Origin of the sequence: Streptomyces sp. NPDC046831, from assembly GCF_040645305.1 — a bacterium.
Lineage (GTDB): Bacteria > Actinomycetota > Actinomycetes > Streptomycetales > Streptomycetaceae > Streptomyces.
This window is the reverse complement of sequence record NZ_JBEYXZ010000004.1, coordinates 139,710-329,224: the sequence shown is the minus strand read 5'-3', so window position 1 is coordinate 329,224 and position 189,515 is coordinate 139,710. Positions and strand designations below refer to the sequence as shown.

General features: G+C 73.5%; 161 protein-coding genes, 1 rRNA gene, 8 pseudogenes and 1 riboswitch. Of the genes and pseudogenes, 77 read left to right on the top strand and 93 right to left on the bottom strand.

Annotation, left to right across the window (positions count from 1 at the left end):
• Positions 1–255, bottom strand: a 16S ribosomal RNA gene (locus tag ABZ920_RS06460); the annotation flags it as partial.
• A gap of 520 nt (positions 256–775) precedes the next feature.
• Positions 776–1,417, bottom strand: coding sequence for a DNA-3-methyladenine glycosylase (locus ABZ920_RS06455; RefSeq protein ID WP_361499404.1), 642 nt, complete (start codon positions 1,415–1,417; stop codon positions 776–778).
• A 164-nt stretch (positions 1,418–1,581) separates the two neighbouring features.
• On the opposite strand from ABZ920_RS06455, the gene ABZ920_RS06450 reads away from it, so the two are divergent.
• The 3 genes from ABZ920_RS06450 to ABZ920_RS06440 all read left to right on the top strand — a co-directional run bounded on the left by ABZ920_RS06450 (position 1,582) and on the right by ABZ920_RS06440 (position 3,673).
• The gene (locus tag ABZ920_RS06450) at positions 1,582–2,364 is read left to right on the top strand and encodes a sporulation protein (RefSeq protein WP_361499402.1); all 783 of its coding nucleotides are present in this window, start codon (positions 1,582–1,584) and stop codon (positions 2,362–2,364) included.
• Between the two features lie 62 nt (positions 2,365–2,426).
• Positions 2,427–2,966 (top strand): YbhB/YbcL family Raf kinase inhibitor-like protein, encoded by a 540-nt coding sequence (locus tag ABZ920_RS06445; protein ID WP_361499400.1) that lies wholly within the window; start codon positions 2,427–2,429, stop codon positions 2,964–2,966.
• Positions 2,967–3,163: 197 nt separating this feature from the next.
• Complete coding sequence (locus ABZ920_RS06440) at positions 3,164–3,673, top strand: HNH endonuclease (protein WP_361499398.1); 510 nt, start codon at positions 3,164–3,166, stop codon at positions 3,671–3,673.
• Positions 3,674–3,889: 216 nt separating this feature from the next.
• Here ABZ920_RS06440 and ABZ920_RS06435 read toward each other — a convergent pair whose 3' ends face one another.
• The 3 genes from ABZ920_RS06435 to ABZ920_RS06425 all read right to left on the bottom strand — a co-directional run bounded on the left by ABZ920_RS06435 (position 3,890) and on the right by ABZ920_RS06425 (position 6,277).
• Positions 3,890–4,849, bottom strand: a complete 960-nt coding sequence (locus ABZ920_RS06435; RefSeq protein ID WP_361499396.1) for an SPFH domain-containing protein — start codon at positions 4,847–4,849, stop codon at positions 3,890–3,892.
• 145 nt (positions 4,850–4,994) lie between these two features.
• Positions 4,995–5,426 carry an NfeD family protein gene (locus ABZ920_RS06430; RefSeq protein ID WP_361499394.1) on the bottom strand — a complete coding sequence of 144 codons (432 nt, stop codon included), beginning with the start codon at positions 5,424–5,426 and terminating at the stop codon, positions 4,995–4,997.
• Between the two features lie 53 nt (positions 5,427–5,479).
• A complete protein-coding gene (locus ABZ920_RS06425) occupies positions 5,480–6,277 on the bottom strand; it encodes an ABC transporter ATP-binding protein (protein WP_361499392.1) in 798 nt (265 codons plus the stop codon).
• A 151-nt stretch (positions 6,278–6,428) separates the two neighbouring features.
• On the opposite strand from ABZ920_RS06425, the gene ABZ920_RS06420 reads away from it, so the two are divergent.
• Positions 6,429–7,223 carry a hypothetical protein gene (locus ABZ920_RS06420; protein WP_361499390.1) on the top strand — a complete coding sequence of 265 codons (795 nt, stop codon included), beginning with the start codon at positions 6,429–6,431 and terminating at the stop codon, positions 7,221–7,223.
• Positions 7,224–7,834: 611 nt separating this feature from the next.
• On the opposite strand, the gene ABZ920_RS06415 is transcribed toward ABZ920_RS06420, so the two are convergent.
• A complete protein-coding gene (locus ABZ920_RS06415; RefSeq protein ID WP_361499388.1) occupies positions 7,835–8,476 on the bottom strand; it encodes a response regulator transcription factor in 642 nt (213 codons plus the stop codon).
• Positions 8,469–9,614 carry a GAF domain-containing sensor histidine kinase gene (locus tag ABZ920_RS06410; RefSeq protein WP_361499386.1) on the bottom strand — a complete coding sequence of 382 codons (1,146 nt, stop codon included), beginning with the start codon at positions 9,612–9,614 and terminating at the stop codon, positions 8,469–8,471. The genes ABZ920_RS06415 and ABZ920_RS06410 overlap by 8 nt, the downstream gene beginning before the upstream one ends.
• 607 nt (positions 9,615–10,221) lie before the next feature.
• Here ABZ920_RS06410 and ABZ920_RS06405 point away from each other — a divergent pair.
• Positions 10,222–10,968: a transglycosylase SLT domain-containing protein gene (locus tag ABZ920_RS06405; protein WP_361499384.1), complete on the top strand. Its 747-nt coding sequence runs from the start codon at positions 10,222–10,224 to the stop codon at positions 10,966–10,968.
• Between the two features lie 146 nt (positions 10,969–11,114).
• On the opposite strand, the gene ABZ920_RS06400 is transcribed toward ABZ920_RS06405, so the two are convergent.
• Positions 11,115–13,637: an FHA domain-containing protein gene (locus ABZ920_RS06400; RefSeq protein ID WP_361499382.1), complete on the bottom strand. Its 2,523-nt coding sequence runs from the start codon at positions 13,635–13,637 to the stop codon at positions 11,115–11,117.
• 227 nt (positions 13,638–13,864) lie between these two features.
• Here ABZ920_RS06400 and ABZ920_RS06395 point away from each other — a divergent pair.
• A pseudogene (locus tag ABZ920_RS06395) lies at positions 13,865–15,490 on the top strand (streptophobe family protein); the annotation flags it as partial.
• A 1,294-nt stretch (positions 15,491–16,784) separates the two neighbouring features.
• Positions 16,785–17,993, top strand: a complete 1,209-nt coding sequence (serB, locus tag ABZ920_RS06390) for a phosphoserine phosphatase SerB (protein WP_361499380.1) — start codon at positions 16,785–16,787, stop codon at positions 17,991–17,993.
• A 148-nt stretch (positions 17,994–18,141) separates the two neighbouring features.
• On the opposite strand, the gene ABZ920_RS06385 is transcribed toward serB, so the two are convergent.
• The 4 genes from ABZ920_RS06385 to ABZ920_RS06370 form a co-directional block, all read right to left on the bottom strand.
• Positions 18,142–18,660, bottom strand: a complete 519-nt coding sequence (locus tag ABZ920_RS06385) for a histidine phosphatase family protein (RefSeq protein WP_361499378.1) — start codon at positions 18,658–18,660, stop codon at positions 18,142–18,144.
• A 122-nt stretch (positions 18,661–18,782) separates the two neighbouring features.
• The gene (locus ABZ920_RS06380) at positions 18,783–18,989 is read right to left on the bottom strand and encodes a hypothetical protein (RefSeq protein ID WP_361499377.1); all 207 of its coding nucleotides are present in this window, start codon (positions 18,987–18,989) and stop codon (positions 18,783–18,785) included.
• 170 nt (positions 18,990–19,159) lie between these two features.
• The gene (locus ABZ920_RS06375; protein ID WP_361499375.1) at positions 19,160–19,276 is read right to left on the bottom strand and encodes an SGM_5486 family transporter-associated protein; all 117 of its coding nucleotides are present in this window, start codon (positions 19,274–19,276) and stop codon (positions 19,160–19,162) included.
• Positions 19,277–19,417: 141 nt separating this feature from the next.
• A complete protein-coding gene (locus ABZ920_RS06370; protein ID WP_361499373.1) occupies positions 19,418–20,794 on the bottom strand; it encodes an MFS transporter in 1,377 nt (458 codons plus the stop codon).
• 70 nt (positions 20,795–20,864) lie between these two features.
• On the opposite strand from ABZ920_RS06370, the gene ABZ920_RS06365 reads away from it, so the two are divergent.
• Entirely contained in the window at positions 20,865–21,557 is a 693-nt protein-coding gene (locus ABZ920_RS06365; RefSeq protein ID WP_361499372.1) for a FadR/GntR family transcriptional regulator, read from the top strand.
• On the opposite strand, the gene ABZ920_RS06360 is transcribed toward ABZ920_RS06365, so the two are convergent.
• From ABZ920_RS06360 to fabG, 3 genes are all read right to left on the bottom strand, one after another.
• The gene (locus tag ABZ920_RS06360; protein ID WP_361499370.1) at positions 21,535–21,888 is read right to left on the bottom strand and encodes a hypothetical protein; all 354 of its coding nucleotides are present in this window, start codon (positions 21,886–21,888) and stop codon (positions 21,535–21,537) included. The two genes, ABZ920_RS06365 and ABZ920_RS06360, sit on opposite strands and share 23 nt — an antisense overlap.
• A gap of 315 nt (positions 21,889–22,203) precedes the next feature.
• On the bottom strand, positions 22,204–22,971 hold the full coding sequence (gene fabI, locus ABZ920_RS06355) for an enoyl-ACP reductase FabI (RefSeq protein ID WP_361499369.1): 768 nt from the start codon (positions 22,969–22,971) through the stop codon (positions 22,204–22,206).
• 5 nt (positions 22,972–22,976) lie between these two features.
• Positions 22,977–23,681, bottom strand: coding sequence for a 3-oxoacyl-[acyl-carrier-protein] reductase (gene fabG / locus ABZ920_RS06350; RefSeq protein ID WP_361499367.1), 705 nt, complete (start codon positions 23,679–23,681; stop codon positions 22,977–22,979).
• Positions 23,682–24,098: 417 nt separating this feature from the next.
• Between fabG and ABZ920_RS06345 the strand changes: the two genes are divergently transcribed.
• Genes ABZ920_RS06345 through tyrS form a run of 3 tightly spaced genes read left to right on the top strand, consistent with a single transcriptional unit; the run spans position 24,099 to position 28,338 of the window.
• Positions 24,099–25,622 (top strand): TldD/PmbA family protein, encoded by a 1,524-nt coding sequence (locus ABZ920_RS06345; protein WP_361499365.1) that lies wholly within the window; start codon positions 24,099–24,101, stop codon positions 25,620–25,622.
• On the top strand, positions 25,619–27,013 hold the full coding sequence (locus tag ABZ920_RS06340) for a metallopeptidase TldD-related protein (RefSeq protein ID WP_361499363.1): 1,395 nt from the start codon (positions 25,619–25,621) through the stop codon (positions 27,011–27,013). Before ABZ920_RS06345 ends, ABZ920_RS06340 begins: the two co-directional genes overlap by 4 nt.
• A 56-nt stretch (positions 27,014–27,069) precedes the next feature.
• Positions 27,070–28,338 (top strand): tyrosine--tRNA ligase, encoded by a 1,269-nt coding sequence (gene tyrS / locus ABZ920_RS06335; protein ID WP_361499361.1) that lies wholly within the window; start codon positions 27,070–27,072, stop codon positions 28,336–28,338.
• Positions 28,339–28,506: 168 nt separating this feature from the next.
• On the opposite strand, the gene ABZ920_RS06330 is transcribed toward tyrS, so the two are convergent.
• On the bottom strand, positions 28,507–28,794 hold the full coding sequence (locus ABZ920_RS06330) for a GlsB/YeaQ/YmgE family stress response membrane protein (protein ID WP_361499359.1): 288 nt from the start codon (positions 28,792–28,794) through the stop codon (positions 28,507–28,509).
• 332 nt (positions 28,795–29,126) lie between these two features.
• On the opposite strand from ABZ920_RS06330, the gene ABZ920_RS06325 reads away from it, so the two are divergent.
• Positions 29,127–29,576: a DUF3099 domain-containing protein gene (locus tag ABZ920_RS06325; protein WP_361499357.1), complete on the top strand. Its 450-nt coding sequence runs from the start codon at positions 29,127–29,129 to the stop codon at positions 29,574–29,576.
• 221 nt (positions 29,577–29,797) lie between these two features.
• Positions 29,798–30,010, top strand: coding sequence for a hypothetical protein (locus tag ABZ920_RS06320; RefSeq protein WP_361499355.1), 213 nt, complete (start codon positions 29,798–29,800; stop codon positions 30,008–30,010).
• 57 nt (positions 30,011–30,067) lie between these two features.
• Here the strand turns inward: ABZ920_RS06320 and moaA are convergent, their stop codons facing one another.
• The 3 genes from moaA to ABZ920_RS06305 form a co-directional block, all read right to left on the bottom strand.
• Positions 30,068–31,057 (bottom strand): GTP 3',8-cyclase MoaA, encoded by a 990-nt coding sequence (moaA, locus tag ABZ920_RS06315; RefSeq protein ID WP_361499353.1) that lies wholly within the window; start codon positions 31,055–31,057, stop codon positions 30,068–30,070.
• Positions 31,058–31,255: 198 nt separating this feature from the next.
• Positions 31,256–32,875: a cation acetate symporter gene (locus tag ABZ920_RS06310; RefSeq protein WP_361499351.1), complete on the bottom strand. Its 1,620-nt coding sequence runs from the start codon at positions 32,873–32,875 to the stop codon at positions 31,256–31,258.
• Positions 32,872–33,228: a DUF485 domain-containing protein gene (locus ABZ920_RS06305; RefSeq protein WP_361499349.1), complete on the bottom strand. Its 357-nt coding sequence runs from the start codon at positions 33,226–33,228 to the stop codon at positions 32,872–32,874. The genes ABZ920_RS06310 and ABZ920_RS06305 overlap by 4 nt, the downstream gene beginning before the upstream one ends.
• A 248-nt stretch (positions 33,229–33,476) precedes the next feature.
• On the opposite strand from ABZ920_RS06305, the gene ABZ920_RS06300 reads away from it, so the two are divergent.
• The 3 genes from ABZ920_RS06300 to ABZ920_RS06290 all read left to right on the top strand — a co-directional run bounded on the left by ABZ920_RS06300 (position 33,477) and on the right by ABZ920_RS06290 (position 38,268).
• Positions 33,477–35,003, top strand: coding sequence for a S8 family serine peptidase (locus tag ABZ920_RS06300; RefSeq protein WP_361499347.1), 1,527 nt, complete (start codon positions 33,477–33,479; stop codon positions 35,001–35,003).
• An 80-nt stretch (positions 35,004–35,083) separates the two neighbouring features.
• Entirely contained in the window at positions 35,084–36,607 is a 1,524-nt protein-coding gene (locus ABZ920_RS06295) for a S8 family serine peptidase (protein ID WP_361499345.1), read from the top strand.
• Positions 36,608–36,708: 101 nt separating this feature from the next.
• A complete protein-coding gene (locus ABZ920_RS06290; protein ID WP_361499343.1) occupies positions 36,709–38,268 on the top strand; it encodes a CoA transferase in 1,560 nt (519 codons plus the stop codon).
• 141 nt (positions 38,269–38,409) lie between these two features.
• Here the strand turns inward: ABZ920_RS06290 and ABZ920_RS06285 are convergent, their stop codons facing one another.
• Positions 38,410–39,120: a VIT family protein gene (locus tag ABZ920_RS06285; protein WP_361499341.1), complete on the bottom strand. Its 711-nt coding sequence runs from the start codon at positions 39,118–39,120 to the stop codon at positions 38,410–38,412.
• A gap of 171 nt (positions 39,121–39,291) precedes the next feature.
• Between ABZ920_RS06285 and ABZ920_RS06280 the strand changes: the two genes are divergently transcribed.
• The 5 genes from ABZ920_RS06280 (at position 39,292) to ABZ920_RS06260 (ending at position 45,423) form a co-directional block, all read left to right on the top strand.
• On the top strand, positions 39,292–40,302 hold the full coding sequence (locus ABZ920_RS06280) for a DEDDh family exonuclease (protein ID WP_361499339.1): 1,011 nt from the start codon (positions 39,292–39,294) through the stop codon (positions 40,300–40,302).
• Positions 40,303–40,964: 662 nt separating this feature from the next.
• Positions 40,965–41,756: an SURF1 family protein gene (locus tag ABZ920_RS06275; RefSeq protein WP_361499337.1), complete on the top strand. Its 792-nt coding sequence runs from the start codon at positions 40,965–40,967 to the stop codon at positions 41,754–41,756.
• 190 nt (positions 41,757–41,946) lie between these two features.
• Positions 41,947–43,734 carry a glycoside hydrolase family 15 protein gene (locus tag ABZ920_RS06270; RefSeq protein ID WP_361499335.1) on the top strand — a complete coding sequence of 596 codons (1,788 nt, stop codon included), beginning with the start codon at positions 41,947–41,949 and terminating at the stop codon, positions 43,732–43,734.
• 4 nt (positions 43,735–43,738) lie between these two features.
• Positions 43,739–44,494: an SDR family oxidoreductase gene (locus ABZ920_RS06265; RefSeq protein WP_361499333.1), complete on the top strand. Its 756-nt coding sequence runs from the start codon at positions 43,739–43,741 to the stop codon at positions 44,492–44,494.
• Positions 44,495–44,688: 194 nt separating this feature from the next.
• Positions 44,689–45,423 carry a nucleopolyhedrovirus P10 family protein gene (locus ABZ920_RS06260; RefSeq protein WP_361499331.1) on the top strand — a complete coding sequence of 245 codons (735 nt, stop codon included), beginning with the start codon at positions 44,689–44,691 and terminating at the stop codon, positions 45,421–45,423.
• A 12-nt stretch (positions 45,424–45,435) separates the two neighbouring features.
• On the opposite strand, the gene ABZ920_RS06255 is transcribed toward ABZ920_RS06260, so the two are convergent.
• From ABZ920_RS06255 to abc-f, 3 genes are all read right to left on the bottom strand, one after another.
• A complete protein-coding gene (locus ABZ920_RS06255) occupies positions 45,436–46,239 on the bottom strand; it encodes an enoyl-CoA hydratase/isomerase family protein (RefSeq protein WP_361499330.1) in 804 nt (267 codons plus the stop codon).
• Between the two features lie 164 nt (positions 46,240–46,403).
• A complete protein-coding gene (locus ABZ920_RS06250; RefSeq protein WP_003976983.1) occupies positions 46,404–46,625 on the bottom strand; it encodes a helix-turn-helix domain-containing protein in 222 nt (73 codons plus the stop codon).
• Between the two features lie 503 nt (positions 46,626–47,128).
• Positions 47,129–48,727 (bottom strand): ribosomal protection-like ABC-F family protein, encoded by a 1,599-nt coding sequence (gene abc-f / locus ABZ920_RS06245; RefSeq protein WP_361499328.1) that lies wholly within the window; start codon positions 48,725–48,727, stop codon positions 47,129–47,131.
• A gap of 352 nt (positions 48,728–49,079) precedes the next feature.
• Here abc-f and ABZ920_RS06240 point away from each other — a divergent pair, with 352 nt between their 5' ends.
• On the top strand, positions 49,080–49,490 hold the full coding sequence (locus ABZ920_RS06240; RefSeq protein ID WP_361499326.1) for a VOC family protein: 411 nt from the start codon (positions 49,080–49,082) through the stop codon (positions 49,488–49,490).
• Positions 49,491–49,963: 473 nt separating this feature from the next.
• Here ABZ920_RS06240 and ABZ920_RS06235 read toward each other — a convergent pair whose 3' ends face one another.
• The 3 genes from ABZ920_RS06235 to ABZ920_RS06225 all read right to left on the bottom strand — a co-directional run bounded on the left by ABZ920_RS06235 (position 49,964) and on the right by ABZ920_RS06225 (position 54,007).
• Positions 49,964–51,400, bottom strand: a complete 1,437-nt coding sequence (locus tag ABZ920_RS06235; protein WP_361499324.1) for a hypothetical protein — start codon at positions 51,398–51,400, stop codon at positions 49,964–49,966.
• Positions 51,401–51,606: 206 nt separating this feature from the next.
• Entirely contained in the window at positions 51,607–52,734 is a 1,128-nt protein-coding gene (locus ABZ920_RS06230) for a prolyl oligopeptidase family serine peptidase (RefSeq protein ID WP_361499322.1), read from the bottom strand.
• Positions 52,735–53,269: 535 nt separating this feature from the next.
• On the bottom strand, positions 53,270–54,007 hold the full coding sequence (locus tag ABZ920_RS06225) for a class II aldolase/adducin family protein (protein ID WP_361499321.1): 738 nt from the start codon (positions 54,005–54,007) through the stop codon (positions 53,270–53,272).
• Between the two features lie 340 nt (positions 54,008–54,347).
• Here ABZ920_RS06225 and ABZ920_RS06220 point away from each other — a divergent pair, with 340 nt between their 5' ends.
• The 15 genes from ABZ920_RS06220 to cobC all read left to right on the top strand — a co-directional run bounded on the left by ABZ920_RS06220 (position 54,348) and on the right by cobC (position 73,864).
• Positions 54,348–55,580, top strand: a complete 1,233-nt coding sequence (locus tag ABZ920_RS06220; protein ID WP_361499319.1) for an inorganic phosphate transporter — start codon at positions 54,348–54,350, stop codon at positions 55,578–55,580.
• Between the two features lie 32 nt (positions 55,581–55,612).
• Complete coding sequence (locus ABZ920_RS06215) at positions 55,613–55,834, top strand: hypothetical protein (protein WP_361499317.1); 222 nt, start codon at positions 55,613–55,615, stop codon at positions 55,832–55,834.
• 194 nt (positions 55,835–56,028) lie between these two features.
• Positions 56,029–56,102, top strand: a riboswitch (cobalamin riboswitch).
• Positions 56,103–56,222: 120 nt separating this feature from the next.
• A complete protein-coding gene (locus ABZ920_RS06210; protein ID WP_361499315.1) occupies positions 56,223–57,197 on the top strand; it encodes a cobalamin biosynthesis protein in 975 nt (324 codons plus the stop codon).
• Positions 57,194–58,723: a cobyric acid synthase gene (locus ABZ920_RS06205; RefSeq protein WP_361499313.1), complete on the top strand. Its 1,530-nt coding sequence runs from the start codon at positions 57,194–57,196 to the stop codon at positions 58,721–58,723. Before ABZ920_RS06210 ends, ABZ920_RS06205 begins: the two co-directional genes overlap by 4 nt.
• Complete coding sequence (gene cobN / locus ABZ920_RS06200; protein WP_361499311.1) at positions 58,720–62,379, top strand: cobaltochelatase subunit CobN; 3,660 nt, start codon at positions 58,720–58,722, stop codon at positions 62,377–62,379. The genes ABZ920_RS06205 and cobN overlap by 4 nt, the downstream gene beginning before the upstream one ends.
• Positions 62,380–62,548: 169 nt before the next feature.
• Positions 62,549–64,573 carry a putative cobaltochelatase gene (locus ABZ920_RS06195; protein WP_361499309.1) on the top strand — a complete coding sequence of 675 codons (2,025 nt, stop codon included), beginning with the start codon at positions 62,549–62,551 and terminating at the stop codon, positions 64,571–64,573.
• Positions 64,573–65,181: a cob(I)yrinic acid a,c-diamide adenosyltransferase gene (gene cobO / locus ABZ920_RS06190; protein ID WP_361499307.1), complete on the top strand. Its 609-nt coding sequence runs from the start codon at positions 64,573–64,575 to the stop codon at positions 65,179–65,181. Before ABZ920_RS06195 ends, cobO begins: the two co-directional genes overlap by 1 nt.
• Before the next feature lie 151 nt (positions 65,182–65,332).
• Positions 65,333–66,709 (top strand): cobyrinate a,c-diamide synthase, encoded by a 1,377-nt coding sequence (locus ABZ920_RS06185; RefSeq protein WP_361499305.1) that lies wholly within the window; start codon positions 65,333–65,335, stop codon positions 66,707–66,709.
• Complete coding sequence (cobI, locus tag ABZ920_RS06180; protein WP_361499303.1) at positions 66,706–67,437, top strand: precorrin-2 C(20)-methyltransferase; 732 nt, start codon at positions 66,706–66,708, stop codon at positions 67,435–67,437. Before ABZ920_RS06185 ends, cobI begins: the two co-directional genes overlap by 4 nt.
• Positions 67,438–67,519: 82 nt before the next feature.
• A complete protein-coding gene (gene cobM / locus ABZ920_RS06175; RefSeq protein ID WP_361499301.1) occupies positions 67,520–68,338 on the top strand; it encodes a precorrin-4 C(11)-methyltransferase in 819 nt (272 codons plus the stop codon).
• Complete coding sequence (gene cbiE, locus ABZ920_RS06170) at positions 68,335–69,582, top strand: precorrin-6y C5,15-methyltransferase (decarboxylating) subunit CbiE (RefSeq protein WP_361499299.1); 1,248 nt, start codon at positions 68,335–68,337, stop codon at positions 69,580–69,582. The genes cobM and cbiE overlap by 4 nt, the downstream gene beginning before the upstream one ends.
• Positions 69,579–71,282 (top strand): precorrin-3B C(17)-methyltransferase, encoded by a 1,704-nt coding sequence (gene cobJ / locus ABZ920_RS06165; RefSeq protein ID WP_361499297.1) that lies wholly within the window; start codon positions 69,579–69,581, stop codon positions 71,280–71,282. Before cbiE ends, cobJ begins: the two co-directional genes overlap by 4 nt.
• The gene (locus ABZ920_RS06160) at positions 71,279–71,866 is read left to right on the top strand and encodes a precorrin-8X methylmutase (RefSeq protein WP_361499295.1); all 588 of its coding nucleotides are present in this window, start codon (positions 71,279–71,281) and stop codon (positions 71,864–71,866) included. Before cobJ ends, ABZ920_RS06160 begins: the two co-directional genes overlap by 4 nt.
• The gene (locus ABZ920_RS06155; protein ID WP_361499293.1) at positions 71,863–72,798 is read left to right on the top strand and encodes a sirohydrochlorin chelatase; all 936 of its coding nucleotides are present in this window, start codon (positions 71,863–71,865) and stop codon (positions 72,796–72,798) included. The genes ABZ920_RS06160 and ABZ920_RS06155 overlap by 4 nt, the downstream gene beginning before the upstream one ends.
• Positions 72,788–73,864 carry an Rv2231c family pyridoxal phosphate-dependent protein CobC gene (cobC, locus tag ABZ920_RS06150; protein ID WP_361499291.1) on the top strand — a complete coding sequence of 359 codons (1,077 nt, stop codon included), beginning with the start codon at positions 72,788–72,790 and terminating at the stop codon, positions 73,862–73,864. The genes ABZ920_RS06155 and cobC overlap by 11 nt, the downstream gene beginning before the upstream one ends.
• 830 nt (positions 73,865–74,694) lie before the next feature.
• Here the strand turns inward: cobC and ABZ920_RS06145 are convergent.
• The 5 genes and pseudogenes from ABZ920_RS06145 to ABZ920_RS06125 all read right to left on the bottom strand — a co-directional run bounded on the left by ABZ920_RS06145 (position 74,695) and on the right by ABZ920_RS06125 (position 79,589).
• Entirely contained in the window at positions 74,695–75,630 is a 936-nt protein-coding gene (locus ABZ920_RS06145; RefSeq protein ID WP_361499289.1) for an SCO1860 family LAETG-anchored protein, read from the bottom strand.
• Between the two features lie 306 nt (positions 75,631–75,936).
• A pseudogene (locus tag ABZ920_RS06140) lies at positions 75,937–77,043 on the bottom strand (amidohydrolase family protein); the annotation flags it as partial.
• 67 nt (positions 77,044–77,110) lie between these two features.
• A complete protein-coding gene (locus tag ABZ920_RS06135) occupies positions 77,111–77,905 on the bottom strand; it encodes an amino acid ABC transporter ATP-binding protein (RefSeq protein WP_361499287.1) in 795 nt (264 codons plus the stop codon).
• Complete coding sequence (locus tag ABZ920_RS06130) at positions 77,902–78,741, bottom strand: amino acid ABC transporter permease (RefSeq protein ID WP_361499285.1); 840 nt, start codon at positions 78,739–78,741, stop codon at positions 77,902–77,904. Before ABZ920_RS06130 ends, ABZ920_RS06135 begins: the two co-directional genes overlap by 4 nt.
• The gene (locus tag ABZ920_RS06125; protein WP_361499283.1) at positions 78,738–79,589 is read right to left on the bottom strand and encodes a transporter substrate-binding domain-containing protein; all 852 of its coding nucleotides are present in this window, start codon (positions 79,587–79,589) and stop codon (positions 78,738–78,740) included. Before ABZ920_RS06125 ends, ABZ920_RS06130 begins: the two co-directional genes overlap by 4 nt.
• A gap of 205 nt (positions 79,590–79,794) precedes the next feature.
• Between ABZ920_RS06125 and ABZ920_RS06120 the strand changes: the two genes are divergently transcribed.
• From ABZ920_RS06120 to ABZ920_RS06105, 4 genes are all read left to right on the top strand, one after another.
• Complete coding sequence (locus ABZ920_RS06120) at positions 79,795–80,907, top strand: aminotransferase class V-fold PLP-dependent enzyme (RefSeq protein WP_361499281.1); 1,113 nt, start codon at positions 79,795–79,797, stop codon at positions 80,905–80,907.
• Positions 80,886–81,365 (top strand): diaminobutyrate acetyltransferase, encoded by a 480-nt coding sequence (gene ectA / locus ABZ920_RS06115; protein ID WP_361499432.1) that lies wholly within the window; start codon positions 80,886–80,888, stop codon positions 81,363–81,365. The genes ABZ920_RS06120 and ectA overlap by 22 nt, the downstream gene beginning before the upstream one ends.
• Positions 81,366–81,459: 94 nt before the next feature.
• Positions 81,460–82,743, top strand: coding sequence for a diaminobutyrate--2-oxoglutarate transaminase (gene ectB / locus ABZ920_RS06110; RefSeq protein ID WP_361499279.1), 1,284 nt, complete (start codon positions 81,460–81,462; stop codon positions 82,741–82,743).
• Between the two features lie 43 nt (positions 82,744–82,786).
• A complete protein-coding gene (locus ABZ920_RS06105; protein ID WP_361499277.1) occupies positions 82,787–83,185 on the top strand; it encodes an ectoine synthase in 399 nt (132 codons plus the stop codon).
• Between the two features lie 76 nt (positions 83,186–83,261).
• On the opposite strand, the gene ABZ920_RS06100 is transcribed toward ABZ920_RS06105, so the two are convergent.
• The 3 genes from ABZ920_RS06100 to ABZ920_RS06090 all read right to left on the bottom strand — a co-directional run bounded on the left by ABZ920_RS06100 (position 83,262) and on the right by ABZ920_RS06090 (position 87,108).
• The gene (locus ABZ920_RS06100; protein ID WP_361499275.1) at positions 83,262–84,311 is read right to left on the bottom strand and encodes an aminotransferase class V-fold PLP-dependent enzyme; all 1,050 of its coding nucleotides are present in this window, start codon (positions 84,309–84,311) and stop codon (positions 83,262–83,264) included.
• A 52-nt stretch (positions 84,312–84,363) separates the two neighbouring features.
• Positions 84,364–85,077, bottom strand: coding sequence for a DsbA family oxidoreductase (locus ABZ920_RS06095; protein WP_361499273.1), 714 nt, complete (start codon positions 85,075–85,077; stop codon positions 84,364–84,366).
• A gap of 501 nt (positions 85,078–85,578) precedes the next feature.
• Positions 85,579–87,108, bottom strand: coding sequence for an aldehyde dehydrogenase (NADP(+)) (locus ABZ920_RS06090; RefSeq protein WP_361499271.1), 1,530 nt, complete (start codon positions 87,106–87,108; stop codon positions 85,579–85,581).
• 143 nt (positions 87,109–87,251) lie between these two features.
• Here ABZ920_RS06090 and ABZ920_RS06085 point away from each other — a divergent pair, with 143 nt between their 5' ends.
• Together ABZ920_RS06085 and ABZ920_RS06080 are read left to right on the top strand one after the other, a co-directional pair.
• Positions 87,252–88,025, top strand: a complete 774-nt coding sequence (locus tag ABZ920_RS06085) for an IclR family transcriptional regulator (RefSeq protein WP_361499269.1) — start codon at positions 87,252–87,254, stop codon at positions 88,023–88,025.
• A gap of 2 nt (positions 88,026–88,027) precedes the next feature.
• On the top strand, positions 88,028–88,501 hold the full coding sequence (locus ABZ920_RS06080) for a GNAT family N-acetyltransferase (protein WP_361499267.1): 474 nt from the start codon (positions 88,028–88,030) through the stop codon (positions 88,499–88,501).
• A 506-nt stretch (positions 88,502–89,007) separates the two neighbouring features.
• Here ABZ920_RS06080 and ABZ920_RS06075 read toward each other — a convergent pair.
• Positions 89,008–89,430, bottom strand: a pseudogene (locus ABZ920_RS06075) (dihydroxy-acid dehydratase); the annotation flags it as partial.
• Positions 89,431–89,521: 91 nt separating this feature from the next.
• On the opposite strand from ABZ920_RS06075, the gene ABZ920_RS06070 reads away from it, so the two are divergent.
• From ABZ920_RS06070 to ABZ920_RS06055, 4 genes and pseudogenes are all read left to right on the top strand, one after another.
• Positions 89,522–90,709, top strand: coding sequence for an MFS transporter (locus tag ABZ920_RS06070; RefSeq protein WP_361499265.1), 1,188 nt, complete (start codon positions 89,522–89,524; stop codon positions 90,707–90,709).
• Positions 90,710–90,811: 102 nt separating this feature from the next.
• Positions 90,812–91,621, top strand: coding sequence for an NAD(P)-dependent oxidoreductase (locus ABZ920_RS06065; RefSeq protein WP_361499263.1), 810 nt, complete (start codon positions 90,812–90,814; stop codon positions 91,619–91,621).
• A 234-nt stretch (positions 91,622–91,855) separates the two neighbouring features.
• Positions 91,856–92,306, top strand: a pseudogene (locus ABZ920_RS06060) (zinc-binding dehydrogenase); the annotation flags it as partial.
• A 139-nt stretch (positions 92,307–92,445) separates the two neighbouring features.
• Positions 92,446–93,657, top strand: a complete 1,212-nt coding sequence (locus ABZ920_RS06055; protein WP_361499430.1) for a TerD family protein — start codon at positions 92,446–92,448, stop codon at positions 93,655–93,657.
• A 166-nt stretch (positions 93,658–93,823) separates the two neighbouring features.
• On the opposite strand, the gene ABZ920_RS06050 is transcribed toward ABZ920_RS06055, so the two are convergent.
• Positions 93,824–95,251 carry a hypothetical protein gene (locus ABZ920_RS06050; protein ID WP_361499261.1) on the bottom strand — a complete coding sequence of 476 codons (1,428 nt, stop codon included), beginning with the start codon at positions 95,249–95,251 and terminating at the stop codon, positions 93,824–93,826.
• Between the two features lie 318 nt (positions 95,252–95,569).
• On the opposite strand from ABZ920_RS06050, the gene ABZ920_RS06045 reads away from it, so the two are divergent.
• Complete coding sequence (locus ABZ920_RS06045) at positions 95,570–97,405, top strand: endonuclease/exonuclease/phosphatase family protein (RefSeq protein WP_361499259.1); 1,836 nt, start codon at positions 95,570–95,572, stop codon at positions 97,403–97,405.
• A 192-nt stretch (positions 97,406–97,597) separates the two neighbouring features.
• On the opposite strand, the gene ABZ920_RS06040 is transcribed toward ABZ920_RS06045, so the two are convergent.
• From ABZ920_RS06040 to ABZ920_RS05970, 15 genes are all read right to left on the bottom strand, one after another.
• A complete protein-coding gene (locus ABZ920_RS06040; protein WP_361499257.1) occupies positions 97,598–98,341 on the bottom strand; it encodes an SRPBCC domain-containing protein in 744 nt (247 codons plus the stop codon).
• 13 nt (positions 98,342–98,354) lie between these two features.
• Positions 98,355–98,966 carry a helix-turn-helix domain-containing protein gene (locus ABZ920_RS06035; protein ID WP_361499255.1) on the bottom strand — a complete coding sequence of 204 codons (612 nt, stop codon included), beginning with the start codon at positions 98,964–98,966 and terminating at the stop codon, positions 98,355–98,357.
• Positions 98,967–99,214: 248 nt separating this feature from the next.
• On the bottom strand, positions 99,215–99,721 hold the full coding sequence (locus tag ABZ920_RS06030) for a DUF3618 domain-containing protein (RefSeq protein WP_361499253.1): 507 nt from the start codon (positions 99,719–99,721) through the stop codon (positions 99,215–99,217).
• Positions 99,718–100,134, bottom strand: a complete 417-nt coding sequence (locus ABZ920_RS06025) for a phage holin family protein (RefSeq protein WP_361499251.1) — start codon at positions 100,132–100,134, stop codon at positions 99,718–99,720. The genes ABZ920_RS06030 and ABZ920_RS06025 overlap by 4 nt, the downstream gene beginning before the upstream one ends.
• Before the next feature lie 53 nt (positions 100,135–100,187).
• Entirely contained in the window at positions 100,188–101,066 is an 879-nt protein-coding gene (locus ABZ920_RS06020; RefSeq protein ID WP_361499249.1) for a hypothetical protein, read from the bottom strand.
• Entirely contained in the window at positions 101,063–101,197 is a 135-nt protein-coding gene (locus ABZ920_RS06015) for a hypothetical protein (RefSeq protein WP_361499247.1), read from the bottom strand. The genes ABZ920_RS06020 and ABZ920_RS06015 overlap by 4 nt, the downstream gene beginning before the upstream one ends.
• Positions 101,198–101,549: 352 nt before the next feature.
• Entirely contained in the window at positions 101,550–102,539 is a 990-nt protein-coding gene (dapD, locus tag ABZ920_RS06010; protein WP_361499245.1) for a 2,3,4,5-tetrahydropyridine-2,6-dicarboxylate N-succinyltransferase, read from the bottom strand.
• 125 nt (positions 102,540–102,664) lie between these two features.
• Entirely contained in the window at positions 102,665–102,997 is a 333-nt protein-coding gene (locus tag ABZ920_RS06005) for a metal-sulfur cluster assembly factor (RefSeq protein ID WP_361499243.1), read from the bottom strand.
• Positions 102,994–103,461 (bottom strand): Fe-S cluster assembly sulfur transfer protein SufU, encoded by a 468-nt coding sequence (sufU, locus tag ABZ920_RS06000; protein WP_361499241.1) that lies wholly within the window; start codon positions 103,459–103,461, stop codon positions 102,994–102,996. The genes ABZ920_RS06005 and sufU overlap by 4 nt, the downstream gene beginning before the upstream one ends.
• 99 nt (positions 103,462–103,560) lie before the next feature.
• The gene (locus ABZ920_RS05995; RefSeq protein WP_361499239.1) at positions 103,561–104,817 is read right to left on the bottom strand and encodes a cysteine desulfurase; all 1,257 of its coding nucleotides are present in this window, start codon (positions 104,815–104,817) and stop codon (positions 103,561–103,563) included.
• Positions 104,814–105,578 (bottom strand): Fe-S cluster assembly ATPase SufC, encoded by a 765-nt coding sequence (gene sufC, locus ABZ920_RS05990; RefSeq protein WP_361499238.1) that lies wholly within the window; start codon positions 105,576–105,578, stop codon positions 104,814–104,816. Before sufC ends, ABZ920_RS05995 begins: the two co-directional genes overlap by 4 nt.
• A gap of 7 nt (positions 105,579–105,585) precedes the next feature.
• Complete coding sequence (locus ABZ920_RS05985) at positions 105,586–105,915, bottom strand: non-heme iron oxygenase ferredoxin subunit (RefSeq protein WP_361499236.1); 330 nt, start codon at positions 105,913–105,915, stop codon at positions 105,586–105,588.
• Positions 105,912–107,132: a Fe-S cluster assembly protein SufD gene (gene sufD / locus ABZ920_RS05980; protein WP_361499234.1), complete on the bottom strand. Its 1,221-nt coding sequence runs from the start codon at positions 107,130–107,132 to the stop codon at positions 105,912–105,914. The genes ABZ920_RS05985 and sufD overlap by 4 nt, the downstream gene beginning before the upstream one ends.
• 88 nt (positions 107,133–107,220) lie before the next feature.
• Positions 107,221–108,642 carry a Fe-S cluster assembly protein SufB gene (gene sufB / locus ABZ920_RS05975; RefSeq protein ID WP_361499232.1) on the bottom strand — a complete coding sequence of 474 codons (1,422 nt, stop codon included), beginning with the start codon at positions 108,640–108,642 and terminating at the stop codon, positions 107,221–107,223.
• On the bottom strand, positions 108,639–109,391 hold the full coding sequence (locus tag ABZ920_RS05970; protein WP_361499230.1) for a metalloregulator ArsR/SmtB family transcription factor: 753 nt from the start codon (positions 109,389–109,391) through the stop codon (positions 108,639–108,641). Before ABZ920_RS05970 ends, sufB begins: the two co-directional genes overlap by 4 nt.
• A 203-nt stretch (positions 109,392–109,594) precedes the next feature.
• Here ABZ920_RS05970 and ABZ920_RS05965 point away from each other — a divergent pair, with 203 nt between their 5' ends.
• From ABZ920_RS05965 to ABZ920_RS05950, 4 genes are all read left to right on the top strand, one after another.
• Complete coding sequence (locus ABZ920_RS05965; RefSeq protein WP_361499228.1) at positions 109,595–110,407, top strand: AAC(3) family N-acetyltransferase; 813 nt, start codon at positions 109,595–109,597, stop codon at positions 110,405–110,407.
• 100 nt (positions 110,408–110,507) lie between these two features.
• Positions 110,508–111,416, top strand: a complete 909-nt coding sequence (locus ABZ920_RS05960) for an ABC transporter ATP-binding protein (RefSeq protein ID WP_361499428.1) — start codon at positions 110,508–110,510, stop codon at positions 111,414–111,416.
• Positions 111,413–112,183, top strand: coding sequence for an ABC transporter permease (locus ABZ920_RS05955; RefSeq protein ID WP_361499226.1), 771 nt, complete (start codon positions 111,413–111,415; stop codon positions 112,181–112,183). The genes ABZ920_RS05960 and ABZ920_RS05955 overlap by 4 nt, the downstream gene beginning before the upstream one ends.
• A gap of 45 nt (positions 112,184–112,228) precedes the next feature.
• Positions 112,229–113,239 (top strand): COX15/CtaA family protein, encoded by a 1,011-nt coding sequence (locus tag ABZ920_RS05950; RefSeq protein ID WP_361499224.1) that lies wholly within the window; start codon positions 112,229–112,231, stop codon positions 113,237–113,239.
• Between the two features lie 43 nt (positions 113,240–113,282).
• Here the strand turns inward: ABZ920_RS05950 and ABZ920_RS05945 are convergent.
• The 3 genes and pseudogenes from ABZ920_RS05945 to ABZ920_RS05935 form a co-directional block, all read right to left on the bottom strand.
• Positions 113,283–114,414, bottom strand: a pseudogene (locus tag ABZ920_RS05945) (amidohydrolase family protein).
• Positions 114,415–114,539: 125 nt separating this feature from the next.
• Positions 114,540–114,872: a hypothetical protein gene (locus ABZ920_RS05940; protein WP_361499222.1), complete on the bottom strand. Its 333-nt coding sequence runs from the start codon at positions 114,870–114,872 to the stop codon at positions 114,540–114,542.
• 139 nt (positions 114,873–115,011) lie between these two features.
• Positions 115,012–115,998 carry a heme o synthase gene (locus ABZ920_RS05935; protein WP_361499426.1) on the bottom strand — a complete coding sequence of 329 codons (987 nt, stop codon included), beginning with the start codon at positions 115,996–115,998 and terminating at the stop codon, positions 115,012–115,014.
• A gap of 372 nt (positions 115,999–116,370) precedes the next feature.
• Here ABZ920_RS05935 and tkt point away from each other — a divergent pair, with 372 nt between their 5' ends.
• Genes tkt through pgl form a run of 5 tightly spaced genes read left to right on the top strand, consistent with a single transcriptional unit; the run spans position 116,371 to position 123,007 of the window.
• Positions 116,371–118,473 (top strand): transketolase, encoded by a 2,103-nt coding sequence (gene tkt, locus ABZ920_RS05930; protein WP_361499220.1) that lies wholly within the window; start codon positions 116,371–116,373, stop codon positions 118,471–118,473.
• Positions 118,474–118,508: 35 nt separating this feature from the next.
• On the top strand, positions 118,509–119,627 hold the full coding sequence (tal, locus tag ABZ920_RS05925) for a transaldolase (protein ID WP_361499218.1): 1,119 nt from the start codon (positions 118,509–118,511) through the stop codon (positions 119,625–119,627).
• 4 nt (positions 119,628–119,631) lie between these two features.
• Complete coding sequence (gene zwf, locus ABZ920_RS05920) at positions 119,632–121,170, top strand: glucose-6-phosphate dehydrogenase (RefSeq protein ID WP_361499216.1); 1,539 nt, start codon at positions 119,632–119,634, stop codon at positions 121,168–121,170.
• Complete coding sequence (gene opcA / locus ABZ920_RS05915) at positions 121,167–122,228, top strand: glucose-6-phosphate dehydrogenase assembly protein OpcA (protein WP_361499214.1); 1,062 nt, start codon at positions 121,167–121,169, stop codon at positions 122,226–122,228. The genes zwf and opcA overlap by 4 nt, the downstream gene beginning before the upstream one ends.
• Positions 122,225–123,007 carry a 6-phosphogluconolactonase gene (gene pgl / locus ABZ920_RS05910; RefSeq protein ID WP_361499212.1) on the top strand — a complete coding sequence of 261 codons (783 nt, stop codon included), beginning with the start codon at positions 122,225–122,227 and terminating at the stop codon, positions 123,005–123,007. The genes opcA and pgl overlap by 4 nt, the downstream gene beginning before the upstream one ends.
• A 94-nt stretch (positions 123,008–123,101) precedes the next feature.
• Here pgl and ABZ920_RS05905 read toward each other — a convergent pair whose 3' ends face one another.
• From ABZ920_RS05905 to ABZ920_RS05885, 5 genes are all read right to left on the bottom strand, one after another.
• Entirely contained in the window at positions 123,102–123,941 is an 840-nt protein-coding gene (locus ABZ920_RS05905) for a carbohydrate ABC transporter permease (protein ID WP_361499210.1), read from the bottom strand.
• Positions 123,938–125,308, bottom strand: coding sequence for an ABC transporter permease subunit (locus ABZ920_RS05900; RefSeq protein WP_361499208.1), 1,371 nt, complete (start codon positions 125,306–125,308; stop codon positions 123,938–123,940). Before ABZ920_RS05900 ends, ABZ920_RS05905 begins: the two co-directional genes overlap by 4 nt.
• A 6-nt stretch (positions 125,309–125,314) precedes the next feature.
• Positions 125,315–126,640: an ABC transporter substrate-binding protein gene (locus ABZ920_RS05895; protein WP_361499206.1), complete on the bottom strand. Its 1,326-nt coding sequence runs from the start codon at positions 126,638–126,640 to the stop codon at positions 125,315–125,317.
• A gap of 38 nt (positions 126,641–126,678) precedes the next feature.
• Entirely contained in the window at positions 126,679–128,310 is a 1,632-nt protein-coding gene (locus ABZ920_RS05890; RefSeq protein WP_361499424.1) for an alpha-amylase family glycosyl hydrolase, read from the bottom strand.
• A 224-nt stretch (positions 128,311–128,534) separates the two neighbouring features.
• A complete protein-coding gene (locus ABZ920_RS05885; protein WP_361499204.1) occupies positions 128,535–129,809 on the bottom strand; it encodes an ABC transporter substrate-binding protein in 1,275 nt (424 codons plus the stop codon).
• A gap of 124 nt (positions 129,810–129,933) precedes the next feature.
• Here ABZ920_RS05885 and ABZ920_RS05880 point away from each other — a divergent pair, with 124 nt between their 5' ends.
• From ABZ920_RS05880 to ABZ920_RS05870, 3 genes are read left to right on the top strand one after another with little or no spacing between them, the layout of a single operon-like run.
• Entirely contained in the window at positions 129,934–130,449 is a 516-nt protein-coding gene (locus tag ABZ920_RS05880) for a PadR family transcriptional regulator (protein ID WP_361499202.1), read from the top strand.
• Positions 130,446–131,195, top strand: a complete 750-nt coding sequence (locus tag ABZ920_RS05875; protein WP_361499200.1) for an ABC transporter ATP-binding protein — start codon at positions 130,446–130,448, stop codon at positions 131,193–131,195. The genes ABZ920_RS05880 and ABZ920_RS05875 overlap by 4 nt, the downstream gene beginning before the upstream one ends.
• A 54-nt stretch (positions 131,196–131,249) precedes the next feature.
• Positions 131,250–133,535 (top strand): FtsX-like permease family protein, encoded by a 2,286-nt coding sequence (locus tag ABZ920_RS05870; RefSeq protein ID WP_361499199.1) that lies wholly within the window; start codon positions 131,250–131,252, stop codon positions 133,533–133,535.
• A 69-nt stretch (positions 133,536–133,604) separates the two neighbouring features.
• On the opposite strand, the pseudogene ABZ920_RS05865 reads toward ABZ920_RS05870, so the two are convergent.
• The 12 genes and pseudogenes from ABZ920_RS05865 to uvrC form a co-directional block, all read right to left on the bottom strand.
• Positions 133,605–133,948 (bottom strand): annotated as a pseudogene (locus tag ABZ920_RS05865) (hypothetical protein).
• Between the two features lie 58 nt (positions 133,949–134,006).
• Positions 134,007–135,284 (bottom strand): MFS transporter, encoded by a 1,278-nt coding sequence (locus ABZ920_RS05860; RefSeq protein ID WP_361499197.1) that lies wholly within the window; start codon positions 135,282–135,284, stop codon positions 134,007–134,009.
• A 218-nt stretch (positions 135,285–135,502) separates the two neighbouring features.
• Positions 135,503–135,838 (bottom strand): RNA polymerase-binding protein RbpA, encoded by a 336-nt coding sequence (locus ABZ920_RS05855; RefSeq protein WP_003976875.1) that lies wholly within the window; start codon positions 135,836–135,838, stop codon positions 135,503–135,505.
• A 207-nt stretch (positions 135,839–136,045) separates the two neighbouring features.
• Positions 136,046–136,282, bottom strand: a complete 237-nt coding sequence (secG, locus tag ABZ920_RS05850) for a preprotein translocase subunit SecG (protein WP_361499195.1) — start codon at positions 136,280–136,282, stop codon at positions 136,046–136,048.
• A gap of 112 nt (positions 136,283–136,394) precedes the next feature.
• The gene (tpiA, locus tag ABZ920_RS05845) at positions 136,395–137,171 is read right to left on the bottom strand and encodes a triose-phosphate isomerase (protein WP_361499193.1); all 777 of its coding nucleotides are present in this window, start codon (positions 137,169–137,171) and stop codon (positions 136,395–136,397) included.
• A 6-nt stretch (positions 137,172–137,177) separates the two neighbouring features.
• Positions 137,178–138,389, bottom strand: coding sequence for a phosphoglycerate kinase (locus ABZ920_RS05840; protein WP_361499422.1), 1,212 nt, complete (start codon positions 138,387–138,389; stop codon positions 137,178–137,180).
• A gap of 129 nt (positions 138,390–138,518) precedes the next feature.
• The gene (gene gap / locus ABZ920_RS05835; RefSeq protein WP_361499191.1) at positions 138,519–139,526 is read right to left on the bottom strand and encodes a type I glyceraldehyde-3-phosphate dehydrogenase; all 1,008 of its coding nucleotides are present in this window, start codon (positions 139,524–139,526) and stop codon (positions 138,519–138,521) included.
• A 316-nt stretch (positions 139,527–139,842) separates the two neighbouring features.
• Positions 139,843–142,797: a M14 family zinc carboxypeptidase gene (locus tag ABZ920_RS05830; RefSeq protein WP_361499189.1), complete on the bottom strand. Its 2,955-nt coding sequence runs from the start codon at positions 142,795–142,797 to the stop codon at positions 139,843–139,845.
• A gap of 675 nt (positions 142,798–143,472) precedes the next feature.
• Positions 143,473–144,462 carry a DNA-binding protein WhiA gene (gene whiA / locus ABZ920_RS05825; RefSeq protein WP_361499187.1) on the bottom strand — a complete coding sequence of 330 codons (990 nt, stop codon included), beginning with the start codon at positions 144,460–144,462 and terminating at the stop codon, positions 143,473–143,475.
• On the bottom strand, positions 144,453–145,538 hold the full coding sequence (gene yvcK / locus ABZ920_RS05820) for a uridine diphosphate-N-acetylglucosamine-binding protein YvcK (protein ID WP_361499185.1): 1,086 nt from the start codon (positions 145,536–145,538) through the stop codon (positions 144,453–144,455). Before yvcK ends, whiA begins: the two co-directional genes overlap by 10 nt.
• Positions 145,535–146,587, bottom strand: a complete 1,053-nt coding sequence (gene rapZ / locus ABZ920_RS05815) for an RNase adapter RapZ (protein ID WP_361499183.1) — start codon at positions 146,585–146,587, stop codon at positions 145,535–145,537. The genes yvcK and rapZ overlap by 4 nt, the downstream gene beginning before the upstream one ends.
• Positions 146,584–148,695, bottom strand: a complete 2,112-nt coding sequence (gene uvrC / locus ABZ920_RS05810) for an excinuclease ABC subunit UvrC (protein WP_361499181.1) — start codon at positions 148,693–148,695, stop codon at positions 146,584–146,586. Before uvrC ends, rapZ begins: the two co-directional genes overlap by 4 nt.
• Before the next feature lie 365 nt (positions 148,696–149,060).
• Here uvrC and ABZ920_RS05805 point away from each other — a divergent pair, with 365 nt between their 5' ends.
• A complete protein-coding gene (locus tag ABZ920_RS05805; protein WP_361499179.1) occupies positions 149,061–150,008 on the top strand; it encodes a hypothetical protein in 948 nt (315 codons plus the stop codon).
• A gap of 134 nt (positions 150,009–150,142) precedes the next feature.
• On the opposite strand, the gene ABZ920_RS05800 is transcribed toward ABZ920_RS05805, so the two are convergent.
• On the bottom strand, positions 150,143–150,571 hold the full coding sequence (locus tag ABZ920_RS05800) for a Rieske (2Fe-2S) protein (protein WP_361499177.1): 429 nt from the start codon (positions 150,569–150,571) through the stop codon (positions 150,143–150,145).
• Positions 150,572–150,755: 184 nt separating this feature from the next.
• Between ABZ920_RS05800 and ABZ920_RS05795 the strand changes: the two genes are divergently transcribed.
• Together ABZ920_RS05795 and ABZ920_RS05790 are read left to right on the top strand one after the other, a co-directional pair.
• Positions 150,756–151,877 carry a LacI family DNA-binding transcriptional regulator gene (locus tag ABZ920_RS05795; protein ID WP_361499175.1) on the top strand — a complete coding sequence of 374 codons (1,122 nt, stop codon included), beginning with the start codon at positions 150,756–150,758 and terminating at the stop codon, positions 151,875–151,877.
• Positions 151,874–152,785: a carbohydrate kinase gene (locus ABZ920_RS05790; RefSeq protein WP_361499173.1), complete on the top strand. Its 912-nt coding sequence runs from the start codon at positions 151,874–151,876 to the stop codon at positions 152,783–152,785. Before ABZ920_RS05795 ends, ABZ920_RS05790 begins: the two co-directional genes overlap by 4 nt.
• A gap of 105 nt (positions 152,786–152,890) precedes the next feature.
• Here ABZ920_RS05790 and uvrA read toward each other — a convergent pair whose 3' ends face one another.
• Positions 152,891–155,920, bottom strand: a complete 3,030-nt coding sequence (gene uvrA / locus ABZ920_RS05785) for an excinuclease ABC subunit UvrA (RefSeq protein ID WP_361499171.1) — start codon at positions 155,918–155,920, stop codon at positions 152,891–152,893.
• A gap of 224 nt (positions 155,921–156,144) precedes the next feature.
• Between uvrA and ABZ920_RS05780 the strand changes: the two genes are divergently transcribed.
• Both ABZ920_RS05780 and ABZ920_RS05775 read left to right on the top strand, forming a co-directional pair.
• Complete coding sequence (locus ABZ920_RS05780) at positions 156,145–156,831, top strand: maleylpyruvate isomerase family mycothiol-dependent enzyme (protein ID WP_361499169.1); 687 nt, start codon at positions 156,145–156,147, stop codon at positions 156,829–156,831.
• 10 nt (positions 156,832–156,841) lie between these two features.
• A complete protein-coding gene (locus ABZ920_RS05775) occupies positions 156,842–157,498 on the top strand; it encodes an MBL fold metallo-hydrolase (protein ID WP_361499167.1) in 657 nt (218 codons plus the stop codon).
• A gap of 167 nt (positions 157,499–157,665) precedes the next feature.
• Here ABZ920_RS05775 and aroQ read toward each other — a convergent pair whose 3' ends face one another.
• The 7 genes from aroQ to ABZ920_RS05740 form a co-directional block, all read right to left on the bottom strand.
• Positions 157,666–158,139 (bottom strand): type II 3-dehydroquinate dehydratase, encoded by a 474-nt coding sequence (gene aroQ / locus ABZ920_RS05770; RefSeq protein WP_361499165.1) that lies wholly within the window; start codon positions 158,137–158,139, stop codon positions 157,666–157,668.
• 146 nt (positions 158,140–158,285) lie between these two features.
• Positions 158,286–159,386: an ionic transporter y4hA gene (locus ABZ920_RS05765; RefSeq protein ID WP_361499163.1), complete on the bottom strand. Its 1,101-nt coding sequence runs from the start codon at positions 159,384–159,386 to the stop codon at positions 158,286–158,288.
• Positions 159,387–159,534: 148 nt separating this feature from the next.
• Positions 159,535–160,536: a TerC family protein gene (locus ABZ920_RS05760; RefSeq protein WP_361499161.1), complete on the bottom strand. Its 1,002-nt coding sequence runs from the start codon at positions 160,534–160,536 to the stop codon at positions 159,535–159,537.
• A 297-nt stretch (positions 160,537–160,833) separates the two neighbouring features.
• Positions 160,834–162,879 (bottom strand): TerD family protein, encoded by a 2,046-nt coding sequence (locus tag ABZ920_RS05755; RefSeq protein ID WP_361499159.1) that lies wholly within the window; start codon positions 162,877–162,879, stop codon positions 160,834–160,836.
• A 48-nt stretch (positions 162,880–162,927) separates the two neighbouring features.
• Entirely contained in the window at positions 162,928–163,506 is a 579-nt protein-coding gene (locus tag ABZ920_RS05750; RefSeq protein ID WP_361499157.1) for a TerD family protein, read from the bottom strand.
• A 250-nt stretch (positions 163,507–163,756) separates the two neighbouring features.
• Positions 163,757–165,910: an excinuclease ABC subunit UvrB gene (gene uvrB, locus ABZ920_RS05745; RefSeq protein ID WP_361499155.1), complete on the bottom strand. Its 2,154-nt coding sequence runs from the start codon at positions 165,908–165,910 to the stop codon at positions 163,757–163,759.
• Between the two features lie 39 nt (positions 165,911–165,949).
• Positions 165,950–166,816: an MHYT domain-containing protein gene (locus tag ABZ920_RS05740; RefSeq protein WP_361499153.1), complete on the bottom strand. Its 867-nt coding sequence runs from the start codon at positions 166,814–166,816 to the stop codon at positions 165,950–165,952.
• A gap of 273 nt (positions 166,817–167,089) precedes the next feature.
• On the opposite strand from ABZ920_RS05740, the gene ABZ920_RS05735 reads away from it, so the two are divergent.
• On the top strand, positions 167,090–167,959 hold the full coding sequence (locus ABZ920_RS05735) for a glycerophosphodiester phosphodiesterase family protein (RefSeq protein ID WP_361499152.1): 870 nt from the start codon (positions 167,090–167,092) through the stop codon (positions 167,957–167,959).
• Positions 167,960–168,049: 90 nt separating this feature from the next.
• Positions 168,050–168,604 (top strand): methylated-DNA--[protein]-cysteine S-methyltransferase, encoded by a 555-nt coding sequence (locus ABZ920_RS05730; protein ID WP_361499151.1) that lies wholly within the window; start codon positions 168,050–168,052, stop codon positions 168,602–168,604.
• Between the two features lie 81 nt (positions 168,605–168,685).
• Here the strand turns inward: ABZ920_RS05730 and ABZ920_RS05725 are convergent, their stop codons facing one another.
• On the bottom strand, positions 168,686–169,114 hold the full coding sequence (locus ABZ920_RS05725) for a VOC family protein (protein ID WP_361499149.1): 429 nt from the start codon (positions 169,112–169,114) through the stop codon (positions 168,686–168,688).
• 99 nt (positions 169,115–169,213) lie between these two features.
• Between ABZ920_RS05725 and ABZ920_RS05720 the strand changes: the two genes are divergently transcribed.
• The 3 genes from ABZ920_RS05720 (at position 169,214) to corA (ending at position 172,533) form a co-directional block, all read left to right on the top strand.
• Positions 169,214–170,119: a pseudouridine-5'-phosphate glycosidase gene (locus ABZ920_RS05720; RefSeq protein ID WP_361499148.1), complete on the top strand. Its 906-nt coding sequence runs from the start codon at positions 169,214–169,216 to the stop codon at positions 170,117–170,119.
• Complete coding sequence (locus ABZ920_RS05715; protein WP_361499147.1) at positions 170,116–171,120, top strand: sugar kinase; 1,005 nt, start codon at positions 170,116–170,118, stop codon at positions 171,118–171,120. Before ABZ920_RS05720 ends, ABZ920_RS05715 begins: the two co-directional genes overlap by 4 nt.
• 288 nt (positions 171,121–171,408) lie before the next feature.
• Positions 171,409–172,533, top strand: coding sequence for a magnesium/cobalt transporter CorA (gene corA, locus ABZ920_RS05710; RefSeq protein ID WP_361499146.1), 1,125 nt, complete (start codon positions 171,409–171,411; stop codon positions 172,531–172,533).
• A gap of 22 nt (positions 172,534–172,555) precedes the next feature.
• On the opposite strand, the gene ABZ920_RS05705 is transcribed toward corA, so the two are convergent.
• A complete protein-coding gene (locus ABZ920_RS05705; protein ID WP_361499144.1) occupies positions 172,556–173,197 on the bottom strand; it encodes a uridine kinase in 642 nt (213 codons plus the stop codon).
• Between the two features lie 340 nt (positions 173,198–173,537).
• Between ABZ920_RS05705 and ABZ920_RS05700 the strand changes: the two genes are divergently transcribed.
• Entirely contained in the window at positions 173,538–175,025 is a 1,488-nt protein-coding gene (locus ABZ920_RS05700) for a glutamate synthase subunit beta (RefSeq protein ID WP_361499142.1), read from the top strand.
• Between the two features lie 74 nt (positions 175,026–175,099).
• On the opposite strand, the pseudogene ABZ920_RS05695 reads toward ABZ920_RS05700, so the two are convergent.
• The 3 genes and pseudogenes from ABZ920_RS05695 to ABZ920_RS05685 all read right to left on the bottom strand — a co-directional run.
• Positions 175,100–175,252, bottom strand: a pseudogene (locus tag ABZ920_RS05695) (SAM-dependent methyltransferase); the annotation flags it as partial.
• 121 nt (positions 175,253–175,373) lie between these two features.
• Positions 175,374–175,649 carry a DUF397 domain-containing protein gene (locus ABZ920_RS05690; protein WP_361499140.1) on the bottom strand — a complete coding sequence of 92 codons (276 nt, stop codon included), beginning with the start codon at positions 175,647–175,649 and terminating at the stop codon, positions 175,374–175,376.
• The gene (locus tag ABZ920_RS05685; protein WP_361499138.1) at positions 175,650–176,510 is read right to left on the bottom strand and encodes a helix-turn-helix transcriptional regulator; all 861 of its coding nucleotides are present in this window, start codon (positions 176,508–176,510) and stop codon (positions 175,650–175,652) included.
• 201 nt (positions 176,511–176,711) lie between these two features.
• Here ABZ920_RS05685 and ABZ920_RS05680 point away from each other — a divergent pair, with 201 nt between their 5' ends.
• Both ABZ920_RS05680 and ABZ920_RS05675 read left to right on the top strand, forming a co-directional pair.
• Positions 176,712–177,338: an ATP-binding protein gene (locus ABZ920_RS05680; RefSeq protein WP_361499136.1), complete on the top strand. Its 627-nt coding sequence runs from the start codon at positions 176,712–176,714 to the stop codon at positions 177,336–177,338.
• Positions 177,329–177,778: a hypothetical protein gene (locus ABZ920_RS05675; protein WP_361499134.1), complete on the top strand. Its 450-nt coding sequence runs from the start codon at positions 177,329–177,331 to the stop codon at positions 177,776–177,778. The genes ABZ920_RS05680 and ABZ920_RS05675 overlap by 10 nt, the downstream gene beginning before the upstream one ends.
• Positions 177,779–178,007: 229 nt before the next feature.
• Here the strand turns inward: ABZ920_RS05675 and ABZ920_RS05670 are convergent, their stop codons facing one another.
• The 3 genes and pseudogenes from ABZ920_RS05670 to ABZ920_RS05660 all read right to left on the bottom strand — a co-directional run bounded on the left by ABZ920_RS05670 (position 178,008) and on the right by ABZ920_RS05660 (position 180,209).
• Positions 178,008–178,193, bottom strand: a complete 186-nt coding sequence (locus ABZ920_RS05670; RefSeq protein WP_361499132.1) for a hypothetical protein — start codon at positions 178,191–178,193, stop codon at positions 178,008–178,010.
• Between the two features lie 315 nt (positions 178,194–178,508).
• Positions 178,509–179,292, bottom strand: a pseudogene (locus ABZ920_RS05665) (nucleotidyltransferase domain-containing protein).
• 209 nt (positions 179,293–179,501) lie between these two features.
• Positions 179,502–180,209: a uracil-DNA glycosylase gene (locus ABZ920_RS05660; protein WP_361499130.1), complete on the bottom strand. Its 708-nt coding sequence runs from the start codon at positions 180,207–180,209 to the stop codon at positions 179,502–179,504.
• Between the two features lie 193 nt (positions 180,210–180,402).
• Here ABZ920_RS05660 and ABZ920_RS05655 point away from each other — a divergent pair, with 193 nt between their 5' ends.
• Positions 180,403–181,002 carry an RNA-binding S4 domain-containing protein gene (locus ABZ920_RS05655; RefSeq protein ID WP_361499128.1) on the top strand — a complete coding sequence of 200 codons (600 nt, stop codon included), beginning with the start codon at positions 180,403–180,405 and terminating at the stop codon, positions 181,000–181,002.
• Here ABZ920_RS05655 and ABZ920_RS05650 read toward each other — a convergent pair.
• Entirely contained in the window at positions 180,999–181,499 is a 501-nt protein-coding gene (locus tag ABZ920_RS05650; protein ID WP_361499126.1) for a DoxX family protein, read from the bottom strand. The two genes, ABZ920_RS05655 and ABZ920_RS05650, sit on opposite strands and share 4 nt — an antisense overlap.
• A 459-nt stretch (positions 181,500–181,958) precedes the next feature.
• On the opposite strand from ABZ920_RS05650, the gene ABZ920_RS05645 reads away from it, so the two are divergent.
• A complete protein-coding gene (locus ABZ920_RS05645) occupies positions 181,959–182,225 on the top strand; it encodes a DUF6343 family protein (RefSeq protein ID WP_361499124.1) in 267 nt (88 codons plus the stop codon).
• A gap of 34 nt (positions 182,226–182,259) precedes the next feature.
• Here the strand turns inward: ABZ920_RS05645 and ABZ920_RS05640 are convergent, their stop codons facing one another.
• The 4 genes from ABZ920_RS05640 to rpsA form a co-directional block, all read right to left on the bottom strand.
• Positions 182,260–182,640 carry a tetratricopeptide repeat protein gene (locus tag ABZ920_RS05640; protein WP_361499122.1) on the bottom strand — a complete coding sequence of 127 codons (381 nt, stop codon included), beginning with the start codon at positions 182,638–182,640 and terminating at the stop codon, positions 182,260–182,262.
• 50 nt (positions 182,641–182,690) lie between these two features.
• A complete protein-coding gene (gene coaE / locus ABZ920_RS05635; protein ID WP_361499120.1) occupies positions 182,691–183,311 on the bottom strand; it encodes a dephospho-CoA kinase in 621 nt (206 codons plus the stop codon).
• Positions 183,312–183,356: 45 nt separating this feature from the next.
• A complete protein-coding gene (locus ABZ920_RS05630) occupies positions 183,357–184,295 on the bottom strand; it encodes a PAC2 family protein (RefSeq protein ID WP_361499118.1) in 939 nt (312 codons plus the stop codon).
• Positions 184,296–184,497: 202 nt separating this feature from the next.
• Positions 184,498–185,991 carry a 30S ribosomal protein S1 gene (rpsA, locus tag ABZ920_RS05625; RefSeq protein ID WP_361499116.1) on the bottom strand — a complete coding sequence of 498 codons (1,494 nt, stop codon included), beginning with the start codon at positions 185,989–185,991 and terminating at the stop codon, positions 184,498–184,500.
• A 391-nt stretch (positions 185,992–186,382) separates the two neighbouring features.
• Here rpsA and ABZ920_RS05620 point away from each other — a divergent pair, with 391 nt between their 5' ends.
• Positions 186,383–187,192: a class I SAM-dependent methyltransferase gene (locus ABZ920_RS05620; RefSeq protein WP_361499420.1), complete on the top strand. Its 810-nt coding sequence runs from the start codon at positions 186,383–186,385 to the stop codon at positions 187,190–187,192.
• 447 nt (positions 187,193–187,639) lie between these two features.
• Positions 187,640–189,515: DEAD/DEAH box helicase (locus tag ABZ920_RS05615; RefSeq protein ID WP_361499115.1), on the top strand; the 1,876-nt coding region annotated here is incomplete at its 3' end.

Sequence of the window (189,515 nt, the reverse complement as noted above, 5' to 3'; positions counted from 1 at the left end):
TTACCTCACCAACAAGCTGATAGGCCGCGGGCTCATCCTGCACCGCCGGAGCTTTCCAGCCTCACGGATGCCCGTGAGGCTCGTATCCGGTATTAGACCCCGTTTCCAGGGCTTGTCCCAGAGTGCAGGGCAGATTGCCCACGTGTTACTCACCCGTTCGCCACTAATCCCCACCGAAGTGGTTCATCGTTCGACTTGCATGTGTTAAGCACGCCGCCAGCGTTCGTCCTGAGCCAGGATCAAACTCTCCGTGAATGCTTTCCCCGTACTCGGGGTGACACATCACGAGAGCGGAACAGCCGGGCGGAATGAGCCCAGCCGTTCACAGCGTCCTCGCTGTGTTTTTTCAAAGGAACCTCGCCCCAGCAGATGCTGGAGACGGGGTATCAACATATCTGGCGTTGACTTTTGGCACGCTGTTGAGTTCTCAAGGAACGGACGCTTCCTTCGTACTCACCCTCTCGGGCTTTCCTCCGGGCGCTTCCCTTCGGTGTTTCCGACTCTATCAGATCTTGTCTGACCCGATTCCCGGCCGGCGGGATGTGCCGCTGGCTTTCCGGCTTTCACCGGCGCCCTTTCGGCATTCACTACGTTAGCCGATTCCCCGGCCCGATTCATAATCGAGTTCCGCGAGTTCGAATTCGGACGTGCAGGCACGTCCGAAGCGACCCCGCCGAGGGGTGATCGTGAGTAGTGGGTTTGCCGCTCCGGCTGCAGGCGATCGCCGTACCCGGTTCAGCGGCTCGGGCTACGTTACGCACCCGGTCCGCACAAGTCAACCTCGACGCCGCCGCGGCACGTGGGGACGGTACGGGCTCACCGTCGGGTCGTCGGCGACCCAGTAGCGCCAGGGGTGCACGCCTCCGTCTCCCGCCACCCCCGTGCGCGGGCCGTTGCGCACCTGGCCGGACGGGACCGGAGTGCCGGTAAGGATGCGAAGGGGCGTCTCGCCGGCGGCGCAGGCGTCGGTGCCGTCGAGGGCCCGGTCCACGTCGAGGGCGGTGGCCAGACGGGCCGGGCCCTTGGCCAGTTCCTTGTCGTTGCGGGCCGACGGCCGGCGGGTGCGGGCCAGCTCGGCGCCCTCGACGATCTCGCCGGCCCGCAGCAGGACCGCGCTCGCGCGCCCCTCAGGACCGCAGACCAGGTTCATGCAGTGCCACATGCCGTAGGTGAAGTAGACGTACACATGACCGGGCTCCCCGAACATGACGTCGTTGCGCGGGGTGCGTCCCCGGTAGGCGTGGGAGCCGGGATCGTTCGGTCCGTCGTACGCCTCGACCTCCGTCAGGCGCAGTGCGATCGGGCCGTCGGGGGTGGCGCGGACGAGGATGCGTCCCAGGAGGTCCGGTGCCACCTCGAGGACGGGCCGGTCGAAGAACTCCCTGGGCAGGGGCATACGGTCGGGGCTCGCGAACATGCCGCCCGAGAGTAGTGCGCGAACATGCCGCCCGAGAGTAGTGCAGGCGTGGCGGTGCGCGCCGGGTGGCCGGGGGCCCGGTGTCCTGCCAGGGTGCGGTACGGAACCGGCCGCGGCCGGAGCGCGTTTGTAGGGATCAGGGACCCACACGTAGAGGGAGAGTCATGGCGTTCAAGAAGCTGCTCGCGAGCCTGGGGGCCGGCGGGGCTTCCGTCGAGACGGTGCTGCACGAGGACAACGTCGTGCCGGGCGGTGTCGTGCAGGGTGAGGTGCGCATCCAGGGCGGGTCCGTCAACCAGCAGATCGAGGGACTGTCGGTCGGTCTGCAGGCCAAGGTCGAGGTGGAGAGCGGCGACCAGGAGTACAAGCAGGACATCGAGTTCACCAAGATGCGGCTCGGTGGCGCCTTCGAGCTGCAGGCGGGGGCCGTGCACGCCGTGCCGTTCGGCCTGGAGATCCCGTGGGAGACGCCGGTCACCGTGATCGACGGGCAGCCGCTGCGCGGCATGCACATCGGGGTGACCACGGAGCTGGAGATCGCGCGCGCCGTGGACTCCGGTGACCTCGACCCGATCAACGTGCACCCGCTGCCGGCGCAGAAGGCGATCCTGGACGCCTTCATCGGCCTGGGCTTCCGCTTCAAGAACGCGGACATGGAGCGCGGCCACATCCGGGGTACGCGGCAGCGGCTGCCGTTCTACCAGGAGATCGAGTTCTACCCGCCGTCCCAGTACCGGGGCCTCAACCAGGTCGAACTGAGCTTCGTGGCCGACGAGCACGCGATGGACGTCGTGCTGGAGATGGACAAGAAGCCGGGCCTGTTCAGCGAGAGCAGCGACACGTTCCGCTCGTTCCAGGTGGGTCTGCAGGACTACCAGGGGACCGACTGGGCGGCGTATCTGCACCAGTGGATCTCCGAGGTCGGCAGCAGGCGCAACTGGTTCTAGGCTCTGGAACCGGTGACTTGGTTGATCATGAGTCATCCCAGAACCGATCAGGAGGTGCCGAGGTGACCGAGCTCAAGAGGCGGCCGCTCCCCCACGACTTCCATCCGCCCGTGCCGTCCTTCACGGTGACGAGCGACGACGTCCAGGAAGGGGCGACACTCAAGGACGCTCAGGTCCACGCGGCGGGGAACACCTCGCCGCACCTGCGCTGGGAGGGCTTCCCGGCCGAGACCAAGAGCTTCGCCGTGACCTGCTACGACCCGGACGCCCCGACGGGGAGCGGGTTCTGGCACTGGGTCGTGTTCGACATCCCGGCCTCGGTGACCGAGCTGCCGGCCGGTGCGGGCAGCGGGAAGTTCGAAGGTCTGCCCGAGGGTGCCGTGCAGGCGCGGAACGACTACGGGACGAGGGACTTCGGGGGCGCCGCGCCGCCGCCCGGGGACGGGCCGCACCGTTACGTGTTCACGGTGTACGCCGTGGACCAGGAGAAGCTCGGTCCGGACGCGGACGCCTCCCCCGCGGTGGTGGGCTTCAACCTGCGGTTCCACGCCGTCGCGCGGGCCCAGCTGATCGGCGAGTACGAGAACCCCGCGCAGGGCTGACAGCCGGCCGGGCGTTCACGGGACGTTTGCCCGCCTCCGGTCATGGAAGTGATCGGAGGCGGGCACTTTTGTCGCCGGGGACGCGCGGACCGCCCTTCCGGGGGAAGGGATATTGCGTTGTCCCTCCCGGCGTGCCCGGCCAGAGTTGGTCCCAGCCCGCCAGGGGGTGGGCCGGTGCACACGGGAGGTGGGCTGGTATGCGGGACACGCTGGTACTCAACGCGAGCTTCGAGCCGCTGTCGACGGTGACTGTGAATCGAGCCGTCGTTCTGGTGCTCCAGGACAAGGCCGTCGTCGAGCAGGCCCACCCCGAACTGCGGATGCGGGGAGCCGCGGTCGACATACCCGCGCCCCGGGTGATCCGGCTGTGCAGGTACGTCCGGGTGCCCTTCCGAAGACGAGCACCGTGGTCGCGGCGGGGCGTGCTGGTACGGGACCGGCACCGGTGCGCTTACTGCGGCGGCCGGGCGACGACCGTGGACCACGTGGTGCCGCGGTCGCGGGGCGGGCAGGACACCTGGCTGAACACGGTGGCGTCGTGCGCGCAGGACAACCACCGCAAGGCGAACCGGACGCCGGAGGAGGCGGGGATGCCGCTGCTGCGGCAGCCGTTCGAGCCGAGCCCGGCGGACGCGATGCTGCTGGCGCTGGGGCAGACGGAGTTGGCGGCGCTGCCCGAGTGGCTGGCGCACGGGGCCGCCGCCTGACGGCCCGCCGGTCCGGACGGCCGGGGTGCTCCCTCCGCCGTTCCCGGGGCGGCGGCCGGCCGGGTCCGGGCTCGATCCGGCCCCCGTGCTGCCGGGCGAAGCCCGACACCGTGTCCCCGGCCGGACCGCCGTGCGGCGGCCGAGGCGGTGCCGTACGACGCGGAAGCCCCGCGCCCTCGGGGGGCGCGGGGCTTCCGCGGTAGTGGGGCGGGTCCCTCAGTCGATCGGCGGGCGCTCGCGGCGCTCCGTACCGCCCTTGTCCGCGGCGGCGGAGGAGCCGCTGCCGCCCGAACCGCCGCCCATGGGGCCGAAGTTGCCCATCGCGCCGGACAGGCCCTTGAGGGCGTCACCGATCTCGCTGGGGACGATCCAGAGCTTGTTGGCGTCGCCCTCGGCGATCTTCGGGAGCATCTGGAGGTACTGGTAGGACAGGAGCTTCTGGTCCGGGTCGCCGGCGTGGATGGCCTCGAAGACCGTGCGGACGGCCTGGGCCTCGCCCTCGGCGCGCAGGGCGGCCGCCTTGGCCTCACCCTCGGCGCGCAGGATCTGGGACTGCTTCTCGCCCTCGGCGCGCAGGATCTCGGACTGCCGGACGCCTTCTGCCTGGAGGATGGCGGCGCGCTTGTCCCGGTCGGCGCGCATCTGCTTCTCCATGGAGTCCTGGATGGACGTGGGCGGCTCGATGGCCTTGAGTTCGACGCGGTTGACGCGGATGCCCCACTTGCCGGTGGCCTCGTCGAGGACGCCGCGCAGGGCGGCGTTGATCTCCTCGCGGGAGGTCAGGGTGCGCTCGAGGTCCATGCCGCCGATGATGTTGCGCAGCGTGGTGACGGTGAGCTGCTCGATCGCCTGGATGTAGCTGGCGACCTCGTAGGTGGCGGCCCGCGCGTCGGTCACCTGGTAGTAGATGACGGTGTCGATGTTGACCACCAGGTTGTCCTGGGTGATCACCGGCTGGGGCGGGAACGGCACGACCTGCTCGCGCAGGTCGATGCGGTTGCGGATGGTGTCGATGAACGGGACGACGATGTTGAGTCCCGCGTTCAGCGTCCGGGTGTAACGGCCGAAGCGCTCCACGATGGCGGCGCTGGCCTGTGGAATGACCTGGATGGTCTTGATCAGGGCGATGAAGACCAACACCACCAGAATGATCAAAACGATGATGACCGGTTCCATCGTCCCGCTCCCCGTCTCCTTCTCCGCCTCGGCGCTTTCGGAAGATCCTATGGACTGCTGAAGATCTTGCTGATCGAGTCTGACAGACCGTCGCGTGCCGTGTGGGGTGTTCGGTCCAGTTCCGCCATCCCGGCGTTGTCCGAGGTCACATGACGATGGCGGTGGCTCCCTCGATGTCCACGACGTCGACTTCCTCGCCGGGTTCGTAGCTGCGGCCGGTGTCGAGCGCACGCGCCGACCAGACCTCCCCGGCGAGCTTGACGCGGCCGCCGGAGCCGTCCACACGCTCCAGGACGACGGCCTGCCTGCCCTTCAGCGCGTCGACGCCGGTGGCGAGTTGGGGGCGCTGCCTGCCGTGCCGGGCGGCGATGGGCCGCACGACGGCGATGAGGGCGACGGAGACGACGACGAAGGCGAGCACCTGGACCACGGCGCCGAAGCCGAGTCCCGCGACGACTGCCGCGGCCACGGCGCCCACCGCGAACATGCCGAACTCCGGCATCGCGGTCACCACGAGCGGGATTCCGAGCGCTGCCGCGCCGATGAGCCACCACACCCATGCGTCGATGTCGTTCACATGGTCATGGTAGGTCCGCCGGTCCCACGCGGACAGGGCGCGGCGGGGCGGGATCAGGACAGCGGAAGGCCCTGGGCGGTCCAGCGGTCGCCCATCTGCTCGACGACGAGCGGCAGCCCGAAGCACAGGGAGAGGTTGCGGGAGGTCAGTTCGAGCTCCAGCGGGCCGGCGGCGAGGACCTTGCCCTGGCGGATCATCAGGACGTGGGTGAAGCCGGGGGCGATCTCCTCGACGTGGTGCGTGACCATGATCATCGAGGGGGCGATGGGGTCGCGGGCGAGCCGGCCGAGGCGGCGCACCAGGTCCTCGCGGCCGCCCAGGTCGAGCCCGGCGGCGGGCTCGTCGAGGAGCAGCAGCTCGGGGTCGGTCATCAGGGCGCGGGCGATGAGGGTGCGCTTGCGCTCGCCCTCGGAGAGGGTGCCGAACCTGCGGTCGAGGTACTCGGTCATGCCGAGGCGGTCGAGGAAGGCGCGGGCGCGCTGCTCGTCGACGGCCTCGTACTCCTCCTGCCAGCCGGCGGTCATGCCGTACGCGGCGGTCAGCACGGTCTGCAGGACGGTCTGGCGCTTGGGCAGCTTCTCGGCCATGGCGATGCCGGCGACGCCGATGCGGGGGCGCAGCTCGAAGACGTCGGTGCCGGGGCGGCCGAGGGTCTCGCCGAGGATGGTGGCGGTGCCCTGGGTGGGGTAGAGGTAGCTGGAGGCGACGTTGAGGAGGGTGGTCTTGCCGGCGCCGTTGGGGCCGAGGATGACCCAGCGCTCGCCCTCCTTGACCGACCAGGAGACCTGGTCCACCAGAGCCCGGCCCTCGCGGACCACGGATACGTCCTGAAGCTCCAGAACATCGCTCATGAGCGCGTTGTCTCCCCTTGCAGTGTGCCGGTCTCGGCTGTCGCGTACGCCTGTGGCTCGGTCAGCCGCGCCGGTGGGCGCAGCCCACTGGAAAATCTACGCCACCGGCCGGGGGCGCCGTTCCAGCGGTCCGGTCCTTAGGGTGGAGGGCATGCTCTCGGAACCGCGCTCTGGACGCCTCGCCGCTTGGGGAAACGCACTTCTGGCCGGGATTGTCTCACCGGACGACGCCGTGCTGGCGATCGTCGGGGACGACGCCGTCCACCGGGTCCAGGGGCTGCCCGGCGAGTCGGCGCCGGTCGGGCTGACTCTGGCGCTGGGGCGGCTGCGCGCGCTGGGCGTGACCGGGCTGCGGGTGGCGCTGCCCGCGCCGGGGCATCCGCTGGGGCTGAGCGGGCCGCCGGAGTTCAACGCGCGGGCGCTGGACGCCGGGGAGGCGGTGGTCTGCCACGGCGCCGCGGTCGGCCTGGTGCCGGAGGTGTACGGGGCCGGGCCGGCGGGTGATGTGCACGTCGAGGTGGTCTGGCACGTGCTGCCGGTGCGGGAGGCGCCGCCGGCCGACGTGCCGTCGCTGGGCGAGGCCGAGCGGGAGCTGGCGGAGGCCCTGCGGGAGGCCACCGAGGTGTTGTCGCGGCTGGACGTCGCCGGGTCGGGTCCGGTGGCGGAGGCGGCGATCGACGCGTACCGGGCGCGGGCCGAGGGGGCACGGGGCCGGGAGGTGCTGGCTCCGGGGTATCCGCCGCGGGCGGCGCGCGTGCTGGAGCTGGCGCAGCGGGTGGGACTGCTGGTGTCGCTCGCCGCGGGGAACGGGCACGGCGGTGCGGTGAGCGCGTCGGAGATGGGGGCGCGGGCGGCGGCGCTGCGGCCGGTGGAGCGGACGGCCCGGCGGGCGCGGGTGGCGGCGTACAACTCCGTCGTGGAGGAGCGCGAGAAAGGGGCGCGCTGAGGCGGGAGTAATGAGCGGCACCGCGGCACCGCGGCGCCTCGGGGTGCGGTGGTGCCGCCGGGGCCGTGCGAGCGTGGCCTCCGGTCCCGCGGGCGCGGGTCGCGCCAGGCGCCGGGCCAGGGGGCGCGCCACGACACCCACGGGTGCGACCGTCACCCGGCCGCACCACCCCGCGCGCGCAGCGCCAGGCCTTCGCCAACGACCTGACCCGCCCGCAGCTCATCGCCGTCACCGACAACGTCAACCAGGCCAAGGGCCACCGCGGCATCCGGGCCGCGCCCGGCACCGGTCCGGAGAGCGCGGGCCGCGCCCGGCCTTGGGCGAGCGGGCGCGGGTCGCGCCCGGCACCGGGGCAGGAAGCGCCCGTCACGCCCGGCACCAGGCCAGGGGGCGCGGGTCGCAAGCCTGGAGGCCGCGGGGTCGCGCCGACGGCCGCGCACGGTGTGGCGCGGACGGTGCGCCGAGGTGGCAGAGGGCCGTGGCAGGCGCCGCGGCCGGCGCCGGAGAGCCGCGGCCGGGGCTTCCGGCGGGCGCGCCGTCCGGAGGACATCTCCACGACGGGATGAGTGCCGGCCCTGAGGAGAACCTGTCGTGGACCTCGGGTGAGGGGGTCAGCCGGTCACGCCGTGCCGTACGGCCCACAGCGCGGCCTGTGTGCGGTCCGCCAGGTCGAGCTTCATCAGGATGTTCGACACGTGCGTCTTCACGGTCTTCTCGGAGAGCACCAGCGCACGCGCTATCTCGCGGTTCGAGCGGCCGTCCGCTATCAGGCCGAGCACCTCGCGCTCCCGCTCGGTGAGCGAACCTCCCCTGCCCTGGCCCGGGTTGCCCTCCTCCTGCGACAGCAGGGCGCCCGCGACCTCGGGTTGCAGCACGACGTGTCCGGCGTGCACCGAGCGGATGGCCGCCGCGAGCGCGTCCGGGTCCACGTCCTTGTAGACGTACCCGGCGGCGCCCGCCCGCAGGGCCGGGACCACCGTGCGCTGTTCGGTGAAGCTGGTGACGATCAGGACACGGGCCGGGTTGGCGAGTTCCCGCAGCCGCCGCAGCGCCGCGACGCCGTCCATGATCGGCATGGTGACGTCCATGAGGACGACGTCGGGCCGCAGCTCCCCGGCCCGGGCGACGCCCTCCGCGCCGTCGGCCGCCTCGCCCACGACCTCGATGTCGTCCTGCACCTCGAGGAAGGTGCGCAGGCCCCGGCGGACGACCTGGTGGTCGTCGACGAGCAGGACCCTGACCGGCTCAGCCACCGGGTACCTCCATCTCGATCGTGGTGCCCTTGCCGGGCGCCGATTCCACGGTCAGACTGCCGCCGACCCCGCTCGCCCGGTCGCGCATGGAGACCAGGCCGAGGTGGCGTCCCGCGCGGGAGACCGTGCCGGGGTCGAACCCGGCGCCGTCGTCGGCGACCCGCAGGACGGCGCCGCAGCCGCGGCGGTCCAGGGTCACGTCGACGTGCCGGCCGCCCGAGTGCCGCAGCGCGTTGTGCAGCGCCTCCTGGGCGACGCGGAGCAGGGCCTCCTCCTGTGCGGCGGGGAGCGCCCTGAAGCTCCGGGCGGTGAAGGTGACGCGCGCGGTGTGGGCGCGGTCGAGGACCTGGATCTGGGTGCGCAGGGTGGCGACCAGGCCGTCCTCGTCGAGGGCCGCGGGGCGCAGTTCCACGACGGCGGCACGCAGCTCGTCGGCGGCCTCCGCGGCGAGCGCGGCCACCTGGTGCAGCTCCTCCCTGGCGCGGGCCGGGTCGCGGTCGACGAGCGCGGTGGCGGCCTGGGCGGTCAGACGCAGCGAGAACAGCTTCTGGCTGACCGCGTCGTGCAGCTCGTGCGCGAGGCGGGAGCGTTCCTCGGCGATGGTGAGCTCGCGGCTGCGTTCGTACAGGCGGGCGTTGGTGAGCGCGATCGCGGCGTGCTGGGCGAGGATCGACAGCAGTTCCTCGTCCTCCTCGGTGAAGCCGCAGCTCCCGAGGGGTTTCGGGCAGTTCTTGTTGGCCAGGAACAGCGCTCCGATGACCTCGTCGCCGTCACAGACCGGCATGCCCAGGAAGTCCGAGAGTTCGGGGTGTGCGGCCGGCCAGCCTTCAAAGCGGGGGTCCTCGCGCACGTCGGCGAGGCGCTCGGTCCGCGCCTCGCGCAGCATCGCGGCGAGAACGCCGTGCTGGCGCGGGAGCGGGCCGATCGCCCGCCACTGCTCGTCGCTGACGCCGTCGACCACGAACTGGGCGAAGCCGCCGTGGTCGTCCGGGACGCCGAGGGCGGCGTACTGCGCGTCGAGCAGCTCACGGGCCGAGGCGACGATCGTCTTCAGGACGTCGCGCACCTCCAGGTGCCTGCTCATGGCCAGCAGCGCGGAACTCACCGCGGCGAGGCCGGACCGGGGGCCTTGGCTCATGCCCTCACCGTACCGGCGGGGCGGCACCGGGGACCGGGCTGGTGGGGGGCCGTGCGGAGCCGGCACGACGGGGGGGTGCCGCCGTGGAGTGGGCGGCCGGGGTCCGGGGGACGCGGGAACGGGGAGGGGGCGCGGCCGGGCCGGTGCCGTCCGGGCGGGGCGTCCGGCCGGGTCGTCGCAGCCGCCGGGCGGACCCGGGTGTGAAGGGGCCGTGGGCGGGCAGGCGCCCCGGCGACGACGTCCGTCGGCGGGCGGCTCGTCCGCGCGGAGAAGCCGCTCACCCACTGCGTTGCGGCGGCAACGTGGGGTGAGGTGTGGGCGCCCGCGGTGTGAGGACGGGCATAGGGCGCAGATCACGTACGAAGGCACCTAGGAGACCCGGCAGCCCCGTGAACGGGACAGTCAGCCCCGTGTGTCCCGTTTTGCCGGTTCCCGTCCGACGATCCCGGATAGTACGTCACACCTTTGCCTGGGGTTTTTGCGGCCGCTAAGAATGGCTCACGTCGCTCAGCGCCGCGGGTTCGCCCCGCAGCGTTCCTGCGGGAAGGCTCCTGCCACCGCTGTCCGACGAGCGACCTCCGCGCAACTCGAAGAGGTCTCTTCCGCCATGCCCGAAAACACCGTGCTCCAGCGCAGTCGTGCCCTGGCCAAGTCCCTCACCACGTCCCACAAGGTGGCCGCCGCCGGTGTCGCCACCCTCGGCGCCGCCGCCATCGCCCTCTCCGCGGCCCCGAGCCAGGCCGAGTCGACCGTGGCCGAGGCTCCCGCGTCCGCTCCGGTGCGGTTCAGCTCCGAGCCGATCAAGGACGTCAAGCCGAGCGTCACCGACCAGCTCGCCAGCAGGAGCGTGAAGATCCAGGCCATCGAGGCCAGGAAGCAGGCCGCGGCCCAGGCCGCCGCCCAGCACCAGGCCGCGGAGCGGGCCGCCGCGCAGCGGAAGGCCGAAGCCGCCCGCAAGGCCGCGCAGGCCGCACAGGCCGCCTCCCGGGCCGCCGCACGTCCGCACGTGGCCCCGGTCGCCGCCAAGAGCTACGGCAACAACCTGGACGGCTGGATCCGGCAGGCGCTGGACATCATGGACCGGCACAACATCCCGGGCTCCTACAGCGGCCTGCACCGCAACATCATGCGGGAGTCCTCGGGCAACCCCAACGCCATCAACAACTGGGACATCAACGCCCGCAACGGCATCCCGTCGAAGGGCCTGCTGCAGGTCATCCCGCCGACCTTCGCCGCGTACCACGTCCCCGGCACGTCGCAGAACATCTACGACCCGGTCGCCAACATCACCGCCGCCGCCAACTACGCCGCCGACCGCTACGGCTCGATCGACAACGTCAACAGCGCGTACTGAGGTCGGCGCGGACCTCTGAGACACGCGGAAAGGGCGGCACCCGTGCGGGTGCCGCCCTTCGTCGCATACGGACGGGCGGCACCCCGCGGGGTGCCGCCCGTCGCCGTGCACGGGGCGCCCGCGGCGTCCCTGCCCGCGCACGGCCGCTACTTGCGCATGACCTCCGGCTCGTGCCGGCGCAGGAAGCGCGCCACGAGGAAGCCGCAGAGGACGCCCAGCGCGATCAGGGCCGCCATGTCCATGCCCCAGGCCGAGACCTGGTGGTCCCACAGCGGATCCGTGCTCGTCGGATCGTCACTGTTGGGGGCGATGTTGTTGAAGTCCAGCGTGGTGCCGGCGGCGGCCACCGCCCAGCGCGACGGCATCAGGTACGAGAACTGGTTCACGCCGACGGTGCCGTTCAGGGTGAACAGGCAGCCGGTGAACACGACCTGGATGATCGCGAACATCACCAGCAGCGGCATGGTCTTCTCGGCGGTCTTCACCAGCGAGGAGATGACCAGGCCGAACATCATCGAGGTGAAGCCGAGCGCCATGATCGGCAGGCACAGCTCGAACAGCGTCGCGTTGCCCAGGATCAGGCCCTCTTCGGGGATCTCGCGGCTGGAGAAGCCGATCAGGCCCACCATGAGGCCCTGCAGCACGGTGACGGTGCCGAGAACGACCACCTTGGACATCAGGTACGCCGAGCGGGACAGGCCGGTGGCGCGCTCCCGCTCGTAGATGACCCGTTCCTTGATCAGCTCACGGACGGAGTTCGCGGCGCCCGCGAAGCACGCGCCGACCGAGAGGATCAGCAGCACCGTGGTCGCCGTGCCGTTCGGGATGTGCAGGCCGGTCTTCGGGTTCACCGGGTTGACCAGCAGGCCCTTGTCCGAGTCGATGAGCAGGCTGACCGCGCCGAGAACCGCCGGCAGGACGACCGTCAGCGCGAGGAAGCCCTTGTCGGAGGCGATGACCGACACATACCGCCGGATCAGGGTCAGCAGCTGCGAGCCCCAGCCCTGCGGCTTGGGCGGCCTGACGGCCTGCGGCGGGGGCGTGTGCGCGGACTGCGGGGCGCCGGCGTCGATGTCCGCGGCGTACATCCGGTAGTGCTGCGAGCCCTTCCAGCGGCCGGCCCAGTCGTAGTCGCGGTAGTTCTCGAAGGCGGAGAAGACGTCGGCCCAGCCGTCGTAGCCGAAGAAGTTCAGCGCCTCCTCCGGCGGGCCGAAGTAGGCGACCGAGCCGCCCGGCGCCATCACCAGGAGCTTGTCGCACAGCGCCAGCTCGGCCACGGAGTGGGTGACGACGAGGACCGTGCGGCCGTCGTCCGCGAGGCCGCGCAGCAGCTGCATCACGTCGCGGTCCATGCCCGGGTCGAGGCCGGAGGTCGGCTCGTCCAGGAAGATCAGCGACGGCTTGGTCAGCAGCTCCAGGGCCACCGAGACGCGCTTGCGCTGACCGCCGGACAGGGAGGTGACCTTCTTGTCCTTGTGGATGTCGAGCTTCAGCTCGCGCAGCACCTCGTCGATGCGGGCCTGGCGCTCGGCGGCCGTGGTGTCGGCCGGGAAGCGCAGCTTGGCCGCGTACTTGAGGGCCTTCTTGACGCTCAGCTCCTTGTGCAGGATGTCGTCCTGCGGGACCAGACCGATGCGCTGGCGCAGTTCGGCGAACTGCTTGTAGAGGTTGCGGTTGTCGTAGAGGACCTCGCCCTGGTCTGCGGGGCGGTAGCCCGTGAGCGCCTTCAGCAGGGTCGACTTGCCGGAACCGGACGGGCCGATGACCGCGACGAGCGACTTCTCCGGGACGCCGAAGGAGACGTCCTTGAGGATCTGCTTGCCGCCGTCGACCGTCACCGTCAAGTGGCGTGCGGAGAAGGAGACCTCGCCGGTGTCGACGAACTCCTCGAGCCGGTCGCCGACGATCCGGAACGTCGAGTGGCCGACGCCGATGATGTCGGCCGGGCCCAGGTGCGCCGAGCCGCCCTTGGGAATCGGCTGGCCGTTGACGTACGTGCCGTTGTGCGAGCCGAGGTCGCGGATCTCCATCCGGCCGTCGGGCGTCGAGTGGAACTCGGCGTGGTTGCGGGAGACCTGCAGGTCGGAGACGACCAGGTCGTTCTCCAGGGAGCGGCCGATGCGCATGACGCGGCCGAGGGAGAACTGGTGGAACATGGTCGGGCTGCGGTCGCCGTGGACCGGCGGCGCCCCCGCGCCGCCGCCGGGGCCCTGCTGCTGCGGAATCGACGCCGACTGCGGTACCTGCTGCGGCTGTTGCGGGGCCGCCTGCTGCTGCGGGACCTGCTGCGCCCAGCCGGCGTTCGCACCCTGGGCGGCGTACGGCTGCTGCTGGGGCCGGGCCTGCGGTGTCACGACGGCGGCCGCGGCGCCGGAGAGATCGAGGCGCGGTCCGTCGGTGGCGTTGCCGAGGTGCACGACCGAGCCGGGAGCGATCTCCACCTGCTGGACCCGCTGCCCCGCCACGTACGTGCCGTTGGTGCTGCCGTGGTCCTCGAGGACCCAACCGCGGCCGTTGAAGCTGATCGTGGCGTGCCGCCAGGAGACCCTGGCGTCGTCGAACACGATGTCACCCTGCGGATCGCGTCCCAGGGTGTAGGACGCGGACGCATCGAGCGTCCAGGTCCGTCCGTTTGATTGCAGTACGAGTTCCGGCACTCCATGCCCCACTGAGTTGTCCCCCGAATTACCCCCGTCGCGGGGAGTCTAGGGATGTCGAACATCGGGGGGAACTATGACAGGCTCCGTTCTCCGACCGGAAGTCGGGCCTTGAGGAGCGTGCGCGGGGCGCACTCCGACTGCCGTCGCCGGCGGGGTTGAAACCGGCGCGGTACGTGGTAGTCCACGCGAGGGGGACATGCGCGGCGGACGGGCCGCGCGCGGATCGGGGGTTGGCCATGAGCGCTGCCACGACGGCCGGCAGGGCGCGCGGGGACGCCCGTCTGCCGTGGCGGGACATCCTGCCGGCCGCCATCACCTCGGTGAGCTGGGCGCTGTCCGGGATGGCGGCGACGGCCGCACTCGGTGTGCACCTGCTCGGCGCGGACGCTCCCGGCACGGACTCGGCCGGGTCGCCGGCGCCGATGGCCGCGGCGCTGATGGCCCTGGCGGTGGGCGGCTCCGTCACGTCGTCCGGCGAGCTGTCCGCGTTCGGACGGGAGGGGGTCCAGGCGCACACCGCCGTCGAGGCCACGCCGCTGGGCGTCAGCCTCGTCGGCGCGCTGCTGCTGTCCTCCTTCTTCCTGCGGTCCCTGCGCCGCGCGGGAGCGGTGGTCGCGCCGTCCGAGCTCCTGGCGCGCGCCGCAGCGGTGGTGGTGCTGTTCACGGTGACGCTGGGCGCCCTGGTCCAGGCCGGCCACGGCGTCTTCACGATCCGGGACGGTGTTCTCGGACTCGACGGACGGGGCGGGTCCACGGGCGGTGGCGGGTCCGGGGGCCTGGAGATTCCCGGCCTGGGCGACCTGGGGGATCTCGGGGATCCGGGGGACATCGGTGGCCTGCTGCCCGACGCGATCGGTGATCTCGTCGACGTCCGGGCGGTGGTCACCTTCTCCGTCGACACCGCGCCCACCGTGCTCGCCGCTGCCGGCTGGTCGGCCGGGGTGCTGCTGATCGCACTGCTCGCCTCACGCCGCACTCCCCTGCCGCGCGGCTTCGAGGCCGTCCACCGAGCGGTCCGGCCGGCCGTGTCCGCGCTGGTCGGTGCGCTGCTGGTCGCGGTGGCGGCGGGGCTCGCCGCGGCCGGGTACGCGGCGGCCGGCGACGATCACCCCGGGCGGGTCGTCGGCGGGGCGCTGCTCGGGGCGCCCAACGGGGTGTGGCTCGGCCTCCCGCTCGGTCTGTTCGTGCCTGCGGACGGCACGGCGACGGGTGCTCTCGCCCGGCTGCTGCCCGACCCCCTGGACACGCTGCTGACCACCCGTCCCGGCCGGCCGGTCACGCTGGAAAGTCTGGCCGCCCTGGACGGACGGGTCTGGCTGCTGGCGGTGGGAGCGGCGGCGACGATGCTTCTGGCGGGGGCGCTGACGGCGGTGCGGACCCCTTCGGGGGGTGCGGCTGGGCGGACGTCGGAGGGGGCGGGGGCGGCATGCACACCGTCGCCGGGGGCGGGGGCGGGGGCGGGGACGTCCGGGTCGCCGGTGCCGGGGGGTGGTGTGCGGACGCGGGTGCCGACGGCGGGGGCCGAGTCCGGGGGCGTGCGGGGTCCTGGTCCCGGTACCTCGTCCGTAGGCGGTCCCGGCGACCCGGCGCGGCCGCACCTCGGCTTCGTCGGCCAGTGCGCACTTCGGCTCGGAGTGGTGACCGCGTTGGCACTGCCCCTGCTCGCCTGGTGGACGGGGGTGTCCCTCAGCGCCTCGGTGTCCGTGCTCGGCGTCGACGCGTTCGGCGCGGGGGTCGACCTGCAGGGGCGCGGGGGGACGGCTGTGCTGCTGGGCGCGGTCTGGGGCGCCGGGGCGGGGGCCGCCGGCGCACTGCTGGCGAGGGCGACGGGAGCCGCCGGGCGGCGCGCTGCACCTCTGGCACGGAGTGACGCGCGGGCTCCGGTCCCGGCGGGGGGTGGCGGGCTCGCGGGGGACGGCAGGTTCGCGGGGGACGGGAGGCTCGCGGGGCGGGGCGATGCGGGATGGGGCGATGCGGGATGGGGCGACTCGGGGAGCACGCTGCCAGACCGGCCCTGGGGCCCACCCGGCGCGCTGCCATCGGACCGGGCCTGGGGCCCGCCCGGCGCACCGCCGGATCGGCCCTGGGGCCCGCACGACGCACCGCCGCCGGACCGGCCTGGCAGCCCGCCCGACGCGCCGCCGGATCGGACTTGGGGCCCACCCGGTCCAGCGTCTGCGGACCAGCCCGGGGGCCCGCACGACGCACCGCCGCCGGACCGGCCTGGGAGCCCGCCCGACGCGCCGCCGGATCGGACTTGGGGCCCACCCGGTCCAGCGTCTGCGGACCAGCCCGGGCGGCAACCGGAGGACGCCCCGCCGGCAGCCGGGCGTCGTGGCCCGTACGGTGCCCCGGTCCCGGACGGGCCGAGGTGGAAGCCGTCGCAGGTCACAACCCCGGACGTGCCGGGGCAGGAGCCCCAGGACCATAGGACCTACGACCGGCCCACCCAGCCGCCGCAGGACACCAGGCCGCCCGACCGGCCGACACAGCCGCCGCAGGACACCACACTGCCCCACCCACCGACACAACCGCCCCGGGACACCAAGCCACCCGACCGGCCGACGCAGCCGCCCCGGAACACCACACTGCCGGACCGGCCGACGCAGCCGCCCCGGAACACCACACTGCCGGACCAGCCCACGCAGCCGCCCAGGGGCACCACGCTGCCGGACCAGCCCACGCAGCCGCCCGGGGGCACCACACTGCCGGACCAGCCCACGCAGCCGCCCGAGGGCACCGGGCCGGCGGATCAGCCGACGCGGCAGGCGCGGCCGGATTCCTCGTCCGGGGACCTGTACAGCGCGCCGACGGTGGCCGGCCCGCTCCTTCCGCCGCCGATCCCGCCGCGGCCCCGGACTCCGCCCGGGGAGTGGCCCCCACCACCCCCTCCGGACGAGGCTCCCCCTCCCCCACCGCCACCGCCCGGGGCCCCGGGCAAGTGATCACGACCGGGGCGGGGAGCACGGCCGGACGGGCGCCAGGGGCGGACCCGTGCTGCGGGCGGGCGGGGGCCGGCGTCCGGACGGCCGGGAAGGCCCGGCGCGCAGACCGGGCCGTAACCCGCCGGGCACCTGCTGGACGGCTGGAGTTCCCTGTCCGTCAGACGGACCGGGCGGGCGGCAGGCACCGGGTGCCGGATACGGTGGGGGCACCATGAGCGCTTCGCAGACCTCCGACGTACCCACCCTTCTCGTCAAGATCTTCGGGAAGGACAGGCCGGGCATCACGGCCGGCCTCTTCGACACTCTGGCGGCCTTCTCCGTCGACGTGGTCGACATCGAGCAGGTCGTCACGCGCGGCCGGATCGTGCTGTGCGCGCTCGTGACACATCCGGCGGCCACCGTCGAGGGCGATCTGCGGGCCACCGTGCACAGCTGGGCCGAGTCGATGAAGATGCAGGCGGAGATCATCTCCGGGCACGGCGACAACCGGCCGCGCGGCCTCGGACGCTCCCTGGTCACCGTCCTCGGCCATCCGCTGACCGCGGAGGCGGCCGCTCAGATCGCGGGCCGGATCACCAGGGCCGGCGGCAACATCGACCGCATCTTCCGGCTGGCCAAGTACCCGGTGACGGCCGTCGAGTTCGCGGTGTCCGGTGTGGAGACGGAACCCCTGCGCACCGCCCTGGTGACCGACGCGGCGGCGCTCGGCGTCGACGTCGCGGTCGTCGCGGCGGGCCTGCACCGCAGGGCGCAGCGCCTGGTCGTGATGGACGTGGACTCCACGCTCATCCAGGACGAGGTCATTGAGCTCTTCGCCGCGCACGCCGGCTGCGAGGACGAGGTCGCCGAGGTCACCGCGGCCGCGATGCGCGGGGAGCTGGACTTCGAGCAGTCCCTGCACGCGCGGGTGGCGCTGCTGGCGGGCCTGGACGCGTCGGTCGTGGACAAGGTGCGCAGCGAGGTGCGGCTGACGCCGGGCGCCCGCACCCTCATCCGCACGCTGAAGCGGCTCGGCTACCAGGTCGGTGTCGTCTCGGGCGGGTTCACCCAGGTCACGGACGACCTGCGGGAACGGCTGGGGCTGGACTTCGCCCAGGCCAACACGCTGGAGATCGTCGACGGGAAGCTCACCGGCCGGGTCACCGGCGAGATAGTGGACCGGGCGGGCAAGGCCCGGCTGCTGCGCCGGTTCGCCGCCGAGGCGGGTGTGCCGCTGGCGCAGACCGTCGCGATCGGCGACGGCGCCAATGACCTGGACATGCTGAACGCGGCCGGTCTCGGGGTCGCCTTCAACGCCAAGCCGGTGGTGCGGGAGGCCGCTCACGCGGCGGTGAACGTGCCGTTCCTCGACACGGTCCTGTACCTGCTCGGGGTCACCCGGGAAGAGGTCGAGGCGGCGGACGCGCACGAGGAGGACTGAGCGCGCGGCCCGTACGGCACCGGCCCGTTCGAGATGAGGGACACCGCCAGGAGCGTCCCGGAGGAGCCGGCCCGCCTCTCAAACAACGAGCCGGGCGGCGCAGCGGGGCAGGTCCCCGGGGCCCGGCGGAGCGGGCCCCGGCGCGGTGCTACTCCGTCGGCGCCCAGTAGTCGGCCAGGTTGGCCACGGCCGGCTCCAGACCCTTCCAGGCGCCGTCGAAGGTGAGGGCGGCGAAGGCGGCGGCCGGGAAGCCCCGGCGGCTCATCCGCTCGCGGGCGTCGCTGTTGGCGGAGCCGGACAGGACCTCGGCCAGGCCCTGGATGCCGGGGTTGTGCCCGACCAGGATCACGTTCCGCACGTCGTCCGGCAGCTCGTTGAGCAAGGCGATCAGCTCACCCGGCGAGGCCTCGTAGATCCGCTCCTCGTAGACGGTTTTCGGCCGGTGGGGGAACTCATGGACGGCGATCTTCCAGGTCTCCCGGGTCCGGGTCGAGGTGGAGCAGAGGGCCAGGTCGAAGGGGATGCCGGTGTCGGCCAGCTTCAGCCCCGCGACCGCGGCGTCCTTGCGGCCCCGCTCGGCGAGCGGTCGCTCGTGGTCGTTCACCTGTGGCCAGTCGGCTTTCGCATGCCGGAAGAGGACAATCCTGCGGGGTTCTGCGACGCTCATGGAACCCAGCTTCGCATGAAACAGGCCACGCGGCGCAGGGAGTTGACATGCGGATTCTCGCGGTGGGGCGGCCACGCCGCGGCGGTCGCGGGAGCCGCGCGCGGAGCCCTCGGGGGGCGTCTTCAGCGGGCGAGCAGCTCCTGGACGCGCTGCAGCAGCTGGGTGAGCGCGGGATCGGCAGTCGCCGCCTGGGCGTGGGACGGGTTCAGCAGGAGGACGAACAGCGTGGCGAAGGCGAGCGCCGGCAGGGTCAGGGCCCACCACGGGAGCCTGGTGTCGACGCCGCCCGGGGCCGCCGGGTGGTGCCGGGTGTGCGTACGGGCCGACATGATCGCCTCCGCTGGTCTCCGAGTGGTCCGTGGCCCGCGCCCCGCGGTCACACCTCGAAGCTACGGACCCGGCACCCGCCGGCCCATCCGGTGACCCACCCACTTGACCCTGAACCCGGCCCCCTAGGGGATGGGGGGACAGCCCCACCATCGGCCGGCGGGGGGCGGGGTCACGGAGCGACGAGGGTGGCGACGATCGCGATGACGGCGAAGATGGCGAAGAACGCGCCGAAGACGATCAGCATCTTCTTCTGGCCGTTGCGGGGGTTCGGCTCGAGCACTGGCATACGGCCAGTCTCGCACCCGGCGTCCGGAAACCGGGCCGCGGGGGGCCGTCAGCGCGCCGTGCCCGTCCGGGCCCGCTCGACGGCCGGTCGTCGAGCCCGCTCCACGGCCGGCCGTCGGGCCGGCCCCGCCTGCGGCTTCCCTCAGCGCTTCGCCTCGTCCTCCACGGTGCGGTCGCGCCCCGCCAGGTAGCCCACCACCATCTGCGGCACCATCAGGGCGCTCATCAGGGCGATCGGCAGCCCCCAGCCGCCGCTGCCCTGGTAGAGGACACCCACCAGCAGCGGGCCCGGTATCGAGATCAGGTAGCCGGTGCTCTGCGCGAACGCCGACAGCTGGGCGACGCCCGCGCCGGTCCTGGCCCGCATGCCGACCATGGTCAGCGCCAGCGGGAAGGCGCAGTTGGACACGCCGAGCAGCAGGGCCCAGGCCCAGGCGCCGGCGGCCGGCGCGAGGTACAGGCCCGCGTAGCCGGCGAGGCCGCAGACGCCGAGCACGAGCGCGATCGGGCCCTGGTGCGGCAGCCGGGTGGCCAGCCGCGGGATGACGAAGGCCAGCGGGACGCCCATCACCATGGTGACGGCGAGGAGGACGCCGGCCGTGCCGGCGGGCACCCCGGCGTCACGGAAGATCTGCGCCATCCAGCCCATGGTGATGTAGGCGGCGGTGGCCTGGAGGCCGAAGAAGGCGGCGAGGGCCCAGGCGGTGCGGCTGCGGGTGATGCGCAGCGCGGCCGGCTGCCCCTGAGGCGGTGCGGCCGGCCGGTCCTCCGGACGTGCGGCCGGCTGCGCCTCTGGCGGCGCGTCCGGCTGTCCCTCCCGCGCGGTGTCCCGCCGCGACGGCGACCGCGGGGCCCGGCGGTCCCGCACCAGCGGCAGCCACGGCAGCACGGCCAGCGCCGCCAGCGCCGCCCACACGGCCAGGCCCGGCTGCCAGTTCCCGCCCAGCGCTCCGGTCAGCGGCACGGTCGCGGCGGCGGCGACGGAGGTGCCGAGGGCGAGGGCCATCGAGTACAGGCCGGTCATGGAACCGACCCGGTCGGGGAACCAGCGCTTGACGATCACCGGCATCAGGACGTTGCTCACGGCGATGCCCATGAGGGCGAGGGCGCTGGCCGCCAGGAAGCCGGGCGTGCCGCCCGTGTACGGCCGGACCACCAGGCCGGCGGCGATGGCGGCCATGCCGGCGCACACCACCGCGGCGGGTCCGAAGCGGCGGGCCAGGCGCGGTGCCGTGACGCCGAAGACGGCGAAGCACAGCGAGGGCACGGAGGTCAGCAGTCCGGCCACGCTGCCGCTCATGCCGAGCCCGTCGCGGACCTCCTCGAGGAGCGCACCGAGACTGGTGATGGCAGGCCGGAGGTTCAGCGCGGCCAGCACGATGCCCACCACGACCAGGCGTGTCGCCCACCCGGGCGGGGCGGCCGGGCCGGGCTCCCGGGGGGCGGCGGTCGCGGCCGGGGTTCGTTCGGTCGTCGGCGTCGTCGTCCGGGTTTCCTCGCTTGCCATGGGGTCCATCATAGAATCATGGGATGAATGCCTGTCCACGGTCCGGCCTTCGCCGGCCGGGCCCCGCGTGCGAAGGTGTGTCATGCCCCTGAGCCATCCCCGCCGGTCGGTGCTGTCCGAGCAGGTCATCGCCGCGCTGCGGAACCAGATCACCTCGGGCGAGTGGCCGGTCGGCACCCGCATCCCGACGGAGCCGGAGCTGGTGGAGCAGCTCGGCGTCGCCCGCAACACCGTCCGGGAGGCCGTCCGCGCGCTCGCGCACAACGGCCTGCTGGACATCCGCCAGGGCTCCGGCACGTACGTCGTGGCGACCAGTGAACTGGCGGGCGTGATGCACCGCCGTTTCGCCGGCGCCGATCCGCGGCACATCGCCGAACTGCGCGCCACGCTGGAGTCGGGGGCGGCGAAGCTGGCCGCCGAGCGGCGCACCGAGCGGGACCTCAAGCAGCTCGACGCGCTGCTCGTGCGGCGCGAGGAGGCGTGGGAGTCCGGGGACGCGGAGGCGTTCGTCGCGGCGGACGCCACCTTCCACCTGGCGGTGGTGGCCGCCTCCCACAACGACGCCATGACGGCGATGTACGCGGACCTGGGCGAGGTGCTGCGGGACTGGCTGCGCGCGGACGTCGGCCGGGGGCTGACGCCGGAGACGCGCATGGACCACACGCGGCTGCTCGACGCGATCCGGGCGGGCGACGCCGAGTCGGCCGCCGCGGAGGCCGCGAGCTATCCGCTGTCGTGCCGTCCGGGCCGGTTCAGCCGGCCCGCTCGTGACTGACCCACGCCGAGGCGACCTCCGCCCAGCAGCGGCCGGTCAGCCGCACGGTCTGGGCGGGGTCCGCGTTCACCGGGGACCCGTCGCTGTCGAGGTCCCACCAGCGCGCGCACTCGACGTGCAGGCTGACGCGGTCCGGCTCCGGGTAGGGATTGTGGCAGTAGGCGGTGACGTGCGAGCCGCTGATGCTGGTGCGGCAGGCGGCGCCGAACGGCTCCGGGCTCGCGGCTTCCCGGGGGCGCGCGAGCGGATGCGGCACGGCTCGGTACGGCACGGCGAGCACGAGGGTGACGGCCGCGGTCACTGAGGCCACGCTGCTGCTGAACAGGCGCACAAGGGGACCTCCTCGGCCGGGGAGGAAAGCGCGGGGCGGGCGGACCGCGCACCTCCAGCGTGCCGGGCGCCCCCCGAGCCCGCACGGCCGGATGGGCCGAACGGGTGACGTGCTCCCCCGCGCCCCCGCCGGCCGCCACCCTGCCCCCGCGCCCCGCCGGCCGCCCGCCACCACGCCCCGCCGCGCTCCCGTCGGCGCGGAGGCCCCCACCGAGGCCGAAGGCCCGCTCCCCCGGTCGTCGGGGGCGCGGGCCTTCGGCTACGGGCGTCGCAGCTACGTGCGGGCCTCTCAGGTACGGGCGGGGCGGTGTTCCGCTCAGGCGCCGATGGCGTGCAGACCGCCGTCGACGTGGACGATCTCGCCGGTGGTCTTCGGGAACCAGTCGCTCAGCAGCGCCACGACACCGCGGCCGGCCGGCTCGGGGTCCTTCAGGTCCCACTCCAGCGGGGAGCGGGTGTCCCACACGGAGGCCAGCTCGCTGAAGCCCGGGATGGACTTGGCGGCCATGGAGCCGAGCGGGCCCGCCGAGATGAGGTTGCAGCGGATGTTCTGCTTGCCCAGGTCGCGTGCGATGTAGCGGCTGGTGGCCTCCAGGGCGGCCTTGGCCGGGCCCATCCAGTCGTACTGCGGCCAGGCGAACGAGGCGTCGAAGGTGAGGCCGACGACCGAGCCGCCGTTCTGCATCAGCGGCAGGCAGGCCATGGTCAGGGACTTCAGGGAGAACGCCGAGACGTGCATCGCCGTGGCGACGGACTCGAACGGCGTGTTGAGGAAGTTGCCGCCGAGCGCGTCCTGCGGCGCGAAGCCGATGGAGTGGACGACGCCGTCGAGGCCGCCGAACTCCTCGCCGACGACGTCGGCGAGCCGCCCGAGGTGCTCGTCGTTGGTGACGTCGAGCTCGATGACCTTGGTGGGCTTGGGGAGCTTCTTGGCGATGCGCTCGGTCAGCGTCGGCCGCGGGAAGGCCGTGAGGATGACCTCGGCGCCCTGCTCCTGGGCCAGCCTGGCCGTGTGGAAGGCGATGGAGGCCTCCGTCAGCACACCGGTGATCAGGACGCGCTTGCCCTCGAGAATTCCGCTCATGGTGATCAGTGACCCATTCCCAGTCCGCCGTCAACGGGGATGACGGCTCCAGTGATGTACGAGGCCTCGTCCGAGGCGAGGAACCGCACCGCGGCGGCGATCTCCTCCGGCTGCGCGTACCGGCCGAGCGGCACCTGCGCCACGATGTTCTCGCGCTGCTCGTCGTTGAGCGCGCGGGTCATGTCGGTGTCGACGAAGCCGGGGGCGACGACGTTGAAAGTGATGTTGCGCGAGCCCAGCTCACGGGCGAGGGACCGCGCGAAGCCGACCAGGCCGGCCTTGGAGGCGGCGTAGTTCGCCTGCCCCGCCGAGCCGAGCAGACCGACGACCGAGGAGATCAGGACGACGCGGCCCTTCTTGGCGCGCAGCATGCCGCGGTTGGCGCGCTTGACGACGCGGAAGGTGCCGGTGAGGTTGGTCTCGAGGACCGAGGTGAAGTCCTCCTCGGACATGCGCATCAGGAGCTGGTCCCGGGTGACGCCGGCGTTGGCGACCAGGACCTCGACCGGGCCGTGCCCGGCCTCGATCTCCTTGTAGGCCTGCTCCACCTGCTCGGGGTCGGTGATGTCGCACCTGACCGCGAGGAACCCGGCCGGCGGCTCGCCCGAACGGTACGTGATCGCGACCTTGTCGCCGGCGTCGGCGAACGCACGGGCGATGGCGAGGCCGATGCCCCGGTTGCCTCCGGTGACGAGAACCGAGCGGCTCAACGGATCACCCTTTCGATAGCGGTCTGACAACCCGCCCGGACACCTGGATGAGCAGGCGGCTTCCCCGAAAACCTATCGGTCCGGCCGTGCCGGGGGACAATCGGGCACCAACAGTGGCGCATCCCCGCTCCTGTCGGGTTCCTACAGTCGGCGGGCCCGGCCGGTCCGGCGTGCCGGGCAGCCGCACGGGCGCGCCACCCCGGTGGCCTCCGGCATCCGTTCGCCGTGGGTGACCGGATACGCGGGTACGCCTCCGGTCCGCGCGGGGCCCGGCCGGCAGGGGCGTTGCGGGGTGCCGCCGAAGTGCCGTTGCCGCCCGCGCGGAAGCGTGCGTCATCCACGGGTTCCGCGGCGGTGAGACGTGGTTCACTGCCTGCGACCGTCACCGCAGGAGAGCATTCGAAGGGAAACCCACCCGTGCCCCACGAAGTGGATCAGTCATTCCTGGCACTGCCCCTACGTGCCCTGGCCGACGCGGCGCTCGCCCGCGCGCGGGCGCTCGGGGCCGAGCACGCCGACTTCCGGTTCGAGCGGGTGCGCAACGCCTCCTGGCAGTTCCGGGACGCCCGGCTCGCCGGGTCGTCGGACACCACCGACCTGGGGTACGCGGTCCGGGTGGTGCACGGCGGCACGTGGGGGTTCGCCTCCGGCGTGGACCTGACCATGGACGCGGCCGCCCGGGTCGCCTCGCAGGCCGTGGCGATGGCGAAGCTGTCCGCCCAGGTGATCGCGGCGGCCGGGTCGCAGGAGCACGTCGAGCTCGCCGACGAGCCGGTGCACGCCGACAAGACGTGGGTGTCGTCGTACGAGACCGACCCGTTCGCGGTGCCGGACGAGGAGAAGCAGGCGCTGCTGACCGAGTGGAGCGCGCGGCTGCTGGCCGCGGACGGCGTCGACCACGTCGACGCCTCACTGCTCACCGTGCACGAGAACAAGTTCTACGCCGACACCGCCGGGACCGTGACCACCCAGCAGCGGGTGCGGCTGCATCCGCAGCTGACGGCCGTGTCCGTCGACGACTCCAGCGGCGAGTTCGACTCCCTGCGCACCCTCGCCCCGCCCGCCGGGCGCGGCTGGGAGTACCTGACCGGCACCGGCTGGGACTGGGAGGGCGAGCTGGAGCGGATGCCGGAGCTGCTGGCCGAGAAGATGCGCGCGCCGAGCGTCGAGCCGGGCCAGTACGACCTGGTCGTCGACCCGTCCAACCTGTGGCTGACCATCCACGAGTCCATCGGCCACGCCACCGAGCTGGACCGGGCCCTCGGCTACGAGGCCGCCTACGCCGGCACCTCCTTCGCCACCTTCGACCAGCTCGGCAAGCTCCGGTACGGCTCGGAGCTGATGAACGTCACCGGCGACCGCACCGCCGAGCACGGCCTGGCGACCGTCGGCTACGACGACGAGGGCGTGGAGGCCCAGTCCTGGGACCTGGTCAGGGACGGCACGCTGGTCGGCTACCAGCTGGACCGGCGCATCGCGCGGCTGACCGGGTTCGAGCGGTCCAACGGGTGCGCCTTCGCCGACTCGCCGGCGCACGTGCCGGTGCAGCGCATGGCCAACGTGTCGCTGCTGCCGGACCCGGCGGGACTGTCCACGGAGGACCTGATCGGCGGCGTCGACCGGGGCATCTACGTCGTCGGGGACCGGTCGTGGTCCATCGACATGCAGCGCTACAACTTCCAGTTCACCGGGCAGCGCTTCTTCCGGATCGAGAACGGCCGCATCACCGGGCAGCTGCGGGACGTCGCCTACCAGGCGACGACCACGGACTTCTGGGGCTCCATGGCGGCCGTCGGCGGCCCGGGCACGTACGTCCTCGGCGGCGCCTTCAACTGCGGCAAGGCCCAGCCGGGGCAGACCGCGGCGGTCTCCCACGGCTGCCCGTCGGCCCTCTTCCGGGGCGTCACCATTCTGAACACCACGCAGGAGGCCGGCCGATGAGTTCGCGCACCGACAGGCCGTACGAGATCGTCGAGCGGGCCCTGGAGCTGTCCCGTGCCGACGGGTGCGTCGTGATCGCCGACGAGCAGTCCACGGCCAATCTGCGCTGGGCGGGCAACGCGCTGACGACGAACGGGGTCACGCGCGGGCGCACGCTCACCGTCGTCGCGACCGTCGACGGCCGGGAGGGCACCTCCTCGGGCGTGGTGTCGCGGTCCGCGGTGACCAGCGACGAGCTGGAGCCGCTGGTGCGGGCGGCCGAGGCCGCCGCGCGCGGGGCCGGGCCCGCCGAGGACGCGCAGCCGCTGGTCGCCGGCGTGCCCGCCTCCCCCGACTTCACCGACGCGCCCGCCGAGACGTCGTCGGCGGTGTTCGCGGACTTCGCGCCGGCGCTCGGCGAGGCGTTCGCCCGGGCGCGGGCCGGCGGCCGCGAGCTGTACGGCTTCGCCCACCACGAGATGGTGTCGACCTACCTCGGGACGTCGACGGGGCTGCGGCTGCGCCACGACCAGCCGGGCGGCACGCTGGAGCTGAACGCCAAGTCCCCGGACCGCACCCGGTCGGCGTGGGCCGGCCGCTCCACGCGCGACTTCAGGGACGTCGACCCGGCCGCGCTGGACGCGGAGCTGGCGGTCCGGCTGGGCTGGGCCGAGCGGCGGACCGCGCTGCCCGCGGGCCGCTACGAGACGCTGCTGCCGCCGACCGCGGTCGCGGACCTGCTGATCTACCAGATGTGGTCGTCCTCGGGCCGGGACGCGGCCGAGGGGCGGACGGTGTTCTCGCGGCCCGGCGGCGGCACGCGCGTCGGGGACAAGCTCAGCGAGCTGCCGCTGACCCTGCGCAGCGACCCGCACGAGCCGGGTCTCGAGTGCGCACCGTTCGTCGTCGCGCACTCCTCCGGGGGCGACATGTCCGTGTTCGACAACGGTCTGCCGGTGCCGGCGGTCGAGTGGATCGGCGACGGCGCGCTGCGGCACCTGCTGACCACCCGGCACAGCGCGGGCCTGACCGGGCTGCCGGTGGCCCCGTCCGCCGGGAACCTGATCCTGGACGGCGGCTCGGACCGCGGTCTGGAGGAGATGGTGGCGGGCACCGAGCGAGGACTGCTGCTGACCTGCCTGTGGTACATCCGCGAGGTCGACCCGGCGACGCTGCTGCTGACCGGCCTGACCCGGGACGGCGTCTACCTGGTCGAGAACGGCGAGGTGACCGGGGAGGTGAACAACTTCCGGTTCAACGAGTCGCCGGTGGACCTCCTGGCGCGGGTCACGGAGGCGGGGCGCACCGAGAAGACGCTGCCGCGGGAGTGGAGCGACTGGTTCACCCGGGCCGCGATGCCCGCGCTGCGCGTCCCGGATTTCAACATGAGCTCGGTCAGCCAGGGCGTATAACCTCGTAGGCGGCTGTCACCCGACTGCCGGAAGATCATCGAGGAGACACGAGAACCGTGACGGACATCGTCGACGAGCTGAAGTGGCGCGGGCTGTTCGCCCTGTCCACCGACGAGGACGCCTTGCGCAAGGCGCTCGCGGACGGTCCCGTCACGTTCTATTGCGGCTTCGACCCGACGGCGCCGTCACTGCACGTCGGGCACCTGGTGCAGGTGCTCACCGTGCGCCGGCTCCAGCAGGCCGGGCACCGGCCGCTGGCGCTGGTCGGCGGCGCCACGGGCCTGATCGGCGACCCGCGCCCGACCGCGGAGCGCACGCTGAACGACCCGGAGACGGTCGCCGGCTGGGTGGACCGGCTGCGCGGCCAGATCGAGCCGTTCCTGTCCTTCGAGGGTGAGAACGCGGCGGTCATGGTGAACAACCTGGACTGGACGCGGGACCTGTCGGCGATCGAGTTCCTGCGCGACATCGGCAAGCACTTCCGCGTCAACAAGATGCTGACGAAGGACTCCGTCGCCCGGCGTCTGGAGTCCGACCAGGGCATCAGCTACACCGAGTTCAGCTACCAGATCCTGCAGGGCATGGACTTCCTGCAGCTGTACCGCCGCTACGGCTGCACGCTTCAGCAGGGCGGCAGCGACCAGTGGGGCAACCTCACCGCGGGCCTGGACCTGATCCACCGGCTGGAGCCGCACGCCGAGGTGCACGCGCTGGCGACGCCGCTGATGACGAAGGCGGACGGCACCAAGTTCGGCAAGACCGAGGGCGGCGCCGTCTGGCTGGACCCGGAGATGACGACGCCGTACGCGTTCTACCAGTTCTGGCTGAACGTGGACGACCGCGACATCTCGCGGTACATGCGGATCCTGTCCTTCAGGTCCCGCGAGGAGCTCGAGGAGCTGGAGGAGCAGACGCGGCAGCGTCCGCAGGCCCGTGCCGCGCAGCGCGCGCTGGCCGAGGAGCTGACGACGCTGGTGCACGGCGCCGACCAGACGGCGGCCGTGATCGCCGCGTCCAGGGCCCTGTTCGGCCAGGGCGAGCTGGCGGACCTCGACGAGCGGACGCTCGCCGCGGCCCTGTCCGAGGTCCCGCACGTCCGGGTCGCCGAGCTCGGCCCGGTGGTCGACCTGTTCACCGAGGTCGGTCTGGTGGCCAGCAAGTCGGCCGCGCGCCGCACGGTCAAGGAGGGCGGCGTCTACGTGAACAACGTCAAGATCACCGCCGAGGACGCGGTTCCCGCCCGGGAGGACCTGCTGCACGGCCGCTGGCTGGTGCTGCGCCGGGGCAAGAAGAACCTGGCGGCGGTCGAGGTCACCGGCGCCTGAGCCGGAACGCACGGTGAAGGGGGCGGCTCTCCGGAGCCGCCCCCTTCACCGTGCGGCCCTCCCCGGGCGACCGGCGCCTTCGCCGGACCGCGGCCCCGGCTCGGCAGCCGGGGCCGCCACCCGCCCGGGGTCGCAGCCCGCCTTCGCTCTGATCCGGACGGAAGCCTCCTAAATGGTCTGCCGCTGCTTCCTCCTGTTGTTCCGCAGGGCCATGTAGGCCATGTCGCCGAGGCCGACGATGATGATCGCGGCGACGAGCTGGAAGAGGTGCCGCCACCAGTCGATGCCGGGTGTCGCCCCGACTCCGAGCCCACGGGCGATCGCGTTGCCGATGAGGGCGCCCAGCATGCCGAAGATGGTGGTCAGCCACAGGGGACTGTGCTGCTTGCCGGGGATGATCGCCTTGGCGATCAGGCCCAGCACGAACCCCACGATGATTGCCCACAACCAGCCCATGGCTGCCTCCTCGTACGCCTCGACCGATAGTCACCGCCAGTGTCGGCCGCCCGGGCGTACGGCGCATGTCGGACAGCGCGGGCACGGCGGGAGGCCGGGCGGGTGCGCACGGGCACGGGCCCGCCGCGGGGGGGCGCGGGGCGCCGCGCTCCCCTCCCCGCGGGCGGCCGGCGCGGAAGAGCGCAGGCCGGACGCGCCACGCGGGGAGCCCCCGGTCTCGAAGGCGGCGGGACCGCGGCGTACCGTGGACCTGTTCGGGGACCGCGCTCCCGACCGGATGCGGACGGGGCCACGGCCGGGAGAAGTCCGAAACGGGCGGATGGTGGATTGTGATGCGGATGCTGCGTGGCGGCGGCGCCGAGGTGGTCCGGATCACCGGAGCCCGGGCGGGCCTGCAGGAGGACGTGCGAGGCCGCCAGCGGCGGTATGTGATCTCGATGTCGGTCCGGACGCTGGCGGTGATCCTCGCGGCCACCCTCTGGAACGTCGAGCGGCACGTGGCGATCGTGGCCCTGGTGCTGGGTGCGGTGCTGCCGTACATCGCGGTCGTGGTGGCCAACGCCGGGCGCGAGCGGGCGCCGTCGCTGCCCTCGACCTTCGTGACCGTGCCGACGCGCCCGATGATCGCGCCCCCGCGCACGACCGGCGCGGACACGGACGACGACGGCTCCGAGCGCGCCGACGCGAGCGGCGGGGGCCGCGACTTCGGGGAATCCGCTGCGCGGGACGCCGCCGCCGATCCGCCCGCGGGGATGCCCGGCGAGCGGTCCGAGCGGAGCTGACCTCCACGGGCCGAGGGGACGGGCCACAAACGGAGCGAGAGCTTCGCACCAAGCTCAAGAAAACCTCAGATCAATCGTGTTGTTCCGGTGCCGGGCGACGGGTTACCCGTGACATACTTCGTAGGCGCTCCGCATCCCCCGTCGGAGCGACAGACCGACGCCGGGCAGCTCCCCCCGTGGCTGCTCGGCGTCGCCTTGTTCCGCTGTGGTGAGACGAACCTGTGAGTGACACGATCTGCTCCGCCAAGGGCTGCCGCGCCGACGCCGTGTGGGTGCTGGCCTGGAACAACCCCAAGATCCACACGCCGGAGCGGCGCAAGACATGGCTGGCCTGCGACGAGCACCGCGAGCACCTGTCGCAGTTCCTCGGCGTGCGGGGCTTTCTGAAGGACGTGGTCCCGCTGCGGGAGTGGCAGGCGTCCGAGGGCGCGTAGCACCCGTCCGGCGGCATCGCGCCGGACGGACCGCCACGGTATCGCGCCGGGCCGGGGCTATCCGCCGATCGCCGACATGGGGCGGTCCGGCTGCACGAACGACGGATCGTCCAGCCCCGCGCCCGCCTTCTTGCCCCACATCGCCTGCCGCCAGATGCGGGCGATCTCCTCGTCGGGGGCGCCCGAGCGCAGGGCGGCGCGCAGGTCGGTCTCCTCGGTGGCGAACAGGCAGGTGCGCACCTGGCCGTCGGCCGTGAGGCGGGTGCGGTCGCAGGCCGAGCAGAACGGGCGGGTGACGGAGGCGATGACGCCGACGCGGTGCGGGCCGCCGTCGACGATCCAGCGCTCCGCCGGCGCCGAGCCGCGCTCCCGGGCATCCTCGGCGGTCAGCTCGAAGCGGGTGCGCAGGGCGGCCAGGATGTCGCCCGCGGTGACCATGCCCTCGCGCTTCCAGCCGTGCTGCGCGTCCAGGGGCATCTGCTCGATGAAGCGGAGCTCGTAGTCGTGCTCCACGGCCCAGGCGAGCAGGTCGGGGGCCTCGTCGTCGTTCAGGCCCGGCATCAGGACCGCGTTGACCTTCACCGGCGTCAGACCGGCCTCGCGTGCGGCGTGCAGGCCCTCGAGGACGTCCTTGTGGCGGTCCCGGCGGGTGAGCGCCTTGAAGACGTCCGGGCGCAGGGTGTCCAGGGAGACGTTGACCCGGTCCAGGCCGGCCTCTTTCAGGGCCGTCGCCGTGCGCTTCAGGCCGATGCCGTTGGTCGTCAGGGACATCCGGGGGCGGGGGTCGAGGGCGGCGACGCGCTCCACGATGCCGGGCAGGCCGGGGCGCAGCAGCGGCTCGCCGCCCGTGAACCGGACCTCCTCGATGCCCAGGGAGGTGACCGCGACGTCGATGAGGCGGACGATCTCGTCGTCCGTGAGCAGGTCGGGCTTGGCCAGCCACTGCAGGCCCTCCTCGGGCATGCAGTAGCTGCACCGCAGGTTGCACCGGTCGGTCAGGGAGACCCTCAGGTCGGTGGCCACCCGGCCGTAGGTGTCGATGAGCACGTGGGCCCCCTCCCGCGTCGCGGATCCCGTCTTTCGTCATCTGCGAGCCTACGTGACGGCGCCGACATCGACACCGGCCGGCACCACGGGACGCGCGCACGGCCGCGTCGCGGATCCTCGCCTCGCGGGCAGGAGGTGCACGACGCGGCCGTGGGGCGGGGCTTCGGGGCGCCCTGCGCGCGGAGGGCGCCCGCCGGCTCAGTGGGCCCCGGTGCCGGTCAGCGACCGCACCTCCAGCTCCGCGAACTTGGCGGGGTCCGGCTTCTCCTTCGACAGCAGGGTGCCGACGACGCCGAGCAGGAAGCCCGCCGGGATGGAGATCAGCCCCGGGTTCTCCAGCGGGAACCAGTGGAAGTCGACCTCCGGGAACATCGACGTCGGCTTGCCCGAGACCACCGGCGAGAACAGCACCAGGCCGACCGCGGTGACGAGGCCGCCGTAGATCGACCACAGGGCTCCGGAGGTGGTGAACCGCTTCCAGAACAGGCTGTAGAGGATCGTCGGCAGGTTGGCGGAGGCGGCGACCGCGAAGGCGAGGGCCACCAGACCGGCCACGTTCATGTCGCGGGCGAGGGCGCCCAGCAGGATGGAGACGGCGCCGATGCCGACCGTGGCCCAGCGGGCCGCGCGCATCTCCTCCTTCTCGCCGGCCTGGCCCTTCTTGATGACGTTGGCGTAGATGTCGTGCGCGAAGGAGGACGACGAGGCCAGCGTCAGGCCCGCGACGACCGCGAGGATCGTGGCGAAGGCGACCGCGGAGATGGTGGCGAGCAGGATGGCGCCCCAGCTGGAGTCGACGCCTCCCAGGTGCAGGGCGAGCAGGGGTGCGGCCGTGTTGCCCGCCTTGTTGGAGGCGATGATCTCGTCCGGCTTGATCAGCGCGGCGGCGCCGAAGCCGAGGGCGATGGTCATCAGGTAGAAGGCGCCGATGAGGCCGATCGCCCAGTTCACGGACTTCCGGGCGGCCTTGGCGGTGGGCACCGTGTAGAAGCGGATCAGGATGTGCGGCAGGCCCGCGGTGCCGAGGACCAGCGCGATGCCGAGGGAGACGAAGTCCAGCTTGGTCGTGCCGGTGGCGCCGTACTTCAGGCCGGGCTCCAGGAAGGCGGCGCCCTTGCCGCTGTTGCTCGCGGCCTTGCCGAGCAGGTCGGAGACGTTGAAGCCGAACTTCAGCAGGACGAGGAAGGTCAGCAGCAGGGCGCCCGCCATGAGCAGGACGGCCTTGACCATCTGCACCCAGGTGGTGCCCTTCATGCCGCCGATGGTGACGTAGACGATCATCAGCACGCCGACCAGGCCGACGATGGCGATCTTCCCGCCGTCGCTGGTGATGCCGAGGAGCAGGGAGACGAGGACGCCCGCGCCGGCCATCTGCGCCAGCAGGTAGAAGATCGACACGACGATGGTCGACGTGCCCGCCGCGGTACGGACCGGCCGCTGGCGCATCCGGTAGGCGAGGACGTCGCCCATGGTGTAGCGGCCGGAGTTGCGCAGCGGCTCGGCGACCAGCAGCAGGGCCACCAGCCAGGCCACCAGGAAGCCGATCGAGTACAGGAAGCCGTCGTAGCCGAAGAGGGCGATGGCGCCCGCGATGCCGAGGAAGGACGCGGCGGACATGTAGTCGCCGGAGACGGCGAGGCCGTTCTGGAAGGCGGTGAACTGCCGCCCGCCCGCGTAGAAGTCGGCGGCGCTCTTCGTCTGCCGGCCCGCCCAGACGGTGATGCCGAGCGTCGCGAGGACGAACACCGCGAACAGGGTGATGATCAGCGGCCGGTGCTCGCCGGCCTCGCCGGCGGCCAGGACCAGTGCGTCGCTCATGCGCCGCCCTCCATACGGTTCTTGATGGCCTCGGCCTTCGGGTCGAGCCGGGCGGCCGCGTGCCGGGAGTACCACCACGCGATGAGGAACGTGGTGAGGAACTGGGCGAGTCCGAGCACCAGGGCGACGTTGACGTTGCCGAACAGCCGGGTGCCCATGAAGTCGCCGGCGTAGTTCGACAGCAGGACGTAGACGAGGTACCAGGCGATGAACGCCACGGTCAGCGGGAAGGCGAAGGAGCGGTAGGAGCGGCGCAGTTCGCCGAACTCCGCGCTCTGCTGCACCTGCGCGTACTCCTCGCGGGTGGGGAGCGGTTGCTGTGCTGCCGAGGGTGGCGGTGCGTCGGTGGCCACGGGATCTCCTCGCGGTGCGGGTGCGGTTGCGGCAGGGGGCCCGGCGGTGCCCGCGCCTCCTGAGGAGAGTCCACGGCGCCGCGGGGGGACCGGTTCACGTCAGCGGCGGACTTTTGGAAGTCGTGTCGCGAAGTCATTGCTGGCCAGCAGGACGGGGGGATAGTTTCGCCCTGCAACACCCGTCATGTACCTGCCCGAGAACCACCTGTGTCTCGGGCGGATTTGTGCCCGGATGATGTGGAGACCCCATGGCTCATTCGCGTTCCAGACGCAGGCTCGCTCTCGCCGTGCCCGTCGTGCTGTCGCTGACCGCCTCGCTCGGCTTCCTCCCGGCGGCGGCGTCGGCGGCGCCCCGCGCGGAGTCCGCCACGCGGGCCGAGGACGCGCCCACCTTCGCGTACGTCGTCAACACCAGGACCGACCGCCGCACGATCGCCTCCGTGGAGCGGGCGATACGCGCGGCGGACGGCACGATCGTCGTGACGTACGACAGGATCGGCGTCATCGTCGTCCACTCGGCGAACCCTGACTTCGCGCAGCGGATGCGCACGGTGCGGGGCGTGCAGTCGGCGGGCGCCACGCGGACCTCGCCGCTCAGCGCGTCCGGCACGACGGACGAGGGCGCGGTGCGGTACCTGACGAAGGCGGAGGCGGCGCGGGCCGCACGGGCCGCCGCGGACGGGAGTGAGCCCCTCGAGGCCGACCAGTGGGACCTGCGCGCGATCGGCGCCGACCGCGCCGCGAAGATCGATCCGGGCAGCAGGAACGTGACCGTCGCCGTGATCGACACCGGCGTCGACGACACCCACCCGGACCTGGCCCCGAACTTCTCCCCGTCGCAGTCGGCGAACTGCGTCAGCGGCAAGGCGGACACCACCTACGGCTCGTGGCGGCCGGTGGACGCCGACCACTACCACGGCACCCACGTGGCGGGCGAGATAGCCGCGGCCCGCAACGGCATAGGCGTCGCCGGTGTGGCGCCCGGCGTGAAGGTCGCCGGCATCACCGTCGCCCAGCCGGACGAGAACCAGCTGTTCTTCCCCGAAAGCGTCGTGTGCGCCTTCGTGTTCGCCGCCGACCACGGTGTGGAGATCACCAACAACAGCTACTACGTGGACCCCTGGCAGTACAACTGCCTCGGCGACCCGGACCAGAAGGCCATCGTCGACGCGGTCGACCGGGCCCAGCTGTACGCCCGGAGCAAGGGCACCCTGAACGTCGCCGCGGCCGGCAACGCCAACCACGACCTGGACGCCGACGCGATCCTCGACGACGCCAGCCCCGACGACTCCACCGCCGTGGAGCGGACGGTCGACCCCCACACGTGCCTCGACATCCCGACCCAGCTGCCGGGTGTCGTCACGGTCGGCGCGGTCGGCGTCAAGGGCACCAAGTCGTACTACTCCAGCTACGGCCTGGGCGTCGTCGACGTCGCCGCGCCGGGCGGCGACAAGTACCAGATCCCCGACACGCCGTCGCACAACGGCCGCATCCTGTCCACGCTGCCCGGCAACGAGTACGGCTTCCTGCAGGGCACGTCGATGGCCACCCCGCACGTCGCCGCCGTGGCCGCCCTGCTCAAGTCCGCGCACCCGCACGCCACTCCGGCCCAGCTGCAGGCGCTGCTGAAGGCCCAGGCGGACAACCCGGGATGCCCGGCCGACCCGTACGACGGCGACGGCGACGGCGTCGCGGACGCCACGTGCGCCGGCGGCAAGCACGTCAACGGCTTCTACGGACACGGCGTCGTGAACGCGCTGCGCGCGGTCAAGTAGCCCGCCCCCCACGACCTCCCGCACGGCCGGCTGATCGCGGGCCGACGGTCCGCGAACGAACGAACTGGAGAAACCATCAGATGACAGCGCCTCACCCGCGCTACCGCCGCGCCCTGGTCCTGCCCCTCGGGATGGCCATGGCGTCGGCCCTCGCGTTCCTGCCGAACACGGCGTCCGCGGCCCCGGCCGCGCCCGCCGCCACGACGGCCGGCGCGACCTCGCTCAGCTACGTCGTCAACGTCCACCCCGGACACGGCGTCGCCGCGCACGTGAAGCAGGCCATCGGCAAGGCCGGCGGCACGGTGGTGGCGTCGTACGACGAGATCGGCGTCATCGTCGCCCACTCGTCGGACCCGCGCTTCGCCGAGACCGTGCGCGCGGTCCGCGGGGTGGACTCCGCGGGCGCCACCCGCACCGCGCCGCTGCCCGCCCAGTCGACGGCCGACGTCGGCACGCCCAAGGCGCTGACCGCCGCGGAGCTGGCGCAGGCCCGGACGCAGGCGGCCGGCGGGCAGGACCCGCTGGAGCCGCTGCAGTGGGACCTGCCGGCCATCAAGGCGGACAAGGCGCACGAGAAGTCCCTCGGCAGCCCCGAGGTCACCGTCGCCGTGATCGACACCGGCGTCGACGACACCCACCCCGACATCGCCCCGAACTTCGACCGCGCGGCCTCCGTCAACTGCGTGTCGGGCGCACCGAACACGGCCGACGGGGCCTGGCGCCCGGGCGCGTCGGAGAGCCCGCACGGCACGCACGTCGCCGGTGAGATCGCCGCCGCCCGCAACGGCGTCGGCATGACGGGGGTGGCGCCGGGCGTGAAGGTCTCCGGCATCAAGGTCGCCAACCCGGACGGGTTCTTCTACACGGAGGCCGTGGTCTGCGGCTTCGTGTGGGCGGCCGAGCACGGCGTCGACGTGACCAACAACAGCTACTACACCGACCCGTGGTACTTCAACTGCGCCGACGACCCGGACCAGAAGGCGCTGGTGGAGGCCATCACCCGGGCCACGCGGTACGCGGAGAAGAAGGGCGCGGTCAACGTCGCGGCGGCGGGCAACGAGAACTACGACCTCGCGTCGCACTCGATCACCGATCCGTCCTCCCCGAACGACTCCACGCCGTCGGACCGGGTCGTCGACCCGCACAAGTGCTTCGACATACCGACCCAGCTGCCGGGTGTCGTCACCGTCGCGGCGACCGGGGCGAAGGGCCTGAAGTCGTCGTTCTCCAACCACGGCCTGGGCGTCATCGACATCGCCGCGCCCGGCGGCGACTCGACGGCCTACCAGAAGCCCGACGCGCCGGCGACGAGCGGCCTGATCCTCGGCACGCTGCCCGGCGGCAGGTGGGGCTACATGGCCGGTACGTCGATGGCGAGCCCGCACGTCGCGGCGGTCGCCGCCCTGATCAGGTCGACGCACCCGCACGCCCCCGCCGCCGCGGTCAAGGCGCTGCTGTACGCGGAGGCGGACGCCGTGGCGTGCACGGACCCGTACGACATCGACAGCGACGGCAAGGTCGACGCGGTGTGCGAGGGCCCGAAGAACCACAACGGCTTCTACGGCTGGGGCATGGCGGACGCGCTGGACGCGGTGACCAGGTAGGCGCCACGCAGCGGGACGGCGGACAGCCGTGAGGGCCGGGCGGTGCTTCCGCCCGGCCCTTCCGCACCTGTTGATCGAGTGCGTACTGCATGCTGCGGTCCATGACCGACATCGAGTTCGCATGGACGGCGCTGGGCGGCGATGCCGCCCTGCTCAGCCGGGTGTCCACCGTCGTACGGGACGGGGCGCTCGGCGCCCGGCTGCCCGTGAGGGAGCTGGCTCGGGCGTGCGTGGGGGCGTGCGCACTGGCCGCCGCCGAGCTGGGCGCACGGCGGGCCGGGCTGCCCCGGGTGCCCGCGGTACGGGTGGACGACGGAGCCGTGGCCACGGCGTTCGTGAGCGAGCGTCACCTGCTGGTCGACGGGCGGGCCGGCGCCACGTTCGCGCCGCTGTCGCGCTTCTGGCGCACCGCGGACGGCTGGGTGCGCACGCACGCCAACTATCCCCACCACCGGGCGCGGCTGCTGCACGCGCTGGAACTGCCCGGAGACGCCGGCGCGGACGACGTCGCCGGCCGGCTCGCCGAACGGTCCGCCGGCGAGGTGGAGGACGCGGTGTACGGCGCCGGGGGCCTGGCGGTCGCGCTGCGCACGGCGCGGGAGTGGGCGGCGCACGATCAGGGCGCCGCGGCGGCCGCCGGGCCCCTGGTCGAACGGGAGCGGCTGGACACGGCCCGCGCGCGTGCCCTCCGGCCCGCCGGGACCGGCCCGCTGCTCCCCGCGGGCGGGCTGCGCGTGCTGGACCTGAGCCGGGTCATCGCGGGCCCGGTCGCCACCCGCGCACTCGCGCTGCTGGGCGCGGACGTGCTGCGCGTCGACCCGCCGCACCTGCCCGAACTGCCCGACCAGCACGCGGACACCGGCTTCGGGAAGCGGTCGGCGACCCTGGACCTGGCGGCCGACCGGGCGGCGTTCGAGGAACTGCTCGCTTCGGCGGACGTCGTCGTCACCGGGTACCGGCCGGGTTCCCTGGACCGCTTCGGCCTCTCCCCCGAGGCACTGGCCGAACGCCGGCCCGGGCTGGTCGTCGCCCAGCTGTCGGCGTGGGGCACCCGCGGTCCCTGGGGCGGCCGGCGGGGCTTCGACAGCCTGGTGCAGGCCGCCACCGGCATCGCGGCGGCCGAGGGGTCGGCGCAGCGGCCCGGCGCGCTGCCCGCGCAGGCCCTGGACCACGGCACGGGCTATCTGCTGGCGGCGGCGGTGCTGCGGGCGCTGACGGACCAGGCCGACGAGGGCGGCAGCCGCACCGTCCGTCTCTCCCTGGCCCGCACGGCGGCCTGGCTGACGGGCACGGCGGGTGGGGGCCACGCCTCCGGTGCGGCCGGACACAGCGACGCCGGTGGCACGGCCGGGCGGAGCGACGCCGTGCCGCCGGCGACCGGCGCGGCCGGGGGGCGCGACGCCGAGGGCACGGCCCGCGCACACGGTCCGGCGGACGGCGGGGCGCACGGGCGTGCCGACGGCGGCGGCACTGCGCTCGCCTCCGCGGCCGATGGTGCGACTGCCGCGGCATACGACGGGCCGGCCCCGTGGCTCGGCGAGCGGGACAGCCCGATCGGCCGCCTCCGGTACGCGCTGCCCCCCGTCTCCTTCGCCGACGGCCCGGCCGACTGGGCGCGGCCACCGGGCCCGTGGGGCGCGGACGCGGCACGCTGGGCCTGACGACACCGGCCGGGCGCGGTGCCGGGGGCGGCGGCCGGGATTCCTCCTGCCGGCACGAGGCGTCCGCGCCCGGTGACCGCAACCCGGCCGCCGGGCGGGCAAAGCGCCGCGAAGCCGGGCTGATCCGGCACAACGGCCCGCCTATACCCCCACCGCGCCCAGCAGTGTTCCCGCCGCGTACGTCACGCCCATGGCCAGCGCCCCGCCGGCCAGGTTGCGCGCCACCGCGCGCCCCGGCCCGGCCGCGCCGAGGCGGGCGCTGCTCCACCCGGTGAGGATGAGGGCGCTCAGGACAGACCCGACGGTGACACCCAGTCTCCAGTCCGCCGGCGGCAGGACGATGGCCAGCAGCGGGAGCAGGGCGCCGACCGTGAACGCCAGGAAGCTCGCCCAGGCGGCGTGCCAGGGGTTCGTCAGCTGGTCGGGGTCGATGCCGAGCTCCACCCGCGCGTGCGCCCTCAACGCGTCCCGCTCCGTGAGCTGTTCCGCCGCCTCCCTGGCGACGTCGCGCGACAGGCCCCGGTCGGCCAGCATCCGCGTGAGCTCGTCCAGCTCCGCCTCCGGCGACTCCCGCAACTCCCGTCTCTCCAGGGCCAGGGCCGCCCTCTCGGAGTCGCGCTGCGTGGACACCGACACGTACTCCCCCGCCGCCATCGACATCGACCCCGCCAGCAGGCCGGCCAGTCCGGCGGTCAGGAGGGCGGCGCGGGAGTCCGTCGCGCCCGCGACGCCGACGACGAGGCCCGCCGTGGACACGATCCCGTCGTTCGCCCCGAGAACCGCCGCCCGCAGCCAGTTGAGCCGCGCGCCGAGCCGTTCGCCGTGCGCCTCGCCGTGCGCTGGTTCCGTCACGGAGCCGATGATGGCACCCGGGCCCCGGCTCGGCCCCGGTCCGACGTGGCGCCGCCCGCCCGCGACCGCCCGTTTCCTGACACGGCGTCACCGGGCGGCGGCCGCCGCCGCCCGGTGCACCGGCAAGGGCGGGCGTGGCTCTGTCAGGCGCGGCCCGTATCCTCAGGGACCATGCTCGAAGACCGTATGTCCGCAGTGTCCTCCCCCACATCGTGGCCGGTCGCGTATCCCCAGGGATACGCGGTCGTTGACGTGGAGACCACCGGCCTGGCCCGGGACGACCGCATCATCTCCGCGGCCGTCTACCGGCTGGACGCGCGCGGCGAGGTCGAGGACCACTGGTACACGCTGGTCAACCCCGAGCGGGACCCGGGCCCGGTGTGGATACACGGCCTGACGAGCGAGGTGCTCGAGGGCGCCCCCCTCTTCGCGGACATCGCCGAGGAGTTCGCCGCCCGGCTGCGGGACCGGGTGCTCGTCGCGCACAACGCGGTCTTCGACTGGCAGATGATCGCCCGGGAGTACGCACGCGCCCGGCGCGAGGCGCCGGTGCGGCAGCGCCTGTGCACCATCGCCCTGTCCAAGGAGCTGCGGCTGCCGCTGCCCAACCACAAGCTGGAGTCGCTGGCGGCGCACTTCGGCGTCGTCCAGCAGCGGGCGCACCACGCGCTGGACGACGCGCGCGTCCTGGCGGAGGCGTTCCGGCCGAGCCTGCTGGCCGCGGCGGCGGGCGGGGTACGGCTGCCGCTGCTGGAATGCCGCCCGCTGACGGAGTGGTCGGACCGGCCCGTGCCGCGCCAGCAGACGGGCGGCTACGGCGGGTACCGGCCGAGCAGTTGGCGCCCCTCCCGCAAAAGGTCCGCCTGCCCCTATCCCAACCCCGGTCGGTACGAAGAGGGCAAACGGCTCAAGCAGGGCATGCGGGTCGCCTTTTCGGGGGACACCTCGGTGGACCGGGAACTGCTGGAGGACCGCGCGACCGAGGCCGGCCTGCACGTGGCCACCAGCGTCTCCCGGCTCACGAGCCTCCTCGTCACGAACGACCCCGACGCCGGCACGTCGAAGGTGGCCAGGGCACGGCAGTACGGGACACCGGTGATGGACGAGGCGGCGTTCGGCCAGCTGCTGCGCGACGTCGAGCCCGCGGAGGGGGACGGCGGGGCGCCCGCGTCGGACGGTTGATCGCCGGGCCACTCCGCCGCCGCCCGCTCCCCCGCGCCCGGCCGACGGCCCCACTGCCCGCCCCTCGGCGCGACGGCGGGATGGTGTGAAGTGTGCGGCGCCGACCGCGGCATTCCCGAGGCGCGCGCGGAAAGCGGCGGCCGCGCGGGGATCGGCGGACGCCCATGTCACGGCGGACGCTTAGGAGTGGCGAACGCCCGAGAAGTGACGCACGCCCGAGAGCGCTGTACGCCCGAGGAGTGACGCACGCCCGAGAGCGCTGTAAACCCGGGACCCGGCGCTCACCCGAGGAGCGGGAGCAAGCCCAGGCAGCGGCGCCCGCCTGCCGAGCGGCGCACGCGCCGAGAGCGACGCAGGCGCGAAGGCGACGCGGCGCGGGCAGCGAGCGGGGTGCGTGGGCAGAGAGCGACGCGGCGCGGGCAGGGAGCGGTGCACGTCGTCGGCTCCTCCGCCCGTACGGTCCCCGCGCGGCGCCCGTCTGCGGGCACGGTCGTGTCCGGACCGTCCGGACCGTCCGGACCGTCCGGCAGGGCGGCGGGGTCGACGGCCGTGACCACCGCGCCGTCCACCGCGCCCGCGCGGTCGGGAAGGCGCGCATGGTCCACCCCGCGGGAGCACCCCCGGCCGCGCAGGCCCCGCGGCCCGAGTTGTACCGTCGTGGGGTGTACCGCTTCCTGTTGTCCCGGCAGTGGGTGATCCTCACCCTCGTGGCCCTGGCGCTCATCCCCACGATGATCGAGCTGGGCTTCTGGCAGCTGCACCGGCACGAGCACAGGGTGGCGCTGAACAAGGTGATCGCCGACTCCCTGGCGGCCACGCCGGTGCCCGCCGAGTCGCTGACCGCGCCGGGCGCGCAGGTGAAGCGCGCCGACCTCTACCGCAGGGTCACCGCGAGGGGGCACTTCGACACCGCCCGTGAGGAGGTCGTGCGCCGCCGTACGAACTCCGACGGGAAGGTCGGCTACCACGTGCTGACCCCGTTCGTCCTCGACGACGGCAAGGTCCTCATGGTCAACCGCGGCTGGGTCCCGGCGGACGGCACGCAGACCGCGTTCCCCGGGATTCCCGCGCCCCGGCGGGGCGAGGTGACCCTCACCGGGCGGCTGATGCCCGACGAGACCACCGCGCAGAGCGGCATCAAGGAGGTCAAGGGCCTGCCCGACCGCCAGGTGATGCTCATCGACAGCAAGCAGCAGGCGCGGCGGCTCGGCGAGCGGGTGCTCGGCGGTTACGTGGAGCTGATCTCCCCCGCGCCCAGGGGCGGCGGCCCCGAACCGCTGCCCGATCCCGAGCACGGCGACATCGGCCCGCACCTGGCGTACGCCGTCCAGTGGTGGCTGTTCGCGGCCGGGGTCCCGTTCGGCTGGCTGGTGCTGGCCCGCCGCGAGGCCCGGGACCGGGCCGCGACGGCGGCCGGGGAACCGGCCGAGGAGGCGGAGGCGGCCGCGGTCTGAGGACCGGCCGCTCCCGTTTCGTCCCCCTCGCACACCCCGCCGAGTCCGGGCAGTCCGCTCCGTTCCGTCCCCCTCGCACACCCCGCCGGGTCCGGGCAGTCCGCTCCCGTTCCGTCCCGCTCGTGCACCCACGTCACCGGTGCGCGATCACACGGATTGCCCCCACCCGCCGCCGGGAAAGCGGACCTCCGTGCATCCGCGGATTGAGGACTACGCGCTCATCGGCGACGAGCAGACCGTCGCCCTGGTCGGCAGGGACGGCTCCATCGACTGGCTCTGCCTGCCCCGGTTCGACTCCGGGGCCTGCTTCGCCAGACTGCTCGGCGACGAGGACAACGGCCACTGGCGCATCGCGCCCAAGGACGCCGACGGGCCCTGCACCCGCCGCGCCTACCGGCCCGGCACCCTCGTCCTGGACACCGAGTGGGACACCCCGCAGGGGTCCGTCCGCGTCACCGACCTGATGCCCCAGCGCGACCGCGCCCCCGACGTGGTGCGCGTCGTGGAGGGACTGAGCGGCCGGGTGACCCTCCGCAGCACGCTCCGGCTGCGCTTCGACTACGGCTCGATCGTGCCCTGGGTGCGCAGGGCCGACGGCCACCGGGTCGCCGTCGCCGGACCGGACTCGGTGTGGCTGCGCAGCGAGCCGGAGGTGCGGACGTGGGGCGAGGACTTCGGCACCCACTCGGAGTTCACCGTGGCCGAGGGCGAGAAGGTGGCGTTCGTGCTGACCTGGCACCCCTCCCACGAGCCGCGGCCGCCGCAGGTGGACCCGCACGAGGCGCTGCGGCACAGCGTGGCGGACTGGCGGGCGTGGTCGTCGCGCTGCCAGTACGACGGACCGTACCGGGACGCCGTCGTCCGCTCCCTGATCACCCTCAAGGCGCTCACCTACCGGCCGACCGGCGGCATCGTCGCCGCGCCCACCACGTCCCTGCCCGAGGAGCTGGGCGGTGTGCGCAACTGGGACTACCGCTACTGCTGGCTGCGCGACTCCACCCTCACCCTGGGCGCGCTGCTCGCGGCCGGCTACCAGGAGGAGGCCGAGGCGTGGCGGGACTGGCTGCTGCGCGCGGTCGCGGGCGACCCGGCGGACCTGCAGATCATGTACGGCGTCGCGGGCGAGCGGCGGCTGCCGGAGACGGAGCTGCCGTGGCTCGCGGGCCACGCCGGCTCCGCGCCCGTGCGCATCGGCAACGACGCCGCCGGGCAGCTCCAGCTCGACGTGTACGGCGAGGTCCTGGACTCGCTGTCGCTGGCCCGGCACTCGGGGCTGCCCGTGGGCGAGGACGTGTGGCACCTGCAGTGCGCGCTGCTGGAGTTCCTGCGCACCGCCTGGCGGGAGCCGGACGAGGGGCTGTGGGAGGTGCGCGGCAGGCGGCGGCACTTCGTGCACTCGAAGGTGATGGTGTGGGTGGCCGCCGACCGCGCGGTCCGCACGCTGGAGGAGGATCCGGCGCTCGACGGCGACCTGGAGGGCTGGCGCGCGCTGCGCGACGAGGTGCACCGCGAGGTGTGCGAGCGGGGCTACGACCCGGAACGGAACACCTTCACCCAGTCCTACGGCTCGCGCGCGCTGGACGCGGCCCTGCTGCTCATCCCGCGCGTGGGCTTCCTGCCCCCGGACGATCCGCGGGTCCTCGGCACCATCGAGGCGGTCCGGGCGGAGCTGGGCGAGGGCGGGCTGGTGCGCCGGTACACCGCCGACGCCACCGCCGTGGACGGGGTGCCCGGCGGCGAGGGGACGTTCCTGGTGTGCTCGTTCTGGCTCGCGGACGCCCTGCACATGACGGGCCGGACGAAGGAGGCTCGTGAGCTGTTCGAACGGCTCGTGGGCCTCGCCAACGACGTCGGGCTGCTGTCCGAGGAGTACGACCCGGTGCTCGGCCGGCAGCTCGGCAACTTCCCCCAGGCCTTCAGCCACATCGGCCTGGTCAACACCGCTCTGGCCCTGTACGGGAGCGAGCAGGCAGGATAGGGCCATGGATCTTGGACTGAAGGACCGGGTGTACGTCGTCACCGGGGCCACGCGCGGGCTGGGCAACGCCGCCGCGCGGGAGCTCGTGGCCGACGGGGCGAAGGTGGTCGTCACGGGCCGCGACGAGCAGCGGGTCGCCGAGGCGGCGGCCGGGCTCGGCGCGAACGCCGTGGGCGTGGCCGTGGACAACGCGGACCCGGAGGCGCCCACCCGGCTGGTGGCGGCCGCGCGCGAGCACTTCGGCGGGTTCGACGGCGTCCTCGTCAGCGTGGGCGGTCCGCCGCCCGGTTTCGTCGCGGACAACACCGACGAGCAGTGGCAGACGGCGTTCGAGTCGGTCTTCCTGGGCGCGGTGCGGCTGGCCCGTGCGGCGGCGGCGGAACTGGAGGCCGGCGGCGTCATCGGGTTCGTGCTGTCCGGCTCGGTGCACGAGCCGATCCCGGGGCTGACCATCTCCAACGGGCTGCGGCCCGGTCTGGCCGGGTTCGCCAAGTCCCTGGCGGACGAGCTGGGTCCGCGCGGCATCCGGGTCGTCGGGCTGCTCCCGGCCCGCATCGACACGGACCGCGTGCGCGAGCTGGACGGCCTGTCGGCGGACCCGGAGGCGACCCGGGCGGCCAACGAGGCGCGCATCCCGCTGCGGCGGTACGGGACGCCGGAGGAGTTCGGCCGGACGGCCGCGTTCCTGCTGTCGCCGGCCGCGTCGTACCTGACGGGCATCATGGTGCCGGTCGACGGCGGGATGCGGCACGGGTTCTGAGCGCCTCCCCCACCTCCGGGCCGGGGCCTGCGCTCCCGCTCCGGAGCCCGGGTGGGCTGCCCCTCCCCCTCCAGGCGCCCGTGCGGCTGCGCTGCGGCTTCTCGGGCGTCGCCGTTCCTCCCTTTCGGCCGTTCCGGCACCCCGCCGTGTGCGGGCCGCAGGATCCGGCGCCCGGTATACGGCAGGCTGGAGGGATGACGGCGGACCGGTGGACGAGGACCGTGAGGCGGCAGCTGGCGCTCGGCAGGCTTCTGCCGCTGGGCGGCCCGGGCGATGGCGCGTGGATCGCGGAGAGCGCCGCGGCGGCGGTGCTGCGGCGCGCCGCGGAGGACGTGCCGGGCGTGCGGCTGGGTGAGCTCCGCATCGCCCCGGCCGGCCCGGAGGAGTCTTCCGCCCCGGTCGTTCCGCCGCCGCCGAGCGCGCTGCCCCCCGGTCCGCTGCGCGTGTCGGCGGAGCTGTCGGCGACGGCGGCCGAGCCGCTGCCGGTGGCGGCGGCCCGGCTGCGCGAGGTCCTGGCGTCGGCCGCGACCGGTGCGCTCGGCCTGGCCGTCACCGACGTCGATCTGCGGGTGACGGCTCTGCTGGACTCCCCGGCCGGGGGCGGGGAGCGCGCCCCCGCCCGGGTGTCCCGGCCGCCCGAGGCGGTCCAGGGCGCCGACGCCGAGGCCAACCGGGTGGCCGCTGCCGTGCTCGCGGTGCCGGGGGTGGCCCGCCTGACGGGTGTCCTCGGCGGTCCGGGGCGGGCGGTGCACGTCGAGGTGCGGCGGGAGGGCACCGGGGCCGCCCTGCCGCGGCGTCACGTCCGGGTGGAGGTCGCGCTGCGCGCGGACCACCGGGCGCTGGACGTGGCCCTGGAGGTCCGCGCGGTCGCCGCGGCGGCGCTCCCGGACCGGCCGACGGTGGCGGTCCTGGTCACCGACGTGGGCTGACGGCTCCGCGTCCTACTCGCCGAGGCCGGCCAGGTCCCGCAGCCGCCGGGCCTGTGCCTGGCGCTCGGCGGCCCGCTGCTCCTCGTACGACCGGCCCTGCACGCCGCGCAGCAGGGCCTTGGTCTCGATCACGGCGTCGCGCGGGGCGGCCAGGACCGCCGAGGCCAGGTCCCGGACGGCGCCGTCGAGCTGGTCCAGGGGCACGGCGAGGTTGGCCAGGCCCGTGTTCACCGCTTCCTCGGCGGTCACGAACCGGCCGGTCAGGCAGATCTCCAGGGCCCGGGCATAGCCGACGAGCCCCACCAGCGGGTGCGTGCCGGTGAGGTCCGGCACCAGTCCGAGGCCGGTCTCGCGCATGGCGAACTGGACGTCGTCCGCGACGACGCGCAGGTCGCAGGCGAGCGCGAGCTGGAAGCCCGCGCCGATGGCATGTCCCTGCACGGCGGCGACGGACACGATGTCGCTGCGCCGCCACCAGGTGAACGCCTCCTGGTACTCGGCGATGGTCGCGTCCAGCTCCTCGTCGGTGCCGCGCGCGAGGTCGATGAACGACGGCTCGCCGTCGAAGCCCTCCGGCGTGAACGCCTGCCGGTCCAGTCCGGCGGAGAACGACCTGCCCTCGGCGCGCAGCACCACGACACGGACGGAGCCCGGCAGCAGCCGCCCCGCCTCGCCGAGCGCCCGCCACAGGGCAGGGCTCTGGGCGTTCCGCTTGGCCGGGTTGGTCAGCGTCACCGTCGCGATCGCGTCGTCGACGGTGAGCCGTACGCCGTCCTTGTCGAGGAGCGGGTCGAGGTCGTGCTCGGGCGAAGCCATGGGGCGCCTCCGATGGGTGCGGTCGTCCTGGCATGCCCATCGAGGGCATGCCGAAGTGACTGCACAGTAACCACCCGGCCGATCCAGGTTCACCCCAGCCCCTCCGAAGGCGCTGGGGACGACCGACCGGGTGGCCACCATCGAAGCCGATGGGCCGCCCGCCGTCAGGCCGACGTGGCCTTCTTGCCCCGCGTCGCCCCGCCACGCCCACGGAGCGTGACGCCCGACTCGCTGAGCATCCGGTGCACGAAGCCATACGAGCGGCCGGTTTCCTCGGCCAACGCCCGAATGCTCGCACCGGCGTCGTACTTCTTCTTCAGGTCTGCCGCGAGCTTGTCGCGCGCGGCGCCGGTCACCCGGCTGCCCTTCTTCAGAGTCTCGGCCACCCGTGCCTCCTCATGGGAAGTGCGCTCTGGTCTCCTCATGATCACCCCTCCGGGGCGTGATGGCCACCCATTCGGCAAGGTCCGTGAGACATCGTTGTGACGACAGGAGTGCGTCCCCACATGCGGAATCTGCCCCTCCGTACAGCGGTGTCCGTACCGCTGGACGAACACTTCCGTGAAATGCCAGGTCAGCGGCGCGCCACGGCCGAGCCCCGGTTATAGGGGGCTCGGCCGGAAAATCGGTGTAGGACACACCTCGGTACGAGGGGATCTCACACAGATGAGGGATCACCGGTGGGCCGAATGATCCATCAGCAGTGGATCACGCCCGCCGCCGGCGCTCCGGGGCGCCGCGTCCGCGGCGGCCCGGGGCCGGGCCCGGTGCGAGGCAGGGCCCAGCGGCTGCCGCGGAGGCGGCCTCGTCGCCGGCGGGCGCGCGGCGGGAGCAGCCGGCCGGCGGACGGCCCCGTGCGCGGCAGGGGCAGCCGCCGCGGCAGGTCCTCCTAGGCGAGGGTGACGAGATCCGCGTAGTCGGCGCCCCACAGGTCCTCCACCCCGTCGGGCAGCAGGATGATCCGCTCGGGCTGGAGCGCCTCGACCGCGCCCTCGTCGTGCGTGACGAGGACCACCGCGCCCTTGTACGTGCGCAGCGCGCCGAGGATCTCCTCGCGGCTGGCGGGGTCGAGGTTGTTGGTCGGCTCGTCGAGGAGCAGGACGTTGGCGGAGGAGACGACCAGGGTGGCGAGCGCCAGACGGGTCTTCTCCCCGCCGGAGAGCACCCCGGCCGGCTTGTCGACGTCGTCGCCGGAGAACAGGAACGAGCCGAGCACCTTGCGGACCTCGACGAGGTCCATGTCGGGCGCCGCGGAGCGCATGTTCTCCAGGACCGTGCGGTCCGGGTCGAGGGTCTCGTGCTCCTGGGCGTAGTACCCGAGCTTGAGGCCGTGGCCGGGGACCACGGCGCCGGTGTCGGGCTGCTCGACGCCCGCCAGCAGCCGCAGCAGGGTGGTCTTGCCGGCGCCGTTGAGGCCGAGGATGACGACCCGGGAACCCTTGTCGATGGCGAGGTCGACGTCGGTGAAGATCTCCAGGGAGCCGTACGACTTCGACAGGCCCTCGGCCGTCAGCGGCGTCCTGCCGCAGGGCGCGGGCTCGGGGAAGCGGAGCTTGGCCACCTTGTCGGCCTGGCGGATGTCCTCCAGCCCGGACAGCAGCTTCTCGGCGCGGCGGGCCATGTTCTGCGCGGCGACCGTCTTGGTGGCCTTGGCGCGCATCTTGTCGGCCTGGGCGTTGAGGGCGGCGGCCTTCTTCTCGGCGTTGGCGCGCTCCCGCTTGCGTCGCTTCTCGTCGGCCTCGCGCTGCTGCTGGTAGAGCTTCCAGCCCATGTTGTAGACGTCGATCTGGGCGCGGTTGGCGTCCAGGTAGAACACCTTGTTGACGACCGTGTCGACGAGGTCGACGTCGTGGGAGATGACGATGAAGCCGCCGCGGTAGGTCTTCAGGTAATCGCGCAGCCAGACGATCGAGTCCGCGTCGAGGTGGTTGGTCGGCTCGTCGAGCAGCAGGGTGTCCGCGTCGGAGAACAGGATGCGGGCCAGCTCGATGCGGCGGCGCTGACCGCCGGACAGCGTGTGCAGCGGCTGGCCGAGCACGCGGTCGGGCAGGTTGAGCGCGGCGGCGATCGTGGCGGCCTCGGCCTCGGCGGCGTACCCGCCCCTGGTGAGGAACTCGGTCTCCTGGCGCTCGTACTGCCTCATCGCCTTCTCGCGCGTGGCGCCCTTGCCGTTGGCGATGCGCTGCTCGTTCTCGCGCATCTTGCGGATCAGGACGTCCAGGCCGCGGGCGGAGAGGATGCGGTCCCGGGCGAGCACGTCGAGGTCGCCGGTGCGGGGGTCCTGCGGGAGGTAGCCGACCTCACCGGAACGGGTGACGGTGCCCGCGGCGGGGATGCCCTCGCCGGCCAGGACCTTGGTGAGGGTGGTCTTGCCGGCGCCGTTGCGTCCGACCAGGCCGATGCGGTCGCCCTTGGCGACGCGGAAGGTGGCCTTCTCGATGAGGATGCGGGCACCGGCGCGCAGCTCGATGCCGGAAGCGGAGATCACGGACAGACTCCAGGGCGGGTGGGGCGGGCGGGATGGGCGGCTGAGGACGTTCCCGCCGTCTAATGCGCGAGGAGAATGGCCATGGGGCCAGTCTAACGGGGCCGTGCAAGCGCTTTTTCAGCGTCCGGCCGTCCGGGCCGGTCCGCGGGCGGGTCCGCGGGTGGATCGCGGGGGCCCGGTGCGCCGGGTGCCGCCGGGTTGCTCCAGTGCGGGGGCGTCCGCCGAAGGGGCCGTCCCGGGGCGGCCGTCCCCCGTCCGCTGCGTGGCCGCGGGGCGTTGTCCGTGGCCGGTGCCAGACTGGCGGGCGGGCCGGGCCCCCCGGCCGGCACCGGCTCACGAGGGAGTGATCGGCATGGCGGACACGGACGGGCGCCCCAGCATCTACCCGACGCTGCTCTACGCGGACGCCAAGGCGGCCGTGCGGCAGCTGACGGAGGCGTTCGGCTTCACGGAACTGTCGGTGTACGAGGGCGAGGACGGCCTCGTCCAGCACGCCGAGCTGGTGCTGGGCAACGGCGCGGTGATGATCGGCTCGAAGGGGCGCGGCGGCCGGTTCGACGAGGCGATGCGCGGCGCGGGGCCGGCCGGGGTGTACGTCGTCGTGGACGACGTGGACGCCCACCACCGGCGGGCGGTGGAGCACGGCGCGGAGATCCTGATGCCCCCGACGGACCAGGACTACGGCTCGCGCGACTACATGGCCCGGGACGCCGAGGGCAACGTCTGGAGCTTCGGCACGTACGCCCCGGAGATCGGCTCCTGACCTCCCCGGCGCGGTCGGACGGGCCGCGCGGCCGCGCGGTGCCGGGTCCGGTGGCCGGTCCCGCCGCCCGGACGGACCCGGGGCCGCGCGGGCCTGTTCACGCCCCGTCCCGGGCGGGTCCGCGGTGCCGCGCCGGGCGGTGCGGTGGCGCCGCGCCGCCGTGTCCGGCCCCCGGAGTACGTCCCCGCCACGGTGCTGCCGCGCGACCGGGCGGCCGGCGGCCCCGCGCCCCGGTACGCGGTACGGGCGAGGCGCCCTAGCCAGTGCCGCGGCAGGCGACGTCCGCCCGTCGAGGAGCGGCGTCCGGTGCGCGCTCCCGGCGTGCCGGCCGGACGCCCTCGTACTGGATGTACTCGGGGCCTTCGGCCGGTGCGGCGAAGGGGTCCCCCCGTCCGAGCCGTGCGAAGCCGGTTCGAGGACGGGGGCGCGTGCCGGGCGCCGCGACGGGGCGAACGCTGCCTGTCGCGGCACTACTAGCTGCCCCCGGTGTGCACCTGGAAGGCCGCCCGGCGGACGGCCTTGGCCAGCGCCGGGTCGGGGTGCGCGGCGGCGAGCGCGACGAGCACCTGCACGGTGCGGGGATGGCCCACGGCGCGCACCTCGTCCAGCAGCATGGGGACGGTGGGCTGCACCGCGGACTCCAGGTGCCGGACGAGCATGGCGCTCTCGCCGTGGTCGGTGACGGCCGCGGCGGTGTCCACCCACAGCCAGGTGGCCTCCTCGCGGGTGAGGACCTCGTGGGCGTCCTCGGGGTCGACGCCGTCGTGCTCGGCCAGCCACAGCAGCGCGTACGGTCTCAGCGTCGGCTCGTCCAGCACGGCCCGCACGTCGGGCTCGGCGGGCGGGCCGACGACGCGCAGCGCCTCGAAGGCGAGGCCGCGCAGCAGGGCGTCCTCGCCGCGGGCGGCGGCCAGCAGTTCGGTGACGGCGCTGCCGACGGGGCGGGCGGCGAGCCAGGCGCGGTACTCGGCGCGGGCCCCGTTCGGGCGCAGCTGGGCGCAGCCGCGGAGCATGTCCTCGGCGGACTGCTCGATGTTCCCGGCGGGGCTCTGGGCGGCGACGCAGATCTGCTCCAGCTTGACCCAGACGGCCCAGCTGCCGAGGGGGGTCAGGGTGGCCTGGCCCTCGCCGTAGGTGAGCGCTCCCACGGCGGCGAGGGCGCCCAGCGCCCAGTCGAGGAGTGGGGCGAGCGGCGTCTCGTCGGCGGGCTCGGCGGCCGGGCTCGCGGTGCCCGGCACCACGGGGGCGAGCCGGGCCTGCCCGGGCTGCGGCCCGTAGGGCACCTCGCAGCGTTCGGTGCGCAGTTCGGTGACCCGCTGCTGGAGCAGGTCGAGGAGCTGCTCCACGGGCACGGGGCCGGCGGACAGCTGCAGGAAGGAGAGCACCTGCGGCATGGCCGAGACGACCTCGGCGACGGCGGCGCTCTCGTGGCCCTCGGGTTCCGGGCAGGCGAGCGACCAGGCGTCGAAGAGGGCGACCCAGCCGCGCAGGACCGCGCTGTCGTCGCGGTTCCAGGCGCGCAGCCGCCAGCCGGGGCGGGCGCTGTCGCCGTGCACCTCGATGAGGCCGGCGAGGCGGGCGGTGTCCCAGTCGGCGCGGACCTGGACCACGGTCAGGCCCAGCTCGGCGGCCGCCCGTTCGGCGGTGGCGGCGGAGAGGGTGGCCTTGCCGTCGGCGGTCGCGGCGTCACCGCCGGGGCCGAGGGCGGCGTCGGCCCAGCGGGCGACGCGGGCCGCCCCGGCCAGCAGGGAGCGTGCCATTCCGGCCAGCTCCGCGGGGGCCGGGGTGCCTTCCGGCGGGCGCGGTGCCGGACGGCGCGAGTGCCGCTGGTTCACGGCTCGGGGGGCGGCGGCCAGGGGTCGTGGGCGGACGAGTCGAAGCCTGGAGTCGCGCGGGATACGGGACGTCACGGGTGCAGTCTTGCGGCTGACGGTCCGAAAACCCAAACGGAATGTCACCCGGGGCGACGGGGATGGCCAATGCCCCGGTGCCGGCAGGCCCTCCTGGGAGACGATCAGGCCACATGCGGCCATCAAGCGGAACCGAGGCGGGACGGGTGCGCGGCCCCCTTCGCCGCCCCGGTCGGCGGCCCGCTCCGCAGCGGAACGGCCCCGGATCACATGAGCGGCGTCAGGAAGCGCCGCATGGCCTCCTCGTAGGCCTCCGGGTCGGCGTTCCACATGGCTCCGTGCGGGGCCTGCCGGACCGTGTGCAGGGCGACCAGGTTGGGGTGGCGTTCGGCGAGGCGGCGGGAGAAACGCCAGGGGGCGACCGTGTCGTCGGGGCCGTGGAAGATGAGGGTCGGCACCGTGACGCTCAGGGAGTGCGCCGCGGCCGCGGCGCGTTCCCCGTGCAGTCCGGTCCGCCCCTGCGCGGCGCGCACCGCGAGGGGCAGCAGGGCGCCCGGTGTGTGCCGCGCCGCGGCCAGCGCGCGCACGGTGGTCTGCCAGTCGAGGACCGGTGAGTCCAGCACCAGTCCGGAGACGCGGTCCCGCAGTTCCGAGTGGGTGGCCGCGTGCAGCGCCATGGTGGCTCCGGTGGACCAGCCGTGCAGGACGACCCGCTCGGCGCCGTACCGGACGGCGTAGCGGATGGCCGCGTCCACGTCGCGCCACTCCTTCTGGCCCAGGTGGTTCAGGCCGTCCGGGGAGCGGGGCGCGCCGAGGTCGCCGCGGTAGGCGAGGTCCAGCACGGGGAAGCGCCGGCGGTGCAGGAAGCCCATGACGTTCATGGGGAGTTCGCGGGTGGAGCCCAGTCCGTGCACCGTGATCACCCAGGTGTCGCGGACCCCGGGCACGAACCACGCGGGGAGGGCGCCGAGCTCGCCGGGGACGTCGACGTCGGCGTGGTCCAGGCCGAGGGCCGAGTCCGGGTTGCCGACGTGCACGTTCGGGGTGAGCCAGACCTTGTCGCCGGGGCTCAGGGTGCCGTGGGTGACGCGTTCCAGGCGCCGTACGACGGCGTCGGGGGGATGCGGGACGGTCGGCTGCACCGGGCCGACGACGGCGTGGGAGCCGCTGCCGGCGAGGCCGTAGGTGCCCGGTCGCAGGGAGGCCAGGTCGCGGGTCAGGGTGATGTGGCCCGCGGTGGTGCCGTGCACGGTGAGCCGCGGCTCGGTGGGCAGGGGGCGGCCCGGGGGCGCCTTGAGCGCGGCGTCACTGGCATGCCGGCCGGCGGCGACGCTCGCCGCCCCGGCCGCCAGCACCGCGGTGACGGCCGCGGCCGTCGCTGTGACTGTGCGCACGGGTCCAGTGTCCTGGCGCGCTCGGCGGGCGGCCAGCGGGAAAGGGAGTCGGGGTGACATGTCCTCGCGGTCCTCCGGGAGCAGCGGCCTCGGACCGTGTTCCCCGCCGCCCGCGCGGCATGCGCCGCGGCCACCGACGCGGCCGGCGGCACGGCCACCGCCCCGCCCTGCGGCCGCCCGGCCGCATCGAAACCGGCCCTGCGCACGCCACCGCCCGGACCGGCGCCCCGCTCCCCCGCCGCTGCCCCGGAGCGCCGCCGCCGGGACCGCCGTCTTCGCCCGGACGCCGCGGCCCGGGCCCGCCGCCCGACCGCCCCAGCTCCTCCGCTACGCCCGGCCGCACCGAAACCGGCCCTGCGCACCCCACCGCCCGAACCGACTGGCCACCCCGCCGCCCGGACCGCGCCCCGCGCTCCCACCGCCCGGACCGGCGCCCCGCACCCCCGCCGCTGCCCCGGACCGCCGCCGCCGGGATCGCCGTCTTCGCCCGGACGCCGCGGCCCGGGCCCGCCGCCCGGCCGCCCCAGCTCCTCCGCTACGCCCGGCCGACCGGCTGTTCTCCCTGCCCGTACCCCCGCAGCCGCTCCCCCGCCTGGGCCAGCTGACGCGGTGACAGCAGGTGCGGCGTCAGTCCCGGCACGGACGAAGCCGTCAGCCACACCCGGCACATCCACTCCAGCTGGGCCGTGCGGTCGTAGGCCTGGTCGAGTGAGGCGCCGCAGGTCACCGTGCCGTGGTTCTGCAGGAGGCAGCCGGAGCGGCCGTCGAGGGCGCGGAGCATGTTCGCGGCCAGCTCCTCGGTGCCGTACGTCGCGTAGGGGGCGACGCGGACGGGCCCGCCGAGCGCGGCGGTCATGTAATGGATCGCGGGGAGCTCGGTCACGAGCGTCGAGACGGCCGTGGCGTGCACGGCGTGGGTGTGCACGACCGCCGACGCGTCCGTGCCGCGGTAGAGCGCGAGGTGCAGGGGCAGCTCGCTGGTCGGTCCCAGTGTGCCGAGCACCCGCCGGCCGTCGAGGTCGACTCCCGTGACGTCGTCCGGTGTGAGGCGGTCGTACGGCACGCCCGACGGGGTGACCAGCACGGTGTCCCCGACGCGCACCGAGACGTTGCCGGAGGTGCCGACGACCAGGCCGTCGGCGACCGTGCGGCGGGCCGTCGCGACCAGCGCCTCCCAGGCCCGCGCCTCCTCCTCGCGCACGTCGCGCCCCCGCCCCGCGGCTCCGCCGGCGCCCCGTCCCCGCGGCCGGTCCGGCCGTCCCTGTTCGTCCATGCCGCGATCCTGCCAGTCGCGGGCGCGGCCCGGGGCCGGCCCGGGCGGACCGGGATCGACGCCCGTGGCCGCGCTGCACAGAGCCCTCCGCGTAACATTCGGGCCGATCATGGACACTCGTCGCGGGGGACCCATGTGACCGTAATCTCTTTCCATCCCGGCCGAACACGCACAAAACCCTCCACCACCGGCCGACTGGCCGGAAATCCACGGCCGTTGCGGCGGGACGGAACGCCAGGCCCCTCTTCGGGACACTCCGAAGACCGGCCCAGTTCATCTTCCGTTCACTCACGTTACGTACGTTCGAGCAACCAACGACCTCGAACGATTGCCTGGGTAAATGGAAAGCTTCTCGCTGATCCTCGCGATTGTGGTGGTAACCGCACTCGCGTTCGATTTCACGAACGGTTTCCACGACACCGCCAACGCGATGGCCACGACCATCTCGACCGGCGCGCTCAAGCCCAAGGTCGCGGTGGCCATGTCCGCCGCACTCAACCTTGCCGGCGCCTTCCTCTCGGTGGAGGTCGCCAACACGATCTCCAAGGGTCTCGTCGACGAGACCGGCATCCGTCCCGAGGTCATCTTCGCCGCCCTGGTCGGCGCGATCCTCTGGAACCTGCTGACCTGGCTCGTCGGTCTCCCCTCCAGTTCCTCCCACGCCCTCATGGGCGGCCTGATCGGCGCGACCGTCGCCTCGGCCGGCTTCTCCGCCGTGCACGGCGGCGTGCTCGTCACCAAGGTGCTGCTCCCGGCCGTGGCCGCCCCGGTCGTCGCGGGTCTCGCGGCGATGGTCTCGACACGCCTGTCCTACGCGGTGGGCAGGAAGGCGGACGGCAGGGCCGCCGAGAAGGGCCACCGGGTCGGCCAGATCGCCTCCGCGGGCCTGGTCTCGCTGGCGCACGGCACCAACGACGCCCAGAAGACCATGGGCATCATCACCCTGGCCCTGGTGACCGGCGGGGCGATCGCCCCCGGCTCCAACCCTCCCTCCTGGGTCATCCTCTCCGCGGGTCTCGCCATCGCGCTCGGCACCTACATCGGCGGCTGGCGCATCATCCGCACCATGGGCAGGGGCCTGACCGACCTCGAGCCGCAGCAGGGCTTCGCCGCCCAGACCAGCGCGGCCACCGCCATCCTGGCCTCCTCCCACCTCGGCTTCTCCCTGTCCACCACGCACGTCGTGTCCGGCTCGGTGATGGGCGCGGGCCTCGGCCGCAAGGGCGGCGTGGTGCGCTGGTCGACCGCGACGCGCATGCTCGCCGCCTGGGCGCTGACCCTGCCGGCCGCGGCGCTGGTCGGCGCCGGCGCGGAGGCCGTGACCGGTCTCGGCGACTGGGGCACCGCGCTCGTCGCCGTCTTCCTGGTGGCCGCCAGCGCCGCGATCTGGAAGATCTCCCGCCGCGAGGTCGTCGACCACACCAACGTCAACCACGTCGAGGAGCCGGCCGGCGTCGTGACCACCGCCATGGCCGTCGTCACCCCGCCCCCGACCGAGGCGGCCATCGCCGGGGGACTGGCCGCGTTCCCGGCCCCCGCCGCCGAACCGGCGAAGCCGCCGGCCGCCGTCTGAGCCCGCCCCTCCGCAGAAGGAAGAGAAGCACCATGAAGATCGACTGGGCGGCTCTCGGCTCCGTCTTCGGCGTCAGCCTCGGCGTCACCGTGGGCCTGGTGGTCCTGTACACCCTGGGCATCAGCGCCCTGACCCGGCGGGAGCGGGCCGCCGCGGGCGGCGGTTCCGGCGCCCTCGCGCTGACCGGCGCCTCCGTCTGCTTCGCCGCGTGCGCGGCGGCGGTGGCGTACGGGATCTCCCTGATCGTGGCCTGACGGCCGCACCGGCAGGCAGGCGGGGTTGCGGGACGGTGATCCGTCCCGCAACCCCGCCTTTTCGTGCGCGTTTTCGGCGCCCTTGGCAACCGCCCCTGTGTGGGCCTCGGCACACTGCGCCCTCGCAGGTCAGCGGCAGGTTGACGGGTGTTCGCGGACCGTGGTGGACTTCCCGGGCCAAGTACGGCGGCAGGAGAGGAAGCCCGGTGCGAATCCGGCGCGGTCCCGCCACTGTGACCGGGGAAGAACCCCCGGGAGCCAGGAACTCTCACCGCCGGTCTCGTCGAACCAGGGCGCGGACACCCTGAGTGAGGACATATCGCGATGCGCGGCTGCCGACCGAGGTTCACCACCGACGTGCCGACCGACCCCTCGGCCGGCTGACCCGATGGGTGCCGATCGCGTCTTCGCGTACGGCGCCGCCACCGGCCTCCTCGGCGACCTGCTCCTCGGCGATCCGCGCCGCGGGCACCCGGTCGCCGTGTTCGGGCGGGTCGCCGGCGCCGTCGAACGGACCCTGTGGCGTGACGACCGCGGGCGGGGTGCCCTGCACACCGCCGTGTGCGTCGGCGGCGCCGTGGCGCTGGCGCGGCTCGCCGCGTCCGCCGCGCGTCCCTCCCGCACCGCGTCCGTCGCCCTGACCGCCGCCGCCACCTGGGCGGTCGTCGGGGGGACGACCCTCGCGCGGGAGGCCCGGGTGATCGGGCGCGCGCTCCGGGCCGGCGACGTCGAGGCCGCCCGGGCGCGGCTGCCGCACCTGTGCGGGCGCGACCCGCAGGCCCTGGACGCCGACCAGATCGCCCGCGCCGTCGTCGAGTCCGTCGCCGAGAACACCTCCGACGCGGTCGTGGGCGCGCTGGTGTGGGGGGCCGTGGCCGGTGTGCCGGGCCTGGTGGGTTTCCGCGCCGTCAACACCCTGGACGCGATGGTCGGTCACAAGTCGCCGAGGTACCGGCGGTTCGGCTGGGCCTCGGCGCGGCTGGACGACCTGGCCGGGTGGCCGGGGGCGCGGCTCACCGCCGTCCTCGCGGCCGCGGCGGGAGGAGATCCGCGGGGCGCCGTGCGCGCCTGGCGCGCCGACGCCGCCCGGCACCCCAGTCCGAACGCCGGGCCCGTGGAGGCGTCGTTCGCGGGGGCGCTGGGGGTGCGGCTCGGCGGGCGGCTGTCGTACGGCGGGCGCGTGGAGGACCGGCCCGTGCTCAACGCGCGCGGGCGCGCCGTCCGGGTGGGCGACATCGACCGGGCCGTACGGCTGTCCCGGCGGGTGAGCTGGCTCGCGCTCGGGGTGTGCGCGGCCGGCCGGTTCGTGGCGGAGGGGCGGCTCGGGAACGGGCGGCCCACGGGGAAGGGACGTACGTCGTGAGCGGCGGACTGCTCGTCGCGGGGACCACCTCCGACGCCGGCAAGAGCGTCGTCACCGCCGGGATCTGCCGGTGGCTGGTGCGCCAGGGGGTCAAGGTCGCGCCGTTCAAGGCGCAGAACATGTCGCTCAACTCGTTCGTCACCCGGGAGGGCGCCGAGATCGGGCGGGCGCAGGCCATGCAGGCCCAGGCCTGCCGCGTCGAGCCGACCGCGCTGATGAACCCGGTGCTGCTCAAGCCGGGCGGTGAGCAGAGCAGCCAGGTCGTGCTGCTCGGCAAGCCGGTCGGCGAGCTGAGCGCGCGCGGCTACCACGGCGGCCGTCAGCAGCGGCTGCTGGGCACCGTGCTGGACTGCCTGGCGGAGCTGCGCGGCACGTACGACGCGGTGATCTGCGAGGGGGCCGGCAGTCCCGCCGAGATCAACCTGCGGCGCACCGACATCGTGAACATGGGCATCGCGCGCAGTGCCCGGCTGCCCGTGCTGGTGGTCGGCGACATTGACCGCGGCGGTGTGTTCGCCTCCTTCTTCGGCACCGTCGCGCTGCTGGCGCGCGAGGACCAGGACCTGGTCGCCGGGTTCCTCGTGAACAAGTTCCGCGGCGACGTCTCCCTGCTGCAGCCGGGCCTGGACATGCTGCGCGGGCTCACCGGGCGGCGCACCTACGGCGTCCTGCCGTTCCGGCACGGGCTCGGCATCGACGAGGAGGACGGCATGGGGGTGCCTCCCGCCCCGGGCCGGGGGAAGGGGTCCGCGCGGGGCGCCGCACCCGAGCCGGCCGCCCCCGTCGGCGAGGACGTCCTGCGGGTGGCCGTCTGCGCCGTCCCCCTGATGTCCAACTTCACCGATGTGGACGCGCTGGCCGCCGAACCGGGCGTCGTCGTGCGCTTCGTGGACCGGCCCGAGGAACTGGCCGACGCCGACCTCGTGATCGTCCCCGGCACCCGCGGGACCGTACGGGCCCTTCAGTGGCTGCGCGAGCGGGGGCTGGCCGACGCGATCGTGCGGCGTGCCGCCGAGGGCCGGCCCGTCCTCGGCGTCTGCGGCGGTTTCCAGATCCTCGGCGAGCAGATCGAGGACGAGGTGGAGAGCCGCGCCGGCCGGGTGGACGGTCTCGGCGTCCTGCCCGTGCGGGTGCGGTTCGCCCGCGAGAAGACCCTCACCCGGCCGGCCGGCGAGGCCCTGGGCGAACGCGTCGAGGGCTACGAGATCCACCACGGCGTGGCCGACGTCCACGGGGGCGAGGCCTTCCTGGACGGCTGCCGGGTCGGCCAGACCTGGGGCACCCACTGGCACGGCTCGCTGGAGTCGGACGCCTTCCGGCGGGCCTTCCTGCGCGAGGTGGCGGCCGCCGCGGGCCGCCGCTTCGTCCCGGCCCCCGGCACCTCGTTCGCCGCGCTGCGCGAGCAGCAGCTCGACCGGCTCGGCGACCTGATCGAACAGCACGCGGACACGGACGCGCTGTGGCGGCTCATCGAGTCGGGCGCGCCGCAAGGACTGCCCTTCATCCCACCGGGAGCGCCCGCATGAGCACAGTGTTGTTGTTGTCGACCGCCGACACCGATCTGCTGGCGGCCCGTGCCTCCGGCGCCTCCTACCGGATCGGCAACCCGACCCGGGTCGACGTCGCCGGGGAGCTGCCGGGGCTGATCGCGGGCGCGGACGTCGCCGTCGTCCGCCTGCTCGGCGGCAAGCGGGCCTGGGAGGAGGGCCTCGCCGTCCTGAAGGCCTCGGGCGTCCCGACGGTGCTGCTGGGCGGTGAGAGCGTCCCGGACGCCGAGTTGATGGCCGAGTCGTCCGTGCCGGCCGGAGTGGTCGCCGAGGCGCTGCGCTACCTCGTCGAGGGCGGGCCGGCCAACCTCACCGAACTGGCCCGGTTCCTGTCCGACACGGTGCTGCTGACCGGTGAGGGCTTCGACGAGCCGCGGAAGATGCCGGAGTTCGGCGTGCACGGCGAGCGCCCGTTCACCGAGGGCCGCCCGACCGTCGGCGTGCTCTTCTACCGCGCCCACGAACTCAGCGGCAACACCGCCTTCGTGGACACCCTGTGCGACGCGATCGAGGCCCGCGGCGCCAACGCCCTGCCCGTGTACTGCGGTTCGCTGCGCGGCGCCGACCCGGGCCTGTACGAGCTGCTCGGCCGGGCCGACGCCCTGGTGGCCACCGTCCTCGCCGCCGGCGGCACGCACGCCTCACAGGCCTCGGCGGGCGGCGCCGACGAGTCGTGGGACGTCGGGGCGCTCGCCGAGCTGGACGTCCCCGTGCTGCAGGGGCTGTGCCTGACCTCCTCGCGTGCCGCGTGGGAGGAGTCCGACGCCGCCCTGTCCCCCATGGACGCGGCGATGCAGGTCGCGATCCCGGAGTTCGACGGCCGCCTGATCACCGTCCCGTTCTCCTTCAAGGAGCAGGTGGAGGGGGACGGCGCCGACGTGCCGGTGTACGTCGCCGACCCCGAGCGGGCGGCGCGGGTCGCCGGCATCGCCGTCCGGCACGCCCGGCTGCGGCACAAGCCCAACGCGGACAAGAGGATCGCGCTCGTGTTCACCGCCTACCCGACGAAGCACTCGCGCGTCGGCAACGCGGTCGGGCTGGACACGCCCGCCTCGGCGGTCCGTGTGCTGGACGCGCTGCGCGAGGCCGGATACGCCGTCGAGGGCCACCCCGCCGAGGGCGACGAGCTGATCCACCGCCTGATCGAGGCCGGCGGCCACGACGTCGAGTGGCTCACGGAGGAGCAGCTGGCCGCCGCTCCCGCGCGGGTGCCGCTGGCCGACTACCGGGCCTGGTTCGAGCGGCTCGACCCGGGGCTCAGGGACGCGATGGTCGAGGCGTGGGGCGAGCCGCCGGGTTCGCTGTACGTCGACGGCGACGACATCGTGCTCGCGTCGCTGCGGTTCGGGAACGTCGTGGTGATGATCCAGCCGCCGCGCGGCTTCGGCGAGAACCCGATCGCGATCTACCACGACCCCGACATGCCGCCGTCCCACCACTACCTGGCGGCCTACCGCTGGCTGGAGAACTCGTTCGGCGCCGACGCGGTCGTCCACATGGGCAAGCACGGCACGATGGAGTGGCTGCCCGGCAAGGGCCTCGGCCTGAGCGGCGGCTGCGCACCGGACGCCGTCCTCGGCGACCTCCCCCTCGTCTACCCGTTCATCGTCAACGACCCCGGCGAGGGCACCCAGGCCAAGCGGCGCGGTCACGCCACCGTCGTCGACCACCTCGTCCCGCCGATGGCGCGCGCGGACACCTACGGCGACCTGGCGAAGCTGGAGCAGCTCCTCGACGAGTACGCGCTGGTGTCCGACCTGGACCCGGCGAAGGCGCCGGCCGTGCGCGCCCAGATCTGGACGCTGGTCAAGGCGGCCGAGCTGCACCACGACCTGCACGTGGACGAGCAGCCGGACGACGACGCGTTCGACGAGTTCGTCATGCACATCGACGGCTATCTGTGCGAGATCAAGGACGTCCAGATCCGCGACGGCCTGCACGTCCTCGGCGGCGGGCCGGCCGGCGAGGCCCGTGTGAACCTGCTGCTGGCCGTGCTGCGCGCCTCGCAGGTGTGGGGCGGGCAGGCCAACGCCCTGCCGGGCCTGCGGGCCTCGCTGGCGGAGCACTTCGGGCTGGTGGAGAAGGAGCTGCTGGCCGCGCCGGGCGCGCCGGTGAAGGTGCCGGTGGAGCTGACCGGCCTGGCCGGGGGTCCAGCCCGTACGGCCGCCGACACGATCGATCTGCTGGAGCAGCTGTGCCGGCGGCTCGCGGAGCGCATGGAGGAGCTGGACTGGTCCGCCGGCCACGCCCGGACGGTCGTACGGGACGTCCTCGGTGCCGAACCCCAGTCCGCCGTGGCCGTGCTGGAGTTCGCCTGCACCGAGGTGGTGCCGCGCCTGGCCCGCACGAGTGACGAGATCGCCCACATCCTGCGGGCGCTGGAGGGCGGTTACGTGCCCGCCGGCCCGTCGGGCTCCCCGACCCGCGGACTGGTCAACGTCCTGCCGACCGGCCGCAACTTCTACTCGGTCGACCCCAAGGCCATCCCGTCCCGGCTGAGCTGGGAGGTCGGGCAGTCGCTCGCCGACTCGCTGGTCGCCCGGTACCTGCGGGACACCGGCGAGTACCCGCGGTCCGTGGGCCTGACGGTGTGGGGCACGTCGGCCATGCGCACCCAGGGCGACGACATCGCCGAGATCCTCGCGCTGCTGGGCTGCCGCCCCGTCTGGGACGACGCGTCGCGCCGGGTGACCGGCTTCGAGGTGATTCCGCCGGCGGAGCTGGGCCGGCCGCGCATCGACGTCACCGTCCGCATCTCCGGCTTCTTCCGGGACGCGTTCCCGCACGTCGTCGCCCTGATCGACGACGCGGTACGGGCGGTGGCGGAGCTGGCCGAGCCCGCCGAGCAGAACTACGTCCGGGCGCACGCCGACGAGGACACCGCCCGGCACGGGGACCGGCGGCGGGCGACCGCCCGTGTCTTCGGCTCCAAGCCGGGCGCGTACGGCGCCGGGCTGCTGCCGCTGATCGACGCCCGCAACTGGCGCTCGGACGCCGACCTCGCCGAGGTGTACGCGGTCTGGGGCGGCTACGCCTACGGGCGCGGGCTCGACGGGCGGGCGGCGCGCGGGGACATGGAGACCGCGTTCCGGCGGATCGCGGTGGCGGCGAAGAACGTCGACACCCGCGAGCACGACCTCGTCGACGCCGACGACTACTTCCAGTACCACGGCGGCATGGTCGCCATGGTGCGGCACCTGACCGGCGCCAGCCCCGAGGCGTACGTCGGCGACTCCGCCGTCCCCGACCAGGTGAGGACCCGCACCCTCGGCGAGGAGACGCACCGCGTCTTCCGCGCCCGCGTGGTCAACCCGCGCTGGATGGCGGCGATGCGGCGGCACGGCTACAAGGGCGCCTTCGAGATGGCGGCGACGGTGGACTACCTGTTCGGGTACGACGCCACGGCCGGGGTCGTCGACGACTGGATGTACGAGAAGCTCAGCGCGGAGTACGTCTTCGACGCCGAGAACCAGGACTTCATGCGGAAGTCCAACCCGTGGGCGCTGCGCGGCATCACCGAGCGGCTGCTCGAGGCCGCCGACCGCGGGCTGTGGGCGGAGCCGGACGAGGAGACCCTGGACCGGCTCCGGGCGACCTACCTCGAACTTGAGGGAGATCTGGAGGGAGACGCGTGATCCTCCCGGCGATCCCCGCAGCGGCGGGGAGCAAGCAGCGACCCGCCGTCACGGATACAACGGCGCCGGACCGTCCCCGCGACGGCGGGGAACACGCCACCACTTTGACCGGCGATCGGCCTCACCTCGGGCCGCTCCACCTTGCGTCACCCGAAGGAGTGATCACCGCGTGAGCACGCCCTACCCTTTCAGCGCTGTAGTGGGTCAGGAAGATCTTCGCCTGGCCTTGCTCCTCAACGCCGTGAGTCCCGCGGTCGGTGGTGTCCTGGTCCGGGGAGAGAAGGGGACCGCGAAAAGCACCGCTGTGCGCGCGCTCACCGCACTCTTGCCGGACGTCGCCGTGGTGCCGGGATGCCGGTTCTCCTGCGACCCGGCTTCGCCCGACCCGGGGTGCCCTGACGGACCGCACGAGGGTGGGGGCGACGGTGCTTCGCGTCCCGCGCGCATGGTGGAGCTGCCCGTCGGCGCCTCAGAGGACCGGCTCGTCGGCGCCCTCGACATCGAGCGGGCGCTCGCCGAGGGGGTGAAGGCCTTCGAGCCGGGCCTGCTCGCCGAGGCCCACCGCGGCATCCTGTACGTCGACGAGGTCAACCTCCTCCACGACCACCTGGTCGACCTGCTCCTGGACGCCGCCGCGATGGGGGCCTCCTACGTCGAGCGCGAGGGCGTCTCCGTCCGGCACGCCGCCCGTTTCCTGCTGGTCGGCACCATGAACCCCGAAGAGGGCGAACTGCGGCCGCAGTTGCTGGACCGCTTCGGGCTGACCGTGGAGGTCGCCGCCTCCCGGGACCCGGACACCCGTGTGGAGGTGGTGCGGCGGCGGCTCGCCCACGACGACGACCCCGCCGCCTTCGCCACCCGCTGGGCCGAAGAAGAGGCCGCCGCGCGGGCGCGGATCGTGGCGGCGCGCGCGCTGCTGCCGCGGGTCCGGCTCGGGGACGGGGCGCTGCGGCAGATCGCGGCGACCTGCGCGGCGTTCGAGGTGGACGGCATGCGCGCCGACATCGTGATGGCGCGCACGGCCACCGCGCTGGCGGCGTGGGCCGGGCGCACCGACGTGCTCGCCGAGGACGTGCGGCAGGCCGCGCTGCTGGCCCTGCCGCACCGGCGGCGGCGGAACCCGTTCGACGCGCCGGGCCTGGACGAGGACAGGCTCGACGAGACGCTGGAGCAGTTCGGCGGCTCCGGCGGTGACGACGACCCGGATCCCGGCGGCCCCGACGGGGACGGCGGGGGCGGCGATGGCGGGCGGCCGCCGCAGCCGGAGGGCGGACCGCAGGACGGCACCGCCGCGGCCCCGCCGGAGGCCGGCGAGGGTGGTGAGCCGCAGGCGGCCGGTGGCGGCGAGCAGGCTCCCGCCCGGGCCGCCGAGCCCTTCCGCACGAAGGTGCTGAGCGTGCCCGGTCTCGGCGAGGGCACCGCCGGACGGCGCTCGCGGGCTCGCACCGAGCACGGGCGCACCACCGGGTCCCGGCGGCCCCGGGGCACCCTGACCAAGCTGCACCTGGCGGCGACCGTGCAGGCAGCCGCGCCGCACCAGCGGGCCCGCGGACGCTCGGGGCCGGGGCTGGTGGTGCGCCGGGACGACCTGCGGCAGGCGACCCGCGAGGGCCGCGAGGGCAACCTCGTGCTGTTCGTCGTCGACGCCTCGGGCTCGATGGCGGCGCGGCAGCGGATGAGCGCCGTGAAGGGGGCCGTGCTCTCGCTGCTCCTCGACGCCTACCAGCGGCGGGACAAGGTCGGGCTGGTGACCTTCCGCGGCACGGACGCGCAGGTCGCACTGCCGCCGACCTCGTCGGTGGACGCGGCGGCGGCGCGGCTGGAGTCGGTGCCGACGGGCGGGCGCACCCCGCTCGCGGCCGGGCTGCTCACGGCGCACGAGGTGCTGCGCGTGGAGCGGCTGCGGGACCCGGCGCGGCGGGCGCTGGTGGTCGTCGTGACGGACGGGCGGGCCACCGGCGGCGCCGATCCGGTCGCGCTGGCGGGCCGCGCGGCGCGGCTGTTCGCGGCCGGGGGCGTCGCCTCCGTCGTCGTCGACTGCGAGTCGGGGCCGGTGCGGCTCGGCCTCGCCGGGCAGCTCGCGGGCGAGCTGGGCGGCACGGCGGTGACGCTGGAGGAGCTGCGGGCGGACAGCATCGCCGGGCTGGTGAGGGACGTGCAGGGACCGCGGGGGACGTCGAGGAGGGCCGCGTAATGCCGCAGGGACAGCCGAGTGTCGTGCCGGACGACGGACTGACGACCCGTCAGCGCCGCAACCGGCCGCTGGTCGTCGTGCACACCGGCATCGGCAAGGGCAAGTCGACCGCCGCGTTCGGGCTCGCGCTGCGGGCCTGGAACCAGGGGTGGCCCATCGGGGTGTTCCAGTTCGTCAAGTCGGCCAAGTGGAAGGTCGGCGAGGAGAACGCGCTGAAGGTGCTCGGGGCTTCCGGGCAGGGCGGCACCGTGGACTGGCACAAGATGGGCGAGGGCTGGTCGTGGGTCCAGCGCGACCTCCAGGGCGACAACGCGACCAACGAGCAGAAGGCCCGCGAGGGCTGGGAGCAGGTCAAGCGGGACCTGGCCGCCGAGACGTACCGGCTGTACGTGCTCGACGAGTTCGCGTACCCGATGCACTGGGGCTGGGTCGACACCGACGAGGTCGTCGAGGTGCTGCGCGGCCGCCCCGGGACCCAGCACGTGGTGATCACCGGGCGCAACGCGCCGGAGAAGCTGGTCGAGTACGCGGACCTGGTGACCGACATGTCGAAGGTCAAGCACCCGATGGACGCCGGGCAGAAGGGCCAGAGGGGCATCGAGTGGTGACGCCGTGCTGAACTCACCCTCGTCCTCCTCACCGGCGTCGGCGGCCTCGCGGGTCCCGTCGCCGGTGTCGGAGCCGTCGCCGGTGTCGGCGGCCTCGCGGGCCCAGGCGGCCCCGTCACCGTCGGCCCCGCCCGCGCCGGCCGCGCCGTCCGTGCCGCGACTGGTGATCGCCGCGCCGTCGTCCGGCAGCGGCAAGACCACCGTCGCCACCGGGCTGATGGCCGCGCTCACCCGGCGGGGGCTCGCCGTGTCCCCGCACAAGGTCGGTCCGGACTACATCGACCCCGGGTACCACGCGCTCGCCACCGGGCGCGTGGGGCGCAACCTGGACGCCTACCTGTGCGGTCCGGAGCTGGTCGGCCCGCTGTTCGCGCACGGCGCGCGCGGCTGCGACATCGCCGTCGTCGAGGGCGTGATGGGGCTGTACGACGGGGCCGCCGGGGAGGGCGAACTGGCCTCCACCGCGCAGGTGGCGAAGCTGCTGGCGGCGCCGGTGGTGCTGGTCGTCGACGCGTCGTCGCAGTCGCGGTCGGTCGCGGCGCTGGTGCACGGGTTCGCGTCCTTCGATCCGCGGGTGCGGATCGGCGGCGTGATCCTCAACAAGGTGGGCTCCGCACGGCACGAGGAGCTGCTGCGGGAGGCCCTCGACGCGGCCGGGGTGCCGGTGCTGGGGGTACTGCGGCGGGCGCCGCAGGCCGCCACGCCCTCCCGGCACCTCGGGCTGGTGCCCGTCGCCGAGCGGCGGGCCGAGGCGGTGGAGGCCGTGGCGGCCATGGCCGCGCAGGTGGAGGCCGGGTGCGACCTCCGGGCGCTGCTCGCGCTGGCACGGAGCGCGGGGGCGCTGTCGTGCGCTCCGTGGGACGCCGGCGCCGCGGCGGGCGGGGACGCGCCGGACGACACCGCCGGGCCGGACACCGCCTGGCCGCCCGTGCGGGTCGCCGTGGCCGGCGGGCCCGCCTTCACCTTCTCCTACGCCGAGCACGCCGAACTGCTCGCCGCCGCCGGCGCCGAGGTCGTCACGTTCGACCCGCTGCGGGACGAGGCGCTGCCCGAGGGGACCCGCGGACTGGTCGTCGGGGGCGGCTTCCCCGAGGTGTACGCCGCCGAGCTGTCCGCCAACGAGCCGTTGCGCGCGGCCGTGGCCGGGCTCGCCCTGCGCGGTGCGCCCGTCGCCGCCGAGTGCGCCGGGCTGCTGTACCTGTGCCGTGAGCTGGACGGCCGGCCCATGTGCGGGGTGCTCGACGCGACCGCCCGGATGAGTGAGCGGCTGACGCTCGGCTACCGCGACGCCGTGGCCGTCGGCGACAGCGTGCTCGCCGCCGCCGGGGAGCGGATGCGAGGGCACGAGTTCCACCGCACGGTCGTCGAGCCGGGCGCGGGGACGGCCCCCGCCTGGGGCGTACGCGCCCCGCGGCGGCGGGTCGAAGGTTTTGTACAGGGCGGTGTGCACGCCAGTTACCTGCACACCCACTGGGCCTCCGCGCCCGGTGCCGCCCGTCGGTTCGTGGAGAGGTGCCGCACGTCATGAGCAGCAGGCTGATCGGGGTCGGGGTCGGGCCGGGCGATCCCGAGCTGGTGACCGTCAAGGGGGTCAACGCGCTGCGCGCGGCCGACGTGGTCGTCGTCCCCGTCATGGACACCGGCGAGCGCGGGCGGGCCGAGGCGACCGTGCTGCACTACGTCCCCCAGGACAAGGTCCTTCGGGTGGTGTTCGCGCTGAACGAGCGCACCGACCGGGCACGCCGCGAGGCCGCCTGGGACGCCGCCGGGGAACAGGTCGCACGGCTGCTGCGGGAGCACGACCGCGTCGCCTTCGCCACCATCGGCGACCCCAACGTGTACTCGACGTTCACCTACCTCGCGCACACCGTCGCCGCGCTGGTGCCGGGGACGGCCGTGGAGACGGTGCCCGGCATCACCGCCATGCAGGACCTGGCGGCGCGTTCGGGGGCCGTGCTGACCGAGGGCACCGAGCCGCTGACGCTGGTGCCCGTCACCGCGGGCGCCGCCGTGCTGAAGGAGGCGCTGAGCGGGCCCGGGACCGTCGTGGCCTACAAGTTCGGGCGGCAGGCGCGTGAGGTGGCCGAGGCGCTGCGCGTCAGCGGGCGGCTCGACGACGCGGTGTGGGGGTCGGCGCTCGGGCTGCCGGAGGAGTCCATCCGGCCGGCCGCCGACCTCGACGGGGCCGCCCTGCCCTACCTGTCGACGCTGATCGCGCCCGCGCGGCGGGACGGCGGCCGGGGCGGCAAGCTGTGAGGCCGCCCGTGCGCCCCACCCGCGACGCCCCCCGCCCGCCGGACCCCAGACCATGACATCCCGTACGAGAGGACCCCAACCCATGGCTGATGCCCCCACCGGCAAGGTGACCTTCGTCGGTGCCGGCCCCGGCGCCGCCGACCTGCTCACGTTCCGCGCGGCCCGGGCGATCGCCGAGGCCGACGTCGTCATCTGGGCGGCCAGCCTGGTCCAGGCGGAGGTCCTCGACCACGCCCGCGCCGACGCGGAGATCCTGGACTCGGCGAAGATGTCGCTGGAGGACGTCGTCGCCGTGTACGAGCGGGCCCACGCGGAGGGCCTGAAGGTCGCCCGCATCCACTCCGGCGACCCCGCGCTGTGGGGCGGCACGCAGGAGCAGCTGGACCGGTGCGCGCGGATCGGCATCGCCACCGAGGTCGTCCCGGGCGTGTCCTCGTTCTCCGCGGTCGCCGCGCTCGCACAGCGCGAGCTGACGATCCCGGAGGTGGCGCAGTCGGTCGTCCTGACCCGCCTCGGCGGCGGCAAGACGCCGATGCCGCCCGGCGAGGAGGTGCGCGAGTTCGCCCGGCACGGCACCACCATGGCGGTCTTCCTGTCGGCGGCGCGCAGCGGCCAGCTCGTGCGGGAGCTGCTGGAGGGCGGCTATCCGACCAGCACGCCGGTGGTCGTCGCGTACCAGGCGACCTGGCCGGAGGAGCTGGTGGTCCGGTGCACCATCGGCACGCTGGAGGAGACGGTCAAGGAGCACAGGCTCTGGAAGCACACGCTCTTCCTGGTCGGCCCGGCCCTCGACGCGCACGGCACGCGCTCGCACCTGTACCACCCGGGCCACTTCCACGGCTACCGCAAGGCCGACCCGGAGGCCCGCAGGGCACTGCGCACGCGGGGTGCCGGCACGTGATCACGGTCGTCGGCACGGGAACGGGCACGCCGCCCGGCCCGGACGCGGTGGCCGGGGCGGATCTCGTCGTGGGCGGACGGCGGCACCTGGACGCCGTCGCGCTGCCGGACGGGGCCGAGCGGATCGTGCTCGGCCCGCTGGCGCCCGCCCTGGACGCGATCGGGGAGTACGTCCGCCGGGGCCGGCGCGTGGTCGTGCTGGCCTCCGGCGACCCGGGCTTCTTCGGGATCGTGCGGGCGCTGGCCGAGCGGTTCGGGCCCGCGGCGCTCGACGTCCGGCCCGGCGTCTCCTCCGTCGCCGCCGCCTTCGCGCGCGCCGGGCTGCCGTGGGACGACGCGGTGGTGGTGAGCGCGCACGGGCGTGACCTGCGTACGGCCGTCAACGTCTGCCGGGCCCACCCGAAGACGGCCGTGCTGACCGGTCCGGGCGCCGGCCCCGCCGAACTGGGCGCCGCGCTGGCCGGCACCTGCGGCGACCGGGTGCTGGTCGTCGCCACCGCACTGGGCGACGCCGCGCACGAACGGGTCGAGCGGGTCACGCCGGCCGAGGCCGCGGCCCGCGACTGGGGCCCGGCGGTCAGCGTGGTGCTGTGCCTGGACGAGGCGCGGGCGCTGGGCGGCGTGCGCACGGTCGGCGGCCCGCCGGCCCCTCCCGCGGGGTGGGCGCTGGCCGAGGACGCGTTCGCGCACCGCGACTCGATGATCACCAAGTTCGAGGTGCGGGCGCTGGCCCTGGCCCGCCTCGGGCCGCGCCCGGGCGACCTGGTCTGGGACGTCGGCGCCGGATCGGGCTCCGTGGCCGTGGAGTGCGCGCGGCTCGGCGCCGCCGCCGTCGCGGTGGAGAAGGCCGCGGACGGGGTGGAGCGGATCCGCGCCAACGCGCGGGCGCACGGCGTCGACGTGGCGGTCGTGCACGGCCGCGCGCCCGACGCGCTCGCCGCGCTGGACGACCCGGACGCCGTGTTCGTCGGCGGTGGGGGCCGTGAGCTGCCCGCCGTCGTCACCGCGTGCGCGCGCCGGGCCCGGCGGACCGTCGTCGTCGCCATGGCCGCGCTGGACCGGGTACCCGCGGCGCGCGCGGCGCTCACGGACGCCGGGCTCGTCTGCGACGGGGTGCTGCTGCAGTCGTCGCGGCTCGCCCCGCTGCCGGGGGACGTGACCCGCCTGGCGGCGACCAACCCCGTTTTCCTGCTGTGGGGCGAGCGGCCCCCGGCGCCCACCGAGAGCGAAGGAGTTGCTCAGTGATCGGCCTCATTTCCGCCACCGCGGCGGGGGCGGCTGCGCGGGACCGGCTGGCGGCCGCGTGGCCGGACCGCACGCGGATCTACGACGGCCCCGCCGGGGACGCCGTGCGGGCCGCCTTCGCCGAGTGCGGGCAGCTCGTGTGCTTCCTGGCCGCCGGAGCGGTCGTCCGGCTGGTCGCCCCGCTGCTGGGCGACAAGAGCGCCGACCCCGGTGTGGTGTGCGTCGACGAGGGCGGCCGATTCGCCGTGTCGCTGGTCGGCGGGCACGCGGGCGGCGCCAACGGGCTCGCCCGCGAGGTCGCGGAGGTGCTGGGCGCGCAGCCGGTGGTGACCACGGCGACGGACGCGGTGGGCATCCCCGGCCTCGACACCCTCGGGTTCCCCGTGGAGGGGGACGTCGCGGGGGTGTCGCGGGCGCTGCTGGACGGGGAGCCGGTCGCCCTCGACGCCGAGGTGCCGTGGCCGCTGCCGCCGGTGCCGTTCGCCGCCGAGGGGGCGTACACCGTCCGGCTGACGGACCGGGCCGCCGTGCCCGGCCCGCGCGAGGTGCTCCTCAGGCCGCCGTCCCTGGTGGTGGGCGTGGGTGCGTCCAGGGGCGTGCCCGCGGAGGAAGTACTGGAAGTGATCGGGAGTGCTCTGCGGGAGGCGGGACTGTCCGCCGGCAGCGTCGCCGAGCTGGCCACCGTGGAGGCCAAGGCGGACGAGCCGGGCATCATCGCCGCGGCCGAGCGGCTGGGCGTGCCCGTGGTGGTCCACTCCGCCGCCGCCCTGGCCGCCGTCGAGGTGCCCCACCCCTCCGCCGCGCCGCTCGCCGCCGTCGGCACGCCGTCCGTCGCCGAGGCGGCGGCGCTCGTGGGCGGCGGTGAACTCCTCGTGCCCAAGCGGAAGTCGGTGCGCGCGGACGGCCGGCCCGCCATGGCGACCTGTGCCGTCGTGCGGCGGTCCGCGCGCGGGCGGCTCGCGGTCGTCGGTCTCGGACCCGGCGCCCGCGACCTGCTCACGCCCCGCGCGAAGGCCGAACTGCGGCGCGCGTCCGTGCTGGTCGGGCTGGACCAGTACGTCGACCAGATCCGCGACCTGCTGCGGCCCGGCACCCGCGTCCTGCAGTCCGGGCTCGGCGCGGAGGAGGAGCGGGCGCGCACGGCGGTCGCCGAGGCCCGCGCGGGGCACGCCGTCGCGCTGATCGGGAGCGGGGACGCCGGGGTGTACGCCATGGCCTCCCCCGCGCTCGCCGAGGCCTCCGACGACATCGACGTGGTCGGCGTGCCGGGCGTGACGGCCGCGCTCGCCGCCGGGGCGGTCCTGGGCGCCCCGCTCGGGCACGACCACGTCTCCATCAGCCTGTCCGACCTGCACACGCCGTGGGAGGTCATCGAGCGGCGGGTGCGGGCCGCGGCCGAGGCGGACCTCGTCGTCACCTTCTACAACCCCCGTTCCCGGGGCCGCGACTGGCAGTTGCCGAAGGCGCTCGCGCTGCTCGCCGCCCACCGGGAACCTTCGACGCCGGTCGGTGTCGTCCGCAACGCCTCCCGGCCGGACGAGTCCAGCCGGCTGACGACGCTCGCGGACCTGGACCCGGCGACGGTCGACATGATGACGGTCGTGACCGTGGGCAACACCGCGACCCGTCGGATCGCGGGGCGCATGGTCACCCCGCGCGGCTACCGCTGGCAGGACACCCGGCAGGAGGACGCCCAGTGAACCGTGTGGTCCACCCCATCGAGCAGGAGTCGTTCCGGCGGCTGCGGTCCCGGCTGGACACCTCGCACCTCCCGCCGCTGACGCGTGCGGTGGTGGAGCGGGTCGTCCACTCCTCCGCCGACCTCGGCTACGCCGACGACCTCGTCATGGACGAGGACGACCTGGTCGCGGCGCACGCGGCGCTGCACGCCGGGGCGCCCGTCGTCGTGGACGTCGAGATGGTCGCCGCCGGGATCACCCGGCGCGACACCGTCTGCCGGCTGCGGGAGGCCCGCTCCGGCCCCGGTCTGACCCGGTCGGCGCACGCCGTCCGGCTGGCCCACGAGCAGGTCGGCCCGGGCGCCCTGTGGGTGATCGGCTGCGCGCCGACCGCCCTGGAGGAACTGCTGACCCTGGACGCCGCCCCGGCACTCGTCATCGGTCTGCCCGTCGGCTTCGTCGGGGCGGCCGAGTCCAAGGCCGCGTTGCGCGAGAGCGGGCTGCCCGCCGTCAGCAACGTGTCCGAGAAGGGCGGTTCGGCGGTCGCCGCCGCCGCGCTCAACGCCCTGCTCTACCACCCCACTTCCTCCGAGGAGAACCCGTGACCACCCCGCCGCCCGCCCTGCTCGTCGCCGGCCACGGCACCCGGGACGAGGCCGGAGCCGAGGCGTTCCGCGACTTCGTGCGCCGGCTGGGCAGCCGCCACCCCGACCTGCCCGTCGCGGGCGGCTTCATAGAACTGTCCCCGCCGCCGCTGGGCGAGGCGGTCGCCGAACTGGTCGAGCGGGGCGTGCGCCGCTTCGCCGCCGTGCCGCTGATGCTGGTCTCCGCCGGGCACGCCAAGGGCGACATCCCGGCGGCGCTCGCCCGCGAGAAGGAGCGGCACCCGGGGATCTCCTACGCCTACGGCCGTCCGCTGGGCCCGCACCCGTCGCTGCTGAGGGTGCTGGAGCGGCGGCTCGACGAGGCGCTGGGCGGCACCGCCCGCACGCCCGGGGAGCGCGCCGAGGTGACCGTGCTGCTGGTCGGCCGGGGCTCGACGGACCCGGACGCCAACGCCGAGGTGTTCAAGGCGGCCCGGCTGCTGTGGGAGGGGCGCGGCTACGCGGGCGTGGAGACGGCCTTCGTGTCGCTGGCCCAGCCGGACGTGCCGGGCGGTCTGGACCGGTGCGCGCGGCTCGGCGCCCGCCGGATCGTCGTCCTGCCCTACTTCCTGTTCACCGGCGTCCTGCCGGACCGGGTGCGGCAGCAGGCCGAGGACTGGGCGGCCGCGCACCCGGAGGTCGACGTGCGCGCGGCGGACGTCATCGGACCGGAGTCGGAACTGCTGGACCTGGTCATGGAGCGGTACGAGGAGGCGGTGAAGGGGGACCTGCGGATGAACTGCGACTCGTGCGTCTACCGGATCGCGCTGCCGGGCTTCGAGGACAAGGTGGGCCTGCCGCAGCAGCCGCACTTCCACCCGGACGACGACGGGCACGGGCACGGCCACGGGCACCACCATCACGGGGGGCACGCTCACTCGCATGCGCACTGAGGACCGCGTCCCGGACGCACCCGCCGACGGGCACGACCTGCGCCACCACGGGGACGCCGAGGTGCGCGACGACGGTTCGGCCCTGGTCGACCTGGCCGTGAACGTCCGCGCGGACACCCCGCCGCCGTGGCTGCGGGAGCGGATCGCCGCGTCGCTGCCCGGCCTGGCGGCCTACCCGGACGGGCGGGCCGCGCGGGCGGCGGTCGCGGCGCGTCACGGGCTGCCCGAGGAGCGGGTGCTGCTGACGGCCGGGGCGGCGGAGGCGTTCGTGCTGCTCGCCCGCGCCCTGCCGGTCCGCCGCCCGGTCGTGGTGCACCCGCAGTTCACGGAGCCGGAGGCGGCCCTGCGGGACGCGGGGCACACGGTCGGCCGGGTGCTGCTGCGGGCGGAGGACGGCTTCCGTCTCGACCCGGCGGCCGTCCCCGCCGACGCCGACCTGGTGGTGATCGGCAATCCGACGAACCCCACGTCCGTGCTGCACCCGGCCGCGACGGTCGCCGCCCTGGCCCGGCCGGGGCGGACGCTGGTCGTCGACGAGGCGTTCATGGACGCGGTCCCGGGCGAGCGCGAGGCCCTCGCCGGGCGGACCGACGTGCCCGGCCTGGTGGTGCTGCGCAGCCTGACCAAGACCTGGGGACTGGCCGGTCTGCGCATCGGCTACGTGCTGTCGTCGCCGGAGACGGTCGCCGCGCTGGAGCGGGCGCAGCCGCTGTGGCCGGTGTCCACGCCGGCGCTCGCGGCAGCCGAGGCGTGCGTGGAGCCGCGGGCCCTCGCGGAGGCGGCGCTCGCGGCGGACCGCATCGCGGCGGACCGGGCCCGTCTGGTGACGGGCCTGGCCGGCTTCGCCGCGCGCGGGGTGCGGGTGGCGGAACCGGCACAGGGCCCGTTCGTGCTGGTCCGCCTGCCGGGAGCGGCGGCCGTCCGGCGCCGACTGCGGGACCTGGGCTTCGCCGTGCGCCGCGGGGACACCTTCCCGGGCCTGGACGGGGACTGGCTGCGCCTGGCGGTACGGGACCGGCGGACCACGGAGGCGTTCCTGACGGCGCTGGACCGGGCGTTGCCGTAGGCCTCGCCGGCCCCGCCCGGTGCGGTCGGTCCCCGCCCGGGCCCTGGTCCCGCCGCCCCGCCCGGCTCCGTCGGCCGGCCCGGCTCCGTCGGCCCGTCCGGTCCCCTGGCCCGGTGGCCCCGTCGGGCCCGCCCCGCCCGGCCGGTCCCCTGGCCCGGTGGTCCCGTCCCGCCCGGTCGGTCCCCCGGTGGGTGCCGTCCGGCCCCGTTGGTCCGGAATCGGTCCAGTCAGTCCCGACCCGTCCGGTCGGGTAGGTGGGGGCCGTCGTCAGGCTCCGGCCGGTCACCGGGGCCTGCCCGCAGTGCCCTACAGCCGCCGGGTTCTCGGGCGGAGCCACCCCGACCTGCTCCACCGGCCCCGTCGCCAGGATCAAGCCGGTCGCCGGGACGTGCAGTGCCGTAGGCGCGCCAGATACCGTGAGGACGCCAAGTGCCCGGGCGAGGCCACCCGACCTGCTCCACCGACCCCGTCGCCAAGTTCCGGCCGGTCACCGAGGCCTGCCCGCAGTGCCCTACGGGCGGGCCAAGTGCCCGGGCGGGGCCACCCGACCTGCTCCGCCGACCCCGTCACCAAGTTCCGGCCGGTCACCGAGGCCTGCCCGCAGTGCCCTACGGGCGGGCCGAGTGCCCGGGCGGGGCCACCCGACCTGCTCCGCCGACCCCGTCACCAAGTTCCGGCCGGTCACCGGGGCCTGCCCGCAGTGTCGTAGGCGCGGCGGGTGCGCGGGCGGGCGTCCGCCGTGCCTACCGCAGCCGGCGACGGACCGGACCCGGCGCCCCGCACGCGGCCCGTGATCCGCACGGGGCCGCCCCGGCCGCGGGGCCCGGACGTCAGCCGCGGCGGCGGCGGAGCAGGGCGAGCGTTCCGCCGCCCGCGGCGAGCAGCACGGCCGAGCCGGCCGCGAGGTACGGCGTCAGCAAGTTGCTCCCCGTCTCCGCGAGGTCGGACGTGCCGGCGGTGCCCTGCGGCTTCACCTCCGGGGCGGCCGACGTGCGCGGCGCGGACGCCGCGGGGGCCGGCTCCTGCGGTGCCGGCTTCCGTGCGGCCTCGGGGGTCTCGCACGTCGCCTCGGCGAGCGTCAGCGTGCCCTCCACCTCGGCGACGTTCAGCTTAAGCGGGTTGACGGCGACCGTGACTTCCAGTGCGGTGGCGGCGGCCTCGCGGCTCGTCGTCTCCCGCTGGGAGAGGTCCAGGCGCACCTCGCCGACCCCCGGCACCCGCACCCGGGTCGGGCCGCCTGCCGTCAGCGTCACCTTCCTGCCGAGCACGGTGACCGACCCGAGCACCCCGGAGGCGGCGACCGGAGCCCTGCCGGCCTCGCAGGTGGCCTTCGCGGTGACCTCCTCGGCCTCGATGAGGGAGAGCAGGGGCAGCCCGGGCACGTGCACCCGGGCGTGCGCCAGGTGCACCGAGCCCTCGGCTCTGCGCGCGTCCGCCGTCGCCCTCGCCGACGCCACGTCCGCGCTCAGCACGCCGAACGGCCGGCCGTGGTCGACGCCGTCCAGGCGGGCGGTCAGGGCGGTCCGCTCGGCGCTCCGCGGTGCCCGGACCTCGTTGAGGGAGAGGGCGAGCGGGACGTCCGCCGTCCGGTCGGCGAGGCGGACGTCGAGACCGGTGCGCAGGACGGCGGCGCTCGCGCGGCCGTGGCCGCCGGTCGCGGCGGCGGAGGCCGCGCCGGTCAGGGCGAGCGGCCCCGCGACGAGCGCGGTGGCGGCGGCGACGGTGGCGCAACGGCGCGCGGGCAGGCGGAAGACGGTGCCGTTCACAGTGGACCCCCAGTGAGGTGTGCTCGGGACCCGGCAAGAATTACGCACCGAGAGTGAACAGGTGGCCATCCTGGGCTACTTCACTCCTTCGTGGGGTTTCCGCGAGGAGTTTCGATTTCCGGGGCATCACTGTTCCCCGGCTTCACCCCCGTACCGCCCTCCGTGCGAAGGCGCTGGTTGACGCACCGGCGCGTACGACGGAGTGCGCAACGACCCGGCGGCCCGGCCGGTCACGCGCCGTCAACCGGCCGCCGGTCCCGCCACGGCGCCCTCCGTCCGCCCGGGCCGTTCCGGCCGCCGGACCCGGCCGACGGTCCGCCCGTTCAGCACCACCCGCCGCGGGGCCGCCAGCACCCGTACGTCCGCCCGCGGGTCCTCGTCGTACACGACGAAGTCGGCCGGCGCGCCCTCCTCAAGTCCGGGGCGGCCGAGCCAGGCCCGCGCGCCCCACGTCGTCGCCGACAGGGCCTCCACGGGCGGGATGCCGGCCCGCACCAGCTCCGCGACCTCGTCCGCGACCAGCCCGTGGGCCAGGGAGCCCCCCGCGTCCGTGCCGACGTACACGGGGATGCCCGCGTCGTGGGCGTTGCGCACGGTGTCGTAGCGGCGTGCGTGCAGGCGGCGCATGTGCGCCGACCACTTGGGGAACTTCGCCTCGCCGCCGGCCGCGAGCCGGGGGAAGGTGGCGATGTTGACCAGCGTCGGGACGATCGCCACGCCGCGCTCGGCGAACAGGGGGATCAGGTCGTCCGTCAGGCCCGTGGCGTGCTCGACGCAGTCGATGCCCGCCTCGACCAGGTCCCGCAGGGAGTCCTCGGCGAAGCAGTGGGCGGTGACGCGGGCGCCGAGGCGGTGGGCCTCCGCGATCGCCGCCGCGGCCGCCTCGGGCGGCCAGCAGGCGGACAGGTCGCCCAGGTCGCGGTCGATCCAGTCGCCGACCAGCTTCACCCAGCCGTCGCCGCGCCGGGCCTCCCGGGAGACGTACGCGACCAGGTCCCCGGGTTCGATCTCGTGGGCGTAGTTGCGGATGTAGCGGCGGGTGCGGGCGATGTGGCGGCCCGCGCGGATGATCTTCGGCAGGTCCGCGCGGTCGTCGATCCAGCGGGTGTCGGACGGCGAGCCCGCGTCGCGGATGAGCAGGGTGCCGGCCTCCCGGTCGGTGAGGGCCTGCTTCTCGGCGACGTCCTCGGGGACGGGGCCGTGCGCGTCGAGGCCGACGTGGCAGTGCGCGTCCACGAGTCCCGGCAGCACCCAGCCCTCCACGGTGCGGACGTCGCGGGCGCCGGCGGGACGGTCGTAGGAGATGCGCCCGCCGACGACCCACAGCTCGTCGCGGACCCCCTCGGCGCCCTCCCCCTCGCCCGGGCCGACGAGCACCCGCCCCTTCACGTGCAGCACCGCGTCATCGCTCATGCACCGCACTGTAGAACTCCGGACGGAAGGGCGGTCCGGCGCCCTTCCGTCCGGAGCTCCCGGTGAGCTACCGGTCGCCCTTGCCCACCGGACCGGAGGTTCCCTCCTCGACCTCGGCCATCGCCGGGTCGAGCAGGCGGGAGAGGAAGTGGCGGGTGCGCTCGTGCCGCGGGGCGCCGATGACCTGCTCGGGCGCGCCGTCCTCGACGACCACGCCGCCGTCCATGAAGACGACCCGGTCGGCGACCTCACGGGCGAACGTCATCTCGTGGGTGACGACCATCATCGTCATCCCCTCGTCGGCGAGCATCCGCATCACCGCGAGGACGTCGCCGACGAGCTCGGGGTCGAGCGCGGAGGTCGGCTCGTCGAAGAGCATGACCTCGGGTCCCATGGCGAGCGCCCGGGCGATGGCGACGCGCTGCTGCTGGCCGCCGGAGAGGGAGGAGGGGTAGGCGTCCGCCTTGTCGGCGAGGCCGACCCGCTCCAGGTTCTCCGCGGCGGTCCGCGCGGCGGTGGCCTTGTCCCGCCTCAGCACCCGGCGCTGCGGGAGCGTGAGGTTCTCGGTCACCGACAGGTGCGGGAAGAGGTTGAACTGCTGGAAGACCATGCCGATGCGGCGGCGTGCGGCGTCGATGTCCACGTCGGGGTCGGTCAGCTCGGTGCCGCCGACGAAGACCTGGCCCCGGGTGGGTTCCTCCAGCAGGTTCACGCAGCGCAGCAGGGTCGACTTGCCGGAGCCGGAGGGGCCGATGACGCAGACGACCTCGCCCTGCCCGATCTCCAGGTCGATGCCGCGCAGCACCTGGTTGTCGCCGAAGGACTTGTGCAGGCCCCGGACGCTGATCTCGGCGGTACTCACTTGACGGCCTCCTGGGCCTTGGCCTCCATGCGGCGGACGACGAGGCCGAGCGGGATCGTGACCAGCAGGTAGCACAGGCCGGCGACCAGGATCGGCGTGGAGTTGGCCGTCGTGCTGGCCAGGTCGCGGCCGAACTTGGACAGCTCGCGCTCCTCCAGGGTGACGCCGAGGAACAGCACCAGCGAGGAGTCCTTGAAGAGCTGGACGAACTCGTTGGTGAGCGGCGGCAGGATGATGCGGAAGGCCTGCGGGACGACGATCGAGACCATGGCGCGGGCGGGCGAGAAGCCCAGCGAGCGGGCCGCCTCCATCTGCCCCTTCGGCACCGCCTGGATGCCGGCGCGGATCGTCTCCGCCATGTACGCGGCGGCGACCAGGCCGAGCGCGAGGGCGACCTTCCCGTACGTGCCGCCGACGATCTCCGTGCCGGGGAAGGCGAGCGGGACGGCCACGCCGATGAAGATGAAGATCAGCAGGGCGGGCAGACCGCGGAAGATCTCGATGTAGACACCGGCGAACCAGCGGTAGGGGCCCACCGACGACAGGCGCATCAGCGCGATGACCATGCCGAGCACCAGGCCGACGAGGAAGCCGGACACGGTGTACAGGACGGTGTTCCTCAGCGCCAGCGTGATGACGTCCGGGAACATCTGCCGCGCGATGTCCGTCTGCGCGAACTGGTTCTGCAGCCGCCCCCAGTCCGCCGTGACCGCGAACGCGATCACGACGGCGGCGAAGACGGTGTACTGGGCGCCGCGGGACAGCCTGCGCTTCTGCCGGCGGGTCAGGCCCGCGCGCTTCGGGGCCAGGTCCGTCGTGCCGGTGGTGCCGCTCATGAGGCGGCGGGCGCGGCGGCGGACTCGTCGTAGGGGCCGATCCACTGCTCGTACAGCTTCTTGTACGTGCCGTCGGCCTTCGCGTCGGCGATCGCCTTGTTGATGGCGGTGCGGAGCTTGGTGTTGCCCTTCTTCACCGTGAAGCCGTACTGCTCGCCGGTGTTCAGGCTGTCGACGACCTTGAAGGCGCCGGCGTTCGCCTTGTCCTTCAGCCAGCCCTGCACGACGGGGTAGTCGATGACGACGGCCTGGACCTGGCCGGTGCGCAGGCCGTTGAGGACCGCGTCGGAGGACTCGAAGGAGACCGGGTCGTAGCCCTTGCCCTTCACGTACTCCTCGCCGGTGGTCTGCGCCTGGGCTCCGAGCTTCCTGCCCTTGGCCTTGACGTCGGCGAGCGAGGTGATGCCGCTCTTCTTGTCCACCAGGACGGCCTGGGTGGCGTTGAAGTACGGGTCGGAGAAGTCGACGTTCTTCTTGCGCTCCTCGGTGATGGTCATGCCGGCCGCGGCCAGGTCGCACTCGCCGGAGTTGAGGAAGGCACCGGTCTTGAAGTTCTCGAACGGCGTGTCGAGGATCTGCTGCTTCACGCCGAGGTCCTTGGCGACCAGGTCGATCAGGGCGACGTCGAAGCCCTGCACCTTGCCGCCGATCTCCGACTGGAAGGGCGGGTACGGCAGGTGGGTGCAGGTGGTGAGCTGCCCGGCCTTGACGAGCTCGACCCCGCCGGCGGCCGCCTTGGAGCCGCTGCCGCCGTCGCCGCTCGAGGTGCAGCCGGCCAGGAGGACCACTCCCGCCGTCGCGGTGCTGGCGGCCAGGATGCGGGCCCGGCGCCCGAAGAGCGTGTTCACGGGGGACCTCTCTGTGGGGGTGTGAGGAGCTGGTGCTGGTGGGGAGAAGGGTGCGGGTTCCGATTATAAGAATATGTTTGACGTCCTCCAACCAATCCGTTGGCCGCCGGGCCGTCCCACCTCAGAAGTCACCGGTGGGAGCGGAAGCACACCTGCCGGTTAGTCTCGACCGCGTCGACCCCGCCGCCGAGGAGAGAGCACCGCCGTGACCCACCCCTTCCTGGACCTCGCCCCGCTGAGCGCCGCCCGCTTCGCCTCCATCGAGGACCGGGTGGCGCGGCTGCTGTCCACCGAGCAGGACGTCGTGATCACGCAGGGCGAGGCGCTGCTGCCGCTGGAGGGCGCGATCCGCGCCGCGGCCGGCCCCGGTACGACCGCGCTGAACGTCATCACGGGCCCCTACGGCCAGACCTTCGGCGACTGGCTGCGCGACTGCGGCGCCACGGTCCACGACCTGTCGGTGCCGTACGACACGGCGGTGACGGCGGCGCAGATCCGCGCGGCCTTCGCCGAGCACCCGGAGATCGACTTCGTGTCCCTGGTGCACGCGGAGGCGGCGACCGGCAACACCAACCCGGTCGCCGGCATCGCGGAGGCCGTGCGGGAGCAGGGCGCGCTGTTCTACCTCGACGCTGTCGCCTCGATCGGCGCGGAGCCGGTACTGCCGGACGCGTGGGGCGTGGATCTGTGCGTGATCGGCGCGCAGAAGGCGCTGGGCGGGCCGGCCGGGGTGTCGGCGGTGTCGGTGAGCGAGCGGGCGTGGGCCCGGATGGCCGCGAACCCGCGGGCGCCGCGCCGGTCGTACCTGTCGCTGCTCGACTGGAAGGAGCGCTGGATCGACGGCGGCCGCAAGGCGCTGCTGCACGCCCCCGCCCAGCTGGAGATGCTCGCCCTGGAGGCGTGCCTGGAGCGGGTCGAGACGGCGGGTCTTCGGACGGTGACGGCCCGGCACCGCTCGGCCGCCGCGGCGACACGGGCGGGGGCGCGGGCCCTCGGCGGCGGTCTGGAGCCGTACGTCCACAAGGACGCGGAGGCGGCCCCCGTCGCGACGACCCTGCGGGCTCCGTCGGGCACCGTCGCCGCCGAGCTGGTGGCCCGGGCCCTGGCGACCGACCCCGCGCTGCCGCTGGCCGCGGGCGGGGGTGCCCTGGCCAAGGAGATGATCCGCGTGAACCACTACGGCGCTCACGCCACCCGGGACGTGGTCGGGGCGAGCCTGACGGCGCTGGGCGCCGCGCTGGCGGAGCAGGGCCTGGACGTGGACCCGGCCGCGGCCCGGCGGGCCGTCCAGGAGGCCTGGGGCCCCGCGGCGGCCTGACGACGGCCGCGCTGTGGCGGATCGCGAAGGACTCGGGAACACTCGACCTGAACTCCTCCTACAGCTATCTGCTGTGGTGCCGCGACTTCGCCGCGACCTCGGTGGTGGCGCGCGGCGCCGACGGTCTGCCGGTCGGTTTCGTCACCGGGTACGTGCGGCCGGACCGCCCGCACACCCTGCTGGTGTGGCAGGTGGCCGTCGACTCCGCGTACCGCGGCCGCGGCCTGGCCGCCCGGCTGCTGGACGCGCTCACCGCCCGGGTCGCCGCCGAGCGCGGGCTCACCGTGGTCGAGACCACGATCACACCGGGCAACACCGCCTCCGAGCGGCTCTTCACCTCCTTCGCCGCCCGCCACGGGGTCGCCGTCGCGCGTGAGGTCCTCTTCGCCGCCGAGCAGTTCCCGGACGGGCCGCACGACCCCGAGGTGCTGTACCGCATCGGGCCCCTCTCCCGCTGAGTCCTCGGCGTGTCACCGGGCTCCGCCCGCGTTCGGCCGCACCACCGCACCACACTCCCCACATCACCCCTCACGCACCGAGGAGCGATTCGCCGTGACCCTCACCCAGCCCGACCTGAGCGTCTTCGAGACAGTGGAGTCCGAGGTGCGCAGCTACTGCCGCGGCTGGCCCACCGTCTTCGACCGCGCGCGGGGCAGCCGCATGTACGACGAGGACGGCCGCGAGTACCTCGACTTCTTCGCCGGCGCCGGCTCCCTGAACTACGGCCACAACAACCCCGTGCTGAAACGGGCGCTGATCGACTACCTGGCGCGGGACGGCGTCACCCACGGGCTCGACATGTCGACCGTGGCCAAGCGCACGTTCCTGCGCACCTTCCAGGATCTGGTCCTGCGGCCGCGCGACCTGCCGTACAAGGTGATGTTCCCGGGGCCGACCGGCACCAACGCCGTCGAGTCCGCGCTGAAGCTGGCGCGGAAGGTGAAGGGGCGCGAGGCCGTCGTGTCCTTCACCAACGCCTTCCACGGCATGTCCCTGGGCTCCCTCGCCGTCACCGGCAACGCCTTCAAGCGCGCCGGCGCCGGCGTTCCGCTCGTGCACGGCACGCCGATGCCGTTCGACAACTACCTCGACGGCAGGGTGCCGGACTTCCTGTGGTTCGAGCGGCTGCTGGAGGACCAGGGCTCCGGCCTCGACAAGCCCGCCGCCGTGATCGTGGAGACGGTGCAGGGCGAGGGCGGCGTCAACGTCGCCCGGCCCGAGTGGCTGCGCTCGCTGAAGGATCTCTGCGAGCGGCAGGACATGCTGCTGATCGTCGACGACGTCCAGATGGGCTGCGGACGCACCGGCGCCTTCTTCTCCTTCGAGGAGGCCGGGATCGTCCCCGACATCGCCACGGTGTCGAAGTCCATCAGCGGCTACGGCCTGCCGATGTCGCTGTGCCTGTTCCGCCCCGAGCTGGACGTGTGGGAGCCGGGCGAGCACAACGGCACCTTCCGCGGCAACAACCCCGCGTTCGTCACGGCCACGGCCGCGCTGGAGACGTACTGGACCGACGGGCCGGCGAGGGAGAGGCAGACCCGTGCCCGCGGTGAGCAGGTCGAGCAGTGGCTCATCTCCCTCACCGAGGAGAACCTCGCCGACGTCGAGGAGTACCGGGGCCGCGGCCTGGTGTGGGGTGTGGAGTTCCACGACAGGACCCGCGCGGAGCGGGTCGCGCGGCGCGCCTTCGAGCTCGGGCTGCTCATCGAGACGTCCGGGCCGCGCGGCGAGGTCGTCAAGCTGCTGCCGGCCCTGACCGTCACCCCCGAAGAGCTGGACGAGGGCCTGAGCACCCTCGCTCGCGCCGTCCGCGAGACGGCCCAGCCGGCCCGGTGACCCCGCCGGGCCGGACCCCCTCAGCAAGGAGGTAGGCACCACCGTGATCGTCCGTTCGTTCAAGGAGATCGAAGGCACCGACCGGCACGTGAGGGCCGCGTCCGGCACCTGGGAGAGCAAGCGCCTGCTCCTGGCCAAGGAGAAGGTCGGCTTCTCCCTGCACGAGACGGTCCTCTACGCGGGGACGGAGACGCGGATGTGGTACGCCCACCACATCGAGGCCGTCGTCTGCGTGGAGGGCGAGGCGGAACTGACCGACCGCGAGACCGGGCGGACGTACACGATCACCCCGGGGACCGTGTACTGCCTGGACGGGCACGAGCGGCACACCCTCCGCGTCAAGGACGACTTCCGCTGCATCTGCGTGTTCAACCCGCCCCTGACGGGCCGCGAGGACCACGACGAGAACGGCGTCTACCCCCTGCTCACCGAGGAGCCGTGAGCCACCGGCTCCCGTCGACGTGACCCCGAGGGGGGTGACAGCGGGCGGGGCCTCCCGCAAAGGCCCCGCCCGCCCGTCAGCCGGCCAGCACGTCCAGCAGACGGTCGACGTCGGCGGGCGTGTTGTAGAGGTGGAAGGCCGCGCGCAGACTGCCCGCGCGGTCGGAGGTCTCGATGCCCGCCGCGCTCAGCTCCCCCTGGCGGTGGCCGAGTCCGGGCACCGACACGATCGGGGAACCGGGCGCGGGGAGCGCCTCCACACCGAGCCGGGCGAGGCCGTCGCGGAAGCGTTCGGCGAGCCCGAGGTCGTGGGCGCGCACGGCCTCGACCCCCAGTTCCTCGACGAGTTCGAGCGAGCGGCGCCCGCCCGCGTACGAGAAGAGCGCGGGAGACTCGTCGAACCGCCGTGCCGAGCGGGCGAGTTCACCGACCGGCCCGTACGTGCTGTCCCAGGGCCGCTCCCCGGCGACCCAGCCGGCGAACAGCGGGCTGAGGCCGCCGAAGTCCTCCGGGACGGTCAGGAAGGCCACGCCACGCGGGCACAGCAGCCACTTGAAGGCGACGGCGGCGGTGTAGTCGTACGCGCCCGCGTCGAAGTCGAGCCAGCCGGCGGCCTGGGAGGCGTCGACGTAGGTGCGGGCCCCGTGTGCCCGGGCGGCGGCGCGGATCGCAGCCAGATCGGCGATCCGCCCGTTCGCCGACTGCGCCGCACTGACCGCGACCAGGGCCGTGCCGGGCCGGACCGCCTCGGCGATCTGCTCCAGCGGCACACTGCGGACCTTCAGATCGCCCCGCACGTGGAAGGGATTGACCACGGAGCTGAAGTCGCCCTCGGCGGTGAGGACTTCGGCGCCCGCGGGCAGCGAGGCGGCGATCAGCCCGGTGTAGACGGCGACGGAGGCGCCCGCCGCGACGCGGCCGGCCGGGACGCGCGCCAGCCGGGCGAAGCAGGCACGGGCCGCCTCCACGTCCGAGAACATGTCGGTGGGCCGCCCGGCGGCCGCCGCCTCGACGGCGGTCCGCAGCGCGTCCACGGTGCGGCGCGGCAGCAGCCCGGTGCTCGCGGTGTTCAGGTACGTGTTCTTCGGGGCGAACTCGGCACGAACGAGGGTCTCGAAGGTCTCCATGGGACCACTCTGCGGCGCGGCGGGGCCGCCGTCCACGTCGTTTCGACCAGGGTCAGCCCTGCGGCACCGCGCAGCCGTCCGGCCCGCACGCCTCCGCGTCCCCGTCCGGCAGCAGGGCCAGCGGCGACCGCTCGTCCCACGCCCGGGTGAGTGCCTGCGTGAAGACCTCGGCGGGCTGGGCGCCGGAGACGCCGTACTTCCGGTCGAGGACGAAGAACGGCACACCACGGGCACCGAGCTGCTCGGCCTCCCGCTCGTCGGCCCGGACGTCCTCGGCGTAGGCGGCGGGATCGGCCAGCACCCGGCGCACACCGTCCGGGTCGAGCCCGGCGGCCGTGCCCAGCTCCACCAGCCGCTCGTCGTCCCCGAAGACGGACCGCTCCTCGGCGAAGTTGGCCTTGTACAACAAGCCCAGAAGCACGTCCTGGCACCCCTGCTCCTTGGCGAAGTGCAGCAGGCGGTGCATGTCGAAGGTGCTGCCGTGGTCGCGCCCGCCGGTCCGGTAGGCGAGCCCCTCCGCGGCGGCCTGCCGTCCCAGGTTCTCCTCACCGGCCTGCGCCTGCGCCTCGCTCATCCCGTACTTCTTGGCCAGCATGGCCGCCACGGGCTGGATGTCGTCCTTGGCCCGGTGCGGGTCCAGCTCGAACGAACGGTGCACCACCTCGACGGAGTCCCGGTGCGGGAAGGCCCCGAGCGCCTTCTCGAAGCGGGCCTTGCCCACGTAGCACCAGGGGCAGGCGATGTCGCTCCAGATCTCGACGCGCATCAGTGTTCGGCTCTCCACTAGGTCACGGACGCGAAGACCTCCTTCGCAAACAAACGTGAACGTTCAAACAGCCGTCGGCATTCCCTGCCATCGACGCACGCCGGTGCGGACCCGCAGCCGCCGGCGGGCGGAAGGGGCCGGGTCGGGGGTGCCCGCCCTCGGAGGACGCGACGACCCCCTTCACAAACGAACGGGAACGCTCCCCCTGTGATCGACGCCCGCCGGATCGAACCCGCAGCCGCCCACGGACGGAAGGGGCAGGGTCGGGGGGTGCCCGCCCGCAGCGGCCGGCGCGTCCGCACCGGTTCCTCGGTGAGAGACCGATTCCGCGCCGGTCCGAGGACGGGCACCCCCCGGCACGGCCCCGCCCCACCGATCCGCCCAGGCGCGAAAACCCGAACCGAGGCGACACCGCACCCCGATCCCGACCCGAGACGTCACCGCGCCGCGAACCGCAACCGAGACGTCACCGCACCTCGAACCCGAACCGCAGGCGAGACGTCACCGCTCCAGCCGCCCGTCGAACCGCCGCGGCAGCCCGAGCGGGTTGTCGTCGCGGAGCTCCGGCGGCAGCAGCGCCTCCGGGGCGTTCTGGTAGGTCACCGGCCGCAGCCACCGCTCGATCGCGGTGCCGCCCACGGACGTCGACGTCGAGGTGGTCGCCGGGTACGGCCCCCCGTGGTGCTGAGCGGGCGCCACCGCCACACCGGTCGGCCACCCGTTCACGAGCACACGGCCCGCGAGCGGCGTGAGCGCGGCGAGGAGGTCCGGCCCCCGGCCCTCGCCCGCCGCCTCCTGAGCCGACACGTGCACCGTCGCGGTGAGGTTGCCCGGAAGCCGGGACAGCACCGCCGTCGCCTCGTCCTCGCTCTCGTAGCGGGCCACCACGGTGACCGGCCCGAAGCACTCCTCCAGCAGCACGTCGTACGCGCCCTCCTCGGCCAGCCGCTCCGCGGGCACCGTCAGGAAGCCCGCGCTGACCGTGTGCTCCCCGCCCGCCCCCGGCGTCACTGGGGCCTCCACGTCCGGCAGTCCGGCCCGCTCGGAGACCCCGGCGAGGAAGTCGTCCCGCATGCGGTGGTCGAGCAGGACCCCCGCCTCGGTCCCGCCGACCGCGTCGGTGAGCGACTTGACCAGGCCGTCACCCGCCGCCCCGGCCGGCACCAGCACCAGGCCGGGCTTCACGCAGAACTGCCCGACGCCCAGGGTCATGGACCCGGCCAGCCCGGTGCCGATCGCCTCCGCCCGCTCGGCGGCCGCGGCCTCGGTGACCAGGACCGGGTTCAGCGAGCCGAGCTCGCCGTGGAACGGGATCGGCACCGGCCGCGCGGCGGCCGCGTCGAACAGGGCCCGGCCGCCCCGCACGGACCCGGTGAAGCCCGCGGCGGCCACCAGCGGGTGCCGGATGAGCTCGACGCCCGCCTCGAAGCCGTGCACGAGGCCGAGCACGCCCTCCGGGATGCCGTGCTCGGCGGCGGCCTCCCGCAGCACCCCGGCCACCAGCTCGGACAGGGCCGGGTGGTCCGGGTGCGCCTTGACGACGACCGGGCAGCCGGCCGCGAACGCGCTCGCCGTGTCGCCGCCGGCGACCGAGAAGGCGAACGGGAAGTTGGAGGCCGAGTACACGGCGACGACCCCGAGGGGCACCTTGTAGCGGCGCAGGTCCGGGACCGGCGGGATCGCGGCGTCGTCGGGGTGGTCGATGATCACGTCGAGGAAGGCTCCCTCGTCGACGATGTCCGCGAAGGCCCGCAACTGGTAGCAGGTGCGGGCGAGTTCCCCGCTGAGCCGGATCGAGCCGAGCGCGGACTCGGCGTCCGCGGTCTCGACCAGCCGGTCCTTGGCGGCCTCCAGCCGGTGCACGGCGGTGCGCAGGAAGGCCGAGCGGACGCCCCGGTCGGCCAGGGCCCCCCGCGCGCCGTGCGCGGCGCGGACGGCGGCGTCCACGTCCTGGACTGTGGCCTCCACCGCAACCTGCTCACGCTGCTTCCCGGTACGGGGGTCGACACTCCAGACTGGTGCTGCTGCCACCGCGGGTCCCTCCACACGTCATGCCGCAGTATTCGGCCGTTCCTGGACGCCATCCACCAGGGCGTTCGATATGCTGAACACTGTCTCTGATGATGAATGCGCTGTCGGAGAGTATTTCCCGTCGAACGAAGGGGTCAAGGGCGATGTCGGCAGGCGAGACAGGCGGCGGGGCACAGGTCAAGTCCGCGGTGCGGACGGTGGAACTGCTCGAGTACTTCGCCGGCCGGCCCGGCATGCACTCCCTGGCAGCCGTCCAGGAGGCGGTCGGTTATCCCAAGTCCAGCCTGTACATGCTGCTGCGCACGCTCGTCGAACTGGGCTGGGTGGAGACCGACGCGACGGGCACGCGGTACGGCATCGGCGTCCGCGCCCTGCTGGTCGGCATCTCCTACATCGACGGCGACGAGGTGGTCGCCGCGGCCCGGCCGACCCTCGACCGCCTGTCCGACGACACCACCGAGACGATCCACCTGGCGCGCCTGGACGGCACGAACGTCGTCTACCTGGCCACCCGTCAGTCGCAGCACTACCTGCGCCCGTTCACCCGCGTGGGCCGCCGGCTCCCCGCCCACTCCACCTCCCTCGGCAAGGCGCTGCTGAGCACGTACACCGACGAGCAGGTCCGCAAGATGCTCCCGGAGACGCTGCCCGCGCTGACCGAGAACACCATCACCGACCGCGAGAAGCTGATCGAGGAGCTGCACCAGATCCGCGAGCAGGGCTACGCCGTGGACCGCGAGGAGAACACGCTGGGCCTGCGCTGCTTCGGCGTGGCGATCCCGTACCGCACGCCGGCCCGTGACGCCATCAGCTGCTCCGTCCCGGTGGCGCGGCTGACCCCGGCGCACGAACAGATGGTGAAGGACGCCCTGTTCGACGCGCGTGACCGGCTGACGCTCGCCACCCGGAGGCTGTGAGCATGGAGATCGCGCTGCGCGAGGTCCACGACAGCGACCTGCCGGTGTTCTACCGGCAGATGAACGACCCGGTGGCCCTGCGCATGGCCGCGTTCACCGCGCCGGATCCCGCCGACCGGGGCGCCTTCGACGCGCAATGGGCTCAGCTGCGCTCCTCCTCCGGCGTGCTGCCGCGCACCATCCTGGCGGACGGGGACGTGGTCGGCTCCGTCGCGGTGTACGGCGAGCCGGGCGAGCGTGAGGTCACCTACTGGGTGGACCGGGCCTACTGGGGCAGGGGCATCGCCACGGCCGCGCTGCGCGCCCTGCTCGTCGAGGTGCCCGAACGCCCGCTCTACGCCAGGGCGGCGGCCGACAACGCGGGCTCGCTGCGCGTGCTGGAGAAGTGCGGCTTCCGCCCGGCCGCGCGGGCCCGGGGCTTCGCCCAGGCCCGGGGCGAGGAGATCGACGAGATCGTGCTGACGCTGCGGGAGTGAGGAGGCGCCGACCACAACGGCCGACGCCCGACGGCCCGGACCCCACCGGGTCCGCCCCGCCGGGCCCGGGCTCCCCGGGCCGACGGCCTGGGCTGCCTGTCCCGTCGGCCCGAGTCCCGGACCGACGGGCCGGACAACCGGGCCGACAGGCCGGACAACCCCGGACCCGACAGGCCGGACAACCCCGGACCCGACAGGCCGGACAACCCCGGACCGACGGGCCGGACAACCCGGACCGACGGGCCGGACCCGGACCCCGAGGACGGAGCCGGCACTCGCCGGGCGGCGACGGTCGTCCGCCCGGCGCCGGACGGACGGGGCGGTCCGCCCGTGCCGCCCCACTGCGAACGCAGAACAGTCATGGCCCGAACCGCAGCCGTGGCGAAACCGCCCGCGCCTACGGGGAGCACGGGAAGCGCTTTCTCCACACCTGCGCCGATGGGCTTCGCTCCGCGGGGCGGGGGACCTCGGCCGGGTGGGGTGCAGCGGTCGGGGTGCCGGGCGGCTCACCCGGCGTACGGGTCCGGCACCTTCCCCGGGCGGGCCAGGAACTCGACATCGCAGCCGGTGTCCGCCTCGCCGATCTGGTCGAAGTGGAGCGCGCCGTGACCGCGCTCGCAGGGCACGGGCGGCGGGGTCCACTGAGCCCTGCGGCGCGCCGCCTCCTCGTCGTCCACGTCGAGCCGCAGGGTGCGCGCCTCGACGTCGAGGGTGATCGAGTCGCCGGTGCGCACCAGCGCGAGCGGTCCGCCCACGTATGACTCGGGTGCCACGTGGAGCACACAGGTGCCGTAGCTGGTGCCGCTCGTGTGGGCGCCGGAGATCCGCACCATGTCCCGCACGCCCTGCTTGAGCAGGTGGTCCGGGATCGGCAGCATGCCGCACTCGGGCACCCCGCGACCGCCCTTGGGGCCGGCGTTGCGCCTGACGGGCCGTGCCGCCGGCGCGCTGCGGGGGCCGCCGTATCTACGGCATGTGCCCGATGCGCGCGGCCGGGTCCCGGCGTCAGGATCGGCCGGCATGACGACGACTTCGTGGACCCTGCTGCGGGTGGTGCGCGACCGCGAGGCGGGGCTGTTCCTGACCGCGGTGGTGGTGTCCGGCTTCGGCACGTCGGCGCTGTGGCTGGCGTCGGGCGTGTGGGTGAAGGACCTCACCGGCTCCAACGGGCTGGCCGCCCTGTGCGTGCTCGCCCTGTGGGCGCCGTCCCTGGCGGGCCCGCCGCTCGGCATGCTCGCCGACCGCGCCCGCCGCACACCCCTGCTGATCGGGGTGAACCTGGCGCTCGCGGCGCTGCTGACCACCCTCCTCACCGTCGACTCCCGCAGCCGGCTGTGGCTGCTGTTCGCCGTCCTGTTCGCCTACGGCGCCGCCGGCGTCGTCCACGACGCGGCCGAGTCCGCGCTGGTCGCCGCCGCCGTCGAGCCGGACCTGCTCGGCGACTTCAACGGACTGCGGACGACGGCGGCCGAGGGCACGAAACTGCTGGCCCCGCTCGCGGGCGCGGCCCTGTACGCCGTGTACGGCGGCCCGGCCGTGGTCCTGCTGGACGCGCTGACGTTCGTGCTCGCCGCGGGCCTGTACGCGTCGCTGCACGTGCGCGAGGAGCCCCCCGCCCGGGCCGCCGGCCCCTGGTGGCGGGAGACCGCCGAGGGCGCCCGTCACCTGTGGGCCCACGCGCGGCTGCGCCCCCTGGTGCTGGCCGGGGGCACCACGATGCTCTTCGCAGGCCTGAACGGCGCGCTGGTCTACGCGGTCGTGGACGGGCTCGGGCACTCCCCCGCGTTCGCCGGTGCGTTGTACGCCGCCCAGGGCGCCGGATCGGTCGCGGTCGGGCTCGCCTCGGGCGCGGCGCTGCGCCGTCTGGGGCACCGCCGGTTCGCGGCCTGCGGAATCGCCCTGACCGGGATCGCGGTGGCCCTGCGCGCGGTGCCGTCGGACCCGGTGGTGATCGGGTGCAGTGCGGCGGTCGGCGCCGGGCTGCCCTGCGTGCTGATCGCCGCGTTCTCCGCCGTCCAGCGCGAGACGCCGCACGGCCTGCTGGGCCGGGCGGCGGCCACCGCCCACACGCTGGTCTTCGTGCCGAACGTGGCCGGGCTGGCCGTGGGGGCCGCACTGGCCGACGTCGTCGGCCACCGGCCCCTGCTGGCCGTGCTGGGCGTCGCGCTGGCGGTGACCGCGGTGCCGCTGGCTCGTGGCCGCGGATGACGGGGGGTCAGGGAGCGCGTGGAGGGGTAGGCGGCGGCCAGGGTCACCTGCCGCATGTGAATGACGTCCGAGCATGCGGCTGTCGACGCAAGGAGATTCAGGATGCCCGCTCCCCGCACCGTTCTGCTCACCGGCGCCGCCGGTGGGCTCGGCACCCTGATGCGGGGCCTGCTGCCCGGCTACGGCTACACGCTGCGCCTCCTCGACCTGCGGCCCGTCGAGGGCGAGCCGGACGCCGTCACCGCGGACCTCGCCGACCGGGACGCCCTGCGCGAGGCCGTCCGGGGCGTCGACGCGATCATCCACCTCGCGGGCATCTCCCTGGAAGCCCCGTTCGAGAAGATCCTCCGGTCGAACGTCGAAGGCACGTACAACCTGTACGAGGCGGCGCGCGAGGAGGGCGTCCGGCGGATCGTCTTCGCCTCCTCCAACCACGCCGTCGGCTACACCCCGCGCCCCCGGGACGGCGACCCGCTCATCCCGATCGACACGCCGCGCCGCCCGGACACCTTCTACGGCCTGTCCAAGTCCTTCGGCGAGGATCTCGCGCAGCTCTACTGGGACAAGCACGGCATCGAGACCGTCTCCGTGCGCATCGGCTCCTGCTTCCCCGAGCCGACCAGTGTGCGGATGCTGTCGGTGTGGATGAGCCCCGCCGACGGCGCCCGTCTCTTCCACGCGGCCCTGACCGCGCAGGACGTCGGCCACACCGTCGTCTACGGCTCCTCCGCCAACACGCGTCTGTGGTGGGACCTGACGAGCGCGCGGGCGCTCGGCTACGAGCCGCAGGACGACTCCGAGCCCTACGCCGGGAAGCTGATCGCCGAGCAGGGCGAGCTCGCCCCGGACAACGAGGCGCACGCCCGCCTCGGCGGACACTTCGTCACCGAGCCACCGATCTGGCCGTACTGACGGCGCGCGGCGGTCCGGGCGCCCGCCGACGACGGCACGAGCGCCGCGGAAGGCGGCGCGGAAGCGACCTTCGCGGCGGCGGGCGGGCACCGAACGGGCCCGCCCGCCGCCGCGTTCGGGCACGGACCCTGCCCGATCCCACGCCCCGGGCCGCGGCCCCGCAGATCCGGGACGGGCACCCGGCACCGCGAACGGGCACACCCGGGCACCATCGGGCCCGCAACAGGCCGGTACCGGTCTAAGGCGGCGAGCGTGGACGTCGTCGACGTCAACCCGGCGCGGCTGGAGACGGCCCGGCGGCTGGGCGTCTCCAGCCGCGGCGGCGAACGCCGAGGAACTCGACCGGCCGCAGGGCTGGGACGTGGTCGTCGACGCGACCGGCAACGCGGCGGCCATCCAGGACGGCCTGGACCGGGTGGCGAAGGCCGGCACCTTCCTGCAGGTCGGGGTGGCGGACTACGCGACACGGGTGACGACCGACTCGTACCGCATCTACAACCAGGAGATCACCATCACCGGCTCGACGGCGGTGCTGCACAGCTACGAGCGCGCGGCGGAGCTGTTCGCGGGCGGCGTGCTGGACCCGGACGTGTTCATCAGCGACCGGCTGCCCCTGGAGCGCTACCCGCAGGCGCTGGAGCAGTTCGCGGCCGGGGTGGGCCGGAAGATCGTGGTGGTGCCGTAGGCGGGGCGGCGGGCGCGGGCGGCGGGCGGCCGCGGGGACCGCCCGCGCCCGTTCGCCGCCGGGCTGCTCCACCCGGACGTCTCCGCCGTCGGTAAGGGAACAGTAAAGCGGCCTCGCTCGTTCACCCGGCATGACCGCTATGACCCCCGGCTCGAACATCCCTCTCTCCGCCGCCCGCGTGACGGTGGACGTCGCCGCACCGGTGCGGCTCGACGTGTCGGGCCTGCTGCTCACCGCCGACGGCAAAGTGCGCTCGGACGACGACTTCATCTTCTACAACCAGCCGGCCGGCCCGGGGGTGACGTACCGCTCGGGCGGCGGCACCGCGCCCGACGCGGTCACCGTGGACACCGCGGCCGTCCCGCCCGGCATCGAGAAGATCGTCGTCACCGCCAGCCCCGACGCGGCCGGCCAGACCTTCCAGGGCGTCGAGCCCACGGCCACCCTGCGCAACGCGGACGACGGCTCCGTCCTGGCCACCTTCACGCCCCCGCGGCTCGGCACCGAGACGGCGCTGGTGGTCATGGAGATCTACCGGCGCAACGGCCAGTGGAAGGCTCGCGCCGTCGGCCAGGGCTACGCCGAGGGGCTGGCCGGCATCGCGACCGACTTCGGTGTGACGGTGGAGGAGCCGGCGCCGGCCGCGCCGCCCCGGCCCGTGACCCCGCCCGCCCCGGCCATGCGCCCGCCGGTGGCCCCGCCCGCGCCCCCGCTGTCCGCTCCCCCGGCGCCGGCCGCTCCGCCCGCGCCCCCGGCCGCCGCGCCGGGCCCGGGCAAGGTCAACCTCGACAAGGGCCGCGTCAGCCTGCGGAAGAACGAGACCGTCTCCCTCGTCAAGGGCGGCCGCCCGCTGCTCTCCCAGGTGAAGATGGGCCTCGGCTGGGAGCCGGCGTTCCGCGGCGCCGACATCGACCTGGACGCGTCGGTCATCGCCTACGGCCCGCAGCGCAACCACATCGACAGCTGCTACTTCGGCAAGCTGTCGATCCTCGGCGGCGCGGTCAAGCACTCCGGCGACAACCTCACCGGCGAGGGCGCGGGGGACGACGAGGTGATCGTGGTCGACCTCGGGCGCCTGCCGCAGGAGGTGACCGGCCTGGTCTTCACGGTGAACTCCTTCTCCGGGCAGAAGTTCACCGAGGTCGCCAAGGCCTACTGCCGCCTGATGGACGCCGCCACCGGCGAGGAGCTGGTCCGCTTCGACCTCACGAGCGCGGAGCCGCAGACCGGGGTGATGATGGCCAAGCTGATCCGCCAGTTCTCGGGCGAGTGGGAGATGACGGCCATGGGCGACTTCGTCAAGGCGCGCACGGTCCGCAACATGGTGAAGCCGGCGGCGCAGGCCCTGTAGCGCGTGGCTGCGGGGTCCACGGGCGCCCCGGCCCTCACCGGCCCGGGCCCCTCCCCGCACCCGCGGCCCCCGGCCCGCAGGCCCGGGCCGCGATCACGGGCGGGGGCCGGGGCCCGGGAAGCCCGGCCCCCCGCCCGGGCCCTCGGGGCAGGCGCCTCCGCGTGCTTCAGGAGGTCCGCTGCGACCGCGCCTTGAACGCCGCCTTGCGGGCCTCCTTGGCCACCTTCTTGTCCGGGTGCAGGCGCCCCATCGCCTCCAGCACGTCCGCGGTCGCCGGGTGGTCCACCCGCCACACCGACGCGAAGAAGCCGCTGTGCTGCCGGGCCAGCCCCTCGACCAGGGCCTGCAGCTCGGCGGAGTTGCCCTCGGCCGCGAGCTGCGCGGCCACCGTGTCGATGGTCAGCCAGAAAACCATCTCCTCCGACGGCGCGGGCACGTCGGTCCCGCCCCGCTCGGTCAGCCAGACCCGGGCCAGCCCGCCCAGCTCCGGGTCGCCGAGCACGTCGCGCAGCGCCGGCTCGGCCTCGGGGCCGACCAGGGACAGCGCCTGCTGGCAGCGCAGCCGCCGCAGCGGCGCCCCGGCGTCCGCGCCGCGCGCCGCGGCGAGCAACTCCCTCGCCGCGGCGAGCGGTTCGCGGCGGGCGAGCCACTGCTCGGTCTCGGCCTGCGCCGCGGCCGGCGGGAAGAGGGCCGTGCCGTCGAGCAGCGCGTCCGCCCCCTTGTCGGCGAGCTCCCCCACCACCGGTGCCGCGTGCCCGGCCTCCAGCAGCCGGGCGCGCAGCCCGTACTGCCCGAGCGGGGTCAGCCGCACCATGCCGTAGCGGGCGACGTCCGCCTCGTCGAGCTGCGCCGACGGCTCCTCCTCGGCGTCCGCGAGGACCGCCTCGTCCACCGGCCGGTACTCCACGAGCCCGACGGGCTCCAGCATCCGGAACTGGTCGTCCAGCCGCATCATCGCGTCGGACACCTGCTGCAGCATGTCGTTGGTGGGCTCGGCGACGTCACCGGGCAGGATCGCGGAGGCGGCGAGCGCCGGCAGCGGCACGGCGCCTGAGGCGGGCCCGTCCTGGGCTGCCGTCAGCAGGTACAGGCTGGCCAGCACCGCGTCGAGGAACTCCGCCTCGGCCCGCGGGTCGAAGTCCAGGCCCGACAGGTCGACCGTGCCGCCCGCGTCCATCGCGTCGAGCAGGCCGTCCAGGTCCGGCACGCTCGCGTCGGCGAGCGCCGTCTCCAGCGCGATCCGCCACACCGTGAGCACGTCGTGCGGGGAGCCGCCGGTGAGCGCGCGCAGTCCCTCGCCCGCCGCGACGGTGCCGGCCTCCTCGTCCACGATCTCGACGAGCCCGGTGTCGACGGCGGCGCGCCAGGCCTCGCTCGCCCAGGCGGCCGCGTCGTCGCCGCTCAGGCCCAGCGCCTCGGCCGCGGCGGGGAGCTGCTCCTCGACCAGGCCGCCGCCGGGGTCGACGCGGGTGTCCGGCCCGGCCCAGCGGGCCAGGCGCGCGGCGCGCGACAGCAGCGGGGTGGCGAGGGCGTCCCGGGCCAGCTCCGGTTCGGAAGCCGACCGCACCGGCGGCAACGGGGACCTGTCTGACATCGGCTGGTTCTCCTAGGGCGCCTTGTGGGCCGTACGACGGTCTGGACGGCCGCAGCACCGGTCCCCCCGGACCGGCGTACGGCTCAACAGCTCAGCCTAGACGGATTTCCACCCATGCCGCCCGGTTCATCTCCCCGTCAGCCGGCGTACATGGCCGAAACCTTGACAACTGCCCTGGCCGCGCAGGACATTGACGCGCGTAGACGTCGGGGACCGCCCTGATGTCTGCACGCACCGCCGCCGCCCCCACCGGCCGCGGTCCCTGGTTCCAAGGTCCACCCTCGTCCCGGCGCTCACGTACGTCCCCGGAGGGATCCGTTGCCGAGCAAGTCTTCCGCGCGTCTCGCCGCGCTGACCGTCGCCGCCGTCTGTTCCGCGACGGTCGCTTCCCAGATGATTGTCCTTCCCGCCGCCGCGCACGCGGCCTCCGCGCGCATCCACGACGTCCAGGGCACCACCCGGACCTCCCCCTACGCCGGCCAGAAGGTCACGGACGTGGCCGGAATCGTCACCGGCGTCCGCACCTACGGCTCCTCCAAGGGGTTCTGGATGCAGGACCCGGACCCGGACGCCGACCCGGCCACCAGTGAGGGCGTCTTCGTCTTCACGAGCTCCACCCCGAAGGTCGCCGTCGGCGACGCGGTCACGGTCACCGGCACCGTCTCGGAGTTCGTGCCCGGCGGCACCTCGTCGGGCAACCAGGCGGTCACCGAGCTCACCAAGCCGACGGTCACCGTCGTCTCCACCGGGAACGCGGTCCCGGCCCCCGTCGTCGTCGACGCGGACTCCGTGCCCGCCGCCTACACCCCGGCCGGCGACCCCGCCGCGAACGGCTCGGTCAACGGCCTGCCCCTGCGGCCGTCGGCGTACGCCCTGGACTACTACGAGTCCCTGGAGGGCATGAACGTCCAGGTCGCCGACGCCCGCGTGGTCACCGCCACCGACCCCTACACCGAACTGTGGGTGACGGTGAAGCCGAACGAGCACCGCGCCCCCCGCGGCGGCACGGTGTACGGCTCCTACGACTCCCAGAACACCGGCCGGCTGCAGATCCAGTCGCTGGGTCCGACGGCGGACTTCCCGGTCGCGAACGTCGGTGACACCCTCACCGGCGCCACCACCGGCCCGCTGGACTACAACCAGTACGGCGGCTACACGCTCGTCGCGAACCGGATCGGCACGCTGAGGAGCGGCGGCCTGGAGCGGGAGACCACCCGGAAGCAGTCCCCCGGTGAGCTCGCGGTGGCGACGTACAACGTCGAGAACCTCGACCCGTCCGACGGCACCTTCGCCGCGCACGCCTCCGCGGTCGTGAACAATCTGCGGTCGCCCGACATCGTGTCCCTGGAGGAGATCCAGGACAACAACGGCGCCACCGACGACGGCACGGTCGACGCGGACCGCACGGTCGGCAGGCTGATCGACGCGATCGTCGCCGCGGGCGGCCCGCGGTACGACTGGCGCGCGGTGAACCCGGTCAACGACCAGGACGGCGGCGAGCCGGGCGGCAACATCCGCCAGGTGTTCCTGTTCAACCCCGGCCGGGTCTCCTTCACCGACCGTCCGGGCGGCGACTCCACCACCGCCGCCGGCGTCGTCCGGGAGCACGGCAAGGCGGCCCTGACGGTCTCCCCCGGCCGGATCGCCCCGGCGAGCGCGGCCTGGAAGAACAGCCGCAAGCCCCTGGTGGGCGAGTTCGTCTTCCGCGGCCGCACGGTCTTCGTGATCGCCAACCACTTCTCCTCCAAGGGCGGCGACCAGGGACTGGCCGGGCAGTACCAGCCGCCGGTGCGCTCGTCGGAGACCCAGCGCCACCTGCAGGCGGCGGAGGTCAACTCCTTCGTCCGCGACCTGCTGGAGGTCCAGAAGAACGCCGACGTGATAGCTCTCGGCGACCTGAACGACTTCGAGTTCTCCGCCACCGCCCGGATCCTCGAGGGCGACGGCGAGCTGTGGTCGGCGATCAAGTCGCTGCCGAAGAACGAGCGGTACACCTACGACTACCAGGGCAACAGCCAGGTCCTGGACCAGATCCTGGTGAGCCCGTCCATCCGGCGCGGCTGCGACTTCACGTACGACAGCGTGCACATCAACTCGGAGTTCCACGACCAGATCAGCGACCACGACCCGCAGGTGCTGCGGTTCCACCCGTAGCACCCGCCCGCGTGCGAGGAGGAGGGGCCGGCGCCCGGGCGCCGGCCCCTTCGTGCTCGCGGCTGCGGGTGTGCGCCTGCGTGCTCGCGGCAGGCGCCGGTCCCGCCGCGCCTGCCGGGCACCGGTCCGCCGCCGGCGCCTGCCGGCCGCGGCGCCTGCGGATCCGGAAGGCGTGCGTTCCGCCGGCGCCCGTCAGGCGTAGACGCCGTCCAGCCACTCCTGCCAGGCGGACTCGTTCGCCTTGGGGTCGACGTCCGGCGCGAAGTCGTGGACGCTGATGCCGACCGGGGCGCCCCAGTGGTCGCGGCCGAAGAACCGGATGAGGGCGTCGTCGGTGCGCAGTCCGACGAAGTACGGGTCGCGGTAGTCGAGGACGGCCTCCAGGACCCGTCCACCGGGTCCGCCGACGCTCACCCGGTCCCCCGCGGCGGCGTCCGGCGGCAGGCCGAGCGCGGCGGTCACGGCGGTGAAGGCGCCGTCCGCGGTGGACGCCTCCGGGCCGTTGACGGTGGCGAAGGCGACCGGGCGGGGCGCGAAGTGGGTCAGGTACTCGCGCAGGGTGTGCAGGTAGAAGTCGGTGTGCCGGCTCGCGCCGTCGTACTGGTTGTCCCAGTCGTCGACGAAGATGCCGCTGTGCACGTAGCGCACCCAGGCGCGGCGGCCCCCGTCGCGCGGCTCGATGGTGTGGTCGAGCTGGTTGAGGGTCTGCTGGGAGATGCCCTCGGCGTCCTCGACCCGGTTGACGTAGCGGTGCGGCGGGTCCCAGACGGTGACCGTGGAGCCGAACGGCCCGCGGCCGCCGGTCCGGGGCTCGGGGGGCTCCATCGGCCACAGGTATCCGCCGGTGCCGTGGGTGACCGCCTCCCACACCTCCTCCGGCGTGGCGTCGACCTCGAACTCGCGGACGATCTCGAACTGCTTGCTGTCCTCGGGCATGGCCAGCTCCTGTTCACGGGGCGTCGGGCTGCGGGGCGGTGGGTTCCTTGACCGTGGGATGGAGGGCCACGACGATCCGGTGGTCGCGGCCGTTCCCGGCTTCGGGTGCGTCGTACTTGCGGATCAGGGCGGCGACGTCGGCCGTCAGCTCCTGGACGAACGCGGCGCGGTCCGCGGCCGTGGCGAAGCGGACCTCGCCGTCCAGCGCGTAGGTCGCGAGCCGCTTGCGGGCCCTGGCCGCGCCGGTGACCAGCGAGCCGACGTCCCGGACCAGGCGGGCGCCGAGGGCGAGCAGCCAGCGCGCGGAGAGCTGGTCGCGGAAGCGGTCCGGATCGGGCTGCACGGGTGCCAGGGCGAGCGGCGAGATGACGTACGACGCGGCGGTCGCGCGCATCAGCCGCTCGGTGACGTTCCCCTTGCGGCGCTCCCCGGCCAGCTCGACCAGGCCGTGCCGCTCCAGCGCCTTGAGGTGGTAGTTCACCTTCTGCCGGGGCAGGTCCACCCTTCCCGCCAGCATGGCGGCGGAAGCGGGTCCGGCCGCCAGTTCGGCGAGCAGCCGGGCCCGCACGGGGTCCAGGCAGACGGCGGCGGCCCCGGGGTCCTCGATCACGGTCACGTCGAGCATGGGTCCACCCTCTCACCGAAAACTTTTCTTGTCCAGACTGTTGGTGTGTTCGGTAGCGTCCTTCGCGGAGGGACGGGGCGGGGCGGGCCACTGGCTGATGGGGTTCGAGTCCCACCGGGCAGGCGCGGGCGGACCGGGTGAGGACGCCGGGCCGGCTGCCCGCCCTCCCCGCACGAAAAGGGCCACCCCCGACGAAGTCGGGGGTGGCCTGGGCTGCCGGGGCGGGTCGTGTGCCGCCGTCTGCCGCGTCAGTGGCGCCGGCGTGCCAGCACGCCGGCCGTGAGGAGGACCGCGCCGGCCGCACCCGCGATCATCAGCGCGCGCGGGTTGCGCAGGCAGACCCGCACGGCGGTGCGGACGGGGCCGGGCAGGGTGCGCTCGACCGTGTGGCCGGCCTGGCCGGCCCGGGTCTGGACCGTGTGCCCGGTCCGCGCCGCCCTCTCCTGCGCGGTGTGACCGGCCCGCGACGCCCGTTCCTGGACGCTGTGGCCGGCCCTGGCCGCCGTGGCCTGCACCTTGTGGCCGGCCTGCGCGGCGGTGCTGCGCAGCTGCACCGTCATCGCCCCGGCCTTGTCCCGCAGATCGGCCGCGCGGGCCCGTGCGCGGCCCTTGACGTCGGCCTTCGCCGCGAGTTCCTCGACGGTGTGGCCGAGCTGGCTCCTGGTCTGCTCGATCTGCTCCCGCAGCTCGTCGGGGCCCTTCGCGCCGGCGGCCGGTGTGGAGCCGCCGCCCGCCCCCTGCGTCCTGTGCGTCATCGATGCGCCCTTTCCCTGATCGTCTGGACGTCCGCCTTCACACTGCCGACCGTCTCCTCCGGTGTGGGCGGCGCGGCACGGCGCAGCTGGGAACGGCCGGTCACGGCCAGCACCCCCGCGACCGCGAAGAACACGGCCGTCACGATCAGTGCCGCGGCCCACACGGGCAGCGCCAGCGAGAGGGCGGCGGTCGCCGTGCCGGCGAGGGCGATCAACCCGACATGGGCGATGGCGCCCGCAGCGCCGATCATGCCGCCGCCACGCCCGGCGCGGCGGCCCTTCTCGGCCAGCTCCGACTTGGCCAGGGCCATCTCCTGCCGCACGAGCCGGGAGAGCTGTTCCGTCGCCTGGTGGACGAGTTCACCCACGGACTGCTCGTCGCGGGCGGGTCTGGTCTGCATGGTCCCGGTCACGGTCCTCCGCCTCCTCTCGGTCCGGAACAATCGGGTACCCCCGGACACCCGCGCTACCCCTGGACCCCGCCCGGCCCGTGGTCGCCGAGCCGGGCCAGCTGGGTCTGAAGCCAGTCGAGGCGGGCCTGCAACAGGGCCGCCTCGGCGACGAGTTCGGGAACGCCGAGGCCGTCATGGGAACTGGGCCCACGGGACCGCGCGTCACGGGCGGCGCCGTATGACGGTGTGTCACATGCGTCCGGGCCACCGGACCCGGCAGGCTCGCCCCGGCCGCCCGGCCGGCCCGGGTCACCGGGTCCGGCCGGCTCATCGGCCCGGCCCGGATCGCCTTCGGGCCGGGCCGGATCGCCTTCGGGCCGGACCGGATCGCCGGGCGCGGCGGCCCGGACCGCGCCGCCCGCGACGGTCACCACCCGCAGTCCGTGCCCGGCCAGCCGGGCGAATCCGGCGAGCGTCAGGGCCCTGCGGCCGCGCACGCACCCGCCGCACGCGGCGGCGAGGACGCGCCCGCCGGGCCTGCCCCAGCCCGCGTCGGCCAGCGCCGTCGCGGGCCGGCCGCACACGCACGGACCGACGGTCGCCGTGCGGACCCGCTGACGGGCGTAGCGGTAGCCGCGCTCGAAGCGGATGTAGGGGCCGAGGACCGACACCTCCAGCAGAACGGCCGCCCGGTGCTCGGCCGTGCACAGCAGCGCCTCCGCCGCCGCCCGGTCGTGCACGCAGTGGAAACCGCAGTCGCACAGGCGGGCCGGGGGGCGGTGCCGGCGGCCGTAGACGCAGGCCGCGTCGTCGAGGACGCCGTAGGGCAGCGCCCCGCCGAGCGACACGCCGGTGAACCCGGCCCGGGCGCCGTCCGGGGACAGCACCGGGTAGGCGATCTTGTATCCGGCCGGCGGCTGGGCCGGGTGTTCCGCGGGCAGCCGCAGCCTCATCGTGCCGCCGGAACCTCTTCATGGGCGGCGGCCTGCGACTCCTCGACCTTGTCGGGGGCTTCGGGTCCCTCGTCGGTGATCTCCGGCCGCTCCTCCGCCACTCCTGTGGCCAGTGCCTTGCCGAGCTTCATGGCGCCTCCCATGACCGCGCGTCGGTGACCGTACGGCCATGGTGACTCACCGGCGGACGGTCCGCCCATCGGGGCCGGCCCGGCGGACGCCGCGCCGGCGCCGGGCGTGTCCGGCAGGCACCCCACCGGCTCACGGGGACCGCCGTCCGGCCGGGACGCCGTCCGCGGATCCGCCCGTCCCGCCACAACGCCCTCCCGGGCCGCCGGAAGGAGCGATGGGAGGGCGTTGTGCGGCGACCGGCGCCGAACGACTCGGCGGCGGGTGGGGGCGGCCCAGGGGCGGACACGCGCCGACGGCTCGGCGGCGGGCAGAACCGCGCGGGGCGGCCCCGGGGCGCACGGCCGCCGGCCGTCAGTTGGCGCTGTGCAGGATCTCGTTCAGACCGCCCCACACCGCGTTGTTCGGGCGGGCCTCGACCGCGCCGGTGACCGAGTTGCGGCGGAAGAGGATGTGGGAGGCGCCGGAGAGTTCACGCGCCTTGACGATCTGGCCGTCGGGCATGGTCACGCGGGTGCCCGCGGTGACGTAGAGGCCGGCCTCGACCACGCACTCGTCGCCGAGCGCGATGCCCACGCCCGCCTCGGCGCCGATCAGGCAGCGCTCGCCGATGGAGATGATCACGTTGCCGCCGCCGGACAGGGTGCCCATGGTGGACGCGCCGCCGCCGATGTCCGAGCCGTCGCCGACCACGACACCGGCGGAGATGCGGCCCTCGACCATGGAGGTGCCGAGCGTGCCGGCGTTGAAGTTCACGAAGCCCTCGTGCATGACCGTGGTGCCCTCGGCCAGGTGGGCGCCGAGGCGCACCCGGTCGGCGTCGGCGATGCGGACGCCCTTCGGCACGACGTAGTCCGTCATGCGGGGGAACTTGTCGATGGAGGTCACCTGCAGGTGCAGGCCCTCGGCGCGGGCGTTGAGGCGCACCTTCTCGACGTCGTCGACGGCGACCGGGCCGAGCGAGGTCCAGGCGACGTTGGCGAGGAAGCCGAAGATGCCGTCCAGGCTCTGCCCGTGCGGCCTGACCAGGCGGTGCGAGAGCAGGTGCAGGCGCAGGTAGACGTCGTGCGCGTCGATCGGCTTGTCGTCCAGGGAGGCGATGACCGTGCGGACCGCGACCACCTCGACGCCCCGGCGGGCGTCCGGCCCGATCGCCGCGGTCGCGCCGCCGCCGAGCAGCTGCGTGGCCTGCTCCGCGGACAGCCGCTCGGTGCCGGACGGGCCGGGCTCGGCTGCCAGCTCGGGCGCGGGGAACCAGGTGTCGAGGACGGTGCCGTCGGAGGCGATCGTGGCGAGGCCGGCGGCCACGGCGCCGGTGGGGCGAGGAGCAGTCGTGTCGGTCATAGGGGAAACCTAACGTGGCCGGCGCGGCACGTGCGAACCGCGTCTCACCTGCCGGGCCGCGGGGCGGAGACGCGGAACGGCGGCGTCCCGCGGGGGGACGCCGCCGTTTCACCGGCCGGTGGGTCTCAGACGTTGAACCCGAGCGCGCGCAGCTGCTCGCGGCCGTCGTCGGTGATCTTGTCCGGGCCCCACGGCGGCATCCAGACCCAGTTGATGCGCAGCTCGCTGACGAGGCCGTCGGTGGCGGACCTGGCCTGGTCCTCGATCACGTCCGTCAGCGGGCAGGCCGCCGACGTCAGCGTCATGTCGACGGTGGCGATGTTGGCCTCGTCGATGTGGATGCCGTAGATCAGGCCGAGGTTGACGACGTCGATGCCCAGCTCGGGGTCGACGACGTCCATCAGGGCCTCACGGAGCTCCTCCTCCGAGGCCGGCTTCATCTCCACGGTGTCGCTCATGCCGTCTTCCTTTCGGCGTCGCCGTCGGCCAGCGCCTGGGCCGTCGCGTCCTTCCACGCCATCCAGCTCAGGAGGGCGCACTTGACCCGGGCCGGGTACTTGGACACCCCGGCGAACGCGACCGCGTCCTCCAGGACGTCCTCCATGGCGTCGTCGGGCTCGATCCGGCCCTTGGACTGCATCAGCTCCAGGAACGTCTCCTGGATCCTCTGCGCCTCGGCCAGTTCCTTGCCGACCAACAGTTCGTTCAGCACGGAGGCGGAGGCCTGGCTGATGGAGCAGCCCTGCCCCTCGTACGAGACGTCCTCGATGGTCGTGCCGTCGTACTTCACGCGAAGGGTGATCTCGTCGCCGCACGTCGGGTTCACATGGTGCACCTCGGCGTCGCCATCCCTCAGACCACGCCCGTGCGGGTTCTTGTAGTGGTCCAGGATGACTTCCTGGTACATGGAGTCCAGTTTCACGACGACCAACCTCGCGATCTCAGGTCCGTTGCGTGGCCTGTCGGCCGGGGGTCCGGGGACTGTCCCCCGGGCATACACAGCACGGTCTGTCGACGCCTCTCAGCCGAAGAAGTTCCTTACGTGCTCCAGCCCCTCGACCAGTGCGTCGATCTCGGCCGGCGTGGAGTACAGATAGAACGACGCTCGCGTGGTCGCAGGAATTCCGTAGCGCAGGCAGACGGGGCGGGCGCAGTGGTGGCCGACCCGGACCGCGATGCCCTGCTCGTCGAGGACCTGGCCGACGTCGTGCGGGTGGATGTCCCCGAGCGTGAACGAGATCGCCGCGCCCCGGTCCTCGGCCGTGGTCGGGCCGATGATGCGCAGGTCGGGGACCTCCGCCAGCCGCTTGACCGCGTACTCGGTGAGCGCGTGCTCGTGGGCGAGGATCTTGTCCATGCCGATCGAGTCGAGGTAGTCGATCGCCGCGCCGAGACCGACGGCCTGGGCGATCGGGGGCGTGCCCGCCTCGAACTTGTGCGGCGCGGGCGCGTAGGTCGACGAGTGCATCGACACCGTCTCGATCATCTCGCCGCCGCCCAGGAACGGGGGCAGGTCCTCCAGGAGCTCCTGCCGGCCCCAGAGCACGCCGATGCCGGTCGGACCGCACATCTTGTGGCCGGTGAAGGCCACGAAGTCGGCCTGGAGGGCCTGCACGTCCAGCGGCATGTGCGGCGCGGCCTGCGAGGCGTCGACGCACACGAGGGCGCCGACCTCCTGGGCGCGGCGCACTATCGCCTCGACCGGGTTCACGGTGCCCAGGATGTTGGACACCAGCACGAAGGAGACGATCTTCGTCTTCTCCGTGATGACCTCGTCCAGGTTCGACAGGTCGAGACGGCCGTCGTCGGTCAGGCCGAACCACTTCAGCTTCGCGCCCGTGCGCTGCGCCAGCAGCTGCCAGGGCACGATGTTGGAGTGGTGCTCCATCTCCGTGATGACGATCTCGGTCTCGTGATCCACCCGGTAGGGCTCGTCGGCCCAGCCGAGCATGTTGGCCACGAGGTTGAGCGACTCCGAGGCGTTCTTGGTGAAGATCACCTCGTCGCGGCTCGGCGCGTTGATGAACGCGGCGACCTTGTCGCGCGCGCCCTCGTACAGCGCCGTGGCCTCCTCGGCCAGCACGTGCACGCCGCGGTGGACGTTGGCGTTGTGCTGTTCGTAGTACTCGTCCAGGACGTCGATCACCTGGCGCGGAGTCTGCGAGGTCGCCGCGTTGTCGAGGTAGACGAGTTTCCTCCCGTCGTGGAGCACGCGGTCCAGGATCGGGAAGTCCTTGCGGATCGCCTCGGTGTCGAGGAGGCCCGGCAGCTGTGTCACGCGGATGCGCCACCCTTCGTGTATGCCTCGTAGCCCTCGTCCTCCAGCTTGTCGGCGAGCTCGGCGCCGCCGGACTCCACGATCCGGCCGGCGGAGAAGACGTGGACGAAGTCGGGCTTGATGTAGCGCAGGATGCGCGTGTAGTGCGTGATCAGCAGGGTGCCGACCTCGCCGGACTCGCGGACGCGGTTGACGCCCTCGGAGACCACGCGCAGCGCGTCGACGTCCAGGCCGGAGTCGGTCTCGTCGAGGATCGCGATCTTCGGCTTGAGCAGCTCCAGCTGGAGGATCTCGTGGCGCTTCTTCTCACCGCCGGAGAAACCCTCGTTGACGTTGCGCTCGGCGAAGGAGGGGTCCATGTGCAGGCGCTCCATGGCCTCCTTGACCTCCTTCACCCAGGTGCGCAGCTTGGGCGCCTCGCCGCGGATCGCGGTGGCGGAGGTGCGCAGGAAGTTGGAGACGGAGACACCGGGCACCTCGACCGGGTACTGCATGGCCAGGAACAGGCCCGCGCGGGCGCGCTCGTCGACGGACATCTCCAGCACGTCCTCGCCGTCGAGCAGCACGGTGCCGCCGGTGATCGTGTACTTGGGGTGACCCGCGAGCGAGTAGGCGAGGGTCGACTTGCCCGAGCCGTTGGGGCCCATGATGGCGTGCGTCTCGCCCTGCTTCACGGTGAGGTCGACGCCCTTGAGGATCTCCTTCGTGGCGTTGTCGGCCTCGACGGTGACGTGCAGGTCTCGGATTTCAAGCGTTGCCATGGGTGCCTCAGGACTCCTGGGTGAGGGAGACGAGCACGTCGTCCCCTTCGATCTTTACGGGGTATACGGGGACGGGGCGCGTCGCGGGAAGACTGTCGGGCTTGCCGGAGCGCAGGTCGAAGCGCGAGCCGTGCAGCCAGCACTCGATGTGGCAGTCGTCCACCTCGCCCTCGGCGAGCGAGACGTTCGCGTGGGAGCAGATGTCGTGGATGGCGAACACCTCGCCCGCGGTCCGGACGACCGAGAGGGGCGTGCCGTCGAGTTCCACCCGCTTCGGGGTGTCCTCCTCCAGCTCGCCCAGCCCGCAGACGCGGACGAACGCCGATGAGTCAGTCATGCGACCGACGCCTCCAGCTCCTCTTCGATCTTGACGAGCAGGCGCTCCTCGATGTCGCCGACGCCGATCTGCTGGACCAGCTCGGCGAAGAAGCCGCGGACGACGAGGCGCCGCGCCTCGAGCTCGGGGATTCCGCGGGCCATCAGGTAGAAGAGCTGCTCGTCGTCGAAGCGGCCGGTGGCGCTGGCGTGGCCGGCGCCGACGATCTCGCCGGTCTCGATCTCCAGGTTCGGGACCGAGTCGACCCGCGCGCCGTCCGTCAGGACCAGGTTGCGGTTCATCTCGTAGGTGTCGGTGCCCTCGGCCTTGGCCTCGATGAGCACGTCGCCGATCCACACCGCGTGGGCGCTGTCGCCCTGGAGCGCGCCCTTGTAGACGACGTTCGACTTGCAGTGCGGGGTGTTGTGGTCGACCAGGAGGCGGTGCTCCTGGTGCTGGCCCTGGTCGGTGAAGTACAGGCCGAACAGCTCGGCCTCGCCGCCGGTGCCGGCGTAGGCCACGCGCGGGTGCAGGCGGACCACGTCACCGCCGAAGGTGACGACGACCGACTTGAACGAGGCGTCCCGGCCGACGAGGGCGTTGTGCTGGGCGACGTGGACGGCCTTGTCGTCCCAGTCCTGGACGGAGACGACGGTCAGCTTGGCGCCGTCGCCGAGGACGTACTCGACATTGGCGGCGAGCACCGCGTCACCGGTGTGGTCGATGACCACGACGGCCTCGGCGAACGCGCCGAGTTCGATCACCTGGTGGGCGAAGGCGGTCCCGCCCTGGCCGTGCACCGCGATGCGGACCGGCTCGGTGAGCACGGTCTCCTTCGGCACGGTCACGACCGAGGCCTTCTCGAAACCGGAGTACGCCTGGGCGGCGACGCGGTCCGCCGGGACGCCCGCGCGGCCGAGCCGCACGTCGTCGCGGCCGACGGCCTCGACGGTGACGCCCTCGGGCGCCTGCACCTCGACCTTGACGCCGTCGCCGGTGACGACGGCGGTCCCGTCGTGCAGGCCGCGCAGCCGCTCCAGCGGGGTGAAGCGCCACTCCTCCTCACGGCCGTGGGGGACCGGGAAGTCCGCCACGTCGAAGGACGGCGGCGCACTCATGCGCGTGGCGACGGTCGACTCGGCGGCCACCGCGATCGAGCCGGAGGTCGTCGACCCCACGGGTGGGGGGCCACCCGCCCGGGCGGATCCGGGGATGGGGGAGTTCTGGGCCTCAGCCATGGCTGTCGTTCTGCTCGCTTTCTTGAAACGGGTGCGATCACCGGCCCGCCCGGGGGCGGGCCGTCTGCTAACGGGGACGGGCGGCGCGTCAGCCGACCGCGCCCTCCATCTGCAGCTCGATCAGCCGGTTGAGCTCCAGCGCGTACTCCATGGGCAGCTCCTTGGCGATCGGCTCGACGAAGCCGCGCACGATCATCGCCATGGCCTCGTTCTCCGACAGGCCGCGGCTCATCAGGTAGAAGAGCTGGTCGTCGGAGACCTTGGAGACGGTGGCCTCGTGGCCCATGGACACGTCGTCCTCACGGACGTCCACGTAGGGGTAGGTGTCCGAGCGGGAGACGGTGTCGACGAGCAGCGCGTCGCACAGCACGTTCGACTTCGACCCGGCGGCGCCCTCGCCGATCTCGATCAGACCACGGTAGGAGGTGCGACCGCCACCGCGCGCCACCGACTTGGAGACGATGTTGGACGAGGTGTTGGGGGCCATGTGGACCATCTTGGCGCCCGCGTCCTGGTGCTGGCCCTCGCCGGCGAAGGCGATGGACAGGGTCTCGCCCTTGGCGTGCTCGCCCATCAGGTAGACGGCCGGGTACTTCATCGTCACCTTGGAGCCGATGTTGCCGTCGACCCACTCCATGGTCGCGCCCTCGTAGGCCACGGCGCGCTTGGTGACCAGGTTGTAGACGTTGTTCGACCAGTTCTGGATGGTCGTGTACCGGCAGCGGGCGTTCTTCTTGACGATGATCTCGACGACCGCGGAGTGCAGCGAGTCCGACTTGTAGATCGGGGCGGTGCAGCCCTCGACGTAGTGCACGTAGGCGCCCTCGTCGACGATGATCAGGGTCCGCTCGAACTGGCCCATGTTCTCCGTGTTGATGCGGAAGTAGGCCTGGAGCGGGATCTCCACGTGCACACCCTTCGGCACGTAGATGAAGGAGCCGCCGGACCACACGGCCGTGTTCAGCGCGGCGAACTTGTTGTCACCGGCGGGGATGACCGTGCCGAAGTACTCCTTGAAGAGCTCCGGGTGCTCCTTCAGCGCGGTGTCCGTGTCGAGGAAGATGACGCCCTGCTCCTCCAGGTCCTCGCGGATCTGGTGGTAGACGACCTCCGACTCGTACTGGGCCGCGACACCCGCGACGAGGCGCTGCTTCTCCGCCTCCGGGATGCCGAGCTTGTCGTACGTGTTCTTGATGTCCTCGGGCAGGTCCTCCCAGGACTCCGCCTGCTTCTCCGTGGAGCGCACGAAGTACTTGATGTTGTCGAAGTCGATCCCCGACAGGTCCGAGCCCCAGTTCGGCATGGGCTTCTTCTCGAAGAGCTTCAGGCCCTTCAGACGCAGCTTGGTCATCCACTCCGGCTCGGACTTCTTGTCCGAGATGTCGCGGACGACCTCCTCGTTCAGACCGCGGCGCGCCGACGCGCCGGCCACGTCTCGGTCGGCCCAGCCGTATTCGTACTTGCCCAGGCCCTCGAGTTCGGGGTGGGCAGTCTCCGTGGGGAGAGTCATGCGGGGTTCCTCCCGGCCGTGCTTGCGGATGCGTTCTGATGGGTCTTGGAAGTCTTCGGGATGAACGTCGTGCAGACGCCGTCGCCGTGCGCGATGGTGGCCAGCCGCTGGACGTGGGTGCCCAGCAGCTCGGCGAAGAACTGGGTCTCGGCCTCGCACAGCTGGGGGAACTGCTCGGCGACGTGGGCGACCGGGCAGTGGTGCTGGCACAGCTGCTCACCCTGCCGGGGGTCGGGCGCGCTCCGCGCGGTAGCAGCGTACCCGTCCGCGGTCAGCGCCTTGGCCAGCGCTCCGGCGCGCTCGTCGGGACCGGCGGCCTCGATCGCCCGGCGGTAGGCGGCCGCCTGCCCGGCGAACCTCGCGCGCGCGAAGGCGACGACGGCCTCGTCCCCGCCGAACCGCTCCTGGATGAAGCGCAGAGCGTCCGCCGCCAGCTTGTCGTACGACTGGTCGAAGGCGTCCCGGCCGCAGTCGGTGAGGGCGAAGACCTTGGCGGGGCGGCCACGCGTGCGCGTGCCGTAGACCCGCTGCTCCCGCGCCTCCACGACGCCGTCGGCGGTCAGGGCGTCCAGATGGCGCCGTACGGCCGCCTGGGTGAGTCCCAGCCGCCCGGCCAGCTCGGCGACGGTCGACGGGCCGTGGTCCAGGACGGACCGCGCGACGCGGTTGCGCGTGGAGCGCTCACCGGTCGCGGACTCCTCCTGAGGGGCCCCCGTGGGGGTCTCCCGAGCCTCGCCGACGTTTTTCACAACGCCATTGTTGCGTAATTCCCGAGACAGTGACAAGCGCCGTCCGGATCAGCGGACGGTGCCCTGCGTCACTTAGGTCCGCCTAATGCGACCTGCGGAGACGGTGGGCGGCTCGGCAGCGGGCCCGGTCGGGCCGGTCGCCGGGCCCGGTCCGGCCGGCCGCCGCTGGCGCCTGGACTTCGCTTGCGGAAGACTGCTCCACCATGCCGAAACCCTTCCCGACCGGCCCACTCGTGACCCGGGACAGCCTCGCCGCCGAACTGCGCGAGGCGGGCGTCCGCCCCGGGGAGACCCTGCTGGTGCACTCCTCACTGAGGTCGCTCGGCTGGGTCTGCGGCGGAGTCGTCACGGTCGTCCAGGGGCTGCTCGACGCGCTCGGCCCGGACGGCACCCTCGTGGTCCCCACCCAGTCCGGCCACCTGACGGACCCGGCGGGGTGGAGCAATCCCCCGGTGCCCGAGGAGTGGTGGGAGGGCATCCGGGCCGCGATGCCCGTCTACGATCCGCTGACCACGCCCTCGCTCGGCGTCGGGGTGGTGCCGGAGACGGTCCGCACCTGGCCGGGCGCCCTGCGCAGCGCCCACCCCCACACCTCCTTCGCCGCGGTCGGCCCGCGCGCCGCCCGGATCGTCCGGGGGCACGCCCGGGACTGCCGGCTCGGCGAGCGGAGCCCGCTGGCCGCGCTCGAGACGCTCGGCGCCCGGGTCCTGCTGCTCGGCGCCGGATACGGCTCGTGCACCAGCTTCCACCTGGCCGAGTACCGGATACCGGCGCCACTCGCCGCGGTGGGCCGGCCCGGTCCTGACGGGTGGGAGGTCGTGACCGAGGTGTCGATCAGCTCCGAGGGGTTCGACGAACTCGGCCACGACTTCGAACGCGACCGTCCGGTCCTGCGGGGCAGGGTGGGCGCGGCCGACGTGCGGCTGTTCCCCGTCGCGGACGCCGTGGCCTACGCGCAGCGGTGGCTCGCGCTGCACCGGCCCCGGGAGGAGGAGTTCCCGCACCCGCGCGTCTGAGCCCGGCGGGACCTACCTAGACTCTGGAGTCATGCGAAGTGAGCCCGCCCACCCGTCTCCCGACCACCACCCCCCCGGGAGACGCTTCGCGACACACCCGATCATCGAGGTTCGGGCCCTGGTGAAGCGGTACGGCACGAAGACCGCGGTGGACGGCCTCGACCTGGTGGCCCGGGCGGGCGTGACCGCCGTGCTCGGTCCCAACGGCGCGGGCAAGACGACCACGGTCGAGACCTGCGAGGGGTACCGGAAGCCGGATTCCGGCACGGTGCGCGTCCTGGGCCTCGACCCGGTGGGACAGTCCGCCGAGCTGCGCCCCCGCATCGGCGTGATGCTCCAGTCCGGGGGCGTGTACTCCGGCGCGCGGGCGGACGAGATGCTGCGCCACGTCGCCAGGCTGCACGCCCACCCGCTGGACGTGGACGCCCTGATCGAGCGGCTGGGGCTCGGTTCCTGCGGGCGGACGTCGTACCGCCGTCTGTCCGGCGGGCAGCAGCAGCGCCTGGCCCTGGCGATGGCCGTGGTGGGCCGCCCCGAGCTGGTGTTCCTCGACGAGCCCACGGCGGGCCTGGACCCGCAGGCCCGCCGGGCCACCTGGGACCTGGTGCGCGACCTGCGCGACGACGGCGTGTCCGTCGTCCTCACGACGCACTACATGGAGGAGGCCGAGCAGCTCGCCGACGACGTCGCGATCATCGACGCCGGCCGGGTCATCGCCCAGGGGTCGCCGGAGGAGCTGTGCCGCGGCGGCGCCGAGAACACCCTGCGCTTCGCCGGCCGCCCGGGCCTGGACGTCGGGTCCCTGCTGAAGGCGCTGCCCGCGGACTGCGCCGCCGCCGAGCTGACGCCCGGCTCCTACCGGATCGTCGGCAAGGTCGACCCGCAGCTGCTCGCCACGGTCACGTCGTGGTGCGCGCAGCACGGGGTGATGCCGGACCGGATCTCCGTGGAGCGGCACAGCCTGGAGGACGTCTTCCTGGAGCTGACCGGCAAGGAGCTGCGCTCATGACCGCCACCGGCACCTACGCGCCGAAGCCCGGCGCCGCCCCGCTGCACCGCATGATCGCGGCGCAGGCGGCGCTGGAGACGAGGATGCTGCTGCGCAACGGCGAGCAGCTGCTGCTGACCGTGGTCATCCCGACGCTGCTGCTCGTGGTGTTCAGCTCGGTGGACATCGTGGACACCGGCGCGGGCGAGGCCGTCGACTTCCTCGCCCCCGGCGTCCTGGCCCTCGCCGTGATGTCGACGGCGTTCACGGGGCAGGCCATCGCCACCGGCTTCGAGCGCCGTTACGGGGTGCTGAAGCGGCTGGCCTCCTCGCCGCTGCCGCGCTGGGGCCTGATGACGGCCAAGACGGCGTCGGTGCTGGTCACGGAGGTCCTGCAGATCGTCCTGCTGACGGTGATCGCGTTCGCCCTGGGCTGGTCCCCGCACGGCAGCGCGGCGGCCGTCGTCCTCCTGCTGGTCCTCGGGACGGCCGCCTTCTCGGGGCTCGGCCTGCTGATGGCGGGCACCCTCAAGGCGGAGGCCACGCTGGCCGCCGCGAACCTGGTCTTCCTGCTGCTGCTCGTCGGCGGCGGCGTGATCGTCCCGCTGGAGAAGTTCCCCTCCGCCGCCCAGGACGTGCTCGGGCTGCTGCCGATCTCCGCCCTGTCGGACGGGCTGCGGGACGTGCTCCAGCACGGCGCCGGCATGCCGTGGGGCGACCTGGCGGTGCTGGCCGTGTGGGCGGTCGCGGGGCTCGCGGCCGCCGGCCGGTTCTTCCGCTGGGAGTAGCCGGCGGTGGACCCTCGTGAAAGTGTGCACAAGCGGCCCCCTACCATGGACGACGTGCCGAACCTGACCCGTGCCGACGCCGCGTCCGCGGCGCGCAACCCGCTCGCCTTCGTCGCCGCACGCTGGACCCCCCGCCCGCGGACCGTCCAGCGCGCGGCCCTCGCCGCGCTCGTGATGGCCGTGGTCATCGTCGTCACCGGCGGCGCCGTCCGGCTGACCGGCTCCGGCCTCGGCTGCCCGACGTGGCCCAAGTGCACCGCCGACTCGCTCACCACCACGAGCGCGATGGGCCTGCACGGCGTCATCGAGTTCGGCAACCGCATGCTGACGTACGTGCTGTGCGCGGCCGTCGGCTGGGCGATCGTCGCGGCGCGCTCGCAGAAGCCGTGGCGGCGTGGCCTCACGCGGCTGGGCTGGGCGCAGTTCTGGGTGGTCATGGGCAACGCGGTGCTCGGCGGCATCGTGGTCCTCGTCGGCCTGAACCCGTACACCGTCGCGGCGCACTTCCTGCTGTCCACGGCGCTCATCACGGTCGCCACGGTGATGTGGCAGCGCACCCGGGAGGGCGACGCGGCGCCCCGGCCGCTGGTCGGCAAGGCCGTGCAGCAGCTGGTGTGGTTCCTGACCGTCGCCGCCGGCCTGCTGGTCGCGGCGGGCACGGTCGTCACGGGGGCGGGCCCGCACGCGGGCGACTCCCAGCAGGTACCGCGGATCCCCGTCGACTGGGAGGCGGTCACCAAGCTGCACGCGGTGCTGGCCTGGATCGTGGTGTCGCTGACGTTCGCCCTGTGGTTCGTCCTCAAGGCGGTCGACGCGCCGAGCGGCCCGCTGCGCCGCACCCGCGAGCTGTTCCTGGTCCTGCTCGCGCAGGGCGTGATCGGCTACGTGCAGTACTTCACCCACCTGCCGGAGGTCCTGGTGGGCGCGCACATGCTGGGGTCGTGCCTGGTGTGGATCGGGGTGCTGCGGGTGCTGCTGTCGCTGCGCGAGCGCCCCGTGGCGGTGGCGGACCGGTCAGGTCCCTCGTCGGCAGCGGCGGCCCTGACGAAGGTCTGACGCGGGCGGGCCCGGCGGCTCGGTCCGACGCGGGCGCGGTGGCTCAGTCCGACGCGGGCGCAGCGGCTCGGTCCAGCCCGTAGACCCTCCGCGCGTTGTCCGCGGCGATCAGTCGCGCCACCCACTGGCCGTCCCCCGGCGACCAGGCTCCCTCGGCCACCCAGGCGGTGAGCACCCGGTCCAGCGCCTCGCAAAACAGCCGCGCCCCCACCTCGTGCAGCTCGGGCAGCCCCTGAGCCCCGCTGGGGAACAGGACCTTGCCGAAGGGGGCCAGCTCCGGGATCTCGGCCAGGACCGTCGCGGCCCGGGCCCCGGGTGCGCGCCGGCGCGGCGCCCGAGTCGGCGTCACGTGCGGGAAGACGTCGGCGATGTGGGCCGCGTGGCGGTGGTACGGGTAGCCGTGCAGCAGGACGAGATCGGTGCCGAGGCCGGCGGTGGCACGGACGAACCCGGTCAGCAGCACCGGGTCGGCAAGGCCGGCGCGGGCCCGGCTCGCCGGGCCCGGCGTGGAGTTGGAGCGGCCGTCCCGAGGCGACGGCGATCCACAGCAGGTGCCGCAGCAGCACCGGATCGCCCAGCTCGTCCCCGGCCCGGCGTGCGGCCGGCCAGCGGGCCGCGGCGCCCCGCACCTCCCCGGGTCCCGGCGGCTCGGGCGCGAGGGCCAGGCCGTGGCGCAGGCCCGCAACGCGGGTGAAGGCGACGGCGTGCGCGGCGGCGCCCTGCACCGACTCGGCGAGGTGGGGCGAGGAAGGACTCGACGGTGCCGGAGGTGTCGGCCACCTGCTCGCCGAGGAGCTCCAGGCGGACGGACGATCTCGTGGGCGGCGGCGTCGCCCGTGGACGCCATCTCGGTGGGCCCGGTCAGATCGCCGGGCAGGGCGGTGTCCACGAGACAGGTGGTGATGCCGCTGCCGCGCAGCAGTCTGCGGCCGGCTTCCAGGACCCCGAGCTCGCGGCGCCGGGCGGGGTAGCGGGCCGGTGGGCAGTGCGGCTCCAGACCGAGCAGCGGAGGGCACCGGCGGCGGACGGCGAAGCCGGTCCGCGTGTCGAGCAGGGTGGTGCCCGCCGCGGGCGGGCCCTCGGCCGGGCGAGCCGGGCCTCGAACGTGCCGAGGCCCAGCTCCGTTCTCAGCACGCCGGGCAGTACTGGTCCACGAGGGACGGCGTTTCGGTCATCCGGAATCCCCGGGGCCGGACCGTGCGCTCCCCGGGGCCCGTCGCCGGGCCCCCCGCTCCTACGGTCCCAACGGGTGAAGCCGGCGTCAGGTGTTGCTCCGCGGCGTACGGCCGTCCGGCGGCCGTCAGCCGTTGCTGGGGCCGCCCACCTGGATGCCCGCCATGCGCGTCCACTCGTACGGGCCCGTCCGCACCTTGGCCGCGAACTCGCCGTCGAAGGTCTCGTGGACGGTGATGCCGGCCTTCTCCACCGCCCGCTGGGCGAGGGCGTGGCTGGGGGCCACGACGTCGCCCCAGGCGCCGTCCTCACCGACGAGGACGATGCGGGCGCCGCACTGCCCGAGGTAGGCCACCTGGCCCTCGGCGCCGCCGTGGGCCCTGGCGAAGGAGCTGATCTGCTTGGCGAGCCGCGCCACCTTGCGCTCGGCTCCGGGCTCAACCTGCTGCGTGTCTGCCATGCCCAGATGCTACCGACGGGTAGAGCGGACGGCGACGGGCGGGGTCCGTGGCCTTGACCACGCTCCCCCGCCCACCCGTCCGGCCCGGTGCCCCGTCACCCGGGGGCGCTCGGAGGCCCGGCGCCCCCGACCGCGGGAACTACCGCAGGAAGGGGTCCACCGCGACCGCCACGAACAGCAGCGACACATAGGTGATGGACCAGTGGAACAGGCGCATCTCCTTGAGCTTCGCGCCGGTCACCTCGGCCTTGGCGCGGTTCTGCAGCGCGTGCGCCTCCCACAGCCACCAGCCGCCCGCCGCGAGCGCCACCGCGGTGTAGAACCAGCCGGTGTAGCCGAGCGGCGTCAGCAGCAGCGACACGCCGACCATCACCCAGCTGTAGACCACGATCTGCCGGGCGACCACCTTGTTGGAGGCGACGACCGGGAGCATCGGCACGCCCACGCGCGCGTAGTCGTCCTTCACCTTCATGGACAGCGGCCAGTAGTGCGGCGGCGTCCAGAAGAACATGACCAGGAAGAGGATGACCGGCGCCCACGACAGGGAGTCGGTGACCGAGGACCAGCCGATGAGGACCGGCATGCAGCCGGCGATGCCGCCCCAGACGATGTTCTGCGAGGTGCGCCGCTTGAGGATCATCGTGTAGACGACGACGTAGAAGAGGAGCGCTCCGAGCGACAGCCACGCCGACAGCCAGTTGACCGTGAGGCCGAACAGCAGCGTCGAGACCACGCCCAGCGTGATGCCGAAGGCCAGGCACTCGCGCGGGCTGACCGCTCCGGTGACCAGCGGACGCTGCGAGGTGCGGTCCATCAGGGCGTCGATGTCGCGGTCGATGTACATGTTCAGCGCGTTCGCGCCGCCCGCGGAGAGGTAGCCGCCGAGGCAGGTGAGCAGCACCAGCCCCAGGTCGGGCACGCCCTGCTGCGCGAGGAACATCACCGGAACGGTGGTGATCAGCAGCAGCTCGATGATCCGCGGCTTGGTCAGCGCCACGAATGCCTTGACGCGGGTCCCGAACGGCCGGCGGATCGGGCTCTCGTTCGCACCGAGTTCCCCCATTGCCTGGACGGCACGGGAGGGACCCCCATCCGCTGGACGGGATTCGACGGCCGTCACGCACACCCCTGACAGAGACATCCCAGCGAGCCCTCCCCTGTGAATGCACGGTAAAGGCTCGCGCGTACCACGCCACTGTAGACGTTGCCCAGACCCGGACATTCGCGGGGGTCCGGTGGTGTTGGACCGTGTGGCCCGACGGGGCGTACGGACGCTCGATTGAGCAGTCGGATGAGCGCCGTCGTATTCATGTGTCGAATGGGATGCGGGCCGGTGGACAGGCGGAAGTTCGGAGAGTCCCGGCACTCCGCGGCGACGCGGAAAAAGGCAGGTTGTTAGGGGATAGGCTCAACAGCGGCCGGCCGGCGCCGATGCGCCGGCAGCCGGTGGGCGCACGTACCCCGGCAACCGACATGTGGAGAGGAGCCCTGACCCAGGGTGAGCACCAAGCCGACCACCACAGAGCTCGAGTGGACCGAGCTGGACGAGCGCGCGGTGGACACCGCGCGCATCCTGGCCGCCGACGCCGTACAGAAGGTCGGCAACGGCCATCCCGGTACGGCGATGAGCCTGGCCCCCGCCGCCTACACCCTCTTCCAGAAGGTGATGCGGCACGACCCGGCCGATCCGCAGTGGGTGGGGCGCGACCGCTTCGTGCTGTCCGCCGGCCACTCCTCCCTGACCCTCTACACCCAGCTGTACCTGGCCGGCTTCGGCCTGGAGCTGGACGACCTCAAGTCCTTCCGCACCTGGGGCTCGAAGACGCCGGGCCACCCGGAGTACGGGCACACCCGGGGCGTGGAGACCACGACCGGTCCGCTCGGCCAGGGTGTCGCCAACGCGGTGGGCATGGCGATGGCGGCCCGCTACGAGCGCGGCCTGTTCGACCCGGACGCCCCCGAGGGCGAGTCGCCCTTCGACCACTTCGTCTACTGCATCGCCGGTGACGGCTGCCTGCAGGAGGGCATCTCCGCCGAGGCGTCCTCGCTGGCCGGTCACCAGAAGCTCGGCAACCTGATCCTGCTGTGGGACGACAACCACATCTCGATCGAGGGCGACACCGAGACGGCCGTCTCCGAGGACACCACCGCGCGCTACGAGGCCTACGGCTGGCACGTGCAGCGGGTGGAGCCCCGGGAGAACGGGGACCTCGACCCGCAGGCCCTCTACGCGGCGCTGCAGGAGGCCAGGTCCGTCACCGACCGGCCGTCCTTCATCGCGATGCGCTCGATCATCGCCTGGCCCGCCCCGAACGCGCAGAACACCGAGGCCGCACACGGCTCGGCGCTGGGCGACGAGGAGGTCGCGGCCACCAAGCGCGTCCTCGGTTTCGACCCGGAGCGGACCTTCGAGGTCTCCGAGGAGGTCCTGAACCACACCCGCCAGGCCCTGGAGCGCGGCCGCCAGGCCAAGGCCACCTGGGAGAAGAGCCTGCAGGAGTGGCGCGAGGCCAATCCCCGGCGCGCCGCCGAGTTCGACCGGATCAGCGCCGCCGAGCTGCCCACCGGCTGGGAGGAGAAGATCCCGGTCTTCGAGGCCGGCAAGGCCGTCGCCACCCGCGCCGCCTCCGGCAAGGTGCTGCAGGCGCTCGGCGAGGTGATCCCCGAGCTGTGGGGCGGCTCCGCCGACCTGGCCGGCTCGAACAACACGACGATCGACAAGACGTCGTCGTTCCTCCCGGCGGGCAACCCGCTCCCGGAGGCGAGCCCGTACGGCCGCACGATCCACTTCGGCATCCGCGAGCACTCCATGGGCGCGGAGCTGAACGGCATCACGCTGCACGGCAACACCCGCGTCTACGGGGGCACGTTCCTCGTCTTCTCCGACTACATGCGCAACGCGGTGCGCCTGTCGGCCCTGATGCACCTGCCGGTGACGTACGTGTGGACGCACGACTCCATCGGCCTCGGCGAGGACGGCCCGACCCACCAGCCGGTCGAGCACCTGGCCTCGCTGCGCGCCATCCCCGGCCTGAACGTCGTCCGCCCGGCCGACGCCAACGAGACCGCGATCGCCTGGCGCGAGATCCAGCGCCGCTGGACCAAGGAGTTCGGCAAGGGCGCCCCGCACGGGCTGGCGCTGACCCGTCAGGGCGTGCCGACGTACGAGCCGAACGACGACGCCGCGCGCGGCGGCTACGTCCTGTTCGAGGCCGAAGGACCCGACGGGGACGGCGCGGAGCCGCAGGTGATCCTGATCGCCACCGGGTCCGAGGTGCACGTCGCCGTCGAGGCGCGGGAGCAGCTCCAGGCCGACGGCGTTCCCACCCGCGTGGTGTCCATGCCGTCCGTGGAGTGGTTCGAGGAGCAGGACCAGGGGTACCGGGACAGCGTGCTGCCGCCTGCCGTCAGGGCGCGCGTCGCGGTCGAGGCGGGTGTCGGGCTCACGTGGCACAAGTACGTGGGAGACGCCGGTCGCATCGTTTCCCTGGAGCACTTCGGTGCCTCCGCCGACGGCAAGGTCCTCTTCCGCGAGTTCGGGTTCACCGCGGAGAACGTGGCCGCAAAGGCCCGGGAATCCCTCGCCGCCGCCCAGCGCTGACGCTCATATACGACACGTAGGAGATGACTCTTTCCATGACAGACGCACTGAAGCGCCTTTCCGACGAGGGCGTCGCGATCTGGCTGGACGACCTGTCGCGCAAGCGGATCACGTCCGGCAACCTCGCCGAGCTGATCGACGAGCAGCACGTCGTGGGCGTCACGACCAACCCGACGATCTTCCAGAAGGCGATCTCCCAGGGTGACGGCTACGACCAGCAGCTGTCCGACCTCGCCGCCCGCAGGGTGACCGTCGAAGAGGCGATCCGCATGATCACCACGGCGGACGTCCGGGACGCCGCCGACATCATGCGCCCCGTCTTCGACGCCACCGGCGGCCGCGACGGCCGGGTCTCCATCGAGGTCGACCCGCGCCTCGCGCACAACACCAAGGCCACCGTCGCCGAGGCACGGCAGCTGGCCTGGCTGGTGGACCGCCCTAACACACTCATCAAGATCCCCGCCACCCAGGCGGGCCTGTCGGCGATCACCGAGACGATCGCCAACGGCATCAGCGTCAACGTCACGCTGATCTTCTCCCTGGAACGCTACCGCGCGGTCATGGACGCCTACCTCACGGGCCTGGAGAAGGCGCGCGAGAAGGGCCTGGACCTGTCGCAGATCCACTCCGTGGCCTCCTTCTTCGTGTCCCGTGTGGACACCGAGATCGACAAGCGGATCGACGCGCTCGGCACCGACGAGGCCAAGGCCCTGCGCGGCAAGGCGGGCGTGGCCAACGCGCGGCTCGCGTACCAGGCGTTCGAGGAGGTTTTCGCCTCGGAGCGCTGGACCGCGCTGGAGAAGGCGGGCGCGAACAAGCAGCGTCCGCTGTGGGCCTCCACCGGTGTGAAGGACAAGGCGTACAAGGACACCATGTACGTCGAGGAGCTGGTGGCCCCCAACACGGTCAACACCATGCCGGAGGCCACCCTGGAGGCCGTCGCCGACCACGGTGAGATCCGCGGCGACACCATCAGGGGCACCTACGAGCAGGCCCGCGCCGACCTCGACGCGCTGGAGCGGATCGGCATCGGGTACGCCGAGGTGGTCCAGCTGCTGGAGGACGAGGGCGTCGACAAGTTCGAGACGTCCTGGAACGACCTGCTCAAGTCGACCGAGGCGGAGCTCCAGCGCCTCGCCCCCGCGGAGGGCTGAGACCTTGTCCCGGCCTTCCGGTACCGGAGCGAACCCGCTCCGTGACCCCGCCGACCGACGGCTCCCGCGCATCGCGGGGCCGTCGGGCCTGGTCATCTTCGGCGTCACGGGCGACCTGTCCCGCAAGAAGCTCATGCCCGCCGTCTACGACCTCGCCAACCGGGGTCTGCTGCCGCCGGGCTTCTCCCTCGTCGGCTTCGCCCGCCGCGACTGGGAGCACGAGGACTTCGCCCAGGTCGTGCACGACGCCGTCAAGGCGCACGCGCGCACGCCCTTTCGTGAGGAGGTCTGGCAGCAGCTCATCCAGGGGATGCGCTTCGTGCAGGGCACCTTCGACGACGACGAGGCGTTCGAACGCCTGCGCGGCACCATCGAGGAGCTCGACAAGGCACAGGGCACGGGCGGCAACTTCGCCTTCTACCTGTCGGTGCCGCCGAAGTCCTTCCCCGTGGTCATCCAGCAGCTGAAGAAGCACGGGCTGGCCGACCAGACGGGCGGGTCCTGGCGGCGCGCGGTCATCGAGAAGCCCTTCGGCCACGACCTGAAGTCGGCCGAGGAGCTCAACGCGATCGTGCACGAGGTCTTCGCCCCGGACCAGGTCTTCCGCATCGACCACTACCTGGGCAAGGAGACCGTCCAGAACATCCTGGCGCTGCGCTTCGCCAACCAGATGTTCGAGCCGATCTGGAACCGGTCCTTCGTGGACCACGTGCAGATCACGATGGCCGAGGACATCGGCATCGGCGGCCGCGCCGGCTACTACGACGGCATCGGCGCCGCCCGCGACGTCATCCAGAACCACCTGCTGCAGCTGATGGCGCTGACCGCGATGGAGGAGCCTGCCTCCTTCGACGCCGACGCGCTGGCCGCGGAGAAGACCAAGGTGCTGGGTGCCGTGCGGCTGCCGAAGGACCTCGGCGCCTCCACCGTGCGCGGGCAGTACGCGGCCGGCTGGCAGGGCGGCGAGAAGGTCATCGGCTACCTCGAGGAAGAGGGCATCGACAAGGCGTCGAAGACCGACACCTACGCGGCGGTCAAGCTGGGCATCGACAACCGCCGCTGGGCGGGCGTGCCCTTCTACCTGCGCACCGGCAAGCGGCTCGGCCGCCGTGTGACGGAGATCGCCGTGGTCTTCCAGCGGGCGCCGCACTCCCCCTTCGACACCACCGCCACCGAGGAGCTCGGCCAGAACGCGGTCGTCATCCGCGTCCAGCCGGACGAGGGCGTCACCGTCCGCTTCGGCTCCAAGGTGCCCGGCACGTCGATGGAGATCCGGGACGTGTCGATGGACTTCGCCTACGGCGAGTCCTTCACGGAGTCCAGCCCGGAGGCGTACGAGCGGCTGATCCTCGACGTCCTGCTCGGCGATTCCAACCTCTTCCCGCGCACCGAGGAGGTCGAGCTGTCCTGGGAGATCCTCGACCCGATCGAGGAGTACTGGGACCAGCACGGCAGGCCCGCGCAGTACCCGTCGGGCACGTGGGGGCCGGCCGAGGCGGACGAGATGCTCGCACGAGACGGACGGAGCTGGCGCCGGCCATGAAGATAGACCTGACCGACACCACGTCCAGCAAGATCAACAAAGCGCTCGTCGAGGGCCGCCGGGCCATCGGCACACCGGCCGTCGGCATGGTGCTGACGCTGGTCATCGTCACCGACGAGGAGAACGCGTACGACGCCCTGAAGGCCGCCAACGACGCCTCGCGGGAGCACCCCTCGCGCACGCTGGTGGTCATCCGGCGCGTTTCGCGCACGCCCCGCGACCGCACGTCCTCGCGCCTGGACGCCGAGGTGCGGGTCGGCGCGGACGCGGGCACGGGCGAGACGGTCGTGCTGCGGCTGCACGGCGAGGTCGTCGACCACGCCCAGTCGGTGGTCCTGCCGCTGCTGCTGCCGGACGCGCCGGTCGTCGTCTGGTGGCCGGTGAACGCCCCGCTCGACCCGGCGAAGGACCCGCTGGGCGCGCTGGCGCAGCGCCGGGTCACCGACACCTACGCCTCCGAGGAGCCGGTGCGGGACCTGGCGGCGCGGGCCGAGTCCTACACGCCGGGCGACACGGACCTGTCGTGGACCCGCATCACGCCCTGGCGCTCGATGCTCGCGGCGGCCCTCGACCAGGTGGACTGCGAGGTCGAGGCCGTCGAGGTGCAGGGCGAGGAGTTCAACCCGAGCTGTGAGCTGCTCGCGATGTGGCTCGCGGACCGGCTGGGGGTGCCGGTGAAGCGGACGCTGTCCTCGGGGCCGGGCCTGACCGGGGTCCGCATGGACACCACGTGCGGCCCGATCACCCTGGACCGCGCCGACGGGCGGCTGGCGACGCTGGCCATCCAGGGGCAGCCGGATCGCGCGGTGGCGCTGAAGCGGCGGGACACCGCCGAGCTGATCGCGGAGGAGCTGCGGCGTCTGGACCCGGACGACACGTACGCCTCGGCGCTGCGGTTCGGGGTGCACCGGCTGGAGGGGTCGTCGGCGTCCGTGCCGGCGTCCGGCGAGCCGGTGGCGGTGCCGGAGCCCGAGGAGGACGTCGCCAAGGGCCCGGCCCAGCGGTCGGCCGCCCGGAGCGTCAAGAAGGTGGCGACGCGGAGGGCGGCGGCGAAGTGAGCACTCCGCAACTGGTCGTCCACCGCGACAAGGACCTGATGGCCCAGGCCGCGGCGGCCCGGCTGATCACGAGGATCGTCGACGCGCAGACCTCGAAGGGGTCGGCGTCGGTGGTCCTCACCGGTGGGCGCAACGGCAACGGCGTGCTGGCCGCGCTGGCCGCGGCACCCGCACGCGACGCCGTCGACTGGAGCCGCCTGGACCTGTGGTGGGGCGACGAGCGCTTCCTGCCGGACGGCGATCCCGAGCGCAACGTCACCCAGGCCCGCGAGGCGCTGCTGGACTCCGTTCCGCTGGATCCCGAGCGCGTGCACGCCATGCCCGCGTCGGACGGCCCGTTCGGCTCGGACGTCGAGGCGGCGGCGGAGGGCTACGCCGAGGAGCTGGCCCGGGCGGCCGGCCCCGGCAACCACGGCGGCGTCCCGGCGTTCGACGTGCTCATGCTGGGCGTGGGCCCGGACGCGCACGTGGCGTCGCTGTTCCCGGAGCACCCCGCGGTGCGGGAGACGGAGCGCACCGTGGTGGGCGTGCACGGCTCCCCCAAGCCGCCGCCGACCCGGATCTCCCTCACGCTGCCCGCGATCCGCGCGGCCCGTGAGGTGTGGCTGCTGGCGGCGGGCGAGGACAAGGCGAACGCGGTGGCGATGGCGCTGTCGGGCGCGGGCGAGATCCAGGCGCCCGCGGCGGGCGCCCGTGGCCTGGCCCGCACCCTGTGGCTGCTGGACACGGCGGCGGCCTCGCAGCTGCCGAGGTCGCTGTATCCGCCGGCGTCCGCGTGAACGCCGGAACCCGTCCACGCGCGAAGGCGTGGACGGGTTCACGCGGGGGCGGCGCGGGCCGTGAAGGCCCGCGCCGCCCCCGCTGCTTGTGACGTCACTTCACGGATCCGGCCATCACGCCCTGCACGAAGTGCCGCTGGAACGCGAAGAACACCACGACCGGCACGACGAGCGACAGGAACGCCCCCGGCGCCAGCACGTCGATGTTGCTGCCGAACTGCCGGATCTGCGACTGGAGCTGGACGGTCAGCGGCTGTGCGGAGCTGTCCGCGAACAGCAGCGCCACCAGCATGTCGTTCCACACCCACAGGAACTGGAAGATGGCGAGGCTCGCGATCGCGGGCCGTCCGACGGGCAGCACCAGCCGGGTGAAGATGCGCCACTCGCTGCCGCCGTCCATCCGCGCGGCCTCCAGCATCTCCTTCGGCATCTCGGCGAAGTAGTTGCGCAGCAGGAACACCGCGAACGGCAGCCCGTAGGCCACGTGGAAGAGGACGACGCCCGGGATGGTGCCGAACAGGCCCAGCTGGCCGAAGAGTTTGGCGACCGGCAGCAGCCCGATCTGTACGGGCACCACCAGCAGGGCCACCACCAGCAGGAACAGCGGTTCCCGGCCGGGGAAGTCCAGCCACGCGAAGGCGTATCCGGCGAGCGCGGCGATCACGACGACGAGCGCCGTGGTGGGCACCGAGATCAGCACCGTGTTCCAGAACGCCTGGGTGATGCCGGCGTTCTTCAGCAGGGCCGCGTAGTTGTCGAAGGACAGCTGCCCGGGACTGGCCAGGGCCGTCCACCAGCCGCCCTTCGCGGTGTCCTCGGCGGACCTGAGCGAGGACAGGAACAGTCCCGCCAGCGGGGTCAGCCAGACCAGCCCGACCAGCACCAGGAAGGCCTGGACGAGCCCGTTGCCCAGGCCCCGCCTGACCGCGTTCATCGCTGACTCCTTCGGAAACGGCGGACGTTGAAGACCATGGCGGGCACGACCAGCAGGAGCAGGAGCACACCGAGCGCGCTGCCGAGGCCCTGGTTGTTGCCGCCGCCGAAGGACACCAGCCACATCTGGGTGGCCAGTACGGTCGCGTCCTCCTGCACCGGCCCGGGCGCGATGATGTAGACGAGGTCGAAGACCTTCATCACGTTGATCACCAGGGTGACGAAGACGACGGTCAGCACCGGGGCGAGCAGCGGGACCGTGATACGGCGGAAGATCTGCCACTCGTTCGCCCCGTCCATCCGGGCCGCCTCCAGCGCGTCCCGCGGCAGCGTGGACAGGCCCGCGCCGATCAGCACCATCGCGAAGCCGGTCCAGATCCACAGGTAGGCGCCGATGATCGCCGGAGTGACGAGGGTCGGCCCGAGCCAGGAGACGCCCTGGTAGGGAGCCGCGAAGTTGGCCGCCGGCAGCTTCACCGCGTACGCGCCGGCGCCGAGCCCGGAGAAGTGGAAGGAGCCGTCGGCCGCGGTCGTGGTGCTCGCGACCGTCCGTCCACCGCGCACCGCCTGCACCTGCATGCCGGGCAGACCGCTCTCCGACCGGTCGACGGCGCCCTGCCTGCCGCCCCCGCCGGGGGTGAAGTCGAGGTACACGACTCCGCGGATCTCGTCCGGGGCGGCCTTGCGCCCGGCCGCCCCGGACGCGGGTGAGGCGTCGCGGGGCAGGTCCCCGGGCAGCACGCCGACCATGGGCAGCGTCACCGCGTCGCCCGGCGAGACGCTCGCGCCGGTCGCGTAGGAGCCGTCGCCGCCGCGGTTCAGCCCGAGCCCGGTGCGGGCCCGTGCCGTCGGGTACGACGAGGTGGAGGTGAAGGCGTCGTGCACCGAGGTCACGGCGGCGTTGAGGACACCCTTGTCGGGGTCCTCGTCGTAGGCGAGCCGGAAGATGATGCCGGCGGCGAGGAAGGACACCGCCATCGGCATGAACAGCAGCAGCTTGAACGCAGTCGCCCAGCGGACCTTCTCCACCAGGACGGCGAGGATCAGGCCGAGGCCGGTCAGCAGCGCCGGGGCCACGACCACCCAGATCGTGGTGTTGCGGATGGCCTTGAGCGTCGCCGGGTCGCGGAACATCTCGGCGTAGTTGCCGCCGCCGACGAACCGGGTGCCGGAGGCGTCGAAGAAGCTCCGCCCCACGGAGAACAGCACCGGGTAGACGACGAGCGCGCCGAGCAGCAACAGCGCGGGGAGGACGAACAGCACGGCGGCGACCCGCCCCCGCCGCCGCGGGCGCGGCGGGCGGGGGGCGGGCCCGGCGGAGGGCGGGGGGCTCGTCCCCTTCTCCTTCACGGGAGTGATGGCGGTCATCGCGGCTCAGCCCTGGTAGGCCTTGGCCGCGGCGGCCTCCAGCTTCGCCGCGGTCGCCTTCGGGTCCGAGGGGTCGCGCAGGAAGTCCTGCAGCAGCTTCCACTCGCCGGTGCCCTTGGTGCCGCCGAACGCCGCCGGTGCCTGGTCGGACATGTCGAAGCGGACCGAGTCGCCGGCGTCGACCAGGGACTTGGCGGTGGCGCGGGTGACGTCGTCGCCGTAGGAGGCGAGGTCGAGCTTCTTGTTCGGGGACAGGAAGCCGCCCGCCTTCGCCCACACGGCCGCGGCCTCCGGGGTCGCCAGGTACTCCAGCAGCTTCATGCCGGCCTCGGCGTGCTTGCCGTCCTTCAGCACGACGGCCGCGTCGCCGCCGCTGACCACGGGTGCCGTGCCGCCGTCGACGGCCGGGAAGGGGAAGAAGTTCGCGTCCTTGCCGACGGTCCTGCCGAACTGGTCCTTGGCGACGCCCGCGACGAAGTCGCCCTCGTAGACCATGCCAGCCTCGGGCTTGGGCCCGAACACCTTCTCCACCGAGCCGGGGAAGTCGGTGTTGAGGGCCGTGTTCTGCCCGCCCGCGATCAGCTGCTTGTCCTTGAACAGCTGGCCGAGCGTGCCGAGCGCCTTGACCACGCTCGCGTCGGTCCACTTCAGCTTGTGGGCGGCGAGGGCGTCGTACTTCTCGGGGCCGGCCTGGGAGAGGTAGACGTTCTCGAACCAGTCGGTGAGGGTCCAGCCGTCCTGGCCGGCGACCGCGAACGCGGCGAGCCCGGAGTCGGAGACCGTGTGCCCGGCCTTCAGCATCTCGGCGTAGGTCTTCGGCGGGGTGACGCCGGCCTGGGTGAGCGCGTCGGGGCTGTACCAGACGGTCGACTTGTGGGCGGCCTTGAAGTACAGGCCGTACAGGGTGCCGTCGACGCTGCCGTAGTTCTTCCAAACGGGGGCGAAGCCCGCGTCGACGGACTGCCGGGTGGTGGCGGACAGCGGCGTGAGCCAGCCCTTCTTCGCGAACTGCTGCAACACGCCGACCTGCGGGACCATGACGACGTCGGGCGCGTTGCCGCCCTCGATCTTGCTGCCGACGACGGTGGAGACGTTGTCGCCGGTGGACACGAACTGCGTCTTCGCGCCGGTCTTCTCGGTGAACGCGTCCAGCACCTTCTGGAAGTTCTTCTGCTCGGTGCCCGACCAGACACCGGCCACGGTGACCGTCTGGCCGCTGAGCTCCTTGTCGCCGCCGCCCGCGGTGACGGGGCCGCCGCCGCAGGCGGTGGCGCCGAGCGCGAGGGCGAGGGCGGTGCAGCCGGTGAGCAGGGTGGTACGTCGTCGCATCATCGTTGATGTCCCTTCGAGGGTGGGGAAATGACGGGTGATCAGGAGGTGCTGTCGTCCGCGATCCACCACGCGGCCGTGGAGCCGGCGAGCACGCCGGGCGGACAGGGGCCGCTGGCGAGCAGCGGGGTGCCGGGGACCGGCGCGGGGGTGGGTGCCGTACCGAAGTTGACGGCGCAGACGAGGCCGTCGCCGCGGACGAAGCCGAGGACGCCCGGCGGGGTGTCCAGCCAGCGCAGCGTGCCCTCGCCCAGTTGCGGCAGTGAGGCGCGCAGGTGGAGGCCGTCGCGGTACAGGTGCCAGAAGGAGCGGGTGTCGGCGAGGGCCCGGTCGGTGGCGTGCTCGGCGAACCACTCCGGCTGGGGCAGCCACGGTTTGGCGCCCTCGGCGCCGGAGGTGAAGCCGAACGGCGAGGCCTGCCCGGACCACGGCAGGGGCACGCGGCAGCCGTCGCGGATCCGGGCGCGGCTGCCCGTGCGGCGGAAGATGGGGTCGGTGAGGACGTCGTCGGGCAGGTCGACGACCTCCGGCAGCCCCAGTTCCTCGCCCTGGTAGATGTACGCGGCCCCGGGCAGCGCCAGCATCAGCAGCGCGGCGGCGCGGGCCCGGGCGGCGCCCAGACCGCTGCCCGCGGGGGTGGGCTCCCCGTAGCGGGTGACGGTGCGGACCTGGTCGTGGTTGTTGAGGACCCAGGTGACCGTCGACCCGGTGCCGGCGATGTCCTGCATGGCCTCGGAGATCACCTTGCGGAAGGCGTCGGCGTCCCAGGGCGCGCTGAGCAGGTCGAAGAAGAAGGCCTGGTGGAGTTCGTCGGGGCGGACGTACCGCGCGTGCTCGCGGGCGGTCGGCACCGACACCTCGCCGACCAGCAGGCGTTCGCGGCCGTCGCGTGCCGTGTACTCCTCGCACACCGCCCGCCAGTGCCGCCACACGTCGTGCACCTCGGGCTGGTTCCAGGCGAGCGGGTTGACCGAGTCACGGGTGCGGGCGTCGGCCTCGGGGTCCGGGGAGTCGGGCAGGCCGGGGTGCTTGAAGAGGCCGGCCGCGACATCGATGCGGAAGCCGTCGGCACCGCGGTCGAGCCAGAACCGCAGCACCCGGTCGAACTCGGCGGCGACCTCGGGGGTGCGCCAGTTCCAGTCCGGCTGCTCGGGCGTGAACATGTGCAGGTACCACTGGCCGGGGCGGCCGTCCGCCTCGGTGATCCGGGTCCAGGCCGGTCCGCCGAACATGGCGTGCCAGTTGTTGGGCGGCTCGCTGCCGTCCGGGCCGCGCCCGTCGGCGAAGTGGAACCGGGCGCGGGCCGCGCTGCCCGGCGGGGACGCGAGCGCCTCGCGGAACCAGGGGTGCGCGCTGGAGCAGTGGTTGGGGACGATGTCCAGCAGCACCCTGATGCCGAGCCGGCGGGCGGTGGCCACCAGCAGGTCGAACTCGGCGAGGTCGCCGAAGGTGGGGTCGACGTCGCAGTAGTCGGCCACGTCGTAGCCGTGGTCGTGCTGCGGCGAGGGGTAGAAGGGGCTCAGCCAGATCCCGTCGACGCCGAGCTTCTTCAGGTACGGCAGGCCGGCCCTGACGCCGGCCAGGTCGCCGATGCCGTCGCCGGTGCTGTCCAGGAAGCTGCGGACGTACACCTGGTAGATCACCGCGTCGCGCCACCAGCGGTGGGTGGGCATCTGCTTGGGACTCACCCCGTTGACCTGTCTGTGCGTGCCGGGCGGCCCCGACCGGGGCGCGCTGTTATGCATGCATGTTATGTAGGAGCGTCGCGCGGGTGTCAACGAATCGGCCCGGACGTATCGACTCACCGATCGCCACGAAAGGGGACATATAGACTTACTTCGCGCGCAGTTGAGACGTTGGCGTTACCTAACGGGTAACCAGGAGAAGGCCGAGCGGCTCAGCCGCGGCGTGAGATGGCGGCCAGCTCCCGGGCCAGCCGCCGCACGGCCGCCTCGGGCGTCTGACGCCCGGTCAGCGCGTCGTGGACGACCGCCTGCACCACCAGGCTCACCTGGTCGTAGTGCGGGCTCTTGGGACGGGGGGCGGCCGTGAGCACGGCGGCGCGCAGGGTCGGCAGGTAGGGGAACCGCCGCACCAGTTCCGGGTCCTCGTACAGCGCGGCGCGCACCGGCGGCAGGGCGCCGCGGGTCAGCACCTGGCGCTGGACGCGCTCGCCGGTCAGGTAGGCGATCAGGCGCGCGGCGGACTCGGGGTGCCGCGCGTGCGTGGTCACGGCGAGGTTCGATCCGCCGAGGACGCTCGTGCCCGGTCCGCCGGGCCCCGGCAGCGGGACGGCGCCGATCCGGCCGGCGACCTTCGACCCCGCGGCGGAGGCCACGGCGTAGGCGTACGGCCAGTTGCGCAGGAAGAGCAGCCGGCCGTCCTGGAAGGCCTGCTTGGACTCCTCCTCCTTGTACGTGAGCGCCTCCTTCGGGATCCAGCCCTCGCGCACCCCGCGCGCGAGGAAGCCGATGCCCTCGCGCGCCGCGGCGGAGTCGACGGTCACCCGGGCGCCCTCGTCGCCGAGGATGCTGCCGCCCGCCGAGTACACGGCCTCGGCCGCGTTGACGGTCAGGCCCTCGTAGGGCAGGAACTGGCCCGCGTAGCCGCCGAGTCCGTGCCGGGGCGCGATCGTCCTCGCGTCGCGCTCCAGCTCCGCCCAGGTGCGGGGCGGGGGGACGCCCTCCGCGGCGAGGACGTCCTTGCGGTACAGCAGCAGCCCCGCGTTCGTGACGTACGGAACGGCGTACAGCCGCCCGTCGTAGGTGGCCGTGTCCACGACCGGCGGCAGGAAGGCCTCCAGCGGGAAGCGGTCGCGCGGCAGCGGGCGGATCCAGCCGGCCGCCGCGAACTCCGGTGTCCAGTTGACGTCGATGTTGAGGACGTCGAACCGGCCGCCGTCGCCGTCCCGCAGGTCCGTGGTCATCTGCGCGTGGGTCTCGTCGGCGGAGTCGGGCAGCTCGACGAGGGTGACCCGCTCGCCGGGGTGGGTGCGGTTCCAGCCCTCCAGCAGGGGGGCGAGGTAGCCGGTGAGGTCGCCTGCCGTGGCCAGGGTGAGCGGGCCGCGGCCGCCCGCGTCGCCCTGGTCGGCGCGCGCTCCGGAGGCGGCGTATCCGGTGAGGACGACGACGAGGACGAGGAGGCCCCTACCGGCGGCGCGTATCCACCGCATAGGTTCCTCCCTGTACACCGGCACCGGGCACCCTCGCCCGGGTCAGAGGCCATGTATACCTGTTAGGTATGAGCGATACTAGGGCCCGCGGCACATTACCCAGGATGCGAAGAGGAGAGCACGAGTGCGCCTGCCCCTGCTGGCTCTCCTCGCGCGCGGCCCGGCCCACGGCTACGAGCTGAAGCAGGACCTTGAGCAACTGCTGGGTGCCGCGTACCCTCAGCCCAACGTCGGCCAGATCTACGTCACCCTCGGCCGCCTCGAGAAGACGGGACTGATCGAGGGCGAGGAGGTCGAGCAGTCGAGCCGGCCCAACAAGAGGATCTACCACCTCACCGACGCCGGGCGGGAGGCGCTGCGCGCCTGGTACGAGGAGACGGCGGACGAGCCGCGGGTGCGGGACGAGTTCTTCATGAAGCTGGCCCTCGCCCCGCAGACCGGCCTCGCCGACCAGATCGCCCTCATCAACAAGCAGCGGCGCCAGTACCTCAACACCATGCGCGACCTGTCGAAGCTGGCCGCGGCCGAGAGCCGGGACAACCGAATCGCCCATCTGCTCATCGAGGGCGCGATGCTGCACCTGCAGGCCGATCTCGACTGGCTGGAGCGGTGCCAGGAGGAACTGGAGGAGCTGGAGTGAGCGACAGCCCCCCTGTGCTGCTGCTGGCCGAGGGCCTGGTGAAGACCCACCACGGCGAGGGTGCGCCCGCGCATGCCGTGCGCGGGGTCGACCTCGCCGTGCGGCGGGGCGAGTTCGTGGCGGTCACGGGTCCGTCCGGCGCCGGCAAGTCGACGCTGCTGCACCTGCTCGGCGGTCTGCAGCGCCCGGACGCGGGCAGCATCCGGCTGGACGGCCGGTGCACGGACTCCTACTCGGAGGCGCGCTGGGCGGAGGAGCGCCGGAACGGCATCGGCATCGTCTTCCAGTTCTTCAACCTGGTCTCCAACCTGTCGGTCGCCGACAACGTGGAGCTGCCCGCGCTGCTCGCCGGCCGCTCGCCCCGCCGGGCCCGTGCCGAGCGTGAGGAACTGCTCGCCGAGCTGGGCCTGACGGGCAAGGAGCGCAGCATGCCGGGCGAGCTGTCCGGCGGTGAGCAGCAGCGGGTCGCCCTGGCCCGGGCGCTGGTCAACCACCCGCCGCTGCTGCTGGCCGACGAGCCCGCCGGCAGCCTCGACAGCAGGGGCACCCGCGAGGTGATGCGGCTGCTGACCCGCTTCCACCAGCGCGGCCAGACGATCGTCCTGGTCACCCACGACGCCCGGCTGGCGAGCGCCGCGGACCGGGTGATCAGCTTCTTCGACGGCCGGATCGTGGACGACGCGGAGCTGGACGGCACGCCGTCGCGCAGGGCCGGCATCTCGGGCGTACTGGAGCTGAAGGACTGAGTGCGGTGTACGACCACCACCTGACGCGCGTGCCCGGGCCGAGGGGCTGAGGGCGTGCGAGCCATGTTGCGCTGGGCGCACTCCGATCTGCGCGCCCACCGCGGGGAGGCGCTGTTCCTCGTGCTGGCCACCGCCGGCATCGTCGCCTCGCTGCTGCTGGCCACGGCACTCTTCGGGTACGCGACCAACCCCTGGCAGCGCGTGTTCACCCAGTCCCGCGGTGCCCACGTGTGGCTGCACACCGCTCCCTCCGCCGACACCGGCCGGCTCACCGCGCTGGACGGCGTCGCCTCCGTCGCCGGCCCGTACCCCACCGAGTCCGCGACCGTCTCCGCCCGCGGCACCCGGGCCGCGGTCGAGCTGCGCGGACTGCCGGGGCGGCGGCCCGGCGTGGGCCGCCCGCTGCTGGTCTCCGGCCACTGGCTGGAGCCCGGGCAGCCCGACGGGGTCGTCCTGGAGACCCGCCTCGCGCGGGCCCTGCTGGCCGAGCCCGGGGACACGCTCACCCTGCCGGGCACCTCCCGCAGGCTCACCGTGGTGGGCGTCGCCGACAGCGCCGAGCCCCGCTACCGGCCCGGTGAGCAGCCCGGGCTGGTGTGGGCGCTGCCGTCGGCGGTGCGCGACCCGGACGGCCGGGTGACGGGGCTGCGCCTGACCGACCCGGACGACACCGACTACGCCGTCCAGCGCGCGGTGACCGTGCTCGGCGCGGGCGCGGTCGGAGAGGTCTCCACCTGGCAGCAGGCGCGGGCCGAGGCACAGGGCGGGGACCGGCTGCTCGGCCAGGTGCTGGGCCTGTTCGGCCTGGGCGCGCTGGCCGCCGCCGGGTTCGCCGTGCACGGCGCGATCGGAACGCGCATCCGCGGTCATCTGCGGGACATCTCGGTGCTGAAGGCGATCGGCTTCACACCGGGCCAGGTGGTGCGGATCTTCCTGCTCCAGCACGTCGTGTACGCCCTGCTGGGCGCCGTCGCCGCGGCGGCGGCCACCCAGGGGCTCGGCACCCGCCTCCCCGGCCGGCTCGGCGACGCGGTCGGCGTGTGGCAGGGACTGCCCGGGCACGCCGTGGCACTGGTCGCGGTGCCGGCCGGCACGGTGCTGTTCATCGGCGCGGTCACCGGGCTCGCCGCCTGGCGGGCGGGGCGGGTGCCCCCGGTTCCCGTGCCGCGTCCGTCGGCGCCGCCCGGCGGGCGGCTGACCGGCGTGGCGCGGCGGGCCCTCGGGCTGCGGCTGCCGCCCGCGCTGGTCCTGGGCGGGCACAAGGCGTTCACCCGCCGCCCGCGCACGCTCGCCACCGTCGGGCGGCTGGCTCTGCCCCTGCTGCTGATCGTCGTGGCGATGAGCGCGTGGACCACCATCGACCGTTTCCACACCCGGCCGGACCAGGTGGGTCTGCCGGCGGCGCTCACCGTGCACGCCGACAGCGGGCTCGGCGACCGGCAGCTGCGGGCCCTGCTGGAGCGCGAGCCGCGGGTGGCCGCCGTCCATCCGGGCGTCGAGGTGGCCGCCCTGGTCCCGGGCCAGACGGCCACCATCGCCCTGCGCGGCCTCGGCACGCGCCGGGACCCCTACCCCTACACCGTCGCCGAGGGCCGCCCGGCCCGCGGCCCGGACGAGGCGGTGGCCGGGCAGGGGCTGCTGGACCTGCTGGACGTGCGCGTCGGTGACTGGGTGCGGATGACCGTCGGCGACCAGCCGCAGATCCTGCACATCGTGGGCCGCAGCATCGAGCCGGAGAACGCCGGCCGGGTCATCTCCACCTCGCTGGACACGCTCCGCGAGAACGACCCGCGGCTGTCACCGACCCTGTACCAGCTCCGTCTGCGGCCGGGCGCCGACCCGGAGCGGGTGGCCGGCGCCGTGTCCGCGGCCGGCCACGGCCATGTGGACGTGCACGCCGTGACCAACCCGGCCGACGGGCTGTCCTCGTTGCAGGCGGTCGTCGCCGGACTGGTCTGCGTGCTGGCGCTGATCGGGCTGCTGGAGTTGCTGACCGCGATCGGCGGCACCGTCCGCGAGGGCGAGCGGGACCTGCTGGCGCTCAAGGCGGTCGGGCTGTCCCCGCGCCAGATCACCGGCATCACCGTCACCGCCACGAGCTGCACCGCCCTGGCCGCGGTCGTCGTCGGTACGGCGCTGGGGCTGCCGCTGGCCCACTGGCTGATCGACGCCCAGGGCCGCTCCTCCGGCATCGGCGCCGGCATCGCCCATGGCCCGTCCCCGCTGCTCCTGCTGCTGTTCGGGGCGGCCGCCGTGCTCGGGGCCGCGGTCCTCGCCGCCCTGCCCGCCGCCCGCGCGGCCCGCCGCAGGCTCGCGGACACCCTCAGCGCGGTGGCCTGACCACGGGGTGCGGCGGGACGGCGACGGCCCTGGGCCGCCGCGTCCCGCGTGCCGCACGCACCGGGCCGGTCACCGCCGGCCGCGCAGCTCCCGGTACCTGGTCACCAGCGCCTCGTGGAGGCGTCCAGCCCCTCGACCTCGGCGCCCTCGGTCAGGGCGGGCTCGACGCGCCGGGCGAGGACCTTGCCGAGTTCCACGCCTCACTGGTCGAAGGAGTCGATGTCCCACACCGCGCCCTGGACGAACACCTCGTGCTCGTAGAGGGCGACGAGCCGCCCGAGCACGGAGGGCGTCAGCGCCCGCGCCAGGATCGTCGTGGTCGGGTGGTTGCCCCCGCGGTGCTTGGCCAGCGCGGTCGGCTCGGGCCTCCGGTCGAGCCTGGTACCGCCGTCTGCGTGCAGGTCGGACCTCACTTCTCTCCTGCCCGTGCCTGCCGCGCACCTGCCCCGCTGCCGCCCCCGACGTAGTGGGTCAGCGGTCGGCGTGAGCGGTCGTCACCTCGTCGTCCGGCGCAACCACCGCTGCGTCCGGCGTGCGCACGGGTATCAACGCGGTGAGGGACAGGACGAAGAAGGCGGCGGTGAGCAGCGCCGGGGTGTTCGGGCCCCACGCCGTCGCGACGGCACCGCCGAGCAGGGCGCCGAGGGGGGCTCCGGCGACCGCGAGGGTGCGGAAGGCGGCGCTGACCCGGCCCAGCATGCCGGCGGGGCTGCGCTGCTGCATGAGCGTGGTCGTGTTGACGTTCCAGAGCATGCCCATGAACCCGAACACGGCCAGCGCGGCCACGAGCGCGGCGAGGCTGCGCACCGTGCCCATGACGGCCAGGGCGGCGATCTGCACCGCTCCGGCCAGCAGGACGGCCCCCACCCGGCCCAGCCGGTCCGTGATCCGGCGGTTGACCGCTCCCCCGGCCAGGCTGCCGACCGTGTACGCGGTCGTCGCCGCCGCGTATCCCCCGGTGCCCGCGTCCAGCCATCCCGTCACCAGCACGACCAGTGTGGCGATGAGGGCGCCCATGCCGACGTTGCACAGGGCCGTCGCCGCGCACAGGGCGCGCAGGGCCCGGTCGCGTCCCAGGGCGCGCAGGCCGTCGGCGATCTCCCGGCGCAGGGTGCTGCCCGCCGGCGCCGGACTCCGCTGCGGGGCGGACGTGCGCAGGGAGGCCACGAGGACGGCGGCCACCAGGAACGTCAGGGCGTCCGCCGCGAAGGGGGCGGCGGCACCGGCGGCGAGGAGCAGCGGCACGGCCGGGCCGCCCAGCAGTCCGCCGGCGACGCGCTGACCGGTCATCAGGCGGGCGTTGGCGCTGCTGAGTTTCTCGCCGTCCTCGCCGTCCACCAGTGCGGGCAGCAGTGCCGTGGCGGCGTTGTCGAAGAGCGTCTGCAGGGTGGTCAGGGCGAAGGCCAGCGCGACGAGCAGACCGATCGAGGCGTGCCCCAGGGCGACGGCCACGGCGAAGCCGCCCACCAGCAGGCCCCGCGCCACGTCGACCGTCCACATGGCGCGCCGCTGGTCCACCCGGTCGGCGACGGCGCCGCCGAGCAGGCCGAAGAGGATCCAGGGCAGATGACCGCAGGCCGTGACCGACGCGATGAGCAGCGGCTCGTCCGTCACCGAGACGGCGAGGAGCGGCAGCGCGGCAGCGCGCAGCGCGTCACCGAAGCTGGACAGTACGGCGGCACTCCACAGCCGCCCGAAACCGCCGCGCCACGCGGGCGCACCGGTGAGCGTCCTTCCGTCCCCCGTCACGGCCTTCCCCCTCACGATGCCCGATGCGCACACCGTAGGGGGCGCCACTGACAACGGATGGCGGAGCGGCCGCCGGCCCAGGTGCCGGACGTGCCGGGCCGCACGCCCCACGGGCGTCGGCGGGTCGGCCGGTCGGCGGGTCGGACCTCGGTACCGCGGGACCCGCGCGGGTTCGTCCGCGTCAGTTCGGCGCGGCGGGGCCGAGGCTGGGGAGAGGTCTAGATCTCGCCCCGCAGCTTGGCGAGCGCCTCGGCGAGGATCGCCTCGCCGTCCGCGTCGCTGCGCCGCTCCCGCACATACGCGAGGTGCGTCTTGTACGGCTCGGTGCGCGGCGGGTCCGGCGGGTTGTCCCGGTCCTGCCCGGCCGGGAAGCCGCAGCGCGGGCAGTCCCACGTCTCGGGTACCTGCGCGTCGCTCGCGAAGCTGGGCTGCGTCTCGTGCCCGTTGGAGCACCAGAAGGAGATGCGCAGACGCGGCGCGGACTCGCCGCGCTCGGCCTCGCCCATCGGCCCCGCCCCGACCCGGCTTCCTCGGATCGCGTTGCCACTTGCCACGGTCGTAACTCCCTGCGTGATGGTGCCGCGAAGCGAGTCGGCGTTCCGCTTCGCTGCGAGCGCCTCAGTCTACGTAAGGCCCAACGCGCGTCCAGTGATTGGAGTTACCGGCCCCCACATCCAGACGCAAGCCCCATGATAGGCCGCGCTCGAGAGCGCGGACCGAGCATGGGGCCTTATCAGCGGAATACGCGGTTCTCGCCGGCGTCAGTTGTTCGCCTTCATCAGGAGGCCGAGCACGATGATGCAGGCGAGCCACAGCAGACCGATGACCACGGTGATCCGGTCGAGGTTGCGCTCGGCGACCGAGGAGCCGCCGACGGACGACTGCATGCCGCCACCGAACATGTCGGAGAGGCCGCCGCCCTTCCCCTTGTGCATCAGCACCAGCAGCATCAGCAGCAGGCTGAAGACGATCAGGGCGATCGAGAACCCCAAAACCACGGCTGGACCAACTTCCTCGGATTCGGATGGACGACGGGGCATGGCGGACGGAAGCCTGCCATGCCCCGCAAGAGTACGACGGATCGCCGCTACGGCCTACTCACCGAGGGGCTCACTGCTCGTGGAAGCGGACGATCTTGACGAACTCCTCCGCGTCCAGCGAGGCACCGCCGACCAGGGCGCCGTCGATGTCGGCCTGCGCCATGATCTCGGCGACGTTGCCCGACTTCACGGACCCGCCGTACTGGATGCGGACCTTGTCGGCGACGTCCTGCGAGTACAGCTCGGCGACCTTGCCGCGGATGGCGGCGCAGACCTCCTGCGCGTCCTCGGCGCCGCAGACCTTGCCGGTGCCGATCGCCCAGACGGGCTCGTAGGCGATCACGACCGACTCGGCCTGCTCGGCCGGGAGGTCCTTCAGGCCGCCCTCGACCTGGCCGAGGGTGTGGGAGACGTGCCGGCCCGCCTCGCGGACCTCCAGCTCCTCGCCGACGCACAGGATCGGGGTCAGGCCGTGCTTGTAGGCGGCCTTGACCTTAGCGTTCACGAGCTCGTCGGTCTCGTGGTGGTACTGGCGGCGCTCGGAGTGGCCGACGACCACGTAGGTGCACTTCAGCTTGGCCAGCATGGCGCCGGAGATCTCGCCGGTGTAGGCACCGGAGTCGTGCTGCGAGACGTCCTGGGCGCCGTACTTGATCCGCAGCTTGTCGCCGTCGACCAGGGTCTGCACGGAGCGCAGGTCGGTGAAGGGCGGCAGGACGGCGACCTCGACGGCCTCGTAGTCCTTGTCGGCCAGGGCGAAGGCGAGCTTCTGGACGTGGGCGATGGCCTCGAGGTGGTTGAGGTTCATCTTCCAGTTGCCCGCCATCAGCGGCGTGCGCGTGCTCATTAAGGTTCAGTCCTCCAGTGCGGCGAGGCCGGGGAGCGTCTTGCCCTCGAGGTATTCGAGGGAGGCGCCGCCTCCGGTCGAGATGTGGCCGAATGCCGACTCGTCGAAGCCCAGCGTACGGACGGCCGCGGCGGAGTCGCCGCCACCGACGACGGTGAAGCCGTTCGAGTCGACGAGGGCCTGCGCGACGGCCTTGGTGCCCTCGGCGTAGTCGGGGTGCTCGAAGACGCCCATCGGGCCGTTCCAGAAGACGGTGGCGGCGTCGGCGAGCCTGGACGCGTACAGCTCGCGCGTCCTCGGGCCGATGTCGAGGCCCTCGTGGTCGGCCGGGATGCTGTCCGCGTCGACCACGGTGTGCTGGGTGGGGGCCTTGGTCTTCAGGTCAGGGAACTCGGTGGAGGCCACGACGTCGACCGGCAGCAGCAGCTCGACGCCGTTCTTCTCGGCGCGCTCCAGGTACTCGGCGACGACCGGGACCTGGTCCTCCTGGAGCAGGGAGATGCCGACCTCGTAGCCCTTGGCCTTGAGGAAGGTGTAGGCCATGCCGCCGCCGATGAGGAGGCGGTCGGCCTTGCCGAGCAGCCGGTCGATGACGGCGAGCTTGTCGGAGACCTTGGCGCCGCCCAGCGCGACGACGTAGGGCCGCTTGACGTCCTCGGTGAGCTGCTTCAGGACGCCGACCTCGGTGGCGATGAGGTACCCGGCGTAGTGCGGCAGCCGGGCCGGCAGGTCGTAGACGGAGGCGTGCTTGCGGTGCACCGCGCCGAAGCCGTCGCCGACGTACACGTCGGCGAGGGCGGCCAGCCGGTCCGCGAACTCGCCGCGCTCGGCGTCGTCCTTGGACGTCTCGCCGGCGTTGAAGCGCAGGTTCTCCAGGACCGCGACCCGGCCGGGCTGGAGGCCGTCGACGGTGTCGCGCGCGGCGGGGCCGACGGTGTCCTCGGCGAAGGCCACCGGCGTGCCGAGGAGTTCACCGAGCCGCTCGGCGGCGGGGCGCAGCGAGAAGGCGGGGTCCGGGGCGCCCTTGGGCCGGCCCAGGTGGGAGGCCACGACCACCTTGGCACCCGCCTCGGCGAGGGCCTTGACGGTGGGCAGCACGGCGCGGATACGGCCGTCGTCGGTGATGACGCCGTCGGCCAGCGGGACGTTGAGGTCGGCGCGGACGAACACCCGCTTGCCGTCAACGCCTTCGGAGAGAAGTTCGTCGATCGTCTTCATCTGGGAGGACTCCTGGTCGGGGCTCTTGATCGGGTGGAGGGCTGGTCGATCCATACGCGAGTCAGGGCCCGGACAGCAAGTTCGCGCTGCCCGAGCCCTGCTCTCACATGGCGGTGCCTGCTACGGCGATCAGAGCTGGTTGCCGACGAACACCGTCAGGTCGACGAGGCGGTTGGAGTAGCCCCACTCGTTGTCGTACCAGCCGATGACCTTCACGTTCTTGCCCTCCTGGACCATGGTCAGGGAGGAGTCGAAGGTGCAGGACGCCGGGGCGTTGACGATGTCGGAGGAGACGATCGGGTCCTCGGTGTACTCGAGGATGCCCTTCAGCTCGCCCTCCGCGGCCTTCTGGAAGGCGGCGTTGACCTCTTCCTTGGTGACCTCGCGGCTGAGCTCGATGACGAGGTCGGTGACCGAGCCGGTCGGGACCGGGACGCGCATGGCCATGCCGTCCAGCTTGCCCTTGAGCTGCGGGAGCACCAGCGCGGTGGCCTTGGCGGCACCGGTGGTGGTCGGGATGATGTTCTCGGCGGCGGCACGGGCGCGGCGCAGGTCCTTGTGCGGGAAGTCCAGGATGCGCTGGTCGTTCGTGTAGGCGTGCACCGTCGTCATCAGGCCCTTGACGATGCCGAAGTTCTCGTCGAGGACCTTCGCCATCGGCGCCACGCAGTTCGTGGTGCAGGAGGCGTTGGAGATGACGTGGTGGTTCGCCGGGTCGTACGTGTCCTGGTTGACGCCCATCACGATGGTGACGTCCTCGTTCTTGGCGGGGGCCGAGATGATGACCTTCTTGGCGCCGCCGGCGAGGTGCTTCTCGGCGTCTTCCTTCTTGGTGAAGATGCCGGTGGACTCGATGACGATGTCGACGCCCAGCTCGCCCCACGGGATGTCGGCGGGGTTGCGCTCGGAGAGGACCTTGATGGTCCTGCCGTCGACGGTGATCGTGTCGGCGGTGTGGGAGACCTCCTGCTTGAGGCGGCCCAGGATGGTGTCGTACTTCAGCAGGTGAGCGGTGGTCGCGGTGTCACCCAGGTCGTTGACAGCCACGATCTCGATGTCTGCACCCTGCTCCAGCAGCGCGCGGAAGTAGTTACGACCGATGCGGCCAAAGCCGTTGATGCCTACGCGGATCGTCACGAACCGATCTCCTCGTTGGTACGCCGGTTTCGACGCCGGCGAGCTGTATGGGATGTCCCCGACCAACCCCGACCCTACCTCTCCGGGACCCCCGGGGTGACATTGAGACGCCGCCTACCCGGCCCGGTGGTCCGTACCCGTCGGTAGGGGTACGGACCACCACGGGAGCGATGACCGGATCACTCCGTTCGGCTAGGTTATGTCGTTGCGTGTTGACCGCATTGGTCACTCTTTCGTGAGCCCTTCGGCTCACTTGTCGAGTGCCACCGGGCGCGGCCGGGGACGCACCCGTCGGGTGCCCCCGGGACCGCTCCGCTCACCTGCCGAGTGCCCCGAGCGCCCTCCTCGTCAGCGCCGCCCGGTCCGCCGCCGAGGGCACGTGCTCCAGGCCGAAACCGAGCAGGACGGACCGGCCCGTGGTGACCGCCCCGTAGGTGCGGAAGAGCGTTCCGGTGCGGGCCCAGTCCTTGAGGACGGCGGGGCTGCCCGCGGGCGGACCGGGCACCTTCCACGGGCCGAGGGACGTCTCGAACCCCTCGGTCTCGCGGACCGCGCCGCCGGTCACGAGCGCGACGTCGTCGGCGAGGACGCCGCGCCCGCCGGTGCCCGGGTCGGTGACATAGGCGAGGGACACCTCGACCGTCCGGCCGGCGTACGCGCTCAGGTCGAACTCCACCTGCTGCCAGCCGTCCGACGATCCGGTGAAGCTGTGCCAGGAGCCGCTGGTCCCCGTCGCCGTGCAGCCGCCGTCGGTCAGCGTCAGGTAGTGGGCGAGCCACGGATGCTCGCCGACGAGGAACCCGCCCCCGCACTCCGCGGGCACGGCCGTACCGCTCCTGCCGCCCGCGTCCGGGAGCGTCGTCCAGTCGTCGGCCCCGGCGGTGTGGATCTCGACGACGGCGTGGTCGTAGCCCGGTTCGGTGTCCCACAGCAGCCGGGTGCGCAGCGTGGGCCGGTCGGCCGCGCCCACCCCGGTCAGGTCGAGCGTCCGGGTGAGGCGCTTGTAGGCGTCGTCCGTGTGGACCGCGGCGGCCATGGCGGTGCCCGTGTACGGCCCGTAGGGATCGAAGGTGCCGGTGAACTGACCGGCGCCGGCGCTGGCGAACTGCGGGTGGGTCGCCACCGGCAGCTCCTCGGAGGTGACCGCGTACGTGCCCGCCTCGTCCAGCGGGTTGCCGGGCGCGCCGGCGAGCGCGCCGGAGAACCCGGCGAGCTTCCCGGAGCCGGTGAAACCCGCCGCGCCGGAGGTCGAGGTGCGCGCGTACGCGCCGAGGTAGTACTGGCTGAAGTCGTCCGAGAGCGCGCCGCCGCCGAGATCGACGCTGCCGCCGGCCCGCTCGCCGGCCTCGACCAGACGCCCGCCCTCGTTGAGGTGGGCGCGCAGCTGGAGCTGGGTGGCCTGTCCCGGGCCGGTCGCGCCGGAGTAGTGGACGACCGTGCGGAAGTGCTTCAGCACGCCGAGCGCGTCGGGTGCGCCCTGGGTGGCGACGTCCCACACGAGGGCCCGGCGGCCGTTCGCGCGCAGCGCGTCCACGTACGTCCGCGCCTGCTTCGCGGCCGCGCCCTCCTCGGCGACCACGAGGGTGTCCGCCGCCGGCAGCCGGGCCACGCCGTAGGTGAAGTGCGCGCTGGACACCTTCCCGCCGCCGGGGGACCGGCCGGTGAACCACACCTCGACCCTGTCGCCCGGGGCAGCGCCGCGGACCGTGGCACGGTACTCGTCGAAGTACAGGTTGTCCTCGCCGCCGTAGGTCTCGCCGCCCCGCCACGGCCTCAGCGCCGCCGTGTGCGTGCGTCCGCCGTTGACGCGGTAGCTGAGCGTCTTGTCGCGCACGGACTTGCGGACGACGGCCGAGACCTGCTGGCCGGCGCCGCGGGCGTACGACACGGGGAAGGCCGCGGGGGTGAAGTCCGGGGCGGACAGGCCGACCGTGGACGAGGGCCGGTCGGGGTGGGAGGCCGTCTCGGCGACGGAGAGCGCGAACGGGACGTTCCTCTCGAATTCCTGCTCGATCAGCTTCTCGTCGTCGGGGAAGGTGAAGACCGAGCGGCAGTCGGCCGCTCTCCACTCGTCGTCCGGGTCGGCGTCGGAGGCGGTCTGACAGGTCGACATCTCCGGGGTGAACATCCCCATGCCGTTGACGTTCGCCGCGTGGCCGTCCGCCTCGCCGTTGGTGGTGTACAGCTCCGAGGAGACCTGCGAACGGTAGCCCGGGATCGCCGGCCTGTCCGGGGTGCCGGCGAGCGCCCGGTACAGGACGTCGTCCGGGGTCGGGGTCGCCACCTGCCAGCCGACACCGTAGAGGAGGAGTTCCGCGGCCGAGTGGTAGTTGATGCCGTACCGGAAGCCGATGCGCTTCTCGAACCGGTCCAGCGCCCGGGTCTCCGGTTCGGAGTTCGGGGCCGCGCCGCGGTAGGTCTGGCTGGTGGGGTTGGGGGACGAGCCCTCGTCGTCGTAGCCCCACTTGTAGGCGAAGTTGCGGTTGAGGTCGACGCCGTCGCCGGTGGAGATGACGCCGTCGCCGTTGACGTCGCGCAGGTTCTTGCGCCACAGGCGGGTGCCGGCGTCCTTGAAGGTGTAGTCGTAGCCGTCGGGGTTGGCCGAGAGGACGAACCACAGCTCGGTCGAGTCGACGATCCGTCTGATTCGCCGGTCGGTGCGGTAGTTGTCCAGGTAGTGGTGCATCAGCCGCCGGGTCATCTCCGGGGTGATCCACTCGCGGGCGTGCTGGTTGGACATGTACAGCACGGCGGGCTTGGAGCCGTCCCGGGACGCCCTCGCGTTCCTGGTCAGTTTGAGCGCGAGGATGTCCTGGCCGCGCACGGTCCTGCCGATGGAGACGACCTTGGCCAGGCCTGGATGGGACCGGGCGGCCGCGAGGATCTCCTCCTTCAGCCCGCCCTTGCCGCTGTAGGGGCGGAAGACGCCCTGGGAGGCGTCCTCCACCCGTCGCGCGGCGGTGGCCGACAACGCCCGCTCGGTCAGGTGGACGCCCTGCCGTGCGAGGCTTTCGGCCTGGGAGTCGGTGAGCTGGACCTCGACGGTGGTGCGGCCCGTGCCGGTCACCTGCTCGCCGAGTTCGTGGCCGTCCTGACCGGCCTTCAGCAGCAGGGGTAACTGCCGTGCGGTCACATCGGCGCGGAAGACCTTGACCTGGTCCGGGTCCGGCCGGCCGGGACTTCCGCTCTGCGCCTGGGCGACGGGTGCAAGGCTCGCTCCGCCGAGCAGGAGCGTGCCGACAGCGAGGATCGATCTCGCTCTGTGTCTCATGAACCCCCCTAACGGTGGTCCGCCACAGTGACGAATGGTTGCCAGGCTCGTGTCGGTCCTGGACCGGGTCAAGGACGCTTCAGGACAGGAGAACGCCGGTGCCCGGGACCCCTGGGAGGGGTGCCGGGACGGCGGGTGAGGCCGACGGGGCCGCGGCGGGGCCGTGGTCCGGGAGGATTTCCGTACCCGACGGGTGCGGCGGCGGCTCCGCGGCACCTGCCGGTGCGCGAGAGGTTCACCCGTGGATGCGCGAGGAGTTCACGCGCCGGTGTTGTCCGGCGCGCGGGGACGGACTTCCGCCGGGCGGGCTCGCGGGGCGTGACCGGCCTTCGGGCCGTGCGAGCGGCTCGCGCTCGCACGGGAGGCCGGCGTCCGTGCGGGGTGGCTCGCGTCCGCCCGGGTGGCCCTTCCCGTGCGGCCGGCCGGCGTTCGTACGGGGTGGCTCCCGTCCGCCCGGGTGGCCCTTCCCGTGCGGCCGGCCGGCGTTCGTACGGGGTGGCTCCCGTCCGCCCGGACAGTCGCTCCCGTCCGGGTGGCCGTGGCCGCCCGGCGACTCGCGTCGCCCGGGTGCCTCGCCCCGGCGCGCGTGACCCGCGTCAGTGCGCGCGGGTCGGTGCCCGTGCGCGTGGCGTCCGTCCCTGCGCGTGGCGCGCGCAGGACGGACCCGAGCGGGCGTCAGCCGGCGAGGTTGTCGGCGAGTTCCTCGCTGAGGTTGGCCTCCGTGCCGGGCACGCCGAGGTCGGCGGCGCGCTTGTCGGCCATCGCCAGCAGGCGGCGGATGCGTCCGGCGACGGCGTCCTTGGTCAGCGGCGGGTCGGCGAGTGCGCCCAGCTCCTCGAGGGAGGCCTGCTTGTGCTCCATGCGCAGCCGCCCCGCGGCCGCGAGGTGCTCGGGCACGTCGTCGCCGAGGATCTCCAGGGCCCGCTGGACGCGGGCCCCGGCGGCGACGGCGGCGCGCGCCGAGCGGCGCAGGTTGGCGTCGTCGAAGTTGGCCAGACGGTTCGCCGTGGCCCGGACCTCGCGGCGCATCCGCCGCTCCTCCCAGGCCAGCACCGACTCGTGGGCGCCCAGGCGGGTCAGCAGCGCTCCGATGGCGTCGCCGTCGCGGACGACCACCCGGTCCACCCCGCGCACCTCACGGGCCTTGGCGGCGATCGACAGCCGGCGGGCGGCGCCGACCAGGGCGAGCGCGGCCTCCGGTCCCGGGCAGGTCACCTCCAGGGAGGACGACCGCCCGGGCTCGGTGAGCGAGCCGTGCGCCAGGAAGGCCCCGCGCCAGGCGGCCTCGGCGTCGCAGGTGGCCCCCGAGACCACCTGCGGCGGCAGGCCGCGGATCGGCCGTCCCCGGCCGTCGACCAGGCCGGTCTGACGAGCCAGCTGGTCGCCGCCGGCCACGACGCGCACCACGTAGCGCGAGCCGCGCCGCAGCCCGCCGGGCGCCATCACGATCAGCTCGGAGCTGTGGCCGAAGATCTCCAGGATGTCCCGCTTGAGGCGGCGGGCCGCCATCGCGGTGTCCAGCTCCGCCTCGATCACGATGCGCCCGCTCACCAGATGGAGGCCGCCGGCGAAGCGCAGGATGGCGGAGACCTCCGCCTTCCTGCAGCAGGTCCGGGTGACGGGAAGCCGGGAGATCTCATCCTTCACCGCTGCCGTCATCGCCATGGGCCGATCCTTCCATGCATCCGAAAAATACGGTCGTACGCGGCGGCCAACAGCTCCGGGTCGTGCCGGGGAGTTCCGTCGCCCCTGGCCACCGGCGCCAGCTCGACCGCGGCGCCGAACCGCTTGGCGGCCTCGGTGAGGACGTCGCGGTCGGGCGCGGCGGCCTCGTCGGCCAGCACCACGTCCAGGGCGAGTTTAGGGGCGTGTCGTCCCAAAACCTCCACATGACGCTGCGGGGAGAAGCCGGCGGTTTCTCCCGGCTGCGGTGCGAGGTTGAGCGAGAGCACCCGGCGCGCCTTCGTCGTGGTCAGGGCGTCCAGGAGTTCGGGGACCAGCAGGTGCGGGATGACCGAGGAGAACCAGGAACCGGGGCCGAGCACGACCCAGTCGGCGTCCAGGACCGCCTCGACGGCCTCCGGGACGGCCGGCGGGTCGTGCGGCACCAGGTGCACGGACTGGACCTCACCGCGGGTCAGCGCGACGGTCGCCTGGCCCCGGACGGTGTCGACGCAGTCCGGCCGGGCCGGGTCGTGGCCCTTGACCAGGGCCTGCAGTTCCAGGGGCACGGCGGACATCGGCAGTACCCGGCCGTGCGCGCCGAGCAGCTTGCCGACCAGGTCCAGGGCCTTGACGTGGTCGCCGAGCTGTTCCCACAGCGCGACGATCAGCAGGTTGCCGACCGCGTGGTCGTGCAGGTCGCCCTGGGAGGTGAAGCGGTGCTGGATGACGCGGGCCCAGGTCTGGCCCCAGTCGTCGTCGCCGCACAGCGCGGCCAGCGCCTTGCGCAGGTCGCCGGGCGGCAGCACGCCCAGCTCGTCGCGCAGGCGCCCGCTGGAGCCGCCGTCGTCGGCCACGGTGACGACGGCGGTGAGGTCGCCGGTGATCCGGCGCAGGGCGGCCAGCGAGGCGGACAGGCCCATGCCGCCCCCGAGGGCGACCACCTTGGGCTGGGCGCCCCGGCGGCGCGGTCTGCCGCCGCGGGCCTCGGCGGCGCGCCCTTCGGCCGCCGGGCGGCCGCGGCGGCCCTCGGGCACCGTCCGGCGCAGTCTGCCCAGCCGTGGAGTACGTCCGGTCACTCGCGCCCCATGTCCCGGTGTACGACCACGGTCTCCACTCCCTCGGCGGCGAGCCGCGCGGCGAGCTTCTCGGACATGGCCACCGAGCGGTGCTTGCCGCCCGTGCAGCCGATGGCGATGGTCACGTAGCGCTTGCCCTCGCGCCGGTACCCGGCCGCGACGAGCCGCAGCAGTTCGGCGTAGCGGTCGAGGAACTCCTTGGCGCCGGGCTGGTTGAAGACGTAGCCGGCGACCTCCTCGTTCAGGCCGGTGAACGGGCGCAGCTCCGGGACCCAGTGCGGGTTGGGCAGGAAGCGCATGTCCGCCACCAGGTCGGCGTCGACCGGCAGGCCGTACTTGAAGCCGAAGGACATCACGGTGGCCCGCAGCTCGGGCTCCTCCTCGCCGGCGAACCGGGCGTCCATCTTGGCGCGCAGTTCGTGGACGTTGAGGCTGGAGGTGTCGATCACCAGGTCGGCGTCGCCCCGCAGCTCGCGCAGCAGTTCCCGTTCGGCGGCGATGCCGTCGACGATGCGGCCGTCGCCCTGCAGGGGGTGCGGGCGGCGCACCGACTCGAAGCGCCGCACCAGGGCCTCGTCGGAGGACTCCAGGAAGACGATCCGCCGCGTGACCCCGCGGGCGTCGAGGTCCGCGAGGGACTCGCGCAGATTGTCGAAGAAGCGGCGGCCCCGCACGTCGACGACGACCGCGATCCGCGCCACGTTGCCCTGCGAGCGGGCGCCGAGGTCCACCATGGTGGGGATCAGCGCCGGCGGGAGGTTGTCGACGACGAACCAGCCGAGGTCCTCCAGACACTTGGCGGCCGTCGACCGCCCCGCGCCCGACATGCCGGAGATGATCACCAGCTCGGGGATGGCCGCTTCGGGGAACCCGACGGTGTCGATGCCCGTACTCACCTGTGCTCCGTTGTCGTGGGGAGTGCCCTGCGCAGGGCCCGGGGAAGTGCCCTGGGGCGTGTCCTGCCGGACGCCATCCTCTCCCGTTTCCCTGTGCGTTTCCCTGAGCGCCCGATCTCGATCCGGTGTCGGCCGCTCGCCGTGCTCGGTCATGTCTCCTGCCCCCGTCGTTCGTCCGGGGCGCCCGTGGCCACGGGCGCCCCCGCGGAGCCCGCCGTCGTCCCGGGCACCGCGTCGTCCATGTCTTCCATGATCTCTCCAGTGGCGGTGTTCACGGCCGGCGCGGCCGGGGCCGCCTGGGCGAGGGCGACGACGACCGTCTCGGCCGTCTTGCGGCCTATGCCCGGGACCTCGCAGATCTGGTCGATCGTCGCGGAACGCAGCTTCTTCACCGAACCGAAATGCTTGATGAGCGCCTGCTTGCGTGTCTCGCCGAGGCCGGGCACGTCGTCCAGGGGGCTGGACCGCAGGCGCTTGACGCGCTTGGTGCGCTGGTAGGTGATCGCGAAGCGGTGGGCCTCGTCACGGATGCGCTGCAGCAGGTACAGGCCCTCGCTGGTGCGCGGCAGGATCACGGGGTCGTCCTCCCCGGGGACCCAGACCTCCTCCAGCCGCTTGGCCAGGCCGCAGACGGCGATGTCGTCGATGCCCAGCTCCTCCAGGGCCCTGCGGGCGGCGGCGACCTGCGGCTGCCCGCCGTCGACGACGACCAGCTGCGGCGGGTACGCGAACCGCTTGGGCCGTCCGTCGTCCTCGGTGAAGGCGGCCGCGGAGCCGTTGACCACGAGTCCCTCACCGCCGGCGGGCGCGTCCTGGCCGTCGGCGGGGGCGTCCTGGCCCTCGGTCCACTCGCCGGTCCTCTCCTTCTCCGCGAGGTAGCGCCGGAACCGGCGGCTGATGACCTCGTGCATGGAGCGGACGTCGTCCTGTCCCTCGAAGCCCTTGATCTGGAAGCGGCGGTACTCGCTCTTGCGCTGCAGGCCGTCCTCGAAGACGACCATGGAGGCCACGACGTCGTCGCCCTGGAGATGGGAGATGTCGTAGCACTCGATCCTCAGCGGGGCGCTGTCCAGGTCGAGGGCCTCGGCGATCTCCTCCAGCGCCCGCGAACGGGTGGTCAGGTCGGAGGCGCGCCTGGTCTTGTGCAGCACCAGCGCCTGCTGCGCGTTGCGCTGCACCGTCTCCATGAGCGCCCTCTTGTCGCCGCGCTGCGGTATGCGCAGCGAGACGCTCGACCCGCGCCGGTCGGTGAGCCACTGCTGAACCGGCTCCACGGGGTCGGGCAGGGCCGGGACGAGGACCTCCCTGGGCACCGCGTCCCCGGTCTCCTCGCCGTACAGCTGCTGCAGGGCGTGCTCGACCAGGGCGCCGGTGGTGACGTCCTCGACCTTGTCGGTGACCCAGCCGCGCTGGCCGCGCACCCGTCCGCCCCGGACGTGGAAGATCTGCACGGCCGCCTCCAGTTCGTCCTCCGCGAGGGCGACGAGGTCGGCGTCGGTCGCGTCGGCGAGCACGACCGCGTTCTTCTCCATGGCCCTCTTCAGGGCCCCTATGTCGTCGCGCAGGCGGGCGGCCCGCTCGTACTCCATGTCCTCGGCCGCCGCCATCATCTGCTTCTCCAGGCGGCGCAGGTAGGTGCCCGTGCGGCCGGCCATGAAGTCGCAGAACTCCTCGGCCAGTTCCCGGTGGTCCTCGGCGGAGATCCGGCCGACGCAGGGCGCGGAGCACTTGCCGATGTAGCCGAGCAGACAGGGGCGGCCGGTGCGGGCGGCGTTCCGGAAGACGCCTGCCGAGCAGGTGCGCACCGGGAAGACCCGCAGCAGCAGGTCCACGGTGTCGCGGATGGCCCACGCGTGCGCGTACGGCCCGAAGTAGCGCACGCCCTTCTTCTTGTGGCCGCGCATCACCTGCACGCGCGGGACGTCCTCGTTCATGGTCACCGCGAGGTAGGGGTAGCTCTTGTCGTCGCGGTACTTGACGTTGAACCGGGGATCGAACTCCTTGATCCAGGAGTACTCCAGCTGCAGCGCCTCGACCTCCGTGGACACCACGGTCCACTCCACGGACGCGGCCGTGGTGACCATCGACCGGGTGCGCGGGTGGAGGTTCGCCAGGTCCTGGAAGTAGTTCGCCAGGCGCTGGCGCAGGCTCTTCGCCTTTCCGACGTAGATCACCCGGCGGTGCTCGTCGCGGAACCTGTAGACCCCGGGAGAGTCCGGGATCTGTCCCGGCTGGGGGCGGTAGCTGGAGGGGTCGGCCATGTTTCACACCCTACTGGCGCGGGGTGACAGCGCGGCGGGCCTGTGGACGACGCCGCGCCCGGTCCGCCCGCGCGCCCCCGCGGACCGCGTACGTGCGCCTATGCGGAGGGTGACCGATGGCCGGCCGCCCGGCGCCCGGACGGCCCGGGGGCCGTGACCGGGGTGCCGACTCGGCCAGGAGGGCACCGCCGCCGGGTCACAGGTGTTGTCGGGACCTGGTCAACACGCTTCAATGCGGGGGAACTCGGGGCCGGACGACGGCGTGCGCAGGTGGGGACGCCCCGTTTCCCGCGCCGGCTCACGCTCCGGGGGCCCGCGTGAACGGTCTGACCAGCCGTTGTGACACTTCACAGAAAGGCCGCTGCATGCCGCACGCCACACAGCAGGCGGACGTCACCACCGCCGAACTGGACACGGCCCTGCGGGGCGGCCCCTTCCACGTCGCACTGCGCGCCGCCATCGCCGCCCGGGGACTGCCGCTGCAGCGCGTGCAGCACCACCTGTCGCGCTACGGGGTCAGAGTCGGCGTCACCAGTCTGAGCTACTGGCAGCAGGGCGCCCGCCGCCCGCAGCGCCCCGAGTCGCTGCGGGCGGTACGCGCGCTGGAGGAGATACTGCACCTGCCGGACGAGTCGCTGATCCGGCTGCTCGCCGACAGCGAGGACCGCTCGGCCGCCCGTCGGCCCGCGGCCCGTTCCTACCGTTCCCTCGTCGAGGCCTCGGACGTCCTGGAACGGCTGCTGGCCGAGCTGGACGCGCCGCTCGACGGCGGCCTGCACACCCTCGGGCACCACGAGCGCGTACGCGTCGGGGCGCGCCGGGAACTGGCCGGACGCGAGTCGCAGCACATCGTGCGCGCCCACCGGCACGGCGTGGACCGCTTCATCGCCGTCCACCACGGCGACCCGGACTGCGTGCCGGAGCGGATGCGCGTGCACGCCCTGGAGAACTGCCGCGCGGGGCGTACCCGCTGGCACCACGACACGGGCGTGTTCGTGGCCGAACTCCTCTTCGACACCCGGCTGCGCGCCGGCGACACCTTCCTCTTCCGCTACGGCGTCGAGGACGGCACGGCGGGAGTGTCCCGCGAGTACGTCCGCGGGTTCGGCTCGGCGGGCGGGCAGTACGCCCTTCAGGTGCGGTTCGACGCCGGTGTGCTGCCCCTGCGCTGCCACCGCTTCGCGCAGCACTCGGCGGCGGCCCCGCGCAGCGGCCGTCAGGACCTGGCGGTCAGCGAGCGGCACCGCTCCGTCCATCTGGTCGAGCCGCGCGTGCGGTCGGGGATCCTGGGCATCGGCTGGGACTGGGAGTGACCCCGCCGGGGCGGGCGCGGGCGGACCGGCGCGCGGGAGCCCACGGGCCGGGAGCGGCAGGCAGGCCCGCGCCGGAGTGACCCGGCCCGCCCTGAGGTGGGCGCCGGTGCTCGCGGCAGGCGCGGCCGTCCCGGTCAGGCCTTCGGGCCCGCGACGATCGTGCCGTTGTCGGCGCGGACGGGCAGTTCCCGCAGCGCCTCGGTGGCCGGGGACTGCCTCACCTCGCCCGTCGTCGCGTCGAACCGGCTGCCGTGGCAGGGGCAGACGAGGGTCGTCCCCTCCAGCTTGTTGATGGCGCAGCCGGCGTGGGTGCAGATGGTGCTGAACGCCTTCAGGGCACCGCTCGCGGTGCGGGCGACCACCACGTTGTGCTCCCGGTAGAGCTTGGCGCCGCCCACGGCGACCTCGCTCTCGGCGCCGAGCCGGACCGGTGCCGTGGGTTCCGCGGCGGCCGGGCCACCGCCACCGCCCGGCGAGCAGGCGGCGATCCCCAGTCCCGCGACGGGCGTGAGGGCCGCCCCGCGCAGGACGGTACGACGGCTCGCTGAGGGACGGCCGGGCATGAGTCTCTCCACTGGTCCGGGGGCTGTGCACCGCGACGATACCCACACGGTCCGGACGGCCGGAGACCAGGTCCGCCGGTGCGCAAACGATTGCGCAAGCGTTTACGTCCGGCGCCCGATCGGATACGGTCCCCGGCGAGGGGGCCTGCGGAAGCGGCAGGGGCGATCCGGGGAGCTGAACGCGATGGCGACGATGGCGGACGTGGCGCGCAGTGCCGGAGTCTCGGTGGCCACCGTGTCGCACGTGCTGAACGGCACCCGCCCGGTCCTCCCCCACACCCGCCGGGCCGTCCTGGAGGCCGTGGAGGAGCTCGGCTACACGCCCAACACCCTCGCCCGCTCCCTGGTCACCTCCCGCACCCGCTCGATCGGGCTGGCGGTGTCGGCGGTGGGCAACCCGTTCTTCACGGAGATCCTCCAGGGGGTCGAGGCCGCCGCCCTGGCGCACGGCTACAGCCTGCTCATCGCCGACCCGCACGACGACCCCGCGCACGAGCGCAGGGTCGTCCGGCTCCTCCACGAGCGCCGTGTCGACGGCGTCATCGTGGCCCCGTCCGCCCGCCCGCACGAGCTCGTCGCCTATCTCAGCCGTCACGGCGTACCCACCGTGTTCCTGGACCGGGTCGTCGACGACCTGCCGGACGGCGCACCCGCCTTCGACCAGGTCTGCGCGGACGGCGCCGAACCGACGGCCCGCCTCGTCGCTCACCTCGCCGGTCTCGGCCACCGCCGGATCGGTCTGGTCGCGGGGCTGCCGGAGCTGAGCACCACCCGCGAACGGATCGCCGGCTACCGGCGGGGGCTCGCCGCGTCCGGGCTCCCGCACGACGGCCGGCTCGTCGTCCACGGCGACTCCTCCTCGGACGGCGCCGAACGGGCCACCGCGACGCTGCTGTCCCTCGCCGCGCCGCCCACGGGCCTCGTCACCGCCAACAACGCGATGACACTCGGCGCGCTGCGTGCGCTGCGCGAGCGGGGCCTGTCCGTGCCCGGCGACCTCGCGCTGTGCTGCTTCGACGACTTCCCGTGGGCGGACCTGTTCTCGCCCCGGCTCACCGCCGTCGCGCAGCCCAGCAGGGAGCTCGGCACGCGCGCCGTCGAGGTCCTGCTGGAGCGCCTGGCCGCGCCGGACCGCTCCGCCCGGACCGTGCGGCTCGCCTGCACCTTCGTGCACCGCACCTCGTGCGGCTGCCCCGAGCGGCCCTCGGGCGCCGTATCGCGGCACGCGGCGCGCCCCACAGCCCGCTCCCCGCTCCCGTCAGCCCGCGCAACCGCCCAGCAGCCGCCGAAAGGATCCGACCCGTGATCGTCGTCGCCGGTGAGGCCCTCATCGACCTGGTGCCGCAGGGCACGGGTGCCCTCGCGCAGCTCAAGCCGGCGCTCGGCGGCGGCCCGTACAACACGGCCGTCGCCCTCGGGCGCCTCGGCTCGGCCACGGCGTTCTGCTCCCGCGCCTCGACCGACGCCTTCGGCGAAGCCCTGCTCGACGGGCTGCGGCGGGCCGGCGTGGACGTCTCCGGTGTGCAGCGCGGCGACGAGCCCACCACGCTCGCCGTCGCCACCGTCGGCGCCGACGGCTCGGCCGCATACTCGTTCTACGTCGACGGCACCGCCGACCGGCTGTTCACCGCCCCGGCCGACCTGCCCGCCGCCACCCGCGCGGTGTCCTTCGGCACGTGCTCGCTCGTACTGGAGCCCGGCGCGAGCGCCTACGAGAAGCTGATGCGGACGGCTGCGGCCCGCGGCGTGTTCACCGCCCTCGACCCCAACATCCGCGCCGGGCTGATCCCGGACGCGGACGCCTACCGGGCGCGTTTCAGGAGCTGGCTGCCGTCGGTGTCGCTGCTGAAGCTGTCCGTGGAGGACGCACGGTGGCTCGGCGGCAGTCCGCGCGAGTGGCTGGCCGCCGGCCCCGCGGCGGTGGTGGTCACGCACGGCGGCGACGGGCTCACGGCCTTCACCCGGGACGGCGCGGAGCACTCGGTTCCGGGTGAGAAGGCCGACGTCGTGGACACGATCGGCGCGGGCGACACGGTCAACGCGGCCCTGCTGCACGGGCTGGCCGCTCGCGACGCCCTCTCCCCCGAGGGCCTGGCTGCCCTCGGCGCCTCCGGCTGGACGCGTCTGCTGCGCTTCGCCGCGCGCGCGGCGGCCGTCACGTGCTCACGGGCGGGCGCGGAGCCGCCGTACGTCCGCGAGGTGGGCGCGCCGTAGACGGGCGGCGCACGCGCCGCACGGCTGCGCGAAGAACGCTCACGACGCGACAGCACCCCCGCGGGATCGATCCCGTGGGGGCGCTGTCGCGTCGTGTGCCTCGTCTCAGGCCTTGCGCGTCCGCGCCGTCTTCTGGGCCGGCACCGCCTTCTTGCCGGCCCCGGCGGCCTTCTTGGCCGCGGCGGATCCGGCCGTCCTGGCCGTCGCCGTCCGCTTCGCCGGCGCCGCTGCCGCCACCGCCTTCTTGGCGGCGGCCCTGCGCGGCGTCCTGACCGGTTCGGCGTCGCTGATGCGGTCGGCGCCGAGAACCTCGCGCAGGAACTTGCCGGTGTGGCTGGCCGGTACCGCGGCCACCTGCTCGGGCGTGCCCTCGGCGACCACCAGGCCGCCGCCGGCGCCGCCCTCGGGGCCCATGTCGACGAGCCAGTCGGCCGTCTTGATCACGTCGAGGTTGTGCTCGATGACGATGACGGTGTTGCCCTTGTCGACCAGACCGGACAGGACCTTCAGCAGCTTGCTGATGTCCTCGAAGTGCAGACCGGTGGTCGGCTCGTCCAGGACGTAGACCGTGCGGCCGGTGGAGCGGCGCTGCAGCTCGCTGGCGAGCTTCACCCGCTGCGCCTCACCGCCGGAGAGGGTGGTCGCGGACTGGCCGAGCCTGACGTAGCCGAGGCCGACGTCGTTCAGGGTCCGCAGGTGACGCGAGATGGCGGGCACCGCGTCGAAGAAGTCCATGGCCTCCTCGATCGGCATGTTCAGCACGTCGGCGATGGACTTGCCCTTGTAGTGGACCTCCAGGGTCTCCCGGTTGTACCGGGCGCCGTGGCAGACCTCGCACGGGACGTACACGTCCGGGAGGAAGTTCATCTCGATCTTGATGGTGCCGTCGCCCGCGCAGTTCTCGCAGCGGCCGCCCTTGACGTTGAAGGAGAAGCGGCCCGGCAGGTAGCCGCGGACCTTCGCCTCGGTCGTCTCGGCGAACAGCCTGCGGATGTGGTCGAAGACGCCGGTGTACGTCGCCGGGTTCGACCGCGGGGTGCGGCCGATGGGCGACTGGTCGACGTGCACGACCTTGTCGACGAGGTCGTCGCCGTCCACGCGCGTGTGCCGCCCCGGGACGTTGCGGGCGCCGTTCAGCTCCCGGGCCAGGTGCGTGTACAGGATGTCGTTGACGAGCGTCGACTTGCCGGAGCCGGACACGCCGGTGACGGCCGTGAACACGCCCAGCGGGAACGAGACGTCGATGTCCTGGAGGTTGTTCTCACGGGCGCCGTGCACCGTGAGCTGCCGGGACGGGTCGCGCGGGCGCCGGACGTCGGGCACCGGGATGGCCTTCTTGCCGGACAGGTACAGCCCGGTCTGCGACTCGGCGTTGGCGAGCAGCTCCTTCAGGGAGCCGCTGTGCACGACCTTGCCGCCGTGCTCGCCCGCGCCGGGGCCGATGTCGACGATCCAGTCGGCCACCTTGATGGTGTCCTCGTCGTGCTCGACCACGATGAGCGTGTTGCCCATGTCGCGCAGCCGGACCAGGGTCTCGATCAGCCGGTGGTTGTCGCGCTGGTGCAGGCCGATGGACGGCTCGTCCAGGACGTACAGGACGCCGACGAGACCGGAGCCGATCTGGGTGGCCAGCCGGATGCGCTGGGCCTCGCCGCCGGAGAGCGTGCCGGCCGCGCGGTTCAGCGAGAGGTAGTCCAGACCGACGTCGACGAGGAAGCGCAGCCGCTCGTTGACCTCCTTCAGGACCCGCTCGGCGATCTTCTTGTCGCGGGCGGTGAGCTTCAGTTGGCCCAGGAAGTCCGCGCAGTCGCTGATGGACATCGCGGAGACCTCCGCGATGGACTTGCCCATGATCGTCACCGCGAGGACGACCGGCTTCAGGCGCGTGCCCTCGCAGCCGGGGCAGGGCACCTCGCGCATGTAGCCCTCGAAGCGCTCGCGGCTGGCGTCGCTCTCGGCCTCGCTGTGGCGGCGCTTGACGAAGGGGACGGCGCCCTCGAAGGGCGTGGTGTACCTGCGCTCGCGCCCGTAGCGGTTGCGGTAGCGCACCTCGACCTGGGTCTTGTGGCCGTACAGCAGGGCCTTCTTCGCGCGCTGCGGCAGGCCCGCGAAGGGGATGTCGGTGCGGAAGCCGAGCGCCTCCGCCAGGGCGCCGATCAGGCGGTCGAAGTAGTCCTTGGTGTGCCCGTGCGACCAGGGGTGGATGGCGCCCTCGTCGAGGGACTTCTCCTCGTCCGGGACGATCAGCTCGGGGTCGACCTCCATGCGCGTGCCGATGCCGGTGCATTCGGGGCAGGCGCCGAAGGGCGAGTTGAAGGAGAAGGAGCGGGGCTCCAGCTCCTCGAAGGACAGGTCGTCGTACGGGCAGTAGAGGTGCTCGGAGAACATGCGCTCGCGCTCGGGGTCGTCCTCGGGGAGGTCGACGAAGTCGAGCACGACCATGCCGCCGGACAGGCCGAGGGCCGTCTCCACGGAGTCGGTGAGGCGGCGCTTGGCGGAGTCCTTCACCGTGAGGCGGTCGACGACCACCTCGATGGTGTGCTTCTCCTGCTTCTTCAGCGTGGGCGGATGGGACAGCTGGACGGTCTCGCCGTCCACGCGCGCGCGGCTGTAGCCCTTGGTCTGCAGCTCGGCGAAGAGGTCGGCGAACTCGCCCTTGCGCTCGCGCACCAGCGGGGACAGCACCTGGAAACGGCTGCCCTCCGGCAGCTCCAGGACCCTGTCGACGATGGCCTGCGGCGACTGGCGCGAGATCGGGCGGCCGCACTCGGGACAGTGCGGCTTGCCGATGCGCGCGAAGAGCAGACGCAGGTAGTCGTAGACCTCGGTGATGGTGCCGACCGTGGAACGGGGGTTGCGCGAGGTGGACTTCTGGTCGATGGAGACCGCCGGCGAGAGCCCCTCGATGAAGTCGACGTCCGGCTTGTCCATCTGGCCGAGGAACTGCCGGGCGTAGGAGGAGAGGGACTCCACGTAGCGCCGCTGGCCCTCCGCGAAGATGGTGTCGAAGGCCAGGGAGGACTTGCCCGACCCGGACAGGCCCGTGAAGACGATGAGCGAGTCCCGAGGCAGGTCGAGCGAGACGTTCTTCAGGTTGTGCTCGCGCGCGCCACGGACGATGAGACGGTCGGCCACGCCGGTCCGCACCTTTCTTGAGAGAAGTGACAGGGGCGGGGCCCCCGTGCTTCTTCAGACTAGGGGGAGCCACTGACAACGCCGGTTCGGTTGCCCGGATGCATAACAATCCCCGACTCTCCAGCATGCCCGACGCCGGGTACGACCTTATGGCACGCGCATTCGATTTACGGGCGAGGTCGGCCACCTTCACCCGAACGTGTCACGCGGCTAGGGTCGGCCCCATGATGGATCACGCGCGCGACCTGGCGTCTGTACGTGAGGCGACCGACCGGCTGCTCACCGCAGCGGCGAAACTGGACAACGAGGCTGTGACCCACTCGTCACGCCTTCCCGGCTGGACCCGGGGTCATGTCCTCGCCCACCTCGCCCGCAACGCCGACGCCCTCGTGAACGTCCTCGAGGGGCGTCCCATGTACGTCGACGCCGGGACACGCGACGCCGACATCGAGCGGGACGCCCCGCGCCCCCTCGGCGCACAGCTCGACGACGTGCGTGAGAGCGCGGCCCGCTTCCAGCGCGCGACGGAGGCGCCCGCGGACTGGTCGCGCACCGTCGAGCTGCGCAACGGCGTCACCGACTCCGCGGCGCGGGTGCCGTTCCGGCGGTGGGTGGAGGTCGAGCTGCACCATGTGGACCTGGGCATCGGGTACGAGCTGGAGGACCTGCCGGCCGAGTTCGTGGAGCGGGAGATCGACTTCCTCGCCGCGCGGTTCCGGGGCAACCCCGGCGTGCCGGCCACCCGGCTGACGGACGGCACGGGCACGTGGACCACGGGCCGGGAGGCGGCCGGGCCCCCGGTCACCGTCACGGGAGGCCGCGCGGACCTGCTGGGCTGGCTCGCCGGGCGCCGCGAGGGGGCCGCCCTGACGGTGGACGGCGGACCCCTCCCGCGACTTCCCGCGCTATAGGCTGACGGCCATGATGTACAGCGGAGAGGTGCGGGTCGGCGGCCCGGCGGACGTCCACGAGCTGAGCGCCCTGATGATCACCAAGATGGCGGTCGGCCCCATGGACAACAACGTCTACCTGTTGCGCTGCCGGGCCACGGACGAGCAGTTGCTGATCGACGCCGCCAACGACGGCGCCACGCTGCTCGGCATGATCGGTGACGACGGCATCTCCGCTGTCGTCACCACCCACCGGCACGCCGACCACTGGCAGGCGCTGGCCGAGGTCGTCGCGGCGACGGGCGCACGGACGTACGCCGGCCGCGAGGACGCCGAAGGGATCCCCGTGCCCACCGACGTCCTCGTCGACGACGGCGACACGATCCGGGTGGGACGCGTGGAGCTCACCGCACGCCATCTGGTCGGGCACACGCCGGGCTCCATCGCGCTGGTATACGACGACCCGCACGGTCACCCGCACCTGTTCACGGGCGACTGCCTCTTCCCCGGGGGCGTCGGCAACACGCACAAGGACCCGCAGGCCTTCGCCCGTCTGATCCACGACATCGAGACCAAGATCTTCGACGTCCTCCCGGACGAGACGTGGGTCTACCCGGGACACGGCAACGACACCACGCTGGGCGCCGAGCGGCCCCACCTGCCGGAGTGGCACGCCCGCGGCTGGTGAGCGGCCCGGCCGGCTCCCGCGAGCCGGCGGGCGGGGGGGCGCACCGCGCCGAGCGCGCCCTGCGCACACCCACGGCGTCCGCGTTTCCGGCGTGCCCCCCGAGTGAACCGTCCGCACGCGTCGCCGGCCGGCGACGCGTGCGGCGCGCTCCGGCAGCGCCGTGCGGCTCAGGCCTGCGTGCGCGCCGGCCCGGCCAGCGCCGCGACCCGCTCCACGCCGAACACGTAGCCCTGCACCCCGCAGCCGGCGATGACGCCGTCCGCGCGCAGGGAGACGTACGAGTGGTGCCGGAACGACTCGCGCTGGTGGATGTTGGAGATGTGCACCTCCAGCACCGGCATGCCGTCGCAGGTGTTGAGGGCGTCGAGGATCGCGACGGAGGTGTGCGAGTAGGCGCCCGGGTTGATCACGATGCCGCAGTGGTGCAGCCGGGCCTCGTGGATCCAGTCGACCAGCTCGCCCTCGTGGTTCGACTGCCGGAAGTCCACCGTGCCGCCGTGCGCGGCCGCCGCCTTCACGCACAGGGCCTCGACGTCGGCGAGCGTGTCGGAGCCGTAGATCTCCGGCTGGCGCTGCCCGAGCAGGTTCAGGTTGGGGCCGTTGAGAATCATGATCGGGGCGTTGGCCAGGGTGCGGGGCACGGTTCCTCCGGTCCGTCGGTGATGGCGGCGGTGCGCTGACCACCGCTGCTCGGACCCGGTCTATCACGGTGCACCGGACAGGTGTCCCCCCACCGCGGGCGGCGGTGTCCGGGCCGGTGGAGCCACCGGAGTGGGCGCCCGCCGCGTCACGGGTTGATCGCCAGTTCCAGGTAGGCCGCGAAGATCACCAGGTGGACGCCGCCCTGGAGCGGTGTCGCCCGGCCCGGCACCACCGTCAGCGAGCTCACCACGACGGTCAGGGCCAGCAGCAGCATGTGCGTGGCACCGAGACCCAGGACGAGGGGCCCGGACAGCCAGACGGACGCCAGGGCGACCGCCGGGATGGTCAGGCCGATGCTGGCCATCGCCGAGCCGAGGGCGAGGTTGAGGCTGGTCTGCACCCGGTCCCGCCGGGCGGAGCGCAGCGCTGCGATGGTCTCGGGCAGGAGGACCAGGAGCGCGATGATCACACCGACCACGGCCTGGTGCAGCCCGGCGGCCGCCACTCCGGACTCGATGGTGGGCGACACGCCCTTGGCCAGTCCGACCACGCCGATCAGGGCCAGCCCCAGCAGTCCGATACTGCTCCACGCGGCACGCGCGGACGGCACCTTGGCGTGCTCCTCCGTGGTGATCACCTCGCCCTGCCGGGTGATGGGGAGGAAGTAGTCGCGGTGCCGGACGGTCTGGGTCGTGACGAACAGGCCGTACAGGATCAGTGAGGAGAGCGCGGCGAACGTGAGCTGCACGCCGGAGAACTCCGGGCCCGGCTTGCTCGTGGTGAACGTCGGCAGCACGAGGCTGAGCGTCGCCAGGGTCGCCACGGTGGCGAGGGCGGCACCGGTCCCCTCCGGATTGAAGACGGCCGTGCCGTGGCGCAGCGAGCCGACGAGGAGGCACAGACCGACCACGCCGTTGAGGGTGATCATCACCGCGGCGAAGACCGTGTCCCTGGCCAGGGTGGCGCTCTTGTCGCCGCCGTCCAGCATCAGCGTGACGATCAGCGCGACCTCGATGACGGTGACGGCGACGGCCAGGACGAGCGAACCGAAGGGTTCACCGACCCGGTGGGCGACCACCTCGGCATGGTGCACGGCTGCCAGCACCGCACCCGCGAGGACCGCGGTCATCACCACGACGACCACGACGGGCAGTTCGCGTCCCCACGTCAGGGCCAGCAGGACGACCGCGACCACCGGCGCGACGGTCGTCCACTGTGCAGTGAGCGTCCGGAGCCGAGCGATCATGCTGCGATCGTCCCAGACGTGCACGGGCTTCGCATTCCGGTGCTGAACAAGGCCTTTCCCTCCTTGTACGGCGTACGGATGCCGGGCCCCGCGACGCCTCGCCACGGGGCCCTCGGGCGGGCCGGCAGGCGGACCCGCCGGGCCGCGGTCAGACGTCGACGCTGCCCTTGCTTCTGCTGTCGGCGCGCTCCTCGGCGGCCTCGGCCGCCGCTTGCTTCCTGGAGGCCGCCAGGCTGGTGACCGTGGTGACGGCCAGGACGGCGACGATCACGCCGAGGGAGACCGGGATGCTGATCTCCGGGACGTGGACGCCGGACTCGTGCAGCGCGTGCAGCACCAGCTTCACGCCGATGAAGCCGAGGATGACCGACAGGCCGTAGGACAGGTGGACCAGCCTCTTCAGCAGGCCGCCGATCAGGAAGTACAGCTGCCGCAGACCCATCAGCGCGAAGGCGTTGGCGGTGAAGACGATGTAGGGGTCCTGGGTGAGGCCGAAGATCGCGGGGATGGAGTCCAGCGCGAAGAGCACGTCGGTGGTGCCGATCGCGAGCATCACGACCAGCATCGGCGTCATGACGCGCCGGCCGTTCTCCCGGATCCAGAGCTTGGTGCCGTGGTAGCGGTCGGCGACACCGAAGCGGCGCTCGGCGGCCTTGAGCACCTTGTTCTCCTCGTACTCCTCGCCCTCCTCCTCGGCACGGGCCTCCTGGATGAGCTTCCAGGCGGTCCAGATGAGGAAGGCTCCGAAGAGGTAGAAGACCCACGAGAAGTTCGCGATGATGGCGGCGCCCGCGGCGATGAAGACCGCGCGCAGCACCAGCGCTATCAGCACTCCGACGAGCAGCACCCGTTGCTGGTACTGCGACGGCACGGCGAACTTCGCCATGATCAGGACGAAGACGAAGAGGTTGTCGACGCTCAGCGACTTCTCGGTGATGAAACCGGCGAAGAACTCGCCGGCGGGCTGCCCGCCGGCGAAGACGAGCAGGCCGACTCCGAAGAGGCCGGCCAGGGCGATCCAGACGACGGTCCAGATTCCGGCTTCCTTGATCGACACGTCGTGGGGCTTTCGCCCGATGAAGAAGTCGACCGCGATGAGGGCGGCGAGGCCCAGGATGGTCAGGACCCACAGGGTCATGGAAACGTCCACTGCTCCTCCGGCAGGTGCGTAACGGCAAACGGTTCAGCGTCGTCGCTGCCGGAGGTCTCTTCCACCCGCGGAGTCCGGCGCACGTCGGGCGCCGGGCTACGTGGGCCGGCGCCCCGGGATCCGGCCGGATCCGTATTGACGGGTGCGCCGCAGCCAGCAGGGAGTACTCCCCTCCGTACGCAAAACGGTAACCCAATCACCAAGGGAAGGTAAAGGGCTCAGCAAAGAAAATGCCAAGTCGCCTGGTCAGAGGCTTTCGGGAGCGGCTTGACAACTGCAGGCGGAAGGCGCCTTCCCTCACCGGCCCCCGTCGCGGCGGGCGGCCGCGACCCGGGTCAGGACCTGCTGGACGACCTGGCTGCCGGGCGGCACCACCGGCGGTTCGTACGTCCAGGCGTGGCCCACCCAGGGGTCGGCGAGGTGGTCGTCGGGAACAGGGGTCAGTCGCAGCAGCGAACGCCACAGCGGGTCGAGCAACGGTCCGTAGGCGGCGGCGTCCTCCCGGTCGGCGACCATCATCAGGTGGACGCCCGCGGCCGGTCCCTCGTCGGCCAGGTAGCGCAGCCGGGTCACGGCGCGGTCGTCGAAGCCGTGCGGGAAGTCGTGGACGATCAGCAACTGCCGGGACATGTCGAAGCCCGGCGGCAACGCGTCGGGCGCGCCCCCGCGCACGGCCATCTGGATCAGGTCGACCCGCTCGGTGAGCCGGCCCAGCACCTCCGTGACCCCCGCGGCGCCGATCGCGGGCGGCCCCGCGAGCACACCCGTCTGAAGGAGCGCGACGAGCGCCTGCGCTCCCGAGCCGGCCGGGTCGATGACGTGCACACCGAACTCGCCCGGTGGGTGGACGGCGAGCAGCCGGGCCGCGTGCGCCACGGCCGTCTCCATCGCCAGACGGCGCAGCGCGTCCTCGTCGGTCAGGAAGCCGCCGCCCGTCGAGGTGCGGCCGCTGTCGATCCACAGGCCCCGTTCCAGCGGCAGCCTGACCAGCAGGGGGATGCGCACGGACGCGCTCTCGGGCAGGCTGAGGTCGCCCAGGCGCACGGCCATGGGTGTCTGCGCCGGCACGCGGTAGTTGTGCCACACCGGGCTGTCCCAGCCGGCGTACGCGGGCGGCAGGGCGGGTTCGACGACCTCGGACTCGGCGGTGAGCTGGGCGAGGTCACGGTCGAGGGCCGCTCTGGCCTGGTCGACGAGCCGGGCGTGCTTGGCGCGGGCCGCCTCGCGCGCGGCGGCCCCCTGTCCGCCGAGCCGGCTGCGGGGGTCGGACAGCACCTGGTCGAGTTCCTTCTCCATGCGCGAGTCGGCGAAGTCGACGGCGCCGCGGTACGCGGCCGTGGCGCGCGCCAGGTCCTCGAACATGCCCCAGACCTGGTTGTAGAGCCGCTCGTCCATGGACCAGCCGGTCGCGTCGCCCGCGACCGGCTGCGCGGGCTGTCCGGGCGGCAACGGGGGCGGGGCCGTGGCGGGCCGGCGTGGGTGGCTGTAGTCGATGGGGCCGGCCGCCGCCGGACGGGGCGCGGCGGAGGGGCCGGACGCGTCCGGGGCGTCCTGCCGCGGCGCGTCTGAGCCGGGGTGCGGCGTTTCGGGGGTGACGCCGGAGACGGCGTGCCCGGCCTGTGTGAACGGGCTGTCGGAGGGGGACGCCGGCTGCGGCGGCACTGGTTCGGGGAGGGGCGGTGGGGCCGCCGGACGGCTGTGGTCCGGGCCGGGCGCCGCGGCGTGCGCGGCCCGCGCGCGGTCGGTGTCGGCCGGACGCGGCGGCGCTGCCGTCGGCGAGCCGGTCAGGTCGCGGGCCACCGCGTCCTCGACGGCGCCGGCGAGCCGGTGGGCCTGGACCTGGGCCAGGCCCAGGTCGGCGAGGAGCTCGGCGAGGCCGCCCGCGTATCCCTGACCGACGGCGCGGACCTTCCAGCTTCCCTGCCTGCGGTAGAGCTCCAGGGCGACCACCGCCGACTCGGTGTCCAGGCCGGTGATGGTGTAGCCGGCGAGTTCGGTGCCGTCGAGGGCGGTGACCGCGACGAAGGGCGCGGCGACGGCGCCGAAGCGGGCCGGGCCCGGGCCGGCCTCGGGCAGGACGAGCAGCACGTCGACGCGGTGCACGGCGTCCGGGACGGCGGCCAGGTCCACCGAGAGGCGGTGATCCGCGGCCGCCCGCCGGGAGACCTCCAGCCCCGGCAGGACGGGGGCCGCGGGATGCGCCACCGACTCCGGGTCCCGCAGCCGGCCGTCGTCGCCGCCGAGGGCGGCCGCGGCCACGACCGGTGTGCCGGCCGAGACCCGGATGTCGAGGCGGGCCTCGGACAGCGGGTGGTTCTGCCCCCGCACCAGCTCGGCCGTCATCGCCCTGCTCCCCCTGTGTCGTTGTGTCGGTGCCGCTCGCCGGCCGTCCTACAGGTGCGGCAGGATCGCCGGCATCAGGTCCTGGAAGGTGCGGCCGTTGGCCGGGGTGCCCAGGGCCGTCATCGACCAGCCCGCGCCCGAGCGGTGCACCTTCGCCATGACCTGCGCGGTGTAGTTGCCGCCGCCCGCGAGCGTGTAGCGGGCGAGTTCCTCGCCGTTGGTCTCGTCGACGAGGCGGCAGAAGGCGTTCTGCACCTCCTGGAACGTCTGGCCCGTGAAGGAGTTGACCGTGAAGACGATCTGGTCGATGTGCACCGGGACGCGCTGCAGGTCGACGAGGACGGCCTCGTCGTCACCGCCCTGTCCCGCGCCGCCGACGAGGTTGTCGCCGGTGTGGCGCACGGAGCCGTCGTCGCTCACCAGGTGGCGGAAGAACACGACGTCGACCGGCTGCTTGTCGGCGAAGAGCACGGCGGAGGCGTCGAGGTCGATCTCCCGCGTGCGCGAGCCGAACAGGCCGCGGCGGGGCGCTGCCTGCCAGCCGAGACCCATGCGGACCGCGGTCAGGCTGCCCCCGTCGTTCTTCTGCAGACTGATGGCCTGGCCCTTGGTCATGTTGACGGTCACGGCGTCTTCCCCTCTCGGACTGCTCCCCGGTTGCCGCGGCATCCGCGGTTGACCAGAACCCTACGCAGGGGGACTGACAGGACCGCACCCCGGACCGCACTTTGTGTCGTTCTTGCAACACAGCGCGTACCGGACGGGGAAGCCCGGCCCGGCCGGGCCGGATCCCGAGCCGGTGCGGGGCGCGCCGGCAGACGCGCCCCGCAGCGCGGCGAGCGGCGGACGTGCCGTCGGCCGCCCGCCGTGCGCCCCGTCAGACGAGGCCGGCCTCCTTCATCTGGCGCAGCTCCTTCTTCATCTCGGAGACCTCGTCGCGCAGCCGGGCCGCGACCTCGAACCGGAGGTCCGCCGCCGCGGCGCGCATCCGCTCCGTCATCTCCTCGATCTGCGCGGCGAGCTCGGCCGCGGGACGGTCGGTCGGCACCGTTTCCCCGGTTTTGGCCTTGCCCTTGGCCGCCTTCGCCGGCTTGGCGGCCTTGGCCGCCTTGTCGCCGAGCGACGGCACCGGGGCCTTGGCGCCCTTGCCGTCCTTCGTCTTGCGGTAGCCGGTGCCGAGCAGCTGCTCGGTGTCGACCTCCTCGCGGGCGATCTGCGCGACGATGTCGTTGATCTTCTTGCGCAGGGGCTGCGGGTCGATGCCGTTGGCCTTGTTGTACGCGACCTGCTTCTCCCGGCGGCGGTTGGTCTCGTCGATGGCCTTCGCCATCGCCGGGGTGATCTTGTCCGCGTACATGTGGACCTGGCCGGAGACGTTGCGCGCGGCGCGGCCGATCGTCTGGATGAGCGACGTGCCGGAGCGCAGGAAGCCCTCCTTGTCGGCGTCGAGGATGGCCACCAGCGAGACCTCGGGCAGGTCGAGGCCCTCACGGAGGAGGTTGATGCCGACGAGGACGTCGTACTCGCCGGCGCGCAGCTCGCGCAGCAGCTCGATGCGTCGCAGGGTGTCCACGTCGCTGTGCAGGTAGCGCACCTGGATGCCGAGCTCCAGGAAGTAGTCGGTGAGGTCCTCGGCCATCTTCTTGGTGAGGGTGGTGACCAGGACGCGCTCGTCCCGCTCGACGCGCTGCCGGATCTCGTGCACCAGGTCGTCGATCTGGCCCTCCGTCGGCTTGACGACGACCTCCGGGTCGACCAGGCCGGTGGGACGGATGATCTGCTCGACCTGCCCGTCCGACCGCGACAGCTCGTACTGCCCGGGGGTCGCCGACAGGTACACCGTCTGGCCGATGCGCTCCTGGAACTCCTCCCACTTCAGCGGGCGGTTGTCGAGCGCGGAGGGCAGCCGGAAGCCGTGGTCCACGAGGGTGCGCTTGCGGGAGGCGTCGCCCTCGTACATGGCTCCGATCTGGGGCACGGTGACATGCGACTCGTCGATGACCAGCAGGAAGTCGTCCGGGAAGTAGTCGAGCAGCGTGTTCGGGGGCGTGCCGGGCGCGCGGTCGTCGAAGTGCATCGAGTAGTTCTCCACGCCGGAGCACGTGCCGATCTGGCGGAGCATCTCGATGTCGTACGTCGTGCGCATCCTCAGGCGCTGGGCCTCCAGGAGTTTGCCCTGCTTCTCCAGCTCGGACAGGCGCTCGCCCAGTTCCTTCTCGATGCCGTTGATCGCCCGCTCCATCCGCTCCGGGCCCGCGACGTAGTGGGAGGCCGGGAAGACGTAGAGCTGCTGGTCGTCGCTGATGATCTCCCCGGTGAGGGGGTGGAGGGTGGAGAGGGCCTCGATCTCGTCGCCGAACATCTCGATACGGACGGCCAGCTCCTCGTAGACCGGGAAGATCTCGATGGTGTCCCCGCGCACGCGGAAGGTGCCCCGGGCGAAGGCCATGTCGTTGCGGGTGTACTGGATGTCGACGAAGCGGCGCAGCAGCTCGTCCCGGTCGATCTCGTCACCGACCCGGAGCGGGACCATGCGGTCCACGTACTCCTGCGGGGTACCGAGGCCGTAGATGCAGGAGACCGACGCGACCACCACGACGTCCCGCCGGGTGAGCAGCGAGTTCGTCGCCGAGTGACGCAGACGCTCGACCTCCTCGTTGATCGAGGAGTCCTTCTCGATGTAGGTGTCCGACTGCGGGACGTACGCCTCGGGCTGGTAGTAGTCGTAGTACGAGACGAAGTACTCGACCGCGTTGTTCGGCAGCAGCTCGCGGAACTCGTTCGCCAGCTGGGCGGCCAGCGTCTTGTTCGGCGCCATCACGAGCGTCGGACGCTGGAGCTTCTCGATCATCCACGCAGTGGTCGCGGACTTGCCGGTGCCGGTCGCGCCGAGCAGGACGACGTCCTTCTCACCCGCCTCGACGCGCCGGGCGAGTTCGGTGATGGCCTGCGGCTGGTCGCCGCTCGGCTGGTAGGGGCTGACGACCTCGAAGGGCGCCACCGTGCGTTCGATGTGGGAAACGGGCCGCATGCATCCACGGTACGACCACCCACGGACAACCGGTCCCGGTCACCGTTTCTGCGGGGTGGGGCCGCGGTGCGCCACGGGCCGGCGCGGGCGGAGGCCGGCGCGGCGGGCGGAGTGCCGCACGAGCCCGGGCGCCGGTACGCCCGGCTTGCGTTCGGCGAGGGTCCGGTCGGCCCCGCCCGCGGCCATCAGCGGGTCGAACACCACGACCACGCCGGCCAGCAGCAGGAAGGCGAACGGACCGATCAGCATCGGTGCCAGCAGGGCCGCCGGTGACTCGCCGCCGGTGGGGCCGCCGCTCGCCCCGTGCAGGTGGACGCTGACGGCGGCCATGCCGGTGTAGTGCATGCCGCTGACGGCGAGACCCATGACGAGGCTCGCGCCGAGGCTCCACATCACGCCCCTGACCTGCCCGGCCGCCCAGAGGGCGGCGGTCGCGGCCACGACGGCGATGACGACGGAGGCGGCGACGGTGAGCGTGTTGTACTCCAGCCTGCCGTCGAGGCGCATTCCGGCCATCCCCAGGTAGTGCATCGAGGCGACGCCCAGGCCGGTGATCGTACCCCCCGTGAACAGGGCGGATCCCGTGGCGCCCCGGTAGCCGACCATGAAGATCCCGATGCCCACCATCACCACGGGGACCACCAGGCTCGCGTACATGGTGGGCCGGTCGTAGTGGACCGGCGCCTCCCGGACCGTGAAGCCCATCATCGCGATGAAGTGCATGGTCCATATGCCCGAGCCCAGGGCTGCCGAGCCGAGGGCGAGCCAGCCGGGCCGCCAGGAGTGCGGGGCGAGCTGGGCCCGGGTGGTGCAGCGCAGGCCCAGGGCCCCGCCGAGGCAGGCCATGAGATAGGCCACCACCGGGGTGACGAGGCCGTAGCTGAATCCGTCGACCGTGCCGTGCATGCGCGGTAGCCCTTCCACCGTCTTGCGTCCCGAAGCAATGGTCCCCCGTCCCAGGACCGCCCGAGCGGCCGAGGTCGACAGAGAGTATGACCCCCACCGGAACGGTCGAACGATTTCCCGGCAAAGAAAACACGCCCCTGCCCCAGTTGTGCGGCACTCGTGGGCGGCCCCCGGCGACCCGTTCCGCTTGTGGCCATTCCGCACCCACCCCTCGGCCACCCTCTGCTGTCACTCTTGTGCGGTCAGTGATCATACTCACAGCGAGGAGTACGCATGCACGCGCGCGCAGTCGCCGCCACGACGACCGCGGTCCTTGGAACCGCACTGCTGTTCCCCGGCGGCGCCCGGGCCGCCGACGACACCGGGCTGCCCGTGGTCGTCGCGCACCGGGGTGCCTCGGCCTACGCCCCCGAGAACACCCTCGCCGCCGTCGACAGGGCGGCCGCACTGGGCATCCGGTGGGTCGAGAACGACGTGCAGCGCACCAGGGACGGCGCACTCGTCGTCATCCACGACGACAGCCTCCAGCGGACCACCGACGCCGAGCAGGTGTTCCCGGACCGTGCCCCGTGGAAGGTGAAGGACTTCACCGCCGCGGAGATCGCGCGCCTGGACGCGGGCAGCTGGTTCGGCCCGGCGTACGCGGGCGCGCGCGTGCCGACGCTCCAGCAGTATCTGCGCCGCGTCGAGCACAACCACCAGAAGCTGCTCCTGGAGATCAAGAACCCCGAGCTGTACCCGGGCATCGAGCAGCAGACCCTCAAGCTCCTCGGCAACGAGGGCTGGCTGGACAGCCGGCACCTGGCGAGCCGGCTGATCGTGCAGAGCTTCAGCGCCGGCAGCGTGCGGACCGTGCACCAGCTCAAGCCCGGCGTACGGACCGGGTTCCTCGGCACCCCGGCGACGGCGGACCTGAGCCGGTACGCCGCCTTCACGGACTCGATCAACCCCTCGCACGGCTCCCTGTCCGGCGGCTGGGTCTCGGCCGTCCACTCCCTCTCCGGACCGCACGGCAGGCCGCTGCGGGTCTTCGCCTGGACCGTCGACGACGCCGCCCGCGCCCGGACCGTCGCCGGCTACGGCGTCGACGGCGTCATCACGAACAAGCCCGACGTGGTGCGCAAGGCGCTCGGCGGGTCGTGACCGCGTGATCCCCCGTCGGGCGCGCCGACCGGTCCGTGGGACCCGCGTCCGGGCCGCGGCACTGTCGGTGGCGGGCCGTACCGTGGTCGCATGGACAGCAACGGGCAGTACGGGCAGCAGGTCGTGTGGACCGTCGTCGACAGCGGCATCGGTCCCCTGCTGCTCGCGGCGACGCCCGACGGGCTCGTCAACGTCGTCTTCCACGCCACCGACGCGGTGCGCGACCGGGCGCTGGCCCGGCTGGCGTCCCGGCTGGGCACCGAGCCCGTCGAGACGCCCGGTTCCCCGCTGCTGGCCGAGGCGATACGCCAGGTGCGGGCCTATTTCGCGGGCGAACGGCGCGACTTCGAGCTGGCCCTGGACTGGTCCCTGATCTCCGGCTTCAACCGGGCGGTGCTGCGCGAACTGGCCTCCGGCGTCCCGTACGGCACCGTGGTCGGTTACGGCGACCTGGCGCGCCGGACCGGGCAGCCGGGCGCGGCGCAGGCGGTGGGGGTGGCGATGGGGTCCAACCCGCTGCCGGTCGTCGTGCCGTGCCACCGGGTGGTGGAGAGCGACGGCGGCATCGGCGGGTTCGGCGGCGGCCTGGAGACCAAGCGGAAGCTGCTGGCACTGGAGGGTGTGCTGCCCGAACCGCTGTTCTGAGGCGGTTCCGGTGGCGCCCTTGGGCACCCCGCGGTGCTGCCCGCCCTCCGGGCCTTCTCCAGGCGCCGGCGGCGGGCCGCGTCAGTCGTAGTGCCGGGCCTCCACGACGTTCCCGTCCGGATCGCGGAAGTAGAAGCTGCGCCGGGCCTTGCCGCGGGCGCCGAAGGCGTCGTACGACAGCTCGGAGACGGGCACCGCGCGCTCGTCCAGCCGGGCGCGGAGCGCGTCGAAGTCGTCGGCCGTCAGGGACAGGCAGACGTGGTTGACGGGATGGCCCGCGCTGGCGGCGGCGCCGGGGAGCACGTCCATGTGCCGGGTCATGGTGAGCGGCGCGAGGTCGAAGACGGTCTCCTCGTTGAGCCGCACGGAGGGGAAGGACACCTCGCCCGCGGCGAACTCGGCGACCCGCAGGGGTTCCAGCCCGACCGCCTTCTCGTAGAAGTCCGCCGCGGCCACCGGGTCGCGCACCCACAGGACGACGTGGTCGAGACGTGCCGTGTTGTCCGTCATGGCCTCCAGGCTGCTCCCGGGCCCCACCGGCCGCAAGGGTTTGACCGGACGCGGCGCCCGCCAGAGATGAGGGAGGGGCGACAGACGGGAGGCAGGCTCGTGCTGGTGGTGTCCGAAGAGGTGCGGGAGGCGCTCGCCGCGCGCCGGCCGGTGGTGGCCCTGGAGTCCACGATCATCGCCCACGGGCTGCCACGCCCCGACAACCTGCGGGTGGCGCGGGAACTGGAGGGGGCGGTGCGGCAGGAGGGTGCCGTCCCCGCGACGGTCGCCGTGCTGGACGGGCGGCCCCACATCGGTCTCGGCAAGGAGGAGCTGGAGCGGGTCGCGCACGAGCAGGGGATCCGCAAGCTGGGGCACCGTGACCTGCCGCTCGCCGTGGCGGGGGGCGTGAGCGGGGCGACCACCGTGTCGGCGACCGCCCTGCTGGCCGCCCTGGCGGGCATCAGGGTGTTCGCCACCGGCGGGCTCGGCGGCGTGCACCGGGAGTGGACGGTGACGCAGGACGAGTCGGCCGACCTCGGGCTGCTGGCGCGCACCCGCATCACGGTCGTGTGCGCGGGCGTGAAGTCGATCCTGGACGTGCCGGCGACCCTGCAGCGGCTGGAGACGCTGGGCGTGCCGGTGGCCGGGTACGGAACGGACCGCTTCCCCGGCTTCTACCTCTCCGACTCGGGCCACCCGGTGGACTGGACGCTCCGGACGCCGGAGGAGGTGGCCGCGGTCATGCGCGCGCAGGACGCGCTCGGCGCGCCGGAGTCGGCGCTGATCGTCGCCCGGCCCGTCCCCGAGGACGAGCAGCTCGATCCGGCCCTGCACGCCCGCGTGCTCGCCGACGCGCTGCACACGTGCCAGGAGAACGGTGTCACCGGCCAGGCGGTCACGCCGTTCCTGCTCGACCACCTGGTGCGGCACACGGACGGGGCCTCGCTGCGGGCCAATCTGGCGGCCGTACGCGGCAATGTGCGGCTCGCCGGGCGGATCGCGGCGGCCTGGGCGCGGGCGTGACACCGGGCCGCACGGGCACCGCGGGAGCGACCGGCGGTGCCGCGGGCGGGGCGCTGCTGGTGGTCGGCGATGTCGTCACGGACGTCGTCGCACGGCACCGGGGGCCGCTCGCGCCGGGGACCGACACGCCCGCGCTGATCCGCCGGGTGCCCGGTGGCGCGGGAGCGAACGTGGCGTGCTGGGCCGCCCGTTGGGGGTGGGGCGACGTGCGGCTGCTGGGGCGGGTGGGCGCGGACGCGGTGGCCTGGCACGAGCGGGAACTCACCGCCTCGGGAGTGCGTTCCCGGCTCGTCGTCGATGCGGACGCGCCGACCGGGACGGTGCTCTGCCTCGTCGACACGGGTGCCGCGGCCGAGCGCACGTTCCTCACCGACAGCGGCGCCTCGTTGCGCCTGGAGCCCGGTGACTGGTCGGAGACGTTCCTCGACGGTGCCGCGTGGCTGCACCTGTCGGGTTACCTGCTGTTCTCCGAGCCGAGCCGGGCACTGGTGGCGGTCGCCGTGGCGTCGGCACGCGCACGGGGAGTGCCGGTGAGCCTGGATCCGGCGTCGGCCGGGTTCCTCACCGCACTGGGCGTCGACCGGTTCCTGTCGTGCGTGGATGGGCTCGACGTGCTGCTGCCCAGCCGTGACGAGGCGCGCCTGCTGACGGGGCTGCCCGACCCGCTGGACGCGGCGGCGAAGCTGAGCCGCTACGTGCCCCTCGTGGTCGCCAAGCAGGGAGCCGACGGTGCGCTGGTGGCCCGCGCCGGCACCGTGAGCGCGCGGGTTCCGGCCGCGCCGGCGACACCTCGGGACACCACGGGCGCCGGTGACGCCTTCACCGGGGCGTTCCTCGCGGCCCTGCTCGGGGGCGCCGAGCCGGAGGCCGCGGCGCTGGAGGGGTGCCGTGCGGGGGCGCTGGCGGTGGAACGGGTGGGGGCCAGGCCCGCGGGACCCGGCAGCGACGGTGAGGGAGGCCGCGGTGGGCAGGGACGGGCGGAGGACGGCAGCGACCGCTGAGGAGGAGGCCGCGGTCGCCACTGCGCCGGCCGTCGTGTCCGGAAGCGGGGTCGCCGCTCCGTCGGCCGTCCTGTCCGCAAGCGCGGGGCCGTGAGGGGGCCGGTTCCCCGGCCGGGCGGCCCCGGGCCCGCGGGTCCACGGGGCGTACGTCGGTGCCCGTCCACAGGCGGGAACGAAGCGGAATCGCCCGTTTCCCCAGGCCGGCCCGCCGCGTGCGCCGGCCTGGCAGACTGGCGCGCCAAGGCGCAGCGGTGTGGCGCACGGGGAGACGCACACGGGGAGATCCAGATGTCCACGGCAGGCAATCTGCGGAAGGTGACGGGCTTCGACAAGGTCGGCGGTCTGCGCCGGGTGGCACGGCTCGCCCGCCGGCGCCCGCGGGTCGACCTGAGCCATCCCGCCCGGTCCCCGCTGGGCTCCTCGGTGGTGAACTGCGTGGCGTACCGCGAGGGCGTCCGGATTCCCGAGGCGGGCGACCTGGCGGAGGCGCTCACACGCGTCCGCAGGACCGGCGGATTCGTCTGGCTCGGTCTCCACGAGCCGACCGACCAGGAGTTCGCGGGCGTGGCCGAGCTGTTCGACCTGCATCCGCTCGCGGTCGAGGACGCGGTCGAGGCCCATCAGCGGCCGAAGGTGGAGCGGTACGACGCCACGCTCTTCGCGGTGTTCAAGACGGTCTGCTACGTCGAGCACGACGAGCTGACGGCGACGAGCGAGGTCGTGGACACGGGCGAGATCATGGTGTTCCTCGGCGAGGACTTCGTGATCACGGTGCGCCACGGACGGCACGGTTCGCTCGGCCCCCTCCGTGAGGAGCTCGAGTCCGACCCGCGGCAGCTGGCCAAGGGACCGGCCGTCGTCCTGCACGCGATCGCGGACCACGTGGTCGACGACTACCTGACGGTGACCGACTCGGTCCGGGCGGACATCGACCAGGTCGAGAGCGACGTGTTCGCGGAGAACGCGGCCCGGGTCGACCCGGGCCGGATCTACCAGCTCAAGCGCGAACTGCTGGAGTTGAAGCGGGCGGTGGTCCCGCTCGGCCGTCCGCTCGAAGACCTCGCCACCCGGCCGACACGGACCGTCGATCCGGAGATACAGACCTACTTCCGTGACGTCTTCGATCACCTGATGCGGGTCAAGGACCACATCGGCTCCTTCGACGAACTGCTCAACTCGATCCTGCAGGCGCACCTCGCGCAGGTGACGGTGGCGCAGAACGAGGACATGCGGAAGATCACGGCGTGGGCCGCGGTGGTCGCCGTGCCGACCATGGTCTGCGGCGTGTACGGCATGAACTTCGACCACATGCCGGAGCTGCACTGGCGGTTCGGCTACCCGCTGGTGGTCGGTGTGATCTCCGTCGCCTGCCTGGCGCTGTACCGCGGGTTCCGGCGCAACGGCTGGCTCTGACCGGGGCTCGGCGCGGGACCGGTCAGCCGCGCCACGCCGGATGGCGCGGATCGTCGGCACGGACCAGGACGTCGGCCGTGCCGGCCGGGTCGGTCTCGGCCTCGTAGCGCTCGAAGGCGGGCAGCGTCCAGTGCTCCGCCTCCGGGGTGCGGCGGCGGAGGGCGCCCGGGGAGAGGAGGACGTGGACGGTCAGGTCGAAGGGGAACCAGTGACGCAGCAGGAGGGGGCCGTGCATCAACAGCAGCCCGCCCGGCGGGAGCTGGACGTAGGCGCTCCGGGTGGCGCGGTCCGTGGCCGGGTCCCACAGGTCGGGCAGGACGCGGCCGTCACCGCCGGGTTCGAGCGGGCCGAAGACCTCGCGCCACAGAGCGCCGGTGTCGAGCCAGCCGTCGTAGTACGACTCCACGTCCCGGTGGCCGTGCTCCAGACGCAGGGAGGCGGGGCGGAGGAAGCCCTCGGCGCCCACGACCAGCGAGGGGCGGCCCCTCAGTCGCAGCACCTGCGCCACGCGTTCGGCGAGGTCACCGGGGCGCGCGGCGGGCGCGCCGTCGAAGGCGACGCGGATCCAGCCGCTGCCGTCGGCCGGCTCCAGGTCGAGCAGGCGCTCGGCGAGGAGTTCGCCGAGCCGGTCCCAGGTGATCGCTTCGAGTCGCACACGGCCCATGATGCCCCGCGGCACCGACGGCCCCCCGTCCTGCTCCGCCCCGCGGGACCGGCGACCGGGAGACCCGTCCCGGGCAGGCGGCCGCGGCGGGGTGCCACGGCACGAGGCACGACGGCGGATCTCGGCGGGCGTCGCGCATCGGTGCTGCGGTCGTGGCGCGAAGCGGAGGCCGACACGGCCTGACACGGGCACCGGAGCCGCCCGGCACCCGAGGGGACGGCTGCCCTTGAGAAAGCGCTGTCGGGCACTTCGCGCACGGGATCGGCCGGACGTATCGTGGCCGCAGGAGTGCCGCCCGATGCCGCACGGCCCGTCGTACGCTCACGCGAGGAAGACGGCCATGGCCGATCCCAAGGGGTTCATGACCACTCCGCGCCGCGAGTGGCCCCGCCGGCCCGTCGAAGAGCGAGTCCGGGACTGGAACGAGGTGTACGTCCCGGGTGCGCTGCTGCCGATCATCGGTGAACAGGCCGACCGCTGCATGGACTGCGGCGTTCCGTTCTGCCACCAGGCCTGCCCGCTGGGCAATCTGATCCCCGAGTGGAACGACCTGGTCTCCCGCGAGGACTGGCGGGCGGCCGGTGACCGGCTGCACGCCACCAACAACTTCCCCGAGTTCACCGGCCGGTTGTGCCCGGCACCGTGCGAGGCGGGTTGTGTCCTCGCGATCAACCAGCCCGCCGTCACCATCAAGAACGTCGAGTGCGCCATCGCCGACCGGGCCTGGGAGGAGGGCTTCGTCCCGCCGCGGCCCCCGGACCGGCTGTCGGGGCGGACGGTCGCGGTGATCGGGTCCGGCCCGACCGGGCTCGCCGCGGCCCAGCAGCTGACGCGTGCCGGGCACACGGTCGCGGTGTACGAGAAGGACGACCGGCTCGGCGGGCTGATGCGGTACGGCATCCCCGCGTTCAAGATGGAGAAGCACCACCTGGAGCGGCGGCTGGAGCAGATGCTGGCCGAGGGGACCAGGTTCCGCACCTCCACGGCGGTCGGGCGGGACGTCGACGCGGCCGGGCTGCGCTCGCGCTACGACGCCGTGGTGATCGCCACAGGAGCCACGGCCTGGCGGGAGCTTCCCGTGCCGGGGCGGGAGCTCACCGGGGTGCACCAGGCGATGGAGTACCTGCCGCTGGCCAACCGGGTCCGCGAGGGCGACCTGGAGTGCTCCCCGCTGTGCGCCGCCGGCAAGCACGTCGTCATCGTGGGCGGCGGCGACACCGGGGCCGACTGCCTCGGCACCGCGGTCAGGGAGGGCGCCGCGTCCGTGACCCAGCTCGACATCTACCCCCAGCCGCGCACGGAGCGCGACGAGGACACCGAGCCGTGGCCGACGTATCCGAAGGTCTACCGGCTGTCGGGCGCCCACGAGGAGGCGCGCGACCTGCGGACGGCACCGGCCGCGGACGCCGACGCGCGGCTGTTCGCGGCGTCGACGCTGCGCCTGACCGGGGACGCGGACGGGCATGTGCGGTGCCTGCACCTGGCCGGGGTGGACGAGCGGCGCCGCCCCCTGCCCGGCGCCGGCCGCACCCTCCCGGCGGACCTGGTACTGCTCGCGCTGGGCTTCTCGGGGCCCGACCGCGGGGACGGGCTCATCGACCAGCTGGGGCTGGAGCTCACCCCGCGCGGGACGCTCGTACGGGACGCGGGCTTCGAGACGAACGTGCCCGGCGTGTTCGCCGCGGGGGACGCGGCGCGCGGCCAGTCGCTGATCGTGTGGGCGATCGCCGAGGGCCGGGCGGTGGCGGCCGCGGTCGACCGTCGTCTGACGGGCAGTTCGCGGCTCCCGGCGCCGATCGGGCCCTACGACAGGCCGATGACGGTGTAGTCCGGCAGCGACCGTCCGGTGCGGACCCCGCGCCCCGGGGTCCGCATCGGACGGGGCCCGCCGCCCCGAGGCCCCATGAACGCGCGGTCGATCAGCGCCGTCACCGGCACCCTCGGGACGAGGTCCGGCATCTGCCGGCCCGTCTCCTCGTCGACCGGGTGGTTGTTGTCCTTGCCGCCGAGGCATCGGTCGTACATGCGGGCGGGATGCGGCCTGCTCCTGTCGATCTCGACGGCGTCGGCGCCGGTTCCTGCCCGGTCATGCGGGGTCTCGTAATGGTCGGAGGCGGATGGTGAACAAGTCGGTACCAGGCATAGGAAGTGCCAGAGAAAAACAGCAGTCGGGTGGTCAGGAGAGCAGGAAGTCCGCCTCCCCGGCCTTGGCGCCCTCGATGAAGGCGGTCATCTCGTCGGAGGTGTAGATCAGCGCCGGCCCGTCGGGGTCGGTCGACTGGCGTACCGCGATCCGGCCGTCGGCGAGTTTCATCGCCTCCAGGCAGTTGCCCCCGTTGCCGCCGCTCCACGGTTTGCGCCAGCCCTCGCTGCCCAGTTCCCGGGCGGGCATGCCGTTGTAGATCCGCTCGCTGCGGATCCGCGGCTTGGGCTGGGACGTGAGGTGTTCCATTCACAGCTCCTTGCGGAGGTCCCGGAGGATCTCCCTGGTGCGATGTGCCGTGGCGGCGTGGGCCGCCATGCGGTCCATGACCTCGAGGTGGGTCGCCACCTCGGTGCGCGCGTCCAGGTAGACGGCGCCGGTCAGGTACTCGCTGTAGACCATGTCCGGCAGTTCCGGGATGGCGAATCGGAACAGCACGAAGGGCCCGTACGTGCCCGGGTGCGGCCCCGAGGAGAAGGGGGCGACCTGGAGTGTCACGTTCGGCAGCTCCGTGGCGTCGAGCAGCCTGTCGAGCTGAGCCCGCATCACCTCGGCGTCGCCGACCGGCCGGCGCAGCGCCGTCTCGTCCATGACCACCCAGAACCTGGGCGCGTCGGGACGGGTGAGCAGGCCCTGGCGCTGCATGCGCAGCGCCACGTGACGCTCGATGTCCTCGGGCCGGGTCTGGCCGACGGCCCCCGACATCAGCACCCCGCGGGCGTAGTCCTCGGTCTGCAGCAGGCCGGGCACGAAGTGGGGTTCGTAGGAGCGGATGAGGGAGGCCGCGCCCTCCAGGCTGACGTGCATCGAGAACCAGCCGGGCAGGATGTCGTGGAACCGCTGCCACCAGCCGGGCCGGTTGGCCTCCTCGGCCAGGTGCACGAAGGCGTCGGCCTCCTCGTCGGAGACTCCGTACGCCTTCAGCAGCAGTTGGAGGTACGGGATCTTGAGCCCGACCTCGGCCATCTCCATCCGGCGGACCGTGGCGGGGGCGACGCGCAGGATGCGCGCCGCCTCCTCGCGCTTGAGCCCCGCGCGCTCCCGCAGGTCCAGCAGGCGCCTGCCGAGCACGACCTGCCCGACGGTCGGCGCGGACCGCGGTTCGCTCACGCTCCACCTCCAGCAGTCGATCCGGACAGCCCTTGCGGCGCCATGCGGAGACCCTTCGAAGATTCGGCGGATCTTCGAACGATCCCAACTGGCGCTCCGCAGCATGCTGTTGCGAGCAGTGTGCCATGGCACTCCACAGCGTCACACGACACTCTGGATTTTTCAGAGTGACGCTTGCCAAGTGTTCTTGGCAGGGAGATAGTGGCAAGCGTGATTCCGTCCCTGCCCTTAGGAACAGACGCCGCCGCGGAACCTTTCGGTCCGGGTGTCGCCATGGCGGCGGGCCCCGACGGGGCCCCTGCCGAGCGCCGGTTCCGCTTCGAGCTGGCAGCGCACCCGGGTTCCCCCGCGCGGGCCAGACGTCTGGCCCGGGCCCGCCTGTCCGGCTGGTCGGTGTGCGAGGACACCTGTGAAACGGCGGACCTGGTCATCTCCGAACTGGTCACCAACGCCGTGGTGCACACCGCGAGCAGCCGGATCGTGTGCGAACTGCACGACGGCGACGACGTGGTGCGCATAGCCGTGCGCGACCAGGGCTGCGCACCGGGAGAGCCGTACTCGTCCCCGCGCGGGCCGGAGGAGGAGGAGCACGGGAGGGGACTGCTCCTCGTCGACGCCCTGTGCCGGGCCTGGGGCGCGCAGCAGGACGGGCCGGGGCTGCTGGTGTGGGCGGAACTGCCGCGTGGAGCCGCCGCGGCGCACGGCGGGGAGGAACCGCGCGGCGACCTGGGCTGGGGCGCCCGCCCCAAGCCGAACCCGTCCCGCGGTCCTGCGGACGAGGACGACGACCCGCAGGCACATCCCGGAGCGGGGGCCGCATGGCGGTGAGCGCCTCCTCCGGCTCCGGCGGCGTGCTCAGCCTGAACACCCTCGTACGCCTGGGCCGCGACCTGCGCACGCCCGACGCGCCTCGCCGGCTGGCGGTTCCCGAGGGCATGACCACGCCACTGGGCTGCGACGCCGTGGCGGTGCCCGCCGGCATCGGGCCGCGGGTGATGCCGCTCCTGCCCCGCGTCGGGTGCGTCTACGCCGACCAGGCGCACTGGTGGTGGCTCGTCCCGTCCGACTCGGACCACGCCCTCGAGTGGCCCGCTCCCGCGCACTACGCCACCGGCGCCGTCCTGCCCGACGGGGCTCGGGACCGGATTCCTGATCTCATCCACCGACCGGACGGTACGGTTCCGTACACCCCGCCGATTCCCCTGTACCTGGCGCTCTGCCACGTCACGGGGTCGACTCCGGCGTGGTCACGGCCGATCATCGCTTAGACCGCCCGCCTGCGGGCCGGCCCGCCCGTTCAGGACCGGCCGGTCCACGGGTGCGCCGTCCGTGACTCTCCCGCCCGGCCGGCCGGGCTCCGTGCTCCACGCTCTGGCGGCGAGCTGCCGGGGCGTGCCGGCGGAGGTCGTGCCGTCGTGCCCAGGACGCGCGCCGGCCGTCAGAGGCGCCGGATCACCGCCTGTGCGTCGTCACTCCCCGTCACGCCCGGGCGCGTCATCAGGCGGTCGCGTCACCGCCGCTGTCGCGGCTCCGGACGATGACCAGGAAGGTGTCGCTCGCCAGGTCCATCACGACCTCGGCGGGCAGGCCCTCCAGGCGCCGCGCATGGGCGAACTCCTCCGCCGGCCACGATCCACGCGGACCACCAGCAGGAAAGCGTTCGAGCACTGTTCGCCCGTTCACCCTGCACCTCCATGTAGCGCTGTACTCGTAGAGTTAAACGCCAACCATGGGGCCTGCGCCTCGTGCAGTGATGGTACTGAGACGTAGTTGACACTCGTTCACCGCAAAGTGCGGGCGAATTCTCAGCTTTTCGGCGGCATCGATTACGAGCGGTGACAGTTGATGTTCGCCGTGTGTTTACCCGTCCGACCCGCCGCGGCAACCGATCCGTGCGTTGCCCGGCGTCGGAGAGACCCCTTCCGGCCCGGCACCGTGTGGAGCCGACGGCCGTGGTCGCGGGGCAGGCCGGTGCCGCCCGTTCGGCGCGGCGCACCCTCAGCCCTGTTCACTCGCGTTCCGCACCGCGTCACCGAGAACGGCCTCGGCCTCACCGACCGCGTGGGCCAGGGCGTCCGGGGAGGCCGTCAGGCGGCCGACGATCCGGTCGACGGCGAGGAGGCCGGCCCGTTCCAGGAGACGCTTGTCGTTGGTGACCCACTCCCCTCGCGCGGCCAGCACGGCGTGCGCCGTCTGGGTGGCGGCGACGGCGATCGCGGCCGGCGACCTGCGTGAGCGCGCCCTTCGGCGCGTGACCCGCCTTCGCGTACTTGAGGGTCGCGGCGGCCAGGTCGTGCCATCGGCCGGGGGCGGCGCGGCGCAGGGCGGGCGGGTAGGCGGCGGGCTGTCTCAGCTCGCCGCGCAGGACGCGGTTGACGGCGAGTTCCGCGACGACCAGGTAGCTGGGGATGCCGGCCAGGTGGAAGAGCAGCGGTTCGATCCGGAAGCGTCCGTGCTCCGCCTCCGTCCACTCGTGTTCGACGACGTCGAGGTTCCGGTAGTGGACGTCGACGCGGCGCTCGTCGACCGTCAGCCAGGCGCCGCCGTTGAACACCCCGCCGCCCCACTCGCCGATGTCGCACACCTCGCCCTCCCAGCCCACGGCGCGCAGATCGCCGGGGTCGAAGCGGCCCCGGTAGTAGACGGCCAGGTCCCAGTCGCTGCCGGGTCCGTGGGTTCCCTGGGCGCGGGAGCCGCCAAGGGCCACGGCGCGGACCCCGGGGAGGGCGGAGAGCCGGTCGGCGGTGGTGTCGAGGAACGTCCGGTCCGTGAGGGACGGCACGGCTGCGGCTCCATCGGATCGCGGACGGGGCGGGCGGCGAGCCTGGACCCCCTTCCGCGGCATCGCCACCGAATGACCGCGGAGGCGGTCGCGACAGCGACTCGGCATGGACGCCATGGTCGCTGGACCGTCCCCGTGCCCGCTCAGGTGCCCGTCGCCGCATCCCCCCGTTCACGGCCGCTTCGTCCGTTCACGGCCGCACCCCCCGGTCACGGCCGCTTCGTCGGCAGACCGGCCGCTTCCGCCGCCGTTGCGAGGACGTTCCGGAGCATCGCGGGCGTGAGCCGCCCGGTGAACGTGTTGCGCTGGCTGACGTGGAAGCAGCCGAAGAGCTCCAGCCCGTCGAGCGGGACCCGGGCCCCGTGCGCGAAGGCGGGCCGCGGCCGCGGCACGATCCAGCCCGCCTCGGCGAAGGCCGGCAGTGCCGCCTGCCAGCCGAAGGCGCCGAGCACCACCACCGCCCGCAGCGTCGGCCGCAGCAGCCCCAGTTCCCGCACGAGCCAGGCCCGGCAGGTGTCCCGCTCCCCGGGCGTCGGCTTGTTGGCGGGCGGGGCGCAGTGCACGGGAGCGGTGACGCGGACCCCGTACAGCTCCAGGCCGTCGTCCGCGGACACGGAGGTGGGCTGCGAGGCGAGGCCCACGTCGTACAGCGCCTCGTACAGCACGTCGCCGGAGCGGTCGCCGGTGAACATGCGGCCGGTGCGGTTGCCGCCGTGCGCGGCGGGCGCCAGGCCAACGATCAGCAGCCGCGCGTCCGGCGGTCCGAAGCCCGGCACCGGCCTGCCCCAGTAGACCCAGTCGGCGAAGGCGGCACGCTTGGTACGGGCCACTTCCTCGCGCCAGGCGACCAGACGCGGGCAGACCCGGCAGTCCGCGATCCGCCGGTCGAGGGCGGCGAGGCCGCTGCTGGTGTCCATGCTCACCGTATGCCCGCTTCGTCCGTGCCATGCCGTCGCGCGCAGCGCCGCCGGGACGGCTCGGGGACGGTTCCCGCCGCCGCTGCTGCCGAGGCGGTCGAGCACACCCAGCGGGCGGGCGGTGCCTCGCACGCGCGGGTTGGGCGAGGAAATCCGTCCGGCCCCGGGACGTCCTGCGACTAAGGTCGGAGACATGGCTTCCGAGGGTGCTCAGGACAGGGACGCACACCGCTCCGCCGAGGAGAGCGGTCCCGCGACGCAGGAGTCGGCGGGAGCGGACGCGGTGACGCGGCAGGCGGCGGGGACGGCTGCCGGCGCCCCGCCCGTGGATCCGAAGATCGCCGCCGCCGTGGCCGCCGCCGAGGCGGCCGGTCCGGGGGACGGCGGGAGCGTGCGCATCGACAGCTGGATCTGGTCGGTGCGTCTGATCAAGACCCGTTCCACCGGTGCCGCCGCCTGCCGGGGCGGACACGTCCGGGTGAACGGCGAGCGGGTCAAGCCGGCCTACTCCGTGCGCGTCGGCGACGAGGTGCGCCTGCGGCACGAGGGGCGGGAGCGCGTCGTCGTGGTCAAGCGGCTGATCCGCAAGCGGGTCGGCGCTCCCGTGGCCGTCCAGTGCTACATCGACAACTCGCCGCCGCCCCCGCCGCGGGAGGCCGTCGCCCCCATCGCCATCCGCGACCGTGGCGCGGGCCGTCCCACCAAGCGGGACCGCCGCGAACTGGAGCGCCTGCGGGGTATGGGCGGCCTGGACGGTCCGAGCGGTCCGGCCGGCCGGCCCAAGGCCCGTTAGGCAGCCGGCCGGCCCTGCTGCCCCTTCCCCAGCCTCAGCAGCCCCAGCAGCTCCACGGTGCGCCGCCGCCGTGCCCGGGCGATGAGCAGGAGCGGCACGACGAGGATCAGCGGAGTGGCCGCGTTCCGTCCGTCGAAGGCGGTGAGCTGGACGACGAACGCACCCACCATGAGCGCGCTCAGCGCCGTCGCGGCCACCGACTGCAGGACCGGGACGAGCAGCGCGACGGCTCCGGCCAGCTCCAGGGCCCCGATGGTGTACATCCCCGCGCTCCCCCAGCCGAGCCTGTCGAAGGACTCGGCGGCCGTCGGATGCGCGATGAGCTTGGGCAGCGCACTGGCGAAGGCGTAGAAGAGGGCGAGCAGCACCTGCACCAGGCGCAGCGTGACGCGGGCCCAACGACGTCGGACGGTCTGCGTCCCGTGGACGGCGGCAGCGGGACCGCCGGTACCGACGGGGGAAGCGCCGGCGGGGGCGGCGGCGGACGTACGGAACACGGGGTCTCCCGGGGTGGCGGTCGTCGGGGTCGCTGTCGCAGGGGTGGACCGGCGCGCGCCGCGGAACTCATCGCCGTACGACGCGTTCGCTCCCCCGGCCCGTCGTGCCGCCGGTCTGCCGAGCCGCGCCGGTACCGCCCGCACCCGGACCCGTCCTCCGCCAGGAACGGTCCACGCTCAACCGGGCCTCGGCCTGCGCCTGCGCCTGCGCCTGCGCGAACCGTCCGGGGCGATCGCCCCCGGTCCCGTCCCTCGTACCCCGCATGTGTCGTCCTCTTCTCCATGCCCGTCGAACGGCCGGGGTTCGCACGGCCGTTCCAGCATCCGGCCCGCTTCACCCGTCCGAGTGAGACGGACGGGGCACGCCGACCCCGGCGCGCGGGTCCGCCGGCGCTGGCCGGGAGTCGTGGCAGCCCGCCTCACCAGGGAGTACGTTGCAGTAAGGAGAGGTGACCGGCGATGCGTACGGGCAGTGAGCCGAGAACCGCGCGCAGTCCGCTGCGGGCGCGGTTCTGGCTGTGCGTGTGGGGACTGCCCTGGGCGATTTTCGGAGCGGTGCTCTTCGCGCTGCTGGGGCAGTCCGGGTGGGCCGCCGCCTGCGCGGCGTTGGCCCTCGTCATCGCGGTCGACATGGCGGTGGTCGTCCGGCACATGCGCCAGGGCGCGCACTACCAGCCGGGTCCCGACGTCCCGCCCTACCAGCCGCCCCGGCCGCCGTCCCGTTAGCCGGCGGCGCTCCGGCGGGGCGGTGGGAGAGCGGTCAGGAGTCGAACCGCGCCCGCTGCAGGTACTCCGGGTTGGGGTCGAGCGCGGCCGCCAGCCGGAAGTGGCGCCTGGCCTGGTCGGAGCGCCCCTGCCGCTCGTAGGTGCGGCCGAGGGCGAAGTGCGCGAAGGCGTTGTCCGGCTCGCGCTCCAGGACGACGGTGAACTCCAGCTCGGCGGGCCGCAGCTGCGCGGCCGCGAAGAACGCCCGTGCGCGCAGCAGGCGGGCGGCGGTGTTCTCCGGGTGCGCGGCGATGACGCCGTCCAGCAGCTTCACCGCGCCGCGCGGGTCCCGCGCGGCGAGCAGATGCTCGGCGGCGCGGAAGTCGATGACGTGCGTCTCCGGGGTACGTCCGGGGGATCCGCTGATCTCGGGCACGGCGAAGTCCTTCCCTCACTGGCGGGGTTCAACGCCCCGTACGGACCCCGCTATTCCGCGGACGCCGTGCGAGAGCCGCGGGCCCTGCGGACCAGGTCGGCCCACACCTCCCGCACCCGCTGCTCCAGTCGCTCCAGCGGCACGTCGTTGTCGATGACGAGGTCCGCGATCCGCAGGCGCTCCTCGCGCGTCGCCTGGGCGGCCATGCGCGCGCGTGCGTCCTCCTCGGTCATGCCGCGCAGCCGCACCAGCCGGTCGAGCTGCGTCTCCGGGGCGGCGTCGACCACGACGACGAGGTCGTACAGGGGCGCCACGCCGTTCTCCGCGAGGAGCGGAACGTCGTGGACCACGACGGCGTCCTCGGCGGCGGCCGCCTCCAGCTCACGGGAACGGGCGCCCACCAGGGGGTGCACGATCGAGTTCAGGACGGCCAGCTTCGCCGGATCGGAGAAGACGATGGACCCCAGCCGGGGGCGGTCCAGGCCGCCGTCCGCGGCGAGCACCTCCTCGCCGAAGGCCGCCACGACGGCGGCGAGGCCGGGGGTGCCCGGGGCGACGACCTCGCGCGCGATGCGGTCGGCGTCGATCAGCACGGCCCCGCACGCGACGAGCAGCCGCGACACCTCGCTCTTACCGGCTCCGATGCCCCCGGTCAGGCCCACCTTCAGCATGAGCGGAAGCTTAGGGCCTGCCCCGGGAGCCGGGTCCGGCGGGCGTCAGTTGTCGCCTTCCCGCTCCGCCAGGAAGCGCTCGAACTCCCGGCCGATCTCGTCCGCCGACGGGATCTCGACGGGTTCGGCGAGCATGTTGCCCCGGGTCTCGGCGCCCGCGGCTGCGTCGTACTGGTGCTCGAGGCCTTCGACGAGAGCGGTCAGTTCGTCGTCGCCCTCGCGGATCTGCCGGTCGATCTCCGTCTGCGTGCGGTGCGCGTCGGTGCGCAGGGCGTGGGCGATGCCCGGCAGGACCAGGCCGGTGGCCGCGGTGATCGCCTCCAGGACGGTCAGGGCCGCGTCCGGGTACGGGGAGCGGGCGATGTAGTGCGGAACGTGCGCGGCGACACCGAGGACGTCGTGCCCGCCCTGGATCAGGCGGTACTCCAGCAGCGACGCGGCGCTGCCGGGCACCTGCGCCTCTTCGAAGGGGCTGCTGTGGGCCGGGACCAGGTCGGTGCGGTTGCCGTGCGGGGTGAGGCCCACCGGGCGGGTGTGCGGGACGCCCATGGGGATGCCGTGGAAGTTGACCGACAGGCGCACGCCGAGCCGCTTCACGATCTGCTGGACGGCGGCCGCGAAGCGCTCCCACTCCACGTCCGGCTCCGGGCCGGACAACAGCAGGAAGGGCGCGCCCGTGCCGTCCTGCACGACCCGCACCTCGATGGCGGGTTCCTCGTAGTCGGTCCAGCGGTCCCGCTGGAAGGTCAGCAGGGGACGGCGGGCGCGGTAGTCGACGAGCCGGTCGTGGTCGAACCGGGCGACGACCTGGTGGGGCAGCGAGTCGAGGAGCCGGTCGACGATCTGGTCGCCGGTCTCACCCGCGTCGATGTATCCGTCGAAGTGGTAGAGCATGACAAGGCCGGCCGACTCCTGGGCGAGCGCCATGTCGACGACGGCCAGGCCCTTCGGTTCCCATGCGTACAAACCCTGCGGATCAAGCACTGTGACCGCTCCTCCTCGTGTTCTCACTGCACAACGAGGTGCAGGTCGCGGGCATTCCCGCCCGCGGCCCCGCACAGCCTCCCCCAGGTCCCGCCGGCCGTCCCCGGGTGCAGCACGACGGCGGCCCGCATCCCGTTTCCGGGATGCGGGCCGCCGTCGTCGGCTGATGCCTAGCGGAGGGGAGCTACGCCCTCGGGGGAGCTCAGCTCTGGCCGCCGGCCAGCTTCTCGCGCAGGGCAGCCAGCGCCTCGTCCGAGGCCAGGGCGCCGGAGTTGTCGCCACCCTCGGAGGAGTAGGACCCGCCGCCGGACGCGGCCGGAGCAGCGGCCTCGCCACCCTCGGCAGCGGCCTGGGCGTCCGCCTCGCGGGACTTGATGACCTGCTGCTGGTGCTGCTCGAAGCGGGACTGCGCCTCGGCGTACTGGCGCTCCCACTCCTCGCGCTGCTTCTCGTAGCCCTCGAGCCAGTCGTTGGTCTCGGGGTCGAAGCCCTCGGGGTAGATGTAGTTGCCCTGGTCGTCGTAGGACGCGGCCATGCCGTACAGGGTCGGGTCGAACTCGACCGCGGACGGGTCGGCACCGAAGGACTCGTTGGCCTGCTTCAGCGAGAGGCTGATGCGACGGCGCTCGAGGTCGATGTCGATGACCTTGACGAAGATCTCGTCGTTGACCTGGACGACCTGCTCCGGGATCTCCACGTGGCGCTCGGCCAGCTCGGAGATGTGGACCAGACCCTCGATGCCCTCGTCGACGCGGACGAACGCACCGAACGGAACCAGCTTCGTGACCTTGCCGGGCACGACCTGGCCGATCTGGTGGGTGCGGGCGAACTGCTGCCACGGGTCTTCCTGGGTCGCCTTCAGCGACAGGGAGACGCGCTCGCGGTCCATGTCGACGTCGAGGACCTCGACGGTGACCTCCTGGCCCACCTCGACGACCTCGGACGGGTGGTCGATGTGCTTCCAGGACAGCTCGGAGACGTGGACCAGACCGTCGACGCCACCCAGGTCCACGAAGGCACCGAAGTTGACGATCGAGGAGACCACACCGGAACGGACCTGACCCTTCTGGAGGGTCGTGAGGAACGTCTGGCGGACCTCGGACTGGGTCTGCTCCAGCCAGGCACGGCGGGACAGGACCACGTTGTTGCGGTTCTTGTCCAGCTCGATGATCTTGGCCTCGAGCTCCTTGCCGACGTACGGCTGGAGGTCGCGGACACGGCGCATCTCGACCAGGGAGGCCGGGAGGAAGCCACGCAGGCCGATGTCGAGGATGAGACCACCCTTGACGACCTCGATGACGGTACCGGTGACGATGCCGTCCTCTTCCTTGATCTTCTCGATCGTGCCCCAGGCACGCTCGTACTGGGCGCGCTTCTTCGAGAGGATCAGGCGGCCTTCCTTGTCCTCCTTCTGGAGGACCAGGGCCTCGATCTCGTCGCCGACGGCGACGACCTCGTTCGGGTCGACGTCGTGCTTGATCGAGAGCTCGCGGCTCGGGATGACACCTTCGGTCTTGTAACCGATGTCGAGCAGGACCTCGTCCCGGTCGACCTTCACGATGACGCCGTCGACGATGTCGCCGTCGTTGAAGTACTTGATCGTCTCGTCGATCGCTGCGAGGAAGGCTTCCTCGTTACCGATGTCGTTGACCGCTACCTGCGGGGTGGTGGCGGTGGTCTCGGTGCTGCTCGTCATGTGGGAAAGGGCTCCGGTACGGACATTGAAGTCGTAGGTACTGCTTACGCCGGGAGCCCGTTTCGCTCTGCAGAAGCCGGACAGCCTAGGAAGCGTCGAACCGGTGCCGCGCCCCTTTCGGGACACCACCTGGCCGACGCCTCGACAACCGAGGGGACATACAACAGATGCGAGCGCAGCCTGCTACGTCTGAGGTGCGCAGGCCCGCAGCGCAACTTGTAGCATACGGGGGCAGCCGGGCAGGGTCAACGCACGAAGCCGCCCACGCGGGGCGGATCGCCGCATTCCCGGCACAAAACCCGTCTCCCGAGGCCACGCGAAGCGCACGGCACCCCCGCGGTGACACACCGGGGACCCGGTTGGACGGAAGAGTACGACGAGGGAGCCGATCATCCAAGAGCCCGAACCGTCCGAACCCGAGGCCACCCGGCGCGAGGCCGGTGCCACGGAGAGCGCGCGTGCCAACCGGGGCTGGTGGGACCGCAACGCGGACGAGTACCAGAACGAGCACGGCACCTTCCTCGGCGACGAGCGCTTCGTGTGGGGGCCCGAGGGGCTGGACGAGGTGGAGGCGGAGCTGCTCGGCCCGCCGGAGGAGCTGAAGGGCAGGGACGTCCTGGAGATCGGCGCCGGCGCGGCCCAGTGCTCGCGCTGGCTGGCCGGGCAGGGCGCGCGGCCGGTGGCTCTGGACCTGTCCCACCGCCAGCTCCAGCACGCGCTGCGCATCGGCGGATCGTTCCCGCTGGTGTGCGCCGACGCCTCCGCGCTGCCCTTCGCGGACGGCTCCTTCGACCTGGCGTGCTCCGCCTACGGGGCGCTGCCGTTCGTCGCCGACCCCCGGCTGGTGCTGCGGGAGGTGCGCAGGGTGCTGCGGCCGGGCGGGCGGTTCGTGTTCTCCGTGACCCATCCGATCCGCTGGGCCTTCCCCGACGAGCCGGGACCGGAGGGGCTGTCGGTCGTCTCCTCCTACTTCGACCGCACGCCGTACGTGGAGCAGGACGAGGAGGGCCGGGCGGTCTATGTCGAGCACCACCGGACGCTCGGCGACCGGGTGCGGGACGTCGTCGCGTCGGGGTTCCGCCTGGTGGACCTCGTCGAGCCGGAGTGGCCGGCGTGGAACGCCTCGGGGTGGGGCGGCTGGTCGCCCCTGCGCGGCCATCTGATCCCGGGCACCGCCGTCTTCGTGTGCGAGCGGGACTGAAGCGCGTGGGGGACGCCCGCGGCGCGCCCCGGGCAGGTCCGGGGCGCGCCGGGGGGTGAGACGGCCCGCATCCGCGGCCGGCGGGCGCTCCGGGCGTGTGGGGCGTACCCGGGGTACCCGGGAGGGGCGGCGGCACCGTACTGCGCGGGGAGGCGCCGGGCGGCGGCCCGCCCGCGCGGGAGCGCCGGGCGGCCGGCAGGCGTGCGCGAGGCGGCGGGCGTCGAGCGGCGGTCACGAGCTGCCGGCGGGGTCCAGCGGGGGTCGGGGAGCTGCCGGCGGGGGCAGCGGCGATCACGAGCTGCCGGCCGCGCCGGCGGGGGGCACGAGCTGCCGGCGGGATCCAGCGGGGGTCACGAGCTGCTGGCCGGTGCCGGCGGGGGTCAGGGAGCTGCCGGCGGGCGCCGGCGGCGGTCACGAGCTGCCGGCCGGCGTACGACACTGGTGGGCGTGATCCGTTACGACGCCCTGGACGCCCTGCCCGTGCGCGCCGCGCTGCCCGCCCTGGACGACGCCCTGGAGGGGCACGGCACCGCCGTGCTCGTGGCGCCGCCGGGCACCGGCAAGACCACGATGGTGCCGCTCGCCCTGGCCGGAGCGCTGGGCGGGGGCCCGGCACGGCGGGTGGTCGTGGCCGAGCCGCGGCGGATCGCGGCGCGTGCGGCGGCCCGGCGCATGGCGTGGCTGCTGGGCGAGAAGGCCGGCGACAGCGTCGGCTACTCGGTGCGCGGGGAGCGGGTCGTCGGGCGCCGCACGCGCGTGGAGGTCGTCACCACCGGTGTGCTGCTGCAGCGGCTGCAGCGGGACCAGGAGCTGGCCGGGGTCGACGTGGTGGTGCTCGACGAGTGCCACGAGCGGCACCTGGACGCGGACACGGTGGCGGCCTTCCTGTGGGACGTGCGGCAGGCGCTGCGGCCGGAGCTGCGGCTGGTGGCGGCGTCGGCGACGACCGACGCGGAGGGCTGGGCGAGGCTGCTGGGCGGGGCTCCGGTGGTCGTGGCGGAGGGCGCGTCGTACCCCGTGGAGGTGGTGTGGGCCCCGCCGTCGCGTCCCGTGCGGCCACCCCACGGGACGCGCGTCGACCCGGCGCTCCTGGCGCACGTCGCGTCGGTCGTGCGGCGGGCGCTGACCGAGCGGCCGGGGGACGTGCTGTGCTTCCTGCCGGGCGTCGGGGAGATCTCCCGGGTCGCCGGGCAGCTCGGGGACCTGGGCGACGTGGAGGTGCTGCAGGTGCACGGGCGGGCGCCGGCGGCCGTGCAGGACGCCGTGCTGGCGCCCGGTGGCCGGCGCCGGGTCGTGCTGGCCACGGCCGTGGCCGAGTCCTCACTGACGGTTCCCGGGGTGCGCGTGGTCGTGGACTCGGGGCTGGCGCGGGAGCCGCGCGTGGACCACGCCCGGGGGCTGAGCGCCCTGACGACGGTACGTGCGTCGCGGGCCTCGGGGCGGCAGCGGGCGGGGCGTGCCGGACGTGAGGGGCCGGGCGTGGTCTACCGGTGCTGGCCGGAGGCCGAGGACGCGCGTCTGCCGCGGTTCCCGGCGCCGGAGATCAAGGTGGCCGACCTGACGGCGTTCGCCCTGCAGGCGGCGTGCTGGGGCGACCCCGACGCCTCCGGGCTGGCCCTGCTCGATCCGCCGCCCGCCGGGGCGATGGCGGCGGCGCGGTCGGTGCTGACGGCCGTGGGGGCGGTGGACGCCCGCGGGCGGGCCACGGACCGGGGCGTGCGGCTGGCCCGGCTGGGCGTGCACCCGCGGCTGGGTCGGGCCCTGCTGGACGCGGCCCCCCTGGTCGGGGGCGAGCGCGCCGCCGAGGCCGTGGCACTCCTCGCCGAGGAGGCGCCGCGGGAGTACGGCGACGATCTGGCCGCCGCGTCGCGACTCGCCCGGCGCGGGGGCGACGCGTACGCCAAGCGGTGGCTGACGGAGGTGCGGCGGCTGCGGGGCCTGACCGGGGACTCCGCCCGCTCGTCCGGAGGGAGCGGCGAGGGGGCGGGTTCCTCCGCGGCAGTGGGTTCCTGCGCGGCAGCGGATTCGTCCGCGGGGGCGGGGTCGTCCGCGGGGGCGGGCTCCTCCGCGGCAGCGGGCTCCTCCGCGGGGACGGGGTCGTCCGCCGGAGCGGGATCCTCCACGGGAACGGACCGCACCGCGGGAACGGGCTCGCCCGCGAGAACAGACCGCACCGCGGGAACCGGCTCCCCCGCGAGAACAGACCGCACCGCGGGAACCGGCTCCCCCGCGAGAACAGACCGCACCGCGGGAACCGGCTCCCCCGCGAGAACAGACCGCACCGCGGGAACCGGCTCCCCCGCGAGAACAGACCGCACCGCGG

What these genes read in the sequence shown, in the direction of transcription:
- corA (WP_361499146.1), top strand. Translation starts at nt 171,409, where the DNA reads ATGTCCACGGCAGGCAATCTGCGGAAGGTGACGGGCTTCGACAAGGTC.
- ABZ920_RS06405 (WP_361499384.1), top strand. Translation starts at nt 10,222, where the DNA reads ATGCCCGAAAACACCGTGCTCCAGCGCAGTCGTGCCCTGGCCAAGTCC.
- ABZ920_RS06450 (WP_361499402.1), top strand. Translation starts at nt 1,582, where the DNA reads ATGGCGTTCAAGAAGCTGCTCGCGAGCCTGGGGGCCGGCGGGGCTTCC.
- ABZ920_RS05655 (WP_361499128.1), top strand. Translation starts at nt 180,403, where the DNA reads ATGGCTTCCGAGGGTGCTCAGGACAGGGACGCACACCGCTCCGCCGAG.
- ABZ920_RS05675 (WP_361499134.1), top strand. Translation starts at nt 177,329, where the DNA reads ATGGCGGTGAGCGCCTCCTCCGGCTCCGGCGGCGTGCTCAGCCTGAAC.
- ABZ920_RS06095 (WP_361499273.1), bottom strand. Translation starts at nt 85,077, where the DNA reads ATGCGCGTCGAGATCTGGAGCGACATCGCCTGCCCCTGGTGCTACGTG.
- ABZ920_RS06100 (WP_361499275.1), bottom strand. Translation starts at nt 84,311, where the DNA reads ATGGAGACCTTCGAGACCCTCGTTCGTGCCGAGTTCGCCCCGAAGAAC.
- cobO (WP_361499307.1), top strand. Translation starts at nt 64,573, where the DNA reads ATGCCGCAGGGACAGCCGAGTGTCGTGCCGGACGACGGACTGACGACC.
- ABZ920_RS06055 (WP_361499430.1), top strand. Translation starts at nt 92,446, where the DNA reads ATGACCCCCGGCTCGAACATCCCTCTCTCCGCCGCCCGCGTGACGGTG.
- sufD (WP_361499234.1), bottom strand. Translation starts at nt 107,132, where the DNA reads ATGGCTGAGGCCCAGAACTCCCCCATCCCCGGATCCGCCCGGGCGGGT.
- ABZ920_RS06210 (WP_361499315.1), top strand. Translation starts at nt 56,223, where the DNA reads ATGGGTGCCGATCGCGTCTTCGCGTACGGCGCCGCCACCGGCCTCCTC.
- cobI (WP_361499303.1), top strand. Translation starts at nt 66,706, where the DNA reads ATGAGCAGCAGGCTGATCGGGGTCGGGGTCGGGCCGGGCGATCCCGAG.
- uvrB (WP_361499155.1), bottom strand. Translation starts at nt 165,910, where the DNA reads ATGCGGCCCGTTTCCCACATCGAACGCACGGTGGCGCCCTTCGAGGTC.
- ABZ920_RS05775 (WP_361499167.1), top strand. Translation starts at nt 156,842, where the DNA reads ATGATGTACAGCGGAGAGGTGCGGGTCGGCGGCCCGGCGGACGTCCAC.
- ABZ920_RS06280 (WP_361499339.1), top strand. Translation starts at nt 39,292, where the DNA reads ATGCTCGAAGACCGTATGTCCGCAGTGTCCTCCCCCACATCGTGGCCG.
- cobC (WP_361499291.1), top strand. Translation starts at nt 72,788, where the DNA reads ATGCGCACTGAGGACCGCGTCCCGGACGCACCCGCCGACGGGCACGAC.
- serB (WP_361499380.1), top strand. Translation starts at nt 16,785, where the DNA reads ATGAGCGCTTCGCAGACCTCCGACGTACCCACCCTTCTCGTCAAGATC.
- ABZ920_RS06085 (WP_361499269.1), top strand. Translation starts at nt 87,252, where the DNA reads ATGTCGGCAGGCGAGACAGGCGGCGGGGCACAGGTCAAGTCCGCGGTG.
- rpsA (WP_361499116.1), bottom strand. Translation starts at nt 185,991, where the DNA reads ATGACGAGCAGCACCGAGACCACCGCCACCACCCCGCAGGTAGCGGTC.
- ABZ920_RS05645 (WP_361499124.1), top strand. Translation starts at nt 181,959, where the DNA reads ATGCGTACGGGCAGTGAGCCGAGAACCGCGCGCAGTCCGCTGCGGGCG.
- ABZ920_RS06455 (WP_361499404.1), bottom strand. Translation starts at nt 1,417, where the DNA reads ATGTTCGCGAGCCCCGACCGTATGCCCCTGCCCAGGGAGTTCTTCGAC.
- ABZ920_RS06255 (WP_361499330.1), bottom strand. Translation starts at nt 46,239, where the DNA reads ATGGCTTCGCCCGAGCACGACCTCGACCCGCTCCTCGACAAGGACGGC.
- ABZ920_RS05765 (WP_361499163.1), bottom strand. Translation starts at nt 159,386, where the DNA reads ATGATCGCTCGGCTCCGGACGCTCACTGCACAGTGGACGACCGTCGCG.
- cobM (WP_361499301.1), top strand. Translation starts at nt 67,520, where the DNA reads ATGGCTGATGCCCCCACCGGCAAGGTGACCTTCGTCGGTGCCGGCCCC.
- ABZ920_RS06340 (WP_361499363.1), top strand. Translation starts at nt 25,619, where the DNA reads ATGAGTTCGCGCACCGACAGGCCGTACGAGATCGTCGAGCGGGCCCTG.
- ABZ920_RS05895 (WP_361499206.1), bottom strand. Translation starts at nt 126,640, where the DNA reads ATGATGCGACGACGTACCACCCTGCTCACCGGCTGCACCGCCCTCGCC.
- ABZ920_RS05805 (WP_361499179.1), top strand. Translation starts at nt 149,061, where the DNA reads ATGCCGCACGCCACACAGCAGGCGGACGTCACCACCGCCGAACTGGAC.
- dapD (WP_361499245.1), bottom strand. Translation starts at nt 102,539, where the DNA reads ATGACCGACACGACTGCTCCTCGCCCCACCGGCGCCGTGGCCGCCGGC.
- tal (WP_361499218.1), top strand. Translation starts at nt 118,509, where the DNA reads ATGACAGACGCACTGAAGCGCCTTTCCGACGAGGGCGTCGCGATCTGG.
- opcA (WP_361499214.1), top strand. Translation starts at nt 121,167, where the DNA reads ATGAAGATAGACCTGACCGACACCACGTCCAGCAAGATCAACAAAGCG.
- ABZ920_RS05700 (WP_361499142.1), top strand. Translation starts at nt 173,538, where the DNA reads ATGGCCGATCCCAAGGGGTTCATGACCACTCCGCGCCGCGAGTGGCCC.
- ABZ920_RS06215 (WP_361499317.1), top strand. Translation starts at nt 55,613, where the DNA reads ATGAAGATCGACTGGGCGGCTCTCGGCTCCGTCTTCGGCGTCAGCCTC.
- ABZ920_RS06420 (WP_361499390.1), top strand. Translation starts at nt 6,429, where the DNA reads ATGCTCTCGGAACCGCGCTCTGGACGCCTCGCCGCTTGGGGAAACGCA.
- ABZ920_RS05885 (WP_361499204.1), bottom strand. Translation starts at nt 129,809, where the DNA reads ATGCGGTGGATACGCGCCGCCGGTAGGGGCCTCCTCGTCCTCGTCGTC.
- ABZ920_RS05780 (WP_361499169.1), top strand. Translation starts at nt 156,145, where the DNA reads ATGATGGATCACGCGCGCGACCTGGCGTCTGTACGTGAGGCGACCGAC.
- ABZ920_RS06435 (WP_361499396.1), bottom strand. Translation starts at nt 4,849, where the DNA reads ATGGAACCGGTCATCATCGTTTTGATCATTCTGGTGGTGTTGGTCTTC.
- ABZ920_RS06020 (WP_361499249.1), bottom strand. Translation starts at nt 101,066, where the DNA reads ATGAGGCTGCGGCTGCCCGCGGAACACCCGGCCCAGCCGCCGGCCGGA.
- ABZ920_RS05800 (WP_361499177.1), bottom strand. Translation starts at nt 150,571, where the DNA reads ATGCCCGGCCGTCCCTCAGCGAGCCGTCGTACCGTCCTGCGCGGGGCG.
- ABZ920_RS05725 (WP_361499149.1), bottom strand. Translation starts at nt 169,114, where the DNA reads ATGACGGACAACACGGCACGTCTCGACCACGTCGTCCTGTGGGTGCGC.
- ABZ920_RS05735 (WP_361499152.1), top strand. Translation starts at nt 167,090, where the DNA reads ATGCACGCGCGCGCAGTCGCCGCCACGACGACCGCGGTCCTTGGAACC.
- ABZ920_RS06325 (WP_361499357.1), top strand. Translation starts at nt 29,127, where the DNA reads ATGCGGATGCTGCGTGGCGGCGGCGCCGAGGTGGTCCGGATCACCGGA.
- ABZ920_RS06265 (WP_361499333.1), top strand. Translation starts at nt 43,739, where the DNA reads ATGGATCTTGGACTGAAGGACCGGGTGTACGTCGTCACCGGGGCCACG.
- ABZ920_RS05965 (WP_361499228.1), top strand. Translation starts at nt 109,595, where the DNA reads ATGCCGAAACCCTTCCCGACCGGCCCACTCGTGACCCGGGACAGCCTC.
- ABZ920_RS05985 (WP_361499236.1), bottom strand. Translation starts at nt 105,915, where the DNA reads ATGACTGACTCATCGGCGTTCGTCCGCGTCTGCGGGCTGGGCGAGCTG.
- ABZ920_RS05890 (WP_361499424.1), bottom strand. Translation starts at nt 128,310, where the DNA reads ATGCCCACCCACCGCTGGTGGCGCGACGCGGTGATCTACCAGGTGTAC.
- ABZ920_RS05940 (WP_361499222.1), bottom strand. Translation starts at nt 114,872, where the DNA reads ATGGCAGACACGCAGCAGGTTGAGCCCGGAGCCGAGCGCAAGGTGGCG.
- ABZ920_RS06015 (WP_361499247.1), bottom strand. Translation starts at nt 101,197, where the DNA reads ATGAAGCTCGGCAAGGCACTGGCCACAGGAGTGGCGGAGGAGCGGCCG.
- ABZ920_RS06260 (WP_361499331.1), top strand. Translation starts at nt 44,689, where the DNA reads ATGACGGCGGACCGGTGGACGAGGACCGTGAGGCGGCAGCTGGCGCTC.
- ABZ920_RS05840 (WP_361499422.1), bottom strand. Translation starts at nt 138,389, where the DNA reads ATGAAGACGATCGACGAACTTCTCTCCGAAGGCGTTGACGGCAAGCGG.
- ABZ920_RS05660 (WP_361499130.1), bottom strand. Translation starts at nt 180,209, where the DNA reads ATGGACACCAGCAGCGGCCTCGCCGCCCTCGACCGGCGGATCGCGGAC.
- ABZ920_RS06130 (WP_361499285.1), bottom strand. Translation starts at nt 78,741, where the DNA reads ATGAGCGGCACCACCGGCACGACGGACCTGGCCCCGAAGCGCGCGGGC.
- ABZ920_RS05755 (WP_361499159.1), bottom strand. Translation starts at nt 162,879, where the DNA reads ATGACGGCCGAGCTGGTGCGGGGGCAGAACCACCCGCTGTCCGAGGCC.
- ABZ920_RS06050 (WP_361499261.1), bottom strand. Translation starts at nt 95,251, where the DNA reads ATGTCAGACAGGTCCCCGTTGCCGCCGGTGCGGTCGGCTTCCGAACCG.
- ABZ920_RS06070 (WP_361499265.1), top strand. Translation starts at nt 89,522, where the DNA reads ATGACGACGACTTCGTGGACCCTGCTGCGGGTGGTGCGCGACCGCGAG.
- ABZ920_RS05730 (WP_361499151.1), top strand. Translation starts at nt 168,050, where the DNA reads ATGGACAGCAACGGGCAGTACGGGCAGCAGGTCGTGTGGACCGTCGTC.
- ABZ920_RS05950 (WP_361499224.1), top strand. Translation starts at nt 112,229, where the DNA reads ATGGACGACGTGCCGAACCTGACCCGTGCCGACGCCGCGTCCGCGGCG.
- ABZ920_RS05830 (WP_361499189.1), bottom strand. Translation starts at nt 142,797, where the DNA reads ATGAGACACAGAGCGAGATCGATCCTCGCTGTCGGCACGCTCCTGCTC.
- coaE (WP_361499120.1), bottom strand. Translation starts at nt 183,311, where the DNA reads ATGCTGAAGGTGGGCCTGACCGGGGGCATCGGAGCCGGTAAGAGCGAG.
- ABZ920_RS06300 (WP_361499347.1), top strand. Translation starts at nt 33,477, where the DNA reads ATGGCTCATTCGCGTTCCAGACGCAGGCTCGCTCTCGCCGTGCCCGTC.
- rapZ (WP_361499183.1), bottom strand. Translation starts at nt 146,587, where the DNA reads ATGACCGAGCACGGCGAGCGGCCGACACCGGATCGAGATCGGGCGCTC.
- cobN (WP_361499311.1), top strand. Translation starts at nt 58,720, where the DNA reads ATGAGCACAGTGTTGTTGTTGTCGACCGCCGACACCGATCTGCTGGCG.
- ABZ920_RS06370 (WP_361499373.1), bottom strand. Translation starts at nt 20,794, where the DNA reads ATGATGGACCCCATGGCAAGCGAGGAAACCCGGACGACGACGCCGACG.
- ABZ920_RS06065 (WP_361499263.1), top strand. Translation starts at nt 90,812, where the DNA reads ATGCCCGCTCCCCGCACCGTTCTGCTCACCGGCGCCGCCGGTGGGCTC.
- ABZ920_RS05900 (WP_361499208.1), bottom strand. Translation starts at nt 125,308, where the DNA reads ATGACCGCCATCACTCCCGTGAAGGAGAAGGGGACGAGCCCCCCGCCC.
- ABZ920_RS05690 (WP_361499140.1), bottom strand. Translation starts at nt 175,649, where the DNA reads ATGGAACACCTCACGTCCCAGCCCAAGCCGCGGATCCGCAGCGAGCGG.
- ABZ920_RS06380 (WP_361499377.1), bottom strand. Translation starts at nt 18,989, where the DNA reads ATGTCGGCCCGTACGCACACCCGGCACCACCCGGCGGCCCCGGGCGGC.
- ABZ920_RS05705 (WP_361499144.1), bottom strand. Translation starts at nt 173,197, where the DNA reads ATGGGCCGTGTGCGACTCGAAGCGATCACCTGGGACCGGCTCGGCGAA.
- sufC (WP_361499238.1), bottom strand. Translation starts at nt 105,578, where the DNA reads ATGGCAACGCTTGAAATCCGAGACCTGCACGTCACCGTCGAGGCCGAC.
- ABZ920_RS06030 (WP_361499253.1), bottom strand. Translation starts at nt 99,721, where the DNA reads ATGACGCACAGGACGCAGGGGGCGGGCGGCGGCTCCACACCGGCCGCC.
- ABZ920_RS06425 (WP_361499392.1), bottom strand. Translation starts at nt 6,277, where the DNA reads ATGAGCGATGTTCTGGAGCTTCAGGACGTATCCGTGGTCCGCGAGGGC.
- ABZ920_RS05795 (WP_361499175.1), top strand. Translation starts at nt 150,756, where the DNA reads ATGGCGACGATGGCGGACGTGGCGCGCAGTGCCGGAGTCTCGGTGGCC.
- ABZ920_RS06410 (WP_361499386.1), bottom strand. Translation starts at nt 9,614, where the DNA reads ATGAGCCAAGGCCCCCGGTCCGGCCTCGCCGCGGTGAGTTCCGCGCTG.
- fabI (WP_361499369.1), bottom strand. Translation starts at nt 22,971, where the DNA reads ATGAGCGGAATTCTCGAGGGCAAGCGCGTCCTGATCACCGGTGTGCTG.
- ABZ920_RS06035 (WP_361499255.1), bottom strand. Translation starts at nt 98,966, where the DNA reads ATGCTCGACGTGACCGTGATCGAGGACCCCGGGGCCGCCGCCGTCTGC.
- ABZ920_RS06005 (WP_361499243.1), bottom strand. Translation starts at nt 102,997, where the DNA reads ATGAGCGACACCGTGGAGATGAAGCCGGCCTCGGAGGAGGAGCTCCGT.
- ABZ920_RS06365 (WP_361499372.1), top strand. Translation starts at nt 20,865, where the DNA reads ATGCCCCTGAGCCATCCCCGCCGGTCGGTGCTGTCCGAGCAGGTCATC.
- ABZ920_RS06240 (WP_361499326.1), top strand. Translation starts at nt 49,080, where the DNA reads ATGGCGGACACGGACGGGCGCCCCAGCATCTACCCGACGCTGCTCTAC.
- ABZ920_RS06440 (WP_361499398.1), top strand. Translation starts at nt 3,164, where the DNA reads ATGCGGGACACGCTGGTACTCAACGCGAGCTTCGAGCCGCTGTCGACG.
- ABZ920_RS06310 (WP_361499351.1), bottom strand. Translation starts at nt 32,875, where the DNA reads ATGAGCGACGCACTGGTCCTGGCCGCCGGCGAGGCCGGCGAGCACCGG.
- ABZ920_RS05905 (WP_361499210.1), bottom strand. Translation starts at nt 123,941, where the DNA reads ATGAACGCGGTCAGGCGGGGCCTGGGCAACGGGCTCGTCCAGGCCTTC.
- whiA (WP_361499187.1), bottom strand. Translation starts at nt 144,462, where the DNA reads ATGGCGATGACGGCAGCGGTGAAGGATGAGATCTCCCGGCTTCCCGTC.
- ABZ920_RS06375 (WP_361499375.1), bottom strand. Translation starts at nt 19,276, where the DNA reads ATGCCAGTGCTCGAGCCGAACCCCCGCAACGGCCAGAAGAAGATGCTG.
- ABZ920_RS05740 (WP_361499153.1), bottom strand. Translation starts at nt 166,816, where the DNA reads ATGCACGGCACGGTCGACGGATTCAGCTACGGCCTCGTCACCCCGGTG.
- ABZ920_RS05955 (WP_361499226.1), top strand. Translation starts at nt 111,413, where the DNA reads ATGACCGCCACCGGCACCTACGCGCCGAAGCCCGGCGCCGCCCCGCTG.
- ABZ920_RS06330 (WP_361499359.1), bottom strand. Translation starts at nt 28,794, where the DNA reads ATGGGCTGGTTGTGGGCAATCATCGTGGGGTTCGTGCTGGGCCTGATC.
- tpiA (WP_361499193.1), bottom strand. Translation starts at nt 137,171, where the DNA reads ATGAGCACGCGCACGCCGCTGATGGCGGGCAACTGGAAGATGAACCTC.
- sufB (WP_361499232.1), bottom strand. Translation starts at nt 108,642, where the DNA reads ATGACTCTCCCCACGGAGACTGCCCACCCCGAACTCGAGGGCCTGGGC.
- uvrC (WP_361499181.1), bottom strand. Translation starts at nt 148,695, where the DNA reads ATGGCCGACCCCTCCAGCTACCGCCCCCAGCCGGGACAGATCCCGGAC.
- ABZ920_RS06080 (WP_361499267.1), top strand. Translation starts at nt 88,028, where the DNA reads ATGGAGATCGCGCTGCGCGAGGTCCACGACAGCGACCTGCCGGTGTTC.
- ABZ920_RS06225 (WP_361499321.1), bottom strand. Translation starts at nt 54,007, where the DNA reads ATGGACGAACAGGGACGGCCGGACCGGCCGCGGGGACGGGGCGCCGGC.
- ABZ920_RS06295 (WP_361499345.1), top strand. Translation starts at nt 35,084, where the DNA reads ATGACAGCGCCTCACCCGCGCTACCGCCGCGCCCTGGTCCTGCCCCTC.
- ABZ920_RS06290 (WP_361499343.1), top strand. Translation starts at nt 36,709, where the DNA reads ATGACCGACATCGAGTTCGCATGGACGGCGCTGGGCGGCGATGCCGCC.
- ABZ920_RS06385 (WP_361499378.1), bottom strand. Translation starts at nt 18,660, where the DNA reads ATGAGCGTCGCAGAACCCCGCAGGATTGTCCTCTTCCGGCATGCGAAA.
- ABZ920_RS06220 (WP_361499319.1), top strand. Translation starts at nt 54,348, where the DNA reads ATGGAAAGCTTCTCGCTGATCCTCGCGATTGTGGTGGTAACCGCACTC.
- ABZ920_RS06040 (WP_361499257.1), bottom strand. Translation starts at nt 98,341, where the DNA reads ATGCCCGAGGACAGCAAGCAGTTCGAGATCGTCCGCGAGTTCGAGGTC.